181 protein-coding genes, 2 pseudogenes and 1 riboswitch are annotated in these 187,453 nt (G+C 69.2%); of the genes and pseudogenes, 102 read left to right on the forward strand and 81 right to left on the reverse strand.

All coding sequences use genetic code 11. The features are described 5' to 3' along the window. A partial coding sequence (locus IEZ21_RS26435; protein ID WP_189324389.1) for a transketolase family protein occupies positions 1–806 on the reverse strand: 806 nt, incomplete at its 3' end. 366 nt (positions 807–1,172) lie between these two features. Here IEZ21_RS26435 and IEZ21_RS26440 point away from each other — a divergent pair. The 4 genes from IEZ21_RS26440 to IEZ21_RS26455 all read left to right on the forward strand — a co-directional run bounded on the left by IEZ21_RS26440 (position 1,173) and on the right by IEZ21_RS26455 (position 4,594). Next, on the forward strand, positions 1,173–2,126 hold the full coding sequence (locus tag IEZ21_RS26440; protein ID WP_189324390.1) for a heme o synthase: 954 nt from the start codon (positions 1,173–1,175) through the stop codon (positions 2,124–2,126). Between the two features lie 98 nt (positions 2,127–2,224). Next, positions 2,225–2,596 carry a hypothetical protein gene (locus tag IEZ21_RS26445; protein WP_189324391.1) on the forward strand — a complete coding sequence of 124 codons (372 nt, stop codon included), beginning with the start codon at positions 2,225–2,227 and terminating at the stop codon, positions 2,594–2,596. A 109-nt stretch (positions 2,597–2,705) separates the two neighbouring features. Beyond that, a complete protein-coding gene (locus IEZ21_RS26450) occupies positions 2,706–3,812 on the forward strand; it encodes an amidohydrolase family protein (RefSeq protein WP_189324392.1) in 1,107 nt (368 codons plus the stop codon). A gap of 29 nt (positions 3,813–3,841) precedes the next feature. Further along, positions 3,842–4,594 carry a nucleotidyltransferase domain-containing protein gene (locus IEZ21_RS26455; protein WP_189324393.1) on the forward strand — a complete coding sequence of 251 codons (753 nt, stop codon included), beginning with the start codon at positions 3,842–3,844 and terminating at the stop codon, positions 4,592–4,594. Between the two features lie 30 nt (positions 4,595–4,624). Here the strand turns inward: IEZ21_RS26455 and IEZ21_RS26460 are convergent, their stop codons facing one another. From IEZ21_RS26460 to IEZ21_RS26470, 3 genes are read right to left on the reverse strand one after another with little or no spacing between them, the layout of a single operon-like run. After that, positions 4,625–5,635, reverse strand: coding sequence for a COX15/CtaA family protein (locus IEZ21_RS26460; protein ID WP_189324394.1), 1,011 nt, complete (start codon positions 5,633–5,635; stop codon positions 4,625–4,627). A gap of 53 nt (positions 5,636–5,688) precedes the next feature. After that, entirely contained in the window at positions 5,689–6,405 is a 717-nt protein-coding gene (locus tag IEZ21_RS26465) for an ABC transporter permease (protein ID WP_051744335.1), read from the reverse strand. 50 nt (positions 6,406–6,455) lie between these two features. Continuing rightward, on the reverse strand, positions 6,456–7,379 hold the full coding sequence (locus IEZ21_RS26470) for an ABC transporter ATP-binding protein (protein WP_189324396.1): 924 nt from the start codon (positions 7,377–7,379) through the stop codon (positions 6,456–6,458). 183 nt (positions 7,380–7,562) lie between these two features. Here IEZ21_RS26470 and IEZ21_RS26475 point away from each other — a divergent pair, with 183 nt between their 5' ends. The 8 genes from IEZ21_RS26475 (at position 7,563) to IEZ21_RS26510 (ending at position 14,151) form a co-directional block, all read left to right on the forward strand. Continuing rightward, positions 7,563–8,297 carry a helix-turn-helix transcriptional regulator gene (locus IEZ21_RS26475; protein WP_189324397.1) on the forward strand — a complete coding sequence of 245 codons (735 nt, stop codon included), beginning with the start codon at positions 7,563–7,565 and terminating at the stop codon, positions 8,295–8,297. Beyond that, positions 8,294–9,715 (forward strand): Fe-S cluster assembly protein SufB, encoded by a 1,422-nt coding sequence (gene sufB, locus IEZ21_RS26480; RefSeq protein WP_033317902.1) that lies wholly within the window; start codon positions 8,294–8,296, stop codon positions 9,713–9,715. Before IEZ21_RS26475 ends, sufB begins: the two co-directional genes overlap by 4 nt. Positions 9,716–9,808: 93 nt before the next feature. Continuing rightward, positions 9,809–10,990, forward strand: a complete 1,182-nt coding sequence (sufD, locus tag IEZ21_RS26485) for a Fe-S cluster assembly protein SufD (protein WP_189324398.1) — start codon at positions 9,809–9,811, stop codon at positions 10,988–10,990. 5 nt (positions 10,991–10,995) lie between these two features. Next, the gene (locus tag IEZ21_RS26490; protein ID WP_033318119.1) at positions 10,996–11,313 is read left to right on the forward strand and encodes a non-heme iron oxygenase ferredoxin subunit; all 318 of its coding nucleotides are present in this window, start codon (positions 10,996–10,998) and stop codon (positions 11,311–11,313) included. A gap of 7 nt (positions 11,314–11,320) precedes the next feature. Next, complete coding sequence (gene sufC / locus IEZ21_RS26495; RefSeq protein ID WP_189324399.1) at positions 11,321–12,085, forward strand: Fe-S cluster assembly ATPase SufC; 765 nt, start codon at positions 11,321–11,323, stop codon at positions 12,083–12,085. Beyond that, entirely contained in the window at positions 12,082–13,338 is a 1,257-nt protein-coding gene (locus tag IEZ21_RS26500; protein WP_189324400.1) for a cysteine desulfurase, read from the forward strand. The genes sufC and IEZ21_RS26500 overlap by 4 nt, the downstream gene beginning before the upstream one ends. Before the next feature lie 16 nt (positions 13,339–13,354). Continuing rightward, positions 13,355–13,822, forward strand: a complete 468-nt coding sequence (sufU, locus tag IEZ21_RS26505; protein ID WP_033317898.1) for a Fe-S cluster assembly sulfur transfer protein SufU — start codon at positions 13,355–13,357, stop codon at positions 13,820–13,822. After that, positions 13,819–14,151 (forward strand): metal-sulfur cluster assembly factor, encoded by a 333-nt coding sequence (locus tag IEZ21_RS26510; protein WP_033317897.1) that lies wholly within the window; start codon positions 13,819–13,821, stop codon positions 14,149–14,151. The genes sufU and IEZ21_RS26510 overlap by 4 nt, the downstream gene beginning before the upstream one ends. Before the next feature lie 81 nt (positions 14,152–14,232). Here the strand turns inward: IEZ21_RS26510 and IEZ21_RS26515 are convergent, their stop codons facing one another. Both IEZ21_RS26515 and IEZ21_RS26520 read right to left on the reverse strand, forming a co-directional pair. Further along, positions 14,233–15,168, reverse strand: coding sequence for an AbfB domain-containing protein (locus IEZ21_RS26515; protein ID WP_189324401.1), 936 nt, complete (start codon positions 15,166–15,168; stop codon positions 14,233–14,235). 313 nt (positions 15,169–15,481) lie between these two features. Then, the gene (locus IEZ21_RS26520; RefSeq protein ID WP_246568167.1) at positions 15,482–17,245 is read right to left on the reverse strand and encodes a hypothetical protein; all 1,764 of its coding nucleotides are present in this window, start codon (positions 17,243–17,245) and stop codon (positions 15,482–15,484) included. Positions 17,246–17,426: 181 nt separating this feature from the next. Here IEZ21_RS26520 and IEZ21_RS26525 point away from each other — a divergent pair, with 181 nt between their 5' ends. The 7 genes from IEZ21_RS26525 (at position 17,427) to IEZ21_RS26555 (ending at position 22,905) form a co-directional block, all read left to right on the forward strand. Continuing rightward, on the forward strand, positions 17,427–17,747 hold the full coding sequence (locus IEZ21_RS26525) for a DMT family transporter (RefSeq protein ID WP_189324402.1): 321 nt from the start codon (positions 17,427–17,429) through the stop codon (positions 17,745–17,747). Between the two features lie 31 nt (positions 17,748–17,778). Further along, positions 17,779–18,315 (forward strand): TetR/AcrR family transcriptional regulator, encoded by a 537-nt coding sequence (locus IEZ21_RS26530; RefSeq protein WP_189324403.1) that lies wholly within the window; start codon positions 17,779–17,781, stop codon positions 18,313–18,315. Between the two features lie 96 nt (positions 18,316–18,411). After that, positions 18,412–19,029, forward strand: coding sequence for an RNA polymerase sigma factor (locus IEZ21_RS26535; protein ID WP_189324404.1), 618 nt, complete (start codon positions 18,412–18,414; stop codon positions 19,027–19,029). A 2-nt stretch (positions 19,030–19,031) separates the two neighbouring features. After that, positions 19,032–19,922, forward strand: coding sequence for a CU044_5270 family protein (locus tag IEZ21_RS26540; RefSeq protein ID WP_189324405.1), 891 nt, complete (start codon positions 19,032–19,034; stop codon positions 19,920–19,922). 90 nt (positions 19,923–20,012) lie between these two features. Then, positions 20,013–21,002, forward strand: coding sequence for a 2,3,4,5-tetrahydropyridine-2,6-dicarboxylate N-succinyltransferase (gene dapD, locus IEZ21_RS26545; protein WP_189324406.1), 990 nt, complete (start codon positions 20,013–20,015; stop codon positions 21,000–21,002). Positions 21,003–21,163: 161 nt separating this feature from the next. Beyond that, positions 21,164–21,721 carry a SigE family RNA polymerase sigma factor gene (locus IEZ21_RS26550; protein ID WP_189324407.1) on the forward strand — a complete coding sequence of 186 codons (558 nt, stop codon included), beginning with the start codon at positions 21,164–21,166 and terminating at the stop codon, positions 21,719–21,721. Next, on the forward strand, positions 21,718–22,905 hold the full coding sequence (locus IEZ21_RS26555) for a WD40 repeat domain-containing protein (protein WP_189324408.1): 1,188 nt from the start codon (positions 21,718–21,720) through the stop codon (positions 22,903–22,905). Before IEZ21_RS26550 ends, IEZ21_RS26555 begins: the two co-directional genes overlap by 4 nt. A 10-nt stretch (positions 22,906–22,915) precedes the next feature. Here the strand turns inward: IEZ21_RS26555 and dapA are convergent, their stop codons facing one another. After that, on the reverse strand, positions 22,916–23,824 hold the full coding sequence (dapA, locus tag IEZ21_RS26560; RefSeq protein ID WP_189324409.1) for a 4-hydroxy-tetrahydrodipicolinate synthase: 909 nt from the start codon (positions 23,822–23,824) through the stop codon (positions 22,916–22,918). Positions 23,825–23,985: 161 nt separating this feature from the next. Between dapA and IEZ21_RS48475 the strand changes: the two genes are divergently transcribed. The 5 genes from IEZ21_RS48475 (at position 23,986) to IEZ21_RS26580 (ending at position 26,661) form a co-directional block, all read left to right on the forward strand. Continuing rightward, the gene (locus IEZ21_RS48475; RefSeq protein ID WP_281193003.1) at positions 23,986–24,117 is read left to right on the forward strand and encodes a hypothetical protein; all 132 of its coding nucleotides are present in this window, start codon (positions 23,986–23,988) and stop codon (positions 24,115–24,117) included. Continuing rightward, entirely contained in the window at positions 24,114–24,791 is a 678-nt protein-coding gene (locus IEZ21_RS26565; RefSeq protein ID WP_189324410.1) for a hypothetical protein, read from the forward strand. Before IEZ21_RS48475 ends, IEZ21_RS26565 begins: the two co-directional genes overlap by 4 nt. Before the next feature lie 53 nt (positions 24,792–24,844). Continuing rightward, positions 24,845–25,258: a phage holin family protein gene (locus tag IEZ21_RS26570; protein WP_373302304.1), complete on the forward strand. Its 414-nt coding sequence runs from the start codon at positions 24,845–24,847 to the stop codon at positions 25,256–25,258. Further along, complete coding sequence (locus IEZ21_RS26575) at positions 25,255–25,860, forward strand: DUF3618 domain-containing protein (RefSeq protein ID WP_189324411.1); 606 nt, start codon at positions 25,255–25,257, stop codon at positions 25,858–25,860. The genes IEZ21_RS26570 and IEZ21_RS26575 overlap by 4 nt, the downstream gene beginning before the upstream one ends. Positions 25,861–25,953: 93 nt before the next feature. Further along, positions 25,954–26,661, forward strand: a complete 708-nt coding sequence (locus IEZ21_RS26580; RefSeq protein ID WP_189324412.1) for an antibiotic biosynthesis monooxygenase — start codon at positions 25,954–25,956, stop codon at positions 26,659–26,661. A gap of 162 nt (positions 26,662–26,823) precedes the next feature. On the opposite strand, the gene IEZ21_RS26585 is transcribed toward IEZ21_RS26580, so the two are convergent. From IEZ21_RS26585 to IEZ21_RS26605, 5 genes are all read right to left on the reverse strand, one after another. After that, positions 26,824–27,924 (reverse strand): PDR/VanB family oxidoreductase, encoded by a 1,101-nt coding sequence (locus IEZ21_RS26585; protein WP_189324413.1) that lies wholly within the window; start codon positions 27,922–27,924, stop codon positions 26,824–26,826. 23 nt (positions 27,925–27,947) lie between these two features. After that, the gene (locus tag IEZ21_RS26590; RefSeq protein WP_189324414.1) at positions 27,948–28,859 is read right to left on the reverse strand and encodes a metal-dependent hydrolase; all 912 of its coding nucleotides are present in this window, start codon (positions 28,857–28,859) and stop codon (positions 27,948–27,950) included. A 74-nt stretch (positions 28,860–28,933) separates the two neighbouring features. After that, complete coding sequence (locus tag IEZ21_RS26595; protein ID WP_189324415.1) at positions 28,934–29,866, reverse strand: alpha/beta fold hydrolase; 933 nt, start codon at positions 29,864–29,866, stop codon at positions 28,934–28,936. After that, positions 29,863–30,999 carry an MBL fold metallo-hydrolase gene (locus tag IEZ21_RS26600; RefSeq protein ID WP_189324416.1) on the reverse strand — a complete coding sequence of 379 codons (1,137 nt, stop codon included), beginning with the start codon at positions 30,997–30,999 and terminating at the stop codon, positions 29,863–29,865. Before IEZ21_RS26600 ends, IEZ21_RS26595 begins: the two co-directional genes overlap by 4 nt. Positions 31,000–31,003: 4 nt before the next feature. Next, a complete protein-coding gene (locus IEZ21_RS26605; protein WP_213089362.1) occupies positions 31,004–31,927 on the reverse strand; it encodes an SDR family oxidoreductase in 924 nt (307 codons plus the stop codon). A gap of 152 nt (positions 31,928–32,079) precedes the next feature. Between IEZ21_RS26605 and IEZ21_RS26610 the strand changes: the two genes are divergently transcribed. After that, positions 32,080–32,721: a TetR/AcrR family transcriptional regulator gene (locus IEZ21_RS26610; RefSeq protein ID WP_189324417.1), complete on the forward strand. Its 642-nt coding sequence runs from the start codon at positions 32,080–32,082 to the stop codon at positions 32,719–32,721. 100 nt (positions 32,722–32,821) lie between these two features. Here IEZ21_RS26610 and IEZ21_RS26615 read toward each other — a convergent pair whose 3' ends face one another. Continuing rightward, positions 32,822–34,654 carry a DUF8508 domain-containing protein gene (locus tag IEZ21_RS26615; RefSeq protein WP_189324418.1) on the reverse strand — a complete coding sequence of 611 codons (1,833 nt, stop codon included), beginning with the start codon at positions 34,652–34,654 and terminating at the stop codon, positions 32,822–32,824. A gap of 297 nt (positions 34,655–34,951) precedes the next feature. On the opposite strand from IEZ21_RS26615, the gene IEZ21_RS26620 reads away from it, so the two are divergent. Further along, the gene (locus tag IEZ21_RS26620; protein WP_189324419.1) at positions 34,952–36,379 is read left to right on the forward strand and encodes a hypothetical protein; all 1,428 of its coding nucleotides are present in this window, start codon (positions 34,952–34,954) and stop codon (positions 36,377–36,379) included. An 8-nt stretch (positions 36,380–36,387) separates the two neighbouring features. Here the strand turns inward: IEZ21_RS26620 and IEZ21_RS26625 are convergent, their stop codons facing one another. Beyond that, positions 36,388–36,741 (reverse strand): hypothetical protein, encoded by a 354-nt coding sequence (locus IEZ21_RS26625; RefSeq protein ID WP_189324561.1) that lies wholly within the window; start codon positions 36,739–36,741, stop codon positions 36,388–36,390. Between the two features lie 229 nt (positions 36,742–36,970). Between IEZ21_RS26625 and IEZ21_RS26630 the strand changes: the two genes are divergently transcribed. The 8 genes from IEZ21_RS26630 (at position 36,971) to IEZ21_RS26665 (ending at position 48,424) form a co-directional block, all read left to right on the forward strand. Further along, on the forward strand, positions 36,971–38,437 hold the full coding sequence (locus IEZ21_RS26630; RefSeq protein ID WP_189324420.1) for an alkaline phosphatase PhoX: 1,467 nt from the start codon (positions 36,971–36,973) through the stop codon (positions 38,435–38,437). A 486-nt stretch (positions 38,438–38,923) separates the two neighbouring features. Then, on the forward strand, positions 38,924–40,507 hold the full coding sequence (locus tag IEZ21_RS26635) for a TROVE domain-containing protein (RefSeq protein WP_189324421.1): 1,584 nt from the start codon (positions 38,924–38,926) through the stop codon (positions 40,505–40,507). 720 nt (positions 40,508–41,227) lie between these two features. Further along, positions 41,228–45,493 carry an RICIN domain-containing protein gene (locus IEZ21_RS26640; RefSeq protein WP_246568181.1) on the forward strand — a complete coding sequence of 1,422 codons (4,266 nt, stop codon included), beginning with the start codon at positions 41,228–41,230 and terminating at the stop codon, positions 45,491–45,493. Position 45,494: 1 nt separating this feature from the next. Further along, on the forward strand, positions 45,495–45,950 hold the full coding sequence (locus tag IEZ21_RS26645; RefSeq protein ID WP_189324423.1) for a hypothetical protein: 456 nt from the start codon (positions 45,495–45,497) through the stop codon (positions 45,948–45,950). Positions 45,951–46,287: 337 nt separating this feature from the next. After that, entirely contained in the window at positions 46,288–46,680 is a 393-nt protein-coding gene (locus IEZ21_RS26650; protein ID WP_189324424.1) for a hypothetical protein, read from the forward strand. Between the two features lie 226 nt (positions 46,681–46,906). Beyond that, entirely contained in the window at positions 46,907–47,173 is a 267-nt protein-coding gene (locus tag IEZ21_RS26655; RefSeq protein WP_189324425.1) for a hypothetical protein, read from the forward strand. A 46-nt stretch (positions 47,174–47,219) separates the two neighbouring features. Continuing rightward, entirely contained in the window at positions 47,220–47,642 is a 423-nt protein-coding gene (locus tag IEZ21_RS26660) for a hypothetical protein (protein WP_189324426.1), read from the forward strand. 368 nt (positions 47,643–48,010) lie between these two features. Continuing rightward, complete coding sequence (locus IEZ21_RS26665; protein ID WP_189324427.1) at positions 48,011–48,424, forward strand: hypothetical protein; 414 nt, start codon at positions 48,011–48,013, stop codon at positions 48,422–48,424. A gap of 422 nt (positions 48,425–48,846) precedes the next feature. Here the strand turns inward: IEZ21_RS26665 and IEZ21_RS26670 are convergent, their stop codons facing one another. Continuing rightward, the gene (locus IEZ21_RS26670) at positions 48,847–50,022 is read right to left on the reverse strand and encodes an epoxide hydrolase family protein (RefSeq protein ID WP_189324428.1); all 1,176 of its coding nucleotides are present in this window, start codon (positions 50,020–50,022) and stop codon (positions 48,847–48,849) included. 103 nt (positions 50,023–50,125) lie between these two features. Here IEZ21_RS26670 and IEZ21_RS26675 point away from each other — a divergent pair, with 103 nt between their 5' ends. After that, positions 50,126–50,701, forward strand: coding sequence for a CGNR zinc finger domain-containing protein (locus IEZ21_RS26675; protein ID WP_189324429.1), 576 nt, complete (start codon positions 50,126–50,128; stop codon positions 50,699–50,701). 115 nt (positions 50,702–50,816) lie between these two features. Here IEZ21_RS26675 and IEZ21_RS26680 read toward each other — a convergent pair whose 3' ends face one another. Continuing rightward, a complete protein-coding gene (locus IEZ21_RS26680; RefSeq protein WP_189324430.1) occupies positions 50,817–51,257 on the reverse strand; it encodes an ATP-binding protein in 441 nt (146 codons plus the stop codon). A gap of 137 nt (positions 51,258–51,394) precedes the next feature. On the opposite strand from IEZ21_RS26680, the gene IEZ21_RS26685 reads away from it, so the two are divergent. The 4 genes from IEZ21_RS26685 (at position 51,395) to IEZ21_RS26700 (ending at position 54,231) form a co-directional block, all read left to right on the forward strand. Beyond that, positions 51,395–52,213, forward strand: coding sequence for a helix-turn-helix domain-containing protein (locus IEZ21_RS26685; RefSeq protein WP_189324431.1), 819 nt, complete (start codon positions 51,395–51,397; stop codon positions 52,211–52,213). Continuing rightward, positions 52,210–52,458, forward strand: coding sequence for a DUF397 domain-containing protein (locus IEZ21_RS26690; RefSeq protein WP_189324432.1), 249 nt, complete (start codon positions 52,210–52,212; stop codon positions 52,456–52,458). The genes IEZ21_RS26685 and IEZ21_RS26690 overlap by 4 nt, the downstream gene beginning before the upstream one ends. 94 nt (positions 52,459–52,552) lie before the next feature. Next, positions 52,553–53,200: a GntR family transcriptional regulator gene (locus tag IEZ21_RS26695; protein ID WP_189324433.1), complete on the forward strand. Its 648-nt coding sequence runs from the start codon at positions 52,553–52,555 to the stop codon at positions 53,198–53,200. Between the two features lie 14 nt (positions 53,201–53,214). Then, a complete protein-coding gene (locus IEZ21_RS26700; protein ID WP_189324434.1) occupies positions 53,215–54,231 on the forward strand; it encodes a 1-aminocyclopropane-1-carboxylate deaminase in 1,017 nt (338 codons plus the stop codon). A 13-nt stretch (positions 54,232–54,244) separates the two neighbouring features. Here the strand turns inward: IEZ21_RS26700 and IEZ21_RS26705 are convergent, their stop codons facing one another. The 10 genes from IEZ21_RS26705 to IEZ21_RS26750 form a co-directional block, all read right to left on the reverse strand. Further along, the gene (locus tag IEZ21_RS26705) at positions 54,245–54,961 is read right to left on the reverse strand and encodes a methyltransferase domain-containing protein (protein ID WP_189324435.1); all 717 of its coding nucleotides are present in this window, start codon (positions 54,959–54,961) and stop codon (positions 54,245–54,247) included. Between the two features lie 356 nt (positions 54,962–55,317). Continuing rightward, positions 55,318–56,532 (reverse strand): TerD family protein, encoded by a 1,215-nt coding sequence (locus IEZ21_RS26710; protein WP_189324547.1) that lies wholly within the window; start codon positions 56,530–56,532, stop codon positions 55,318–55,320. A gap of 65 nt (positions 56,533–56,597) precedes the next feature. Then, the gene (locus tag IEZ21_RS26715) at positions 56,598–56,819 is read right to left on the reverse strand and encodes a hypothetical protein (RefSeq protein WP_189324436.1); all 222 of its coding nucleotides are present in this window, start codon (positions 56,817–56,819) and stop codon (positions 56,598–56,600) included. Between the two features lie 42 nt (positions 56,820–56,861). Beyond that, positions 56,862–57,851: a zinc-dependent alcohol dehydrogenase family protein gene (locus IEZ21_RS26720; protein WP_189324437.1), complete on the reverse strand. Its 990-nt coding sequence runs from the start codon at positions 57,849–57,851 to the stop codon at positions 56,862–56,864. Further along, positions 57,848–58,699, reverse strand: coding sequence for a carbohydrate ABC transporter permease (locus IEZ21_RS26725; RefSeq protein WP_189324438.1), 852 nt, complete (start codon positions 58,697–58,699; stop codon positions 57,848–57,850). Before IEZ21_RS26725 ends, IEZ21_RS26720 begins: the two co-directional genes overlap by 4 nt. Beyond that, entirely contained in the window at positions 58,696–59,634 is a 939-nt protein-coding gene (locus IEZ21_RS26730) for a carbohydrate ABC transporter permease (protein WP_189324439.1), read from the reverse strand. The genes IEZ21_RS26725 and IEZ21_RS26730 overlap by 4 nt, the downstream gene beginning before the upstream one ends. Next, on the reverse strand, positions 59,631–61,001 hold the full coding sequence (locus IEZ21_RS26735; RefSeq protein WP_189324440.1) for an ABC transporter substrate-binding protein: 1,371 nt from the start codon (positions 60,999–61,001) through the stop codon (positions 59,631–59,633). The genes IEZ21_RS26730 and IEZ21_RS26735 overlap by 4 nt, the downstream gene beginning before the upstream one ends. A gap of 77 nt (positions 61,002–61,078) precedes the next feature. Then, positions 61,079–61,840 carry a DeoR/GlpR family DNA-binding transcription regulator gene (locus tag IEZ21_RS26740; RefSeq protein WP_189324441.1) on the reverse strand — a complete coding sequence of 254 codons (762 nt, stop codon included), beginning with the start codon at positions 61,838–61,840 and terminating at the stop codon, positions 61,079–61,081. A 303-nt stretch (positions 61,841–62,143) separates the two neighbouring features. Then, positions 62,144–63,481 (reverse strand): shikimate transporter, encoded by a 1,338-nt coding sequence (gene shiA, locus IEZ21_RS26745; protein ID WP_246568169.1) that lies wholly within the window; start codon positions 63,479–63,481, stop codon positions 62,144–62,146. Between the two features lie 507 nt (positions 63,482–63,988). Then, entirely contained in the window at positions 63,989–64,798 is an 810-nt protein-coding gene (locus IEZ21_RS26750) for an IclR family transcriptional regulator (RefSeq protein ID WP_189324443.1), read from the reverse strand. Positions 64,799–65,177: 379 nt separating this feature from the next. Here IEZ21_RS26750 and shiA (IEZ21_RS26755) point away from each other — a divergent pair, with 379 nt between their 5' ends. Together shiA (IEZ21_RS26755) and IEZ21_RS26760 are read left to right on the forward strand one after the other, a co-directional pair. Then, positions 65,178–66,533, forward strand: coding sequence for a shikimate transporter (gene shiA, locus IEZ21_RS26755; protein WP_189324548.1), 1,356 nt, complete (start codon positions 65,178–65,180; stop codon positions 66,531–66,533). Between the two features lie 307 nt (positions 66,534–66,840). After that, on the forward strand, positions 66,841–67,842 hold the full coding sequence (locus IEZ21_RS26760) for a zinc-dependent alcohol dehydrogenase (protein WP_189324444.1): 1,002 nt from the start codon (positions 66,841–66,843) through the stop codon (positions 67,840–67,842). Positions 67,843–68,056: 214 nt separating this feature from the next. On the opposite strand, the gene IEZ21_RS26765 is transcribed toward IEZ21_RS26760, so the two are convergent. Continuing rightward, a complete protein-coding gene (locus IEZ21_RS26765) occupies positions 68,057–68,866 on the reverse strand; it encodes an NAD-dependent epimerase/dehydratase family protein (protein ID WP_189324445.1) in 810 nt (269 codons plus the stop codon). A 287-nt stretch (positions 68,867–69,153) separates the two neighbouring features. Here IEZ21_RS26765 and IEZ21_RS26770 point away from each other — a divergent pair, with 287 nt between their 5' ends. Together IEZ21_RS26770 and IEZ21_RS26775 are read left to right on the forward strand one after the other, a co-directional pair. Continuing rightward, positions 69,154–70,095 carry a 5-dehydro-4-deoxyglucarate dehydratase gene (locus tag IEZ21_RS26770; protein WP_189324446.1) on the forward strand — a complete coding sequence of 314 codons (942 nt, stop codon included), beginning with the start codon at positions 69,154–69,156 and terminating at the stop codon, positions 70,093–70,095. 53 nt (positions 70,096–70,148) lie between these two features. Further along, positions 70,149–71,315, forward strand: coding sequence for a hypothetical protein (locus tag IEZ21_RS26775; protein WP_189324447.1), 1,167 nt, complete (start codon positions 70,149–70,151; stop codon positions 71,313–71,315). On the opposite strand, the gene IEZ21_RS26780 is transcribed toward IEZ21_RS26775, so the two are convergent. Continuing rightward, complete coding sequence (locus IEZ21_RS26780; protein ID WP_189324448.1) at positions 71,249–72,505, reverse strand: MFS transporter; 1,257 nt, start codon at positions 72,503–72,505, stop codon at positions 71,249–71,251. The genes IEZ21_RS26775 and IEZ21_RS26780 overlap by 67 nt on opposite strands. 120 nt (positions 72,506–72,625) lie before the next feature. Between IEZ21_RS26780 and IEZ21_RS26785 the strand changes: the two genes are divergently transcribed. Further along, positions 72,626–73,048, forward strand: coding sequence for a hypothetical protein (locus IEZ21_RS26785; RefSeq protein ID WP_189324449.1), 423 nt, complete (start codon positions 72,626–72,628; stop codon positions 73,046–73,048). A 439-nt stretch (positions 73,049–73,487) separates the two neighbouring features. Here IEZ21_RS26785 and IEZ21_RS26790 read toward each other — a convergent pair whose 3' ends face one another. The 3 genes from IEZ21_RS26790 to IEZ21_RS26800 all read right to left on the reverse strand — a co-directional run bounded on the left by IEZ21_RS26790 (position 73,488) and on the right by IEZ21_RS26800 (position 75,375). Then, positions 73,488–74,132, reverse strand: coding sequence for a GNAT family N-acetyltransferase (locus IEZ21_RS26790; RefSeq protein ID WP_189324450.1), 645 nt, complete (start codon positions 74,130–74,132; stop codon positions 73,488–73,490). Positions 74,133–74,144: 12 nt separating this feature from the next. Then, positions 74,145–74,762, reverse strand: a complete 618-nt coding sequence (locus tag IEZ21_RS26795) for a dihydrofolate reductase family protein (RefSeq protein WP_189324451.1) — start codon at positions 74,760–74,762, stop codon at positions 74,145–74,147. A gap of 103 nt (positions 74,763–74,865) precedes the next feature. Next, positions 74,866–75,375, reverse strand: coding sequence for a DinB family protein (locus IEZ21_RS26800; protein WP_189324452.1), 510 nt, complete (start codon positions 75,373–75,375; stop codon positions 74,866–74,868). Between the two features lie 77 nt (positions 75,376–75,452). Between IEZ21_RS26800 and IEZ21_RS26805 the strand changes: the two are divergent. Both IEZ21_RS26805 and IEZ21_RS26810 read left to right on the forward strand, forming a co-directional pair. After that, positions 75,453–75,686, forward strand: a pseudogene (locus IEZ21_RS26805) (DUF6624 domain-containing protein); the annotation flags it as partial. Positions 75,687–75,889: 203 nt separating this feature from the next. Then, positions 75,890–76,186, forward strand: a complete 297-nt coding sequence (locus tag IEZ21_RS26810; protein WP_189324453.1) for an alpha-amylase inhibitor — start codon at positions 75,890–75,892, stop codon at positions 76,184–76,186. Between the two features lie 131 nt (positions 76,187–76,317). On the opposite strand, the gene IEZ21_RS26815 is transcribed toward IEZ21_RS26810, so the two are convergent. Continuing rightward, positions 76,318–77,286, reverse strand: coding sequence for an NAD(P)-dependent alcohol dehydrogenase (locus IEZ21_RS26815; protein ID WP_189324454.1), 969 nt, complete (start codon positions 77,284–77,286; stop codon positions 76,318–76,320). Between the two features lie 207 nt (positions 77,287–77,493). Between IEZ21_RS26815 and IEZ21_RS26820 the strand changes: the two genes are divergently transcribed. The 15 genes and pseudogenes from IEZ21_RS26820 (at position 77,494) to IEZ21_RS26890 (ending at position 94,841) form a co-directional block, all read left to right on the forward strand. After that, positions 77,494–78,093, forward strand: a complete 600-nt coding sequence (locus IEZ21_RS26820; RefSeq protein WP_189324455.1) for a TIGR03086 family metal-binding protein — start codon at positions 77,494–77,496, stop codon at positions 78,091–78,093. Positions 78,094–78,416: 323 nt separating this feature from the next. Beyond that, positions 78,417–79,073 carry a GntR family transcriptional regulator gene (locus IEZ21_RS26825; protein WP_033318109.1) on the forward strand — a complete coding sequence of 219 codons (657 nt, stop codon included), beginning with the start codon at positions 78,417–78,419 and terminating at the stop codon, positions 79,071–79,073. Continuing rightward, on the forward strand, positions 79,070–79,981 hold the full coding sequence (locus IEZ21_RS26830) for a dihydrodipicolinate synthase family protein (RefSeq protein WP_189324456.1): 912 nt from the start codon (positions 79,070–79,072) through the stop codon (positions 79,979–79,981). Before IEZ21_RS26825 ends, IEZ21_RS26830 begins: the two co-directional genes overlap by 4 nt. Next, positions 79,978–81,750, forward strand: coding sequence for an L-arabinonate dehydratase (araD, locus tag IEZ21_RS26835; RefSeq protein WP_246568171.1), 1,773 nt, complete (start codon positions 79,978–79,980; stop codon positions 81,748–81,750). Before IEZ21_RS26830 ends, araD begins: the two co-directional genes overlap by 4 nt. A gap of 140 nt (positions 81,751–81,890) precedes the next feature. Beyond that, positions 81,891–82,826: a carbohydrate ABC transporter permease gene (locus IEZ21_RS26840; RefSeq protein WP_189324457.1), complete on the forward strand. Its 936-nt coding sequence runs from the start codon at positions 81,891–81,893 to the stop codon at positions 82,824–82,826. Next, on the forward strand, positions 82,823–83,719 hold the full coding sequence (locus IEZ21_RS26845; RefSeq protein WP_373302306.1) for a carbohydrate ABC transporter permease: 897 nt from the start codon (positions 82,823–82,825) through the stop codon (positions 83,717–83,719). The genes IEZ21_RS26840 and IEZ21_RS26845 overlap by 4 nt, the downstream gene beginning before the upstream one ends. A gap of 115 nt (positions 83,720–83,834) precedes the next feature. Next, on the forward strand, positions 83,835–85,010 hold the full coding sequence (locus IEZ21_RS26850) for a Gfo/Idh/MocA family protein (RefSeq protein ID WP_189324458.1): 1,176 nt from the start codon (positions 83,835–83,837) through the stop codon (positions 85,008–85,010). Further along, complete coding sequence (locus IEZ21_RS26855; protein WP_189324459.1) at positions 85,007–85,849, forward strand: DUF6807 domain-containing protein; 843 nt, start codon at positions 85,007–85,009, stop codon at positions 85,847–85,849. The genes IEZ21_RS26850 and IEZ21_RS26855 overlap by 4 nt, the downstream gene beginning before the upstream one ends. Continuing rightward, positions 85,846–87,399, forward strand: a complete 1,554-nt coding sequence (locus tag IEZ21_RS26860) for a glycoside hydrolase family 43 protein (RefSeq protein WP_189324460.1) — start codon at positions 85,846–85,848, stop codon at positions 87,397–87,399. The genes IEZ21_RS26855 and IEZ21_RS26860 overlap by 4 nt, the downstream gene beginning before the upstream one ends. 34 nt (positions 87,400–87,433) lie before the next feature. Further along, positions 87,434–88,534 (forward strand): annotated as a pseudogene (locus tag IEZ21_RS26865) (pectate lyase family protein); the annotation flags it as partial. Positions 88,535–88,661: 127 nt separating this feature from the next. After that, entirely contained in the window at positions 88,662–90,023 is a 1,362-nt protein-coding gene (locus IEZ21_RS26870) for an ABC transporter substrate-binding protein (RefSeq protein ID WP_189324462.1), read from the forward strand. 172 nt (positions 90,024–90,195) lie between these two features. Beyond that, on the forward strand, positions 90,196–90,996 hold the full coding sequence (locus IEZ21_RS26875) for a rhamnogalacturonan acetylesterase (protein ID WP_189324463.1): 801 nt from the start codon (positions 90,196–90,198) through the stop codon (positions 90,994–90,996). A gap of 200 nt (positions 90,997–91,196) precedes the next feature. Further along, the gene (locus IEZ21_RS26880; RefSeq protein ID WP_189324464.1) at positions 91,197–92,501 is read left to right on the forward strand and encodes a pectate lyase family protein; all 1,305 of its coding nucleotides are present in this window, start codon (positions 91,197–91,199) and stop codon (positions 92,499–92,501) included. Positions 92,502–92,509: 8 nt separating this feature from the next. After that, positions 92,510–93,619, forward strand: coding sequence for a pectinesterase family protein (locus IEZ21_RS26885; protein ID WP_189324551.1), 1,110 nt, complete (start codon positions 92,510–92,512; stop codon positions 93,617–93,619). Next, positions 93,603–94,841: a dienelactone hydrolase family protein gene (locus IEZ21_RS26890; protein ID WP_189324465.1), complete on the forward strand. Its 1,239-nt coding sequence runs from the start codon at positions 93,603–93,605 to the stop codon at positions 94,839–94,841. Before IEZ21_RS26885 ends, IEZ21_RS26890 begins: the two co-directional genes overlap by 17 nt. A 122-nt stretch (positions 94,842–94,963) precedes the next feature. On the opposite strand, the gene IEZ21_RS26895 is transcribed toward IEZ21_RS26890, so the two are convergent. Continuing rightward, positions 94,964–97,207, reverse strand: a complete 2,244-nt coding sequence (locus IEZ21_RS26895) for a glycoside hydrolase family 43 protein (RefSeq protein ID WP_189324466.1) — start codon at positions 97,205–97,207, stop codon at positions 94,964–94,966. A 228-nt stretch (positions 97,208–97,435) separates the two neighbouring features. On the opposite strand from IEZ21_RS26895, the gene IEZ21_RS26900 reads away from it, so the two are divergent. Continuing rightward, positions 97,436–98,596, forward strand: a complete 1,161-nt coding sequence (locus IEZ21_RS26900) for a right-handed parallel beta-helix repeat-containing protein (protein WP_189324467.1) — start codon at positions 97,436–97,438, stop codon at positions 98,594–98,596. 115 nt (positions 98,597–98,711) lie between these two features. Here the strand turns inward: IEZ21_RS26900 and IEZ21_RS26905 are convergent, their stop codons facing one another. The 4 genes from IEZ21_RS26905 to IEZ21_RS26920 form a co-directional block, all read right to left on the reverse strand. After that, on the reverse strand, positions 98,712–100,394 hold the full coding sequence (locus IEZ21_RS26905; RefSeq protein ID WP_189324468.1) for a rhamnogalacturonan lyase B N-terminal domain-containing protein: 1,683 nt from the start codon (positions 100,392–100,394) through the stop codon (positions 98,712–98,714). Between the two features lie 30 nt (positions 100,395–100,424). Continuing rightward, positions 100,425–101,252 (reverse strand): pectate lyase, encoded by an 828-nt coding sequence (locus tag IEZ21_RS26910; RefSeq protein WP_189324469.1) that lies wholly within the window; start codon positions 101,250–101,252, stop codon positions 100,425–100,427. 149 nt (positions 101,253–101,401) lie between these two features. Next, positions 101,402–102,250 (reverse strand): hypothetical protein, encoded by an 849-nt coding sequence (locus IEZ21_RS26915; RefSeq protein WP_189324470.1) that lies wholly within the window; start codon positions 102,248–102,250, stop codon positions 101,402–101,404. Beyond that, on the reverse strand, positions 102,247–102,813 hold the full coding sequence (locus tag IEZ21_RS26920) for a SigE family RNA polymerase sigma factor (RefSeq protein ID WP_033317830.1): 567 nt from the start codon (positions 102,811–102,813) through the stop codon (positions 102,247–102,249). Before IEZ21_RS26920 ends, IEZ21_RS26915 begins: the two co-directional genes overlap by 4 nt. A gap of 277 nt (positions 102,814–103,090) precedes the next feature. Here IEZ21_RS26920 and IEZ21_RS26925 point away from each other — a divergent pair, with 277 nt between their 5' ends. Beyond that, positions 103,091–104,539, forward strand: a complete 1,449-nt coding sequence (locus IEZ21_RS26925) for an NCS2 family permease (RefSeq protein WP_189324471.1) — start codon at positions 103,091–103,093, stop codon at positions 104,537–104,539. A 150-nt stretch (positions 104,540–104,689) separates the two neighbouring features. Here the strand turns inward: IEZ21_RS26925 and IEZ21_RS26930 are convergent, their stop codons facing one another. The 3 genes from IEZ21_RS26930 to IEZ21_RS26940 all read right to left on the reverse strand — a co-directional run bounded on the left by IEZ21_RS26930 (position 104,690) and on the right by IEZ21_RS26940 (position 107,494). Next, the gene (locus IEZ21_RS26930; protein WP_189324472.1) at positions 104,690–106,144 is read right to left on the reverse strand and encodes a peptidoglycan D,D-transpeptidase FtsI family protein; all 1,455 of its coding nucleotides are present in this window, start codon (positions 106,142–106,144) and stop codon (positions 104,690–104,692) included. A 92-nt stretch (positions 106,145–106,236) separates the two neighbouring features. After that, complete coding sequence (locus IEZ21_RS26935; RefSeq protein ID WP_189324552.1) at positions 106,237–106,710, reverse strand: GNAT family N-acetyltransferase; 474 nt, start codon at positions 106,708–106,710, stop codon at positions 106,237–106,239. A gap of 10 nt (positions 106,711–106,720) precedes the next feature. Next, entirely contained in the window at positions 106,721–107,494 is a 774-nt protein-coding gene (locus tag IEZ21_RS26940) for an IclR family transcriptional regulator (RefSeq protein WP_033317827.1), read from the reverse strand. 152 nt (positions 107,495–107,646) lie between these two features. Between IEZ21_RS26940 and IEZ21_RS26945 the strand changes: the two genes are divergently transcribed. The 7 genes from IEZ21_RS26945 to thpD all read left to right on the forward strand — a co-directional run bounded on the left by IEZ21_RS26945 (position 107,647) and on the right by thpD (position 114,312). Further along, a complete protein-coding gene (locus IEZ21_RS26945; RefSeq protein ID WP_189324473.1) occupies positions 107,647–109,176 on the forward strand; it encodes an aldehyde dehydrogenase (NADP(+)) in 1,530 nt (509 codons plus the stop codon). 242 nt (positions 109,177–109,418) lie between these two features. Beyond that, the gene (locus IEZ21_RS26950; protein ID WP_033317825.1) at positions 109,419–110,027 is read left to right on the forward strand and encodes a DUF1349 domain-containing protein; all 609 of its coding nucleotides are present in this window, start codon (positions 109,419–109,421) and stop codon (positions 110,025–110,027) included. Positions 110,028–110,088: 61 nt separating this feature from the next. Next, positions 110,089–110,643 (forward strand): DinB family protein, encoded by a 555-nt coding sequence (locus IEZ21_RS26955; protein ID WP_246568173.1) that lies wholly within the window; start codon positions 110,089–110,091, stop codon positions 110,641–110,643. Positions 110,644–110,969: 326 nt separating this feature from the next. Continuing rightward, positions 110,970–111,548: a diaminobutyrate acetyltransferase gene (gene ectA / locus IEZ21_RS26960; protein WP_051744277.1), complete on the forward strand. Its 579-nt coding sequence runs from the start codon at positions 110,970–110,972 to the stop codon at positions 111,546–111,548. Positions 111,549–111,709: 161 nt separating this feature from the next. Then, positions 111,710–112,981, forward strand: a complete 1,272-nt coding sequence (gene ectB / locus IEZ21_RS26965) for a diaminobutyrate--2-oxoglutarate transaminase (protein WP_189324475.1) — start codon at positions 111,710–111,712, stop codon at positions 112,979–112,981. Positions 112,982–113,020: 39 nt separating this feature from the next. Then, positions 113,021–113,419 (forward strand): ectoine synthase, encoded by a 399-nt coding sequence (locus tag IEZ21_RS26970; protein WP_033317823.1) that lies wholly within the window; start codon positions 113,021–113,023, stop codon positions 113,417–113,419. Between the two features lie 5 nt (positions 113,420–113,424). Further along, positions 113,425–114,312, forward strand: a complete 888-nt coding sequence (gene thpD / locus IEZ21_RS26975) for an ectoine hydroxylase (RefSeq protein WP_189324476.1) — start codon at positions 113,425–113,427, stop codon at positions 114,310–114,312. Between the two features lie 71 nt (positions 114,313–114,383). Here the strand turns inward: thpD and IEZ21_RS26980 are convergent, their stop codons facing one another. From IEZ21_RS26980 to IEZ21_RS27005, 6 genes are all read right to left on the reverse strand, one after another. After that, entirely contained in the window at positions 114,384–115,403 is a 1,020-nt protein-coding gene (locus tag IEZ21_RS26980; protein WP_189324477.1) for a maleylpyruvate isomerase family mycothiol-dependent enzyme, read from the reverse strand. 40 nt (positions 115,404–115,443) lie between these two features. After that, a complete protein-coding gene (locus IEZ21_RS26985) occupies positions 115,444–116,049 on the reverse strand; it encodes an RNA polymerase sigma factor (RefSeq protein ID WP_106972266.1) in 606 nt (201 codons plus the stop codon). A gap of 54 nt (positions 116,050–116,103) precedes the next feature. Next, complete coding sequence (locus IEZ21_RS26990; RefSeq protein ID WP_189324478.1) at positions 116,104–117,156, reverse strand: aminotransferase class V-fold PLP-dependent enzyme; 1,053 nt, start codon at positions 117,154–117,156, stop codon at positions 116,104–116,106. Between the two features lie 112 nt (positions 117,157–117,268). Further along, positions 117,269–117,985 carry a DsbA family oxidoreductase gene (locus IEZ21_RS26995; RefSeq protein WP_189324479.1) on the reverse strand — a complete coding sequence of 239 codons (717 nt, stop codon included), beginning with the start codon at positions 117,983–117,985 and terminating at the stop codon, positions 117,269–117,271. Positions 117,986–118,060: 75 nt separating this feature from the next. Beyond that, positions 118,061–118,567: a GNAT family N-acetyltransferase gene (locus IEZ21_RS27000; protein ID WP_189324480.1), complete on the reverse strand. Its 507-nt coding sequence runs from the start codon at positions 118,565–118,567 to the stop codon at positions 118,061–118,063. A 57-nt stretch (positions 118,568–118,624) separates the two neighbouring features. Next, positions 118,625–119,731, reverse strand: a complete 1,107-nt coding sequence (locus IEZ21_RS27005) for a pyridoxal-phosphate-dependent aminotransferase family protein (protein ID WP_189324553.1) — start codon at positions 119,729–119,731, stop codon at positions 118,625–118,627. A 171-nt stretch (positions 119,732–119,902) separates the two neighbouring features. On the opposite strand from IEZ21_RS27005, the gene IEZ21_RS27010 reads away from it, so the two are divergent. The 5 genes from IEZ21_RS27010 (at position 119,903) to IEZ21_RS27030 (ending at position 124,351) form a co-directional block, all read left to right on the forward strand. Beyond that, on the forward strand, positions 119,903–120,763 hold the full coding sequence (locus tag IEZ21_RS27010) for a transporter substrate-binding domain-containing protein (RefSeq protein WP_189324481.1): 861 nt from the start codon (positions 119,903–119,905) through the stop codon (positions 120,761–120,763). After that, positions 120,760–121,593, forward strand: a complete 834-nt coding sequence (locus IEZ21_RS27015) for an amino acid ABC transporter permease (protein ID WP_189324482.1) — start codon at positions 120,760–120,762, stop codon at positions 121,591–121,593. Before IEZ21_RS27010 ends, IEZ21_RS27015 begins: the two co-directional genes overlap by 4 nt. Further along, a complete protein-coding gene (locus IEZ21_RS27020) occupies positions 121,590–122,390 on the forward strand; it encodes an amino acid ABC transporter ATP-binding protein (protein WP_189324483.1) in 801 nt (266 codons plus the stop codon). The genes IEZ21_RS27015 and IEZ21_RS27020 overlap by 4 nt, the downstream gene beginning before the upstream one ends. A gap of 25 nt (positions 122,391–122,415) precedes the next feature. Beyond that, the gene (locus IEZ21_RS27025) at positions 122,416–123,507 is read left to right on the forward strand and encodes an amidohydrolase family protein (RefSeq protein WP_189324484.1); all 1,092 of its coding nucleotides are present in this window, start codon (positions 122,416–122,418) and stop codon (positions 123,505–123,507) included. A gap of 148 nt (positions 123,508–123,655) precedes the next feature. After that, positions 123,656–124,351 (forward strand): alpha/beta fold hydrolase, encoded by a 696-nt coding sequence (locus IEZ21_RS27030; RefSeq protein ID WP_033317813.1) that lies wholly within the window; start codon positions 123,656–123,658, stop codon positions 124,349–124,351. A gap of 28 nt (positions 124,352–124,379) precedes the next feature. Here IEZ21_RS27030 and cobC read toward each other — a convergent pair whose 3' ends face one another. The 16 genes from cobC to IEZ21_RS27110 form a co-directional block, all read right to left on the reverse strand. Then, positions 124,380–125,465 (reverse strand): Rv2231c family histidinol phosphate aminotransferase CobC, encoded by a 1,086-nt coding sequence (cobC, locus tag IEZ21_RS27035; protein WP_246568175.1) that lies wholly within the window; start codon positions 125,463–125,465, stop codon positions 124,380–124,382. Next, complete coding sequence (locus tag IEZ21_RS27040) at positions 125,455–126,384, reverse strand: sirohydrochlorin chelatase (protein WP_189324485.1); 930 nt, start codon at positions 126,382–126,384, stop codon at positions 125,455–125,457. Before IEZ21_RS27040 ends, cobC begins: the two co-directional genes overlap by 11 nt. After that, positions 126,381–127,010 carry a precorrin-8X methylmutase gene (locus IEZ21_RS27045; protein WP_189324486.1) on the reverse strand — a complete coding sequence of 210 codons (630 nt, stop codon included), beginning with the start codon at positions 127,008–127,010 and terminating at the stop codon, positions 126,381–126,383. Before IEZ21_RS27045 ends, IEZ21_RS27040 begins: the two co-directional genes overlap by 4 nt. Further along, the gene (cobJ, locus tag IEZ21_RS27050; protein ID WP_189324487.1) at positions 127,007–128,698 is read right to left on the reverse strand and encodes a precorrin-3B C(17)-methyltransferase; all 1,692 of its coding nucleotides are present in this window, start codon (positions 128,696–128,698) and stop codon (positions 127,007–127,009) included. Before cobJ ends, IEZ21_RS27045 begins: the two co-directional genes overlap by 4 nt. Beyond that, on the reverse strand, positions 128,695–129,981 hold the full coding sequence (gene cbiE, locus IEZ21_RS27055; protein ID WP_189324488.1) for a precorrin-6y C5,15-methyltransferase (decarboxylating) subunit CbiE: 1,287 nt from the start codon (positions 129,979–129,981) through the stop codon (positions 128,695–128,697). The genes cobJ and cbiE overlap by 4 nt, the downstream gene beginning before the upstream one ends. After that, positions 129,978–130,805 carry a precorrin-4 C(11)-methyltransferase gene (cobM, locus tag IEZ21_RS27060; protein ID WP_189324489.1) on the reverse strand — a complete coding sequence of 276 codons (828 nt, stop codon included), beginning with the start codon at positions 130,803–130,805 and terminating at the stop codon, positions 129,978–129,980. The genes cbiE and cobM overlap by 4 nt, the downstream gene beginning before the upstream one ends. A 51-nt stretch (positions 130,806–130,856) precedes the next feature. Beyond that, positions 130,857–131,609, reverse strand: a complete 753-nt coding sequence (cobI, locus tag IEZ21_RS27065) for a precorrin-2 C(20)-methyltransferase (protein ID WP_189324490.1) — start codon at positions 131,607–131,609, stop codon at positions 130,857–130,859. After that, on the reverse strand, positions 131,606–133,072 hold the full coding sequence (locus IEZ21_RS27070) for a cobyrinic acid a,c-diamide synthase CobB (RefSeq protein WP_189324491.1): 1,467 nt from the start codon (positions 133,070–133,072) through the stop codon (positions 131,606–131,608). The genes cobI and IEZ21_RS27070 overlap by 4 nt, the downstream gene beginning before the upstream one ends. After that, positions 133,066–133,665 carry a cob(I)yrinic acid a,c-diamide adenosyltransferase gene (gene cobO / locus IEZ21_RS27075; RefSeq protein WP_033317806.1) on the reverse strand — a complete coding sequence of 200 codons (600 nt, stop codon included), beginning with the start codon at positions 133,663–133,665 and terminating at the stop codon, positions 133,066–133,068. The genes IEZ21_RS27070 and cobO overlap by 7 nt, the downstream gene beginning before the upstream one ends. Further along, entirely contained in the window at positions 133,665–135,689 is a 2,025-nt protein-coding gene (locus tag IEZ21_RS27080; RefSeq protein ID WP_189324492.1) for a putative cobaltochelatase, read from the reverse strand. The genes cobO and IEZ21_RS27080 overlap by 1 nt, the downstream gene beginning before the upstream one ends. A gap of 169 nt (positions 135,690–135,858) precedes the next feature. Next, positions 135,859–139,512 carry a cobaltochelatase subunit CobN gene (gene cobN / locus IEZ21_RS27085; protein WP_189324493.1) on the reverse strand — a complete coding sequence of 1,218 codons (3,654 nt, stop codon included), beginning with the start codon at positions 139,510–139,512 and terminating at the stop codon, positions 135,859–135,861. After that, positions 139,509–141,044, reverse strand: a complete 1,536-nt coding sequence (locus tag IEZ21_RS27090) for a cobyric acid synthase (RefSeq protein WP_189324494.1) — start codon at positions 141,042–141,044, stop codon at positions 139,509–139,511. Before IEZ21_RS27090 ends, cobN begins: the two co-directional genes overlap by 4 nt. After that, the gene (locus IEZ21_RS27095; RefSeq protein ID WP_189324495.1) at positions 141,041–142,012 is read right to left on the reverse strand and encodes a cobalamin biosynthesis protein; all 972 of its coding nucleotides are present in this window, start codon (positions 142,010–142,012) and stop codon (positions 141,041–141,043) included. Before IEZ21_RS27095 ends, IEZ21_RS27090 begins: the two co-directional genes overlap by 4 nt. 126 nt (positions 142,013–142,138) lie before the next feature. Beyond that, positions 142,139–142,282: riboswitch (cobalamin riboswitch) on the reverse strand. 70 nt (positions 142,283–142,352) lie between these two features. Beyond that, positions 142,353–142,574, reverse strand: a complete 222-nt coding sequence (locus IEZ21_RS27100) for a hypothetical protein (RefSeq protein ID WP_189324496.1) — start codon at positions 142,572–142,574, stop codon at positions 142,353–142,355. Positions 142,575–142,586: 12 nt separating this feature from the next. Beyond that, complete coding sequence (locus IEZ21_RS27105; RefSeq protein ID WP_189324497.1) at positions 142,587–143,801, reverse strand: inorganic phosphate transporter; 1,215 nt, start codon at positions 143,799–143,801, stop codon at positions 142,587–142,589. A gap of 188 nt (positions 143,802–143,989) precedes the next feature. Continuing rightward, positions 143,990–144,751: a lysozyme gene (locus tag IEZ21_RS27110; RefSeq protein ID WP_189324498.1), complete on the reverse strand. Its 762-nt coding sequence runs from the start codon at positions 144,749–144,751 to the stop codon at positions 143,990–143,992. A 195-nt stretch (positions 144,752–144,946) separates the two neighbouring features. Here IEZ21_RS27110 and IEZ21_RS27115 point away from each other — a divergent pair, with 195 nt between their 5' ends. From IEZ21_RS27115 to IEZ21_RS27125, 3 genes are all read left to right on the forward strand, one after another. Continuing rightward, positions 144,947–145,645: a class II aldolase/adducin family protein gene (locus tag IEZ21_RS27115; protein WP_189324499.1), complete on the forward strand. Its 699-nt coding sequence runs from the start codon at positions 144,947–144,949 to the stop codon at positions 145,643–145,645. Positions 145,646–145,717: 72 nt separating this feature from the next. Beyond that, positions 145,718–146,845: an alpha/beta hydrolase gene (locus tag IEZ21_RS27120; protein WP_189324500.1), complete on the forward strand. Its 1,128-nt coding sequence runs from the start codon at positions 145,718–145,720 to the stop codon at positions 146,843–146,845. 180 nt (positions 146,846–147,025) lie between these two features. Further along, positions 147,026–148,429, forward strand: a complete 1,404-nt coding sequence (locus IEZ21_RS27125; protein ID WP_189324501.1) for a hypothetical protein — start codon at positions 147,026–147,028, stop codon at positions 148,427–148,429. A 29-nt stretch (positions 148,430–148,458) separates the two neighbouring features. Here IEZ21_RS27125 and IEZ21_RS27130 read toward each other — a convergent pair whose 3' ends face one another. Beyond that, complete coding sequence (locus IEZ21_RS27130; RefSeq protein WP_033317795.1) at positions 148,459–148,872, reverse strand: VOC family protein; 414 nt, start codon at positions 148,870–148,872, stop codon at positions 148,459–148,461. A gap of 352 nt (positions 148,873–149,224) precedes the next feature. Between IEZ21_RS27130 and IEZ21_RS27135 the strand changes: the two genes are divergently transcribed. From IEZ21_RS27135 to IEZ21_RS27145, 3 genes are all read left to right on the forward strand, one after another. Further along, positions 149,225–150,823 (forward strand): ABC-F family ATP-binding cassette domain-containing protein, encoded by a 1,599-nt coding sequence (locus IEZ21_RS27135; RefSeq protein WP_189324502.1) that lies wholly within the window; start codon positions 149,225–149,227, stop codon positions 150,821–150,823. 394 nt (positions 150,824–151,217) lie between these two features. Continuing rightward, complete coding sequence (locus IEZ21_RS27140) at positions 151,218–151,439, forward strand: helix-turn-helix domain-containing protein (RefSeq protein ID WP_006123601.1); 222 nt, start codon at positions 151,218–151,220, stop codon at positions 151,437–151,439. 131 nt (positions 151,440–151,570) lie between these two features. Next, positions 151,571–152,362, forward strand: coding sequence for an enoyl-CoA hydratase/isomerase family protein (locus IEZ21_RS27145; protein ID WP_033317793.1), 792 nt, complete (start codon positions 151,571–151,573; stop codon positions 152,360–152,362). 71 nt (positions 152,363–152,433) lie between these two features. Here the strand turns inward: IEZ21_RS27145 and IEZ21_RS27150 are convergent, their stop codons facing one another. Next, positions 152,434–153,198, reverse strand: coding sequence for a nucleopolyhedrovirus P10 family protein (locus tag IEZ21_RS27150; protein WP_189324503.1), 765 nt, complete (start codon positions 153,196–153,198; stop codon positions 152,434–152,436). A gap of 89 nt (positions 153,199–153,287) precedes the next feature. On the opposite strand from IEZ21_RS27150, the gene IEZ21_RS27155 reads away from it, so the two are divergent. Genes IEZ21_RS27155 through amaP form a run of 5 tightly spaced genes read left to right on the forward strand, consistent with a single transcriptional unit; the run spans position 153,288 to position 155,712 of the window. Next, a complete protein-coding gene (locus IEZ21_RS27155) occupies positions 153,288–153,785 on the forward strand; it encodes an Asp23/Gls24 family envelope stress response protein (RefSeq protein ID WP_189324504.1) in 498 nt (165 codons plus the stop codon). A gap of 45 nt (positions 153,786–153,830) precedes the next feature. Next, the gene (locus tag IEZ21_RS27160) at positions 153,831–154,016 is read left to right on the forward strand and encodes a hypothetical protein (protein ID WP_033317790.1); all 186 of its coding nucleotides are present in this window, start codon (positions 153,831–153,833) and stop codon (positions 154,014–154,016) included. A gap of 5 nt (positions 154,017–154,021) precedes the next feature. Beyond that, positions 154,022–154,450 (forward strand): Asp23/Gls24 family envelope stress response protein, encoded by a 429-nt coding sequence (locus IEZ21_RS27165; protein WP_189324505.1) that lies wholly within the window; start codon positions 154,022–154,024, stop codon positions 154,448–154,450. Then, the gene (locus IEZ21_RS27170) at positions 154,447–155,127 is read left to right on the forward strand and encodes a DUF6286 domain-containing protein (RefSeq protein ID WP_189324506.1); all 681 of its coding nucleotides are present in this window, start codon (positions 154,447–154,449) and stop codon (positions 155,125–155,127) included. Before IEZ21_RS27165 ends, IEZ21_RS27170 begins: the two co-directional genes overlap by 4 nt. Positions 155,128–155,133: 6 nt before the next feature. Continuing rightward, on the forward strand, positions 155,134–155,712 hold the full coding sequence (amaP, locus tag IEZ21_RS27175; RefSeq protein WP_189324507.1) for an alkaline shock response membrane anchor protein AmaP: 579 nt from the start codon (positions 155,134–155,136) through the stop codon (positions 155,710–155,712). Between the two features lie 52 nt (positions 155,713–155,764). Here the strand turns inward: amaP and IEZ21_RS27180 are convergent, their stop codons facing one another. From IEZ21_RS27180 to IEZ21_RS27200, 5 genes are all read right to left on the reverse strand, one after another. Next, positions 155,765–156,520 carry an SDR family oxidoreductase gene (locus IEZ21_RS27180; RefSeq protein WP_033317786.1) on the reverse strand — a complete coding sequence of 252 codons (756 nt, stop codon included), beginning with the start codon at positions 156,518–156,520 and terminating at the stop codon, positions 155,765–155,767. 4 nt (positions 156,521–156,524) lie between these two features. Continuing rightward, the gene (locus IEZ21_RS27185) at positions 156,525–158,381 is read right to left on the reverse strand and encodes a glycoside hydrolase family 15 protein (RefSeq protein ID WP_281399527.1); all 1,857 of its coding nucleotides are present in this window, start codon (positions 158,379–158,381) and stop codon (positions 156,525–156,527) included. A 62-nt stretch (positions 158,382–158,443) separates the two neighbouring features. Continuing rightward, entirely contained in the window at positions 158,444–159,235 is a 792-nt protein-coding gene (locus IEZ21_RS27190) for an SURF1 family cytochrome oxidase biogenesis protein (RefSeq protein ID WP_189324508.1), read from the reverse strand. 101 nt (positions 159,236–159,336) lie between these two features. After that, positions 159,337–159,570, reverse strand: coding sequence for a metallothionein (locus IEZ21_RS27195; RefSeq protein ID WP_033317784.1), 234 nt, complete (start codon positions 159,568–159,570; stop codon positions 159,337–159,339). A 99-nt stretch (positions 159,571–159,669) separates the two neighbouring features. Beyond that, a complete protein-coding gene (locus IEZ21_RS27200; protein ID WP_189324509.1) occupies positions 159,670–160,656 on the reverse strand; it encodes a DEDDh family exonuclease in 987 nt (328 codons plus the stop codon). A gap of 203 nt (positions 160,657–160,859) precedes the next feature. Between IEZ21_RS27200 and IEZ21_RS27205 the strand changes: the two genes are divergently transcribed. Continuing rightward, positions 160,860–161,753 carry a sterol desaturase family protein gene (locus IEZ21_RS27205; RefSeq protein WP_189324510.1) on the forward strand — a complete coding sequence of 298 codons (894 nt, stop codon included), beginning with the start codon at positions 160,860–160,862 and terminating at the stop codon, positions 161,751–161,753. Here the strand turns inward: IEZ21_RS27205 and IEZ21_RS27210 are convergent. The 4 genes from IEZ21_RS27210 to IEZ21_RS27225 form a co-directional block, all read right to left on the reverse strand. Then, the gene (locus IEZ21_RS27210; RefSeq protein WP_189324511.1) at positions 161,722–162,738 is read right to left on the reverse strand and encodes a CopD family protein; all 1,017 of its coding nucleotides are present in this window, start codon (positions 162,736–162,738) and stop codon (positions 161,722–161,724) included. The genes IEZ21_RS27205 and IEZ21_RS27210 overlap by 32 nt on opposite strands. A gap of 127 nt (positions 162,739–162,865) precedes the next feature. Then, entirely contained in the window at positions 162,866–164,236 is a 1,371-nt protein-coding gene (locus IEZ21_RS27215; RefSeq protein WP_189324512.1) for a CoA transferase, read from the reverse strand. A 120-nt stretch (positions 164,237–164,356) separates the two neighbouring features. Next, positions 164,357–165,895 (reverse strand): S8 family peptidase, encoded by a 1,539-nt coding sequence (locus IEZ21_RS27220; protein WP_189324513.1) that lies wholly within the window; start codon positions 165,893–165,895, stop codon positions 164,357–164,359. A 107-nt stretch (positions 165,896–166,002) separates the two neighbouring features. Continuing rightward, the gene (locus IEZ21_RS27225) at positions 166,003–167,526 is read right to left on the reverse strand and encodes a S8 family peptidase (protein WP_189324514.1); all 1,524 of its coding nucleotides are present in this window, start codon (positions 167,524–167,526) and stop codon (positions 166,003–166,005) included. 375 nt (positions 167,527–167,901) lie between these two features. Between IEZ21_RS27225 and IEZ21_RS27230 the strand changes: the two genes are divergently transcribed. From IEZ21_RS27230 to moaA, 3 genes are all read left to right on the forward strand, one after another. Beyond that, positions 167,902–168,258: a DUF485 domain-containing protein gene (locus IEZ21_RS27230; protein ID WP_189324515.1), complete on the forward strand. Its 357-nt coding sequence runs from the start codon at positions 167,902–167,904 to the stop codon at positions 168,256–168,258. Next, entirely contained in the window at positions 168,255–169,904 is a 1,650-nt protein-coding gene (locus IEZ21_RS27235; protein WP_189324516.1) for a monocarboxylic acid transporter, read from the forward strand. The genes IEZ21_RS27230 and IEZ21_RS27235 overlap by 4 nt, the downstream gene beginning before the upstream one ends. A 164-nt stretch (positions 169,905–170,068) precedes the next feature. Next, positions 170,069–171,058, forward strand: coding sequence for a GTP 3',8-cyclase MoaA (moaA, locus tag IEZ21_RS27240; RefSeq protein ID WP_189324517.1), 990 nt, complete (start codon positions 170,069–170,071; stop codon positions 171,056–171,058). A gap of 31 nt (positions 171,059–171,089) precedes the next feature. Here the strand turns inward: moaA and IEZ21_RS27245 are convergent, their stop codons facing one another. Genes IEZ21_RS27245 through IEZ21_RS27255 form a run of 3 tightly spaced genes read right to left on the reverse strand, consistent with a single transcriptional unit; the run spans position 171,090 to position 174,223 of the window. Beyond that, positions 171,090–171,389 carry a hypothetical protein gene (locus IEZ21_RS27245; RefSeq protein ID WP_189324518.1) on the reverse strand — a complete coding sequence of 100 codons (300 nt, stop codon included), beginning with the start codon at positions 171,387–171,389 and terminating at the stop codon, positions 171,090–171,092. 8 nt (positions 171,390–171,397) lie between these two features. Then, on the reverse strand, positions 171,398–172,972 hold the full coding sequence (locus IEZ21_RS27250; RefSeq protein WP_246568177.1) for an AbgT family transporter: 1,575 nt from the start codon (positions 172,970–172,972) through the stop codon (positions 171,398–171,400). A gap of 21 nt (positions 172,973–172,993) precedes the next feature. Further along, on the reverse strand, positions 172,994–174,223 hold the full coding sequence (locus IEZ21_RS27255; RefSeq protein ID WP_246568179.1) for a metal-dependent hydrolase family protein: 1,230 nt from the start codon (positions 174,221–174,223) through the stop codon (positions 172,994–172,996). Positions 174,224–174,322: 99 nt separating this feature from the next. On the opposite strand from IEZ21_RS27255, the gene IEZ21_RS27260 reads away from it, so the two are divergent. Further along, positions 174,323–175,327 carry an Lrp/AsnC family transcriptional regulator gene (locus IEZ21_RS27260; RefSeq protein WP_189324519.1) on the forward strand — a complete coding sequence of 335 codons (1,005 nt, stop codon included), beginning with the start codon at positions 174,323–174,325 and terminating at the stop codon, positions 175,325–175,327. Positions 175,328–175,541: 214 nt separating this feature from the next. Here IEZ21_RS27260 and IEZ21_RS27265 read toward each other — a convergent pair whose 3' ends face one another. Then, complete coding sequence (locus IEZ21_RS27265; protein WP_189324520.1) at positions 175,542–175,928, reverse strand: DUF3099 domain-containing protein; 387 nt, start codon at positions 175,926–175,928, stop codon at positions 175,542–175,544. Positions 175,929–176,139: 211 nt separating this feature from the next. On the opposite strand from IEZ21_RS27265, the gene IEZ21_RS27270 reads away from it, so the two are divergent. Then, positions 176,140–176,415: a GlsB/YeaQ/YmgE family stress response membrane protein gene (locus tag IEZ21_RS27270; RefSeq protein ID WP_189324521.1), complete on the forward strand. Its 276-nt coding sequence runs from the start codon at positions 176,140–176,142 to the stop codon at positions 176,413–176,415. Positions 176,416–176,468: 53 nt separating this feature from the next. On the opposite strand, the gene tyrS is transcribed toward IEZ21_RS27270, so the two are convergent. The 3 genes from tyrS to IEZ21_RS27285 all read right to left on the reverse strand — a co-directional run bounded on the left by tyrS (position 176,469) and on the right by IEZ21_RS27285 (position 180,774). Then, a complete protein-coding gene (gene tyrS / locus IEZ21_RS27275) occupies positions 176,469–177,737 on the reverse strand; it encodes a tyrosine--tRNA ligase (protein ID WP_189324522.1) in 1,269 nt (422 codons plus the stop codon). Between the two features lie 125 nt (positions 177,738–177,862). Then, entirely contained in the window at positions 177,863–179,254 is a 1,392-nt protein-coding gene (locus IEZ21_RS27280; protein ID WP_189324523.1) for a TldD/PmbA family protein, read from the reverse strand. Continuing rightward, a complete protein-coding gene (locus IEZ21_RS27285) occupies positions 179,251–180,774 on the reverse strand; it encodes a TldD/PmbA family protein (RefSeq protein ID WP_189324524.1) in 1,524 nt (507 codons plus the stop codon). Before IEZ21_RS27285 ends, IEZ21_RS27280 begins: the two co-directional genes overlap by 4 nt. Before the next feature lie 134 nt (positions 180,775–180,908). Here IEZ21_RS27285 and IEZ21_RS27290 point away from each other — a divergent pair, with 134 nt between their 5' ends. The 6 genes from IEZ21_RS27290 to IEZ21_RS27315 all read left to right on the forward strand — a co-directional run bounded on the left by IEZ21_RS27290 (position 180,909) and on the right by IEZ21_RS27315 (position 184,157). Beyond that, complete coding sequence (locus tag IEZ21_RS27290) at positions 180,909–181,175, forward strand: hypothetical protein (protein ID WP_189324525.1); 267 nt, start codon at positions 180,909–180,911, stop codon at positions 181,173–181,175. A 124-nt stretch (positions 181,176–181,299) separates the two neighbouring features. After that, positions 181,300–181,584 carry a type II toxin-antitoxin system Phd/YefM family antitoxin gene (locus tag IEZ21_RS27295; RefSeq protein WP_033317771.1) on the forward strand — a complete coding sequence of 95 codons (285 nt, stop codon included), beginning with the start codon at positions 181,300–181,302 and terminating at the stop codon, positions 181,582–181,584. Then, positions 181,581–181,976 (forward strand): type II toxin-antitoxin system VapC family toxin, encoded by a 396-nt coding sequence (locus tag IEZ21_RS27300; RefSeq protein ID WP_189324526.1) that lies wholly within the window; start codon positions 181,581–181,583, stop codon positions 181,974–181,976. Before IEZ21_RS27295 ends, IEZ21_RS27300 begins: the two co-directional genes overlap by 4 nt. Before the next feature lie 161 nt (positions 181,977–182,137). Next, entirely contained in the window at positions 182,138–182,842 is a 705-nt protein-coding gene (gene fabG / locus IEZ21_RS27305) for a 3-oxoacyl-[acyl-carrier-protein] reductase (RefSeq protein ID WP_189324558.1), read from the forward strand. Positions 182,843–182,845: 3 nt separating this feature from the next. Next, entirely contained in the window at positions 182,846–183,613 is a 768-nt protein-coding gene (fabI, locus tag IEZ21_RS27310; protein WP_033317770.1) for an enoyl-ACP reductase FabI, read from the forward strand. A 193-nt stretch (positions 183,614–183,806) separates the two neighbouring features. Next, positions 183,807–184,157: a hypothetical protein gene (locus tag IEZ21_RS27315; protein ID WP_189324527.1), complete on the forward strand. Its 351-nt coding sequence runs from the start codon at positions 183,807–183,809 to the stop codon at positions 184,155–184,157. A 4-nt stretch (positions 184,158–184,161) separates the two neighbouring features. Here the strand turns inward: IEZ21_RS27315 and IEZ21_RS27320 are convergent, their stop codons facing one another. Then, a complete protein-coding gene (locus IEZ21_RS27320) occupies positions 184,162–184,851 on the reverse strand; it encodes a FadR/GntR family transcriptional regulator (protein ID WP_189324528.1) in 690 nt (229 codons plus the stop codon). 49 nt (positions 184,852–184,900) lie between these two features. Here IEZ21_RS27320 and IEZ21_RS27325 point away from each other — a divergent pair, with 49 nt between their 5' ends. The 4 genes from IEZ21_RS27325 to IEZ21_RS27335 all read left to right on the forward strand — a co-directional run bounded on the left by IEZ21_RS27325 (position 184,901) and on the right by IEZ21_RS27335 (position 187,431). Continuing rightward, the gene (locus IEZ21_RS27325) at positions 184,901–186,274 is read left to right on the forward strand and encodes a CynX/NimT family MFS transporter (protein ID WP_189324529.1); all 1,374 of its coding nucleotides are present in this window, start codon (positions 184,901–184,903) and stop codon (positions 186,272–186,274) included. Between the two features lie 51 nt (positions 186,275–186,325). After that, positions 186,326–186,442, forward strand: a complete 117-nt coding sequence (locus IEZ21_RS48480; RefSeq protein WP_106972257.1) for an SGM_5486 family transporter-associated protein — start codon at positions 186,326–186,328, stop codon at positions 186,440–186,442. A 177-nt stretch (positions 186,443–186,619) separates the two neighbouring features. Continuing rightward, entirely contained in the window at positions 186,620–186,835 is a 216-nt protein-coding gene (locus IEZ21_RS27330; RefSeq protein ID WP_189324530.1) for a hypothetical protein, read from the forward strand. Positions 186,836–186,912: 77 nt separating this feature from the next. Beyond that, on the forward strand, positions 186,913–187,431 hold the full coding sequence (locus IEZ21_RS27335) for a SixA phosphatase family protein (protein ID WP_033317766.1): 519 nt from the start codon (positions 186,913–186,915) through the stop codon (positions 187,429–187,431). Positions 187,432–187,453 lie beyond the last annotated feature (22 nt).

A 187,453-nucleotide genomic window follows, 5' to 3' on the forward strand; every position in this document is an offset into this window, starting at 1 on the left:
GGCCAGGCGATGATCGAGCGCATCGCGATGAAGGACGGCTTGTCGGTGACGGCCTTGGCCTTCTCGATCGCCTCGTACAGCGCGGCCGGGTCGAGGTCGCCGTTCTCCTTCGGCTGCACGCGCTGCACATGCCAGCCGTACGCCTCGTACCTCTTGGCGGTGTCCTCGGAGACGGCCGCCTCGGTGTCGCCCTCGATCGAGATGTGGTTGTCGTCCCACAGCAGGACCAGGTTGCCCAGCTTCTGGTGGCCCGCCAGCGACGACGCCTCGGCGGAGATGCCCTCCTGGAGGCAGCCGTCACCGGCGATCGCGTAGATGTAGTGGTCGAAGGGGGAGGTGCCGGGAGCGGCCTCCGGGTCGAACAGACCGCGCTCGTAGCGGGCGGCCATCGCCATGCCCACCGCGTTGGCGACGCCCTGGCCGAGCGGGCCCGTCGTCGTCTCCACACCGGCCGTGTGCCCGTACTCGGGGTGGCCCGGGGTCTTCGACCCCCACGTCCTGAACGCCTTCAGGTCGTCCAGCTCCAGGCCGAATCCGGCGAGGTACAGCTGGGTGTAGAGGGTCAGGGAGGAATGGCCGGCGGAGAGGACGAAACGGTCCCGTCCCGTCCAGTCCGGGTCTGCCGGGTCATGCCGCATCACCTTCTGGAAGAGGGTGTACGCGGCAGGCGCCAGGCTCATCGCCGTACCCGGATGGCCGTTGCCGACCTTCTGTACGGCATCGGCGGCCAGGATGCGGGCCGTGTCGACAGCTCGCTGGTCCAGTTCGGTCCACTCGAGGTCTGTGGTGGTCGGCTTGGTGCTCACCCTGAGTCAGGGCTCCTCTCCACATGTTCCACATGTCGAATGCCGGTGCACACGCGCGCCCACCGGCCGTTGTCGAGCCTACCCCCGTAAGAACGCGTATTTTTTCGAGTCATTCCACAGCTCCGGGAGTGTCCCGTCACGTATCTCCCGACCGGCGCGTTCCGCATTCGGGCGGTGAATGAACGTGAATACGCAACCGGTGATCCGACTGCTCAATCGAGCGGTGCTGAGCCCCTCGCGGGGCCCTGTCCAACACGATCCGACCCCCGCGAAGAGCGGGGTCTGGGCAACGTCTACAGTGGCGTGGTACGCGCGAGCCTTTACCCGGAGTTCACACTCGGGGCTCGCTGGAATGTCTCTGTAGGGGTGTACGTGACGGCCGTTGAATCCCGTCCTGCGGGTGTGCTCGGGACGAGTCAGAGCACGAAACACCGGCCGTTCGGGGCCCGGGTCAAGGCGTTCATCGCTCTCACCAAGCCACGGATCATCGAGCTGCTGCTGATCACCACCGTGCCGGTGATGTTCCTCGCCGAGCAGGGCGTGCCCGACCTCGGGCTGGTCCTTCTCACCTGTGTCGGCGGCTACCTCTCCGCGGGCGGCGCCAACGCGCTGAACATGTACATCGACCGTGACATCGACGCGCTCATGGAACGCACCTCGCAGCGTCCACTGGTCACCGGCATGGTCAGCCCCCGCGAGTGCCTGGTCTTCGGCATCACGCTCGCCGTCGTCTCGACCCTGCTGTTCGGCCTGACCGTCAACTGGCTGTCCGCCTGGCTCTCGCTCGGAGCACTCCTCTTCTATGTCGTCGTCTACACGATGATCCTCAAGAGGCGTACGTCGCAGAACATCGTCTGGGGCGGCATCGCAGGCTGCCTGCCCGTTCTCATCGGCTGGTCCTCCGTCACCAACTCCATGTCCTGGGCCCCGGTCATCCTCTTCCTCGTCATGTTCTTCTGGACGCCGCCGCACTACTGGCCGCTGTCGATGAGGGTGCGCGACGACTACGCGCGCGTGGGCGTGCCGATGCTGCCGGTCATCGCCTCCAACAGGGTCGTCGCACGGCAGATCGTCCTCTACAGCTGGGCGATGGTCGCCGTCTCCCTGCTGCTGACGCCGCTCGGCTACACCGGCTGGTTCTACACGGCCGTCGCCCTGGTGACCGGCGGCTTCTGGCTCTGGGAGGCGCACGGGCTGCAGGCCCGCGCCAAGGACGGGGCCGTGGGCGCGAAGCTCAAGGAGATGCGCCTCTTCCACTGGTCGATCACATACGTCTCGCTGCTGTTCGTGGCGGTGGCTGTGGATCCCTTCCTGCGGTAGGCGGTAGCCGCTTTCGTCCGTCGACGGGCGGGGGGCGTGGTCAAGGCCACGCACCCCGCCCGTCGCCGTTTGGTCTACCCGTCGGTAGCATCCTGGCCATGGCAGACACCGCAGACACCCAGCAGGTCGACGAGGCCGAGGCCGCGGACCGCAAGCAGGCCGCCAGGGCGGAGCGTCGTGTGGCGCGCCTCGCCAAGCAGATCGCCTCCTTCGCCAAGGCGCACGACGGCGCCGAGGGCCAGATCGCGTACCTGGGGCAGCGCGGCGCCCGCATCGTCCTCGTCGGCGAGGACGGCGAATGGGGCGACCTCGTGGCCCCGAGCCACGCGATGGCCGAGCAGGCGGTCCAGAAATCAGGCATCACCGTCCACGAGTCCTTCGACGGCGACTTCGCGGCGAAGGTGAAGACGGGCCCGTACGAGTGGACGCGGATGGCGGGGATCCAGCTGGGCGGCCCCAGTAACGCCTGACGGCGACCAACCGGCAGTTTTCGTACTTCCTGCGGCCTTAACCAGCACCCGACACCCGGCTCCTCCGTTAGGACCTGTAAAGGCAGGGCCCACTGGCTGGGGAGTCCGGATGATCGAAACGCTGTCGCTGGTGGACCAGTACTGCCATGGCGTGCTGCGGACAGAGCTGGGCCTGGGCACCTTCGAGGCGCACCTCGCCCGGGGTGAGGGCCAGCCGGCTGCGGGCACGACCTTCTTCGACACCCAGACCGGTTTCGCCGTACGCCGCTGGTGCCCGCCCCTCCTCGGTCTGGAACCGCACTGTCCGCCCGCCCGCTATCTCGCGCGACGCCGTGAGCTGGGCGTACTGGAGTCGGGGCGCAGGCTGCTGCGGGGCAGCGGGATCACGACCTATCTGGTCGACACCGGACTGCCCGGCGACCTGACCGGACCTGGCGAGATGGCCTCGGCCGGTGGCGCCGACGCCCACGAGATCGTCCGCCTGGAATTGCTCGCCGAGCAGGTCGCCGACACCTCCGGAACCGTCGAGTCGTTCCTCGCCAACCTCGCCGAGTCGGTGCACGCGGCGGCAGCGAACGCCGTGGCGTTCACGTCGGTGGCGGGCGCACGGCACGGTCTGGCGCTCGCGCCCGAACCGCCGGGCCCGGGCGAGGTCCGGGGCGCGGCGGGCCGCTGGCTCACCGGACGCCGCGTCGGCGGCACCCTGTCCGACCCGGTACTGCTACGGCACCTCCTGTGGATCGCCGTCGCCTCGGGCCGCCCGCTCCAACTGCACGCGGGACTCGGCGAAGGGGGCCTGCGCATCGACCGCACCGACCCCGCCCTGCTCACCGACTTCGCCCGCGCCACGGCCGGCCTCGGCACCGACCTGGTCCTGCTGCACGGCTACCCGTACCACCGGCACGCGGCGCATCTGACCGGGGCCTTCCCGCATGTGTACGCCGACCTGGGCACCGCCCTCGTCCGTACGGGCGCCCGCGCCTCCGCCGTGCTCTCCGAGATCCTCGAACTCGCCCCCTTCGGCAAGCTCCTCTTCTCCTCCGGCGCCCACGGCCTGCCCGAACTCCATGTGGTCGGGGCCCGCCTCTTCCGCGAGTCGCTGGCCCGGGTGCTCGGCACATGGGTCGCCGAAGACGCCTGGTCGTTGGCCGACGCGCAGCGGGTGGCGGGGCTCATCGCGGCGGGGAACGCGCGGCGGGTGTACGGACTGGAGTGAGCCATCCACAACGTGCGCAGACTGTGGGCATGACACGCAGCGACGCGACCGACCGGCTCCTCGACCGCTTCCTCACCGAACTGCGCGGCCTGGCCCCCGTCGCCGTATGGGCACACGGCTCACTCGGCGGCGGCGACTACCAGGAGGGCCGCAGCGACCTGGACCTGATCGCGGTCCTGGACGACCCGATCACAGCGAGAACGGTATGGCAGGTGGCGCGGCTGCACGCCCGCCTGCGCAACGAGGCGCTCGTGGACAAGTTGCACTGCGCCTACCTGACGCCCGGCACCGCGGCAGGCGCGGAGCGACGGCACCTCATCTGGCGACACGAGCACCTGGGCAAGTTCCCCGTCACGCCGGTGACACGGCGCGAACTGCACACCTTCGGACTGGTCCTGCACGGCGAGCCGCCCACGGGCCTGCTGCCGCCCGTGCCGGACCATGAGCTCGCCGAGTTCGTCGTGCGCGACCAGCGGGACTTCTTGCGGCGGGAGGTCGACCGGGCGAGCAACTGGACGCAGGACATCTGGGTGGACTACGGGCTCGTCACGCACGCCCGCGCCGCAGTCACGCTGAAGGACGGGCGGCTGATCACCAAGCGGGAGGCGCTGGAGCTCCTGCCCGAACTTGGCGCACCCGTCGAGGTGGTCGAGGACGTCAGACGGCGGCGGTACGAGGACGATGGCGCGGCGCCGAGTGAGGAGTGGATCGCGCGCCGGGCCGAGCTGACTCGGGCCTATCTAGGGCCGGCGATCGACAGCCTCGTACGGGCCTACGCGTGACGCACGCACGCGTGGAGCACGTTTTCGTGCCTACGCGCGCGTGGCGACCCGCTGCGTCGACTGCCCCGGACCCGGGACCTCCACGGCCTCGTGCCGCTCCCGCAGCGACAGCAGCACCCTCAGCGTCGCGATCCACACCAGGCAGGAGCCGAGCATGTGGAGGCCGACCAGAACCTCCGGAAGGTCGGTGAAGTACTGGACGTACCCGATGGCACCCTGGCCGAGGAGCACCAGGAAGAGGTCACGGGTGCGGTGGAGGGGTCCCTTGGGGGCGTCGACGGCTCGCAGGACGAACCACAGGGCGAAAGCCAGTGTCACCACGATCCAGGCCAGGACGGCATGCAGCCTGGTGATGTTCTCCCAGTCCAGCGGGATGCGCTCGACCTCGCTCGAGTCGCCGGCGTGCGGGCCCGCACCGGTGACCACCGTGCCCACCGCGATGAGCAGGGCGGTGACGGCGACCAGGGCCCATACGAGTTGCTGCACCGACTTGCCGACCAGCGGACGCGGCTCGGAGTCGCCCTCTCGGGTGCGCTGCCACATGACGGTGGCGACGGCGATCAGTGCGGTGGACAGCAGGAAGTGGGCGGCGACCGTGTACGGGTTGAGGCCCACCAGGACGACGATGCCGCCGAGCACCGCGTTGCCCATGACGACCCAGAACTGAGCCCAGCCGAGCCGCGTGAGGCTGTGCCGCCGCGGCTTCTGCGAGCGTGCGGCGATGATCGCCCATCCGACCGCCGCGCTCAGGACGTACGTCAGCATCCGGTTGCCGAACTCGATGACGCCGTGGATGCCCATCTCGCTCGTGTTCGTGATCGAGTCGTCGGTGCACTTGGGCCAGGTCGGGCAGCCGAGCCCCGAGCCGGTCAGCCGTACGGCACCGCCGGTGACCACGATGACCACCGCCATGACGAGCGCGGCGAGGGCCGCTCGCTGGACCGTCCGGGGCTTCGGGGTCCAGCGTTCGGCGATGAAGGCGAGCGGGTTGCGCACGGCCTCGACGGCGTCGGCGCGGGTCAGATTCGGCACGCGCACCATGGTAGGCGGCCGCTTGTGCACGCCTTCACGAGGGGGGAGGCGTGCACTCCGTCCTACTCCCAGCGGAAGAAACGGGCGGCGGCCGTGAGGCCGACGACCCCCCAGGCGGCCAGGATTCCGAGGTCCCCCCACGGCATCCCGGCGCCGTGCTGGAGCACGTCCCTCAGCCCGTCCGAGAGGGCCGAGATCGGCAGCAGGCCGAGCAGGGACTGGGCCGTGTCCGGGAACTTGTCGAGCGGGACGACGACCCCGCCGCCCACGAGCAGCAGCAGGAAGACCAGGTTCGCGGCGGCCAGCGTCGCCTCCGCCTTCAGCGTGCCCGCCATCAGCAGGCCGAGGCCCGAGAAGGCGGCCGTGCCGAGGACGAGCAGGAGCAGGACGGCGAGAGGGTTGCCGTGCGGCGACCAGCCGAGGGCGAAGGCGATCACCGTCACCAGGAGCACCTGAAGGATCTCCGTGACCAGCACGGAGAGCGTCTTCGCCGCCATCAGCCCCCAACGGGGGAGCGGTGAGGTGGCGAGCCGCTTCAGTACGCCGTACCGCCGCTCGAAGCCCGTCGCGATGGCCTGCCCCGTGAACGCCGTCGACATCACCGCGAGCGCGAGGATGCCGGGGGCCAGGAAGTCGACCGCCTCGCCCTCGCCCGTGTCGACGACGTCGACCGAGCTGAACAGCACGAGCAGCAGCGTCGGGATGACGACCGTCAGCAGCAACTGCTCACCGTTGCGCAGCAGCATCTTCGTCTCGAGCACAGCCTGCGCCGCGATCATGCGGGACAGCGGGGCCGCCCCCGGCTTCGGGGCGTACGTACCGGCGGTGGTCACGAACGCAGCTCCTTGCCGGTCATTTCCAAAAACACGTCCTCCAAGGTGTGCCGCTCCACCGAGATCTTCTCCGGCATCACCCCGTGCTGGGCGCACCAGGATGTGACGGTCGCGAGCAGTTGCGGGTCGATCTTGCCACCCACCCGGTACGCGCCCGGCGTCAGCTCGGCGGCCGTGCAGTCCGCCGGAAGGGCCTTGAGCAGGGAACCTATGTCGAGGCCGGGACGCCCGCTGAAGCGCAGCGTGTTCTCGGCGCCGCCGCGGCACAACTCCTCGGGGGAGCCCTGGGCGATGACCCGGCCCGCGTCGATGATCGCCACGTCGTCGGCGAGCTGCTCGGCCTCGTCCATGTAGTGCGTGGTCAGGATCACCGAGACGCCGTCCGTACGGAGATCGCGTACGAGATCCCAGGTGGCCCGGCGCGCCTGCGGATCGAGGCCGGCGGTCGGCTCGTCAAGGAAGACCAGTTCGGGCCGGCCGACGACGGCCAGCGCGAGCGCGAGCCGCTGCTGCTGGCCGCCGGACAGCCGCCGGTAGGTCGTACGGCCGCAACTGCCCAGGCCCAGGCGCTCGATGAGCGCGTCCACGTCCAGCGGGTGCGCGTGCAGCTTGGCCATGTGGTGGAGCATCTCGTCGGCTCGGGCGCCGGAGTAGACGCCGCCGGACTGGAGCATCACGCCTATCCGGGGACGCAGGGCCGCGGCCTCGCGCACCGGGTCGAGTCCCAGTACGCGTACCGTCCCCGAGTCCGGCTTCCGGTACCCCTCGCAGGTCTCGACCGTGGTCGTCTTGCCCGCCCCGTTGGGACCGAGTACGGCGGTGATCCCCGCCCCGGCCACCAGGTCGAGGCCGTCCACCGCGGTCTTGGCGCGGTACCGCTTCACCAGGGCCTGGACCTGGACGACGGGGTCGCTTCGCATGGCTCCAGAGTCTAGGGACGGCGGGGCGGGCTCCGGAGGGCGGGGCAGCCGGGCTGCTCCGGCAACCGATCGATCAAAGATCGTTCCCGCAGGTCAGCTTAGGTTTACCTAAGTGATGCACGGCACCGTCCATCGCTCGGACGCGGCTTGTCAGTCTCTGAGGAATTACGCAACAATGGTGTTGTGAAAAACGTAGGCCAGGTCCCGCAGGAGGAACTCGCGACCGGGGAGCGCTCCACGCGCAACCGGGTCGTGCGCTCCATCCTGGACCACGGCCCGTCGACCGTGGCCGACCTGGCCGGCCGTCTCGGCCTCACCCAGGCGGCCGTACGCCGGCACCTGGACGCCCTGGTCGCCGACGACGTCGTGGAGGCGCGCGAGAAGCGGGTCTACGGCGCTCGTACACGCGGGCGGCCCGCCAAGGTGTTCGCGCTGACGGACTGCGGCCGGGACGCCTTCGACCAGTCCTACGACAAGCTCGCCGCCGACGCCCTGCGCTGGATCGCGGAGCGCGAGGGCGGAGCCGAGGCGGTCGTCGCCTTCGCCCGCGCCCGTATGGCCGCCCAGGCCGAGGTGTACCGCAAAGCCGTCGAGGCCGTCGCCCCCGACAAGCGCACCGAAGCCCTGGCCAAGGCCCTGAGTGCGGACGGGTACGCTGCTACGGCGCGCAGCGCTCCCCTTCCGCAGAAGGGCGAGCAGCTCTGCCAGCACCACTGCCCGGTCGCCCATGTCGCCGGGCAGTTCCCCCAGCTGTGCGAGGCGGAGACCGAGATCTTTTCCCAGCTGCTCGGGACGCATGTCCAGCGGCTGGCCACCATCGCCCACGGCGACGGCGTCTGCACGACGTTCATCCCCAAGGCGACACACCAGACCACCGATAACGCATCTGTACGCACGGCCGGGAGGAACCCCGCATGACTCTCCCCACGGAGACTGCCCACCCCGAACTCGAGGGTCTGGGTACGTACGAATACGGCTGGGCCGACTCCGACGTAGCCGGTGCCTCTGCCAAGCGCGGCCTCAGCCAGGACGTTGTCCGGGACATCTCCGCGAAGAAGAACGAGCCGGAGTGGATGACCAAGCTCCGTCTCAAGGGCCTGCGCCTGTTCGACAAGAAGCCCATGCCGAGCTGGGGCTCGGACCTGTCGGGCATCGACTTCGACAACATCAAGTACTTCGTACGTTCCACGGAGAAGCAGGCGGAGTCCTGGGAGGACCTGCCCGAGGACATCAAGAACACGTACGACAAGCTCGGCATCCCCGAGGCGGAGAAGCAGCGCCTCGTCGCCGGTGTCGCGGCCCAGTACGAGTCCGAGGTCGTCTACCACCAGATCCGCGAGGACCTGGAGGAGCAGGGCGTCATCTTCCTGGACACCGACACGGCCCTGAAGGAGCACCCCGAGCTCTTCAAGGAGTACTTCGGGACGGTCATCCCGGTCGGTGACAACAAGTTCGCGTCACTGAACACCGCCGTGTGGTCCGGCGGCTCCTTCATCTACGTGCCGAAGGGCGTGCACGTCGAGATTCCGCTCCAGGCCTACTTCCGGATCAACACGGAGAACATGGGCCAGTTCGAGCGGACGCTGATCATCGTCGACGAGGGCGCCTATGTGCACTACGTCGAGGGCTGCACGGCGCCGATCTACAAGTCGGACTCGCTGCACTCCGCCGTGGTCGAGATCATCGTCAAGAAGAACGCCCGTTGCCGCTACACGACCATCCAGAACTGGTCGAACAACGTCTACAACCTGGTCACCAAGCGCGCCGTCGCCTACGAGGGCGCGACCATGGAGTGGATCGACGGCAACATCGGCTCCAAGGTGACGATGAAGTACCCGGCCGTCTACCTGATGGGCGAGCACGCCAAGGGCGAGACCCTGTCCATCGCCTTCGCGGGCGAGGGCCAGCACCAGGACGCCGGCTCCAAGATGGTCCACATGGCGCCGAACACGTCCTCCAACATCGTCTCCAAGTCGGTGGCGCGCGCCGGCGGCCGCACCTCGTACCGCGGCCTGGTCGAGATCGGCGAGGGCGCCCACGGCTCCAAGTCGAACGTGCTGTGTGACGCGCTGCTCGTCGACACCATCTCCCGCTCCGACACGTACCCGTACGTGGACGTCCGTGAGGACGATGTGTCCATGGGCCACGAGGCGACCGTCTCCAAGGTCTCCGAGGACCAGCTCTTCTACCTGATGAGCCGCGGTCTGAGCGAGTTCGAGGCGATGGCGATGATCGTGCGCGGCTTCGTCGAGCCGATCGCCAAGGAACTGCCCATGGAGTACGCGCTTGAGCTCAACCGGCTGATCGAGCTGCAGATGGAGGGCGCGGTCGGCTGACCGGCCTCTAACCGACCTCTCGGGGGGCGGCAGATCCGCCCCCCACCAGCAGCGCGAAGACTCATTACGTAGGAAGAGAGCAGACCGACAGCCATGGCTGAGGCTCAGAACATCCCGGTGGGCTCCACCACCGCCGGCCAGATCGCGGTCGCCGCCGAGTCGACCGTCGCCACGCGCATGAGCGCGCCCCCGTCCTTCGACGTGGCGGACTTCCCGGTCCCGCACGGCCGCGAGGAGGAGTGGCGGTTCACCCCGCTGGAGCGGCTGCGCGGGCTGCACGACGGCACCGCAGTCGCCACCGGCACCGGCGTGAAGGTCGACGTGCAGGCCCCCGAGGGCGTCACCGTCGAGACCGTCGGCCGTGACGACGCGCGGATCGGCAAGGCGGGCACACCGGTGGACCGCATCGCCGCCCAGGCGTTTTCGGCGTTCGAGAAGGCCGGCGTGATCACCGTCCCCAAGGAGACAGTGCTCACCGAGCCGATCCGTGTCGCCGTGCACGGCGAGGGCGGGATCGCCTACGGCCACCAGGTCGTCGAGCTCGGCGCCTTCGCCGAGGCCGTCGTCGTCATCGACCACACCGGTGACGCCGTACTCGCCGCCAACGTCGACTACGTCCTGGGTGACGGCGCCAAGCTCACCGTCATCTCCGTCCAGGACTGGGACGATAAGGCCGTGCACGTCGGCCAGCACAACGCGCTGATCGGCCGCGACGCCACCTTCAAGTCGTTCGTGGTCACCTTCGGCGGCGACCTCGTACGCCTCCACCCGCGCGTCGCCTACGCCGGCCCCGGCGGCGAGGCCGAGCTCTTCGGCCTGTACTTCACCGACGCGGGCCAGCACCAGGAGCACCGTCTCCTCGTCGACCACAACACCCCGCACTGCAAGTCGAACGTCGCCTACAAGGGCGCACTCCAGGGCGAGGACGCGCACGCGGTGTGGATCGGTGACGTGCTGATCGAGGCCAAGGCCGAGGGCACGGACACGTACGAGATGAACCGGAACCTCGTGCTGACCGACGGCGCCCGGGTCGACTCCGTACCGAACCTCGAGATCGAGACCGGCGAAATCGTCGGCGCCGGCCACGCCAGTGCCACCGGCCGCTTCGACGACGAGCAGCTCTTCTACCTGATGGCCCGCGGCATCCCCGCCGACGAGGCCCGTCGCCTCGTCGTGCGCGGCTTCTTCGCCGAGCTGGTCCAGCAGATCGGCGTCGACGACATCGAGGAGCGGCTGCTCGTGAAGATCGACGAGGAGCTGGAGGCGTCGGTCTGATGGCCATCGCGTTCGTACGCGCCTGCGGGCTGAGCGAGCTGGAGGAGGACACCCCGAAGCGGGTGGAACTCGACGGCACGCCGGTCTCCGTCGTACAGACGGAGGGCGAGGTGTTCGCGGTGTACGACATCTGCTCGCACGCGAACGTCTCGCTGTCGGAGGGCGAGGTGGACGACTGCCACATCGAGTGCTGGCTGCACGGCTCGCGTTTCGACCTGCGTTCCGGGAAACCCGACGCCCTTCCCGCGACGCGCCCCATTCCCGTATACCCCGTAAAGATCGAAGGGGACGACGTGCTCGTCTCCCTCACCCAGGAGTCCTGAGGCACCCATGGCAACGCTTGAAATCCGAGACCTGCACGTCACCGTCGAGGCCGACAACGCCACGAAGGAGATCCTCAAGGGCGTCGACCTCACCGTGAAGCAGGGCGAGACGCACGCCATCATGGGCCCGAACGGCTCCGGCAAGTCGACTCTCGCCTACTCGCTCGCGGGTCACCCCAAGTACACGATCACCGAGGGCACCGTCACCCTCGACGGCGAGGACGTCCTGGAGATGTCCGTCGACGAGCGCGCCCGCGCGGGCCTGTTCCTCGCGATGCAGTACCCGGTCGAGGTCCCCGGAGTCTCGGTCTCCAACTTCCTCCGTACCTCCGCCACCGCCATCCGCGGCGAGGCCCCCAAGCTGCGTACGTGGATCAAGGAGGTGAAGGAGGCCATGCAGAACCTCAACATGGACCCCTCCTTCGCCGAGCGCAACGTGAACGAAGGCTTCTCCGGCGGTGAGAAGAAGCGCCACGAGATCCTTCAGCTGGAGCTGCTCAAGCCGAAGATCGCGATCCTCGACGAGACCGACTCCGGCCTCGACGTCGACGCGCTCCGGGTCGTCTCCGAGGGCGTCAACCGCGTCCGGGAGACCGGCGAGGTGGGCACGCTGCTCATCACGCACTACACGCGCATCCTGCGCTACATCAAGCCCGACCAGGTCCACGTCTTCGCGGGCGGCCGCATCGCCGAGTCCGGCGGTCCCGAGCTGGCCGACAAGCTCGAGGCCGAGGGATACGAGGCATACACGAAGGGTGGCGTATCCGCGTGACACAGCTGCCGGGCCTCCTCGACACAGAGGCGATCCGCAAGGACTTCCCCCTCCTGGACCGACAGGTCCACGACGGCAAGAAGCTGGTGTACCTGGACAACGCGGCGACCTCGCAGAAACCGCGCCAGGTGCTGGACGCCCTGAACGAGTACTACGAGCGCCACAACGCCAACGTCCATCGCGGTGTGCATGTGCTCGCCGAGGAGGCCACGGCGCTGTACGAGGGCGCGCGGGACAAGGTCGCCACGTTCATCAACGCGCCCAGCCGCGACGAGGTGATCTTCACCAAGAACGCCTCGGAGTCGCTCAACCTCGTGGCCAACATGCTCGGTTGGGCCGACGAGCCCTACCGCGTGGACCACGAGACCGAGATCGTCATCACGGAGATGGAGCACCACTCCAACATCGTCCCGTGGCAGCTGCTGTCGCAGCGCACGGGCGCGAAGCTGAAGTGGTTCGGCCTGACCGACGACGGCCGCCTCGACCTCTCCAACATCGACGAGATCATCACCGAGAAGACGAAGATCGTCTCCTTCGTGCTGGTCTCCAACATCCTCGGCACCTTCAACCCGGTCGAGGCGATAATCCGCCGGGCGCAGGAAGTCGGCGCCCTCGTCTGCATCGACGCCTCGCAGGCCGCGCCGCACATGCCGCTGGACGTGCAGGCACTCCAGGCCGACTTCGTGGCGTTCACCGGCCACAAGATGTGCGCCCCGACGGGCGTCGGCATCCTGTGGGGACGCCAGGAGCTTCTTGAGGACCTGCCGCCGTTCCTCGGTGGCGGCGAGATGATCGAGACGGTGTCGATGCACTCGTCGACGTACGCACCGGCGCCGCACAAGTTCGAGGCCGGTACGCCGCCGATCGCGCAGGCGGTCGGTCTCGGCGCGGCGATCGACTATCTGAGCGCCATCGGCATGGAGAAGATCGCGGCCCACGAGCACGCGCTGACCGAGTACGCGGTCAAGCGCCTGTCGGAGGTCCCCGACCTGCGCATCATCGGCCCCACCACGGCCGAGGAGCGCGGCGCGGCGATCTCCTTCACGCTCGGCGACATCCACCCCCACGACGTGGGCCAGGTCCTCGACGAGCAGGGCATCGCGGTCCGGGTCGGCCACCACTGCGCCCGGCCCGTCTGCCTGAGGTACGGAATTCCTGCGACCACGCGAGCGTCGTTCTATCTGTACTCCACGCCGAGTGAGATCGACGCACTCGTGGAAGGCCTGGACTACGTACGGAACTTCTTCGGCTGAGGGAGCTGGCTCGGACGTGAAGCTGGATTCGATGTACCAGGAAGTCATCCTGGACCACTACAAGCACCCGCACGGGCGCGGTCTGCGGGATGGCGACGCCGAGGTGCACCACGTCAACCCGACGTGCGGTGACGAGATCACGCTGCGCGTGAAGTACGAGGGCTCGCAGATCGTGGATGTGAGCTACGAAGGCCAGGGCTGCTCGATCAGCCAGGCCTCCGCCTCCGTACTGAACGAACTGCTCGTCGGCAAGCAGCTCGCCGAGGCGCAGAAGATCCAGGAGACCTTCCTGGAGCTGATGCAGTCCAAGGGCCGCATCGAACCGGACGACGCGATGGAGGAGGTTCTGGAGGACGCGGTCGCGTTCGCCGGGGTCTCCAAGTACCCCGCCCGTGTGAAGTGCGCGCTGCTGAGCTGGATGGCCTGGAAGGATGCGACGGCCCAGGCCCTGGGCGAGGCCGACGCCGAAAGGAAGACGGCATGAGCGAGACCATTGAGATGAAACCGGCCTCGGAGGAAGAGGTCCGCGAGGCGCTGTACGACGTGGTCGACCCCGAGTTGGGCATCGACGTCGTCAACCTCGGCCTGATCTACGGCATCCACATCGACGACGCGAACATCGCGACGCTCGACATGACCCTGACGTCGGCGGCCTGTCCGCTGACGGACGTCATCGAGGACCAGGCCAAGTCCGCCACGGACGGCCTCGTCAGCGAGCTGAGGATCAACTGGGTCTGGATGCCGCCGTGGGGACCCGACAAGATCACGGACGATGGGCGTGAGCAGCTTCGGGCGCTCGGGTTCAACGTCTGAGACCTCTGAGTTCGCCTGTACGTGTGTGGGGGCCCGGCAGCTGCCGGGCCCCCACACACGTATGCGGTCACGCCTGTCGGCTCAACTCAGGCCCTCGACCAGCCGGAACGCCGAGTCGGCCCGGTAGAGGTTGCTGTGCTCGTACCGCTCCAGCCGGAGCTGGAAGTTGCGGTGCCGCAGGAAGCTGCCGGGGTAGTTGACCGCCTCCAGCATCACGGCGCCGGAGTACGAGGACGGGCGCGGGCAGAACGTGGCGTCCTTCTTGAAGAGCTCCGAGCCGTCGTGGCGGTCCGTACGGAGGCGGAAGTCGCGGTGGCGTACGTAGCTGCCGTCGCCGGTGGAGAAGGACACACAGCCGGAGTCGGCGAGGCCGGGCACGAGCTTGAAGGTGGAGTCCCGCCGGGCCTCGTCGGAGTTCACCTGGTCGAGGCGGCCGGTGCCGTCGCTGAAGTGCCAGTAGCGGTCCGGGTAGTTGACCGCCCGGACCGACTTCCGTGAGGAGGCCGGCGGCTTGGCGGGCGCCTTGCTGGAGGCGGGAGGCTTCTTTGACGGCTCGGGGATGGGCTCGGAGCCCCGCTGCTGGGCCTCGGAGGAGCCGGAGCCGTCCTTGTCCTTCGAGGCGGCGTCCTCGGAGTCCTGCTGCGGTGAGGAAAGGCCGCTCTTCCCGCTGGGCTCCGTGGTGGGGGCCTCAGGGGTGAAGCCGGGGACGACCGGCTGTGCGGCGGAGGTGGTCTGCGGGTCCTGCGACCCCTTGTCCTCGGTCTGGTCGAGTATGGAGATCGCGGTCACCGTGGAGGCCAGCACCGCCACGGCCAGTACGCCGGCCAGATAGAGGCGGCGCGTCCCGGGTATGCGGCCCCCGTCGAGGTCTTCGCCGGTCTCCCATACCTTCGGGGGCTGTTCGGCGGGGAGTTGCGGGTCCGCTGTGTTGGCAGCGGCACGTGGGGGACGGCCCAGTGCGCCCTTCGGCTCAGGCGTGGGCTGGTCCGGACCGGGTCCGGGCTTACTGTCTGGCATGCGCTGTTCCTCCAGCGTCGTCGCCCCGAGGCGGACGCGGATTGGTCATGTGCCCTCGCCATGAGAGGAAGCACGAGAGGAAGCGGAGGTCGCGACACGGGAGGTACGGCTGTGGCCGGGTGACTCCGGTGCGCGACGCTGAAACAGTAGTGGACCCGGCGCCTTCTGAGCAGACGTTTCAGAGAGCGGTCTCAAGACCGGAGGGAACAATTTCATAACCTGAAGCAAATTGTGCTCACTTTGGCCCGACCTGCACCGTCTCGTGCGCTCCCCGCAAGGAAAACGCGGGGAGCGCACGGGATGTGACGCGGCGTCAGCGAGCAAACTCGGCCAGGTCGGCCGCGATCCGCTCCCGGCTTCCGCCGTTCTGCACCGGCGCCGCCGTGAGCACGTCCAGGTGCTGGTAGCCGGGCAGGACCACGGGGTTCTCGTCCTGCGGAATGTGGTCCGCCAGGATGCCGTCGCCCGCGATGAACGTGATCCTGGGGTTCGCGGTGAGGCCCTCCTTGTGCACCAACTTGCCCGCGAGCTGTGGATCGTCGATCAGCTGGATGTCCGTGACCAGCCTGGTCGGGAAGTGGTCCTCCGTGAAGTCCAGCGGCTGTTCGGCCAGGCTGCGGGCCAACTCGCCGATATCCGTGACCTCCTTGGCGGCGGTGGTGAACGGGGTGCCATTGGCCGAGCGGTACACCGGGTCGTCCGCCGCGCCCACCCGGTCGTAGTTGCGCCAGGTGTAGAGAGGGCCGCCCGGCTCGTCCGGGATCGCCTTCAACTCCGTACCGAACAGGGCTGGTTGGGCATCGGCGTCGTTCGAGGCCGGGAAGTTCTTGTCCACGATCCTGCCGCCACCACCGCTGCCGCTGCCCGCACTGTCGAAGAAGCCCACGCTCGTCTGGATGAAGGCGAGCGGCGCCGAGTGGTCGTCCATGAAGGCGCCCAGTACCGCCTCGTTGGTGAGCCGGAAGTCGCGGATGGTGGGGCTGCCCTTGAGGAAGACCTCCGAGTTCTTGGAGAACAGCATGCGGCCCGTCGTCTCGATGTTGGCGTTCGACGGGACGTCGTCGAGCAGCGCGGACTCGGCGTCGGGCGCGTTACGGGCGGCCAGACCGCTGAGCGCGAGCAGGTTCATCGTCTCCGGATTGAGCACCGCGGGGAGTGCGAGGAAGCGGGGCAGAACTCCGGTGCGCAGCCCGGCCTGTACGGCGGCGTAACCGATGCTCGTGTCCGGAATCAGACCCGGCAGCAGGGACCCGCCGGGACCGTTCCCGCCGGACGACGTGCCGTTCAGGTCGTCCAGCGAGGTGGAGATCGTGGTGTCCAGGGCGAAGTAGCCCGAGCACTGGTTGAAGCCCGCGTCCGCCTTCGTCGCGGGGTTCCCGTCGAAGTCCCAGGTGGCGAAGGCACCGGTGAGGACGCCGCCCAGCGAATGCCCGCCGCACAGCACCTTCTCCTTGCGCAGCTTCTGGTCGGGCAGTTCGGCGGACAGCAGGTCGTACTGGTCGCGTACGGTCTGCTCCAGACCGACGTCGGCGAGCCAGCCCGCCTGACCGCTCGTCAGAAAACCGTCGAAGGTACGCCCGTCGACCGGCTTGCCACCGTAGTAGTAGTCAACGGCTTTGGTGCTGCTGCCCGTTGCGATACCGGCGTTGTCCTCAAGGCAGTTGGAGCGCCGGTCCAGCGCCCAGAACTCGATGTGCTCGCCCTTCTCGGCCGCCGCCTTCACCGTGTTCCGGGCCACGCTGTCGAAGGCGCCCGCGCCCTCCAGAATGCCCGGCTGGGCGATCAGAATCCGGTCCGCGTCGGCGGACTTCGACGGCCCGTCCGAGGACCGGTAGCGCAGATACGACAGCCAGTCGCAGCGCGCCGGGTGACTGCCGACCGAGGCCGGCAGCGGGATCCGTACGGAGACCTCGGTCTCGGTGACGTCGGTGACCGGCGACGTGGACTTCACGGCGGTCTCCGTACGGGCCGGTGTTCCGTCCGCCGCCGGTGCCACGGTCAGCGCCGCCGCGGCGAGCGCTCCGGCGGCCAGCGCACGTGTCCAGGGCCTGTTGCGAGGTGCGGCTCCTTTGCTCATGACCGCACCGTAACCAGCGGTAACTGGCCTGCTCTACAGCGAAATACGAGCAAACGGGAGCGGCCCCTGCGCGGATTCGCACAAGGCCGCTCCTCGGCTGAGCGCGGTCTGTCCGGACCTCGTCATCTTTCTCACCCCCCGCTGTGTACGGGCGTACGTATCGATGTGTACGCTCGTCCATATGGGATACGCACTGCTCGGCGCCGCCATCGCGGCGGAGGTGGCCGCCACGACCGCCATGAAGTACAGCGAGGGTTTCAGCAAGCTGTGGCCCTCCCTGCTGACCCTGCTCGGATACGTCGTCGCCTTCGTGCTGCTCGCGCAGACATTGAAGACCGTGTCGGTCGGCACGGCCTACGCGATCTGGGCCGGAGCCGGCACGGCGGCCGTCGCGGCGATCGGGATGCTGTTCCTGGGGGAGGGGCTGAACGCGGCGAAGCTGACCGGGATCGTGCTGATCATCGTCGGGGTCGTGGTGCTGAACCTGGGCGGGGCGCACTGATGGGCCGCCGTGCGGCCACAGGGGTCCGCTGATGGTGCGGCGTTACGACCCCGACAGGCGTCAGCGGATCATCGACGCGGCCATCCGGGTCGTGGGCGCCAAGGGCATCGGCGGGCTGAGCCATCGCTCCGTCGCGGCCGAGGCCGATGTGCCGCTGGGCTCCACCACGTACCACTTCAAGACCCTCGACGAGCTGATGGTCGCCGCGCTGCGGCAGGCGAACGAGGGCTTCGCCAAACTGGTCGTCGCACGCGGCGCCCTGGATGACCCCGAGAGCGACCTGGCCGCCGAACTCGCCGGCCTGACAGGCGAGTGGCTCGCAGGCGACCGTACGGGAGTGGAGCTCGAGTACGAGCTCTACCTCGCCGCCCTCCGCCGCCCCGCCCTGCGCCCCGTAGCCGCCGAATGGTGCCAGGCTCTCGCCGAGCGCGTCGCCCACCGCACCGACCCGGTCACCGCCCGCGCCCTGGTCGCACTGCTGGACGGCATCTGTCTCCAGGTGCTGCTGACGGGAGCGGAGTACGACGAGGAGTACGCCCGGGATGTGCTGGCCCGTGTGATCCCCTGAGCTTTCGCTGTGCGGGGCGTGTGAGCCGTGAACCTTCCTCGGTCCACCGGGGAACAGGGGGTGACAAGCTCGGCACGACGAAGCAGGGGAGGCCTTGTGACGGGACCACCACCGCCGGAGGCGCAGGACGAACAGGCGCAGAGTGAAGGGGCACGGAGCGACGCGGAGGTCGTCGCCCAGTCGCTGGAGCACCCGGAGCTGTTCGCCCGCCTCTACGACCAGTACGCGCCGGACATCCACCGGTACGTGACCCGGCGCCTCGGGGACGGCGCGGCCGACGACATCACCGCCGACACCTTCCTCACGGCCTTCCGTATCCGCGCCCGCTACGACCTGACGCGCACCAACGCGCGCCCCTGGCTGTACGGCATCGCGGGCAACCTCATCGGCAAGCAGCGCCGCGCCGAAGTGCGGGCCCTCAAGGCGCTGGCCCGCGCCGGACACGACCCCGTCGCCGCCTCATGGGTCGAGGACGCCGACCGCCGGGTGGCGGCACAGGGCCCGCTCGCCGGGGCGCTGGCCTCGCTGACCGCCGGCGACAGACACGTACTGCTGCTCGTGGCCTGGGCGGAGCTGACGTACGTCGAGGTCTCCGAGGCCCTCGGCATCCCCGTCGGCACCGTTCGCTCACGCCTCAACCGCGCCCGCCGCAAGGTCCGTTCGGCACTCGGCGCCGATCCCGCGTTCACCCTCGACACCACGGAGGTGGTCTGACCATGGACGAGATGACAGCGGTCCGTGAACTGCGGGCCGACGCCCCCGCCCCGTCCCGCTCCCGGCTCGCCGAAGGACGCGACCGACTGCTGTGGGAGACACGACGCGGTGCTCGCGGCCGCAGGCTGCGCGCCGACTGGCGGCTCGCCACTATCGGGGCTGCGGCGGCGATCACGGCGGCTGCGGTGATCGGCACGCAGGTGGTCGGCGATGACGGACGTACGCAACCAGGATCCCAGCCGGGCTATACGCTGGAGCTCGGCAGCGCGAAGGACCTGCTGAACGACGCCGCGGACATCATCGCGGCGCGTCCCCCTGCGGGCCCGCGCGACGGCCAGTGGGTCTACCTCAAGTCCGTCGAGACGAACACGACGGACGACGAGCAGCCGGGGCCCCGGACGAGCGAGGACTGGATCAAGTACGCCGATCCCTCCATGGAGAACGGGAAGGCGGGCGACGACCACTCGCCTCGCGAGCAGTACGCGTTCCTCAAGAGCCTGCCCGACGACCCGAAGCGGGTACGCGCCAAGGCCCGGGCCTTCTTCTTCGCCACCGACCCGGAGGAGACCCGCACACAGCACGAATACCGGGCACTCACCGCGATCATCAGCCGGGCGTATGTGATCGACCCCGAAGGGCTCGCCAAGGTGTATCGGGCCATGGCCACGATCCCCGGTGTACAGGCGGCCGAGGTCCAGGACGCGGCGGGACGCAACGCGATCGCGCTTTATCTGAAGGGGGGCAGTATGGGCGGGAGCCGCGACGAGACGCTGCTCGACCCGACGACGTACCTCGCCAGCGGCTACCGCTTCCTCGAGGGCGAGGACCAGGTCGTCATCAGCGGAGCCCGGCTCGCCATGGGACTCGTCGACGAGAAGGGCAAGCGGCCCTGAGTCGTGGGTGAGGGGAGCGGTGCGCCCGGCACGTGAGATGCCCGGCGCACCGGTTGGCCCCTCGCGCCCATGGCCGGTTAGGTTTCCCTCATGACCGACACGACTGCTTCTCCTACCACCGGCGCTGTCGCCGCCGGCCTCGCCACGGTCGCCGCCGACGGCACCGTTCTCGACACCTGGTTCCCCGCGCCCGAGCTCAGTGACGGGCCCGGCCCGTCCGGTACGGAGCGGTTGTCCGCCGAGCGGGCCGTGGAACTGCTCGGGGAGGGCGCCGCGAAGGCCATCGGTCCGGACGCCCGCCGGGGCGTCGAGGTGGTCGCGGTGCGTACGGTCATCGCCTCGCTCGACGAGAAGCCGATCGACGCGCATGACGTGTACCTGCGCCTCCACCTGCTCTCGCACCGCCTGGTGCAGCCGCACGGCCAGAGCCTGGACGGCATGTTCGCGCATCTCGCGAACGTCGCCTGGACCTCGCTCGGCCCGGTCGCCGTCGACGACCTCGAGAAGGTCCGGCTCAACGCCCGCGCCGAGGGCCTCCACCTGGCCGTGACGTCCGTCGACAAGTTCCCGCGCATGACGGACTACGTGGCACCCAAGGGCGTACGCATCGCCGACGCCGACCGGGTCCGTCTCGGCGCGCACCTCGCCGAGGGCACCACGGTCATGCACGAGGGCTTCGTGAACTTCAACGCCGGCACGCTCGGCACGTCGATGGTCGAGGGCCGTATCTCCGCCGGCGTCGTGGTCGGCAACGGTTCGGACATCGGCGGGGGCGCCTCCACCATGGGCACCCTCTCCGGCGGCGGCAACGTCCGCATCACCATCGGCGAGCGCTGCCTCGTCGGCGCCGAGGCGGGCGTCGGGATCGCGCTCGGCGACGAGTGCGTGGTCGAGGCGGGCCTGTACGTCACCGCCGGCACCCGCGTCACGATGCCCGACGGCCAGATCGTCAAGGCCCGCGAACTCTCCGGCGCCTCGAACATCCTCTTCCGCCGCAACTCGGTCAGCGGCACGGTGGAGGCGCGGCCGAACAACGCGGTGTGGGGCGGCCTGAACGAAATCCTGCACAGCCACAACTGACGCACATGAAGCGTGCCGAGCGCCCTCCCGCCGACCGCGGGAGGGCGCTCGGCTGTGCGGAGACGAGAACTTTCCTTGCGGCACAGGCATAGCGGGAGCAGGCCGCGCGCGTCACAAGGAATGCAAAGCGGGGGAGGCCCGCCGGGGAAGAGAAGGTGACGATGGATGCCCAAGGGCAGGAGCGCTTCCGGGAGTTCGTGGAGAACCGGTCGTCGGCGTTGCTGAAGACCGCCGTCCTGCTCAGCGGCGGAGACCGGCACGCCGCCGAGGATCTGCTGCAGAACGCGCTGATCAAGGCCGCGGGCCGGTGGCAGCGGATCGACGAGCCGGAGGCGTACGTACGGCGGATCCTGTACCGGCAGCAGGTGAGCCGGTGGCGGCTGAAGTGGCGAAGACGGGAGCTGACCGTCGCCGAGCCGCCCGAGGGGACGGGCGGCGGTGACGCCGCCTCCGCCGCCGAGCTGCGCATCGTCATGCGCGGGGCGCTGGCACGGCTGACCCCACGACAGCGGACCGTGCTCGTGCTGCGGTACTTCGAGGATCTCCCGGAGGCCGACGTGGCCCGCATCCTCGGCTGCTCCGTCGGAACCGTGCGCTCCACCACGCACCGCTCGCTCGCCCGGCTGCGCTCCCTCGCGCCCGAACTGGCCGCACTCGGCCTCGCCGACGCCGAGCAGCCCCCGTCCCGTGACTACTCCCCCGTGGAGGTACGCCCGTGAACGTCGACGAACTGGTGCGTGACTCCCTGCGGGAGCAGGCCACCGAACAGCGGCCTCTGGGCCCGGGCTTCGCAGACCGCGTCCTGACCGCCCGGCGACGCCGCCGTACCCGTACCCTCGCGTCCCTCGCCGCGGCCACCACCGCCGTCGTCGCCTTCGCGGTGGCGGTGCCGATGCTGGAGTCCGGCAACGACGGCGCGCGGCTCGCGACCGAGGCGAACCAGAGCGATGTCATCGCCCACCCCGACCAGTCGCCCCCGCGCGACTTGATCGCCGCAGGAGACGTCGCGCTGGCCGCGTACTACACCTGGAAGAACGTCGAGCAGACGGACGACCGTGCCGTCGGCGTCCGCGAGTACCGGCTGCTCAACCAGAAGACAGGCAAGTACGAGAAGACGACCAAGTGGTCCTTCATCGACATCGCCCCCGGCATGCGAACCGCCGCCGTCCTGGAGAAGGACCTGCCCACCCAGCGGATCGGTCTGCTCAACCTGCTCACCGGCGAGGTCGAGCGGTGGATCCCGGTGGACCGCGGCGTCGCGGGCGTCAGCTTCTCGCCCGACGGCGGCAAGCTCGTCGCGACGACGTACAAGGCGAACCCCGACCTGCGGTTCAAGGTGGACTACGACAGCGATGGCGACGGCAAGAACAACGACTACGACCAGTCGCACGACCAGCCGCGGACCGGCTTCTACGTCATCGACGTGGCCACTGGCAAGGGATCGTGGAGCGAGGTCCTGGAGGAAAACGTAAGGAACGCTCGTCAGGACTTCGCCTTCAGCCACGACGGCAAGCTGGTCTACTCCGGGCTCGCCATGGAACCCCTGATGCAGTACTACGACTTCAAGGGCAGCAAGGTCGACCGGCCCGCGAACGAGCGGTACACGCAGTGGTACGTCGACGCGGGAGTGTCCCCGAACGGCAGACTCGTCGCGAACGACGGCGGCGCCGTCCTCGACGCCTACGCCGGCGTGCGGATCGCCGACGTGCCGGGATACACGCCGCTCGCCTGGGTCGACGACAAGCGGCTCATCCTCTGGTACAGCGAACCGGGCGAGAACGAGCACCACACCCGGCTCGTCCTCGCCACGATCGGCAGCGACAAACTCGTACGCCTGAGTGGAGCTCTCAAGGGGAACGACGGCGCGCCCGGACAATGGACGCCGATCTTCGCCGAACGCTGATCAGGCCCGGTCAGGTGGCCACGAGCCGCTCGTACGCCGCCAGCAGCCCGTCGACCGTCTCGCGGCCGGCGGGCCGCAGCGGTGCGCGCACCGGACCGGACGGCAGGCCGAGGGCGGTGAGCAGGGCCTTCGCCGTGACCGTGCCGGGCAGGCCGGATGCCATCATCAACTCGATGAGAGGGATGGCGTGGCGCTGACGCCGGGCGGCTTCCGCGGTGTCTCCCGCGTCGAACGCGTCCAGGATGCCCCGGAGTTGGCGGGGTACGGCGTTGGCGACGGTGCTGATGTAGCCGGCGCCGCCGACCGCGTACAGCGGCAGGATGAACTCCTCGCAGCCCGTGTAGTACGCGAGGTCCGTGCGGGCCAGTACCTTCTGGGTGCCGAGCAGGTCGTACGCGCAGTCCTTGACGGCCACGATCCGCGGATGCGCGGCGAGGCGCAGCATGGTCTCCGGTTCGATGCGGGTGGCGGTGCGGCCCGGGATGTCGTACAGCGCGAGCGGCAGCCCGGAGGCGTCCGCGATCTCCCGGAAGTGGGCCTCGAGGGCTTCCTGGGGCGGCTTGCTGTAGTAGGGCGAGACCACCAACAGGCCGTCCGCGCCCGCCTTTTCGGCCTCCTGGGCCAGCTCGATCGTGTGCCGTGTGTCGGAGGTCCCGACGCCCGCCACCACCGCGGCCCGCCCTCCGACCGCCTCGACCACGGCCCGTACGAGCGCGGCCTTCTCGGAGTCCGTCGTGGTCGGCGACTCCCCGGTCGTCCCCGACAGCACAAGACCCTCGCATCCGTCCGCGACCAGCCGCTCGGCCAGCGCCTGCGCCCCGTCCGGATCGAGCAGCCCGTCCTCGGTGAAGGGGGTGATCATCGCGCAGAGGGCGCGGCCGAAGGGCCGGGCTGAGGTCTTGGCAGAGGGTGTGGTCATGCCCGTAGTTTCGGCATCGCGACTCTGAAGCTCCACTTAATTCTTCTACGAGATATCCATAAGGAACGCTGTGCGGTGAGCGAACGGGCGCTCTAGGAAGTCGGCGCCGTTTGAGTCACCATGGCGGGAACGGTAGTTGGTGATCGGTCACGGGAGGCGTTATGAGGCTGGGTAAGGCGCTCGCCACCGGAGTCGCGGAGGAGCAGCCGCGCGTGGACGAGGACGAGCTTCAACTCGCTGAGGAAATCGAGGAGTTGGAGCCCGCCGCCGAAGAGGTTCCGGTCGCGCGATGAGATGGCGGCTCCCCGAGGAACGTCCGGCGGAGCCGCCCACCGGATTCAAGATCGCCCACCCGATGCTGTCGCAGGACGGCAGCCGGGCCGGGTTCACCGGTGTGTCGCTGGGCGGCGCGCTGCCGTACGGGGTGCTCGACGAGGCCCACTGCGTGTACGGGCTGCGGCACCGGGCACCCCATCGTCGCTGCGACTGCGGTTTCCACTGCGTGCACGACCGTACGGCGGCGGAGGCGATGCTGTGCACCGCCGAGCACCGGACCGCCGTGCTCCTCGAGGTGGCGGTCCTCGGCGCGTACATCCGCTTCGAGCTCGGGTTCCGTTACGCCCGGCAGCGGGTCCGTACCGCCACGGTCGGCCCCTGTAGCTGCGGCTCCGTGGCCGTGGCGCTGGCCGACGCCGGATGGGGCAGGCCCGGCTGGCGGGCGCTGGCGGCGAGCTGCGCCGGATGCGTACGCGGTCGTCCGTCCGTATCCCTGGCGACCTTCGCGCGGCTGGGCGGAGAGGGGCTGCGGGTCCGGGCCGGGGGAGGTGCCGCACCGTCCGGTGGTGATCTGCCCGAAGGGCTCGGCGTGTCCGAGCTGACCGCCGAGGCCGCGCTGCTGCAGGCCCGGCTCGACTGGTTCCAGACCCAGCTGGCACGGCTCGGCCAACCCGGGGCCGACCAGGGGTAGCGACGGCTCGGCGGGGTACTCGGGCGTCCCGAGACGAGAGGAGGCGGGGCGTCGTGACCGAGACCATGCAGCGGCGGCCGGAGGAACACCACTCGGTGGGTGACCTCGTCGGACAGGCCACCGAACAGCTCTCCGAACTCGTACGGCAGGAAGTACGGCTCGCGAAAGAGGAACTGGCGCAGAAGGGCAAGCGCGCGGGACGCGGCGGCGGTCTCCTCGGCGCGGCGGGCGCGGTCGGATATGTCGGCGTGATGGCGCTGGCCGGCACGGGCGTCGCCGCGCTGTCCCTGGTGCTGTCCGTGTGGGCGTCGGCGCTCATCGTCACGGCCGTGCTTTTCGTGATCGCAGCCGTCCTGGGCGTCACCGGCCGCGCGCAACTGCGCCGTGCCACGCCGCCCATGCCTGCGGAGACCCTCGAAAGCGTCCGGGCCGACGTCGACACAATCAAGGAAAGGGCGCATCGATGAACCAGCGGAAGGGCAGGGACGCCGAGGGAGCCGCCAAGGCGGCCCGTGGCGCCAAGGGGCCGGAGGAACTGCGAGAGCAGATCACGCAGACCCGCGAGCAACTCGGCGAAACCGTCGAGGAGTTGGCCGCCAAAGCCGATGTGCGGGCTCGCGCCCGGGCGCGGCGCGCCGAGCTCAAGGGTAAGGCGTCCGAGGCCGGACATGCCGTACAGGACAAGGCGGCACAGGCCGGACACGTGGCGCAGGAGAAGGCCGCGCACGCCCGGCATGTGGCTCAGGAGAAGGCGGCCCATGCCCGGCATGTGGCCCAGGAGAAGGCGGCCGACGCCGGACACCGGGCGCAGGAGAAGGTCGGGCACACCGGGCACACCGTGCAGAGCAAGGCGACCCACGCCGGGCACGTCGTGCAGGAGAACGTGCCGCAGCCCGTCCGTAACGCCGCGACCACCGTCGTTCAGACCGGCCGACGGCATCCCAGGCCGGTACTGATCGCCGGAGCCGCTGCCGTGATCGCGGTGGGGATCCTGCGGCGGCGGTCGTCCACCAGCGGGCCCAGTCACCGCGGCTACCGAGGCCGACCCGGTCATCGCGGTCGCCGCTGAACAGGATCACAGCCTCCGCTCTTGACCTGAACTTTGGTTGAGGTCAGAGGGTGGGTGGTGCTCGCACCGAGTACCGAATCACTGGAGGCTGTGATGACGCGCCGTACCGACGCGCACCCCGACCTGACCCGCCCCGAGGTGAAAGCCCCGTTCTTCAGCACCTGGCGGGTGGGGACGCCCGAGCGGCAGAAGGAGACCGTCGAGGCGATCGCCTCGACCTGGGAGAGCAGGCCCTGGCCGATCGAGGGCCTGCTCGGCTATTACGTCTACACCGGGCACGACGGCACGACGCTGCTGCACCACTCACAGTGGGCCGACGAGCAGGCGTACGAGGCGTTCACGAAGGCGCACCGGCAAGAGCGCGTCGACGAGATCGACACCGCAGTGCCCGGGATCGAGCGGGTGGCCCTCGGACGGTACCGGCACTACCGCAGCGGTACCCGCCCCGAGGCCGAGCGGCGCGTGCCGGGCTGCATCGTGATCGTCGACGTCGAGTTCGAGGGGCCGGACCCCGACCGGCAGCGCGCCTGGGTGGACGCCGTGTTCGAGGCCCTGGAGAGCGAGCCGAACCAGCACCCCGGCGGGATCTCCGCCCACTTCCACCTGAGCACGGACGGCACGAGGGTCCTCAACTACGCGGAGTGGGAGAGCGCCCAGCACCACATCGATGCCCTGGCCGCCCCCGGCGAGGGCATCGGCTCGGCCACCGAACTGTGGAAGCGCGTACAGACCTGGCCAGGGCTGACGGAGAGCGGCGGCGTGAGCCGCTACGAGTACGCCCTCGGCCTCGTCCCGGAGTGACTCCTTGCGCACCGCATCGGGCATACCCGCACCGCATCGGGCGTAGCCGGCCCACACCGTCTCACCGAGAGCTTGAACCGTCTGGACAAAAAAGTTTTCGGTCCCGATGCCGCCGAGGTTCCTCGCGGCGACGGCCGCGCTCTACGGGAGCTCGGCCGTCGCTCACACCTCCAGCACCAGCCGCTCTCCTTCCGGTGCACGCGAGACGCAGGGCAGCATGGCGCCGGCCGCACGTTCGGTGGCGGTGAGCCGGCGGTCACGGTGATCGACATGGCCATGGGCCACCCGTACCCGGCAGGTGCCGCAAAACCCCTGACGGCAGGAGAACGGCAGGTCCGGCAGGGCCTCGTGGAGAACATCCAGGGCGGAGCGGTCGTACGGCACTGGCAGAACCCGTCCGGTGTCGCCCAGCTGGAGTTCGAAGGGACGGCCGTCCGTGATCGGGGCCGGGGCGAAACGCTCGAAGTGCAGGGCTGACGCGCGGCTACCATCGAACGCGCGCCGCACGCCGTCGATCATGGGCGCGGGTCCGCAGCAGTACACCGCACCCGCCGCCGGGATCGAGCTCAACAGATCGGCTGCTTCGGGCACGCCGGACTCGTCGTCAGGACGGATGGAGACCCGGCCAGGGGCTGCGGCTGCGAGTTCGGCCAGCTCTGCCGCGAAGGGCATCGAGCTGCGGCTGCGGCCGGTGTGCACGAGCCTCCAGTCCAGCCCGCGTCGGGCGGCTTCCCGAGCCATCGGCAGGATCGGGGTGATTCCGATGCCACCCGCGATGAGCAGGATGGATGCTTCGGCGGCGAAGGGGAAGGCGTTCCGGGGCCCGGTGATGGCGACCCGCATACCGTCTCCGAGGGCGTCGTGCACCTCGGCCGAACCGCCTCCGCCGTCGGCGATGCGGCGCACCGCGATTCGGTACCGGTACCGGTCGGCAGGGTCGCCGCACAGGGAGTACTGCCGCTTGCGGCCGGAGGGCAGGTGCAGTTCGATGTGGGCGCCGGGCTGCCAGGGCGGGAGTATTCCCCCGTCGGGTGCTGCCAGCCGCAGGGAGACGACATCCTCGGCCTCTTGGTGCTTGGTGGTGACCACCAGTTCCCGGATCGCGGGCGTCTCGGTGGCCGGCGGGCGCCCATGAGGAGTGCTGCGCCGCGCGAGGCGAGTGACCGCGTTGTCGCTGAAAGCCGCCAGCCTCTGCATGAAGGAGTCGCTGCGCGGCCTGCCGTACAGGTCCGGCGGCCGAGTGACGGGGGTGCTGATGTCCATGGGATGCCTTGCTGGTTGCCGGGTCACTGGGCAGCCGCTCGGGCAGCGGGGGACGCCGCCAGGTAGGCGACCGCCTGCTGAGTCGAGCCCTCCTGGGTCGGGTGGTAGCCGGGGCGGAAGTAGCGCAGCACCGAGCGGGCGAACGCGCCCGGCCGGGGCAACAGCTCCTTGCGGGCCGCGGCCAGGTAGTCGCGGAAGCGGACCTTGACCCGGTCGTCGAGTTCGGGGTCGGCACTCATCAGGAAGCGGACTCCGCGGATCCACAGCCGGGTCAGCACCGGAGCGGTGACGAGCATGCCGCCCACTCGGCGCCGGTACCGGGGATCGAGGTGCACCAGCAGGTCGAACGCGACCGAACGGTGTTCGACCTCCTCCGCGCCGTGCCAGCGGAACAGATCGAGCATCGCGGGGTCCGCACCGGCCTGGTCCAGGTGCCCGTTGCTGAGGATCCAGTGACCCATGTACGCGGTGAAGTGCTCGAAGGCCGCTATGAGGGCGAGCCGTTGGAGGAGATGCGCGTGTGTGGCGGCCGGCGTCAGCTCCGGCCGGTCTCCGAGCACCCTTCGGAAGATCCATTCGGACTGCAGGGTGTACGGAGCCGGGTCAAGACCCTTGGTGAGCAGGTGCTCCAGGACCTCCTGGTGCGCCTCGGCGTGCGTCGCCTCCTGGCCTATGAAGCCGCGTACGTCCTCGCGCAGCCGGTCATCGGTGATCAGTGGCAGTGCCTGCTCGAAGGTGCGCACGAACCAGCGTTCCAGCTCGGGGAGCATGAGGTGGAGCACATCGAAGGTGTGGGTCGCGAAGGGCTCACCCGGCAGCCAGTGCAGCGGGGTGGCGCTCCAGTCGAAGGTGACGTCCCGGGGTTGCAGCACCAGGTCGTGGTGGTCGATGGGCTCGGACGGACGCTCCGGGTGGGCATGTGCGGCTCGGAACATGACAGGTTCCTCCTCCGTCGGCGATCGGTGTGTGGGAAGGGGCGGTCAGGCAGTCGTCCACTACTGCCGGTCTGTCAGATCGGGTGCGCGGTGTGGTCCGGACTGTGGCGGGAGCCGTCATCGACGCGGTGGGCGAATTCCGCGATCCGGGACGCGATCTCCTCGGGGTGGCTGAGCTGTACCCAGTGCCCGGCGTCGATCGGGCGCCGTTGTATCTGGCTCGTCCAGTGCTCCACTCCGTACGACAGCACCGGGGTGACGCAGAAGTCGCGGGTGGGGATGACGAGTTGAACCGGGACGGTGGTCGGCCGGTCCCGGGGACGCAGCAGGCGGGGCAGCATGTTGGCGCGGTACAGCGCGGTGCCCGTCACGGCGTCGCGGGCCAGCGTCGGCGCGGGGTAGGGGGTGTGCCCGGGCACGCCTTGGGAGCCGGTGAGGAAGGCGCGCCAGCGGTGTCCCAGTGCTCTCCAGGTCAGGGCGGGCAGGAGCGGCAGATGAAAGTAGGCGATGTACCAGGACCGTACGGCCTGCCGCAGCAGCTTCGGCAGATCCGGATGCCGCGGCCGAAGGCGGGCCCGGATCAAGTGGCCTACGTGGTCCAGGCAGGGTCCGGAGATGGAGGTGAACGAGGCGATCCGCCCGGCCAGGCGGGTGCCGGTGACCGACTCCCAGGAGTGGATCGATCCCCAGTCGTGTCCGACCAGGTGCACCGGGCGGTCGGGGCTCACGGCGTCGAGAACCGCCTCCAGGTCGGCTTCCAGGCGGGACATCCGGTAGGCGCGCAGACCCCTGGGGCGGTGGGAGGCACCGGCTCCCCGCACGTCGAAGGCGGTGACGTGGAAGCGGTCGGCCAGGCGCTCGGCGACGGGGTGCCACACGGCGCTGGTGTCCGGATAGCCGTGGACCAGCACCACCGGAGGATCCGTGGACGCTCCCCACTGGTAGGCGGCCAACTCCACGCCGTCCACGCCGTCCGTGGCGATCCGGCGGGCGGCCGGGCCGGTCACCGGCCACCACCGGCAGGGGTCAGTTCGCCGTAGTTCAGACCGCCGTGGACGAAGCTGGGCAGCACCGGCCACTGCCGCTTGAAGGGGGCCAGCTCCGAGGAGGGCAGGATCTGCAGCCAGCGCGGATCGCGCCGGCTGGGGCCGGCGAGGGTCTTCTCCTTGACCATGGAGTCGTACTGGTCGAGAGAGTCCTCCAGGGTGTTGGCGTTGGGCACCACCTCACGGCCGTAGAACGCGGCGTGGCGGCGCACCCCGGGGATGCGGGAGAGCTCGGGCTGCCAGTTGTCGGCCGAGATGCCGTTCTCGGAGGAGACCCACACCCCGTCGGGGGTGTTCAGCACCAGGGAGTGGTTGCCGTCCGTATGGCCGGGGGTCCACAACAGGCTGACACCGACACCGAGTTCGACATCGCCGTCGAAGGCGGTGACGCGCTCGTCCGGTACCCCGTCCATGCCTCCGTCGACGTACCAGGCCCACTGCATCGGGTGCGTCGATTCGAAGGTGCCCAGCTCCCTGCGGTGCACCAACAACTTGGCGCGCGGGAACAGCGCTTCGCGGGGCGCCCGTTCGCCGGGAATGGTGCTGGTACTTCCCATGATCATGCGCACGTCCTGGACGTGCAGGTGGTCGAAGCTGACGAAGTCCACGTCCTCGGGACGCAGACCGCAGGAGGGCAGGACGGTGTTCGGGTCCTGGTAGAAGCGGGCGAAGACGTGCTCGGTGAGAAAGTCCCCCGCCAGGCGCTTGAGCTGGGCGTAGAACGGCGCTTGAGCCGTTCCGGCGGCGACGGTCGGCTCCCAGACCAGTGTTTTCGGCTCACCGTCGAAGCCGTCGAACTGCACGACGAGCATCCGGTTGACGATGCTCACGAACGGGTTGACGGCGAGCGCGGCGCCGTGGAAGCCGAACCGGGTCGGGTACGGGGCGGCGGCGATGTCGAAACTGCGGACGGCGTGGATACGGCCCTGCTGGACGAACCGCTCACGGTAGGTGGCCGCGGCGCTGCGCACGGCGCGCAGCCGGTCACCGCGAGGCCATACGTCGTGGACACCTTCGAATTCGGGGATGGGACGCAAAGCGGCGGCGTCCTGGGCCTTCTTCGCGCTGGGCGCCGGCTTGGGCGTGGTGGTCACGGGCTCATCCTTCGGGCAGACGGGCGGTCCGGGTGCGCTGCTCGTAAGCCGCGCGGACCGACCGGTCGGACAGGGCGGCGAGCTGGTTAGGGACAAGGAGGTGATGCAGGGCGTCGCGGGCACGGCCCGGCAGCACCGCGGCCAACCGGGTCAGGGCGGCTACCTGGCGTGGAACGAAGACCTCGAACCGCGGGCGCAGCACGACGTCGAGCACCGCGTCGGCCACCTGATCTGTCGTCAGGCGCCGGGTGGGGCCGGTCGCGGTGCCCACGGCCAGTTCGGTGTCCACGACGCCGGGCATCACCAAGGACACGTGCACGCCGGTGCCGCGCAGTTCGGCGCGGACGGCTGTGCTGTAGCCGTGGACGGCGTGCTTCGTCGCCGCGTAGGTCGCCTCGCCGGCCGGGGCGACCTTGCTGGCGGCGGAGGCGATGTTCACGACGTGGCCGCGACCGCGTTTCCGCATCCCCGGGATCATGAGTTTCATCCCACGCAGTACGCCGTGGACGTTGACGTCGAACTGGCGCAGGGCGGCTTCCTCCGGTTCCTCCTCGAAGGGGCCCACCCACATGATTCCGGCGTTGTTGATCAGTACGTCGATCGGCCCCAGCTGGGTCTCAACGGTGCGCAGGAAGTCATCGAAGGAATGTGTGTCGGTGACGTCGAGAGACAGCCCGAGCAGTCGGCCACCGGGATGCGCGCCGATGGCACCGGCTGTCTCCCTGGCGAGCTCCGCGTCGAGATCGCCGATCGCCACGACGGCTCCGGCCGCGGCGAGCCGGGCTGCGACGGCACGCCCGATTCCGCGGCCCGCCCCGGTGACCGCGATCACTCGGCCGGTCAGCGGTTGTGTACGGGAGAACCTGTCGCGGTCACGGTCGCGGTCTCTTCGGCTGAACTTGTCCGGGTACCTGGGCGGTGCTGCCACGGTCGAGCCCCTTCCTTGCCCTGAGCATGAGCGGAACGCCGAGCGGCGAGCGGCCCCCATGCATGTCTGACACGACGCCATGTCAGATGAACTGACAAGCTAGAGTGTCAGTTCAGAGCACACCGGTGTCAACACCTCTGCGAAGGGGAGACATGACGGGCACACAGACCGCCGGGCGGCGCTACGGCGGACGCGATGCGGCGCAGCGGCAGCAGGAGCGCCGCACCCGCCTCATCCAGGCGGGTCTCGAGATGTTCGGCACGGCCGGATACGCCTCGGTCTCCGTCAAGCAGGTGTGCTCGCACGCAGGACTGACCGAGCGCTACTTCTACGAGTCGTTCCGCGACCGCGAAGACCTTCTCGCCGGGGTCTACAACGAGCTGATCGCTACGATCGCAGCCGAAACCGCGCAGGCCGCAGCCGCTGCCGCACCCGATGTCGACACCCAACTGCGCGCCGGACTCGAGGTGTTCATCCGCACACTGGCCGGCGACGCCCGCAAGGCCCGCCTGGTGCTCATCGAGGTCGTGGGCGCCAGCCCTCGCCTCGAAGTGCGCCGCCGTGAGGTCCTGCACGAATTCGCCGCACTGATCGCCGCCGTCGTCGCACCGCCCCCTGACCCGGAAGCCTCCTCCAACCGGCTCACCATGACCGCGATGAGCCTGGTCGGCGGAGTCAACGAACTCCTCGTGGACTGGACGCTCGGCCACCAGAACGCCACCGTCGAAGAACTGATCGACCTGTGCCACACCCTGTTCATCGCGGCCTACCGAACCATCAGCGATCAGCCCTGATCACGCAGGCCCGGATTCCTTTACGGGCGTATGCGCGAGGTGGAAAGGGAACGAGCCCGGCCCCCCGGACGACGGGGCCGGGCTCGTCCGCGCACAGAAGCTACGGCCTGAACCGGAGCACCTGCGGGTCGTGGTCGCTGATCTGGTCGGCGAACTCCGCGTTGATGTGCACGCTGTCGTAGCTGAAGTCGCCGTCCTTACGGATCGACCGGCTGATCAGGATCTGGTCGAGGACCTGGCTGTTGCCCTGGAAGTCATAGCTGTAACGCTCGCTCTCCGGCAGGGACTTGATGGCCGGGTAGAGGACGCCGTCGTCCTCCAGGAGCTTGGTCGTCTCCGAGAACTCGAAGTCGTTGATGTCGCCGAGCGTGACGACGGACGCCTTCTTCTCCGCCGCGAGGATGTCCTTGACGAAGGCGTTCACCGACTTCGCCTGGAGGTGGCGCTGGGTCTCCGAGGAGCGGACCGGCGGCTGGTTCTGGGAGTGCAGCGCCTGGTCGCCGCCCTTCGACGCGAAGTGGTTCGCGATCAAGAACACGGTCTTGCCGCGGAAGACGAACTCGCCCACCAGCGGCTTGCGGCTGTTCTTCCACGCCTCGGCCGCCGGGTCGATACGGCCCGGGGACGCCGTGAGAGCCGCCTTGCCGTTCGCCTTCGTGACGCCCACAGCGGTCGTCGCGTCGCCGCCCGCCCGGTCGGTGAAGGAGACGCGCTCCGGGTTGAAGAGGAACACCTGGCGTATGTTGCCGCCCGGCTCACCGCCGTCCGCGAGGTCGACCGGGTCGATGGACCGCCACTCGTAGGCCGGGCCGCCCGCCGCGGTGATCGCGTCGGTCAGCTTGCGCATCGTCTCGTCGGCGGCGACCGTGCCGTCCTTCTTCGCGCCGTTGTTGTCCTGGATCTCTTCCAGGGCCACGATGTCGGGCGACTGCAGGTTCTTCACGATCGCGGCGGCGTGATCGGCGAAGGAGTCGTCCGTCGGGTCGAGGTTCTCGACGTTGTACGTCGCCACCGCCAGCTCGTTCCGCGACTGCTTACGGGTCGTCTCGCGCTCAAGGCCGCCCTCGGCGACCGTGCCCAGGGTGCGGGCGGTCAGCGTGTAGCCGCCGAACTGCGTGTAGTCGAGCGGGCCCTCGGTGGTGCCCTTCAGGGTGTCGCCGACGTTCGCCGTCGGGAACGGCTGCGTGGCGGTCGGGATCAGCGACTGGATCTGCAGTCGGCCGGCGTTCTGCGAGTCGTACGAGCCGTAGACGGTGCCGCCGCGGCGGGTCGGGTTCTCCCACGGCTTCACCGTCACCCACAGCTCGGAGAACGGGTCGGTGGCGGTGACCACGCGCGAGGAGCCGATCTTGACGTTCATGCCCTCCAGGGACTCGTACAGGTCGAGGGCGTACTTTCGCGGCTTCAAGGGGAGCCCGTTGACCGAGCCGTTCGCGCCCTCGTCGCCGGTCGGCGCGTACTTGCGGGGTACCGAATGGCCGCTGATGGTCGTGGCCTTCGGGAGGGCGTTGCCGCTCGACTCCACGGTCACCGTCGGCTTGGTGATCTCCGTGACCGACTGGTTGCCCGAGGACGTACCACCCGGCACGAACTCCGTGACGGTGCCCGAGACCTTCACCGAGTCCCCGACGGCGACCTTCGGCGTGGAGCTGGTGAAGACGAAGATTCCTTCGCTGGTGGCCGGGTTCTTGTCCGCGGCCGGGTCCTGGATCCAGAAGCCACGGGACGAACCGTAGGTCCGTACGCCGGTCACGATGCCGGTCACGTCCGTGACCTGCTGGCCCGCGAGCGGGGATGTCCGGGTGCTGCCCTGGATGTCGTGGACGGCCACGGCTTCCGCCTGGGCGGAGCCGGTGAACACCACGGCGGTGGCGGTGGAACAGACGACGGCGACGGTGAGCGCGGCTATGCGCGCGGAAGACTTGCTGGGCAACGGAATCCCTCCGGGGACGTGCGTGAGCGCCGGGACGAGGGTGGTGCAAGAGGCTGGTGGATCTGATGGAGCCTGAGGAGCAATAGGGCTCTACGCGCGTCAATCTCGTGTGTGGCCAGGTTACTTGTCAAGGTTTCAGCCATGTACGGGTTCTGACAGGTTCATGAACCAGGCCGCATGGGTTGAAATCCGTCTAGGCTGAGGACGCGGTCAGGGGCGGCCGGAGCGCGACGTCCGGAACGGCCGCCCGACCCCTGTATGTGTGCACGTCTGTACGTCCGAGGAGAGAACCAGCCGATGTCAGACAGCTCCACCCTGCCGCCGGTGCGGCTGACGTCCGAAGCGGAACTCGCGCGGGACGCACTCGCCACACCGCTGCTCTCCCGTGCCGTACGCCTCGCCCGCTGGGCCGGTCCGGACACCCGGGTCGGAGCCGGTGGCGAACTCGTCGAGGAGCAACTGCCGGGCGCCGCCGCTGAACTCGGCCTCGAAGGGGAGGACGCCGCCGCCTACGCGAGCGAGGCCTGGCGGGTGGCCGTGGACACCGGGCTCGTCGAGATCGTGGACGAGGAGGAGGGGACGGTCGCCAAGGGCGCCGAACTGGCACTCGTCACCTCGGGTGCGCCGGCCGACGTGCTGGGCCTGTGGCTCGGCGCCCTGGACACGGTGCTCGCCGACGCCAGCGTGCCCGACCTCGACGACCTCATGACCGCCATGGACGCGGACGGCGAGATCGACTTCGCCGCCCTGGACTGGGACCCGGACGCGGAGGCCGACTTCCTCGACGGCGTGCTCGGCAACCTCTACCTGCTGACCGTCAGCGAGGAGGGACCCGGCGACAGCCCGGTACCGCTGCCCGCGCTCGCCGCCTCGATGGTCGTACCGGACGACATGGCGGAACCCACGAACGACGTCCTGGAGCAGGTGTCGGACGCGATGATGCGGCTCGACGACCAGTTCCGGCTCCTGGAGCCGGCCGGACTCGTCGACTTCCAGCCCGTCGACGAGAGGCTGATGACCGACCCCGACGAGGAGCCCGCCACGCCGTCCGACGAGACGGACATCTCGCGGTACGGAATGGTGCGCCTCACCCCGCTCGGCCTCTACGGCATCCGGACCCGACTCCAGGAGGGCGGGCTCTCCGCCCCGGCGGTCGGTGACCTCGCCGACAAGGGCGCGGACGCCCTGCTCGACGGCACCTCCACCTTCCCGCCCGCAGCGGCACAGGCCGAGACCGAGCAGTGGCTCGCCCGGCGCGAACCCCTCGCCGCCGCACGGGAGTTGCTCGCCGCGGCCCGCGGCTCCGACCCGGGCGCACCGCTGCGGCGGCTGCTCTGCCAGCAGGCCCTGTCGCTCGTCGGTACGGAGGCCTCGGGGGCCCTGCGCGAAGTGCTCGACGACCCCGAGCTGGGCGGGCTCGCCCGGGTGTGGCTCACCGAGCGGGGCGCCCCGGACGTGCCCGCACCCTCCGAGGACTTGGTCTTCTGGCTGACCGTCGACACGATCGCCGCGCAGCTGGCGGCGGAGGGCAACTCCGAGGAACTCCAGGCCCTGGTGCAGGGACTCGCGGCCCAGCACAGCAACTTCTTCGACGCCGCCTGGCGCGTCGACCACCCGGCCACGCCGGACGTCCTGGAGGCCATGGGACGGCTCCACCCGGACAAGAAGGTCGCCAAGGAGGCCCGTAAGGCGGCGTTCAAGGCGCGGTCGCAGCAAGGGGGTTGAGGCGGCTGTCAGGGGGTGGGTTCCGGGGACTCATGAGCCCCCTGTGACTGCCTCTGCTCGGTCTCGTCCCGCGCCCCGGCCTGAGTCTCGCTCTGCGCCCCGGCCTGGGTCTCGACCGCTTCGGCCTGTGTCTCGTCCTGCGTCTCACCGCCGCCCATCGGAAGCACGCGTACGGGTACGCCTTCGAGCTCGTCCGGAATCACGTCCTCGGGCCGGAGGCTGTCGTCGGCCACCTCGTGGGTGACGAAGACGACGATCACGTCCTCGCCCGAGCTCTCGTCCTGTCCGATGCCGACCCCGGTCACATGAGCCAGCCTCATCAGCCGGTCCTCGTGAAGGCGGCGCGCCTTACGTGCGTCCACTGCGGCTCGCCTCCCACGGGGCGTGCGGATGGTTGCTGTCTATTTTACGGAGATTCTTCCGATCATTCGTTCGCAAACCAGGATTCCTGGGCCGTATGGGTGGCGCCTTGGCCCGCGATTGTCGGTCCGCGTTCAACCGGCGTTCAGTCACAGGCGGAACGGTGTGGCAGAGGTCGGTAACCGGCCACCCTCCACGGTCCCACTCCACCGTCACAGGAGAACAGACAGCATGTCGCTCACTCGTAGGGACTTCGCCAGACGGTCCGCGATCACCGGCGCCGGTGTCGCCCTGGTCGGCAGCGTCGGCGCCTTCGCCACCGCGCCCGGCGCCCTCGCGGCCCAGGACGCCGAGACCATGGGGGACGACGCGGAAGCGGGAGACGCCGCGGAACGCCCGGGCGGCGGCGTCGGCTACGGCCCGCTCCTCCCCGACCCCGAGGGCATCCTCGCGCTGCCCGCCGGATTCTCGTACCGCGTCCTCACCTACAGCGGCAAGACCAAGCTGGAGTCCGGCGAGACCACCCCCTCCAACCACGACGGCACGGCCGCCTTCCCGGGCCCCCGCGGCACGACCCTCCTCGTCAACAACCACGAGCTCAAGGGCCCGCGCGCCAACTGGGACCACCCGGTGCCCCTCACTAAGGGCCTCGTCTACGACCCGGCCGCGTCCGGTGGCTGCACGGTCGTCGAGGTGCGCCCCGGCGGCCAGGTCGCCGAGTGGGTCGGTATCGCCGGCACCTCCACCAACTGTGCGGGCGGCAGCACCCCTTGGGGCACCTGGCTCACCTGCGAGGAGAACTCCGACCGGGCCGGCCAGAACGGCATGACCAAGGACCACGGCTACGTCTTCGAGGTCGACCCCCGCGACCGCCGCGCCAACCGGAACCCCAAGCCCCTGAAGTTCTTCGGCCGTTACGACCACGAGGCCGTCGTCATCGACCCCAAGCGGGGCCACGCCTACCTCACCGAGGACGACGACGAGCCCAACGGCCTCTTCTTCCGCTGGGTCCCGCCGAAGGGATTCACCTACGGCCGCGGCAAGTTCCGCACCCTCGCCGACGACGCCGGCGTCCTTCAGGCCCCCAAGTGCTATGACTCCGGCGGCCGTTACGTGGACGACCTGTCCCGCGCCACGAAGATCGGCACCGTGTACGGCGTCGACTGGGTCGACGTACCCGACCGCGACGCCAAGACGGTCGCGGTGCGCAAACAGTTCGACGAGGGCGAGGTCACCCGCGCCCGCAAGCTCGAAGGCATGTGGTGGGGCGACGGCGGCGCGTACATCGTGTCCTCGTACGCCCGTGACGAGAGCCCCGTCCAGCACGACGGCCAGGTCTGGTTCTACGACCCCAAGCGCCGCACGCTGACCCTCAAGGTCCTCCTCGGCGTGAACCCGGACCCGTCCGAGGACGGCGCCTTCGACGGCCCGGACAACATCACCGTCTCCCCTTACGGTGGCATCGTCCTCGCCGAGGACGGCGAGGGTATCTCGCACCTCTTCGGCGCGACGGACAGCGGCCGTACGTACCCCATCGCCCGCAATGATCTCAACGTCGGCACCGAAGAGGAGCCGGAATACAGCGAGTTCGCCGGCGTCACCTTCTCGCCCGACGGCAAGACCCTGTACGCCAACATCCAGAAGCCGGGCATTCTGCTCGCGATCACCGGACCCTGGAAGCGCCAGAAGCGCGGCTGATTAATTCATTGGCCCGGCCCGCGGTACGCCTCCTACAGTGATGCATGTCCAGGTGCGAAGGCAGGACCTACTTCCACTGATAATGGGGCGGCCGCGGGTTCGAGTCCCGCCACCGGTACAACGCGCCGGTGTAGCTCAGGGGTTAGAGCACCTACGTCGGTTCCGCCGGCCTTGAACTCTGGACACCACAATTTCATGCATGTCACGCACCTCCCGGTGCGCAGGTTGCGGCTACTTCTCTTCCAAAGAATCCACGCCGCCGCCGACTTGATCTCGGGAGGCGCAGCAAATGGTGTGTGCCCGGTGCGCAGGCAACGGTTACTTCTGGGATCAGAGGGTTGCGGGTTCGAGTCCCGTCATCGACTTAGGGTCGGTGTAGCTCAATTGGCAGAGCTTCTGGCTGTTCCGTCGCCGACTCCTGACCTCGGGCACATTCCATTTGTTGCGCCTCCCCTTGGAAAATCAATGAATTCGGGGGAATTCACCATGGCGCGTTTCAACACCAAGTCCACCAAGGCGCAGCCCACTTCTCGCGTGACGTCGACCGGGCGCGTTCTGCGTACCCACCAGGGCGGCCGGGGCCAGGAGCGTGACGCACGCTCCGAGCTCTTTCTCCTCTCGATCGCCAACTTCGTTGCGCAGCAGACCTTTTATGAGTCCGGCGAGGCCCGCGACGACCGGTTCGCCGCGCTCGTACGCCGGCTCGCCGTCGAGGACCCGGAGTGGACCGCGGGCCTGCTCGGCTGGCTGCGCGGCGAGGGCAACCTCCGTACGGCCTCGATCGTGGGCGCCGCCGAGTACGTGAAGGCGTGTCTCGACGCGGGTGCGACGGAAGGCCCGTCCAACCGGCAGGTCATCGACTCCGTGCTGCGCCGTCCCGACGAGCCCGGCGAGCTGCTCGCGTACTGGACTTCGCGGTACGGCCGGGCCATCCCGAAGCCCGTGAAGCGTGGCGTCGCCGACGCTGTACGCCGCCTCTACAGCGCCAAGTCGCTCCTGAAGTACGACACGGCGTCCAAGGGCTACCGCTTCGGCGACATCCTGAACCTGGTGCACGCCGCGCCGGATCCTCAGAAGCCGTGGCAGGGCGAGCTGTTCCAGTACGCCCTCGACCGCCGGCACAACCCGGACACGGCAGTGGTGCCCAAGTCGCTGCCCGTACTGGCGGCCCACCGTGACCTGATGGCACTGCGGCCCGCCAAGCGGCGCAGGGTCGTGACCGGTGCGGGCGGCGCGCAGCGCCTCGCGGACGCGGGCATCACCTGGGAGGCGCTGGCCGGCTGGCTCCAGGGCCCGATGGACAAGGCGGCCTGGGAGGCCGTGATCCCGTCCATGGGCGCGATGGCGCTGGTCCGCAACCTGCGGAACTTCGACGAGGCGGGTGTCTCGGACGAGGTGGCAGCTCGGGTCGCCGCCAAGATCAGCGATCCGGCGGAGGTGGCGCGCTCGCGGCAGTTCCCGTTCCGCTACCTCGCCGCGTACCAGCACGCGCCGTCGCTGCGCTGGTCGTACCCGCTGGAGCAGGCACTCGGCCACTCGCTGGCCAACGTGCCCGCACTGCCGGGCCGCACGCTGGTACTGGTCGACCGCTCGGGCTCGATGTTCTACTCGCGCCTTTCCGACCGCTCGGAGCTGAACCGGGCGGACGCCGCGGCGATCTTCGGCACGGCGCTCGCGCTGCGGGCGGCGGACGCGGATCTCGTCGAGTTCGGTACGAGCAGCAATCGGGTGCGGTTCCGCAAGGGCGAGTCCGTACTGAAGGTGCTCGACCGCTTCGGCGACCTCGGCGGCACCAACACCACCGAGGCGGTGCGCAAGCACTACAAGAAGCACGACCGCGTACTGATCGTCACGGACGAGCAGGCCATGTACAGCAACTACGGGGACCCGACCGAGCAGGTACCGGCGAACGTGCCGGTCTACACCTGGAACCTTGCCGGATACCAGGCGGGCCATGGCCCGTCCGGGAAGGGGAACCGCCACGTGTTCGGCGGGCTCTCGGACGCGGCGTTCCGGATGGTGCCGCTTCTTGAGTCGGCGCGGGATGCCGACTGGCCCTGGGTGGCCTGAGGGACGGTAAGGAAGCCTGTGGCCCGCACTTCGGTGCGGGCCACAGGCTTGTGCGGGCCGGCATGTGCTGCCGTACAGGCCTTGGCGTGGGCGGGGTGATTTCCGGTCAATTTCTGACGGGGGATGCCCACTTGACCCTCGATACCTTCACAACAAGCACACAGTTACTACCTAGTATCGGCACGGGTTTGCGCCTGCCTGATCGCGTGCCGTCGTGGGCGTTTTCGCGCCACGCCACTCCTGACTCCGAAGTCAACTCCTGTTCCGGACCGCTGACCTTGTGGCTATGGTGATCGCCGCGCGCCGCTGGTGGACCATGACCGCTCCGCCGTGGCGCACTCACACCAACCGGCGGCCGGGGGAACAGCGTCGCCACGGGGAGGGACACCATCCGCTGCTTCGGTCTCCGTACCGGGGCGGCGGGCTGAGCTTCACTCATCGCCTCCGTCTCCTCGGACGGGCACCCCCGCCTGCCTTCCTTCGCGATGAACGGATGCTCTGTTGCGCCCTGGAACGGGGTTCGTCATACCCAGAACACGAAGATCTGGATTCCTCACATCCGTCATCACGGGTGTCCTGGCCCTGGCCGTGCTGTTCGGCCTGGCCGTCCGTCCGGATCTGCTCGACCGACTCGCCGGGGCGGGGGCCGCTGCGGCGGGCGACTCGTACGACTGGCACGAGGACACGGCCGCCGAGCAGTTGCGGCAGGACCAGTGCCTGATGGCCGACGTCCTGCGCCTGGGCGGCTCGTCCATGGCCGCGACCGCGCAGGACGGCCTCAACCAGACCCCGGACAAGCTCCATGTTCTGGCCGACCGGGAGCACTGGCAGAACACCCCGCTCGCCCAGGCGTACCAGAAGGACCGGGACGCGGCAGGCAAGGAACTCAGCGCCCTTCACGCTCTCCGCAACGGATGGCAGAAGCCCCTCGAGGGTCTGACGACCCCGGCCGGCTTCACCGACGCCTCCTTTCAACGGCCTCCGGGCTTGTCGGGCGACGGCAAGGACGACTTCTACGGCCAGACGGGTCTGAGCCAGTGGACCGCCGACCGGTTCTGGAAGAACGACAGTGACTTCTACGAGGACTCCACCCCCAAGGCGGACGCGAGGACCCTGAAGGCCGTTGATGACCTGGGCACTCCCCTCTACGGGACAGACCCGGACACAGGTCTTCCCTCGGGCGAGTGGAACCGTGCGCTCGCCGAGCGGTCAGCGTTCCGGTGGTTGCACGGGGCCCCGGGGGAGAACGCGGGTGCGGACAACGCCCGCATCTTCCTCGCTTCCGGGGGATTCCCCCGCACCGCCCCGCAGCCGGACACGGCGGAGTACCGCATCGCGGTCGAGGAGTTGAAGTCCCGGTTCGCGTCGTGTGCATGGCGTGACCCGATCGACCCGAGCAAGGTGCTGGGCGACATCTCCACCACCGCCGCCACCGAGTGGCAGCGGGAGATCACCTCTCAGGCCGCGCAGCGCAACCAGATCCTCAACGCGAACAAGGACGCCACCAAGGCCCTGGCCACCGGCGCCAAGGCGCTCGGGGACCTGTTGGGTCACTCATGGACCGCCGACCACCTCGCCCGCTGGCAGGACTACTGGTCCTCGGGTGGCGTCGGGTGGGTCGGCGACGCGCCTGCGGTGATCGAGGTGCACGCGGCGCAGGGCAAGTGCCTCGACGTCCAGAGCAGCGGAACGGCCAGCGGCACACCCGTCCAGCTGTTCACCTGCAATGGCTCGGCAGCGCAGAAGTGGCAGGTCTACGGCGACGACAAGGGCCTGCACCTGCAGAACGTCAACTCCCTGAAGTGCCTCGACGTGTCCAACAACGACTCGACGAACGGCACGAAGATCCAGATCTGGACGTGCAACAGCTCTCCGGCGCAGACGTGGGAGTACAACCTGCGCGCGACGACGAGCCTGAAGAACGTCGGCACGGGCAAGTGCCTGGACCTGAACGAGCTCACCAACGGCCAGAACTCGTGGCTGTGGGCGTGCAACGGCACCGGCCCGCAGCAGTTCGACATCAAGCCGTCCGGCAACAAGGGCACTGTTCCGCCGAAGGCGCAGTTCGACAAGGCCAAGGCGGGCATCGCCAGCGCGCAGGCGGCGGCGAAGAAGCAGCTCACCGCCCTCAAGGCGCAGGCCGCCGCGGCGAAGAAGTCCGCCACGGACACGAGCACCGCCGAGCAGGCCGCCTACACCATCGCGGACAACAACGGCGCTCCTCGGGGCCGTGGTCTGCTGGTCGGCCAGCAGAAGGCGCAGGTCACCCAGGGCGCGGCGGCCGCCCTTGAGGCGATGGTGAAGGCCGGCGAAACCGCTGAGGCCGCCACCCGCGCCTCCGGCGGCGACAGCCAGACCATCGCGCAGCGAGCATTGGCTCAGGCCGCGCAGGTCAAGGCGGAGTTCCGTAAGAAAGCAGCGCACACGGCCGAGTTGCAGGCGAAGGCCGCTGCCGACGCCGCGAAGGTGCACCGCGACAACGCGAAGAAGGACAAGGAGACCGCCGAGGCCAAGCTCGCCGAGACCCTGAAGGCCGAGGGCGAAGCGAAGGCTGCTGCCGCCGACGCCCACGCCAAGCGACTCGCGGCGGAAGCCGAGGAGAAGACGGCGAAGGCGGAGAAGGAGACCGCCGCGGCCAAGCAGGCCGAGGCAGCCAAGCACAGACAGAACGCCGAGACCGAAGCGACGAAGGCGAAGGACGCCAAGGCCAAGGCCGAAACCGCCGAGAGCACCGCGGTCGAGAAGAAGAACGATGCGGTCAAGGCCCGCGACAACGCGAAAGCCAAGCGGGACGACGCCTGGGACGCGGAACAGAAGGCCGACGCCGCACGCGCCAAGGCGGATGCGAAGGGTGCCTACGCACAGGCCCACATCTCGGACGCCAATGCCAAGGAGTCCAGGGCGGCCGCCAACGCAGCGGACAGGCACGCGGACGACGCCGAGGCGGCTGCCACGAAGGCCCGTTCCGAGGCCGACGCCGCGACGAAGGCAGCAGCGGACGCGGACGCCGCAGCCACTCGCGCCGAAGCGGCGGCGAAGCGGGCCCGCGCCCACGCCGACGGCGCCCAGGCAGCGAAACTGAAGGCCGACGCAGCGGTGAAGACCGCGACCAGCGCCGCGGCGGACGCCATCGCAGCCGCGAAGCATGCCGCAGCCGAGGCGAAGACAGCCGTCGAACTGGCCGATGAGGCGGAACAGAAGGCCAAGACCGCCAAGGGGCATGCGGACCAGGCGAAGAAGGAGGTCGCCAAGGCTCTGGCGGCATCGGCGAAGGCCGCGGGCTTCGCCCATGTCACCGCCCAGGCCGCCGTGGATGCCGGCAACGCCGCCGCGCAGGTCGCCAAGCCGGCGAACGACGCGATCCAGCTCGGCTCCCCGTACGTCACCACGGACTCGGCCGCAGGTCTGGTGGTGCTGACGGGACAGGCGTCGAAAACGATCGCCGACCAGCAGAAGGCCGTCGCCGACGCTCACGCCAAGAACGCACAGGAAGAAGCCGCCGCAGCAAGGGCCCTCGCCCAAGCGGCACAGGGCGAAGCGAAGGCCGCGTATCAGCACGCCGCCAACGCCGCCGCGCACGCGTCGAACGCACGCACCTACGCGAAGGAGGCCCTCGGCTTCGCGGCCGACGCAGCCACGGCCGCGTCCAAGGCCACCGCGTCACTGGCCCGCACTGTCGAATACGACCGCCAGGCCACGGAAGACGCAGCCGCCGCGGACAAGGCCGCGGGTCGCGCCGAGGGCTACGCCAAGGACGCCCGCGACTCCGCCGATCAGGCAGCGCTCGATGCCTCCGCCGCCCGCACGGCTGCCTCGGAGGCCGAACAGGCAGCCAAGGACGCCCGCGCGGCGGCCGACCGCGCCGACACCGCGGCGACCGAGGCCGAACAGGCCGCGAAGGACGCCCACAAGTACGCCGAGGAAGCGCAGCGAGCTGCGGAGTCCGCCGCACGCAAGGAGGCCAACAAGCAGGTGGCCAGCGGCGCGGGCACAGGGATCGGGGACACGTGGTACGTCGTCGACGAGGACAGTCTCAAGATCACCGACGCCAAGCAGGAGAACCCTTGCGTCATCGAGGTTGGCTTTGAAGGCTGCACCGTCACGTTCACAGTGACATTCGATGTGATGGTCGACTTCTACCTGTGCACCAACCCCGAAGTGCCGGCCACGGCTTCCGGCTGCCCGTCGCGGGACACGGTGTTTCTCGATGCCAAGCCTTTCAAGGGCCTGACGAAGGAAGTCACCGAGTACTTCAGCAAGCTGGATCTCATTCAGCAGACCCTCACCTACAAGATCCTGAAGGCGGTCCTGGTCCAGGACTTCGTCGACTGCTGGCACGGCAACGCCAGCGGCTGTGCCTGGGCAGCGAGCAACTTCATCCCCAGCAAGGCGTTCAGCAAGGTCGCCGAGGCGATCCGCGCCCTGGACGCTGCGCTGCACACGGGGGTGGGGGTACGCGATGCGTTCAACGCACTGAAGGTCCTGGACCTGGACCCGGCGACGCTTGCCAAGATCGAGCGGCAGGTCAATATCTACGAGGACGCGGTCGCTGCCTGCAAAACCAGGCCGGGCACCGCCAGAGCGCTCATGACGGCCGGTCCTCTCAGGGCGACGGCGCAGAACGCCGGCCCGAGCTGTGTCCTGATTGAGCTCGGACCGGGTGTCAAGTCGGCCGACGCACTCAAGGCGTTCAACCCTTCTGCGCCTGAAATCGAGTTCGTCTTTGAACCGGGTACCGGAAGATTCATCACGGGAGACCCGGCACATCTGGGCCTGGAAGGCAGCCCGCACGAGCAGCTGGCACGATCCATTGACGCCGACGAGAAGACGGTGCTGGGCGGCACTGTCTTCCGCGACAACGGCCGCCTAGTATTCACCGAGAACAGCGGACACTACGGGCACAGGTGGACGGACGCCACACGTGAGAAGTTCGAGGATTTCCTGAAGGACTATGGCGTTGACTTCGACTACAGGCCGTGGGGATGAGATGGAAGAATGGATTCCTGTAATCTACCGCGGCGACGGGGCATGGATTGGTGTCATGCCTGGCGGCGAGATCGGCGTAGGCACCGAAGTGGAGGGGCGTGCAACCCTCGAAGGTTCACGCTTCATCCCGATGTGGCCCTTCCTGGAGCGGGATTTCTCCGAATGCCTCAGCGAGTTTTCCCGCCTAGGGGAATTTCTCACGAAAGGTGGCACGTCAACCCCTAAGAAGCTCATTGAGCTGACCGTGGGATCAGCCTGGAAATCTGGTCGCCCCTATTGGATGCGACTCGCTGTTCCATGGGTGATCGAGATGGTTCAGCGCTCGGATTTCGACGCCGAGGCCATGGGGAAGATTCTTGGGGAGATGCTTGATTCGGAGATCGTGGAACCGGAGATGCGGGAACGGCTCCGGCTCGTTTCCTCGACGTTGAGCGACTCGCATGAGGAACGGGACTGACGTATTTAATTGAGGGGCCCCACCGGATTAGTTTCCGGTGGGGCCCCTCAAGCACGGGTGTCCCACCACGATGGAGCTGTTTGCTCTCACATGCAGAAGGTGACCATCGAGATCATCCAGTCGGCAGGGTTCGACGTAACCAATGTCCAAGAGGACGATGGCATACGTCCGATGGCGGTCCACGTAAAAGGAGGTCAGTATTGTAGCAGTAAGTGGCTGCGAGTGATCGACAACAGCGGCAGAGGGGTCAGGCTGATGTTTAGCCGGAGTTGCCGTGAGCTACAGGCTGGGCTTCTAATAAGGATCAACAAGTAAAGATTGGGTGAGTATTCAAGCCGTGTATGACTACATCGAGGCTCCTGGGGATGTCATCAAGGCCCGGAACGAACTGGCCGATCAAGTGTGTCGGGATCTGGAGCTGGCCGGGATACCTGCCTTTCGGCAGGAAGGCAGTCCGTGGGATCGGGCAGGTGCTGTGGTGGAGGCGAACCCCAGCGGCGATGCGGCCGGAGGGGTTTTCGTGGAGTGGAACCCCCATCCAACCGTTTCGCAAGCTGTAGCCGATAGCGTGCAAAGTGGAGAATTTCCGGCGAAAGTAATCCAGCATTCCGGAGTCATTTCTTCCTGTATGCGGGATGCGATAATTGGAATTCTCGAATCGGCAGGGTTTCAGGCCGATGCTGCGGACGACGATATGCGTCCGATGGCCGTTCGTGTCGCGACGGGGTAGCTACCAGTCAACAGGTTTGATCGGTCGAACAGTATTTTCGGGCACCGTTCTCACGGAACTGGTCTCCGCGGTCCGGCGCGGCTTACGTCAGCCCCAGTACTGCCACGACGTCCTCTACGGCTGTCTGGCAGGCACAGACCTCGCCCTCTCGGTACCATGACGACTTCACGCATTCAAGGTCAGTACTGTAGTTACTCAAAAGCCGCGACGAAAGACTGGGCGAGCGATGGGCAATCTGGAGGAAATCGCAGGCGAATTGAGAGCGGCGCACGCTGAAGGGAAGGACGCAAGGGGGCTCGCATTGCTTTCCCGTGAGAAGCTGGGTGCGGCATTTGGTGTAATTTCATTTATTGCTTCCTTCCGTCTGGCTTTCAGCATTCCGTTGCCCGTACTGCAGCGTGCGCAAGCGTGGCAGGGATTCGGGTGGGGAGGTGCGGAAATTTCTGACGAAGAATTTTCTGTCATTCTTTCGCCTTGGCTCGCGAAGCAGTGAGCCTTTTCCGCAACGAATGATCAGAAGGCTGAGGAACGAGAGGCTCATGACGGAACCCGAATTCGACCTGCACCCGAAGGCCTCACCAGAGGTCATCGCTAAGCGCGAGGCGCTGGCCCAGCAGGTGTGCCGGGAACTGGAGCGTATCGGTTTTCCCGTGTACCGGGGTGACCTCACCGGTTATCCGGACAATCAAGTGGGGGCGGAAGTGCACGTGGAACCCTTTATAGACGGCGGGGTGTACGTGGACTGGAAAACGAGCGCGGAGCTGAGGGATGCCGCTCTCGATCTCTTCGAGCAGGGGATCGACTACGAGAATCCGCCTCCGCTCTCCCGCCACTACAACACTGTCCTCAAGCACATGGAGGCTGCTCTTCTGGGGATCCTTGCCCCGGCGGGATTCGAGATTGAGCAGCCGGATCCGCACGGGCACGGCAGCATGATCCAGGTCACGGGATACCGGGGCTGAACCGCCCAAATGTCAGGCCTCGCCGAAGCTGAGCTGTTCATGCTCCTGCTTCGGCGGGGCCTTCCGCCTGCCGAGATTCGGGATCTCCCATCCCCACTGCTGAAGGCCGAATCGGCCAACCAGCGGCAACCCAGTAGCGACAGGCAGATCTCCCGCTTCCACGACGTTCTCGCAGCACATGACCTGGAGTCCTTGACGGCGGGCTCATAGAAAGGGGCGGAGACAATTTCGGATCCTTCGCCCTTGAAGAATGCCGACAAGCCCTGAGCCTGTAGCGGTAATGCAGTTAGGGGGCGCACACCCGGTTTGCGCCCCGCGGTGCTCGCCGCACCGGAACAGCAGACCAACTGCACAGAGACGAGAGTGAGTTGCCTGAGTACGGCTTCGACTACCGCAAAGCGCCCGAGGACGTCATAGCCGAGCGAAATGCGCTGGCTGACCGGGTCTGCCGTGAACTGGAACGTGCCGGAATCCCCGCCTTCCGGGAGCAGCAGGCCGATCGAGCAGGTGCGAGGGTTGAGGTCGACGACACTGCCCTCGATGCGGCGAGAGGGATGATCGTGGACTGGCGTCCCGACCCTAGTCTCACGGAAGCCGTCGTTGACAGCATGCAGAGCGGCGACTACCAGGCCCCCGTCATCCAGCACAATGGAGCCATCTGCTCCCATATGCAGAAGGCGATCATCGGAATTCTCAGATCGGCCGGCTTGCAGGCTGATACTGCGGCTGAATTCGACGGCGACCTGTATCCGCTGTCGGTTTGCGTCACCACATCCAGGTAATCCGACAACACGGCAACGGGATCCGTTCGCCTGTATCAGGCCCCGCCGCGGCTCCGGCGGGGCCTGATCTGTCCGCATCGCCCAGGCCGACCACACATCAGGAGACGTCCGTTGAGGTACATAGATCGGCAGGCTCGCGCCAGGGCCGAAGAAGTCGGCGTTCGGCACGCGTCGGAAGAGGTCATCGAGACCCGCTACAGGCTGGCCGAGCTGGTGTGCCGGGAACTGGGACCTTCGCCGCTCCCACGGAACTGGTCTCCGCGGTCCGGCGCGGCTTACGCCAGCTCCAGTACCGCCACGCCATCTTCGCCGCGCCCTGTCTGACCACGTTCTGCCGTCTCGATGAGCTCGGTCTGGAAGCCGTCGGGCAACGCCTTGAGCCGGATCAGGCGGTGATCGAGTGCTGGGTCGCCGAGCCGCGTTCACCGATTAGCGGCCAGCACTGCCGCGAGGCCCTCTTGCAGATCTTTGACGAAATACTCGGAAACCTCCAGCGACGGGAAATGTCCCCCGATTTCGGGCGACCTCCATCGGACGATCTGTCGGTACCGCTCCTGTGCCCAGGGGCGCGGACACTTCTCGATGTCGCGGGGATACATAGTGATTGCTGACGGGACGTTGACCCGAAGTTCGGGGTCCAGCGAGTTGTGGCTTTCGTAGTAAATTCGGGCCGCCGATGCGCCGGTCCGCGTCAGCCAATACAGGGTGACGTCGTCAAGAATCCTGTCTCTGGAAATCGTCTCGAACGGGCTGTCTTCGGTGTCTGACCACTCGGCGAACTTGTCGAGGATCCAGGCGAGAAGCCCGACCGGTGAGTCGACGAGCGAGTAGCCGATGGTCTGCGGTCGGGTCGCCTGCTGCTTCGCGTACGCCCCGTGGGGGCCCTCGTAGAATTCGCGGGTTTCCTCGGTCCACTTGCGCTCGACCGCCGTCAGCCCGTCCGTTGTCAACCCGGGCGGTCCCTCCGCGAACGTTGTGTGGATGCCGAGAACGTGCGCCGGGAACCTGCCGCCGAGAACCGTGGTGATATTGCCTCCCCAGTCACCGCCGTGGGCTGCGAACTTGCCGTAGCCGAGCCTTCCCATCAGTTCCACCCACGCGGCCGCGATCTTTTCGGTTCCCCACCCGGTGGTGGCCGGCTTGTCGCTGTAACCAAAGCCCGGTAGCGACGGGGCCACGACGTGGAACGCCGGCGCGTCTGCATCTTTCGGATCTGCCAGCTCGTCCACTACATCGATGAACTCAGCAATGCTGCCTGGCCAGCCGTGCGTCAGGATCAGAGGAGTGGCATCCGAGCGCGCGGACCGGCGGTGCAGGAAGTGGATTCCCAGATCATCAATGGTCGTGCGGAACTGGCCGATCTGGTTAAGGCGCTCTTCGAACGACCGCCAGTTGTACCCGGTGCGCCAGTAGTCCACGACCTCGACGAGGTCGGCGAGAGGAACGCCCTGTTCCCATCGGCGCGGGCCGGGCGCGGCGCGATAGACCGTCTCGGCCTCCGGTAGCCGCGCGGCGGCCAGTCGCGCGCGCAGATCGTCGAGGTCAGTGTCGGTTGCGGGGGCTTCAAATGCTTGCACGTCGCTGGTTGGACGGGGCATGAGACCTCCTGGCCATCGTGGAACCGGCTACGACCCATCGCGAACCGGCTAAGGCGGTTCTAGCAGGCTTCCGGGTCACGCTGCAACCGGCTAAGGTGGTTCCATGCGTGCTGGGTTCCCTGACTTCCGCCTCGGCAATGTGCTGGCGACCAGCTTCACGGGGACTCTGTCGGAGCGTCATGGCGACGCTGTGGAGCGCATTCCCACGCCGCACCGACTCGTCGACTGGCTAGCAGTGAACGGCCTCGCCGTGGACTCCTGCACCACTGCCCAGCTCGACCTTGCTCGGGAACTGAGGGAGTCGATTCACGCCGCCGCGACAGCGGCCGCGATCCAGGACGCTCTCCCTGTGTCTGCTGTCCAAGTCATCAATGACTGCAGCGCTCAGGGGCGGGCCGCGGCGATCCTGACGCCCAAGGGCAAGCGGCAATGGCGGCTCAGCTCGGCTTCCTGCGTGGAAGATGCCCTCAGCGTGATCGCCGCCGACGCGATCAGCATCATCGCAGGCGAACGAGACGGAAAATTGGCCTTGTGTGCATCGCCAACCTGCCAAGCCGCCTTCTTCGACACCAGCCAAAGCCGCACCCGCAAATGGTGTGACATGAACACGTGCGGGAATCGTCAGAAGAAGGCGCGCTTCAATGCCAACCAGCGCAAAAACCCCAGATCAGCGGAGTGATCGTTACCTCGGTACATCCAACTGGGCCCCACGCCTGCGACACATCTGTCGCGTTGGGTGCACCCCAACGGCACCACTGAGAGCCATCCGTCGCCTTCGATGTGGCACCAAGAGTTCATGGCTGTACGTCGCTGCGGAGTGTGAACCAGACCGTCTTGCCGATGCCGCCGGTACGAGGTTCCGCACCCCAGTCGTCTGCCAGTGTTGCCACCAGGGGCAGGCCGCGGCCGGACTCGTCGTCCAGGGCCGCCTCCCGGAGCGTCGGGAGAGTGTCGTTCGCGTCCGTTACGGACACGCAGAGGTGGCCGGCGGCCAGGACGCAGCGGGTTCGGATTTCGCGGCCGGGGGAGACCTTTGCGTGGCGGTACGCGTTTGTTATCAGCTCGCTGAGCAGGAGTACGGCTGTTTCCGTCGTCTCGTCCGGGAGCTTCCATGCGGTGGCTTGTTCGCGGAGGAGGGCGCGGGCTCGGCCGACGCTGCGGGCGTGGCGGGGCAGGTGCCATTCGACGTCTTGGATGTCCTCGAGGGCTTTGGCGTCGTCGCGGTCCTGGGGCATGTGTGTGCCGTTCCTTGCGTGTGGTTCTCCGTCATTCGCTGTGATCAGGCTGGCGGTTGGTGCGTAGTCTCGGGGAGTGTCGGTGTGGGTACACAGCGTGGCTGTACACGGTGTGGTGGTGGGAGGCGGGTGGGTGCGTGGCTTCCGGGGAGTCGCAGCAGGCGCAGCAGAACTGGCGGTACTGCGGTGGGCAGATCAAGTTGTGGAGGGAGGAAGCGGGGGTCAGCCGACAGGAGTTGGCCAAGGAGGCCGGGTACGACTACGAGTACGTCAAGTCGATGGAGTGCGGGAGGCGTAGGCCGACGCTGAGGTTGTTGCAGGCTGCGGATCAACTGTGCGCGGCGAGAGGGAAGTTGGTGGCCGGGCATGAGTTTCTGAAGCCCGAGCCGTTTCCTGCGCGGACACAGGAGTACATGGCGATTGAGGCCGAAGCGTTCGTGGTGCACCACTATGCGCTTGGGCTGATTCCCGGTCTGTTGCAGACGGGAGAGTACGCACGAGCGCTGATCAGCGAGAGCTGTCCGCCGCTGGATGATGAGACGGTTGAGGAGCGGGTCAGAGCTCGGTTGGCGAGGCAGGAGGCGCTGACTCGCCGCGCCAGAACGGTGTACGGCTTCGTGATCCATGAGACTGCGCTGCACACGGAGGTGGGCGGACCGGAAGTCATGCGGCGGCAGTTGCTCGAGGTGCCGGCGGTTGGGGCCCTGCGTAACGTGTCCATCCAGGTGCTGCCCTACGGGAGGTGTAGCGGTCTGGCGCTCAACGGCTCGTTCGTTCTGCTGGAGACTGTTGACCACGAGCACTTCGCCTACGTTGAAGGTCCAGAGACGAGCGTGTTGCACGCCGACGCTGACAAGGTGAGCTACCTGGCGCAGGTGCATGGCATGATCCGCATGCAAGCTCTCGGAGTTGACGAGTCGGCGGCGTTCATCAGGAAGGTGGCAGAGGGGCTATGAGCGAAACGCTGGCGTGGTTCAAGTCCAGCTACAGCGACTCCCAGGGCGGTGAATGCCTCGAAGTCGCCTACACCTGGTGCAAGTCCAGCTACAGCGACTCCCAGGGCGGCGCCTGCCTCGAAGTCGCCGCCTGCCCCCACACCATCCACATCCGCGACTCGAAGCTCGGCGTTCGAAGCCCCCGCTTCACCGTCCCCGCCAACGCCTGGACCGCCTTCGTCACGTACGCCTCCCGCGAGGCCTGAGCCCCCTAAACCTCGAGCCCCAAGGCTGTGGCCCGCACCTCAGTGCGGGCCACAGCCTTGTGCGCGGTCGAGATTGACATCTAACATTTCAGTTGTGGACGCCATAGGGCCAGTACCCCGCACCCTGCTCAGGGACCGGGCGTACGAAGCGATCAGGGACGCCATCGTGGCCGGGGACATCGAACCGGGCGCGGCGGTGCGCGACGCCGATCTCGCCGAGCGGCTCGGGCTGTCACGGGCGCCCGTGCGTGAGGCCTTCTCGCGGCTCGTCGACGAGGGGCTGCTGGAGAGCAAGCCGCAGAGCTACACGCGGGTGACCCCGGTCGTGGCCTCCGGCGTACGGGACGCGGCGGCCGTCGTCGGGGCCATGCACGAGCTGGCCGCGCGGGTCGCCGTGCCCCGGCTGTTCGCTGCGGACGTCGAGATGATGCGCTCGGCCAACGAGCGGTTCGCGGCCGCTGTTCACGCGGGTGACGTGGACACCGCCCTGCGCGCCGACGACGAACTGCACGACGTGCTCGTACGCGTCAGTGGCAACCGCGCGGCCGCCGCCACCATCGCCCGCTACACCCCGCTCATCCGCCGACTGGAGCGACGGCGCTTCGGTGAGGGCGGCAACTGCCGTTCGGCCGGGCTGCACGAGCAGCTCATCGAGGCCTGCGCGGCCGGTGACGTGGACGAGGCGGTCCGTGTCACCGCGGAGATCTGGCGAGGGCTCGAAGGCCTCGCCGACGGCGACTGATCCTGGGAGGATCCATGTCCCTTTCCTCGTACGAGCGTTACCCCCTTCTCTTCGGGCCCTCGCCCGTGCACCCGCTGGAACGGCTGACCAAACACCTCGGCGGGGCCTCGCTCTGGGCCAAGCGTGAGGACTGCAACTCCGGTATCGCGTACGGGGGTAACAAGACGCGCAAGCTGGAGTACCTCGTCGCCGATGCGCTCGCCCAGGGGTGCGACACCCTCGTGTCCATCGGTGGCGTGCAGTCCAACCACACCCGGCAGGTCGCGGCCGTGGCCGCCCGCGCCGGGCTCAAGTGCGTGCTCGTGCAGGAGAGTTGGGTGGAGTGGCCCGACTCCGTGTACGACAAGGTCGGCAACATCCTGATCAGTCGGCTCGCGGGCGCGGATGTGCGGCTGGTGCGGGCCGGGTTCGGGATCGGATTCAAGGAGAGCTGGGAGCAGGCGCTCAGGGAGGTCGAGGAGAGGGGCGGGAAGCCGTACGCCATTCCCGCCGGCGCCTCCGACCATCCGCTCGGTGGTCTCGGGTTCGCCGGGTGGGCGTATGAAGTCGCCGAGCAGGAGCGGGAGTTGGGGGTCTTCTTCGACACCGTGGTGGTGTGCTCCGTGACCGGCTCTACGCAGGCGGGCATGGTCGCCGGGTTCGCGGCCCTGGAGGAGGCGGGCGGGCGGCCCCGGCGCGTCCTCGGCATCGACGCGTCGGCCGCGCCCGCCCGCACCCGTGCGCAGATCGCGCGGATCGCTCACGGCACCGGCCAACTCATCGGCGTGAAGCGGGAGTTGGACGAGTCGGACGTCGAGCTGGACGAGCGCTACCACGCGGGCACGTACGGCATCGCCGACGAGGCCACACTGGAGGCGATGCGGCTCGCCGCGCGGACCGAGGGGATGGTGACGGATCCGGTGTACGAGGGGAAGTCGATGGCCGGGCTCGTCGATCTCGTGTCGCGGGGAGAGATCGGGCGGGAGTCGACGGTGCTGTACGCGCACCTCGGTGGACAGCCCGCCCTGAACGCGTACAGCGCGCTGTTCTAAGGCCTTCTGCGGGTCAAGCCGCCTTACCGAAGACAAGCACCTCCGTGGTGGCGACGCCCATGGGCGCCAGGAAGCTGGCCTTCAGGCTGCAGCCGAGAGTCGCGAAGAGGTCCACGCATGTCTGGCGGGGCATGGCGGCGGGGAAGGAGTCGTGTCCCGCGCCGCCCTTCGTGGCCCAGGTGCGTACCGTGGCCGGGTCCAGGCAGGTCTCTGTCATCACGTCGAAGACGATCCGGCCACCGGGTCGCGTGACGCGTGCCATCTCGAAGAAGTAGCGGGAGGCGCCGAGGAAGGGCACGGTGTTGAAGACCTTATGGGCCTGAACGAGGTCGATGCTGCCGTCGGGTGTCGGGGCGAGACTGCTTCCTGCGGTCGGTTGGGCGACCACGCTGAATGTGTCCACCAGGTAGTTGGCCCAGGGTGCTGCCGTCTCGTAGATCTCGTAGCGGTCTGGTGAACACTCCTTGAGCGTCTTCTCCAGGTACCGTCCGGACCCGGGACCGATCTCCAGTACCGTGTTCGGGTTGGCAGCGAAGACACCGAGGGCGCGTAGTTCATCGATGGTGGACTGGGTGGCGCCAGGCGTCCCGTTCATGACCTCGTCGATGTAGTCACCGACCGGCAGACCGGCCGCCCGTGCAGCCCGCATCGTCGCCTCGAACGGGATGAAGTCATCGACGCCACCCAGGTTGTTGGTGCTGCGCACGATGTCGAATCCAGCGCGCCCCAAGAGCCGCTTGACCCCCGACTTCAATACTGACGTTCCGCTGCTTACTGCCCTCACCAGGCATACCCCCCCAGATCGTCTCCAACTCGGTGTCAGCATAGGATCTCGGACGCAGGTGCGCAGTGGGACGGCGAATTCGCTACGCGGCTGTCGAGGGCCGGTACGCGGCGCCGGGGCCTCACGCCCGATATGTGCCTTCCCGGTAAGGCTGCTTACGGAAGCCTTCTATGAGGTCGATTCAGGTTTCGTGTGGAGGGTTTCGCGGGCCTGTTCCGCGGCGCGGGCCGTGCTTTCGCGTCTGACGTACGGCGGGGCGCCCTCTAGGAAGAGGGCGCCCCGGGATGCCTACGGACGGACGTTTACAGCGACTGCGCCGCGGGCTTGACCATGCCGCGCACCGTACGGGACTTGACGAAGTCGCCCATGGCCGTCATGTCCCACTCGCCGGAGAACTGCTTGATCAGCTTGGCCATCATGACGCCGGTCTGGGACTCGGCGTTGGTGAGGTCGAAGCGGACCAGTTCCTCGCCGGTGGCGGCGTCCAGGAGGCGGCAGTAGGCCTTGGCGACCTCGGTGAACTTCTGGCCGGAGAAGGAGTTCACCGTGAAGACCAGGCCGGTGACCTCCTGGGGGAGGCGGCCGAGATCGACCGTGATGACCTCGTCGTCTCCGCCGCCCTCACCCGTGAGGTTGTCGCCGGAGTGCTTGATCGCGCCGTTCACGATGGAGAGTTTGCCGAAGTAGCAGCTGTCGATGTGGTTGCGCTGCGGGCCGTACGCGATGACCGACGCGTCCAGGTCGATGTCCTTGCCGCGGTACGCCGGCTCCCAGCCGAGGCCCATCTTGACCTGGGAGAGGAGCGGGGCGCCGCCCTTGACCAGGGAGACGGTCTGGTTCTTCTGGAGGCTTACGCGGCCCTTGTCGAGGTTGATCTTTCCGGCGCCCGGGGCGGGGGCGGGCGGAGCCGCCGGGGGTGCGGCCGGGGCCGGAGGTGTCGCGAGGGTCGGGGCCGGCGGGGCGACCGAGGGCTGCATGGCAGGAGCGGGCGGGGCTACGGGCGTCTGGACGGGGGCCGGAGCCGGTTCCTCCACCGAGACGCCGAAGTCCGTGGCGATGCCCGCCAGGCCGTTCGCGTACCCCTGGCCGACCGCTCGGGCCTTCCAGGCGCCGTTGCGGAGATAGACCTCCACGATCACCAGTGCCGTCTCCGTGCCCAACTGCGGGGGTGTGAACGTCGCCAGTACGGAGTTGTCGTCCGCGTTGCGGATCGTCGCCGTGGGTTCGATGCCCTGGAAGGTCTGGCCCTCCGCGTCCGGGCTCGCCGTGACGACGATCTTTTCGATGCCCGGGGGTACGGCGGCCGTGTCGACCACGATCGCGTCCGGAGCCGCGCCGCCACCCGAGCGGTACGTCACGCCGGGGCCTGTGGCCTGGTTGTAGAAGATGAAGTCGTCGTCGGAGCGCACCTTGCCGTCGGCGGTGAGCAGCAGGCCCGATACGTCGAGCCGCACCGGTGCGGTGACGTCCACCGTCACGCGGGCGACGGGGAGAGGGATGTTCGAGCCGGGGGTCATAGCTGTCATGTGTGGGGTAACGAGCGGGCCCGCTTTACCGTTCCCTTACCTGCCGCCCAATTGGGTCAGCGGCGGTTGCGGGGGTGATTGCGGGCCGTGCGTTCGTTGCCGTGCTTGTAGTTGCCGGTCCAGCGGGCCATGACGAGCTGTGGGTCGCCGGATTCCACTTCCGTGAGGAACTCGTCGGCGCGGGGGCCGCGGAGGGTGGTCGCGGGGCGGCCGTGGTGCGTGATCGTCACGCTTCCATCGCCCTGATGCTCGTACGAGAATCCCTGTGGTCGTGGCATGACCGGGATGTTAGGCGCCCGGTCATGCCCGACGACAGTGGATTACGGCGTTACGACGATCTTGCGGCCCACCCCCGACGCGAACTGCTGCAGCGCCTCGGGATAGCGGTCCAACGAGATGCGGTCGCTGATGAACACGTCCGGGTCCAGGACACCCGTCGCGAACAGCTCCGCCGCCCGCTCGAAGCTGTGGAGGACCGCCATGGAGCCCGTGATGGTGATCTCCTGGTTGTAGATGCGGTACGGGTCGATCGTCACGCGGGTCGCGTAGTCGGCGACGCCGAACTGGAGGAACGTACCCGCCTTGGCCACCCGGTCGAGGCCGTCCTGGATCGCCGCCGCGTTGCCGGTGGCGTCGATGACCAGGTCCCAGCCCTGGGGGCGGTCCAGCTCGTCGGGGTTCGCGGCCGATGCCGAGACGCCGAGCTGCTCGGCCGTCGCCAGCCGCTGCGGATTGAGGTCCACCATGTCCACACTCGCCGCCCCCGTCCGCTTGGCGAGCTCCAGCATCATCAGGCCCATCGTTCCGGAGCCGTAGATCAGGACATGGGCGCCGAGGCGGGACTGCAGGACGTCGTAGCCGCGTACCGCGCAGGACAGGGGTTCGACGAGGGCCGCGTCCTGGGTGCGTACGTGTTCGGGGAGCTTGACGCAGTTGGCCACCGGGGCGACCGCGTACTGGGCGGCGCCGCCCGCCGTGGTCACGCCTATCGCCGCCCAGCGCTCGCAGAGGTTGTTGTGGCCCGTACGGCAGTACCGGCACTCGTAGCAGTACAGGGACGGGTCCACCGCCACCCGGTCACCCACCGACAGTTCCGTGACCTGGGTGCCCACCCCGACCACCTCGCCCGCGAACTCGTGCCCCGGCACGATCGGCAGCTTGGGCGCGAACTCGCCCTGCAGGATGTGCAGATCGGTGCCGCACAGACCGCACGCGGCGACCTCGACGACGACCTCGCGGGGCCCTGGCGTCGGGTCCGGGACCTCGGCGACGACGGCGCGGCCCACGGACTCGATGACGGCGGCCTTCATTTCACGGCTCCCAAGGACAGGCCCTGGACCAGTTTGTCCTGGGCGGCGAACCCCGCGGCGAGCACCGGCAGGGAGATGACGAGCGAAGCGGCGCACACCTTCGCCAGGAACAGGCCCTGGCTGGTGATGAAGCCGGTGAGGAAGACGGGGGCTGTTTCGGCTACGACGCCCGTCAGCACCCTCGCGAACAGCAGTTCGTTCCAGCTGAAGATGAAGCAGATCAGGGCCGTGGCCGCGATGCCCGGGAGCGCGATGGGGGCCACCACGCGGGTCAGGATCGTGGGCAGCCTCGCGCCGTCGATCTGCGCCGCCTCGATGATCGCCACCGGGACCTCCGCGAGGAACGACTGCATCATCCACACCGCGATCGGCAGGTTCATCGACGTGTAGAGGATGACCAGGAGCCAGATGTTGTCCAGCAGGCCGGTGTTCTTCGCGAAGAGGTAGATCGGCAGGAGGCCCGCCACCACCGGCAGCATCTTGGTGGAGAGGAAGAAGAACAGGACGTCCGTCCACTTCTTCACCGGGCGGATGGAGAGGGCGTACGCCGCCGGGAGGGCCAGCACGAGGACGAGGAGCGTCGAAGCCAGCGACGCCACCGTCGAGTTGATGAGCGAGGGCCAGGGGCTCGCGCCGCCGCCCGCGCCGAAGAACTCGCGGTAGCCGTCGAGCGTGAGGGCGGCGGCGAAGGACGGGGGATTGGTGGCGGCGTCCTCCTCGGAGTGGAAGGACGTCAGCGCCATCCACGCGATGGGCAGGAAGAACAGCAGGCCGAGCAGCCAGGCCAGGACACCCAGGCCGGCTCCCTTGGTACGGCGGGGACGCAGTCGGATCGCGGTGGCACTCATGCGCGGGACACCTCCTCACGGAACAGGGACGAGACCACGCGCAGTGCGAAGGTCGCGATGATGATCGAGCCGATGACGACGAGGACGCCGGCCGCGGAGGCGAGGCCGTTCTCGTGGGCCTGGTAGAAGCTCTGGTAGACGGTGTAGGGGAGGTTGGCGGTGCCCAGGCCGCCGGACGTGATCGTGAAGACCGCGTCGAAGTTCTGGACGATGTAGATCGAGCCCAGGAGGGCGCCGAGTTCGAGGTAGCGGCGCAGGTGGGGGAGCGTCAGGTAGCGGAAGACCTGCCAGTCGCTCGCGCCGTCCACCTTCGCCGCCTCGATCTGTGCGTGGTCGCGGCTCTGCAGGCCCGCCAGCAGGATCAGCATCATGAAGGGCGTCCACTGCCAGATCAGTGAGGCCTCGATGGCGAGCAGCGGGTTGTCGGAGATCCAGTCCGGCTGAGGGCCGCCCACGTAGTGCAGCAGGCCGTTGAACAGGCCGTACTCCGGGTTGTAGAGCACGTGCTTCCACAGGAGGGCCGCGGCCACCGGGACCACCAGGAACGGCGCGATCAGGAGCGTACGGACGATGCCGCGGCCCCGGAACCTGCGGTCCAGGAGCAGGGCCAGGACCAGGCCGATGACGAGGCTGGCCAGGACCACGGCCGCGGTCAGCAGGATCGTGGTGAAGACCGACTGGCGCAGATCCGCGTCCGTCAGGACCTCGGAGTAGTTGGCGAAGCCGGCGAATTCGCGGGCGTCCGGGTAGAGCGAGTTCCAGTCGAAGAAGGAGATCACCAGCGTGGCCACGAACGGGAGTTGGGTCACGGCGATCATGAAGATCAGGGCGGGCAGGAGCGGGGCCCTTGTCGCCCAGGCGCGCAGTCGGCCCGAGGGGGGCTTCGCCGTGCGTACGGGTGTGGCGGCTACCGGAGCTGTCGTCGTGGCGGTCATCGTCCCTCGTACTCCTCGGAGATCTCCTCGGCGAGTGCTTGCGCTTTGTCCAGGGCCGACTCGACCGACTGGCGCCCGGCGATGGCCGCGCTGATCTCCTGCGAGACCTTGGTGCCGAGGTCGGTGAACTCGGGGATGCCGACGAACTGGATGCCGGGGGCCGGTCGCGGCTGCACTCCGGGGTCGTTGGGCCGGGCGCCCTCGATGGCTTCCTTCGTCGTCTCCTGGAAGGCCGCGGCCTCCTTGACGTACGCGGCGTTCGTGTACGTCGACGCCCGCTTGCCCGCCGGGACGTTGGACCAGCCGATCTCGTCGCCGACCAGCTGCTCGTACTCCTTGCTGGACGCCCAGGAGACGAACTTCCAGGCATTGTCCGGGTTCCGGGACGCGTCCTGGATGCCCCAGGCCCAGGTGTAGAGCCAGCCGGAGGACTCGGTCTTCTCGACGGGGGCGGGTACGTAGCCGATCTTGCCCTTGACGGGGGAGTTGGCGGACTCCAGGGAGCCGGCGGCCGATGTGGCGTCGTACCACATGGAGACCTTGCCCTGGGTCATGTTGTTGAGGCACTCGGCGAAGCCGGACTGAGCGGCGCCGGCCTCACCGTGCTTGCGGACGAGGTCCACGTAGAACTTCGTCGCCTTCTCGAACTCGGGGGAGTTCAGCTGCGCCTTCCAGTTCTTGTCGAACCAGGTGCCGCCGAAGGTGTTCACGACCGTGGTGAGCGGCGCCATGATCTCGCCCCAGCCCGGCAGTCCGCGCAGGCAGATGCCCTTCATGCCTGACTCGGCCCCGTCGGCCTCGGCGGCGAGGTCGGCCACCTGCGTCCAGGTCGGGCGTTCGGGCATCGTGAGGCCCTCTTTGGCGAAGACGTCCTTGCGGTACATCAGGAAGGACGACTCGCCGTAGAAGGGCTGTCCGTAGAGCTTGCCGTCGTCGGCTGTGAGGGACTGCCGCATCGGCTTGAGGACGTCCTTCTCGTCGTACGCGCTGTCCTTGGCGACGTACGAGTTCATCTCGCGCAGCCAGCCGTTCTTGGCGTAGATCGGTATCTCGTAGTTGCTGAGGGTGGCGACGTCGTACTGGCCGGCCTGGTTGGCGAAGTCCTGGCTGATCTTGTCGCGGACGTCGTTCTCCGGCAGCACGGTGAAGTTCACCTTGATGCCGGTCTCCTTGGTGAAGTGGGCGGCGGTGAGCTTCTGCAGCTCCACCATCTGCGGGTTGTTGACCATGAGGACGTTGATGGAGTTGCCGCCGGAACCGGCTCCGCCCGCTCCGGTCCAGCAGCCGGAGAGCAGCGGGGCGAGCAGCGTCCCTGCGGCGGTCGCGGCAAGTAGTGCGCGCGGCCTCCGTCGGCTCTGGGTTCGCATGGATCGCTCCTGGATATTTTGGCGCAAAGGGGATGACATTGAGTAATGCGGTGCCTACGTAGGGGTCGGTTGGTTTTTCAGACGCGGATGACCTGCGGGCCCTGCAGCGAGTAGCGGTGGGCCTCGGCGGTGGGGAGGAACGTGCTGGTGACGATTGCCTCCAGGACGCTGATCTCCGCGAACCGGCAGAAGCTGACGGCCCCGAACTTGGTGTGCACGCCCGCGAACACGGTCCGGCGCGCGGCCCGGATCGCCTGCGACTTGACCTCGCTGACGGCGGGGTCGGGCGTGGTCAGGCCGTGTTCACGGGAGATGCCGTTGGCGCCGATGTACGCCAGGTCGATGACGAAGCCGGCGAGCATCTTCGTGGTCCAGTGGTCGACGGTCGCGAGTGTGCCGTGCCGGACCCGGCCGCCGAGCAGCAGGACCGAGATGTTCTCGGACTCGGCGAGCGCGCCCGCGGCCGGCAGGGAGGCGGTGACCACGGTCAGTGGCCGGTCCCGGGGCAGTGACTCGGCGATGAGCTGCGGGGTGAAGCCCTCGTCGACGAAGACCGTCTCGGCGTCCCCGAGCAGCTCGGCCGCCGCGGTCGCGATCCGGCGCTTCTCGGGTACGTGGCTCGTGGCACGGAAGGCGAGCGTCGTCTCGAAGCCGGCGCTCTCCACGGGATAGGCGCCGCCGTGGGTGCGGCGGACCAGGCCGTGGTCCTCCAGGGCGCGCAGATCGCGGCGTACGGTCTCCTTGGCGACGCCCAGTTCGGCGGCGAGGGCGTTGACGCCGACGGCGCCCGTGCGGCGGGCGGCCTTGACGATCTCCCGCTGCCGTTCCTCCGCGCTCATGGCCACCCGCTCTCCGTACTGTGTTCTCTCGCTCGCCTCCGGGGCACTCAAGCCGGTGTGGCTCGTTGTTGCCCGTTCGGGCCCGGTGGACCCATGGGGGAAGTTCTACAGCGGGTGTGCGGCGCTGACCAGGTCTGTTATGGAATCAATGGCGCCCGTGTGCGCCCGTTTCGCGCGGCGACCACCCGCGTCGGACCTGCGGCGGAGCGGAATTCGGGCAGCGCGGATGCCCGAACAGGGACGCGGGCGGGCCCGTTCGGTGCCCGCCCGCTCCGCGGTGAAGAGTGTGTGGCGGAACACGGCTCATGTGGCCGTTCGGGCCGGCGGGGTCGAGGAAACGGGCGTACGGGGGTGGCTTGGATGGCCTGAGTGCAGGTTGAGGGCGACCGTGAAGGAGATGCCGCAGCCGATCAGGAGGTACATGGCTACCAAGGCCCAGCCGCCGCCTGCCCACAGAACGAGAGCGCCGGCGATGAGGGGGGTGAAGCCGCCGCCGATGACGCTGGCGAGTTGGTAGCCGACGCCGGCGCCGCTGTAGCGGAACTCTGGACCGTACATGTCGGTGAACAGGGACTGCTGGACCGCCACGGCCATGTCGTGGGCGCCGTTGACCAGCAGGACCGCCGTCACGGCGATCAGGATCAACGATCCGGACTGCAGGGCCACGAAGTAGGGGAGGGCACCGAGGACGCCGATGCCCGCGCCCCAGAGGTAGACGGAGCGGCGGGTGTAGCGGTCGGCGAGGTAGGCGTAGACCGGGATCGTGACGATGGCCAGCGCGCCGACCATGAGGTTGATGTCGAGCAGGGCGTCGCGGTTCAGGCCGTACTGCTCGGCGGCATGGCTCAGCCCGAAGGTGGTCACGCAGTAGAAGGTGAGGAGTTCGACGAAGCGCAGGCCGATGATGCTGAGGAAGCCGGAGGGGTACGCCTTGATGGCGGCGAGCAGCGGCAGCCGTCGGCGCTGCGGGTGGGGACGGGCGGCGGTGTGTTCGACGAAGGCGGAGGATTCCGCGACCGTGGCCCGCACGATCATGCCGACGATGACGATGGCGGCGCTGGCGAGGAAGGGAACGCGCCATCCCCAGTCGCGGAAATCCTCTTCGGGCAGGCGGACCGAGAGGAACTTGACGGCGGCGGTGGCCAGCAGCAGTCCGACCGAGGCGCCGACCTGGACTCCGCTGCTGTAGAGGGAGCGCCACTTGCGCGGGGCGTTCTCCACGGCCATCAGGGCGGCGCCGCCCCATTCGCCGCCGACGGCGAAGCCCTGGGCGGCGCGCAGGGTGACGAGGAGGACCGGGGCCCAGATGCCGGCTTCGGCATAGGTGGGGAGCACGCCTATCAGGGTGGAGGCAACGCCCATGATCAGCATGGTGACGATCAGCATCTTCTTGCGGCCCAACCGGTCGCCGAAGTGGCCGAAGACGATGCCGCCCAAAGGCCGGAAGAGGAAGCCGACACCGAACGTGGACCAGGCCGCCAAGGTAGCGACGGCGGGACTGACGTCGGGAAAGAACAGCTCGTCGAAGAGCAGGCCGGCGACGATCCCATAGAGGAAGAAGTCGTACCAGTCGGCGACCGCCCCGATGAAACTGGCGACGGCCGCCCCCATGCCTGGTCCGGATCTGGATGCGCGTCTCATGGCAACTTCCATGGCTCAAGGGCGAACTGACGGAAAGGGTGATGGCCGCCCGGGGTGAGGAGGGCATGCACAGAGCGCGGCGAAGGGAGGGGTGGGGCCGCTGCTGTCGGGCTCGGATCCATCGGCTGCGATGAGGCGCAGTACGCGAAGTGGACCCCTTCAGGTCCGCCAGGTGGTCTTGGCGATCCGGAGAGTGAAATTACGCTGTCCTCAAGGTCCCCGCAAGAGGGGCGAGAGTAAATGCACCGGGCGTGACTTCTTCGCCCGTTCACGGGCGTCCTCGCGCGTGGTTGACCGATCAGGCGGTGGGCGAGTCGCGGACGCGCCGCCCGCCCACCGCCCTGACACACCGCACGCCCCGCGTCGCCCTGGCCGACGACCGGGGTGGCTCACCGCTGATCTCGGTACGTGAACGAGGTGAGTGCACGGCGGAGCGGTTGCGCAGCGCTACCGCATACAGCGTTGGGAACGCGCGGAGCCGTACCGAAGGGAAGGAGCAGGGTGGCGCTAGTCCCTCGCGCTGCGGCGGCCGTAGCTCAGCGGATGGCCGAAGCCCTGATCAGAGATGAGTCGGGCCGCTTCCGTGAGGTCGGTGGCGAAACGTTCGATGGCTGCGTAGGGGAACCGGTGGTCGGGGCCGCTGACCGAGAGGGAGGCGACGACGGTGCCCGAGGGGCTGGTGAGGGGGACGGCGACGGCGGTGAGTCCTTCGTCCCATTCGCTGTTGCTCACCGCGTAGCCCCGGCGCGCCGCCTCCTGCGCGGATGTACGCAATTGCGCGGCATGGTCCTCGCCGTGGGGTGAGGCCTGGGCGATGCGGCGCAGCTGTGCTTCGGAGGCGTCGTGCAGCAGGATCTTCGAGGATGCGCCGGCCCACAGCGGTTGTTCGTCGCCGACGTCGACCACGTGGCGCAGGGGGTGCGGGCTCTCCTCGTGCGCGACGCAGACACGGTGGAGATCGCGGGCGACGAAGATGTTGGCCGTCTCCCCGAGCCTGTCGGCGAGGTCCCTCATGACCTTGCGGGTCTCACGGGGGATCTCCCACTGGCTGCGTGCGAGGTAGGCCCAGCGCCACAGACCGGGTCCGGCGATGTAGCCGCCCTCGTCCGACCACAGCAGGCCGCTCTCCTCCAGCGTCTGCACCAGGCGCAGCACGGTCGTCTTCGGCAACCCGGTGGCGTCGGTGATCTCCCGCAGTGTGATCAGCGGCCGTTCCTCGCTGAGCAGGCCGAGGATGTCCAGGGCACGCCGTACGCTCCTGACGCTCGTGCCGTGCGGTTCGCGTTCCGCGCCGGCCTGTGCCGCCCCGCTGTCCACGCTGACACCCTCCTCCGTACTGATCACTCCGCGGAGTTCTGCCTGCCTGCCGCTGGTCTCACCTGACGTGGCCCGTTGCGCGGACCACTGGGACCTCTTCGACACAAATTCTGCCGTAACTCTTGTCGACTCGGAACACCGGCCGTATGTTTCCGCTACTCGGTCCATTTGATCCGTTGAGTGGATCGCAAGTTGAGGGTCACCGCCCGTACCGCCGCGGCGCGACCCACCACCGTCGACGGCCGGCTCCACACCCCGGAGCGCTGTCGCCCAGGTGCTTGGTCCCACCACAGTCATTCGTGTCCCGGCCGTGAACCCCGCCCGTGCGCGGGTCCGGCCGCGAATCGCCGCATCCAATGGAGTGTGTGAGTTGAACAGCATGCAGAGCCCGGCAGCAGCCGGCGGCGCCAGAAGCCCCGGCGCGGCGAGGAGGGCGGCGATCGCGAGCTTCATGGGAGCCGTGGTCGACTGGTACGACTTCTTCCTCTACGGGATCATCGCCGGGCTTCTCTTCAACGAGATCTTCTTCCCCAACGTCAGCCCGGCCGTGGGCACGCTGGCCGCCTGGGCCACCTTCGGTGTCGGCTTCCTGTTCCGGCCGCTCGGCGGAATCGTCTTCGGCCACTTCGGCGACCGGCTGGGCCGCAAGAAGATGCTGGTTCTCACCATGCTGATCATGGGACTGGCCAGCACGCTGATCGGTGTGCTGCCCACTCACGCTCAGGCCGGAATCTGGGCCCCGCTGCTGCTGGTGGTGCTCCGCGCCGCGCAGGGCTTCGCGGTCGGCGGCGAGTGGGGCGGCGCGGCGCTCATGGCGGTGGAGAACGCGCCGCCCAAGTGGCGCTCCCTCTACAGCAGCGGCGTACAGGTCGGCGCGTCGGTCGGTCTGCTGCTCGCCACCCTGATCACCAAGTTCATATCGGGAACGGTCTCCGACGAGGCGTTCCGCACCTGGGGCTGGCGCATTCCGTTCCTGGTCAGCGCGGTCATCGTGATCATCGGCCTGGTCATCCGGGCGAAGGTCGAAGAGTCCGAGGTCTTCACCGAGCAGGTCGCTACGCTCGAGGAGGACGAGAAGCCGCGCATGCCGCTGATCGCCGCGGTCAAGTCCAACCCCAAGGGCTTCTTCGCCATCATCGGCCTGCGTCTGGTGGAGCTGTTCACCTTCTACGGCGTCACCAACTTCGCCCTCAGCTATGGCACCACCGAATTCGGGCTGGACCGCGACAGCCTGCTCAACGTCAACCTCGCCGTCGGCGCACTGGCCATCCTCACCATCCCCGCCTTCGCCTACCTCGCCGACCGCTACAGCCGGCGCTCGGTCTATCTGTGGGGCTCCGTGCTGGGTGTGGCCGGCTCCCTCCCCTTCTTCTGGGCCTTGGAATCCGGTTCCATGGTCCTGATCATCGTCTGCGCGGTCCTTCTGGTGAACGGCGCCCACGACATGGCCGTCGCCGTCCAGCAGTCACTGTTCACCGAGATGTTCGGCCCTGAGTACCGCTACAGCGGCGCCGGCGTGGGCTACCAGCTCGCCAGTGTCGTCGGTGGTGGTTTCACCCCCTTCGTCCTGAGCTCGCTGGTGCTGTGGGCGGACGGCGGCTGGTACCTCGTCGCCGGTTACTTCGCGCTCGGCTGCGCGATCTCCTTTGTTGTGGCACTGCGCATGCGCGGCGACCGGGATGAGGTCCCGTCCACCGTCGGACAGCCATCGCCGCGAGCCGATGCGACCCTCTGATCCAGAGCCTTCTGATCCACAGCCGCCTGATTCAGGTCGCTGCTCCCGCTCGCTGTTCCGGGATCGTGATTCACGAACTCGCCATCCCATCCCGCCGCGCCGATCTTTCATCTTCTGACCGGGCAGCGGACCGCCCCCACGCCCCCAGGCCGTCGTGCGCGCCTTTTGGACGCGCACGACGGCCTTCCTGCTGCCGAACTGCCGCGGTTCAAAAGGCCTTTGTCCTCTTGTTGGGGATACCCTTCGGCCGTATTCTGACCGTATAGCGGATCACTTGTTCCGCTTAGTGGACCACTGGAGGTGTTGGGTGAAAGCAGCTGTGCTGATAACCCCGGGCCGGATCGACACGGTCGAGGACTGGCCGGAGCCTGCCTGCGGCCCTCATGACGTCATCGTGGAGATGGACGGTGTCGGCCTGTGCGGCACCGACATCGCCGTGTTCCACGGCAAGCGCCTCGCACCCGCGACTCCATGGGTCCCGGGTCACGAGGGCTTCGGCCGCATCACCACCGTGGGGAGCTCGGTACAGGGGCGGTCGGTCGGCCAGACCGTGGTGATCGAGCCCAACTACCCCTGCCTCAAGTGCACTGACTGCCTCACCGGACTGACCTCGGCCTGTCCCCACCGGGTCATCGTCGGTCTGAACGCACCCGGCGTCCTCGCCGAACGTGTCGCTGTTCCCGCGCACTTCGCCCACTCCGTGCCCGAGGGCCTGAGCGGCGCCGATCTCGCAAGCGCCGAGCCGTACACCGTCGCCCGGTCCGCAGTACGGCGCAGCGGCGTGACGGCCGCGGACCACTGCCTGATCATCGGGGCCGGAGCGCAGGGACTGCTGGTCTGCCTCACCCTGACCCGCCTCGGCGTCCGGCCTGTCGTCACCGAACCTCACCCGCTCCGGCTCGCGCAAGCCCAACAGCTGGGCGCGGTAGCCGACGACGGCCGCACGGGGTTCACGTATGTCTTCGAGACATCGGGCCATGTACCGGCCCTGCCTCCGGCGGTGGACCGCGCGGCACCGGGCGCCACCGTGGTGCTGATCGGCCTCAGCCCGGCGCAGCTGCCACTCACCCTTGACGACGTGGTCCGGCGGCAGTTGGTGCTGCGCGGATCGATGATCTACGACCATCCCGGTGACTTCACCGAGGCGCTCGCCGAACTGGGCCAGGCACGGCCAGGAGCCGTAGTCCAGTCGCGGTACTCACTGGAAGAGGCCCAGCAGGCCTTCACCGGCGCTGCCGAACGGGCGGGAAAGACCTGGATCAGTATCGGAAGCCGGGACCGGCAGGCGGACACGACCCGACATGCGTAAATCCATCGAGCTCCCTGATCGCTCTCGAGGAGAGCGCTCAGGCGACATCGGCATCAGCCTCGACGACCCGAGCCGCGCCCCTGGCTGAAGGCGACACATCCTGTCGGTTCCCGGCGCCGCCGCCGTCGGAACGCGCCGCCCCCGCGAGGAGAAGACACAGCGTGCCCGGCCACGCCGATAGGCGCATTGGGGGTGCCCGAAGTGTCCGCAGCGGTCAGTACGGCCAGATCGGCGGCTTGGTCACGAAGTGGCCGCCCAGGTGGTCGTGGTCCGGGTTCTCCGGGTCCAGCTCGCCCTGCTCGGCGATGAGCTTCTCGGCGTACTGCTCCGAGTCGTCCTGCGGCTCGTAACCCAGCGCCCGGGCGGTCGACAGGTCCCACCACAGGCGGGTGTTCGCGGACGAGCCGTAGACGACCGTGTGCTCGACGTCCTCGGCGGTCAGGGCCGCGTGGAAGAGGCGGGCGCCGTCGCCGGGGCTCATCCACACCGACAGCATGCGCACGCTGGTGGGCTCGAGGAAGCAGGAGCCGATCCGTACGGAGACGGTCTCCATGCCGTGCTTGTCCCAGTAGAACTGCGCCAGGTCCTCGCCGAACGACTTCGAGAGGCCGTAGAAGGTGTCCGGGCGGTGCGGTGTGTCGATGGGGATGAGGGGATCGTTTCCCTGAGGGCGCGGGGTGAAGCCGACCGCGTGGTTGGAGGAGGCGAAGACGATGCGCCGGATGCCCTCCTCGCGCGCGGCCTCGTAGAGGTTGTACGTGCCCTCGATGTTCGCCTTGAGGATCTTGTCGAAGGTGGATTCCAGGGAGATGCCCGCGAGGTGGATGATCGCGTCGACGCCCCGCACGGCCTCGCGCAGGGCCTCCTTGTCGCCGAGGTCCGCGGTGATCGCGTCCGGCTCGCCCTCGATGGGGCGCAGGTCGAGGAGCCGCAACTCGTACCCGTACGCGGGCAGCAGTCCCCGCATCAGGGTGCCGAGGCCGCCGGCGGCGCCGGTGAGCAGAACGGTGCGGGGAGCGGGCATCCTCGGGTCTCCTTGAATCAACAGCCGTCATCGTGTACGGCATTCACATCCATGGACAAACTATGGATCGCCGTCGGGCCGCGTCAAGTGTCGCGCGAGGGCGGGAAATCCGCACCGTGATCGCCCGTATGTCGCTCCCGTCTTGCGGCTGTCTTGCCACTTCGCCCGCTTGACCGCCCCCGAAGAGGCGCTCTAGCGTGTACGTGTTCAGAAATATGGACATGGATCAGAAACGTGGATCGGAAACGTGCACGGTCGGCGTGTGCGTGCATGCCTAGGGAGAGCCCGTGACGTCAGCGCCCCTTGCCGCTCGCCTCAGTGTCCCGAGCGGGCCGCTGTTCTTCCCCGTCACCGCGTACGGCCCTGATGGTGCCGTCGACCTCGACGTGTACCGCGCGCATGTCCGGCGGGGTGTCGAGGCCGGGGCCGCCGCCGTCTTCGCCTGCTGCGGGACCGGGGAGTTCCACGCGCTCACCCCCGAGGAGTTCCAGGACTGCGTACGCGCGGCCGTCGAGGAGACGGCGGGGCGCGTGCCGGTGATCGCGGGCGCCGGGTACGGGACGGCGCTCGCCGTGCGGTACGCGAAGCTCGCGGAGGAGGCTGGGGCGGACGGGCTGCTCGCCATGCCGCCGTATCTCGTCGTCGCCGGGCAGGAGGGACTGCTGCGGCACTACACGGAACTGGCCCGCGCCACCTCGCTCGAGGTCATCGTCTACCAGCGCGACAACGCCGTGTTCACGCCCGAAACGGTCGTCTCACTGGCCCGCACCGAGGGGATCATCGGCTTCAAGGACGGCGTCGGCGACCTCGACCTGATGCAGCGCATCGTGAGCGCGGTGCGCGCCGAAGTCCCGGACGACTTCCTCTACTTCAACGGACTGCCGACCGCCGAGCTCACCGGCCTCGCCTACCGCGGCATCGGCATCACGCTGTACTCGTCGGCGGTCTTCTGCTTCGCCCCCGAGCTCGCCCTCGCCTTCCACAAGGCGCTGAACACCGGAGACGACGCCACAGCGAATCGCCTGCTCGACGGCTTCTACCGTCCCCTCGTCGAACTGCGCGCCCAGGGCCGCGGATACGCTGTCTCACTCGTCAAGGCGGGCGTACGGCTGCGAGGGCTCGACGTGGGCGAAGTGCGACCGCCGCTGCACGAGCCGAGCGACGACCACGTCAAGCAGCTCGCCCAGCTGATCGAGCGGGGCGAGGCGCTTCTCCAGGAGGACAAGTGAGCCAGGCGGCAGGGTCTGCGGAGGAGTCTCCGAAGGGATCTCTGAAGGGGTCTGTGAAGGCGTCCACCTTCGTCTACCCGTGGGACGTCAACGGAGACCCCGAGGCCGCCGCGCGCATCGCCGGCCTGGGCGTACGCCAGACGACGCTCGCCTCCGCCTACCACTCCACGCGCGCGCTGACCCCCCGCCACCCCCGCCACCGCATCGTCACCGCCCGGCACGCGGCCGTGCTCTATCCGCCCGGCCCGCGCTGGGAGGGGCGCCGACTGCGGCCGTACGCCGCCGGGGACTGGGCGCCCGGAGACGCGTACGGGCAGGCTGCCGGGTCCCTCGCGGAGGCGGGACTCGACGTACACACCTGGGTGGTGCTCGCGCACAACTCCCGTATGGGGGAGGAGTTCCCGAACACCTCCGTGGTCAACGCCTACGGAGACCGCTATCCCTGGGCGCCCTGCATCGCACAGCCCGACACACGCGCGTACCTGATCGACCTCGCCGTCGAGGCGGCGGTACGGCCCGGCGCCTCGGGGACGGAGCTGGAGTCCCTCGGCTGGTACGGCCTCGCGCATCTCCACGCCCACGACAAGACGGCCGGCGTGGCACTCGGGGACGCCGGCCAGTACCTGATGTCGCTGTGCTTCTGCCCCTCCTGCCGCGACGGCTATACACAACGGGGCCTGGCCCCCGACGAGTTGGCGGCCTCGGTCCGGCGCGCCCTGGAACCCGTATGGCGGGGCGAGGCCCCCACCGGAGCCTGGGAAGCGGTGGAGAAGCTCCTCGGCGCCGAACTCGCAACGGCCACGCGCGCCTGGCGGGACTCCGTCGCCCGCTCCCTCCAGACGGAGACCGTCGCCGCCGTACGCGCGGCCGCTCCCGACGGGTTCCAGATCCTGCTGCACGCGGACCCGGCCTCGTACCACGTCGGCGCGAACGTCGGCGTGGATCCCGCGCACATCCTGTCGGTCGCCGACGGCGTGGTCGTGCCGTGTGCCGGAGGGCCCGAGTTGCTGACTCCCTTCGCCGAGCAGGCGGTTGAGAGGAGTGTGCTGGCGGCCAATTTCCCCGTCGTGAGCGGGATGGGCGGCAGCCCGGGCACGCTCGCGGAGGACGTGGCACGGGCGGTCGAGCGGGGAGCCACCGAAGTACGGCTGTATCACGCGGGGTTGGCGTCCGACGAGGACCTGTCACTCGTGGCGGAGGCGCTCGCACGGCTCGGCTGACGCCTGAGCAACGGTACGACCGTCACCAGCCGGATCAGCCCGAACGCCACCAACAGCACCTGGTGATCGACCAGTTCGACCAGGCCCGCACCCAGCGCGAGTCCCACCGCGTTCGGGGCGAACATCAGCGTGTTGGCGGTCGCGGTCGTACGGCCCAGGAGGTCGTCCGGAGTCTCGCGCTGAACCGCGGTGAGGGCCGCGATCAGCACGCACGGGAGGCCAACGCCCACGGCCGCGGACGAGACGAGGGCCACCGCGTCGTACGGGAGCGCGCGAGCCGCCACGGCCAGGGCGGTGAGCGCGATGCCGTACCCCGCGAACCGCTGTGCGCCCAGGCGGCGGAGGAGCGGGCCCGAGGCCAGGCCGACGGCCACCGAACCGGCGCCTTGCACGGCGTACAGAAGACCTACGTACGCGGGGGAGTGGCCCAGGCCTTCGGCCACCGCGTAGATCGTCGCGCCGTTGAGGCCCGCGAAGAGCATGGTCGTGCCACCCGCGACGACGAGGGGGCGCAGTGTCTCGTGGCGCCAGAGGTAGCGGGCGCCGTCGGCTGTCTGGGTGCGCCAGCCGGCCGGGGCCGGGAGCGGCTTCGGATCGCGTACCCGCAAGAGGGTGTACAGTCCCGCGGCCAGCACGAAGGTGAGCGCGTCCAGGAGGGCGACGCCGACGCCCCCGAAGGCCGCGTACAGACCCGCTCCGGCGAGCGGGGCGACCAGCTTCATGCCCTCGTTGGCCGACATCCGCAGGCCGTTGAAGTCACCGAGGAGCCGCTCGTCCACCGCCGTGGCGACCAGGGCCGACTCCGCCGCGTCGTGGACGACGCCAGTCGCGCCGTACACGAGCAGCACCGCGAAGAGGATCCAGAGGGTGCCCGGGGAGTCGACGGCGAGGAGGGACAGGAGGAGCGCGGACAGCCCCAGGTTCGTCCACACCAGCAGCGGTCTGCGGCGGGTGCGGTCGGCGAGCGTGCCCAGGAGGGGGCCGATCAGCGTGGGCGCCCAGAGCGCGAAGACACATAAGGCGGCCAGCCCGTCCGAGCCGGTCAGCTCCTTCACCCAGACCCCGGCCACCAGCCACATCGCCGCCGAGCCGAACCCGGAGACCACGACTCCGCCCAGGTAGAGGCCGGCGTTGCGGTCCCTCAGGACACGGGTCACTGCCCATGGCGAATGCGATGCCGATGTCGTCATGGCTCGTCATCTTGGGTCTAAGGACCTGTGCAAGGGATCGGGCGACTGCCTTAATTGGCCGTGATGACAACTGATCAGATGGGAAGGTCTGCTCCCTGGGCGAAAGCGTTGGGAGCGCTCGTGCTTACGTTTCTGGCAGCGCTTCTGGTCTCGTACGGGGTCGGCAGCTACCGCGAAGCGGCGAGGAAGGACGCTGCCTTCGAAGCGACCAGGAATGACGCGCGGCGCTTCGCTGATGCCGTCGTGGCTCAGGACGACACTCGCCCGGTCGACCGGCAGGACGTGGAAGCTGCCCTGGCTTCGGTTGCGGGCATGGGATACGGCCGTCTGTTCGCGGTCGATTCCGCAGAAGGAAGCACACGCGTCACTATTGAGCTCTCCCGCATGTATCAGCGCTCCGTAGTTCTCTTCGGTCCGGCCGAGACCATGGTCGACCGCTGCTTCACCATCACCTTTGGAGACTCAGCCCAAGGCCGACAGACCCGGATCACCCCTCATGGTTCCGATGAGTCCTGTGTGGAAGTGGCGAAACAAGGTCAATGACGCGTGTTCGTCGGTCAGGTTTCTCCAGGTGCCTGAGGCGATCGTTCCCCACGCTGCCAGCCGATTTTTTCCCGGCCTGGGCTGGAGGCCGAGGTCGGGGCAGTTCGCGTACCTCGACGGACTGAGTGAGGTCCTGCCGGAGGCCGTGTCCGTGGAAGTGTTGTACTGCCCCCGGTGGGGCGATGGTTGGGACAGCCCCACGCGGACGTGCAAACACCCAGGACGCACGCCTCACGGGCCCATTACCCCTCTCCCGCAGAAAACGTGAACAGTGAGGGGGAGGATGCCCTTCGGGCGCTCAAACGAGCGATGCGTGAACAGGGCGGGGAGAAGTGCTCACGTCGTGGGACCAGCACCCCCTGGGCCCACCACCGCGCCCGCCTCCGCAACACCACATTTGGGGACACCACCTCGCCGGAAGGAAGGCCCTCTGCCGGCGTTACGAGCCGCAGTGCCGCGTCGGCGACGTTGCTGCGCTCGGTACCTGATCGAGATCCAGCATCATGTCGAGAGACGGCGAACCGTCCGTTCCGGCGAAGGAACCGACTGGCTGGAAGCCGTTCTTCTCGTAATAGCGAATGGCGCGGGGGTTGTCGGCGAGGACGCCGCCCCACAGGATGATCCTCGTTCTGCCGAGCCGCCGTGCGACGTCCGCGATGAGCGGGAGGGCCAGCGTCCCCACTCCCCTCCCCTGATAGTCATCGGCCAGGGTGGGACCGAAACGGCAGTCGGTCGTCTCGGCGAGGCGGATGCCCGCTTCCTGATAGCGCGTGATGTCCGCAGGAGTGAGAGCGAGACTGAGTTCGAGGAGGCCGACGATCCTGCCGGACGGCACTTCCTCCAGCACCAGCCTGAGCTTGTCGTAACGCGCGATCGCGTCACACAACTCCCGCGCGGCCGCGAGGTCATACCCGGCGAACGTACTCAGCCGCCTCGATTCGGGTGACAGACCCTCAAGGAAACCAGTCAGGCGCTCGGCATCGGTGTGGGTGAGGGGACGGAAGACGACCTCCGTACCGTCACGCAGGTCCAGGCGGCGTTCCAGGACAAGCGGGTCCTCGGCGATCTCCGTCAACGTGAGCACTCCAGCAACTCCTCACCGCTCGACGAAGCGGTACTTCAGGTGGGTGGCGAGGGGCGTGTCGACCACCCTGACCGGCTCGAGGTTCCGCCGTACGGCGCCCAGCCCTTCGAAGAGCCGCAGTCCCGCGCCGAGGAGCGCGGGGACCACGTGCAGTTGCAGCTCATCGATGAGCCCCTCCCCGAGGTACTGCTGTACCGTGCTCGCCCCGCCCGCGATGTCGACGTTCCTGTCCCTGGCGGCGGCCTTCGCCTGGCCGAGGGCGCTGTGGATGCCGTCGGTGACGAAGGTGAAGGTGGTGCCGCCCTCCTTGACCAGGGTCGGCCGGGGGCGGTGGGTGAGCACGAAGACCGGGGCACGGAACGGCGGATTGTCGCCCCAGAACTCCTCGCCCGTGTCGTACATCATCCGCCCCATGACCACCGCTCCGGTGGCATCGAACCACTCGCGCGTCAGCTCGGAGTCGCGGTTCTCCTCCCCGCCGGTCATGCCCTGGCGCTCCCGCCAGCTCGCCAGGTTGTGGATCCACTCGAAGAGCGGCTCGGCGCCGTCGCCTCCTGGGTTGTCGAGGGCGACATTGGGGCCGGCGATGTAGCCGTCGAGGGAGATGGCCAAATCCGCGGTTACGGTCACGATCGGGTGCTCCTCAAGTCCTGGGATGTGCTGCCTTCACTCTCACGTCGATCGGGAACCGGCGTACTCGACATCCCCAGCGAGATCGGCGGCTCCTGCGGACTCAGGCGCCCACCGTCCCGTCGACACCCTCACGCAGAAAGTCCGCGTGCCCGTTGTGGCGGCCGTACTCCAGGAGCACGTGCACCATCACCATCCGCAGCGATACCTCCTCGCCCCATCTCGGCTGATAACCGGCCTGGTCCAGGGACTCGGCCTCCCGCTCGATACGGCGCGAGTTCTCCACCTCGGCCTCCCAGGCCCCGAACGCCTCGCCCCTGGTCGACGCACTCGCGTCGTACGCCGCCTGAAAGTCGATCTTGTCGGACCACACCATGGGCGCGTCGTTGTCCTCGAACACCCGACGGAACCAGGCCCGTTCCACCTCCGCCATGTGCCGCACCAGCCCGAGCAGCGAGAGCGTGGCCGGCGGCATCGACTGCTGCCGCAGCTCCTCGTCGGTCAGTCCTTCGCACTTCATGGCGAGGGTCGCGCGGTGGTAGTCGAGGAAGGCCCGCAACATGTCTCGTTCGCTTCCAAAACTGGGCGGTCCTATGCGATTGTCGCTGGTCACTGACCGTGCTCCTCATCCGTGCCTGCATGCAGGGCCAGTATCTACTCCGTCGGCTGTCCCCATACGAGGGCCATCAATTGCAGCAGGCGGTGTCGGCAGGCTCGGCCGGCCCACGCGAGCTGGCCTTTCTGCGCGACCGCACGCTGGTCAATGAGGGCCGCAAGCAGATCTACGGCACTCAGATCGCCGGCGTGAAGGACGGGACACCGGTTCCCTGGCCCTGTGAAGAGCCTGAGCGCATGGACGAACTCCGTGCAGAAGTCGGTATCGAGCCCTTCGACGAGTACGTTGCCAAGTTCGCGATGGCCTGACGCCCCGTCCCGCGATCGCGTCACCCGCGTCCGTATCCCAGCAGGTCAGGCCCTGGGGCATCCCAGATGGCCCCAAACGGGTGAATCTTCGTGGCGCTCGGTATCCGAACCCCGGCACGGTCGGAGCATTGCACCGGGCGGCGTGATCCACCACATGCCGCTCACCTCAGCACACCGAGTACTCCAGAAGGGAAAACGCCATCATGAAGTTCCACAAGAGCGCCGCACTCGGCATCCTCGCCACCGCCGTTCTGGGCAGCGGCCTTGCCATGGCCCCCACAGCCACGGCGGCCGAGGCCGGGACGGCTCCGGCCTGTGTCAAGCGAGACGTCATCAAGCACGAGAAGTACGTCAAGGTCACGAACAACTGTGGTGAGGCGATGCACCTGAAGGTCGTCATCGACTGGGGCTCCGACTCTCCCTGCCTCACGTACCAGCCCGGTGAGCAGTGGGAGTGGAACTGGGGCCGGGGTTCGTACGGCAAGGTCGTCACCTGCTGATCCGCCGACCGGACTAGGGGCGAACGCAAGCGGTTCTCAGCCGCTACGGGGGCGTCCGGAGCCGGCAGCGGTGGCTCCGGACGCCTCGTTCCTGCGGCGGCCGCGATGGTGGTCGCTTTGAGGGCTTGTCGTCAGACGGTGACGACCAGCTTGCCCCGGGGATGCCCCGTCTCCAGATGCCGGATGGCAGCAGCCGCCTCGGAAAGCGGATACGTGCGGTCGATTGCCGGAGTGATCTTGCCCTTCTCGGCGAGGTCCTTCAGGGTCAGGAGGTCTTCGCGGGTGGCGATGGAGATGAGGTTGCGGAGGTTCTGGGGGATGAAGGGGGAGATCAGGACGGCGCGGAGGCCGCGGCTCATGCCGCCGAAGAAGCCGGTGCCGCCCTCGCCGCCGACGATGACGAGGGTGCCGCGTGGGGTGAGGGCGCGGCGGAGGACGGGCAGGGGGCGGAGGCCCGCGTTGTCGATGATGATGTCGTAGCGGTGGGGGCCGTCGGTGATGTCCTCGCGGGTGTAGTCGATGACGTGGGTGGCGCCCTGGGAGCGGACGAAGTCCGCGGCCGCGGGGCCGCAGACGCCGGTGACCTCGGCGCCGTACATGGTGGCGAGCTGGACGGCGTACGTTCCCACGCCGCCGGAGGCGCCGATGACCAGGACTCGCTGGCCGGGCTGCGGGCGGGACTTGCCGCTCAGGGCCTGGAGGGCGGTCATGCCCGAGACGGGGAGGGCGGCGGCCTGCTCGAAGGTGAGGTTCGCGGGCTTGTGGGCCAGCTTTTCCGCCTTCGCGCACGCGTATTCGGCGAACGAGCCCTCGCAGTTGCCGAAGACCTCGTCGCCCGGCTTGAAGTCGGTCACCTTCGCACCGACCGCTTCGACCCGTCCGGCGCCGTCCCAGCCCCGTACGGGATTCTTGGGCTTACGGAGTCCCAGGGCGACGCGGGCCACATAGGGCCGGCCCGTCATGAGGTGCCACACCTCGGGGCCGACACCGGCGGCGCGCACTTCGACCAGCACTTCGTCGTCGCCGGGTACAGGGCGGTCGATGTCGCGCAGCTCCAGGAGGTCTGCCGATCCGTACGCATCCTGAACGATCGCCTTCATGGCGTGGCTCCCCTTCGCGGTCCCGGACACCGAGCGTCCCGGATATCCCGAGCATCGCGGCAGCTCGAAGGCCTGACCAGCTTCCTGAGCATGATCTCGGGAGCGGGTGCGATGACTTTTCGTACGGCCGACGGTCTACATGGCGGGGCTGCAAGACGGACTACGACCCGACGATCCCGTGACCGGTGACCAGAAGAGGAGCCGAGCATGACTGGTGCGACATCGACAACCCTTGACCTGGGGCCGCAGGCCCTGATCGTGGCGCGTCTCGCGGAGGGCGTGGGTGAGGAGCAGCTGGGCGCTCCGACGCCCTGTCCGGAGTACGCCGTACGCAATCTTCTGGGCCACCTGGTCGGTCTGGCCCGGGCCTTCCGGGACGCCGGCCGAAAGGACCTGGGACCGACGACGGACACGGACCCCGGCTCCTCCCTGCCGGACGTCACACCCGACTGGCGCGCCGAACTTCCCAAGCTCCTCGCCGAACTGGCCGAGGCCTGGCGCGACCCGGCCGCCTGGACCGGCGAGACCCGGGCGGGCGGCGTCGACCTCCCCGGCGAGGTCGCGGGCCTCGTCGCCACCAACGAACTCGTCATCCACGGCTGGGACCTGGCCCGAGCCACCGGCCAGCACTACACCCCCGACACGGCGGCCCTCCAGACGTCCCACAGCTTCCTCGCCCCCGCGGCCGAGGACCCCGACGGCTCCGAAATCTTCGGCCCGCCGGTGCCCGTACCGGACGAGGCCTCTCTCCTTGACCGGACGATCGGCCTGAGCGGCCGCGATCCGAGTTGGACGGCAAGGGCTTGAACGTCCGAGCTGGACGGCAGGAGCCTGCACGACGGGCCTGAGCCTCCGACCTGCACCGCAAGGGCCTGAACGAAAGGTTCCGCACCCTCCGAACGAAAGGTTCCGCGCCCCCGGGCCGACCCCGCCCCCGATATCTCTTGAGCGTCAACACAAACAACTTCTGTCAGAAGCGTTGACGAAACATCACCGCGCTCCTACCTTCAACGCGTCGTACTTCGTACGTCATATATGAGACGCGATACGCGAGATCAGATACGTGAGATATGCGTATCCGGTCCCGTGATCCGACACGTGAAGTGATCGATGAGATCCGAGAGGCGCGCATGACCTCTGTGCCCACGCCGATCCCGTCCCGCACGCAATATGTGCTGGAGGGGATCAAACACCGCATCCTCACTGGGCAGTTGACGCCCGGTCAGGCCCTGGTCGAGACGGAGCTGGCCGCGCAGTTCGGGGTGTCCAAGACCCCGGTGCGGGAGGCGCTGAAGACCCTGGCCGGCACGGGGCTCGTCGTGATGAACCAGTACAAGGGCGTCACGGTGCGCATGGTGGACGCGGACATGGCGCGCGAGGTGTACGACGTGCGGCTGCTCCTCGAGCCGGAGGCCCTGCGCCGCTCCGTGCAGCGCGGCGCCTCCCTCGACACGGCGCGCGACGCGCTGGAACGCGCGGACGCCGCCACCGACACCGCCCAACGCTCCCTGGCCAACCGGGAGTTCCATCGCGCCCTGTACGTCCCCTGCGGCAATCCGCTGCTCGGCCGGATGCTCGACGAGGTGCGCGACCAAGCGGCCCTGGTCTCCGCGGTCGCCTGGGCCGCCAACCCCTCCTGGGAGCGGGAGGCCGGCGAGCACCGGGAGATCCTGCGGCTCGCCCTCGACGGCGACTCGGACGGCGCGGCACGCGCCCTGCACTCGCACATCGCGTCGTTCGTGCACCGGGCCTTCCCCGAGGCCCAGGGAGAGGGGGAGCAGAAGTGAGCAGCGCGACGTTCGAGACGGAGCGGGCGGCGCTGGCCGATGTGGTGGCGATCCCGGTGACTCCGTTCGCCGAGGACGGCACCGTCGACCAGGACAGCCACCGCGCCCTGCTGCGCCGCCTGACCGAGGGCGGCGTACGCATCCTCACGCCGAACGGCAACACCGGCGAGTTCTACGCACTGAGCCCCCAAGAGCGTCGCCTGGTCACGGAGTTGACCATCGACGAGGCGGGCGAGCGGGCCGTCGTCCTGGTCGGGGTCGGGCACGACGTGCCGACCGCCGTCGCCTCCGCGCGGCACGCCCGTGACTGCGGGGCACAGATGGTGATGGTCCATCAGCCGGTGCATCCGTACGTCGCGCAGGGCGGCTGGGTCGACTACCACCGGGCGATCGCCGAAGCCGTCCCCGAGCTGGGCGTCGTCCCGTACATCCGCAACGCGCAGCTCCTCGGCGCCCGGCTCGCCGAACTGGCCGACGACTGCCCGAACGTCATCGGCGTGAAGTACGCCGTGCCGGACGCGGCCCGCTTCGCCGCCTTCGCGCGGGACGCGGGGCTGGAGCGCTTCGTCTGGGTGGCGGGGCTCGCCGAGCCGTACGCGCCCTCGTACTTCTCGGCGGGCGCGACCGGCTTCACCTCGGGGCTTGTGAACGTCGCCCCGTCCGTTTCGCTGAACATGATCGAAGCGCTTCGATCGGGCGACTACGCGGCAGCCATGAAGGTGTGGGAGCAGATCCGCCGGTTCGAGGAACTGCGCGCGGCCAACGGCTCCGCCAACAACGTGACGGTGGTCAAGGAGGCCCTCGCCTCGCTGGGCCTGTGCCGTCGCGAGGTCCGGCCGCCGAGCCGCCTGCTGCCCGAGGCCGAACGCGCCGAAGTCGCCGCCATCGCGGCGGGGTGGTCCATATGACCGACAGAAGCCCAGACAGAAGCCCAGCAGCAGGCCCGGACGAAACCGCCGACGGCGCAAGGGAGTTGCGCAGCCACCAGTGGTACGGGACCGAAGGCCTGCGGTCCTTCAGCCACCGGGCCCGCACCCGCCAGCTCGGCTACCTCCCCGAGGAGCACCTGGGCAAGCCGGTCATCGCGATCCTCAACACGTGGTCCGACATCAACCCCTGCCACGTTCACCTCCGGGACCGCGCACAGGCGGTCAAGCGCGGAGTGTGGCAGGCCGGCGGCTTCCCCCTCGAATTCCCGGTCTCCACCCTCTCCGAGACCTTCCAGAAGCCGACCCCGATGCTCTACCGCAACATGCTCGCGATGGAGACCGAGGAGCTGCTGCGGTCGTATCCGGTGGACGGTGCAGTGCTGATGGGCGGCTGCGACAAGTCCACGCCCGCGCTGCTCATGGGCGCCGCGTCCGTCGATCTGCCGGCCGTCTTCGTGCCCGCCGGGCCGATGCTGCCGGGTCACTGGCGCAACGAGGTCCTGGGCTCCGGTACCGACATGTGGAAGTACTGGGACGACAAGCGCGCCGGACTCATCGGCGACTGCGAGATGACCGAACTGGAGAGCGGCCTCGCCCGCTCGCCCGGCCACTGCATGACCATGGGCACGGCGTCGACGCTGACCGCGGCCGCCGAGGCCCTCGGCGTCACCGTGCCGGGCGCGTCCAGCATCCCCGCCGTCGACTCCGGGCACGACCGGATGGCCGCCGCCAGTGGCCTGAGGATCGTCGAACTCGTCCGCAAGAACCGGAAGTTGTCCGACCTCCTCACCCAGGAGGCCTTCGACGACGCCGTGACGACCGTCCTGGGGCTCGGTGGCTCCACGAACGCCGTCATCCATCTGATCGCCATGGCAGGGCGGGCCGGCGTACGGCTCACGCTGGACGACTTCGACCGGATCGCCCGTACGGTGCCGGTGCTGGCGAACGTACGGCCCGGCGGCCGGACGTACCTGATGGAGGACTTCCACTTCGCGGGCGGGCTGCCCGGCTTCCTGTCGCGGATCACCGATCTGCTGCACCTGGACCGGCCGACGGTGTCCCACGACAGCATGCGCGAGCAGCTCACATCGGCTCAGGTGCACAACGACGACGTGATCCGCCCGCGCCACAACCCGGTCGCGGACGAGGGCGGGGTCGCGGTGCTGCGCGGCAACCTCTGCCCCGACGGCGCCGTCATCAAGCACATCGCCGCCGAGCCGCACCTGCTCAAGCACACCGGTCCGGCAGTCGTCTTCGACGACTACAAGACCATGCAGCGCACCATCAACGACCCGGAGTTGGGCATCACCGCCGACAGCGTGCTGGTGCTGCGCAACTCCGGTCCCAAGGGCGGCCCGGGCATGCCCGAGTACGGCATGCTGCCCATCCCCGACCACCTGCTGAAGCAGGGCGTACGGGACATGGTGCGGATCTCCGACGCCCGGATGAGCGGCACCAGTTACGGCGCGTGTGTGCTGCACGTGGCGCCGGAGTCGTACATCGGCGGACCGCTCGCCCTCGTACGGACCGGGGACACCATCACCCTCGACGTCGAAGCGCGAACCCTTCAACTCAACGTGGCCGACGAGGAGTTGGAGCAACGCAGGGCGGCCTGGACGTCGCCGCCCGAGCGGTACGAGCGCGGCTACGGAGCGCTCTACAACGAACAGATCACCCAGGCCGACACCGGCTGCGACTTCGCCTTCCTGGCCAAGCCGGGCAAGGTGCCGGACCCGTACGCGGGCTGAGCGAACCACACAAGCACAGCGCACCAGGCGCACCAGGCGCACCAGCACAGGGCACCAAGCGCACGAGCACAGCGCACCAAGCGCACAGCACGAGCGAGCGCGCACAGCACCACCCGCACCCCCGAGAACGGAGAACAGTCATGGCCCAAGCCGCAGCCGTGGCGAAAAAGCCCGCGCCACCCCGGCGGCGCCGCGGCTCAGCCACGCCACGCAGGCTCCCGTATCTGCTGATCGCCCCGGCGGGACTGCTGATGCTGGGCTTCATCGCCTACCCGGTGCTGAGCGTCTTCTACTACAGCCTGCAGGACTACAACCCCACCAAGCCCTGGCGGAACGGCTACGCGGGCTTCGAGAACTTCGTGTACGCCTTCACCGAGGACCCGCTGTTCTGGGACACGCTGATCTTCAGCGCCAAATGGGTCGTCGTCGAGGTCGGGCTGCAACTGCTGTTCGGTCTGGCGCTCGCGCTGATCGTCAACCAGACCTTCGTGGGGCGGTCGCTCGGCCGTGCCATGGTGTTCTCGCCGTGGGCCGTCTCCGGGGTGCTCACCTCCGCGATCTGGGTGCTGCTCTACAACTCCCAGACAGGCATCACCCGTTATCTCGCCGACATGGGGATCGGGGAGTACGGCACGAGCTGGCTGTCCGACACATCGACCGTCTTCCCGGCGGCGGTGGTCGCCGATCTCTGGCGCGGCGTCCCCTTCTTCGCGATCCTCATCCTCGCCGACCTCCAGTCCGTCTCGAAGGACCTGTACGAGGCCGCCGAGGTCGACGGGGCCAGCCGCTTCAAGCAGTTCCTTCACATCACGCTGCCGCACCTGAAGGACGCCATCATCCTGTCCACGCTGCTGCGCGCGGTGTGGGAGTTCAACAACGTCGACCTGCTCTACACCCTCACCGGCGGCGGACCCGCCGGCGAGACGACGACACTCCCGCTCTACATCGCCAACACCAGCGTCGACGCACACAACTTCGGCTACGCATCGGCCCTGACCACGGTGGCATTCGTGATCCTGCTCTTCTTCTCGATGGTCTATCTGCGGCTGAGCAAGTTCGGAGGTGACGACAAGTGAGCACCACAGAGGCCACCATGACGGCGCCCGCTCCCAAGGACGAGGCCCCCGCACCGCAGCGCCCGGCCAAGCGTCGCCGCGCCTGGGACGAAGTCCCGCGCTGGCAGATCTACTTCCCCCTCGGCATCTACCTGGTCTTCACGCTCGTCCCCTTCTACTGGATCCTCCTGTTCGCCCTGCGCGAGCCCGGCTCGACCTCGCTCGTGCCCTGGCCCATGACCTTCGAGCACTTCGAGAAGGTGTGGACGGAGCGCAGCTTCGGGACCTACTTCGAGAACAGCGTCTACGTAGGCATCGCCACCCTGGTGATGACCACGCTCGTCGCCCTCGCCGGCGGTTACGCCCTCGCCCGCTTCAACTTCAAGATCAAGCGCGCCTTCATGCTGGCGCTGCTGTGCTCCCAGTTCGTGCCCGGCGCGCTGCTCCTGGTTCCGCTGTTCCAGATCTTCGCCGAGCTCCAGATGATCAACTCGCTCGGCAGCGTCATCATCGCCGAGACCGTCTTCCAGCTGCCGCTGTCGATGATCCTGATCAGCGGCTTCATCCGGAACGTCCCGTACTCCCTCGAAGAGGCCGCCTGGGTCGACGGCTGCACCCGCTTCACCGGCTTCCGGGTCGTCGTCCTGCCGCTGCTGCGGCCCGGGTTGATCGCCGTCGGCTCCTTCGCCTTCGTGCACTCCTGGAACCACTTCCTGTTCGCCCTGATGTTCCTCAGCAACCAGGACAAGCAGACGATCCCCGTCGGACTCAACAGCCTGATGAGCGCCGACAGCGTCGACCTGGGCGCACTCGCCGCGGGCGGCATCATCGCGGCCGTGCCAGTCGTGATCGTCTTCGCCTTCATCCAGAAGTGGCTGATCACGGGCTTCAGCGCCGGGGCGGTGAAGGGATGAGAGCAGTACGCATCTTGCCGCCGCACACGAGAAGAGGGCACCGCCTCCTCCAAGTCGCCCTCACCTGCGGGCTGTTGGCCACCCAGGCGCGCGGCGCGGGAGCGGGGAGGATCCCATGACCACACCTGCGCCGATGACCACACCCGTACCGATCGTCCTCGCGGGCGCGCGCGGCCACGGAAGCTGGCATCTGAAGAACATCCGCCGCCTCCAGGACAAGGGCCTCGTACGCCTCGCCGGGATCTGCGAGCTGACGCCGCTCAGCGAGGAGGAGCTGGACTCCTTCGCCGCCGCGGGTCAACTGCCGGAGCAGTCCGCCGACTTCGGGGCGCTGCTGGACTCCACCGGTGCCGCGATCGCCGTGATCTGCACGCCGATCCACACCCATACCGACCTGGCACTGATCGCCGCCGGCAAGGGCGTACACCTGCTGCTTGAGAAGCCGCCCGCGCCGTCGTACGCCGAGTTCCGCCGGATGGCCGACGGGGTCGCGGCGGCCGGGGTGGTGTGCCAGATCGGGTTCCAGTCGCTCGGCTCGGGCGCCGTGCCCGCGATCCGGGAGCTGGTCGCCGAGGGCGCGATCGGCGAGGTGACCGGGATCGGGGCGGCCGGTGCCTGGGCGCGCGCCGAGGAGTACTACCGCCGCGCGCCCTGGGCGGGACGCCGCACGCTGAACGGCGCCGACGTCGTCGACGGTGCGCTGACCAACCCCCTCGCGCACGCCGTCGCCACCGCCCTCGCGCTCGACGGCGCCACCCGCGCCGAGGACATCACCGCCATCGAGGCCGAACTGCTGCGCGCCAACGCCATCGAGTCCGACGACACCTCGTGCGTACGCGTCACCACCGCGGTAGGCCGACGGGTCACCGTCGCCGCGACCCTGTGCGCCGAACGGCCCGACGAGCCGTATGTCCTCGTGCACGGCACCAGCGGCCGGATCACCTTCTGGTACAAGCAGGACCGGGTCCTCCTCCAGCGGTCCGGGCGTGGCCCCGAGGAGATCGAGTACGGCAGGACCGATCTGCTGGAGAACCTGGTCGAGCACCTCGAAGGCCGGGCCGAGCTGCTGGTCGCGCCCGAGTCGACGGGCGCGTTCATGCGGGTCGTCGAAGCGATTCGGCAGGCACCGGATCCCGTCGCACTCGCCGAGGACGACTGGTATCTGCTGCCCGAGGAGAACCGCCGGGTCGTCCGCGGCATCGACGCGCTTGTCAGGGCCGCCGCCGACACCCTCAGTCTCTACTCCGAGCTGGGCGCCTCCTGGGCGCTCCCGAACGAGGTGAGCACATGAGAGACGACTCCCTGGTCCTGCGTATCGCGGGCCGTCCCGTCGGCCGTTACGTCACCCGGCCCGAACTGCCGCCGAAGCTCTCGCCGCGTCCGTATCTGCACCCGGTCACCACCCTGGCGGGCACGGCCGTCACCGAGCTGAGCCCGGCCGACCACGTACACCACCTCGGCGTCGGTGTCGCCGTTCCCGACGTCGAGGGGCACAACTTCTGGGGCGGACGCACCTTCGTCCGCGACCAGGGCCCCACCGAGCTCGACAACCACGGCGCCCAACGGCACGCGGGATTCCAGCTGAGTGACCCGGACGGCTTCGTGGAGGAACTGCGCTGGATGGCCGCGGGCGGCGAGCTGCTGCGTGAGCGGCGTACCGTCGCGGCCACCGAACTCACCGACACCGCCTGGGCGTTGGACTTCACCTTCTCCCTCACCAACACCACGGACGGGCCCCTGTCGATCGGCAGCCCGGCCACGAACGGACGCCCCGGCGCGGCATACGGCGGCTTCTTCTGGCGCGCCCGCAAGGAGGCCGAGGCGCCCGCCGTGTTCACCCACGACACCGAGGGCGAGGACGCGGTGCACGGCAGGCGCGCCGACTGGCTCGCCCTCGCCGGCGCCACCTGGACCCTGGTGTTCGCCGGCGCCACCGAACAGACCCGCCGCGACCCGTGGTTCGTGCGCACCGCCGAGTACCCGGGCGTCGGCTCGTCCCTCGCCCACGACGAGCGCCTGCACATCCCGGCAGGCGACACCGTCGTACGCCGGATCGTCACCGTCATCGCCGACGGCCGCCTCGACCGGGGCGAGACGGCCGCCCTCGTCCGCAAGGCGGTGAGCCCATGAGCAGCCAGAGCGCACCCGCCTTCACCGCCGACCTCGGCGACGGGACCTACCGCAACCCGGTCCTGAACGCCGACTGGTCCGACCCCGACCTGATCCGTGTCGGCGACGACTACTACATGACCGCCTCCAGCTTCGGCCGCGCCCCCGGCCTGCCGCTGCTGCACTCCCGCGACCTGGTCAACTGGACGCTCGTCGGACACGCCCTCCAACTCCTCGAACCGGCAAAGGAGTTCAGGACTCCCCGGCACGACTGCGGAGTGTGGGCGCCGTCCTTACGGCATCACGACGACCGGTTCTGGATCTTCTGGGGCGACCCCGACCACGGCATCTACCAGATCAACGCCCCCGAGATACGCGGCCCCTGGACCCGCCCCCACCTGCTGAAGGAGGGCAAGGGACTCATCGACGCGTGCCCCCTGTGGGACGACGAGACCGGCGACGCATACCTCGTGCACGCCTGGGCCAAGTCCCGCTCCGGCATCAAGAACCGGCTCACCGGCCATCGCATGCGGCCCGACGCCACCGGGCTGCTCGACGAGGGCAAGGTGATCGTCGAAGGCGACCGCATCCCCGGCTGGTTCACCCTCGAAGGGCCGAAGCTGTACCGGCACGACGGCTGGTTCTGGATCTTCGCCCCCGCCGGGGGAGTGGCGACCGGCTGGCAGGGCGCCTTCCGCTCACGCGGCCTCTTCGGGCCGTACGAGGAGCGGATCGTGCTGGAGCAGGGCGACACCGACGTCAACGGCCCCCACCAGGGCGGCTGGGTGCGCACCCCCTCCGGTGAGGACTGGTTCGTCCACTTCCAGGAGAAGGGCGCGTACGGGAGGGTCGTCCACCTCCAGCCGATGCGCTGGGGTGCAGACGGCTGGCCCGTACTGGGTGCCGAGGGCGCCCCCGTCGACGTACACAAGAAGCCCGACCTGCCGCCTCAGCCACCATCCGCGCCGACCACCGACGACGACTTCCCCGGCGGACGCTTCGGGCGCCAGTGGCAGTGGACCGCCAACCCGCAGGACGGCTGGGCGACTTGGCACGCGGGCGACGGGCTCCGGCTGACCTGCGTACGGACGGCGGACGCGCACGATCTGCGCAAGCTGCCGAACGTACTTACGCAGCGCCTGCCCGGGACCCCTGCCACCGTCGAGGTCGAACTCGCCCTGTCCGGCGAGGCGCCCGGCGCCCGGGCCGGACTCGCCGTCCTCGGCGACGCGTTCAGCTGGATCGGGCTCCAGCGGGGCGCCGACGGGATGGTGCATCTCGTGCACCGGTTCGCCGAGTCCGTCGCCGAGAGGGAGCGCGATGCCGCGCATCCGAGGCTCGCCCCCGAGGGACGGGCGCGGCTGCGGATCGAGATCGGCGAGGGGGCGCGCTGCCGCTTCTTCTGCGACGTGGGGGAGGGGTGGCAGCCCTCCGGGCCGGTCTTCACCGCCACGCCCTGGCGCTGGGTCGGCGCCCTGCTCGGCCTGTTCGCACTCGCGCCGACCGGCGGGGGACACGCCGGCGCGGCCACCTTCACGCAGTTCCGCATCACCGCACGACCGACTTCCTGAACTCACTTCACGTGTACGCCTGTTGGGAGCCGCAATGACGCACCTCCGTAGCAAGCGCTTGCCGGGCCCGGAACCGGGGTCGAGACCGGGCCTGGGCAAGGCCCTGGTCACGGTCGCCGCCCTGGTGGCCTCGCTGGGGCTGGGAGCCTTCGCCCCGGCCGAAGCCGCGACCGATGCGGTGACCGAAGCCGGGACCGATGCGGCGACCAGTGGCACGGCAGCGCCTCGCTGGACCGACAAGGCGCACGGTTTCGCCTCCCTCGACGGCGGTACGACGGGAGGCGCCGGCGGCAAGGTCGTCACCGTGACCACCCAGGCCGACCTGGAGCGGTACGCGGCGGCCGAGGAGCCGTACGTCATCCGGGTCGCCGGGACGATCAAGGCCGAGCCGTTCGGCGCGAACGTCGTCGTCGCCTCGGACAAGACCATCATCGGCGTGGGCACTGCGGGGGAGCTGGTCCAGGGCGAGCTGAACCTCAAGCCCGGCACCCACAACGTGATCATCCGCAACCTGACGATCCGCGACTCGTACGTCGAGGGCAACTGGGACTGCAAGGACACCGACTTCGACGGTATCCAGATGGACACCGTCCACCACGTCTGGATCGACCACAACCGCTTCTCGCGGATCTGCGACGGCCAACTCGACGTCCGCAAGGACAGCGAGTACGTCACCGTCTCCTACAACCGCTTCGAGAACAACAACAAGACCATCGGCATCGGCTGGACGACGAACGTCAAGACGCAGATCACCATCGACCACAACCTGTTCAGCGGTACGAAGCAGCGCAACCCGTCCGCCGACAACTGCGCCTACGCACACCTCTACAACAACTACCTGACCGCGCAGGCCGATCCGGGCGACCCGGTGTGGACGTACGGCAACTGGTCGCGCGGACAAACCAAGATGGTCATCGAGAACAGCTACTACAAGGACGTCCAGCACCCCTACCAGGCCGACACCACCGCCGAGTTGGTGCAGCGCGGATCGATCCTGAAGAACACCAGCGGGCGGCATGAGGCGTGGGGCGCGGCCTTCGAGCCGCGGGCCTTCTACAAGTACGAGCTCCACCCGGCCGCCGCCGTGCCCGCACTCGTGAAGAAGTTCTCCGGACCACAAGCACGGATCGGCACCTGAAGGGCCGGTACGTGAAAGGCCACCAGCTGAACCCGATGCTCACGGTCACCGAGCCGTGTGCCCACAGACCCCCACAACGTCACTGCAACCCTCGCTGGATCCAGAAGAAGAAGAGAGCCGACCAATGAAGATCAGCATTCACCGGAGCAGCACAGGCGGGCGCCGTTCGGCCGCCGTCGTCGCCCTGAGCGCCGTGCTCGCGCTGACCGCCACCGCCTGCGGTGACGACGGCAGCGGGGCAGCGGGCGACAAGGGTGAAGAGGGCAGCGGCAAGGGCGAGATCGTCTTCTGGGACAACAACGGCGGTGTCCGCACCGACATCTGGAAGGAGATCATCGCCGACTTCGAGAAGGCCAACCCGGACATCAAGGTCGAGTACGTCGGGGTCGCCGCCACCGAGTACCAGTCCAAGGTCGACACCTCCCTCCAGGGCGGCGGCCTGCCGGACGTCGGCGGCGCCGGCGCGGCGATGCTCGCCGGTTTCGCCGCCCAGAACGCGCTGGAGCCGCTGGACGACCGCCTCGGCAAGTCCTCCCTCAACGGCAAGCTCAACGAGGACATGGTCAAGTCGCTGAAGTCCGCCGGCGGCGACGACGACAAGCTGTACTCGATCCCGACCTCCGCCAACAACGGTGTCCTCTACTACCGGACCGACCTGTTCGAGAAGGCGGGCCTGGACGAGCCGAGCACCTGGGACAAGTTCTACGAGGCCGCGGAGAAGCTCACCAACAAGGGCAAGAACGAGTTCGGCTACACCATCCGCGGTGGCGCCGGGTCCATCGCCCAGGCGCTGGACGCGATGTACGGGCAGTCCGGCATCACGTCCTTCTGGGACTCCAGCGGCGAGAAGACCACGGTCAACGACCCGAAGAACGTGGAGGCGCTGGAGAAGTACGTCGGCCTCTACAAGAAAGTCACTCCGGCCGCAGACCTCAACAACGACTTCACCAAGATGGTCTCCCAGTTCGACTCCGGAACCATCGGCATGCTGAACCACAACCTGGGTTCCTACCAGGACCACGTGAAGGCCTTCGGCGTCGAGAAGTTCCGGGGCATCCCGCAGCCGATCGGTCCCGGCGGCAAGCGGGTCCAGGTCTCCAACCCGGTCGACGGCCTCGGCCTGTTCAAGAGCTCCAAGAACAAGGAAGCCGCCTGGAAGTTCATCGAGTTCGCCACCTCGCACGCGGAGAACTCCAAGTTCAACCAGTCGGCGGGGCAGGTGCCGGCCAACACCGATGCCGCGAAGGACGCGTGGGTCTCCGAGGCCGAGCCGACCAAGCTCGCGGCCGACGCGCTCAGTGACGGTTCCACGACCATCGTTCAGCTGCCGTACTACCTGCCGGACTGGAACAACCTCAGCAAGGCCGACAACGAGCCCGCGTTCCAGAAGGTGATGAACGGGGACACGAGCGCCAAGGACTTCCTGGACACGTTCGCCAAGCAGCTCAATGAGGCGCAGGCGGAGTGGAACGAGCAGAAGGGCTAGACGCTCCGCTGCGAGGCCGGTTTGAAGCTGCGGGTCCATTGTGGCTTGTCGCGCAGTTCCCCGCGCCCCTAAGAGGCCTGCGGCCTCCTTCGGGGCGCGGGGGTCCTCCCTCGTTTGAAAGGCACCGCTGAACGTTCCTGTCCCGCACGCCTGTTGAGAAAGGCACACCGTCGTGTCGCTCACCCGTAGACAGGTCAGTACGGCTGCTCTTGCCGCCGTTCCGCTCGCCGTCGCCGCGAGCGGGCCCGCCGTCGCCGCTACGCCAAAACGTGGTGCCAGGCGGACCCTCTTCATCGCCGGTGACTCCACCGCCGCTCAGAAGTACGCCGACGCCGCGCCCGAGACCGGGTGGGGTATGGCCCTCCCGTTCTTTCTGCGCCGTGACCTACAGGTCGCCAATCACGCGGTGAACGGCCGGAGTTCGAAGAGTTTCGTCGACGAGGGGCGCCTTGACGTCATCCTCGGGGCGATCCGGCCCGGAGACCTCCTTCTCGTGCAGTTCGGTCACAACGACTCGAAGACCGCCGACCCCGCGCGGTACACCGAGCCCTGGACGACGTACCAGGACTACCTCCGTCAGTACGTCGACGGGGCGCGGGCCCGTGGTGCCCGGCCCGTGCTCGCCACCTCCGTGGAGCGCAGGAAGTTCGACGCCGACGGGAACACCGTGCGCACGCACGGCGACTATCCGGCGTCGATGCGGGCTTTCGGCGCCCAGGAGGGCGTCGCTCTGCTCGACACCGAGGCGTTGTCGCTGGCGCTGTGGCAGAAGCTCGGCGTCGAGGAGACGAAGAAGTACTTCAACTGGACCGCTTCCGAGCAGGACAACACGCACTTCAACCCTCCGGGTGCGATTGCCGTGGCCCGGCTGATCGCGGGGGAGTTGCTGCACCGCCGGGTGCTGGCGCCGCGGGACGCTCGTCGCTTGGACGATGAGATTCCGGAGTCTTGGATTACGTGGCCCAACGTGTAGAGGCTGCGCCCCAGGCCCCCGCCAGGGGGTGGTGGGTGACAGCCGTGTCGCGACTGCGGGCCCGTTGTGGCTGGTCGCTCCCCCACTCTCGGCTGCGCTCGAGCGGGGGGACCCCCATCGCGGCGGAGCCGCAAATCGATACAGCCCCGCGCCCCTGAAGGGGCGCCCCCATACCCGCACTTTGGAAGGAACCCGTACTCATGCGCACCCGCAACTGGCATGCCCATGCCATTACCGCTGTCGTCGGCTGTACCGCCCTCGTTCTCACCCTTACCGGCCCCACCGCCCAGGCCAAGCCCCGCGACCTCGGTCGCGAGACCCTCGCCGCCGGCGACGGGTGGGGCTCGGAGGGTGTCGGCACCACCGGTGGATCCGCCGCCGATGCCGCGCACGTCTACACCGTCACCACCTGGGCCGAGTTCAAGGCTGCGCTGAAAGCCGGTGGTGACGCGCCCAAGATCATCAAGGTCAACGGCATGATCGACGCCGTCTCCGAGGGCTGCGAGGCCTTCGTCACCGGCGGCTACGACCTCCAGCAGTACCTCAAGGACTACGACCCGGCCGTCTGGGGCAACGACGAGGTCGCCAGCGGTCCGCAGGAGGACGCGCGGGTCGCGTCCGCCGCCAAGCAGGACTCGGAGATCAAGGCCAACATCCCCAGCAACACCACCATCGTCGGCGTCGGCAAGAACTCCGGCATCCTCGGCGGCAGCCTCCAGATCAAGGGCGTCTCGAACGTCATCATGCGCAACCTCACCATCGAGGCCCCGCTCGACTGCTTCCCGAAGTGGGACCCGACCGACGACAACAAGACCGGCAACTGGAACTCCGAGTACGACGCCGTGGTCGTCTACGGCACCGACCACGTGTGGCTCGACCACAACACGTTCACCGACGGGCGCTACCCCGACAGCGAGCGGCCGGTCTACTTCGGCAAGGTCTTCCAGCAGCACGACGGGCTGACGGACATCGTGCGCGGCTCCAACTACGTGACCGTGTCCTGGAACCGCTTCCAGGACCACGACAAGAACATGCTGATCGGAAACGGCGACGGCCTCGCCGCCATCGACGCCGGCAAGCTCAAGGTCACCATGCACCACAACCGCTTCGACGGGATCCTCCAGCGCTCTCCGCGTGTGCGGTTCGGACAGGTCGACGTCTACAACAACCACTACGTGGTGAACGAGGACCAGAAGGACGACTACTACGTCTTCGGTGTCGGCATCAACTCGCAGCTGTACGCCAGCCACAACGCGCTCTCGCTGCCGCCCGGCACCAGTGTCGGCAAGGCGCTGAAGAAGTGGAACGAGTCCCCGCTGACCGCCGAGAAGAACTACGTCAACGGGAAGCTGACGGACCTGATCGCCGTGCACAACGCGGAGATCCCCGAGGAGACGTTGCAGCGGGGCACCGGCTGGACGCCGACGCTGCGCAAGAAGGTCGACTCTCCGAAGGCCGTGCCGGGGATCGTCGGCCGCGGCGCTGGTGCCGGAAAGGTCCGCTGACGATGAGCATGCCGACATCACTCAGCAGGCGGTCGTTCGGCGTCGCGAGCGTCGGGGCCGTGCTCGCGCTGGGGCTCGACGGGACCGCCCAGGCGCGTGGGCGGTCCCCGTTCGGGCGCTTCGGGTCGCCGGCAGCACGGCTGACCGAGCGGACCCTGTACGTCCACCCGGGCGGAGCCGGGGACTTCACCACCGTCCAGGCCGCCGTGGACGCCGCCTCCGGTGCCGGATACACGCTGGTCATCGCCCCGGGAACGTACCGGGAGATCGTCAAGATCCCCGCGGTCAGTGCCGGGCTCACGCTTGTCGGAGCCAGCGAGAACCCCCGTGACGTCGTGATCGTCTATGACAACGCGGCGGGCACGATGAAGCCCGACGGCTCCGGTACGTACGGCACTTCGGGCTCCGCCACCACCACCCTGCAAGCGGCTGACCTCACCGCCCGCTGGATCACCTTCGCCAATGACTGGCTGCGCGCGGACCACCCGGAGATCACCGGGACACAGGCGGTCGCCGTCAAGGTGATGGGCGACCGCTCGGCGTTCTTCCACTGCCGGTTCCTGGGCCACCAGGACACGCTGTACGCGGACTCGCTGAACCTCTCGCTCTTCGCCCGCCAGTACTTCGCGCACTGCTACGCCGAGGGTGACGTCGACTTCGTCTTCGGTCGGGCCACCGCCGTGTACGAGCACTGCCGCTTCCACACGCTGGACCGGGACGTCGACTTCACGCCCAAGGGCATGGTGTTCGCGCCGTCCACGGCCGGTGCCAACCCGTACGGCTACCTGGCCGTGAAGTGCCGTATCACCAGCGGCGCGGAGGACGGGGCGTACAAGCTGGCCCGGCCCTGGGTGCCGAGTTCCGACACCACGGCCCGGCCTGCCCTCGTGGTCCGCGACACCTGGATGGGCCCGGGCATCGACGCGGCCGTGCCGTACACCAACATGTCCTCCGGCTTCCCCTGGCAGGACCAGCGGTTCGCCGAGTACCGCAACACGGGACCCGGCGCCAAGATCCTTGTTCCGGAGAACCGGCCTCAACTGACCGTTGTTGAAGCCGGGTTGCACACCCGTGAGACGTATCTCGGGGACTGGAGGCCCTATGCGCGGCGACGCTGACCGGGCTCCGGTCGGGAGGCGGGCCTTCGTCGCGGGAGCGGGCGCCGCGCTGTGGGCCGCACAGTCCGGTACCGGTATGTCCGGGCCTGCGATCGCCGCCGAACCACCGGCCGGTGCAGCGGTGATCGCGGGCTCAGCGGGGACAGGCGTGGCAGGAGGCATCGTCGAAGGCAACCTTCCCGACTTCCACCCTGCCCTCAAGGACGAGCTCCGCTTTCCCCTCGCCTGGGGCAACTCCCCGATCCGTGACTTCCGGGCCTGGCGCCGCACCGCCCGCGCCAAGGTCGAGGAACTGCTTGTCGCCGGTCGCGACGACACCGCGTACGCACCCGAGTTCGGCGACCGTGCCGAGGCCGACGGGTATACGCGGGAACTCGTCACCTTCGGCCTCACCCGTTACGGCCGGGTCCGCGGCGCCCTGCTCACTCCGCACGGCTCCGGCCCCTTCCCCGCTGTGCTGCTCCTCCACGACCACGGCTCGAAGTTCGACATCGGGAAGGAGAAGCTGGTCAGGCCCTGGTACGACGGCGAGGCCCGGTTACCGTCCGCGCTGGAGTGGGCGGACCGCTGCTTCAGCGGGCGGTTCGTCGGCGACGAGCTGGCCCGGCGCGGGTACGTCGTACTCGCCGTGGACGCCCTCGGCTGGGGCGACCGCGGCCCCCTCGTCTACGAGCAACAGCAGGCGCTCGCAAGCAACCTGTACAACCTCGGTTCGTCCCCCGCCGGGCTCATGGCCCGCGAGGACGTACGCGCCGCCCGTTTCCTGGCCGGCCTCGACCGCGTGGACCGGCGGCGCGTCGCGGCCCTCGGCTTCTCCATGGGGGCCTACCGGGCCTGGCAGACCGCCGCGCTCAGCGACGACATCGCGGCCGGGGTGAGCGTGTGCTGGATGACCGGGCTCAAGGAGATGATGGTGCCCGGCAACAACACGCTGCGTGGCCAGTCCGCGTTCCACATGCTCCACCCCGGGCTTGCCCGCCATCTCGACATCCCGGATGTGGCGAGCATCGCGGCCCCGAAGCCGATGCTGTTCTTCAATGGCGGCTTGGACACGCTGTTTCCCCCGGAGGGCGTGCGGGTGGCTTATGGCAAGCTGCGCCTCGTTTGGCGCGCTTGCCGGGCCGAGGAGCGGTTGCGGTTGAAGACGTGGCCCGAGGTGGGCCACGTCTTCAACGACCGTATGCAGGACGAGGTCTACGCATGGCTGGACGAGGTCCTGTGAGGCATGTTCGAACCTGCGGGTCCGTCGTGGCTGGTCGCGCCCACGCGGCGGAGCCGCAAATCGATACAGCCCCGCGCCCCTGAAAGGAAGGCCTGCGGCCTCCTTTCAGGGGCGCGGCGCCGTTACCTGCGTACCGGCCTGATCGACTCCAGCGTCGGTACCACCGGCTTGATCGTGCCGTCCGCCGCGAACTCCATGCGGTCGATCGTCGTCTCGCGGTGTGTGCCGTCGCCGCCCGACTTGCCGGGGCCGTTCAGCGCGAAGCGGTGGTAGACCATGTACCAGTCGTCCGTGCCGGGGGCGTTCACCACCGAGTGGTGGCCGGTGGCCTTGATGCCGTACTCCGGGCGCTTGGACAGGATCGTGCCCTTCTTGGTCCACGGGCCGAGCGGGGACGGGCCGGTGGCGTACGCGACGTGGTAGTTCTCGCTGCGCGTGTCGTCCTCGGACCACATGTAGTAGTACGTGCCCTTCCGCTTCACCACGAAGGCGCCCTCGCGGAAGTTGTCCGGGGTGATGTCCTGCACCTTGGTCGTGTCGAACGACACCATGTCGTCGTTCAGCGGGACGACGTAGCCGCGCCCGTTGCCCCAGTACAGATACGACTGCCCGTCGTCGTCCGTGAAGACCGAGGGGTCGATCATCTGGCCCTGGAACTGGCCCCCCTTGGCGACCAGCGGCTTGCCCAGCGCGTCCTTGAACGGGCCGGCGGGGGAGTCCGCGACCGCAACGCCGATCTGCTGCTCAGCACAGAAGTAGAAGTAGTACTTGCCGTCGCGCTCCGCGATCGCCGGCGCCCAGGCGTTCTTGTCGGCCCAGGACACGTCAGGACCCAGGTCGAGGATCTCGCCGTGGTCCTTCCAGTGCACCAGATCCTTCGATGAGAAGGCCTTGAACTTGGTCCCGCTCCAGCCGGGGAAGCCGTCCGTCGTCGGGTAGATCCAGTAACGGCCGTTCATGTACTTGACGTCGGGGTCCGCGTAAAGGCCGGGCAGGACAGGACTGCGCGTAGGCACCGCCTCCACCGTCCACTTGCGGCTCGTCCCGTCCGCCGCCGTCACGGTGTACGTCTGCGGCTTGCGGAAGTCGCGGCGCGTACCCGAGGCCGGGCTGACCTTGGCGCCCGCGCCGACCGCCAGCTTCGGGGCGAGGCGCCTGAGATCGGCGTCCGGCTCCATCGGCAGGACGACCTTGTTAGAACCCTCCGTGACGATCGCGTACCCCTCCTGGTCCTTCGCCGTCACGTCGACGATCGAGGTGGGACTCGCGGGATACGCGGCCAGCAGCCGGTCGTACTCCTTCTGCGTCACCGGCATGACCGTGCCGTGGCGCGGGCTGGTGGGCAGCTGGTAGTCCTGCGACGGGGTCCACTTGCCCGAGTCGAGGTCTGTGGTCTCGAAGGGGAGGTAGCCCCGGCCGCCGTACTCGTCGATGAACAGGTACCACTTCTCCTCGGTGTTGGACTTGAACACCGTCGGGCCCTCGCCGCGGTCCATCGCCCCGTTGCCGATGCAGTCCGCGACGAAGTCGTACTTCGTGGAGGTCAGCGTCCTCGACTTCTCCCCGGTGATGAACTTCGCGCAGGGGCTGGAGGAGTTCGGGTCGCGCTCGTCCTTGGTGTAGCGGTAGTAAGTGCCCTTGTGCTGTACGACTGTTGAGTCGATGACCGAGTAGCCGGGGTCGTTCCAGACCTTGGGCTCGCTGAAGGTGCGGAAGTCCTTCGTGGTCGCGTACATCATTTTGTTGTACGTCGAGCCGGTGTGGTCCGGGTCGTCGTCGGCGTACAGCTTCGAGGCCCAGAAGACGACGAACTCGCCGAGCTTCTCGTCCCAATAGGCCTCAGGAGCCCAGGTGTTGCCCGCGTTGTCGGGGGAGACCTTCACCAGGCGCTGGTCGGTCCAGTTCACCAGGTCCGTGGACTCCCAGACCATGATGGACTTGCTGCCGTGGCGCTGGACGTCGTCCCAACTGCCGCTGCTGTTCTGGTACATGCGCAGATCGGTCGCGATCATGTAGAACTTGTCGCCCTCGGGGGCGCGGATCACGAACGGGTCCCGCAGGCCCTTCTCGCCGATGGTGGAGGTGAGCACCGGCTTTCCGGCGTTCAGCTCCCGCCAGTGCAGCGGGTCGTTGCCGCGGCTGAGGGCATAGCGGATCTGCTCGCCGTCGGCCGTGCCCTCACCGGTGAAGTATGCGAAGAGATAGCCCGCGTACTTCGGCTTGGCCTTCTGCATGGCTCTCTCCGCTTTGCCGGCTGGCTGTGCTCCGGATTGTGCTGGACTTGGCGGGGCTGCCAGCAGGCTCAGGAACAGGGCGAGCAGCGCTGTCAGGGACGTCAGGAGCGTGCGGGCGGTGCGGGGTCGCATGACACATCCTGTGGGAGTCTGGTGGTTTCTGTTGGGCTGAACTGCCCTGGAGTTTCACCAGTGGGGGACGGTGCGTCAATCGGTGCGACCGGGACCGGGGTGATCGAAAGTTTCGATTGCTTTTCGCGTGGGCCCGGCAACCTTTTCCGGCCATGGCGGCGACCTGGGTGTACAGAGGTGAGCCCTCGGCCCGCCTCTCGTCCCTAACCTCCAGGAAAGGAACGCCCCGTGCTTCAGAGCACTGGACGCCACCGCAGGACCCGCACCCTCTCCGTCGCCGCAGCGGTGGCCGTCGCCGCGGGGGCGGGCGGCGTTCACCTCGGCTTCTCGGAGGACGGAGCCAGCGCCGCCGCCCCCACCAAGACGGTCACCGTGTCCAGCACCGCTCAGCTGGAAGCCGCCGTCAAGGCCGCCACGGCCGGCACCGTCATCCAGGTGCGCGGCGGCACGTACTATCCGACGCGGACCCTCAAGTCCTCGGTGAACGGCACCAGTTCGGCCCGTATCACCCTCAAGGCCGCGGCCGGGGCGAAGGTGCGGATCGACGGCTCGAAGCTGCCCGACGGCTCCTGGCTGGCCGGGATCTACGGCGACTACTGGACCGTCGCGAACATCACCTGGCAGAACTCGCCGGCTCAGGGCTTCGTCGCCACCTCCTCCGTCGGCGGAGTGTTCAAGAACCTCGTCACCGCGCACAACGGCGACTCCGGCTTCACCCTGCGCGGCGACGGCACCACGAACAACCTCGTGCGGAACCTGGACAGTTACGGCAACTACGACCCGTCGGGCCACGGCCAGAACGCCGACGGGATCGCCGTCAAGTTCGGCTCCGGCACCGGCAACAAGATCACCGGCGCCCGCCTCTACAACAACTCGGACGACGGCCTCGACCTGTGGCAGTTCTCCAGCCCGGTCACCATCGAGCACTCCTGGGCGTACGGAAACGGCGGAAACCGCTGGAAGGACCCGGACTTCGAGGGCAACGGCAACGGCTTCAAGCTCGGTGGCGGAGGCGCCTCGGTCGCCCACGTCGTCACTCACAACGCGGCCTGGAACAACACGAAGCACGGCTTCACCGAGAACTCCAACACCGGTGCCATGAGCCTGAACCGCAACACCGCCTACGCCAACGCCGGCTCCGGCTACTACTTCGCCACCGGCAAGGCCCGGCTCGGCAAGAACCTCGCGGTGCGCAACAAGGGCGGTCTGAGCAAGCTCGGCCCGTCCACCGTCTCCGCGGGCAACAACTGGGACAAGGGCATCGCCACCCCGGCCCTCAAGTCCACGAAGGCGTCCACCGCGTACGGCGCCCGCAAGCCGAACGGCTCACTGCCCACGACGACGTTCCTGACGACAGGCTCCACCACCATCGGTTCGACGATGAACTGATCCTCCCGCTCCCCCCACGGGCCCATCCCCCCACGGCCCATGAGAACGCCCCCGCCGAGACCTCCCAAGTCCGGCGGGGGCGTTTCCCCTTGCTACTGGCCCGCGTGGGGGTGGCTCAGGCCAGCAGATCCATGCAGTCGAACGACGTGCCCGGGCTGAGGAACCCGGTTCCGGTGGAGCCGCTGACGATGTTCAGCTTCAGCACGTTGTACTGACTGGTGTCCGACTTCCACGCGCTCGCCGGCACGTTGTACGTGAACGTGTGGTTGTTGCCCCGGTACGAGCCCGTCGTCAGGGACCGCGTCGAGGGCTGCGACGGCGCCGAAGGGATCGCCGACACCCAGTCGTTGACCGTCACGCGCGGACGCCCGTTGATGAGGGCGGTGGTCACGCCGATGCGCAGGGTGTGCGCGGCGGCGGCCTGGGCGGCGGTCAGCTTGAAGTACACGAGGATGCCGTCGTTGACGTCCTTCCACATGTACGCCGGGAACGACGCGGCCGCGTCACCGCTGCCTATGGTGACGTTGCCCGTCCACTTCGACGCGCGCACGTCGGACGGATGCGCGTACGTCATCAGCTTGGCGTTCTTGAACTCGCCGGGCGTACCGTCCCAGTTCCCGAGCCGCCAGATCGTGTCGGCGCTGCTCGGGTCGTCGCTGACGGTGAGGGTGTTCAGGGCCGTGGTACCGCCCGCCGTCACCTTCACCTCCCGGGTGTGCACGGCCAGTTCACCCTTGAAGACGGTGAGCGTGTACGTCCCCGGCAGCATGCCCGCGCAACTGAAAGCACCCGTGCCCGCAGCGGCCTTCGTCCAGTACTGCGCGTCGTCGTTGGCGAAGCCCACGGTGTACGCGTAGTCGGCGTCCATGCCCTTCAGCCCGACGCCCGACACCTTGCCGCGGCCGGACCTGCCGACCCAGCCGGAGATGCCGAGGCCGTCCACCCACGAGGTGTCGAGGTTCTTCGCGAACAGCGACGACGCCGGCGTACCCCCGTCGGTGAAGGACAGGACGTACGGACCCTGCAGACCGAAGCGCATCGCCTCGGTCTGCGACTGGTTGTAGTGCAGGATCTCGTACAGGCCCACGCCGCCGTCGTTCGAGTGGCGCAGCAGCGAGCGGTAGAACGGGCCGCCCGACGCCTTCTCGTGGTTGGAGCGGACCATCCAGAGCCCCACCGAGCCGGTGGTGTAGCCGATGTAGTCGTAGTCCATGACCCGCACGCCCGAGTAGTGCTTGGAGCGGGTCTGGCCGTTCGACTTCTTCCAGACGTCGCCCGCCTCGATGATCGTGTCGGAGGCCTCCACCCAGGAGTCCGGGCCCTCGTTCGGGAAGATCCCCGCCTTGATCCGGGCGATGTAGCGGGTCGCCGTGAACGACGTGTCGGCCTTGTTCGTCCACATGTAGACGTTGTCCTGGCCCTTGCGCGCCGCGTAGTAGTGCTTGAGCGTGCCGTGCACCACGCTGACCAGGATCGTGTTCCCGGACTGCTTGATGGTCACGGTCGACGAGCCGAGCCCCGACTCCACGTGCGAGTGCCTGCCGCCGTAGCCCTCATACTCCTTGCCCCTGTAGACCAGCGAGGTCAGATCGCCGGTCGACTTGGAGATCTTGAAGACGAGGGAGGCGCCCGTGTCGATCACATGGTTCCTGCCGTCGTCGGAGTGGCCGAAGGTCGCGGCCGACGCCGAGGAGAGCAAGCCGGTGCCGGCCGCGACCGCCGCGCCGGAGCCGGCCACGCCCACGGCGGACGCGGCAAGCAGACGGCGACGGGTGAGGTGCTTTCTGTGCGTGCTCAAGAGTGGTGCTCCAGGTGCTGGATCACGTGGCTACTTGTACGTGATGTCCGATGGCTTGTAGTTGCAGTGCGTGCCGTCGGCGTCCGAGCCCGCTTCCTGAGGCTCGTCACCGGAGTTGTTGCCCTTGTACTTCTGGCACGGCACGATCTTCTTGCCGCTGTCGCCGGTGATCGTGACCTTGCGCAGGGCCGCGGAGTCGCCGTAGTTGCTGTTGATGCCGACCAGACGCCCGCCGGGAGCGGTCACCTGAAGGCCGTTGAAGATAACGCTGCGCTTGTACTGCGTCGAGCAGTTGCCGCAGGAGCGGTAGAGGGTCTTGAAGTCCTCCACCACGAAGTTCGAGACGACGAGCTTGCCGCCGCCGTTGTGCTGGAGGACCTTGTCGGCGGCGTGCTTCGCGCCGCCGCCCTTGATGATGAAGGTGGCCGAGTTGCCGCCGCGGAAGGTGGCGGCGTCCTCGCCGACGTCCTCCCACCAGACGTTCTGCAGCGTGCAGGTGCCCTTGCAGTGGACGCCGTCGGCGCCGGGTTTGCCGATGACGACGTTCTTCAGCGTCGCGCCGTCCGCGAGCTCGAAGATCGGGTCTCCGCCCTCTTCCTGACCGTCACCGGCCAGATCGCCGCTGCCGTAGAAGCGCTTCATGCCGCCGTCCCGGACACCGCTCACCGAGATCGTCTTGGAGACCGGCTCGCTGCCGTTGGGGGCCGGCCACTGGGCGGCCGCGTTCGCCGACGACATTAAGGTGCTGGCGAAGACTGCCGCTCCGGTCAGGCCTAACGCGGACACGCCGCCGATCACGGCGTGCGTCCGGTTGAGCCTGCGGCGGTGGCGTGCGCGCTGCTGTGTTTCTGAACTCATGTCCCGTTCCTTGAGTGGGGGGGAGAGACCTTGCGTCTCTCTGGTTGCCACCCGGTAGGAAGGGGTTGCCGGTCCTCGGAACTTTTTTGCAGCGAGCGCTCGTTATGAGCTTTCCGAGCCGCCGGTCATGAGCCGTCGTCAGTCGCCGGTCATGAATCTTCGTCGTCGGAGTCCTGGCTCGCGAAGTCGCCCTGCACGCCCACCTGTTCGCCGTCGGCCGTCGCGGTCGCCGCGTAACGGTCGTCGCCGGCGTCACGGCCGCCGCGGTCATGGTCGTACTGCCCGGCGAACACGAACTCGCCGGCCGGGACCGTACGGCCCTCCTTGAGCGCCCATGTGTAGACGAGGAAGCCGTCCCGCTCGCCGACCGTCAGCTCGAAGTCGCCCTCGGGCAGCGAGCGCCAGGCGCCCGTCGAGTTGACCCCGCCGGTCTGCTTGATGCGCAACTGGACGGTCAGCGAGGTGAGTTGCTCCTCCGAACGCACCGTCACATTGCTCTGCGCCCAGAAGTCGTTGCTGTGCGGATCGACCGAGCCGTCCGACCACAGCGGGCCTTCCTCGGTGCCGACGTCCGGGGGTGGAGTGACGGCCGGGGGCGGCTCGGGCGGCTTGACCGGCGGTGACTCGGCCGCGGTCGGCTGCTCGGGACGCGGGGAACTCGTCGCGTCCGGCGAGATCTCGCCGCGGCTCGACTCCTCCGCCGACGGCTCTGGAGTCGGCGTGACCGCGACGGTCTGCTGGGTCTTGTCCTCCTCCTTCAGCGCGGACGCCGCCGCATAGCCGCCCACCGCGAGCACGCCCGCGACAGCGGCCGTGGCGCCGACGACCCGCGCCCAGCCGAGCACTTGGGGCCGCTGCGCAGGGCGCCGGGAGGTCTCGGTATCCGCCATGCCACGCTCGATGCGGGCCAGGATGCGCGCACGGTCGGGCTCATGAGCGCCGGCCGCCTCACGCAGCCGGGCGCGCACCTTGCCATGTGTGTCACGCCGCCCGGTCACGAGTTCCCCCCTCCGGTGCCACCGGTGCGCAGCACCGCCGCGTGCACGTGGCTCGGGCCGTCCGCACTGCCCAGCAACCGCTGCAACTCGGCCATCCCCTTCGACGTCTGGCTCTTCACCGTACCGACCGAGATGCCGAGGGCGAGCGCGGTGTCCTTCTCCGAGAGGTCGAAAGCGTGCCGTAGTACCACACATGCCCGCTTGCGGAACGGCAGACTGCGCAGCGCCCCCTGGACATCGACCACGGCCGGCACGTCCGGGTTCTCGCTGCTCTCCTCGCGCTGCGACCAGAACAGTGTGATGCGTCTGCGCTCGCGCACCGCGCTGCGGATCCGGCTGCGCGCCAGATTGGCGACCACTCCGCGCGCGTACGCCACCGGATGGTCCGCCGCCCGCACCCGGTCCCAGCGGTGCCACATGGCGAGCAGCGCGTCCGCCGCCAGATCGTCGGCGGCGTCCGACTCGCCGGTCAACAGATGGGCCAGCCGCGCCAGTTCGGCATAGTGCCGCTCGAAGAAGTCGTGAAACTCCACGGAGGCTGCGTCGTCGACGACCGTGCCCACGGGCGACCTCTCCCCTGCTGAATCCGGACAGTACGGTTGACCTGCGCGCGCCGTGCCTGCGTAGTGCGTATACGGACCCCGTGTGTCACCCGTGAAGGAATGGTGCCCCTGTGGGGTGAGATTCGAGAGAGTAGCAGGCGTCCGTACAGGGCTTCGAAGGTCGTGCGGTAGGCCGAACCCCATTCCGTAACACGGAGAAAACCCGAAAGCGGATCAACACCGGGAACAATCCAGCCAGCATCCGCACACCCAGCACGCAGTAACGAGGAGCATCCGCATGTCCGGAGCACAGAAGGTGACCGACCGGCCGAGTGCCGCACCACCCCCGGCGAACAGTGTCGACCGGTTCTTCAAGATCTCTGCCAGGGGATCCACCTTCGCCCGGGAGATCCGCGGCGGTTTCGCCACGTTCTTCACGATGGCGTACATCCTTGTCCTGAACCCCATCATCCTGGGCAGCGCCGAGGACAAGTTCGGGCAGCGGCTCGACAGCGTCCAACTGGTCACCGCCACCGCCCTGGTGGCCGCGGTGATGACCATCATCATGGGCGTCGGCGGCAATCTGCCGCTCGCCCTCGCCGCCGGGCTCGGCCTCAACGCCGTCGTCGCCTTCCAGATCGCCCCGCTGATGAGCTGGGCCGACGCGATGGGCCTGATCGTCCTCGAGGGCCTGCTGATCTGCGTGCTGGTGGTGACGGGCCTGCGCGAGGCCGTCATGCACGCGATACCCCAGCCCATGAAGCAGGCGATCAGCGTCGGCATAGGCCTGTTCATCGCGTTCATCGGCTTCGTCGACGCCGGGTTCGTGACCCGTATCCCGGACGTGGCGAACACCACGGTGCCCGTGCAGTTGGGCGCCACCGGCGCGCTGACCGGCTGGCCGATGCTCGTCTTCTGCCTCGGGGTGCTGCTGACCATCGGGCTGCTCGCCCGCAAGGTCAAGGGCGCGATCCTGATCAGCATCGTGGCCATGACGCTCCTGGCGATCGTCATCAACTCGGCGGCCGACATCAAGAGTTGGGGCCTGACCACGCCCTCCTGGCCGGACAAGGTGGTCGACACCCCCGACTTCGGGCTGATCGGCGACTTCAGCCTCTTCGGCGCCTTCGGTGAGGCCGGCGCGATCACCGTCGTCCTGCTGGTCTTCACGCTGATCCTGTCGGACTTCTTCGACACCATGGGCACGGTCGTCGGCGTCAGCGCCGAGGCCGGGCTGCTGGACGAGGAGGGCAAGGTCCCCAACCTCGGCCGCGTGCTGCTGATCGACGGTGCCGCCGCGGTCGCGGGCGGTGCGGCCTCCGCCTCGTCGTCGACCTCGTACATCGAGTCGGCGGCGGGCGTCGGCGAGGGCGCGCGCACGGGCTTCGCCAACCTGGTCACCGGCGGACTGTTCGCCCTGGCCCTGTTCATGACCCCGCTGCTGACCATCGTCCCGCTCCAGGCGGCGGCCCCGGCTCTCGTCGCGGTCGGCTTCCTGATGATGACTCAGGTCAAGTACATCGACTGGGACAAGTACGAGATAGCCATCCCCGCCTTCCTGACGATCGCCGTGATGCCGTTCACGTACTCGATCACCAACGGCATCGGGGCGGGTTTCGTCGCGTACGTCCTCATCAAGACCGTGCTCGGCAAGGCCCGCGAGGTCCACTGGCTGCTGTGGGGCGCGTCGGCACTGTTCCTGGTGTACTTCGCGATCGACCCGATCGAGCAGCTGCTGGGCGTGTAAGCCCAAGTCCGGTGCGTTACCGCGCCCCTAGAAGGAGGCCGCAGGCCTTCCTTCTAGGGGCGCGGGGCTGTATCGATATGCGGCTCCGCCGCGTGGGCGCGACCAGCCACGACGAACCCGCAGCTTCGAACTGCACCTCCAGCGGAGCGCCTAGCTCTGAAGCGCCGCTTCCATCATCGCCTTCGCCACCGGCGCGGCCAGCCCGTTACCGCTGACCTCCGAGCGAGCCGCATCCGACTGCTCGATGATCACAGCGACAGCGACCTCCTTGCCCGTGGAGTCGTCCTTCGCGTACGACGTGAACCAGGCATACGGCGTCTGGCTGTTGTTCTCGCCGTGCTGGGCCGTACCCGTCTTGCCGCCCACCGTCGCGCCGTCGATCTGCGCGTTCGTACCCGTGCCCTCGTCGACGACCGTCTGCATCGCCGACTGCAACTGCTCGGCCGTGGACGAGCTGACGATCTCCTTGGTGTCCGTGTTGTCGTCGTAGTTCTCCAGCGCATTGCCGCTCGCGTCGCTGATCTGCGACACCATGTGCGGCGAGACCAGCTCACCGCCATTGGCGATGGCCGCCGACACCATGGCCATCTGCAACGGCGTCGCCTGGACGTCGAACTGCCCGATGCCTGACAGCGCCGTCTGCGCCTTGTCCATGCCGGACGGATAGACGCTCTCGTACGCACGCACCGGAACGTCTTGCTCCCCGTCGTTGAAGCCGAACTTCTCCGCCATCTCCTTGACCTTGTCCTGGCCCAGGTCGACGGCCATCTTCCCGAAGACGTTGTTGCACGAGTACTGCAACGCGACCCGGATCGTGGCGTCCTCACAGGGCGCCGACGGGTTCTCGTTGCCCAGCACGCGGGTCGTGCCCGGCAGCGGGTACGGGTCCGGGCTGTCCGTCTTCTCGTCCACCGACGAGTACAGCCCGTCCTCCAGCGCGGCAGCCGCCACGACCAGCTTGAACGTCGAGCCCGGCGGCAGAGGCTGGCGCAGCGCCCGGTTCGTCATCGGCTTGTCCGGGTCCTTCGTCAGCTTTTCCCAGGCGGCGGAGTCGTCGGAGCCGCTGATCTCGGACGGGTCGTACGAAGGGGTCGACACGACACCGAGGATCTTGCCGTTCGTCGGGTCGATGGCGACGGCCGCACCCTTTGTGTCGCCCAGCGCGTCATATGCGGCCTTCTGCACATCCGAGTCGATCGTCGTGATCACGTCACCCGGATCGGCACGCTTGCCGGTGACCGCGTCCATCGGGTTCTTCAGCCGGTTGTCCGTGCCGTCGAGCAGGTCCTGGTAGACGCCCTCCAGCTGCGTCGCCCCGTACACCTGCGAGCTGTAGCCCGTGACCGCCGAATACAGCGCGCCGTCCTTGTACGTCCGCTGGTACTTGAGGTCGCCGCTGTCCGTCTCCGCGGACCCGGTGATCGCGTCGCCGGCCACGATGATGTTCCCGAGCGGGTACGCGTACTGCTCGATCACGTTCCGCCGGTTGTCCTTGTTCTCCGCGAGTGCCGTGCCGTCGTAGAACTGCACCCAGGTCGCCCTGACCAGCAGGGCGAGCACGAGCAGCAGCGTGAAGACGGAGGCCCGTCTGATCGTCGTGTTCATCGCGTTCTGAAAGACGAGCGGGATGCGGGGATTCGTTCCCGTAGGCCCGGGTTTCTCATCCGGGCTTCATGAACCGCGTGGGGGTGCGCGGCTCAGCCGTCCAGGATGAGGACCACCTCGTCGATCTCCGCCCCGCGCGCGTTCGCGTACCCCCTGGCATGCTCGGTCACGCGGAAGCCGCACTTCTCCAGGACACGGCGCGAACCCGCGTTGTCCGCGGCGGCGCGGGCGTACAGCGGGCGCTCGGGGACCTCGGCGAGCAGGGCCCGCAGGGCGCGCGTGGCGATACCGCGGCCCCAGTACGCGCGGTCGATCCAGTACGTCACCTCGCGCTCGCCCGGCTCGCCGTACACCGCCGCGCTGCCCACCACGTCGCCGTCGGCGAGGACCGTGCGATTGACCACGTCGGAGGAAGCGCGGATCCGCTTCCAGTGGGCGTCGAAGGCGTCCCAATCGGCCGGATCCCTGACCGTGAACGCGGCCATCAGGGCGGCCTCGGGATCGTTGATCTGCCGGAAGAACACCGGCAGATCACTGTCGTGGACCTCGCGCAGGGCCACATCCAGGCCAGACATGTCAAAGCCTCCGGGTGGCGAGCGTCAGCCGGTCGCGGGCGTCGAACAGGGCGTCCTTCACCATCTGCTCGTGCGCGGGTGTCAGCCGCGCCACGGGTACGGAGCAGCTGATGGCGTCACGCGCGGGCGTACGGTACGGAATCGCGACGCCGAAGCAGCGCAGTCCCAGCGTGTTCTCCTCGCGGTCCACCGCGAAACCCTGCTCCCGCACCTGGTGCAGCTCCTCGATGAGCTTCTCCCGGTCGGTGATCGTGTGCTCGGTCAGCGCGGGGAGGGTCTCCGGCAGCAGCTTGCGTACCTGCTCGTCCGTGTGCGTGGCCAGCAGCGCCTTGCCGAGCGAGGTGGAGTGGGCGGGCAGCCGGCGGCCCACGCGCGTGAAGGGGCGGAGGTAGTGCTGGGACTGGCGGGTCGCGAGATACACCACATTCGTGCCGTCCAGCCGCGCCAGGTGGATCGTCTCCGTAGTGTCGTCCGAGAGCCGGTCCAGGGTCGGTCTGGCCACGGCCACCACCTCGTCGCCGTCGATGTACGACGTACCGACGAGGAGGGCGCGCACCCCGATGCCGTACCGCGTGCCCGTCGCGTCCGTCTCGACCCAGCCGAGCTCGACGAGCGTACGAAGCAACATGTACAAACTGGACTTGGGGTAACCTACGGCCTCCTGAACGGCGGCCAGGGAATGCATTCCTGGTCGGCCGGCGAAGAACTCCAGTAGTTCCACAGTCCGCACCGCGGACTTGACCTGCGCCCCGCCGCCTGTCTCGCCTGCCGACATCGCCCTTGACCCCTTCGTTCGACGGGAAATAGTCTCCGAGACATATTCACCATCAGAGACAGTGTTCAACATATCGAACGCCCTGGTGAGTGACACAAGAACTGCGGCATCACATAAGAACTGCGGCATCACATCTTCTGGAGGAACCCCCGGTGGCAGCAGCACCAGTCTGGAGTGTCGACCCCCGAACCGGGAAGCAGCGTGAACAGGTTGCGGTGGAAGCCACAGCCCAGGAGGTGGACACGGCGGTCCGCGCGGCTCATGCCGCCCGGGGAGCCCTTGCCGACCGCACGGTCCGCTCGGCCTTCCTTCGCAGCGCCGCGGAACTGCTCGAAGGCGCCAAGGACCACCTCGTGGAGGCCGCGGACGCGGAGACCGCGCTCGGCCCGGTCCGGCTCACCGGTGAACTCGCCCGTACCTGCTACCAGTTGCGGGCCTTCGCGGACATCGTCGACGAGGGCGCGTTCCTCGACGTCGTGATCAACCACCCCGACGACACCGCGACGCCGCCGATCCCGGACCTGCGCCGCTACAAGGTGCCGCTGGGTGTCGTCGCCGTCTACTCGGCCTCGAACTTCCCCTTCGCCTTCTCGGTCGCGGGCGGCGACACCGCGAGCGCGCTCGCCGCGGGCTGCCCGGTCGTCGTCAAGGCGCACCCCGACCACCCGGGGCTGTCCGAGCTGGTCGCGGCGACGCTGCGGCGGGCCGCCGAGCAGCACGACATCCCCAAGGGGGTCGTCGGGCTCGTGCACGGCTTCGAGGCAGGCGTCGAGCTGGTCAAGCATCCGCTGGTGTCGGCGGCCGGTTTCACCGGTTCCGTACGGGGCGGTCGTGCCCTCTTCGACGCGGCTGCCGCCCGGCCCGTGCCGATCCCGTTCCACGGCGAGCTGGGTTCGCTGAACCCCGTCGTCATCACCGAGGCCGCCGCCGCCGAGCGCGCCGAGGCGATCGGTACGGGGCTCGCGGGCTCCATGACGCTGGGTGTCGGCCAGTTCTGCGTGAAGCCGGGGCTCGTTCTCGCGCCGACGGGCGCGGCGGGTGACCGACTGCTGAAGTCCCTCACCGACGCGGTCAGCAACACCGACGCGGGTGTGCTGCTGGACCACCGGATGCGCGACAACTTCGTCGCCGGGGTGGCCGAGCGGGCCGAACTCCCGGACGTGGACGCTCCGGTGACGCCGGGCGCGGGCAGCGAGCACACCGTGAGCCCCGGGTTCCTGACCGTGCCGGCGGGCAGGCTCGCCGCCGAGGGGGAGCACGATCTGCTCCTGGAGGAGTGCTTCGGGCCGATCACCGTTGTCGCTCGGTACGAGGACGACTCCGAGGCAGGCGCCGTCCTCTCCCGGCTGCCCGGCAACCTCACCGCGACCGTGCATCTCTCTGCCGAGGAAGCGGCGGGGGAGGGGCGTGGAGCGGAGCTCCTTGCCGAGCTGACGCCGCTTGCGGGGCGCGTGCTCGTCAACGGCTGGCCCACCGGTGTCGCTGTGGCTCCGGCCCAGCATCACGGGGGCCCGTACCCCGCGACGACGTCGACGTCCACGTCTGTGGGGGGTACGGCTATTGAGCGGTGGCTGCGGCCGGTTGCGTATCAGAACGCGCCTGAGGCGCTGCTGCCCGCCGAGTTGCGCGATGAGAATCCGCTGGGGCTGCCGCGGCGCTTCAACGGGCGGCTTGAGCGGTAGCGCTCCGCTGGGGGGCGGGGGATGCGGGTAGCGCCGTAGGGGTGCGGTTCGCTGCGGGCTGCGGGCCGGTTGTGGCTGGTCGCTCCCCCACTCTCGAATTCGCTCGAGCGGGGGGACCCCCATCGCGGCGGAGCCGCATATCGACACAGTCCCGCGCCCCTGAAGGGCGCTCTCGTGGCCGCATGCTCTGACAGTGCCGCGCCCCTTTCGGGGCGCGGTGGGGGACCTGGGAGACTCACCGCATGGATCTCGAAATACCCGAACTTCCCTTCTCACTCCGTAGTTACGGCCCCGACGGGCACTGGTCGTACGAGGACGGGGTGCTCACCGGATGGGCGGGGGCGCGGCAGGACCGGTTTGTGCCGCCCACTGATGAGGCGCTGGACCCCGCGGCCGACGCGCCTCGGCTGCTCGGGGCGCCGGAGGGGGACTTCCAGCTGATCGCCCGCGTCACCGTCGGCTTCGCCGGGGCCTTCGACGCGGGCGTGCTGTACGTACACGTCGCCGAGCGGGAGTGGGCCAAGCTCTGCCTGGAGAACTCGCCGGATGTGCCGACCGTGTGCACGGTAGTCACCCGTGGCCACTCCGACGACGCCAACTCCTTCACCGTGGAGGGAAGCTCGGTCTGGCTGCGGATCAGCCGCACGGGCCGTGCCTTCGCCTTCCACGCCTCCAAGGACGGCAAGCGCTGGACCTTCGTGCGCCTGTTCACCCTGGCCGACGAGAAGGCCTCCGGAGCGGCCCTCGTCGGGTTTATGACGCAGTCGCCGATGGGGGAGGGGTGCGTGGTCACGTACGACGGCATCGAGTTCCTCCCGGACTGGCCGGCGGACCTGCGCGACGGCAGCTGATTCCTGACGGCGGAATTTCGCCTCTCCCGCATCGCCGGGCCCCCGTGCCATGCTGCCCGGCATGGCCACCGACACACACCGGACCCAGACCCAGACCCTGCCCGACGGCCGCCCCGTCCCGATCATGACCGGGCCGGAGCGGCCCATGCTGGAGAGCTGGCTCGCCTTTCACCGCGCCACGCTTGAGCTGAAGTGCGCGGGACTGGACGACGAGCAGCTGCGGATGGCCTCCGCCGAGCCGTCGGAGCTGACCCTGCTCGGGCTGGTCCAGCATCTCGCCGAGGTCGAACGGAACTGGTTCCAGCGGGTGTTCGCCGGGCTCGACGTGCCGACCGTGTACGGGGGCGAGGTCGGGGACATGGACGGCGGCACCGCCCTCGACCCGGAGCGCGGGCTCGACGAGGCGCTGGCGAACTGGCGGCGGGAGATCGCCCGGGGGCAGGAGCTGTGTGCGGGGCGGTCGCTGGACGACACCGGACGGATCGCCGGCGGCCCGATGGCCGGGCTTGAGGTCAGCCTGCGCTGGATCCTCATCCACATGATCGAGGAGTACGCCCGTCACAACGGCCACGCGGACATTGTGAGGGAGCGTATCGACGGGGTCACCGGCGCGTAATTGAAGAATTCATTCCGCCTTTATGTCGCCGTCCACCCGGTGCTTGTTCGAGTGCAGCTTCCCGTCTTCTTCTGCCCGCTTTTTCCGAGGCTAAACGCTAAGATTCCGTGAACGCCAACCTCGTAATTCGGGCAGGTCTCGTGACGGTTACGTATCTGTGACGCAATGCACAAGGTGCCCGCTTCCTCCCGTATTTTCCGGACAAACAGGTTGCTTCTGCCGCCTCGACGCGCGGCATCCGCGCACGCGCGATAACATAGGAACGGCGCTCATGTAACCCCATCCGGCGATGCGATTTCAGCTTTCTCTCGGTAAATTTAATCCGCATGACCGCCGCACAAGCAGACCTGCAAGCGGAATTCCTGGAAATGCCGGAGGGGCTGCGGATCGACCGTCCGGAGGTGGTGGACGGGGCCGCGCTCTGGCGCATCGCCAAGGACTCCAGAACCCTCGACCTGAACTCCTCGTACAGCTACCTGCTGTGGTGCCGTGACTTCGCCGGCACCTCGGTGGTGGCGCGCGACAAGGAGGGGATGCCGGTCGGTTTCATCACCGGGTACGTCCGGCCCGACCAGCCGGGCACCCTGCTCGTCTGGCAGGTGGCCGTCGACGCCGCGTACCGCGGGCGCGGCCTCGCCGCCGCCCTGCTGGACGGACTCACAGCACGAGTAGCCCACGACCACGGCCTCGAAACCGTCGAGACCACGATCACCCCGGGCAACGCGGCCTCCGAGCGCCTGTTCACCTCGTACGCCGCACGCCACGGAGCGAACGTCGAGCGTGAAGTGCTGTTCGCCGCAGGGCAGTTCCCGGACGGCTCGCACGATCCCGAGGTGCTGTACCGCATAGGACCGCTGAACCTCCGACCGGCTGACCGGGCGCTCAGAGCCGACCAGGCCGACTGAGCGACCGGCCGACCAGCCGGCCTACGGACCGAACCGACCGACCACGGCCGATCCGACCAGCAGATTCAGCACATCCAGCAGATCCATCAGACAGATCCGAACGACCGGGCCTGACCACCCGGTTCACCCCCAGGACTTCATCTCCCAGGAGGAGATTCGCTGTGACCATCACCCAGCCCGATCTGAGCGTCTTCCAGACCCTGGAGTCGGAGGTGCGCAGCTACTGCCGCGGCTGGCCCACCATCTTCGACCGCGCGCAGGGCAGCCGCATGTACGACGAGGACGGCCACGAGTACCTGGACTTCTTCGCCGGTGCCGGGTCACTCAACTACGGCCACAACAACCCCGTACTCAAACGCGCCCTCATCGACTACCTGGAGCGCGACGGCGTCACCCACGGTCTCGACATGTCGACGACCGCCAAACGCGCCTTCCTCGAGTCGTTCCAGAACATCGTGCTGCGCCCGCGCGACCTGCCGTACAAGGTCATGTTCCCGGGCCCGACGGGCACCAACGCCGTCGAGTCGGCGCTGAAACTGGCGCGAAAAGTGAAGGGCCGGGAAGCGATCGTGTCGTTCACGAACGCCTTCCACGGGATGTCGCTCGGCTCGCTCGCCGTGACCGGCAACGCCTTCAAGCGCGCCGGAGCGGGCATCCCGCTCGTGCACGGCACGCCCATGCCGTTCGACAACTACTTCGACGGCCAGGTCCCGGACTTCCTCTGGTTCGAGCGACTTCTCGAGGACCAGGGCTCCGGCCTCAACCAGCCCGCCGCGGTGATCGTCGAGACCGTGCAGGGCGAGGGCGGCATCAACGTCGCGCGTCCCGAGTGGCTGCAGGCCCTGGCCGAGCTGTGCGAGCGTCAGGACATGCTGCTCATCGTCGACGACATCCAGATGGGCTGCGGCCGCACCGGCGCGTTCTTCTCCTTCGAGGAGGCGGGCATCACGCCGGACATCGTGACCGTCTCCAAGTCCATCAGCGGCTACGGACTGCCCATGGCGCTGACCCTGTTCAAGCCCGAGCTGGACATCTGGGAGCCGGGCGAGCACAACGGCACGTTCCGCGGCAACAACCCCGCTTTCGTGACGGCCGCGGCAGCCCTTGAGACGTACTGGTCCGACGGGCCGGCCATGGAGAAGCAGACCAGGGCCCGCGGCGAGCAGATTGAGCAGTCGCTGATCGCCCTCTGCGAGGAGAACCTCGCCGACATCAAGGAGTACCGCGGCCGCGGCCTGGTCTGGGGCATCGAGTTCCACGACAAGGAGCGCGCGGGACGCATCGCCAAGCGGGCCTTCGAACTCGGCCTGCTCATCGAGACGTCGGGCCCGGAGAGCGAGGTCGTCAAGCTCCTCCCGGCGCTCACCATCACGCCCGACGAGCTGGACGAGGGTCTGCGCACCCTCGCCCGCGCCGTACGAGAGACGGCGTAACCGCAACCGCCCGCAGCCTGAAGGAGGCACTGCACCACCGTGATTGTCCGTTCGTTCAAGGACCTCGAAGGCACCGACCGGCACGTCAAGTCCGCGTCGGGCACCTGGGAGAGCAAACGCATCGTCCTCGCCAAGGAGAAGGTCGGCTTCTCCCTGCACGAGACGATCCTGTACGCCGGTACGGAGACGTCGATGTGGTACGCCAACCACATCGAGGCCGTCGTCTGCGTGGAGGGCGAGGCCGAGCTCACCAACGACGAGACCGGGGAGAAGTTCACCATCACCCCCGGCACCATGTACCTCCTCGACGGCCACGAGAAGCACACGATGAAGATCAAGGAGGACTTCCGCTGCCTCTGCGTCTTCAATCCGCCGGTGACCGGACGGGAGGACCATGACGAGAACGGCGTTTATCCCCTGCTGACCGAGGAGGTCTGAGAACCATGACCACGCTCACCGACCTGTATCCGAGCCGCGGCGTCACCGAGACGGCCGTACCCCGCCAGGACCCCGTGGTGTGGAGCGAGCCGGGCACGCCAGGACCGATCGCGGCGGCCGAGCTCCAGTCGTACGAGCGCGATGGCTTCCTCGCCATCGAGCAGCTCATCGGCGACGAGGAAGTGGCCGTCTACCGGGGCGAGTTGGAACGCCTGGTGAGCGACCCGGCGATCCGCGCCGACGAGCGCTCGATCGTCGAGCCGAAGTCGCAGGAGATCCGTTCGGTCTTCGAGGTCCACAAGATCAGTGAGATCTTCGCGCGACTCGTGCGCGACGAGCGGGTCGTGGGCCGTGCCCGGCAGATCCTCGGCTCGGACGTGTACGTCCACCAGTCGCGGATCAACGTCAAGCCCGGCTTCGGAGCGAGCGGCTTCTACTGGCACTCGGACTTCGAGACCTGGCACGCCGAGGACGGCCTGCCGAACATGCGCACCGTGTCCGTCTCGATCGCACTGACCGAGAACTACGACACCAACGGCGGCCTCATGATCATGCCGGGGTCGCACAAGACGTTCCTCGCCTGTGCGGGTGCCACGCCGAAGGACAACTACAAGAAGTCGCTGCAGATGCAGGACGCGGGCACGCCCTCCGACGAGGCGCTCACCAAGTTCGCCCAGGCGCACGGCATCAAGCTCTTCACGGGGCGGGCCGGCTCGGCGACCTGGTTCGACTGCAACTGCATGCACGGTTCGGGGGACAACATCACCCCGTTCCCGCGGTCGAACGTCTTCATCGTGTTCAACAGCGTGGAGAACGAGGCGGTGGAGCCGTTCGCGGCACCGGTCCGCCGGCCCGAGTTCATCGGGGCTCGGGACTTCACGCCGGTCAAGTGACCGTCGGGATGGTGAAGTGACGTACGGCTGATGGGGCGGCACCCTTGCTGAGGGTGCCGCCCCTCGTGCGTCTACAGCCAGGACAGAGAGGCGGCCCGCTCCAGTACGTTCCGTACGGCCCCCTCGTCGCCCGTTGCGCCCCTCGGGACCTCCTCGGGTGCGTACCGTCCGCCGACGAGCAGGCAGAAGTCGACGGGTTCCAGGACGAGTTCGGCTCGCACGGGTTCGTCCTCGGAGCCGAGCACCCACTGGGCGTCGCTCTCGCCGCCGGCCACCGCGAACAGCACCGGGGGCGCCGCGGTCCCCAGCGCCATGCCGAGGATGCGGACGGCGAGCCGGACCAGCCGCCAGAGGTGCTCCTCGGGCGGCGGCGGTACGGCGAGGCCCAGCGCACGGCCGATGTCGTCCGTGTGGATCCACGCCTCGAAGGCCCGCACGAGGAAGTGATCGGCGACGGGCAGCCGGATCCCCATCAACGTCGTGGCGAGCGCGGCGCGTTCAAGATCCCGGGCCTCGGGCGTGGCCAGCAGCGCGGCTGCCTGAGCGGCCCACGCGGTCACCGTCTCCTCGGGGCCGCGCTGCCGCTCGTACGCGATCACATCGGCGGTACGCGCGCTCCAGGCCTCCTCCCAGCTCGTCCCCTCCGGGACCGGCGAGGCGGGCACGCGCGCGTCGAGACCAAGGCGCAGCGCCAACGGCTCGTCGGCGGCGAGGAGATGCGCGAGTGTCGCGTGCGCGTCCCAGTCGTGCACGACCGGTGTGCTCCAGCGGCCGTCCAACTCCCGCACCAGCGCCTGGAGTCCGGCGACGGTGGCGGCGTACGGGGCGGCGTGCGCGGCGACCTGCGGCACGGCGGGCCGGGCGCGCAGCGCGAGGGCGAGTACGCCCTCCGACTCTCCCGAACCGTTGCTCATGGCCGTTCCCCGCGGCCCGTCCAGCAGCCGTACCGTCTCCCGCAGCCGCTCCGCCTCGGCCGCGCAGCTCTCGCATTCGGCGAGATGCCGCGGCACCGCCTTCTCCTCCTCCGGCCGCAACGCGCCGAAGGCCCAGGCCCCCAGCAGCTCACGTACCCCGTCGTGATCAGTGGTCACCGCGCACCTCCCTTCCCGGCTTCCCGGCCGCTTCCATCCATCATGCGCCTCTTTCCAAGGCCGGATCCGGTGGGTCCGCCATGGACTCGGCCAGCTTGCGCAATGCGGAGCGCAGCCGGGTCTTGGCGGTGCCTTCCGGTATGCCGAGTTCGACGGCGGCCTGGCGGTAGGTGCGGCCCGCGAAATACGCGAGGTGCACCACCTCCCGCTGGTGCTGCGGGAGTTCGGCGAGCGCGGAGTGCAGCAGAAGCGAGCGCTCGCGGTCGACGACCGTCTCGTCCGGGCCGGGTCCCGTGTCGGGGATCGCCTGCAGAGCCGAGTCGTCGGCGCCGGCGGCCTTGCGGTGCCGGGCCTCGCTGCGCACCCAGTCCACGGCTCGCCGGTGCGCCAGCACGGACAGCCAGGTACGCAGCGAGCCTCGGCGCGCGTCGAACCCGTACGGCCTGCTCCACAGCTGGGCGAAGACCTCCTGTGCCACATCCTCGGCGGCGGCCGGGCTGCGCGTCACCCGGACCGCCACCCCCCGGACGAGCCCGCTGTACGCGGCGTACGCCTCGGTCAGCGCGGACTCGTCGCCGTACACCAGCCGCCGCTGCAACTCCGCGTCGGCGGCCGGTTCGACGGACGACGTCCCCGTGGTCTCCAACGGCTCCACCCCCTGGTGCCTTCCTAGCGTCCCCGGCGGGCCCACGCCAGTGGTTCAGGCGGACAGGACATCCAGCAGGCGGTCGACGTCGGCGGGCGTGTTGTAGAGGTGGAAGGAGGCACGCAGGTTGCCCGCGCGGTTGGAGACCTGGATCCCGGCCTTGCCCAGCTCGGGCTGGAGGTGGCCGAGGCCGGGCACGGACACGATCGCCGAGCCCGGCGCGGGCAGGGCTTCGTGGCCGAGACCGGTGAGGCCCGCCCGGAAGCGGTCGGCGAGGGCGAGGTCGTGGGCGTGTACGGCGTCGACGCCGAGTTCCTCGATGAGTTCGAGGGAGCGGCGCAGTCCGGCGTAGCTGAAGAGAGCGGGGGGCAGATCGAACCGCCGGGCGGAGTGGGCGAGTTCGGCCACGGGGCCGTAGCAGCTGTCCCACGGGTGCTCCCCGGCGACCCAGCCGGCCAGGATCGGCGTGAGCCCGCCGAAGTCCTCCGGCACGACGAGGAAACCAGCTCCGTGCGGGCCGAGCAGCCACTTGTAGCAGACGGAGGAGGTGTAGTCGTCCGCCCCAGCCTCCATCGGCAGCCAGCCGGCCGCCTGCGAGAAGTCGACGTACGTACGGGCCCCGTGCTCCCTGGCCGCCTCGCGCAGCGCGGCCAGGTCGGCGATCCGGCCGTCGGCGGACTGCGCGGCGCTGACCGCGACGAGTGCGGTGCCGGGCCGGACGGACTCGGCGATCCGCTCCAGGGGCACGGCCCGCACCTTGAGGTCCGTGCGGACGTGGAAGGGGTTCACGACGGAGGCGAAGTCGTCCTCGGCGGTGAGGACTTCGGCGCCCGCGGGCAGCGAGGCGGCGACAAGCCCGGTGTAGGCGCTGACCGAGGACCCGGCCGCCACCCGGCCTACCGGGACTCCGGCCAGCCGGGCGAAGGAGGCCCGGGCGGCCTCCACATCGGCGAACAGCGAGTCCAGCGGACTGCCGTCGGCCCGGAGCGCCGCGGCCTCCTGCAGGGCGGCGACGGTACGGGCGGGCAGCAGCCCGCTGCTCGCGGTGTTCAGAAAGGTGTTCTTCGGGGCGAACTCGGTACGGACGAGGCTCTCGAAGGTCTCCATGGGACCACTGTGAGCCCTCGCCGTCCCCTGGTCCATTGCGATTATTTACGTGATCCCGCTAAGGAACGCTTATACGTCGCCCCTGACCTGCGCGTTTTCTGTGGGCGCTCTCTCAGTGCCGCGGCACCGCGCATCCGTCGGGACCGCAGGCGTCCGCGTCGCCGTCCTGGATCAGCTTCAGCGGCGAGCGGTTGCCCCACGCCTGCTGCAGCGCCTGCCCGAAGGCCTCGACGGGCTGGGCGCCCGAGACGCCGTACTTGCGGTCGAGGACGAAGAAGGGGACGCCGTTCGCACCGAGCTCGGCGGCCTCGCGTTCGTCGGCCCGGACCTCATCGGCGTACGCGTCCGGGTCGGCGAGCACCTTGCGGGCGGCGTCCGCGTCGAGACCGGCCTCGACGGCCAGCTCGATCAGATACGCGTCGGCGTCGATGTAGAGGGACCGTTCCTCGACGAAGTTCGCCCGGTACAGGATCTGGAGCAGCTCGCTCTGCCGTCCCTGCTCCTTGGCGAAGTGCAGCAGCCGGTGCATGTCGAAGGTGCTGCCGTGGTCGCGGCCCTCGGTGCGGTACTCCAGCCCCTCGGCGGCGGCCAGCGAGCCCAGGTTCTCCTCGCCCGCCCGGGCCTGCGCCTCGCTCATCCCGTACTTCTTGGTGAGCATCTTCAGAACGGACTCGTTGTCACCCTTGGCCCGCTTCGGGTCGAGCTCGAAGGAACGATGCACCACCTCGATCTCGTCCCGGTGCGGGAAGGCGTCAAGTGCCTTCTCGAAGCGGGCCTTGCCCACATAGCACCAGGGGCAGGCGATATCGCTCCAGATCTCGACGCGCATGTCTTCGGCTCTCCAGGTCGCACGGGTACGCGAAGGCTCCCTCCGCTGGGTGCGTGAACATTCAACCGGCTCAGGTCATTCCCCGTTCACCGCGTAGGTCAGCGACAGGTGGTGGTCGCCTTCGCGGGGCGGCTGCTCCGGATCGGGGACCCAGCCCTGGCGGGCGTAGAAGGCCTGAGCGCGCTGGTTGTCGACGTACACCTCGAGAGTCGCCGTCCGTTTGCCGTCGGCCCGCCACTGCTCGACGCAGGCCGCGTGCAGCTCGGCGCCGATACCGGAGCGCCAGTGGCCGGGGTCGACATGGAACTGGAACAGCTTGACCGAGTCGGCCGGGGCGCCTTCGGCGGTGCGGAAGGAGGCGATGCCCACCAGACGGGTGGCGCGTAACGCACACAGCACGTGGCCGTCGGGACGCTCGATGGCGTCGCGCCAGACGGCGGGCCAGTCGGTGCCGTCGTCCGGCAGGCCGTCGGGGTAGTAGGTGGCGCGGGCTCGCCTGTGCAGTTCGGCCACGTCCGCGGCCTCGGCGGGCAGAGCGGTCCTGATCAGCAGGGTTTCGACGGTTCGGTGCGTTCTGGTCATGCCGCGGAGGACGTGGCGGACGTGGGCACGGTTCCGAGCACGCTGGCGGCGAAACTCTCAGGCCTCGGCCCATACCTCCGTCACCGCTCGGCGTCCCGCCTCCAGATCCACCGAGCGTCCCGACTCGGTCAGTGCCGCGCCCAAGGCGGCCACACAGGCATGCACAGCCCCACGCGTCGCATCGGGCCCATAGTGGTTGACCCGGATCATCTCCTTGGCCAGCACACCCCCACCCGCGACCACCGGAAGAGCTGGATCGGCGGCCAACGCCCGGGCCACCAGCTCCGAGGCGTCAACCCCCGTAGGCGTACGCAACGTTGTGGCAACCGGCGCCGCGTCCCCGGCCTCGTACACGTACGGCTCAAGTCCGCCGCCCAGGGCGAGAGCCGCCGCCCGGGTCGCCGCCGCGGCCGTGGCGTGGCGGGCCATCACCGCTTCCAGCCCCTCCACCTCGATCCGTTCCACGCACGCTTCGAGCGCGAGCATCTCGAGCTGTGCCGGCGCATGCAGCAGCGCCTTGCGGCCGCCGCCGATCCAGCGCTCCTTCCAGTCCAGAAGGGAGAGATACGAGCGACGCGGCGCCCGCGGATTGGCAGCCATCCGTGCCCACGCACGCGAACTCACCGACACCGCCGAGACCCCCGCGGGCCCGCCCATCGCCTTCTGCGCCCCGATCACGCACAGATCGACACCCCACGCGTCCGGCAGCAACGGCTCGGCCCCCACCGAGGCCACGGCATCGAGCATGAACAGCGCACCGTGCTCCCGTACGACCTCGCCTATCTCCGCCACGGGATTCGTGTTGCCGGTCGCCGCCTCCGCGTGGACCAGCGAGACGAAGTCGATCTCCGGGTGCGCCGCGAACGCCTCCCGTATCCGCACGGCCGTGACCGCCGTGTGGAACGGCACGGCGAGATCGATCACGGTCGCCCCGCAGTCCCGCAGCCAGTCTCCGAAGGTCTGCCCGTACGGGCCGGTGATCACGTTCAGCGCGGTCGTCCCCGGTCCTGCGGCGCCCCGGATGCAGCCCTCCAGCGGAAGCAGCGCCTCGCCCTGAGTGATCACGACGTCCTGCTCGGTGGAGAGCAGCCGCGCCACGCGATCCTCTATCGCCGCGAAGCGCGCGGCGGTCAGCGGCGCCAGGTTCAGGAACGGGTGGGTCATGGCGGTGCTCTCTTCGCTCACGGGGGTAGGTCGTTGAGAGCGTAACGGGCGGCCCCTGCGCCCCCGACCGGAGAGTTCTGAGGCTGGACCACCCAGTGACCATGGGAATGGTTTGGGTGACTCAAAGCTTTCCTTATAATCGAATCCTCAGTCCCCTCACAGGAGGTCCCCGTGAACACCGTCCCCGGACGCCGGACCCGCATTCTGGCCGCCACCACCGCGACGGCCGGGCTGCTGCTCGTGGCCGGCTGCTCGTCGGGCGACGGGGGAGGCGAGACCGTCAAGGGGGTCAGCCTCGTCGAGGCGGGGCAGCTCACGACCTGCACGCATCTGCCGTACCCGCCCTTCCAGTCGGAGATCGACGGCAAGGTGCAGGGCTTCGACGTGGCGCTCATAGACCTGGTCGCCAAGGACCTGGGCGTGAAGCAGGACATCCTGGACACGCCCTTCGAGAACTTCAAGACCGGCGCGTTCCTCAACTCCGGGGAGTGCGACCTCGCCGCGGCCGGCATGACGATCACCGACGAGCGCAAGAAGAACGTCGACTTCTCCGCCCCGTACTTCGACGCCACCCAGGCCGTCCTCGTCGACAAGAAGAGCGGCATCGGCTCCTTCGACGCCCTGAAGGGCAAGAAGCTCGGCGCACAGGCGCAGACGACGGGCGAGGAGTACGCGAAGAGCAAGGGCTTCGACCCGGTCTCCTTCGAGAGCTCCGACGCGGTCCTCAACGGCCTGCGCACCGGCCAGGTCCAGGCCGTCGTCATCGACTACCCGGTCGTTCAGGGCTGGCTCAAGGACAAGGCGAACGCCGACGCCTTCGAGGTCGTCGACAACCTCAACACCGGTGAGCAGTACGGCTTCTCGGTGAAGAAGGGCAACACCGAACTCGTCGAGGCCATCAACAAGGCGCTGAAGGACGCGAAGGCCGACGGCACGTACAAGAAGCTGTACGAGCAGTGGATCGGCCCATACGACGAGGGCGCCTCGAACGCCGCGGGCGCCGCCTCCGCTTCCCCGTCCGCCGCCTCATGAGCAAGGCCGACACCCAGGTCCAGCCACGCAAGCAGGGACTGACCAGGCGTCAGAAGCGGGCCGTCTCGCGAGGCATCCAGTACGCGGTCTTCGCCGCCGCCCTGGTCGCCCTCGGCGTCACGGCCGACTGGGACCGGCTGCAGAACCAGTTCGCCCAGGCCGACCTGGCGAAGGAACTGTTCCCGGACATCATCACGCTGGCGCTGCGCAACACCGTGCTCTACACGCTGTCCGGCTTCGCCTTCGGCCTCGCCCTCGGCATGGTCATCGCACTCATGCGGCTCTCGCCGGTGGGACCGTACCGCTGGCTCGCCGGCATCTACATCGAGATCTTCCGCGGGCTGCCCGCCCTGCTGATCTTCATCTTCGTGGGCGTCGCCGTACCGCTGGCCTTCCCGGGCACGGAGATCCCCGGCGGTACGTACGGGAAGGTCGCCCTCGCGCTCGGTCTGGTGGCCGCCGCGTACATGGCGGAGACCATCCGCGCGGGCATCCAGGCCGTGCCCAAGGGGCAGATGGAGGCGGCCCGTTCGCTGGGCTTCTCCCATGCGCGCGCCATGGCCTCGATCATCATCCCGCAGGCCTTCCGCATCGTGATCCCGCCGCTCACCAACGAACTCGTCCTCCTCTTCAAGGACTCCTCGCTGGTGCTGTTCCTCGGCGTCACCCTCGAGGAGCGCGAACTCGCCAAGTTCGGCCGGGACTTGGCGAGCGAGAGCGCCAACTCCACGCCGATCCTGGTCGCGGGCCTGTGCTATCTGCTGGTCACGGTCCCGCTCGGTTTTGTCGTACGCCGTCTTGAGGCGAAGGCCGGGGAGGCCACCAAATGAGCAGCACGAGCGGTACGCCAGAGATCCAAGTCCGCGGCCTGCACAAGTCCTTCGGCGACAACGAGGTGCTGCGCGGCATCGACCTGGAGATCGGCCGCGGCGAGGTCGTGTGCGTCATCGGCCCGTCCGGCTCAGGCAAGTCCACGCTGCTGCGCTGCGTGAACCTCCTGGAGGAGCCCACCAAGGGCCAGGTCTTCGTCGGCGGCACCGAAGTCACCCACCCCGACGTGGACATCGACGCCGTACGCCGCCGGATCGGCATGGTGTTCCAGCAGTTCAACCTCTTCCCGCATCTGTCGGTGACCGAGAACCTCGCCCTGCCGCAGCGCCGCGTACTGGGCCGCGACAAGGCGCAGGCGGCGAAGGTGGCCGCCGACAACCTGCGGCGCGTCGGCCTCTCCGAGAAGGCGGACGCGTACCCGTCCTCGCTCTCCGGCGGCCAGCAGCAGCGCGTGGCGATCGCCCGCGCGCTCGCCATGGGCCCCGAGGTGATGCTCTTCGACGAGCCCACCTCCGCACTCGACCCCGAACTCGTCGGCGACGTCCTCGCGGTGATGCGCATGCTCGCGAACGAGGGCATGACGATGATGGTCGTCACCCACGAGATGACCTTCGCGCGCGAGGTCGCCGACCGGGTCGTCTTCATGGACGACGGCGTGATCGTCGAGGACGGCACACCCGAGCAGGTCATCGGCAACCCGGCCCACGAGCGCACCCGCCACTTCCTGTCCCGGCTCCTCGACCCGGCCATGGCGGACGTGGAGGAGATCTCGGACCAAGTGGGCAAGGGGGAGTAGCCCACGCCTGACTAAAGTGCAGACCATGAGCGATCGCGCGGTGCTGCACGTGAAGGGGCGGGTGCTCGTCGGCCCCGACGACGCCCGGGACGAACTCTGGGTGATCGACGGCAGAGTCTCGTACGAGCGACCCGTCGGCGCCCGTGATGTCCGTACCGTCCAGGGCTGGGCGCTGCCCGGACTCGTCGACGCGCACTGCCATGTCGGGCTCGACACCCACGGCCCGGTGCCGGACGACGTCTCCGAGAAGCAGGCCCTGACCGACCGCGACGCCGGCACCCTCCTCATCCGCGACGCGGGCTCGCCCTCCGACACCCGCTGGATCGACGACCGCGACGACCTCCCGAAGATCATCCGGGCCGGCCGCCACATCGCCCGCACCCGCCGCTACATCCGTAACTTCGCGTGGGAGATCGAGCCGGACGACCTGGTTGCCTACGTCGCCCAGGAGGCCCGGCGCGGTGACGGCTGGGTCAAGCTGGTGGGCGACTGGATCGACCGAGGAACGGGAGACCTGAGTGCCTGCTGGCCGCGAGACGCGGTCGAGGCGGCCATCGCGGAGGCCCATCGCCTCGGCGCGCGCGTCACCGCCCACTGCTTCGCCGAGGACTCCCTGCGGGACCTGGTCGAGGCGGGCATCGACTGCATCGAGCACGCCACGGGCCTGACCGAGGACCTCATCCCCCTCTTCGCCTCACGCGGCGTCGCCATCGTCCCCACCCTCGTCAACATCGCCACGTTCCCGCGCCTCGCGGCCGGCGCCGAGTCCAAGTTCCCGCGCTGGTCCGCCCACATGCGACGGCTCCACGAACGGCGCTACGACACCGTGCGCTCCGCGTACGACGCGGGTATCCCCGTGTACGTCGGCACCGACGCCGGCGGTTCACTCGCGCACGGGCTGGTGGCGGGCGAGGTGGCCGAGCTGGTGACCGCCGGGATTCCGCCGGTCGAGGCGCTGTCGGCCACGGCGTGGGGTGCGCGCGCCTGGCTGGGACGCCCCGGACTGGAGGAGGGGGCGCCCGCGGACCTCGTCGTCTATGACGGGGATCCGCGGGCGGACGTACGGGTGCTGGCGGATCCCCGGCGGGTGGTGCTGAACGGACGGGTGGTCGGCTAGGGAGCGCTGGGGAGCGGCTCATCAGGCAGCGTTCGCCCTGTGGACCACGGCACGAGTCCGCCGCCGTCGCTTGTTGGCTGCGGCGGGAACCCTATGCGACTGAGCTGAATTCAGTTAAGGTCTCGCGGCATCGACGAGGAGGTCGCAAATGTCATTCGTTCTGATCCACGGAGCCGGCTTCGGTGCGAACTGTTGGGACGAGCTGATCCCCCATCTGAACGCGGAAGCGCTGGCAGTCGACCTTCCGGGTCGCGGGACGAGAGCCGAAGTCGGACTGGGCACGGTCACTCTCGCGGACTGCGCCGATGCGGTCCGGGAGGATGTCGAGGCGAAGGACCTGCGAGACGTGGTGCTGGTCGGCCACTCCTTCGCGGGAGTCACGGTGCCGCGCGTCCTGGACCTCATACCCGAACGGATCCGCCAGGTCATCCTCGTGTCGGCCGTCGTACCTCCCGACGGATCCCGGGTGCTCGACCAGATCGATCCCGGAGTGCGGGACCTGGTCGAACAGTCCATCGTCGGCGGTGTCTACCACCAGACACGCGAGGGCGCCGCCGCGATGCTGTGCAACGACATGGACGACGCGACCGCCGCATCCGCTCTGGACCGGCTGGCCGACGACTCGGGTGCCCTGCTGAGGGAGCCCGTGGACCTGAGCGGCTACCGGCGGGAGATACCCCGGACGTACGTGCACCTCACCCGGGACCAGTGCTACGTCGAGGAACTCCAGCAGCGATCCATCGCACTGCTTCGGCCGAACGTCGTCGATCTCGACACCGGCCACATGGCAATGATCAGCGCACCCGGAAAGCTCGCCGCCATCCTCAACGCCGTTCACGGCTGATCGCCGGGGCAGGGCAGTCCCCCCGCCGCTACCGCCCCACCCCTGTCACCGCCCTGTCCAGCGCCTGCAGGAACCGGTTCACCGTCGACCGGTCCCGTACCGCCAGCCGCAGCCACTCCTCGCCCAACCCCGGAAACGTATCCCCGCGGCGCACCGCGTACCCGAGGGTGCGCAGATGCCGTCGTACGACCGCCGCCCGAGGAAGCCGTACGAGGACGAAGGGACCCTCCGCGGGCTCCGCCACAGCCAACCCGTCGGAGGCGAACTCCTTGAGCCCCGCGACGAGATGGGTCCGGTCCGCAGCGACCCGGCGGGCCGCGTCGGCCTGTTCCGCGAGGGCCCGCGGGGACATGCAGGCCTCCGCCGCCGCGAGGGCCGGCGTGGAGACCGGCCACAGAGGCTGCGCCCGCTCCAGGTCCGCGATCGTCTCCGGAGGAGCGAGCACGTAGCCGATCCGCAGCCCGGCCAGACCCCACGTCTTCGTGAGGCTGCGCAGTACCACCAGGCCGGGGACGTCGACACGCCCGGCAAGGGCCTCGCGCTCATCCGGTACCGCGTCCATGAACGCCTCGTCGATCACCAACGTCCGTCCGGGGCGGGCGAGTTCGGCGATCACCGCAGCCGGGTGGAGGACGGACGTCGGGTTCGTCGGGTTGCCGATCACCACCAGGTCCGCGTCCTCGGGGACCGCCGACGGGTCGAGGCGGAAGCCGTCCTCCTCCCGCAGCAGCACCCGGTCCACGGCGTGACCCGCGTCCCGCAACGCCGCCTCCGGCTCCGTGAACTGCGGGTGCACCACCACCGGCTGACGTACCTTCAGGGCGCGGGCGAGCAGCACGAAGGCTTCCGCCGCGCCCGCCGTGAGGAGTACACACTCCACGGGGAGCCCGTGCCGGGCGGCCACCGCCGCGCGCGCGGCCCGGCCGTCCGGGTAGGCGGCCAGCCCGGTCAGCGACTCGGCTATTCGCTCGCGCAGCCACGTCGGGGGCGTGTCGGCGCGGACGTTCACCGCGAGGTCGACGAGGGCCGAGCCGTCGTCGCGTACCTCGGCGTCGCCGTGGTGACGGAGGTCGTGCGCCCGGTCCTCGGTTCCCTCGGGTCTCTCAGCGCGCATGGGAGTGTGCATGGCCGTGGTGGTGGCCACCGTGGTGGTGATCGTCGTCGTCCGGGTGGAAGTGCGGCTGCTGGGGCATGCCCACCTTGTCCTCGAAGCCCGGCAGTGCGATGCGGTAGACGCAGGAGTCGCAGTTCATCCGGAGGTCGCCGGCCACGGCTTCCCGATAGCGCTCCATCACCAGGTCGAGCAACTCCGGCTCCGGGCCGATGACTTCGGCCGACCGTACGTCGACCTCCGGGTGCGCCGCCGCCCAGCCCTCGGTCTGCAGCCGCACCCGGTCCGGCAGGATGCCGGTGAACAGGAAGTAGGGGAGTACAACGATCCGGCGGGCGCCCAGCCGCACGCAGCGGTCGAGCCCTGACGGCACATCCGGCGCCGCCAGCGACACGAACGCCGTCTCCACGCCCGCGTACCCCCGCCCCTCCCACAGCAGCCGCGCCGCCTTGTGGACCTCCGCGTTGGCGTCCGGGTCGGTCGAGCCGCGGCCGACGAGGAGAACGGTCACATCGGCCCGGTCGAGGGGCGTGCGCGCCGTAGAGCCGAGCGCTTCGTCGAGCCGTCGCTCAAGGACGGCGAGCAGCGCGGGGTGCGGGCCGAGCGGGCGCCCGTAGGTGTACGAGATCCCCGGGTGCCGTTCCTTCTCACGGGCCAGCGCCGCCGGAATGTCGCCCTTGGCGTGCCCGGCGGACACGAGCATCAGCGGGACGGCGGCGAAACGGCGTACCCCTCGCTCGACCAGCTCCGTCACGGCGTCGCCGAGCGGCGGCGGGGACAGCTCGATGAAGCCGCCCGCAACGGGGAGTTCGGGGGTGCGGCGGCCCAACTCCCGCACGAAGTCACGGAAGGCCTCGGCGCCCGCCTCGTCCCGGGTGCCGTGTCCGGCGATGAGCAGGGCGGGCGGCTGGGACGTGGTCACGGGTTCTCCTTCAGGGGCGCGGAGGCCTCGGATACGGGGTGTACGGGGTGTGAAGGGGGTACGGGGTGATACAGCAGGGCGTTCAGCGCCGCCGCGGCGACCGCCGAACCGCCCTTCTCGGAGACGTTGCTGACGGCGGGCAGCCCGCTCTGACGCAACGCGGCCTTGGACTCCGCCGCGCCCACGAAACCGACGGGCAGACCGATGACGAGCGCCGGAGCGGCGTCCAGCGTCAGCAGCTCCTCCAGCGCGGTCGGAGCGCAGCCGATCACCCACAGCGCACCAGGCCCGACCTGCTCGTACGCGAGCCGGATCGCATGCGCCGAACGGGTCAGCCCAGGACCGGACTCGGCGTCCTTCAGCCGGCACACGGTCTCGCGCCGGGTGATGCCCGCCGCGACCATCTCCACGTCCACCACGACGGGCGCCCCGCCGTGCAGCGCGGCATGGGCCTTCTCCAGCGCGCCCTCGTCCATGACGAGATCCTCCGCGTACGCGAGGTCGGCCGCCGAGTGGATCACCCGCTCCACGACCGCGCGCGTCAGCGGCGGGAAGTGCGAGGTGTCGAGCCGGGAGCGCAGCCGCCGGAAGGACTCCACCTCGATGGGGTGTACGACGCGGTTCACCTGGCCTCCTCCTGCCAGCGGTAGCCGCGCGGCGTGACCATGCGGCCCGCGATCTCACGGGTCGCCGTGTTGCCCACCGTCACGACCGTCATCATGTCGACGGTGGCCGCGTCGAGTTCGGCGAGCGTGGTGAGGCGGCTGGACTCGTCCGGGCGCGAGGCGTTGCGTACGACACCGACGGGCGTCGCCGGCTCCCGGTGCTCGCCGAGGATCGCGAGCGCCTTGGGCAGCTGCCAATCGCGGCCCCGGCTACGGGGGTTGTAGAACGTCACCACGATGTCCGCCTCCGCGGCGGCCCGTACCCGCCGCTCGATGATCTCCCACGGCGTGTGCAGGTCGGACAGGCTGATCGACACGTGGTCATGGCCGAGCGGCGCCCCCAGGATCGCCCCGGCCGCGAGCGCGGCGGTCACTCCCGGCACTCCGACCACGTCGATGTCGTCGGACGCCTCCGCGAGCGCGGGCGAGGCCATCGCGTACACGCCCGCGTCCCCGCTGCCGATCAGCGCCACCGCATGCCCGAGTCGCGCCTCCGCCACTGCGGTTCGGGCCCGCTCCTCCTCCGCGCCGAGCCCGGACTGAAGGATCCGGGTGCCGGGGCGGAGCAGGTCGCGGATCTGGTCGACGTACTGGTCGAGCCCGACGAGCACGGAGGCGCGGCGCAGTTCGTCCTTGGCGCGTGGGGTGAGGAGGTCGCGCGCGCCGGGACCGAGCCCGACGACGGCGAGTCGGCCGCGGGAGGGACGCCGTACGACGGCACAGGTCGCCATCGCGGGCTGTCCGGCCCGTCCGGCCGACTTCCGCTTGGGTACGAGGAGTTCGCCGCCCCGTACGAGCGCGGCGGCCTCCGCGACGGAGGGCGTACCGACGGCGGCAAGCGGGGCGTCCGACGGGTTCGGCACGGCCACGGCCGCCAACTCCTCGGCGGAGTACGTGACCAGAGGGACCCCGAGGCGGGCGGCTGCCTCCACGATGCCGGGCTCGTCGGCCTTGGCGTCGACGGTGGCGAGTTCCGCGAGGGACTTCGCGGAGAGCCCGGCGTCACGCAGGGCGTCCTCGATGTTCGCCAACACCTCGTCCACGGGGGCGCCCTTGGAAGCGCCGACGCCGACGACGAGGGACGGCGGACGGAGGACGACTTCGTGCGCGGTGGGCTCGGCCAGGCGGTCGCTGACGCGGATCGTGTACTGACCTGCCGGGGCGACGGGAAGCGGTGGCAGGGGCCACGGCACCTCTGCCTCCAGGGCGACGGGCTCCCCGTCCAGCAGGGCCCGCGACACGGCGGCGACATCCCCCTCGACCGGAAAACCGAGCGTGTCGAGGCCGGGCACCCCGACCGCGTCCGTCGCCGTCGTCACCACGGGCTGCGCGCCGAGCAACTCACCCACCGCGCCCGCGAGTTCATTGGCGCCGCCCCCGTGCCCGCCGACGAGCGAGACGGCGAACCGTCCGCCCTCGTCGACACACACGATCCCGGGGTCGGACGCCTTGTCCGCCAACAGTGGCGCGACGAGCCGCACAACAGCCCCAGTCGCCAGGAAGCACACCAGCTGCTCACACTCCGCGAAGGCCCGCCGCACGGCATCGCCCACCGGGCCGTCGTACACCCGCGTGCGATCCGGCCAGGCCGCGGCCACCCGTTCACGGGCCCTGGCACCCGCTGCCGTCGCCGAAATCAGGCCGATCACTGAGTAACTCCCTCGGTACGCGCCTGAGGCCTGACGCCCCACAGCAGAAAGACGGGATTGGTCGCCGCGAGCCGGGTCACGTCCCCGGGCAGCGGCGCGAGCCGGGACGACTGCAGCAGTACGCCGTCACAGCCGAACCCGGCGGCCAGTAGCGCCTCCCGCACCGCCGGAACCCGGTCCAGCGCGGCCATCGCCACCACGACCGACCGCCGCGCCCGCCGTGCGCAGGCCGTCACGATCGCGGGCAGCTCACGCCCGCCGCCGCCGATGAACACGGCGTCGGGGTCGGGGAGTTCGGACAGTACGGCGGGTGCGACGCCCTGCACGGCGGTCACGTGGACGCCGTGCGCGGCGGCGTTGGCGCGTACGCGCTCCACGCCGTCCCCACTCTTCTCGACGGCGGTCACGGCGGCCCCGAGCCGCGCGCACTCCACGGCGACCGAGCCGGAGCCCGCGCCGATGTCCCAGACGTGGTCGCCGAGCCGCGGCCCGAGCCGGGCCAGCGCCAGGGCACGTACCTCGAACTTGCTGATCATCGAGTCGCGGTACGTGAACTCGCCCTCGTCCAGGGCCCATTGGGGGGGCCCGGGTGGTGGCCCGGCGATCGTACGCACGGGGGAGAGGATGCGTGACTCGTCGAGGCACAGCACGACGCTGACCGCCGTTCCCCACTCGCGGGCGGCGGCCTCGGCGGGCGTGACCCGCTCGACGCGCTCGTCCGAGCCCGAACCCAGGGCCGAGGCCACGACGAGGACGCGCTCGCTCGACTGCGACTGCGACTGCGACTGCGATTGCAGCGCGGCGCCCAGTTCCGCGGGCCCGGCGCCCGGACCGGTCAGCACCGCCACCTTCGGGTGGGCCAGGCAGACGTTCACTGCGGTCCGTGGATCCCGGCCGTGAGCGCTCACCACGACCGCGTCGTCCCAGGTCAGGCCCAGTCGTGCGAAGGCGGTGGCGACGGAGGAGACACCGGGGCGTACGTCCAGGGTGTGGGCGCCGAAGCGCTCGGCGAGCGCTCGTACGATGCCGAAGAAGCCGGGGTCCCCGGAGGCCAGTACGACGACCCGCTGTTGATCGGCGTGATGCGCGGGCTTCTTCAGGTGCTGCTCGATCGCGTCGAGGGCGGGGGGCAGCGGACCGAGGACGATCCGTTCCACCGTGTCCGGCAGGCGGGCCGCCGCCAGATGCCGACGGGCGCCCACGACGAGTGTCGCCGCGGCCAACTCGGCCTCGGCGTCCGGAGGAAGGGGCGCCCCCGTTCCCGTACCGACGACGGTGATCATGGTGTGGCACCCCGCATGCCTTGCGTACGCAGCGCCTTACGAGCTTCCGGGTCCGCCTTGCGGAAGCCGTGGAAGTGGCCCGGGTGGTAGAGGTGTGAGCGGGTGCCGTGCGCGTCGAGGGCCGGGCCGACCAGGAACAGGGTGTGCTTCCACAGCTTGTGCTCCTTGACGGTCTCCTCCAGCGTGCTGATCGTGCACTTCACGATCAGCTCCTCGGGCCAGGTCGCCTGGTACGCGACCACGACCGGCGTCGTCGTCGGGTAGCCGCCCTCCAGCAGCTCCCGTACGAGCTGGCCGCTGCGGGCGGCGGACAGGAACAGCGCCATGGTGGTGCCGTGGCGGGCGAACTCGCGGACCTCCTCGCCCGGCGGCATGGGCGTCTTGCCGCCGCCGAGGCGGGTGAGGATCACGGACTGGGCGATCTCGGGGATGGTCAGCTCGCGCCCAGCCAGCGCCGCGACGGCGGAGAAGGAGGAGACGCCGGGGACGATCTCGGTCTCGATGCCGATGTTCTCGCACCGGTCGACCTGCTCCTGCGTGCCGCCCCACAGCGCCGGGTCGCCGGAGTGGATGCGGGCCACCTTCAGGCCTTCCGCCGCGGCCCGCTCGTACACGGCGACGACGTCCTCGAGCGACATGGTCGCCGAGTCGAGAATCTCCGCTCCTTCGCGCGCGTGCTCCAGGACCTCCTCCTGCACCAGGCTGGCCGCCCAGATGACGATGTCGGCCTCGGCGATCGCCTTCGCGGCACGGAAGGTGAGCAGGTCGGCTGCGCCGGGCCCGGCGCCGACGAAGGTCACCTTGGGGGTGGGGGCGTCGGGCATGGGGTGGGTCCTCTCCTACGAGTGGTACGAGTGATCAGCGATTTCGGGCGGTCACAGCTTGCCGCCGCGTTTGCCGTGGCGTTGAGCTGGGGCGATGAGGGTGGAGAGGTAGGGCAGGGGAGTGCCGTCCAGGTCGGCCGCGGGGCTGATCGACTCGTCGGGCAGGCCGAGTGCGGAACCCCATACCGCGTCATCGAGCCGCCCGGTCTCCCGCAGCGCCGCGACCACTTCCTCCGCGAGGCGGCCGAACTTGTACGCGACCACCGTGGCCGGACCGGCGAGCGCGTCCTTCAGCGCTGCGGCGCCGGCCGTGACGGGGACGAGGGTGAGTGGCTCGGTGCCCTCGGTCAGTACGGCACCTGAGCGGGCAGCGAGGTCCTGCATGGCGGTGATGCCGGGCACCGTTTCGACGACCGTCCCCGGAACCAACTCCTCGATGGTCTGCGCGAGATAGGTGAACGTGGAGTACACGTTCGGGTCGCCGATGGTCGCGAAGGCGACCGTTCCGTGGGTGCGCAGCAGCTCGGCCACCCGTGCACCGGCCGCGTCCCAGGCGGCCTCGCGCCGCGCGCGGTCCGACCGCTCGTTGAGCGCGAACACGACCCGTACGACCTTGTCCTCGGGCACGTAGTGCAGCACGGTGGCCTCGGCGCGGCCGCGCTCGCCGCCATCTTTTCCATCAGATGCAGCCATCACGGGAACGACGACCACGTCCGCCGCACGGAGAGCGTTGACCCCCTTGACGGTCACGAGCTCCGGGTCCCCGGGGCCGACCCCGACTCCGATCAGTCTGCTGCTGCTCATGACGTCCGGCACCTCTCCACGAACCGACGGGCGACGCCGGGTGCGGACGCCCAGTGCGTGTGCACGTAACTCGCGTGCACACCTTGTTGTACGAAACCTTCGACCCGCCGCTGCGGAGCGTGGAGCCCCCAGGCGGGAGCGGTCCCCGCGCCGGGCTCGACGACGGTGCGATGAAACTCGTGCCCGCGCATCCGCGTCCCGGCTACGGCGAGCACGCTGTCGCTCACGGCCACGGCGTCCCGATACCCCAGGGTCAGCCGCTCGTCCATACGGGCGGCCGCGTCCAGGACGCCGCACATGGGCTGACCGTCGAGCTCATGGGAGAGGTAGAGGAGGCCGGCACATTCGGCGGCGACGGGAGCGCCGCTGAACGCCAGCTCGGCGATGGCTTTGCGCAGGGGTTCGTTGGCGGACAGCTCGGCGGCGTACACCTCCGGGAACCCGCCTCCGATGACCAACCCGGCCGTTCCGTCCGGCAGTTGCTCGTCATGGAGCGGGTCGAAGGTGATGACTTCGGCTCCGGCGGCGGCGAGCAGTTCGGCATGCTCGGCGTAGGAGAAGGTGAAGGCGGGGCCGCCGGCGACGGCAACCCTTGGAAGCGCCGGGCCGGAACCAATCAGCCCGTCCGGCGGTTGAGGACGAGGCCGTTCAGGCCGATACGGGGGCCTGGGGGCGGAGCCCCCAGTTTCGGGAAGGGGCGGGACTGGGGAAAAAGCGCCGCAGGCCACCCCTTCAGCCGAATCCCACGTCGCACCCGACAACGCAGGCGCACTGCGCGCCAGCGCAAACAGCGCATCCAGATCGCATCCTTCACGCACCAGCGAAGCCATGGCACCGACCGCCTCAACAGCCTCCGCCCGCCGCTCGGCAACCGGCACAAGACCAAGGTGCCGAGAAGGAGTACCCACCTGCCGAGCCCGCCGCAGGACGCCAAGCACCGGCACCCCCGACTCGTCCAACGCCTCCCGCAACATCACCTCATGCCGCTCGGACCCGACCTTGTTGAGGATCACCCCGGCAACCCGCACCTCGGGATCCCAGGAAGCGAACCCATGCACCAACGCAGCCACCGACCGAGACTGCGAAGACGCATCCACGACCAACACCACCGGCGCCCGCAGCAACTTCGCCACATGAGCGGTGGAGGCCAACTCCCCCTCCCCGGCGGCCCCGTCGTACAGCCCCATCACACCCTCGACAACGGCGACATCACACCCACGCGCACCATGCGCGAACAACGGAGCCACCAACTCCGCCCCACACAGATACGCATCGAGATTCCGCCCCACCCGCCCAGCGGCAAGCGAGTGATACCCGGGATCGATGTAGTCGGGCCCCACCTTGTGCGGAGACACGGCAAGCCCCCGCGAGGCGAACGCCGCCATCAGCCCCGTAGCAACAGTGGTCTTGCCGCTGCCGGAAGACGGCGCGGCAATGACCAGCCGAGGGACGGAAATCACCACTCGATGCCCCTCTGGCCCTTCTGGCCGGCGTCCATCGGATGCTTGACCTTGGACATGTCGGTGACGAGATCGGCGAATTCGACGAGCTTCTCGGGCGCGTTCCGCCCGGTGATCACCACATGCTGCGTCCCCGGCCGATCCCGAAGCACCGAGATCACCTCGTCGACATCCACCCACCCCCAGTGCATGGGATAGGCGAACTCATCGAGGACATACAGCTTGTACGTCTCGGCAGCGAGGTCCCGCTTGACCTGCTCCCACCCCTCGCGGGCCTTCTCCTCGTTGTCCATCTGGGAGTCGCGCTGCACCCAGGACCAGCCCTCACCCATCTTGTGCCAGTCGACGGACCCGCCCTCACCGGAGGCACCGAGAACCCTGAGCGCGTTCTCCTCGCCGACCTTCCACTTCGCCGACTTCACGAACTGGAACACCCCGATCGGCCACCCCTGATTCCAGGCCCGCAACGCGAGCCCGAAGGCGGCGGTGGACTTGCCCTTGCCGATCCCCGTATGCACGACGACGAGAGGACGATTACGCCGCTGACGAGTCGTCAACCCGTCATCCGGTACGACACTCGGCTGTCCCTGCGGCATTACGCGGCCCTCCTGCCGTTGCCCCTGCTGCCCTGAACGTCCCTGACGAGCCCGGCGATCGAGTCGGCCCGCAGCTCGTCCAACGTCACTGCCGTACCACCAAGTTCACCCGCGAGCTGCCCGGCAAGACCGAGCCTTACCGGCCCCGACTCGCAGTCGACGACCACGGACGCGACCCCATCGGCCGCGAACAGCCGCGCCGCGCGCCCAGCGAGCGCGACCGGCTCGGGGCCACCCGTAGCCCGCCCGTCCGTCACCACGACGACGAGCGAACGCCGCGCGGGATCCCTGAGCCGCTCCACCCGCAGCACGTCATGGGCCCTCAACAGCCCCGCGGCCAGCGGCGTCCGCCCACCCGTCGGCAACGACTCCAGCCGGGCCGCCGCCGCGTCCACCGACGAGGTCGGCGGCAACGCGACCTCGGCGTCCTTCCCCCGGAAGGTCACCAGCCCCACCTTGTCCCGCCGCTGATACGCGTCGAGCAGCAGCGACAGCACAGCCCCCTTCACCGCACTCATCCGCTGCCGCGCGGCCATGGATCCGGAGGCGTCCACGACGAACAGGACGAGATTGGACTCGCGGCCCTCTCTGCTCGCCTGTCGCAGGTCGTCGCGTCGTACGACAAGTCCGGGCCCCGACCGCCCACGAGCCCGCTGATGCGGGGCCGCGGCCTGCACGGTCGCCGCCAAGTGCAGCTTGGTGAGCGCCCCTTGGGGCCGCCGGGCCCCGGTGGTCCGCCCGTGCTCGGTCCGCGCCCGGGACCGCCGCCCGGCGGCACCCTCGCCGAGTCCGGGCACGCTCAGCGCCTTGGTACGAAACGGCTCGGCAGCCCGTACGGGGGACTGCTCACCGCCACCGGGTGCGGCCGGCGCCTGCTCGTCGCCCTCCGAGGGTTCGCCCTGCGCCGGAACATCACCGGCGGGGGAGTCATCCCCGTCCGGCCCGTCCTGCGGCGGCTGCCCGCCACCGCCGGGCCCGTCCGGATCCGGGTCCTCGTCGCCGGAGTCGCCCTCGCCGCCGAACTCCTCGAGCGTCTCGTCGAGCTTGTCCTCATCAAGTCCCGGCGCATCAAAGGGATTACGCCTCCGACGGTGAGGCAAGGCGAGCAGCGCGGCCTGTCGGACGTCCTCCGCGAGTACGTCGGTACGTCCGGCCCACGCGGCCAGCGCGGTCGCCGTCCGCGCCATAACGATGTCGGCGCGCATGCCGTCCACTTCGAACGCGGCACACGTCGCCGCGATTTGCCGCAGCGCCCCGTCGCCGAGCTGTACGGACGGCAGCAGCTCACGCGCGGCCACGATCCGTGCCCGTACGGCGGCCTCCTCGTCGGCCCAGCGCGCCGCGAAGCCGGCGGGGTCATCGTCGTACGCGAGCCGTCGCCGTACGACCTCTACACGCTGGTCGGGTTCCCGCGAGGCGGCGACCTCGACGGTCAGCCCAAAACGGTCAAGGAGCTGGGGCCGCAGCTCGCCCTCTTCGGGGTTCATGGTTCCGACGAGAAGAAATCGGGCGGCGTGACGGACGGAGACGCCTTCTCGCTCGACGTACGAGGCACCCATCGCGGCGGCGTCCAGCAAGAGGTCGACCAAGTGGTCGTGCAAGAGATTGACTTCGTCGACGTACAGGATTCCTCGGTGCGCCGAGGCAAGCAGCCCTGGCTCGAACGCCTTCACGCCCTCCGACAGTGCTCGCTCGATGTCGAGTGCGCCGACGAGCCGGTCCTCGGACGCGCCGACCGGCAGCTCGACCATTCGCGCGGGACGCGTCGTACCGGTCCCCACCTCGTGCGGACCGTCGGGGCATGCCGGATCTGGCGACCCGGGCGCACATGAGAACCGGCACCCGGCGACGACGTCCACCTCCGGCAGGAGGGCCGAAAGGGCGCGCACGGATGTGGACTTGGCAGTCCCCTTTTCCCCGCGCACGAGGATTCCGCCGACCTGCGGTGACACTGCGTTCAGCAGCAGTGCCAGCCGGAGGTCGTCCTGTCCGACGATGGCGGAGAACGGGTAGGGGGTGGTCACGCTGTGATCACTCCTTCGGGTGACATTTCACTGAGCGGGGCGAAGGCTGGCTGCAGGCGTGCCACGGTCAAGGCCTGGTCCCCGCCGACGCGGGGGTGTTCCGACCAGGACGCTCGGCGATGAGACACACCGGGTGTTGTCCCCGCCGACGCGGGGGTTCCCAGGGAGATCACTCGTCTCCCTCCAGATCTCCCTCAAGTTCGAGGTAGGTCGCCCGGAGCCGGTCCAGGGTCTCCTGGTCCGGCTCCGCCCACAGCCCGCGCTCTGCCGCCTCCAGCAGACGTTCGGTGATGCCGCGCAGTGCCCACGGATTGGACTTCCGCATGAAGTCCTGGTTTTCCTGCGAGAACACGTACTCGGACGCGAGTTTTTCGTACATCCAGTCGTCCACGACCCCGGCCGTGGCGTCGTACCCGAAGAGGTAGTCGACGGTCGCCGCCATTTCGAAGGCACCCTTGTAACCATGCCGCCTCATGGCGCTCATCCAGCGAGGGTTGACCACTCGCGCCCGGAAAACCCTGTGGGTCTCTTCGCCCAGCGTCCGCGTTCGCACCTGGTCGGGCGTGGCGCTGTCGCCGACGTACGCCTCCGGACTCGCCCCCGTCAGGTGCCGCACCATGGCGACCATGCCGCCGTGGTACTGGAAATAGTCGTCCGCGTCGACAAGATCATGTTCTCTGGTGTCGACATTTTTCGCCGCCACCGCGATCCGCTTGAACGCCGTCTCCATGTCCCCGCGCGCCGCCCGCCCCTCAAGCCCGCGCCCATACGCATAACCGCCCCAAACCGCGTACACCTCGGCGAGGTCCGCATCGCTCCGCCAGTTCCGCGCATCGATCAACGGCAGCAACCCCGCCCCATAAGCCCCCGGCTTCGACCCGAAAATACGAGCCGTAGCCCGCCGCCGATCCCCATGCGCAGCAGCGTCCTCCTCCACATGCGCCCGCACGAAGTTGCTCTCCGCAGGCTCATCCAGCTCCGCCACCGCCCGAACCGCATCGTCAATCAGCCCCACCACATGCGGAAACGCATCCCGGAAGAACCCGGAGATACGGACCGTGACGTCAATCCGCGGCCGCCCCAGTTCCTCCACCGGAACCACCTCGAAGCCCGTCACCCGCCGCGACGCGTCGTCCCACACCGGCCGACACCCCAGCAGCGCCAGGATCTCCGCGATGTCATCGCCCTGGGTGCGCATCGCGGACGTACCCCAGACCGTCAGGCCGACCGACTTCGGGTACTCACCGGTGTCGGCCAGATACCGCTGGACCAGTGAGTCCGCCAGCGACTGCCCGACCTCCCAACTCAGCCGGGACGGAATGGCCTTGGGGTCGACCGAGTAGAAGTTGCGGCCGGTCGGCAGGACGTTCACGAGCCCGCGCGTTGGCGAACCCGACGGCCCAGCCGGGACGTAACCGCCGTCTAGGGCCCGGAGGATGTGGTCGATCTCGTCAGTCGTACGGGCGAGACGCGGCACAACCTCACGGCACGCGAACTCCAACACCGCCACGGCGTCGGGGAGTTCGGAGCCGACGACCTCGCGTACGAGATCGGGGACAGCCGCGACGTCCCATCCGCGCTCCTCCATGCCCTCCGCGACCCGGCGGCACAGGATCTCCAGGAGGTCGATCGCGTCCGAAGCCGAGCGTGACGGTCCCTCGACGAGGTCGGTCAGCTCGGTCGGCACCTTCAGCGGCGCGCCCGGCTCGGCGAGCAACTCCTTCTCGATCAGCCCGAAATGGGAGGCGAACGAGGCGCGCAGGCCCGGCAGCGCGTTCGCCGCGCCGCCCCACACCTGCGAGGCCCGCAGCACGGCCAGTACGAGATTGACGCGCGCCTCGCCCTCCGGACCGCCGCCCAGGATGTGCAGCCCGTCCCGGATCTGCACGTCCTTGATCTCGCACAGATAGCCGTCGATGTGCATGACGAACTCGTCGAACGCGTCGTCGTCCGGCTGATCGTCCACATGCAGGTCGTGATGCAGTTCGGCCGCTTTGACCAGCGTCCAGATCTGCGCGCGCACCGCGGGCGCCTTCGTCGGGTCCAGGTCGGACACGAGGGCGTACTCGTCGAGGAGTTGCTCCAGCTTCGCCAGATCCCCGTAGGTGTCCGCGCGAGCCATCGGCGGTACCAGGTGGTCGACGACCGTGGCGTGACCGCGGCGCTTGGCCTGGGTGCCCTCGCCGGGGTCGTTGACGATGAAGGGGTAGATCAGCGGCAGGTCGCCGAGCACCGCGTCCGGTGCACAACCCCCGCTCAGTCCAAGCCCCTTGCCCGGCAGCCACTCCATCGTGCCGTGCTTGCCCATGTGCACGATCGCGTCGGCGCCGAACGAGAGTTCCAGCCACCTGTACGCCGCCATGTAGTGGTGCGACGGCGGCATGTCCGGGTCGTGGTAGATCGCGATCGGGTTCTCGCCGAAGCCACGGGGCGGCTGGATCATGACCACGACGTTCCCGAACTGGAGGGAGGCCAGCACGATGTCGTCCCCGTCGACGTACAACGACCCCGGCGGCTCACCCCACGCCTCCAGCATCCCCTCCCGCAGCGCGGGGTCGAGCTTGTCGAACCACGCCTGGTAGTCGGCGAGCGGTACGCGCGCCGGCGCGGCGGCCAGCTGATCCTCCGTCAGCCACTCGACGTCGTGACCGCCGGCCGCGATGAGCCGGTGGATCAACTCGTCGCCGCCGGACGGATATTCGGTGACCCCGTATCCCGCGTCCCGCAGTGCGTCAAGGACCCGTACCGCTGAAGCCGGGGTATCGAGCCCCACCGCGTTCCCGACGCGCGAGTGCTTCGTCGGGTAGGCGGTGAAGACGAGCGCGAGCTTCTTCTCGTCGTTCGGCTTGTGCTTCAACTGGGCGTGGCGTACGGCGATTCCGGCGACGCGCCCGGCCCGTTCCGGATCGGCGACATACACCGGTACGTCGTCAGGGCCTTGCTCCTTGAAGGAGAACGGGACCGTGACGATCCGCCCGTCGAACTCCGGGATCGCGACCTGCATCGCCGCGTCCATGGGGGAGAGGGCGGCATCGGACTCATCCCACGCCTGCTTCGAAGACGTCAGGCAAAGCCCTTGCAGCACAGGGATGTTGAGGTCCGCCAGCGCCCCGATGTCCCAGGCCTCCTCGTCACCGCCCGCCGAGGCCTGCGAGGCGTGTGTGCCTCCCGCCGCGAGCACGGTGGCGACCAGCGCGTCGGCCCGCCCGAGGATCTCGTACAGGCCTTCGTCGGCGCCGCGCAACGAACCGCAGTACACGGGAAGGGCGTTGGCGCCGCGCGCCTCGATCGCGTCGCACAGGGTGTCCACGAAGGCGGTGTTGCCGGACAGTTCATGGGCCCGGTAGAAGAGCACGCCGATGGTCGGGCGGCCGTCGGCGTACGGACGCTCACCGTGGATGCCGTACTCGGCCATCTTCCGCGGTTCCTCGAAGCCCTCGCCCGTGAGCAGCACGGTGTCGGAGAGAAAGCGGGCCAGCTCGGCGAGGTTCCCGGGGCCGCCCTCGACGAGGTACCGCAGTGCCTCCGCCACGACACCGGCCGGTACCGATGACTCGGCCATCAACTCCGCGTCGGGGACAGTCTCCCCGCCGAGCAGAACCGTCGGGATCCCGGACGCCTTCAACGCCGCGAGCCCGTCCTCCCAGGCGCGTTTGCCACCCAGCAGGCGTACGACGGCGATGTCCGCGCCCTCGACGAGCGCGGGCAGCTCCTCCGCCACATCCACCCGGGTCGGATTGCCGATCCGGTACGAGGCGCCGGAAGCGGCCCGGGCCGCCAGCAGATCCGTATCGGCGGTCGACAACAACAGCACTGTGCTCATACGGGCGCTCCCGGTGGAATGAAGGGCAGTCCTGAGGGCGCGCCCGACTCGATGAGTCGCCACAGCGCGTCCGTGTCCGCGTGGTTCTCGATCAGATCGCCGAGCCGGTCGAGCTGTTCCTCGCGCAGCGCGGCGAACGAGGTGTCGGCGGCCGGTACGAAACGGCGGCCCGCGGCGGCCGCCACCTCGCGCAGGAAGGCCCGCCGGAAACCGTCCGACTCCAGCGAGCCGTGCCAGTGCGTGCCCCAGACCTCGCCGACCCGGCAGCCGTCCAAGCTGTGTCCATTGTCATCAGAGATGAACGCGGCTCCACCGGTGACTTCGGCGACGCCGTGATGGATCTCGTACCCCTCGACGTACTCACCGAGCGCCTCGCCGACGGGCCGCGTGAGGGTCTTCTCGCGCGCGAACCGCACGCGTACGGGGAGCAGTCCGAGTCCGTCGACATGGCCCGCACGTGACTCGACCTCGTCCTCGATGTGCTTGCCGAGCACCTGGAAGCCGCCGCAGATGCCGAGGACGGGCCGCCCCTCAGCGGCTCTGCGCATCAGTGCGTCCGCGAGGCCGCGCTCCCGCAGCCATTCCAGGGCCCGCACCGTCCCGCGGGTCCCCGGGATCACCACGAGGTCGGCGTCGGCTAGCTCCTCGGGGCGGTCCACGAATCGCACCACGACGCCCGGTTCGGCGGCCAGCGCGTCCACGTCGGTGAAGTTGGACATGAGGGGGATCGCACAGACGGCGACCCGTAGGACGTCCTCGCCGACGGGCGGAGCGACCACGGACTCGCGCACCGTGCCCCGCAGCGACACCCGCAGTCCGTCCTCCTCGTCGATACCGAGGCCGTGCTGGAAGGGGAGCACGCCGTACGTCGAGCGCCCGGTGAGGCCGTGGAGCATGTCCAGCCCCGGCTCCAGCAGCGACACATCGCCGCGGAACTTGTTGACCAGGAACCCGGCGACGAGTTCCTGGTCCTCCTGCGACAGCAGAGCGACCGTCCCGAAGAACGACGCGAAGACCCCGCCACGGTCGATGTCACCGACCACCAGCACAGGGAGCCGGGCATTCCTGGCGATCCCCATGTTCACGATGTCGGTCCGCCGCAGATTGATCTCGGCGGGACTGCCCGCCCCCTCACAGATCACCGCGTCATACGTGCCCCGCAACTCGGCCAGGCAGTCCAGCACGGTCCCGAGGAGCTTTTCCTGCCTCCCGCCGTGGTAGCCGCGGGCACTCAGCTCTCCCACGGGCTTGCCCATGAGGACGACCTGGCTGCTCCTGTCACTTCCCGGCTTCAGCAGTACGGGGTTCATGAGCGCCGTCGGCTCGACGCGTGCGGCCTGTGCCTGCATGGCCTGTGCGCGCCCGATCTCGGCGCCCTCGCGCGTGACGAACGAATTGAGGGACATGTTCTGCGCCTTGAAGGGGGCGACTTTCACCCCCTGGCGCACCAGCCACCGGCAGATCCCGGCGGTGACCACGCTCTTGCCCGCGTCGGAGGTGGTCCCGGCGACGAGTAGCCCGCCGCCACTCATGACGTACGCCCCTTTGCGATGAGCCGACCGGTGAGGAGCCGTCTCGTGACGAGTCGCCCGGCGACGGTCGCACCGAGCGCGAGCCGGCTCACGCTCCGCGAGAGCCGTACGGCCCGCTCGATGTCGTCGACCCGCACGGCCCGCCCCTCGCCGTTGAGTACCGGCCGGTGCTCGACTCGCCCCCCGTACGAGAGCGTTCCGCCCAGCCGTACTCCCAACGCTCCCGCGAACGAGGCCTCGACGGGCCCGGCGTTGGGGCTCGGGTGCCGGGTGGCGTCGGCGCGCCAGGCGCGTACGGCCCCGCGTGGATTGCTGCCCGCGACGGTCGCGAGCAGGGCGGTCAGCCGGGCGCCCGGCCAGCCCGCCACGTCGTCGAGCCGCGCGGAAGCCCAGCCGTAACGCCGGTACTTGGGCGACCTGTGCCCGACCATGGCGTCCAGCGTGTTGACGGCCCGGAAGCCGACGAGTCCCGGCACACCTGCCACGGCGCCCCACACCAGCGCGCCGACCACCGCGTCGGAGGTGTTCTCGGCGACGGACTCGACGACGGCCCGGGCGATCCCGTCGGCGTCCAGCGCCTGGGGGTCCCGTCCGCACAGGTGCGGCAGCCGTTCCCGGGCCATCTCGATGTCCCCTGCGGCGAGTGCCTCGCCGATGACCCGGGCCTCGCGGCCGAGCGAAGTCCCGCCGACCACGGCCCAGGTGGCGGCGGCGGTCAGCGCTACGGAGGCGGTGCGGGAGGTACGTACGGAAGTGGCGGCGAGGGCGGCGAGGGATACGGCACCGCCTACGCACACGGCGGTGTGCAGCGCGCCCCACCCACGGTGGTCCCGCCACAACACCCGTTCCACGGCGCCCGCGGCCCGCCCGAACGCGGCGACCGGATGTCCACGGCGCGGATCGCCGAGGAGTTGGTCACCGAGGAGGCCGGCGGCGGCGCCGTACGCGAAAACGCGATCGGCACGCATGGAGGTCAGCCTGTCGCTACGTCAGGCAGAACCCTTGGGGCCCTCGCATCCCTCGTACTCGGCAAACTGATCCGCAACAGGCAGCCGCGCATGGCGTTATGTCCTCACTCAGGGTGTCCGCGCCCTGGTTCGACGAGACCGACGGCGAGAGTTCCTGGCTCCCGGGGAGTTACTTCCCCGGTGACAGTGGCGGGACCGCGCCGGACTCACACCGGCTTCCTCTTCTGCCGCCGTACTTGGCTCGGGCAGTCCACCACGCCCGTCAGCAGCCGTCAACTTGCCGCTGACCTGCGAAGGGAGAGTGTGCGAAGGCCCACACAGGCGGGTGGCGTGCGGGACGTCAGGCCACGATCAGGTAGATCCCGTACGCCACCGCCGCCGTGCATGCCGTGAAGCAGGCGTACGCGCCGGTCGTCGCGAGGGTCGCGGAGTTGCCCTGGGCGGACGCCGACTCGCGCTTGGAGAGGCCGGCGATGCCGAGGGTGAAGAGGCCCACGAGGGCGACGGTGACGATGAGGCTGACACCGAAGACGGAGCCGAGGGCTGCCCAATCGATCTTCATGCTGTTCGTTCCTTAGACCGTGGCGGTACGGGCGGGCTCGGTGCCCGGCTCTTCGACGGTGCCCGTCGGGGGCGGGGTGACGGCGGTGATGGCCGTGGTCACCACGTCGACGGGTTCCTCTGTGACGTTGGTGTCGTTGACGTTCGTGTGGTCGATCACCTGGCGGCGGGAGACCACCCAGATCGCGGCGCTGGACGCGACCAGGAAGACGGCGACGAACGCGGTGCCCCAAGTGCCGAAGGAGGTCACGTACTCCGCGATCGCGGCGACCAGAGCCGCGGCCGGCAGCGTCAGGCCCCAGGCGACGAACATCCGGGTGGCGGTGGACCAGCGGACCACACCGCCCTTGCGGCCGAGGCCCGCGCCCATCACCGAGCCGGAGACCGAGTGCGTGGTGGACAGGGAGAAGCCGAGGTGCGAGGAGGCCAGGATGACCGTGGCCGCGCTGGTCTGGGCGGCGAAGCCCTGCTGCGGCTGGAGGTCGGTGAGGCCCTTGCCCATCGTGCGGATGATGCGCCAGCCGCCCAGGTAGGTGCCGAGCGCGATCGCGAGACCGGCGGAGAGGATCACCCAGGTCGGGGGGTCCGAGTCGGGGGCGACGGCGCCGCCGGCGACCAGGGCGAGGGTGATGATGCCCATGGTCTTCTGCGCGTCGTTCGTGCCGTGGGCCAGCGAGACGAGTCCGGCGGAGGCGATCTGACCTGTGCGGTAGCCCTTCTTGGCGGCTTCGCCGTTCGAGTTCCTGCCGAGCTTGTACGTCAGCCGGGAGGCGAGCATCGCGGCGAGGCCCGCGACCAGCGGGGCGGCGATCGCGGGGATCAGCACCTTGGTGACGAGGACGTCGCCGTGCACCGCGCCGGCGCCCGCCGAGGCGATGGTGGCGCCGATCAGGCCGCCCATGAGGGCGTGTGAGGAACTGGACGGCAGGCCGACGAGCCAGGTCAGCAGGTTCCAGAGGATGGCGCCGACGAGCGCGGCGAAGATCACCTCGGGTTGTATGCCGTCTTCGTTGACCAGGCCCTTGGAGATCGTGTTGGCGACCTCCACGGAGAGGAACGCGCCGACGAGGTTGAGTACGGCGGACATGGCCACAGCGGCCTTGGGCTTCATGGCGCCGGTCGAGATGGTGGTGGCCATCGCGTTGGCAGTGTCGTGGAAACCGTTCGTGAAATCGAACGCGAGGGCAGTGACCACCACTATCGCGAGGATCAGCGAGAAGTTCTCCATTTACCCGTTACCCGGTCTTCTGTCGGACGTCATCGGTCTGTGGACCGTAGGCAACCTGGGTGAACGGAAGATGAACTTGACAGGACCGTGAGGTGTACCAAAACGAGGCGTCACCCCTCCGGATATACCGGAGGGGTGACGCGGGAGTCGAACTGAGGCGGAGTGCTGGGCTCCGCTAGCCCTTGCTTCTAGCCCTTCGCGAACTTCTTGAGCCGGCTCATGGACCCGTTGAAGAGATTCTGGTCACTCGGCAGGCTCCCGCCGTTGTCGTACTGCCAGAACGTCCATGTCCTCCAGCCCGCAGGCAGCGACCCCGCCGACGAGCTGTAGCGGGCCAGCCAGAGCGCGTGGTTCGAGGCGAACGCCGAGCTGTTGCCGGTGCACATCTTCCACCAGTTGTAGTTGGTGTAGATCACCGGGCGGCGGCCGGTCTGCCGCTTCACCTCGTTGCTGAACGACTTGATCCAGCCGACCATCCTGGCCTTGCTCAGGCCGTAGCACTTCTTCTTGCCGTACGGGTTGTATTCGATGTCGAGCGCGGGCGGCAGCGTCCAGCCGTCCGCCCGCCAGCCGCCTCCGTTGTGTACGAAGTACGCCGCCTGGGTCCTGCCCGACGACTTGTGCGGCAGCGCGAAGTGGTACGCCCCGCGGACCAGGCCCGCGTTGCGTGCGCCGTGGTACTGCTGGCCGTAATAGGGATTGCGGTACGTGTGGGACTCGGTCGCCTTCACATAGACGAACCTGGCGCCTTTGCTCTTCGCCTTCGGCCAGTTGACGCTCTTCTGGTGCGAGGAGACGTCGTGCCCTTTGGGCTTGGCGGCTGCCGAGACCGGCATCTCGACGAGGGCGGTTGTGCCGATGGTCAGTGTCGCCACGGAGAGCACGGTGAAGCGGGCGTGGCGACTTCGGGACAGTCGGCGACTTCGGGACGGTTTGCGATCACGGGCCATCTTTCCCCCGGAATGGCGGCGTGCACGACAAATCTCCCCGAGGTTATTGGAAGATCCGTGAAACTCCGTCGGTCGTCGGCCAATTGATCCGGGCGGGCGTTCTATTCTTATATGTGCCCTTTCGGAGGTGCGCGTTCCGCCCTAAAGTGCCCTCGCCCGCGCCGGGCCGGCGTGCGCGGCTGGCAGGATCGCGGCATGGCAGAACAGCGGTGGGACGTGAGCGACGGGCGGGACGTGGCGGAGCAGGGTGCGCGGGACACGACGGAACGGGCCTGGCGCGAGCTCGTGGCGACGGCTCGCCGGACGGTGTCCGAGGGGCTGGTCGTCGGTACGTCGGGCAATGCGTCGGTCCGGGTCGGGGACACCGTCCTGGTCACGCCGACCGGAGTCCCTTACGACGAACTCGGACCCGAGGACGTCTGCGGGGTCGGTCTCGACGGCCGGCAGGTGCTCGGTTCACTCGTTCCGACCAGCGAACTGCCCATGCATCTGGCGGTCTACCGCGCCACCGACGCCCGCGCCGTCGTCCACACCCATGCCGTGCACTCCACGGCCGTCTCCACGCTCGTTTCCGAACTGCCGCTCATCCACTACATGGCCGCCGCGCTCGGCGGCCCCGTTCGCGTCGCCCCCTACGCGACCTACGGCACGGAAAAGTTGGCCGAGAACATGCTCCGGGCGCTGCGGAACCGCACGGCCTGCCTCCTCCAGAACCACGGCACCCTCACCTACGGCACCACCCTCCTCCAGGCCTACGACCGTACGGCCCAGTTGGAGTGGATGTGCCGCCTGTGGCTGACGGCGTCGTCGCTTCCGGGCCACTCGCCGTCCTTGCTGAGCCCGGAGCAGGTGGCGGAAGTGGGGGAGCGGTTGAAGGGGTACGGCCAGCCGTAACCGTCCCCGGCTCGTACTTTTCGCAGGTCCCTTCGGGTGGCCGACGGCGCGCTCCGTCGGGAGACTGGATCCGTGCGCACCGTGAAAGTGACGGCCGCGGCCGTCACCGCCGCCCTGGCCGCCGTAGCCGCCACCGTCGCGGCCGGCCGCTTCGCGAGCGACGCCGCTCTGAGGGCGTCGCCGGACAGACCGCTGCCCACCGAACCGTGGCTCACCGTGCACGCCACAGCCGCCGGACAGATCACGCTCACCCGTGCTCTCGCCTCCCTGCGGCCGGGCAGGTACGGCCTGAGCGGCAACGGGAGCCATGCCGTCATCGGTACGGTCCTTCAGTCCGCCCCGCACCCCGCCGACACGGTTGTACGCCGACTGGAACGCGTCACCCACGGCACGCTGGAACCCGGCGACAAGGTGTGGTTCACCCCGAACGTGCACATCGGCGACCCGAGCACCGCGCTCGGCCTCGACCACACCGACGTCGACATCCCCGGCGAACTCGGCGCCCTGCCCGCCTGGTTCGTCCCCGGCGCCCGCGAGCCCTGGGTGATCACCGTGCACGGTCTGGGCGCCACCCGTGAACACCCCATGAACGTCATGGAGTTGCTGCACCGCCTCCGCTTCCCCGTCCTCGACCTCGCCTACCGCGGCGACCTCGGCGCACCCCGCCCACCGGACGGCCTGAGCCACCTCGGCGAGACGGAGTGGTCCGACCTCGACGCGGCGATCCGCTACGCCGTGCGCTCCGGCGCCGAACAGGTCATCCTGTACGGCTGGTCCACCGGCGCCACCATGGCGGTGCGCGCCGCCGCGCACTCCGCGCTGCGCGACCGGATCTCCGGGCTCGTGCTGGACTCGCCCGTCCTCAGCTGGGAGGACACGCTGCGCGCCCTCGCCGCGGCCCGCCGCACGCCCGGCGCCCTGCTGCCGCTGGCCGTCCGCGCCGCCCAGGGCCGTACGGGCCTGCACGGAGACCGGGTCCAGGGTGCGGCCGACCCCGACCTGCTCAAGGTGCCGGTCCTCGTCCTGCACGGCCCGGACGACGCGGTCGCCCCCTGGGCGCACTCCCGCCGCCTCGCCGACCGCCGCCCCGCCCTGGTCACCCTGCACACCGTCCGGAACGCCCCGCACGGCGCCATGTGGAACGCCGACCCGGCCGGTTACGAAGAGGCCCTGCGACGTTTCCTCACTCCGCTGATGTAGTCCTCGCCTTCCCCTCCTCCCTTGGTCCTTCTCTGATCCTTCCCGGCTTCCGGTTGACCCCGAAGCACCTGGCGGTTCTGGTCCTGTGGGCGCTCGTGGGGCCCGGTGCGCCGGGCTCCCCTGTCGCCCCCTGAGGCGTTCCGTTTGGGTTTTCGGACCGTCAACCGGAAGACTGCCCCCGTGACGTCCCGTATCCCGCGCGACTCCAGGCTCCGACTCGTCCGCTCACGACCCCTGGCCGCCGCACCCCGAGCGATGAACCAGCGGCCTGCGCGCCGACCCGCACCGCGCCCGCCCGAGGGCACCCCGGCGCCCGCGGAACTGGCCCGTATGGCGCGCGCCCAGCTCGCCGGCGCGGCCCGTGTCGCCCGCTGGGCCGACGCCGCGCTGAGCCCTGGCCGGGACCGCGACGGCACGCCCCCCGACGGCACGGGCACGCTCTCCGAGGCGTCCGCCCAACGGGCCGCCGACGACCTGTCCCTGACTCCGGCTCAGGTCCGCGCGGACTGGGACACCGCACGTCTCGCGGGCCTCATCGAGGTACACGGCGACAGCGCGCGCCCCGGCTGGCGGCTGCGCGCCTGGAACCGCGACGACAGCGCCGTACTGCGCGGCTGGGTCGCCCTCTTCGACGCCTGGTCGCTCGCCTGCCCGGAGCCCGAGGACCAGGAACACGCGGTCGTCGCCGAGGTCGTCTCCGCGATGCCCCAAGTGCTCTCCTTCCTCCAGCTCTCGGCCGGCCCCGTCCCCGTCACCCAACTCCTCGACCTGCTCGAACAGCGCGTCACGGAACTGCGCACCGAGCGCTGCGAGATCCCGTACGGGCCGCAGCCCGAGCCGGTGGAGGAACCGGCGCAGGACACCCCTCTCGCCCCCCTCCTCGACTGGGCCCTGAGCGCCATCGCCTCCGTGGGCGCCCTCACCTGCGCCGACGGCCAGGCCACGCTCACCCCGCTGGGCAGTTGGGCGGTGTGGGTCAAGCTGGAGCAGATCTGCGTCGCCGCGCAGAGCCCCGCCGGGAACATCGAGCAGCCGGCCGAGGACATGCTCCGCGGCTGCGCCCAGCTGCGTCCCAACGCGGCCCGTGCCGAGTACCGCGCCTGGCTCGCCGCCCGCCCCGTCGGCAGCGCCGTCACCGAACTCCTCGACGCCGCCCGTGGCGAGGACGCCCTGCTGCGCGGGCTCGCCTTCGAAGCGCTGCGCGTCGTCGGCGCCCCCGCCGAGCAGGACGTACGCGCCGTCGCCGACGAGGTCCACCTGCGCCCGTACGCCCTGCTGTGGCTCGCCGTGCACGACGGTCACGACCCCGAGGACGCCCACGAGATCCTCACCCGCGAAGAGGCCACCTGGCTGTGGGTGGACACCGCCGCGGCCGTCGCCGACCACGGCGAAGCCCCGCTTCTCGTACGGCACTTGGAGTCCGCGGTGCAGCCCACCGTGCCCGCGCTCCTCGACGAGGTCCGCGCCGTCGGCCACCCCCGTACCGTGCAGGTCCTGGTCGCACTCGCCGCCGCCCACCCCGACCCGGCTCTGGCCAGGGCCGTACGCCGCGCCGCCTTCCAGGTGCACACCGGAGGCAACTGAGAGCGGCGGCCGAGGGGGCAGGCGGGGTGTCAGGCCTGTATCTCGGGGGCGTACGTGCCGAAGCTCCAGATATTGCCCTCCAGGTCACGGGCCATGTAGTCCCGCGATCCGTAGTCCTGGTCCGTCGGGGGCATGAGGATCTCCGCCCCGTGGTCGACGGCCCGCTGGTGGTGTGCGTCGATGTCGTCCACGACGACATACACCCCGGTGTGCGTCGAGCCCTTCATCGCCTCGTCGAAACGGCCGCCGCGGCCCCTGGAGCCGAGCATCACCGCGCCGTTGCCCTGCACCAGCTCCGCGTGCAGCACCGTGCCGTCCTCGCCCTCGTACACCGACGCCTCGATGAAGCCGAAGGCCTCCGTGAGCTGCCTGATCGCGGCCTTCGCGTCCCCGTACAGCAGCGTCGGAAAGATGCTCGGGCGTCCGCCCACCGTGCCCGCCATGGCGACCACTCCCTCTCGCCTCGTCGCCGGATGAACCTGCTGAATGTGACCTGCTCCTCAGTCTTGCACCCGGCACTGACAACGCCCTTCGAGCCGGAATCCCTGGGAGACCTTCGGGTAACCGGGAGACCTTCGGGCGACGAACTGCCGGGCCGCAAAGGTGACGTAGAACATGCGCGCACAGAAAATCTGGTTGCGGGCCCCCGTTAGACTTGGCCCATGGCCATTCTCCTCGCGCATTAGACGGCGTGATCGCCCCGCCCGTCGCCCGCCACACCTTTCCAAGGGCGCGCTACGTGCGGCACCACCTCATTCGCCCACCCCGTCATCGACCCTGCCCTGGAGTCTGTCCGTGATTTCCGCCTCCGGTATCGAGCTGCGTGCCGGTGCCCGCATCCTCATCGAGTCCGCCACCTTCCGTATCGCCAAGGGCGACCGCATCGGCCTGGTCGGCCGCAACGGTGCGGGCAAGACCACGCTCACCAAGGTCCTCGCAGGTGAGGGCACGCCCGCCGCGGGCACCGTCACCCGCTCCGGCGAGGTCGGCTACCTCCCGCAGGACCCGCGTACCGGCGACCTCGACATGCTCGCCCGCGACCGCATCCTGTCCGCGCGCGGCCTGGACACCCTGATCCGCAAGATGCGCGACAACGAACAGCGCATCGCCAACGGCACGGGTGCCACGCGCGAGAAGGCGCTCAGGCAGTACGAGCGCCAGGAGACGGAGTTCCTCACCAAGGGCGGGTACTCCGCCGAGGCCGAGGCCGCCACCATCGCCGCCGCGCTCAACCTGCCGGACCGGGTGCTCGGCCAGCCCCTGCATACGCTCTCCGGCGGTCAGCGCCGTCGTATCGAGCTGGCCCGCATCCTCTTCTCGGACGCGGACACCCTGCTCCTCGACGAGCCGACGAACCACCTCGACGCCGACTCGATCGTCTGGCTGCGCGACTACCTGAAGACCTACCGCGGCGGCTTCATCGTGATCTCCCACGACGTCGAACTCGTCGACACGGTCGTCAACAAGGTGTTCTACCTGGACGCCAACCGCTCCCAGATCGACGTCTACAACATGGGCTGGAAGCTCTACCAGCAGCAGCGCGAGGCCGACGAGAAGCGCCGCAAGCGCGAGCGGCAGAACGCCGAGAAGAAGGCCTCCGCCCTCCACTCGCAGGCCGACAAGATGCGCGCCAAGGCCACCAAGACCGTCGCCGCGCAGAACATGGCCCGCCGTGCCGACAAGCTGCTGGCCGGCCTGGAGGCCGAGCGCAAGTCCGACAAGGTCGCCAAGCTCCGCTTCCCCGAGCCCGCGCCCTGCGGCAAGACGCCGCTCACCGCCGAGGGCCTGTCGAAGTCGTACGGCTCCCTGGAGATCTTCACCGACGTCGACCTGGCCATCGACAAGGGGTCACGCGTCGTCATCCTCGGTCTCAACGGCGCTGGAAAGACCACCCTGTTGAGGCTTCTCGGCGGCGTGGAGAAGCCCGACACCGGCCAGGTCCTCGAGGGCCACGGTCTCAAGCTCGGCTACTACGCGCAGGAACACGAGACCCTCGACCCGGACCGCACGGTGCTGGAGAACATGCGCTCCGCGAACCCCGACCTCGACCTCGTCGAGGTACGCAAGACGCTCGGCTCCTTCCTGTTCTCCGGCGACGACGTCGACAAGCCGGCCCGGGTCCTCTCCGGCGGCGAGAAGACCCGCCTCGCGCTCGCCACCCTCGTGGTGTCGTCCGCGAACGTCCTCCTCCTCGACGAACCGACCAACAACCTCGACCCGGCCAGCCGCGAGGAGATCCTCGGCGCCCTGCGCACCTACAAGGGCGCCGTCGTCCTCGTCACGCACGACGAGGGCGCGGTCGACGCGCTCCAGCCGGAGCGCATCATCCTGCTGCCCGACGGCGTCGAGGACCTGTGGGGCGCGGACTACGCGGACCTCGTCGCCCTCGCCTGAGCCCCGCGCGGCCCGCATGGACCCTGCCCCGGAAGTCCGGGCAGGGTCAGCGGCGCTTGATCGAATGACTGATCAACTGCGTATGGATCATTCGGCTCATCCGTGATCCATCATCTGTGTGAGATCTCCTCGTACCGAGGTGTGTCGTACATCGATTTCGCGGCCGGGCCCTCGGCCCGCAGATGACCGGCCGCCACGCTCCGCTGACCTGGACCTTCGCGCGTGAAGTCGTTCGGGCGTACGAACATCGCCGCCCGGAACCCAAGGTTCCGCTCGTGAGGAAGGCCTCCCGCGACTCAAAGCTTGTCCACGGACCTTGCCGAATGGGTGGCCAGGAAGCTCTTGAGGGGTGATCATGAGAAGTCCAGAGCGCACTTCCCATGAGGAGGCACGGGTGGCCGAGACTCTGAAGAAGGGCAGCCGGGTGACCGGCGCCGCGCGCGACAAGCTCGCGGCAGACCTGAAGAAGAAGTACGACTCCGGTGCAAGCATCCGGGCACTGGCCGAGGAGACCGGCCGCTCGTATGGCTTCGTCCACCGGATGCTCAGCGAGTCGGGAGTCACGCTTCGAGGGCGTGGCGGAGCGACGCGCGGTAAGAAGGCCGCGTCGGCCTGAAGCCGGGCGCTTCTCGTTCTCCGATGGTGGCCACCCGGTCGGTCCGGTGACGGACCGGGTGGTTACTGTGCAGTCACTTAAGGGTGTCCTCGCAGGACACCCACTCTGACCGCACCCATCGGAGGCGCCCCATGGCTTCGCTCGACCCGGTACTCGACAAGGACGGCGTACGGCTCACCGTCGACGAGGCGATCGCCACGGTGACGCTGACCAACCCGGCCAAGCGCAATGCGCAGAGCCCCGCTCTGTGGCGGGCGCTGGCCGAGGCCGGGCGGCTGCTGCCGGGCACCGTTCGCGTTGTCGTGCTGCGCGCGGAGGGCAAGTCCTTCTCCGCGGGGCTCGACCGGCAGGCGTTCACGCCCGAGGGGTTCGAGGGCGAGCCCTCGTTCATCGAACTCGCGCGCGGTTCCGACGCCGAGCTCGACGCGACGATCGCCGGGTACCAGGAGGGTTTCACCTGGTGGCGGCGCAGCGACATCGTGTCCATCGCCGCTGTGCAGGGGCATGCCATCGGGGCGGGCTTCCAGCTTGCGCTCGCCTGTGATCTGCGCGTCGTCGCGGACGATGTGCAGTTCGCCATGCGGGAGACCAGTCTTGGGCTCGTGCCCGACCTCACGGGTACGCATCCGCTGGTGGGGCTGGTCGGGTACGCCCGTGCGCTGGAGATCTGCGCGACGGGGCGGTTTGTGCCGGCCGAGGAGGCCGTGAGTACCGGGCTTGCGAATCTTGCTGTGCCTGTGGGGCAGCTTGATGATGCGGTACGGGATCTTGGGGCGGCGTTGTTGGCCGCGCCGCGGGATGCCCTCGTCGAGACCAAGGCGCTGCTCCAGGGTGCCGTTGACCGCACGTATGAGGACCAGCGGGTCGCGGAGCGCTCCGCGCAGGGGCGGCGGCTGCGGGATCTTGCCGGGGTCGGCGACTGAGCGCTCCGCGCGGGGCCGCATATGTCACAGCCCCGCGCCCCCTTACGGGGCGCGCCTGACTGGGCCCGTGCTCAGTCCGTCACGCCTGTGACCAGTACCGCCACCGACGGATGGTCCGGCAGTACCTCGCTTGCGGCCGCGCGGACCTCGCGGGCCACATCCAGTGCTCGCCGGTCCGCGTGGACCTCGAGCTCCACGCGGACGTGACGGCGCGTCAGAGCGGCCTCACCGGCGTGCTCCTCGATGTGCACCGCGCGGCCCAGACCGCCGAATGTGCCGGTCAGGCGGGCCACGCCCGGGACGGCCAGTGCGGCGGCAGCCACTCGGGACTCGTCGTCGTCCGGTTCCGGCTCGGGCTCTGCGGTACGTGGCGGCTCATCGGGCTCGTCACGGCGTACGTCGGTCTCGTCGTCCTTCGTGACGCCCGCGTCCCCCTCCTCCAGCAACCCCGTCACCCGTAGATCCACCTCCGTGACCGTCAGCCCGAGCCGCTCCGTCGCCGCCGAGGCGAGGGTCGCGCGCAGGCGGGACGCGAGTGCCGGGAGGGGGTCGCCGGTCACGAGGGTGGCTGTGAATTCGCCGCTGATCCGCAGTGGCCCCGGCGGCAGGGCGCTGGGCGGAGGCGGCACGGCGGCCACGTACGTCTGGTCCGGGTCGGCGAGCGCGAGCCGGAGCGTGCCGAGGTGTACGCCCGGCACATGGCGCGCGGCTCGGCGCAGGACCGGCTCCGCCGCCGACTCTGTCAGCCATGCACCGTCCTGTGGCCCGCCCAGCGGCAGGAGCCTGCCGAAGCCGAGCTGACGTCGTACTGCCCGGGTCCACTGGTCCGCCGTCATCGCTCCAGCCTGCCGCATCAACTGCTGCGCTGCCGTGCAACCACACTTAGTGTGAGGGAAGGAGTACAAGCCGGAAGGGACGCAGGGCGATGACCGACATGACGCAGCGGAACCGGACGGAGAACCCCGAGGGCGAGAAGGGGGCGCCGGATGTACAGCCCCGCAGGCCCAGTGTGACCAAGCGCGGGGGAGGCGACCCGGCCTCCCGGGGACGTACCACCATCGCGGACGGTGTGGTGGAGAAGATCGCCGGGCTCGCAGCCCGCGATGTGCTCGGGGTGCATGCGATGGGCAGCGGGCTCTCGCGCACCTTCGGAGCGGTGAGGGACCGAGTCCCGGGCGGTGCGAAGTCCGTGACCCGGGGTGTGAAGGCCGAGGTCGGAGAGGTGCAGACGGCGCTCGACCTGGAGATCGTCGTCGACTACGGCGTCTCGATCACCGATGTCGCCGGCGCCGTGCGCGAGAACGTCATCTCGGCCGTCGAACGGATGACGGGCCTTGAAGTCGTCGAGGTCAATATCGCGGTCAGCGATGTCAAACTGCCGGAAGAGGAAGAAGAAGGGGAATCGGAGACCCGGCTTCAGTAGGAGCGCCAGCAGTACCCGCCCCCTTGATGCGCAGAGGAGCGCAGCATGAGCATGGCCGCGATCGGCATGATCGCCGGAATGGCGCTGGGCTTCGCCGGATACTTCGGCGGGTTCGGTGCCTTCCTCCTCGTGGCGGCCCTCGGCGCCGTCGGCTTCGTGGCCGGCCGCTTCCTGGAGGGCGACTGGGAAGTCGGTGACTTCTTCCGTACCCGCGGCGACCGGCGGCGGTGACGCACGTGACCGGTGAGCTCGCCGCGGCCGGAGCGCCCGTCCGGCCCGGCAGCCCCGGCCGGACCGTCGCACCTGCCGAGCGCGGTGCGCTCCGCATCGCCGACCGGGTCGTCTCGAAGATCGCCGCGCAGGCGGCGCGCGAGGCCCTGGACGTGCTGCCCCCGGACGCCGGGCCGCCGCACGCCACCGTCGTCGTCCGCCCCCACTCTCGGCTTCGCTCGAGCGGGGGGACCCCCATCGACACCGCCCGTGTCCGGATCGGCCTGGAACTCGACTACCCCTCCGACATCGGTGCCCAGTGCGCCGCCGTGCGTCGCCAAGTCACCCAGCGGGTAAGGATGCTGGCGGGTATGGAGGTGTCCGAGGTCGCCGTCCAGGTGGAGCGCCTGCACTCCGCGCAGGCACGCGGCGCGGCACAGGGGAGGACCCAATGAGCGAGTCCCAGGGCTCCGAGAGCACCCGTCAGCTGCCCGTCATCGAGAAGGCGGCCGAGAGCGAACTCGGCCAGTCCGCGTCCGCGGCGGCGTACGACCCGCTGCCCACCTCCGACGCCGCGGACGACGGGGACGGCCGCTTCTGGTCCAAGCGCCGGGTCCCCGCGGGCATCCTCGCACTGCTGGTCCTGGCCGGCGCGGGCCTCCTGCTGTACGACGTCGTCGCCGTGCGCCTCGACCGGCCCGCCATGGCATGGCGCAGATCCCTCGCCCGGGAGCTCGCCGAGCGGCCCCTCGACGACACCTGGGTGCTCGTCGGCGCCGGGGTCGCGGCCGCTCTCGGCCTCTGGCTGCTCGTGCTCGCCGTGACGCCCGGCCTGCGGGACGTACTGCCGATGCGTCGCCCGCAGGCCGACGTACGGGCCGGTCTGCACCGGGGCGCCGCCGCCATGGTGTTGCGCGACCGGGCCATGGAGGTCTCCGGGGTGCGCTCGGTACGGGTCCGGGTGGGGCGCAGGAAGGTCGATGTGCGGGCGGTGTCGCACTTCCGCGAACTCGACGACGTACGCGCCGACTTGGACACCACGCTCGCCGACGGCATCAAGGGACTCGGGCTGGCCCGGCGGCCCGCTCTGTCGGTGCATGTCGCGCGGGCGAACAAGAACCGGAAGGGATGACGGCCGGTGCTGAGGATCGTGAACCGAGTTCTGGTGGGACTCGCGGGCCTGCTCCTGGTCGTGGGCGGCGGCTCCGTGCTCGCCGTGGGCCTCGGCCTCGACCCGCCCTCGTGGTGGGTCCACGACGGGCAGCGGGACGTGCTGCTGAGCGATGCGGACCGTACGCGCTGGCGGGACGACGGCTGGTGGTGGCCCACCGTCATCGCCGTACTCTCCGTCGCCGTGCTGCTCGCCGTGTGGTGGCTGACGGCGGTGCTGCGGCGGCGCCGGCTCGCCGAGGTGCTCGTCGACACCGGCGACGGCGAGGGGGCGCTGCTGCGCGGGCGGGCCCTGGAAGGCGTACTGACCGGTGAGGCGGGCGCACTGGACGGCGTGCAGCGCGCACAGGCGGCGCTGACCGGCCGGCGCAGCACCCCTCAGGCGCGGGTCCAGCTGCTCCTCGAACCGCACGCCGACCCCGGCGACGCACTGCACCGCCTGACGACTCAGGCCCTCGCCCACGCCAGGGACTCCGCCGGCCTGGCCGCGCTGCCCGCACAGGTGCGCCTGCGCGGGGTCAAGCACCGAGCGGAACGGGTGACTTGAGTACGGAGTCCAGGCAGAAGCCCTGGACTCCGTACCTCTGGAATCCGTACGCCTAGAAGCCGCGTCGCGCCCCGCCGTCCACCGGCAGCATGATTCCCGTGAGGTACGACGCCGCCGGTGACAGGAGGAAGGCGGCCGTGCGGCCGAACTCCTCCGGGGTGCCGTAGCGGCGCAGCGGAATCCGCGCTTCGTTGGCCGCCCGCGTGACCTTCGGGTCAGGGGACAGGCCGTCCAGCTCGCGCACGCGATCCGTGTCGATCCGGGCCGGGAGCAGGCCCACGACGCGGATGCCGCGCGGGCCGAGCTCGTCCGAGAGCGACTTGGCGAAGCCCGCGAGACCCGGGCGCAGGCCGTTGGAGATGGTCAGGCCCGGGATCGGCTCGTGCACCGAACCGGAGAGCACGAAGCCGATGACACCGCCCTCGACCAGCTCCGCGGCAGCCGCGCGGGCCAGCCGGACCGCGCCCAGGAAGACGGACTCGAACGCCGACTGCCACTGCTCGTCCGTGTTGTCGGCGGCGGAGCCGGGCGCCGGGCCGCCGACGCTGATCAGAATGCCGTCGAAGCCGCCGAAGCGCTCGCGCGCCGCCGCCATCAGACTCGCCGAGGCCGTGGGGTCGGCGTTGTCGACGGCGACTCCGTGGGCGTTCGGGCCGAGAGCCGCGGCGGCCTCGGCCACCTTCTTCTCGTCCCGGCCCGTGATGATCACTTTCGCGCCGTCGGCGAGGAGTTCCCGCGCGGAGGCGTTGCCCAGGCCGCGGGTGGCCCCGGTGACGACGTAGACACGGTCCTTCAGTCCAAGATCCATGCTCCTATCCTGCCCCCTCCTCGCCGAACAGGGTGAGGGCGGTGCCCACCAGACCGATATGGCTGAACGCCTGCGGGAAGTTGCCGAGCTGACGGCCCGCGACCGGGTCGTACTCCTCGGACAGCAGCCCCACGTCGTTGCAGAGCGCGAGCAGGCGCTCGAACAGCTCGCGAGCCTCCTTCGTGCGCCCCGTCAGATGCAGCGCGTCCGCCAGCCAGAACGAGCAGACCAGGAACGCGCCCTCATGGCCCGGCAGCCCGTCGATCACCGTCGGCTCCGAGGAGTACCGGCGCAGAAAGCCGTCATGCGCGAGCTCGTCGCGGATCGCGTCGATCGTGCCGGTCACCCGCGGATCGTCCGGCGGCAGAAAGCCGATACGGGGGATGAGCAGCAGCGAGGCGTCCAGTTCGCGGGAGCCGTAGAACTGAGTGAAGGTGTTCCGCTCCGGGTCGTAGCCGCGCTCGCACACCTCGCGGTGCACCTCGTCGCGCATCGCGCGCCAGTGGTCCGGGTCGCCGGGCAGGCCGGGGTTGTCCTCCATGGCGCGGATGGTGCGGTCCGCGGCCACCCACGCCATGATCTTCGAGTGCACGAAGTGGCGGCGCGGACCGCGTACCTCCCACAACCCCTCGTCGGGCCTGCGCCAGTTCGACCGCAAAAACTCCATCAGGGCCTGCCGCAGACGCCACATGTGCGGCTTGGCCGGCAGGCCCGCCCGCTGCGCCAGCGACAGGGAGTCGATGACCTCGCCGTACACGTCGAGCTGCAACTGGCGTACGGCGTCGTTGCCGACCCGGACCGGACGCGAGCCCCGGAATCCGGGCAGCCACGGTACCTCGTACTCAGGGATCCGCCGCTCGCCCGCGAGCCCGTACATGATCTGCAGATCCGCCGGGTCGCCCGCCGCCGCACGCAGCAGCCAGTCGCGCCAGGCCTCGGCCTCCTCGTGGTAGCCGCAGGCCAGCAGCGCGCCCAGGGCGAGTGTGGAGTCGCGCAGCCAGCAGTGGCGGTAGTCCCAGTTGCGGACGCCGCCGATCTCCTCCGGGAGCGAGGTGGTGGGCGCCGCGACGATGCCGCCGGTCGGCGCGTACGTGAGGGCCTTGAGGGTGATCAGGGAGCGGACGACCGCGTCCCGGTGCGGACCCCGGTAACGGCAGCGGTCCGCCCACGCCCGCCAGTCGTCGACGCTGGAGGCCAGCGCCTCGTACGGGTCGACGAGCGGCGGGCGCGGCTCGTGCGAGGGATGCCAGGTCATCACGAAGGCGACCTGCTCGCCCTCGGCGACCGTGAACTCCGAGTGCGTGCCGTAGTCCTTGCCCCAGGTACGCACCTTGGGCTCGCTGCGCAGCCACACCGAGTCCGGGCCCGCCACGGCCACCCGATGGCTGTCCGACTTGCGCATCCACGGCACGATCGAGCCGTAGTCGAAACGCAGTCGCAGAGTGCTGCGCATGGTCACGCGGCCCTCGAGCCCCTCGACGACGCGTACGACGTCGGGAGCGCGGTCGCGCTGCGGCATCAGGTCGGTGACACGTACCGCCCCCTCGGCGGTCTCCCACTCGGTGTCGAGCACGAGCGACTCAGGCCGGTACGCCCGCCGCGTGCAGGCCTCCGCCCCCTTCGGCGCGAGCCTCCAGTGACCGTTCTCCTCGTCCCCCAGCAGCTTCGCGAAGCAGGCCGCCGAGTCGAACCGGGGCAGGCACAGCCAGTCGATCGACCCGTCCCGCCCGATCAGGGCGGCGGTCTGGTGGTCGCCGATCAGCGCGTAGTCCTCGATGGCGGGGACGGCCTCGTCCGCCTCCTCGGCTTCGCGGGGCGCGTCGGACCCGTCGGGTGCGCCGGGCTCGTTCGATGAGTGCACGGGTGGTGGGTTCCCGTGACGTCGGGTGACAATCCCGACGGGTGCCGTGTCGGCGGTTACGGCTATACGGCGGCCGGTGTCGCCTCCGGCGCTTGTGCCTTCGCCGCGGCCTCCGCCCGGTCCCGGCGCTCACGGCGGACCAGGATCACCCAGCCCACCGGGACGCCCGCCGCGAAGAGCCACCACTGGATGGCGTACGCGTAGTTCAGCGCGGCGTCCTCGTTGCCGGGCCTGCCGATCAGCTCCGGGGTGTCCCCCTTCGGCGCGGGTGCTGTCTGCACGATGAAGCCGCCGAGCACCTGCTCGTCGAGGCGGCGGGCCTCCTGCTCGCTGTTGATCAGCATGATCTGCCGGTCCGGCAGGCCCTCGAGGTTCTTGATACCGCTCGCCTCGGTCGTCTCGTCGGGCATGAGCCGCCCGGTGACGGTGATCTCACCGCGGGGCGGTGCGGGGATCTCGGGGAACGCCGTCTGGGTCGGGGCCCCGGGGATCCAGCCCCGGTTGACGAGCAGGACCTTGCCGTCGTCGAGGACGAAGGGAGTCAGGACGTGGTAGCCCACCTCGTCGTCGGAGTTGGTGCGGCGGCGGACGACGACCTCGTCGTCGGTGTCGAAGCGGCCCTTCGCGGTCACGCTGCGGTACCGCTCGTCGGTGGTGACGGTGTGTCCGGGGGAGGTGAGCTTCTCCACGGGCACCGGCTCCGCGCCCAGCGCCTCGGAGACCAGCTGGTTCCGGGCGGTGCGCTCCTCGTAGCGGTGCATCTGCCAGATGCCCAGCCTGATCATCGTGGGGATGAGGAGGAGGGCGGCCAGCGTGAGGATCACCCACTGCCGGGACAACAGGAAGCGGTACACCCCATTGACGTTACCCCGCATGAATCGGCCCTCGACGGGAGGGTCCCGCCGAGGGCTGTGTCGATCGTGCGCCGGAGGAGCGCGATGGTGTCGAGGGCGCCTCACACTTTGTCGATGATCCCCACCTTCCCTTCCGAGCGGGCGCAGTGCGCCCCGCAGAACCACTGGCCTCCGACCTCGACCCCCTGGCCGATGATCTGGACGCGACAGTGCTCGCAGATGGGTGCCATACGGTGGATGGCGCAGGCGAAACAGTCGAAGACGTGAATCGCGCCCTGCGCATGAATCTCGAAGGACATCCCGTAGTCGTTTCCGCAGACCTCACAACGTGCCATGCGCCACAGGGTGGGCCGCCGCGACGGCACGGGCGAGCGGTCGCGGGGCGAGTCGCCCGCCAATCACCCGTACGCCCCGTCACGCCTGCTAGGACAGACCTAGGCTGGCTCCACATCCAGAAGCAGCTGGCCGAAGGCCGCCTCGTCGACGACCGGTGTGCCGAACTGGCGGGCCTTGGCCACCTTGGACGTACCGGAGTCCGGGTCGTTCGTGACGAGGAGGCTGGTGAGCCGGGACAGGCTCGTCGCGACATGCAGCCCGGCGTCGACGGCCCGGTCCTCCAGGAGTTCGCGGTCGACGGAGGTGTCTCCGGAGAACGCGATCCGCATGCCCTGCTTGAGTGGCCTGCCCGGTTCGTACCGGCCCGGGTTGGGGTAGGGGCACGCGGGCCGCTTGCGGGAGGGGCGCCAACTCCCGGGACCGTAACCGCCGTAGCCCCCACCGCCGGACTGTTGGCCCATGCGCGGCGCGGACCCGTCCGCCCACTCCGTGAGCGGACGGCACTCCAGCAGCGGCAGCCGCAGACCGTCGCGCGCGGCGGCGTGCAGGCTCGGCCGGAACACCTCGGCGAGCACGCGCGCGTCGTCCAGCGCGTGATGCGCGTGCCGCTGTACGACGCCGAAGTGCGCGGCGAGCGACTCCAGCTTGTGGTTGGCCAGGGGCAGGCCCAGCTCCTTGGAGAGCGCGATGGTGCACAGCCGCTGCCGGACCGGCGCCTCGCGCTCCGCGCGCGCGTACTCCCGCGCGATCATCGACCAGTCGAAGACGGCGTTGTGCGCGACGAGCACCCGGCCGTCGAGCCGGGCCGCGAACTCCTCGGCGATGTCCGGGAAAAGGGGTGCCCCTTCGAGTACTTCGCTCGTCAGACCGTGGATCCATACGGGGCCCGGATCCCGCTCCGGGTTGACCGTCGTGTACCAGTGGTCCTCGACCTCGCCGCGCGCGTCCAGCCGGTAGACCGCGGCCGACACTATGCGGTCGTCGCGGGCCAGGCCGGTGGTCTCCACGTCGACCACCGCGTATCCCTGCGGATACGCGGCCGGCCACGAGGCTGCGGACGCTGCGGTCGTACGGTCTTCGAGCATGGTCACCGAGGATAAAGGGCGCGACTGACAGCCCGTTCGCCGGAGTCCGCTCTTCCGGCCCCCGAGCCTCCGTCGGCAACCCGGCCACCTGCGGCCATCTGCGCCTCTTGGAGGAGCTGGCCAAGAAGCAAGCGCGTACCCCAGGTAATACTTGTGGGTAACAACGTCTACCCGCAGCTCAACGGCCGCTCTACGGTTCAGCCATGCCGAACCTGCCCGATGCCGTGCTGTGGTCGATCCCCGCCTTTGTGCTGCTCACCGTGGTCGAAATGGTGAGCGTCCGGATCCATCCGGACGAGGAGGCCGCCGGGTACGAGGCGAAGGACGCAGTGACGAGCGTCTCCATGGGGCTGGGCAGCCTGGGCTTCGACCTGCTGTGGAAGATCCCGATCGTCGCCGTCTACACGGCCGTCCACGAGCTGACGCCCCTGCGCGTGCCCGTCCTGTGGTGGACCGTTCCGCTGATGCTGCTCGCGCAGGACTTCTTCTACTACTGGTCGCACCGTGGGCATCACGTCATCCGCATCCTGTGGGCCTGCCACGTGGTGCACCACTCCAGCCAGAAGTTCAACCTCACCACCGCGCTCAGGCAGCCGTGGACGACCTGGACCGTCTGGCCGTTCTACGTTCCTCTCGTCGCCCTCGGTGTGCATCCGGCGGCGCTCGCGTTCTGCTCGTCCGCGAACCTCGTGTACCAGTTCTGGATCCACACCGAGCGCATCGGGAAGCTGCACCGCGCCTTCGAGTTCGTCTTCAACACGCCCTCGCACCATCGGGTCCACCACGCCTCCCAAGGGGGCTATCTGGACCGGAACTTCGGCGGGATCCTCATCGTCTGGGACCGGCTCTTCGGCTCGTTCGTCCCGGAGACCGAGCGGCCGGTGTACGGGCTGACGAAGAACATCGACACCTACAACCCCCTGCGCGTCGCCACGCACGAGTACGCCGCCATCGCCAGGGACCTGCGCGCGGCGGGCAGTTGGCGTGAGCGGGCGGGGCGGGTGTTCCGGGGGCCGGGCTGGCAGCCGCCGACGCCGGTCGGTGCCGAGGAAGCGGCCGATCCGGTCACCAACGGATCGGCACCGGCAGTGCCGTAAGCACGGCGGACACCGCGACCACCGCCCCCAGGGCGACGACTTCCGTCCGCGCGGGGGAGTAGGCGGTGAGCGGGTCGGTGGCCCTGCGCAGCCGTCGCCGCGCGCACAGGGCGAGGACGGCGACGGCGGCCACGAGGAGCAGCTTGGCGAGCAGGGTGCGCCCGTACGCCGTCGTCGTCAGCTGTTCCAGGACCGTGCCGGCCGGCATCCGGCGCAGGGTGCTGCCCACGCCCGTCATGGTGATCACGGCGAACAGAACGGCCGCCACGCGCGAGTAGAGCCCGAGAAGCGCGGCGCCCGCCTCCGGGTCGCGCCAGCGCCGCAGCAGGCGCAGGACGTGCAGCAGGCCGCCCGCCCACAGGGCCGCGCACGTCACATGTACGAGCGTCAGGCCCGAGCCGAGCAGTGGGCTGTACTCCGTGGTGGGATGGGCCCGCAGCGCCTCCGCGACGGCCACCGCGGCGAGCAGCCACACCTGGGTCGCCGGGCGCCGCGACAGGGCACACAGGCCCGCCACGACGAACGCGTTGACCTCCAGGAGCGCGAGCACGCCGTCCCGGGTCTCGTACAGGCCGCCGATGTCCATGTCGGAGAGCCGGCGCGGCACCAGGTTGCCGTTGGCCACGACCGAGGCGAGGCAGAGCGCGGCGACGAAACCGGCGCCCGCCGCGACGGGCGCCCAGCTGCGGGGCGTGTCGTCCAGGGGTGCCCCCGGCACACGGCGAGCCAGCCGGGCGGCGAACAGTTCGCCCGCCGAGACGCACACCGCCGCGAACAGGACCGTACGCAGCAGGGCGATCCCCCCGTCGGCGGGAACGGCGGCCTCCCCCGTGCCCCGCAGGGCGATGGGCGGCCCGAGGAGCGGGATCAGCGCGGCGAGGCCCACCAGGACGAGAGCGGCGACGGCCCGCCGCCCCCCGGCCGCGCTCACCCGGGCGGCGCCCACCTCACCGCCCGCGTCGGTACTCGGTCTTATCGAACTCACCTCAGGATCTTCACCAGTCGTTCAGATCCGGGCAAGCCCTGGAGAACAACTGGTGCGGAACAACATTCCACCCCTGCATACGCCCCGACCGCCCGTACGACTCAGACCGGGCGCGGAACCTAGCCGCTCAGGTCCACCGCGCGGCATCCGCGCCCCATGGCCCCGGTGGCCGCGACCAGTTCTTCGGCCCACCCGCGAAGAACACCGGCGGAAGGGCGTACCGAAGCCGCCCCAGCCCGCTGTCCGTCTCGCTGAGCCAGGGGGCGGGGCTGTCGTACGTAGCGTCTGCGGGCCCCTCGCCCCGCGTGACCCCGTTCACCAGCCACCCCGCCGTCTGCGCCAGCGCCAGACGCACGAACCGCGTCCCGCCCTCCTCCAACTGCTCCGCGACCGCGCGCAGCACCCCGGCGGCCAGCAGATATCCCGTGCCGTGGTCGATGGCCTGGGCGGGCAGGGCGCCGGGCTTCTCCTCGGAACCCTCCAGCGCCGCGATGCCGGTCGCCACCTGCACCAGGCTGTCGAACCCGCGCCGCCCGCCCCACGGCCCGTACGCACCCCACGCGGACAGCTGCGCCACCACGATCCCGGGCCTGCGCTCGGCCAGCGCCTCCGGTGTGAGCCCGAAGCGGTCCAGGGCACCGGGGCGGTAGCCGGTCACGACGACGTCCGCCGAGGCGAGCAGCTCCTCGAAGGTGTGCCGGTCGGCCGTGAGATCGAGCGTGGCGGACTGCTTGCCGAAGCCCGTGTCCGCGTGCTGGTCGGCGAGTTCGGGCAGCCGTGGCGGGTCGACCCGCAGGACGTCCGCGCCGAGGAGCGCGAGGGTACGGGTCGCGACGGGGCCGGCGATGACGCGCGTGAGATCGAGCACGCGCAGTCCCGCCGCGGGCAACAGCGGATCACCGTCGAGGGGCGCGAGGACGCGTACCCCCGAGGAAGCCATCCGCCCCCGCTCCAGCAGCTCGCGCGCGGCCACTGCCGCGCCCTGCTCGTGCGAGGCCCACTCCTTGGCCGTACGCAGCGCCACGGCGAGCCCTCCGGCCGCGTACACGGCGCTCTCCACCTCCACGGCCGACCGCTCCGCGAGAGCGGCGCCCACGGCCTCCACGGACGCGTCCGCCGACAGCCCCAGAGCCCCGAGCAACCGCGCCCGATGATGCGGATAGTTCGCATGCGTACGCACCCAACCGTCCGCCGTACGCCAGAACCGCGACAGCGGCGCGAAAGTGACCGGCGCCCGTCCGTCCACGAGCAGATGCCGCTCACTCACGAACGCGGTGGCGACGGCTCCGTCATCGACCCGCACCGAAGGGACCTCCCGCCCGCTACGGCGCGCGCCGAGCTCAGCGGCCGCGAGCGCACACGCCCCCACACAGCCCCGCGCCAACTCCCGCACCGGCAACCGCGCCTCCAGCGCCCCGTCCCGTACGACCGCGGAGACCCGCGAGACCAGGGCGGGATCGCCGCCCAGCGCGGACCACAGGTACTCGATGTCAGCCATGAGAGCACTATGCGGCGTTGACCGGTCACCACGGGAGGTGACTTGGATCACTCCATGCGAGAGCCGGGCGCCCCAAGGGCCGCCCGGCTCAACTCCCCGCAGGGAGGCACTGCTTGTCCGCTACTTCGTCACCGCGTCCAGCGCGTCGGCGGTGCCCCAGCCATAGAACCCGTTGCGGTTCTTGCCGCCCTCGCAGACCGCGTCGATCTTGCCGTCGCCGTCGATGTCGTACGGGTCGGTGCACGGTGTGGCGTCGGCCTCCGCGTACAGGAGGGCCTTCACCAACGCCGGCGGGGCGTACGGGTGCGTCGACTTGATGAGCGCGGCCACGCCCGCGACGTGCGGGGAGGCCATCGACGTACCGGCCATGTAGCCCCACTTGCCGCCGGGCACCGGGCCCAGGATGAGGCCGCTGGTGGCGGGCGGAGCCGGGGTCTGGAACGCCGTCGAGTCGCCGCCGGGGGCCGCGATGTCGATGACGCCCAGGCCGTGGTTGGAGAAGGACGACTTGAGGCCCTTCGCGCCGGTCGCCGCGACCGTGACGACACCCGGCAACTGGGTCGGGATGTCAAGGCACTCGGACGGGTCGATCACACGGTCCGACGGGGTGGAGTCGTTCGGCGAGATCGTGTCGGTGATCTCGTCCGCCGCGAGGTCGAAGTTGTCGTTGCCCGCCGCAGCGACGTTGACCACACCCTTCCTCTCGGCGTACCGCGTGGCCCGGGAGTGGGCCTCGACGAGGGCCTTCTGGTCCGGGTCGTTCGTGCAGTTGAAGAGCCACGGGTCGGTGAAATAGCTGTTGTTGGTGACGTCCACACCGTGCTCTGCCGCCCACATGAAGCCGCAGACGACGGCCTCCGTGTAGAAGAACCCGTCCGGGTTGGACACCTTGATGCCGGAGACCTTCACGCCCGGCGCGACGCCCGTGACGCCGACGCCGTTCTTGGCGGCCGCGATCTCACCCGCCACATGCGTGCCGTGCGGACTCTCGGCGGCGCTCGGCCGCCACGCCCCGTCGGCCGTGTCCGGCTTGCCCGACACGCAGTTGACCGACGCCTTGCGGTCGAAGTTGGGCGCGATGTCGGGGTGCGTGTCGTCCACGCCGGTGTCGATCACGGCGACTGTGACGTTCCGGCTGCCGAGCGACTTCTCGTGTGCCTTGTCCGCCTTGATGGCGGGCAGATCCCACTGCAGGGGCTCCAACGGGTCCTGTCCGGCCGCCGCTTCGACGTCCGCGACCTGCTCCGAGGTGAGCACCTTGGGCGTACCGACATCGGTCGTGGACTGCGCGGACAGCGGCGCCGTACGCGTCGCGCCCGCCGACTGAACACCGCGCACCTTGCGGATGGTCTTGGCGAAGTCGGCGTTCGACGAGTGGACGACGATCACGCCGATCTTGTCGTACGACGTCACGACGGTGCCGCCGGCCTTGCTGATGGCCTTCTTCACGTAAGAGGAAGTGCCGTGACCGGGACGGACGTTGACGACATAGCTGAGCGAGGTCGCCTCCGCCGAGAGGGCCGACAGCTGCGGCGCGGCGTCCTCGGCCGCCGGGGCCGCCGAAGCGCCGGTGTTCGGCAGGAAGACGAGTGCCGTCGCCATGGCCATCCCGAGCGGGATCGCCATGGCACGGCGGGAGCGCGTATGAGGCGCTGTCATGGGGGGTCTCCAGTTCGTTCGCTGTACGAGCGTTACGGGCCGTGCGGGGCCGGGTCCGAGGTGGGCTTCCGAAAGTGTCGTACGTCCGAAGTGGCCCACAAGCCCGCCTACTTGACCGCTCGCAGCGCGTTGACGATGCCGTAACCGTAGAAGCCGTTCACGCGCTTGCCGCCCTCACAGGTGGCGTCCACGACACCGTCGCCGTTACCGTCGTAGTCCGTCGGGCAGGCCTGGCTGTCCGCCTGCGCCTTCAGCAGCGCCTGGAGCTGGCCCGGAGTCGCCCACGGGTACTTGGACTTGAGCAGCGCGGCGACACCGGAGGCGTGCGGCGCCGCCATCGACGTGCCCTGCAGGTAGCCGTACGCGTTGTTCGGCATGGTGGACAGGATCCGGCCGTTCTTCGACGGGGTGTCCGGGATCTGGTAACGGTCTCCGCCCGGCGCCGCGATGTCGATGACGCCCTTGCCGTACGTGGAGTAGTACGACTTGGTGTTGTTGACGCCGGTCGCGCTGACCGTGACGATGCCCGGTAGCTGGGTCGGCACGTCGAAGCACTCGTGCGGGTCGATGGTGCGGGTGACCGGGGTCGAGTCGTCGGGGCTGGAGTCGTCGACGATCGCGTCCGAGTCGAGGTCGTGGTTGGAGTTGCCCGCCGAGGCGAGGTGCAGGGTGCCCTTCTTCGTGGCGTACTGCTGGGCCCGGTTCACCGCGTCGACGATGGCCCGCTGGTCGGGGTCGTCCATGCAGTTGTAGAGCCACGGGTCCACGTAGTAGCTGTTGTTGGTGATCTCGACGCCGTGGTCCGCGGCGAACACGAAGGCGCAGACGACGCTCTCCGGGTAGAACAGGCCGTTCGCCCGGTCGGTCACGTTGATGCTGGACACCTTCACGCCGGGCGCGACACCGGCCACGCCGACGTCGTTGCGTGCCGCGGCGATCTCACCGGCCACGTGCGTGCCGTGGTAATCCTCCGGGGTGTACGGACGCCAGGCACCCTCGCTGGTGTCCGCCACGCCGCCGTTGCAGTTGGCCGACTGGGAGGCGGAGAAGTTCGGTGCGATGTCCGGGTGGGTGTCGTCGACGCCGGTGTCGATCACGGCGACGGTGACCTTCTTGCTGCCCGGGTTGATCTTCGCGGCCTTGTCGGCGCCGATCGCGCGCAGGTCCCACTGGTCGGCCTCGAGGGGCTCCTCGGCGGCCGCACCCCTGGCCTCGACCTTGGCGGCCTCGGCAGCCGACAGAAGCTGCGCCGCACCCTCGTCCGTCGTCCCCGCCGGCGTCAGCGGCGTGGTGCGCGTCGCACCCGCGGACTGCACCCCGCGTACGGCACGAATCTGCTTGCCGAACTCCGCGTTGGTCGAGTGGACGACAATGACGCCGATCTTCTTGTACGTCGCGACAACCGTGCCGTCGGCCTTGGCTATCGCCTTCTTCACCGACTCGATCGTGCCGTGGTCCGTCTTCTTCGTGTTGACCACGTACGCGAGGTTCGGGCCCTCCTCTGCGGCCACGGCGGGCGCGTCGACCGGGGCGGCCGAGGCGACGCCCGGCAGGAAGCCGAGCGAGGCGGTGAGGGACAGCACGAGCGGCACGGCAAGCGCAAGACGGCGTCTGGAGCGCAGATGAGCCATGGGGTCTCCACATCATCCGGAAAAGGAACCGGCCCGAACACAGGTGGTGCTCGGGCAGGTACATGACTTGAGTGGTGCAGTGGCGAAGCTATCTCCCGTGATCCCTGGCCAGCAACGACTTACAGGAAATGACTTCCGAAAGAACGGCCGTGCGTTGAACCGGTCTTGGCGTCGCCCCGTGACCTTGGGCAGGGGCGAGAGCACCAGCGAGCCCCTGTTGGATCACGCCCGTAAGGCCCTAACATCGCCACTCGGCCCACGTGATCCACACCTCCGTGAGGTCACAACACAGCCATGTCCAGAGCCAGTTCAACCCTTTACCCCCATCCGCCCGCTTCCGATTCGGACGCCGCAACCGCAACGCGAGGAGACTCCGTGGCTACCGACGCACCGCCCCCCTCGAAATCCCAGCCTCACCTCCCCACCACCGAGGAGTTCGTCGAGGTGCAGGAGAGCGCTGAGTTCGGTGAACTACGCCGCGCCCACCGCTCCTTCGCCTTCCCGCTCACCGTCGGCTTCATCAGCTGGTACCTGCTGTACGTCCTGCTGTCGAACTACGCGGGCGGCTTCATGGGCACCAAGCTGTTCGGCAACATCAACGTCGCCCTCGTCTTCGGTCTCGCCCAGTTCCTCACCACGTTCCTCATCGCCTGGTGGTACGAGCGGCACTCCTCCAGCAAGCTCGACCCCAAGGCCCACGCGATCAAGACCCGGATGGAGGGCGGCGAATGAGCCCCGCGATCACTCAGGTCCAGCTCGCCGCGAGTGAAGTGCAGCTCGCGGCGAACGAGGCCAGCGAGCACCGGCCGCTGATCATCTCCCTGTTCGCGGCCTTCGTCATCGCCACCCTCTTCATCACCGTATGGGCGGGCCGGCAGACCAAGGACGCCGCCGACTTCTACGCGGGCGGACGGCAGTTCAGCGCCTTCCAGAACGGACTCGCCGTATCCGGCGACTACATGTCCGCCGCGTCCTTCCTGGGCATCGCGGGCGCGATCGCCCTCTTCGGATACGACGGCTTCCTGTACTCCATCGGCTTCCTGGTCGCCTGGCTGGTGGCCCTGCTCCTGGTCGCCGAGCCGCTGCGCAACTCCGGCCGCTACACCATGGGTGACGTGCTGGCGTACCGCATGCGCCAGCGCCCGGTCCGTACGGCCGCCGGTACCTCCACGATCGTCGTCTCGATCTTCTACCTGCTGGCGCAGATGGCCGGCGCGGGCGTCCTCGTCTCGCTGCTGCTCGGCATCACCTCCGACGCCGGCAAGATCCTCATCGTCGCCCTCGTCGGCGTCCTGATGATCGTGTACGTCTCCATCGGCGGCATGAAGGGCACCACCTGGGTCCAGATGGTCAAGGCCGTGCTGCTCATCGGCGGCACCATCCTGATCACCTTCCTGGTGCTGCTGAAGTTCAACTTCAACATCTCCGACCTGCTCGGCACGGCCGCCGAGAACAGCGGCAAGGGCGCCGCCTTCCTGGAGCCCGGCCTCCAGTACGGCGCGACCGGCACCACCAAGCTGGACTTCATCTCGCTCGGCATCGCCCTGGTGCTCGGCACCGCCGGCCTGCCGCACATCCTGATCCGCTTCTACACGGTGCCCAACGCCAAGGCCGCCCGGAAGTCCGTGAACTGGGCGATCGGCATCATCGGCGGCTTCTACCTGATGACCATCGCGCTCGGCTTCGGCGCGGCCGCGCTCATCTCGCAAAAAGAGATCACCGATTCCAACCCGTCCGGCAACACGGCGGCGCCCCTGCTCGCCCTGCACCTGGGCGGCGTCGACTCGGCCTGGGGCGCGATCCTGCTCGCCGTGATCTCCGCAGTGGCCTTCGCGACGATCCTCGCCGTGGTCGCCGGCCTCACCCTCGCCTCGTCCTCCTCGTTCGCCCACGACATCTATGCGAACGTCATCAAGAAGGGCAAGGCCACCGAGAAGGAGGAGGTCAGGGCGGCCCGTCTGGCGACCATCGGCATCGGCGCCGTCTCCATCCTCCTGGGTTCCCTCGCCCGCGACCTGAACGTCGCCGGCCTCGTCGCCCTCGCCTTCGCGGTCGCCGCCTCCGCCAACCTGCCGACGATCCTCTACAGCCTGTTCTGGAAGCGGTTCACCACCCAGGGCGCCCTGTGGTCGATCTACGGCGGTCTGATCGTGGCCGTCGGCCTGGTGCTGTTCTCGCCCGTCGTCTCCGGAGACCCCAAGGCGATGTTCCCCGACGTCGACTTCGCCTGGTTCCCGCTGAAGAACCCGGGCATCATCTCCATCCCGTTCGGCTTCCTGATGGGCTGGCTCGGCACCGTCCTGTCCAAGGAGGAGCCGGACACCGGCAAGTACGCCGAGCTGGAGGTGCGCTCGCTCACCGGTACCGGGGCCCACTGAGGTTCCCGTCCACCTCGCGGCCGCGTCGTAGATCTCTGGAGGTCTCCACGACGCGGCCGCGTCGCGTCCGGTGTGATCCGGCTGCCGTCGTTGTCAGTCCTGTCACGTAGGCTCGCTGGTGACTGGAATTCATATGAGTGTTCGCGCGAGTGGAGGGGGCCCACGTGCTCATCGACACCTATGGCCGTGTGGCCACCGATCTGCGTGTGTCGCTGACGGACCGTTGCAATCTGCGGTGCACGTACTGCATGCCCGAAGAGGGCCTGCAGTGGCTCGCCAAACCCGACCTGCTCACGGACGACGAGATCGTCCGCCTCATCGACATAGCCGTACGGCAGTTGGGCATCACCGAGGTCCGCTTCACCGGCGGCGAGCCCCTGCTGCGCCCCGGACTCGTCGGCATCGTGGAGCGCGTGGCCGCGCTTGAGCCACGCCCCCAGATGTCCCTGACCACCAACGGCATCGGCCTCAGGCGCACGGCGCCCGCCCTGAAGGCGGCGGGCCTGGACCGGGTGAACGTCTCCCTGGACACGCTGCGCCCCGACGTCTTCAAGACCCTCACCCGCCGCGACCGCCACAAGGACGTCATCGAGGGCCTCGAAGCCGCCCGCGAGGCGGGCCTGAACCCCGTCAAGGTCAACACCGTCCTGATGCCGGGGCTGAACGACGACGAGGCCCCGGACCTGCTGGCCTGGGCCGTGGAACACGACTACGAACTGCGCTTCATAGAGCAGATGCCGCTCGACGCCCAGCACGGCTGGAAGCGTGAAGGCATGGTCACCGCCGGCGACATCCTCACCTCGCTGCGCACCCGCTTCGAGCTCACCGAGGAGGGCTCCGAGAAGCGGGGCGCGGCCCCGGCCGAGCGCTGGCTCGTCGACGGTGGCCCGCACCGCGTCGGGGTCATCGCCTCGGTCACCCGCCCGTTCTGCTCGGCCTGCGACCGTACGAGGCTCACGGCCGACGGCCAGGTCCGTACCTGCCTCTTCGCCCAGGAGGAGACCGACCTGCGCGCCGCCCTGCGCTCGGACGCGCCGGACGAGGAGATCGCCCGCATATGGAAGCTGGCGATGTGGGGCAAGAAGGCGGGCGCGGGCCTGGACGACCCGTCGTTCGTGCAGCCGCAGCGTCCGATGTCGGCGATCGGCGGCTAGGAGTTCCTCTGAGCTTCCGGGGACTCCGGGGCTAAGCCTCCGGGGACTGCGGTGGCTCCTGACGTTCCAGGGGTTCCTGGGACTCCCAGTCCTCCAGGAGCACGACGTCCTTCAAGAAGCCGCGTACGCCAAGGAACTTGGACAGGTACTCGCGGTGCTCCTCGCACGCCAGCCAGGTCTTGCGGCGGTCTGGGGTGTGCAGCTTCGGGTTGTTCCAGGCGAGCACCCATACCGCGTCGGCCCGGCAGCCCTTGGCGGAGCAGATGGGCGAGGCCGGTTCGGAGCCGGGAACGTTCAGGATCACGCCCCCGACCCTAACCCTTTGTGGCATCGCCACCCTTACGGCATCTCGATGCCGGCGCCCGGTCCCAGCGGCAGGTCGAACACATAGAAGATCCCGAGCACGGCCAGCCACGCCACCAGGAACGGCACCACATAGATCGCGAGCCGCGACATCAGCGTGCCCAGCTGCGCCCCCGGCTCGTACCTCCGCATCAGCGCAAGGGACAGGAACAGATAGGGATTCAGCGGCGTGATCATCTGCGTCGCCGAGTCGGCGATCCGGAACGCCGCCAGGGTCAGCGCCGGGGACATGCCGATCAGCATGAACGTCGGCACGAAGACGGGCGCCATCAGCGACCACAGAGCGGAACCGGACGAGATCAGCATGTTCAGCACGGTCACCACCAGCACGAACAGCACCAGTGCGAGGAAGCCGGTGAGCCCCGCCGACTCCAGCAGCGCCGCACATTTCACCGCCAGCAGAGTGCCGACGTTCGACCAGTTGAAGACCGCGATGAACTGCGCGATGACGAGGATCAGCACGATGTAGCCGGACATCGAGGTGATCGACTCGCCCATCATCTTCGGCACGTCGTTCTTGTGCGTCACCGTGCGCGCAGCGACCCCGTACACCACGCCCGCGATCACAAACGCGCCGAACAACAGCGGCACGATGCCGCTGAGCACCGGCGACGGGATGAGCGCTCCGCCCTCGCCGCGCAGCGGGCTGCCCGGCAGCAGCCAGGCAACGAGGACCACGGCCGTGTACACACCGACCGCCGCGGCGGACAGCAGCAGACCGCGCCGCTGCTCCTTGCTGATCTCGGTCGTCAGGGACTCTTCGTCACCCGAGGAGCCGTCGCCCGAGGAGCCGTCACCGGTGGGCGCCGGCAGCCGCGGCTCCAGCACGCGCGCGGTCAGGAAACCGCCGATGAGCGCCAGCACCACACTGGCCGAGGCGGTGAAGAAATAGTTGACCAGCAGATGCGTGGGCGCTTCCTGCCCCATCGGCAGCGCGGCGGCGACCTTCTCCGTGATGCCCGCGTACAGAGCGTCCAGGGCACCCACCGTGAAGCCCGCCGAATAGCCCGCGCACACACAGGCGAAGGCCCCGACGAGCCCGGCCACCGGATTGCGCCCGGCCGCCCTGAACGCGAGCGCCGCCAGCGGCGGAATCACCAGGATCGCGATATCGCTCATCACATGGCCCTGGCAGGCCACGAACGCCACCACATACGGCAGCAGCCGCGCGGGAGCCCGGGCGATGGTCGCCTTGACCGCCGTCTCCAGCAGGCCCGTTCGCTCGGCGACACCGACGGCCATCATCATCAGCAGGACGGTCCCCAGCGGCGGGAATCCCGTGAAGTTGGTGAGCGCGTTCTCCAGGAGCCAGCTGATCCCCTCCCCGGTCAACAGTCCCTTGATCGCGAGGCGTTCGTCCGAACCCGGGACCGTCACCCCGGCGTCCGTCCACGCCAGCACGGTGGACGTCACCGCGAGGACCACGAAGAGGACGCCGAACAGGTAGAAGGGGTGGGGGAGTCGGTTGCCGAGGCGCTCCAAGGCGCCCATGAGCCGGTCGAGTCTGCTGTTGCCGGGCGTGGGGGCCGGCGGAGTGAGGGTGTCCTGCACGACGGTCGCCTTTCAGAGGGTTCATTCGGTGAGCGTGTTCTTGCGTACGACGCCCTGCTGGATCACGCACCGAATGTGCGTCGGGTCGGCCAGCAGGGAGATGTCGGCCACCGGGTCGCCGTCGCACACGACGATGTCGGCGGCCTTGCCGGGCTCCAGCGTCCCCAACCGCTCGTCCAGACCGAGCAGTTCGGCGGCTACGCGGGTACCGGCCGCGATCGCGTCCATCGGGGACATCCCGAGCGAGACGAGGTGCGTCAGCTCGCGAAGGTTCTGGCCGTGCGGACAGATGGCGGCATCCGTCCCCATCGCGATGCGCAGCCCGTCCGCGATCGCGGCGGAGATGTTCTCCTTGGTGATCCCGGACCAGCGCATCTTCTTCGCGTAGTGGTAGGGCGCCATGGTCGACTTGTCGATGCCGTCGAAGACCGTGGACAGCGTCGGTACGACGAACACGTCCCGTTCTCCGGCCAGTTCACGCGCTTCGGCGTCGAGGCCGTACCCGTGCTCGATGCTGGTGACGCCCCCGCGGATCGCGTTGAGAATGCCGGCCGTGCCCTGCGCATGCGCGGCCACCGGGCGCCCGCCGTGCCGGCGGACCTCGTCGACGACCGTGCGGATCTCGTCCACGGTCAGCCCCTCGTCCTCCGGCTGGTCGTGCGGGCTGCCCATGCCGCCGGTCGCGCACAGCTTGATGACGTCGGCGCCGTCCCGCAGCAGCCGCCGTACGGCCTTGCGCACCTCGTCCACGGTGTCCGCGATCTCGCCCACACCACCGCTCACGTCGATGCCCGAGGGAGTGGTGAAGTCGGCGTGTCCGCCGGTGTGCCCGATGATGCGGACGGCGGTGTGCAGCCGGGGGCCCTCGATCAGGCCATCGGTCACCGAAGTACGGAACCCTGCGGGCAGCCCGCCCAGGTCGCGCGCCGTGGTCACCCCGGCATGCAGCGTCCGGCGCAGCCGCTCGGCGGTACGGAAGGTCTCCACGGTCGGATCGGCGGCGAACCGGGTGCCCAGTTCCCGGCCACTCTCCATGCCGAAGTGCACATGGCAGTCGATAAAGCCGGGCAGCACCGTCCGGCCCGCCACATCCATGACACGGATGCCCTCGTCGGTGCAGGGAGCGCCCTGTGCGGGGCCCGCGTAGACGAGATCGCCCTGCTCGTCCGCCAGGACCACTCCGCCGCTCACGGGCGCGCGTCCGGTCCCGTCCACGATGCGGGCGTTGACGATCTTCAAGGGGGAGGCCACGAGTACTGCTCCTCATGTTCGGCTCTTGGAGTGGGTAGCCTCCAGCAACCGCTCAACGCCGCCGTAATTTCGCAGGAATCAGTCAGTGAGGCATTTGAAATGCACGAATTGGGCGAGCTGGACCTCGCCATCGTGAACGCCCTGCAGATCCAGCCCCGCGCCCCCTGGGCCCTGGTCGGCCAGGCGCTCGGCGTGGACGCGGTCACCGTCGCCCGCCGCTGGAAGCGGCTCACGGACAGCGGCGCCGCCTGGGTGGACGGCTATCTGGTCCCGACGGCCGACGGCCGGGTCCTGGCCCAGGTCGAGATCGTCACCGAGGCGGCACAGGCCTCCCGGGTCGCCCAACTCCTCGCGCACGACGTCCAGGCGATGAGCGTGAAACAGACTTCCGGGGCCCGCGACATCCTCGCCATCGTCTGGGCGTACGACCTCGACGGCCTCGTCGACTACATCGGTGAGCGCATCGCACTCTGCCCCGGCGTGCGCTCGACGCGCTCCCACGTCGTCACCGCCGCTCCCTTCGAGGGCAGCCGCTGGCGGCTGCGCAGCCTCTCCGCCGATCAGCGCGCCCTGCTCCGCCCGCCCGAGCGGCAACCGTTCCCTGCCGAGCCATTGCGCCCTCTTGACCGGCGCATCGTCGTGGCCCTCGGCGAGGACGGCCGGATGCCCCTCAAGCAGCTCGCCGAGCGCACTGGCACGAGCGTCGCCACCGCACGCCGCCGTCTGAACCAGCTGCTCTCCGCCGGCCAGCTCGTTCTGCGCTGCAGCCTGGCGCGCCCGCTGACCGGCTGGCCCGTATCCGCCGTCTACTTCGCGTCCGTACCGGCCGAACACCTGGAAGCGGCCTCGACCTCACTGCGTACGCTGCCGGAGCTGCGACTCTGCGCGATCACCGCGGGCCCGCACAACCTGATCCTCGACGTATGGCTGCGCGGTGTCCACGACGTGCACCGTCTCGAAGCACACCTGGAGCAGGAGATGGCACATCTGCGATTCCAGGTCGACGACCGGGCAGTGGTGCTGCGTACGGAGAAGAACGTGGGCCGCGTACTCGACCGGCGCGGCTACAGCGTGACGGCGGTGCCGATGGAGGAGAACCAGTAAAAAAGCCGGGAGAAACCCCGCGACAAAAGGCGACGCCGAGCAGCCACGGGGGGAGCTGCCCGGCGTCGGTCTGTCGCTCCGACGGGGGATGCGGAGCGCGTACGAAGTATGTCACGGGTGACCCGCTGCCCGGCACTGGAACAGCATGATTGATCTGAGCTTTTCTTGAGCTTGGTGCCGCCGTGAAGGTCCGGCCGCCATGGATCGGCGGTGGTCAGGTCCGCTCGTGCGGCTCGCCCTGGGCGTCGGCCGGGGAATCGGCCGCGACGTCTTCCGGGACGGATTCCGCGGCATCGTCCGGTCGGGACTCCGTGAGCATCGGCCGGGTGGGCACGGTGACGAACGTCGACGGCAGCGACGGCGCGTTCTCCCGGCCCGCGTTGGCGATCACCACGGCGATGTACGGGAGAACGACGCCGAGCACCAAGGCGACGACGGCGACGTGCCGTTCGACGTTCCAGAGGGTGGCCGCGAGGATCACGGCGACCGTACGGACGGACATCGAGATGACATAGCGGCGCTGCCTGCCGCGCACGTCGTCGGCGAGCCCCTGCCTGGCCCCGGTGATCCGGAAGACTTCGGCTTCGCTGTGCTTCCGCATCACGTTCCACCACCCGCCTGCATCGGACGCGCACCGGTCCGTACCACCTCTACGGTACGCCGCACATGCGCCGCGTTCGAGACCGGGTCCCGTCCTCTTCGGGTCGGGGGCCGCTGCGTCGTACCGCGTATGGCGGTGCCCGGCATGCGTCGTACGACGGCCAGGCCGAAGCTGGGCGAAACGCTCGCGCAGAGCCGTACAGGAGGCAGCCATGGGCTGGTTGTGGGCGATCATCGTCGGCTTCGTGCTTGGTCTGCTGGCCAAGGCGATCATTCCGGGCAAGCAGCACAGCCCACTCTGGCTGACCACGATCTTCGGGATGATCGGCGCCATCGTGGGCAACTCGATCGCCCGCGGTATCGGCATCGACGAGACCCGCGGCATCGACTGGGGCCGCCACGGCCTCCAGCTCGCTGCCGCGGTCATCCTCGTCTTCCTCGGCGACATGCTGTACACGGCCGTACGGGGCGGCAGACAGAGAGCCTGACGGCAGATGAAGGGGGCGGCCGGCCGGCCACCCCCTCCACCCATGCATGGTGCTCAGCCGCCCGTGACCTCCACCGCCGCAAGGTTCTTCTTGCCGCGCCGCAGCACCAGCCACCGCCCGTGCAGCAGGTCCTCCTTGGCGGGGACGGCGTCCTCGCCCGCGACCTTGACGTTGTTCACGTACGCCCCGCCCTCCTTGACCGTGCGGCGCGCGGCCGACTTGCTGGCCACCAGACCGACCTCGGCGAAGAGGTCCACCACCAGGGTCGGCTCCGCGACCTGGATGTGCGGCACCTCGGACAGCGCCGCACTCAGCGTCGCCTCGTCCAGCTCACCCAGCTCACCCTGACCGAAGAGGGCGCGCGACGCGGCGATCACGGCGGCCGTCTGCTCGGCGCCGTGCACCAGCGTCGTCAGCTCCTCGGCCAGCGCCCGCTGGGCGGTACGGGCCTGCGGACGCTCCTCGGTGACCTTCTCCAGCTCCTCCAGCTCCTCGCGGGACTTGAAGGACAGGATCCGCATGTACGCCGAGATGTCCCGGTCGTCCGCGTTCAGCCAGAACTGGTAGAACGCGTACGGCGTCGTCATCTCCGGGTCGAGCCAGATGGCACCGCCCTCGGTCTTGCCGAATTTCGTGCCGTCCGCCTTGGTCATCAGCGGCGTCGCCAGCGCGTGGACCTCGGCATGCGGCTCCAGGCGGTGGATCAGGTCCAGGCCCGCCGTGAGGTTGCCCCACTGGTCGCTGCCGCCCTGCTGGAGCGTGCAGCCGTGCCGGCGGTACAGCTCAAGGAAGTCCATGCCCTGCAGCAGCTGGTAGCTGAACTCCGTGTAGCTGATGCCCTCCTCGGACTCCAGGCGCCGTGCGACCGAGTCCTTCGTGAGCATCTTGTTGACGCGGAAGTGCTTGCCGATGTCCCGCAGGAACTCGATGGCCGACATCCCGGCCGTCCAGTCCAGGTTGTTCACCATCACCGCGGCGTTCTCACCCTCGAAGGACAGGAACGGCTCGATCTGCCCGCGCAGCCGGTCGACCCAGTTCGCGACCGTCTCCGGGTCGTTCAGCGTGCGCTCCGCCGTCGGGCGCGGGTCGCCGATCTGGCCGGTCGCCCCACCCACCAGGGCCAGCGGGCGCAGGCCCGCCAGCTGAAGACGGCGCATGGTGAGGACCTGCACCAGGTGGCCGACGTGCAGACTGGCCGCCGTCGGGTCGAAGCCGCAATAGAACGTGACGGGACCGTCCGCGAGCGCCTTGCGCAAAGCGTCCTCGTCAGTGGACAGGGCGATCAGCCCGCGCCACTTCAGCTCGTCGACGATGTCCGTCACGGTTCTCGTATCTCCTTGGATGATCTTCGGGCGGTCGAGTGACAGCCGACTACGAGGTTATACGTCCCGACTGACAGAGCCCACGGCATCAAGCGCCCCGGCCCCCAGGCCCTGACCGACGGACGTCATACGCCCTGACTGACGGAGCTCATATTGAAGTCGGGGATGCGCAGGGCGGGCATCGCGGCCCGGGTGAACCAGTCGCCCCACTCCCTCGGCAGCGTCTTCTCCGTGCGTCCCGCCTCGGTCGCCCGGCCCAGCAGATCGACCGGCGACTCGTTGAACCGGAAGTTGTTCACCTCGCCCGTGACCTCGCCGTTCTCGACCAGGTAGACGCCGTCCCGGGTCAGCCCGGTCAGCAGCAGCGTGGCCGGGTCGACCTCGCGGATGTACCAGAGGCAGGTCAGCAGCAACCCGCGCTCGGTAGCGGCGACCATCTCCTCGAGGGACTTGTCCTGGCCGCCGTCGAGGATCAGGTTGCCGATGGCGGGAGCCACCGGCAGTCCGGTCAGGCCCGCGCTGTGCCGGGAGCTGACCAGATGCGCCAGCTCGCCCGCACGGATCCACTCGGTGGCCTGGAGGGGCAGCCCGTTGTCGAACACCGAGGAGTCGCCCCCGGAGGAGTGCGCGAGCTCGAAGGGCGCGCACTCCAGGCCCGGCTCGTTCGGGTCGCTGCGCAGCGTCAGGGGGAGCTCTGCGAGCTTCTCGCCGATGCGCGTACCGCCGGGCTTGCTGAACACCGTCCGGCCCTCGGCCGCGTCCCGGGCCGACGACGACCACAACTGGTAGATCAGCAGATCCGCGACAGCGGTCGGCGGCAGCAGCGTCTCGTACCGCCCGGCAGGCAACTCGACGCGCCGCTCCGCCCACCTCAGGCGCGTGGCCAGCTCCGCGTCGAGCGCCGCCGGGTCCACGTCCTTGAAGTCCCGCGTCGACCGCCCCGCCCACGCGGAGCGCGTACGGTCAGGCGACTTGGCGTTCAACTCCAGCGTGCCGTTGGGCTGGTCGTGCCGCAGACGCAGCCCCGTCGACGTACCGAGGTAGCTGGAGACGAACTCGTGGTTGGCGAAGCCGTACAGCTCGCGTCCGCCCTCACGCGCGCGGGCGAACGATTCGCCGAGCGCCGGGGCGAAGTCCGCGAAGACGCCCGAGGAGGTCTCGGTGGGCGCGTCCGTGAACTCGGGGGACTGAGCGACCCCCGTCACCAGCGGCTGCGCGTCCTCGGCCGGACCCGCGCCCCGCGCCGCGGCCTCGGCGGACCGTACGAGCGGCTCCAGATCGTCCGCGGTCACGGCCGAGCGTGAGACGACCCCGGAGGAGGTGCCCTTCTTGCCGTCGACGGTCGCGATGACGGTCAGCGTGCGCCCGCGTGTGACCCCGTTCGTGGTCAGCGCGTTGCCCGCCCAGCGCAGATTGGCCGTCGAGTACTCGTCCGCGATCACGACGCAGCCGTCGGCCCGGGACAGCTCGAGGGCGCGCTCGACGACCTCGTGCGGCTTGTTCGTACGCGCGCTCATCGACCGGCCTCCTGCGTGGTGTTAAGGATGTTGACGCCCTTGAAGAGGGCGGACGGGCAGCCGTGCGAGACCGCCGCGACCTGGCCCGGCTGGGCCTTGCCGCAGTTGAAGGCACCGCCCAGGACGTACGTCTGCGGGCCGCCGACCGCGGCCATCGAGCCCCAGAAGTCGGTGGTCGTCGCCTGGTACGCGACATCCCGCAACTGGCCCGTGATCCGCCCGTTCTCGATCTTGAAGAAGCGCTGTCCGGTGAACTGGAAGTTGTAGCGCTGCATGTCGATGGACCACGAGCGGTCGCCGACGACATAGATCCCGCGGTCGACACCGCTGATCAGGTCCTCGGTGGAGAACCCGCCGGGATCCGGCTGGAGCGACACGTTGGCCATGCGCTGCACCGGCACATGGCCGGGGGAGTCGGCGTACGCGCAGCCGTTGGACCGTTCGAAGCCGGTCAACTTCGCGATTCTGCGGTCGAGTTGGTAGCCGACCAACGTCCCGTCCCTGACCAGGTCCCAGGACTGCCCTGCGACGCCCTCGTCGTCGTACCCGATCGTCGCGAGCCCGTGCTCGGCGGTCCGGTCGCCGGTGACGTTCATCAGCTCGGAGCCGTACCGCAGCTTGCCCAGCTGGTCGAAGGTGGCGAAGGATGTCCCGGCGTACGCCGCCTCGTAGCCGAGCGCGCGGTCCAGTTCGGTGGCGTGTCCGATGGACTCGTGGATCGTCAGCCACAGGTTGGACGGGTCGACGACCAGGTCGTACGCCCCCGCCTCGACGCTCGGCGCCCGCATCTTCTCGGCGAGCAGCTCCGGGATCCGCTCCAGCTCGGACTCCCAGTCCCAGCCGGTGCCCGTGAGGTACTCCCAGCCGCGCCCCACCGGCGGCGCGATCGTCCGCATGGAGTCGAACTCGCCGCTCGACTCGTCGACCGCGACGGCGGTGAGCTGCGGATGCAGCCGCACGCGCTGCTGCGTGGTGACGGTCCCCGCCGTATCGGCATAGAACTTGTTCTCGTGCACCGTCAGCAGCGAGGCGTCCACATGGCTGACCCCGTTGGCCGCCAGCAGCCGCGCACTCCAGTCCGTGAGCAGCCCCACCTTCTCGTCGTCCGGTACGGAGAAGGGGTCGATCTCGTACGAGGAGACCCAGGTCTTCTCGGCATGCACCGGCTCGTCGGCCAGCTCCACACGCTCGTCGGAGCCCGCCGCCTTGATCACCTGCGCCGACAGCTTCGCCATCGCCACGGCCTGCGAGGCGACCTTCGCGGCGGCGTCCATCGTCATGTCGACACCGGAAGCAAACCCCCAGGTCCCGCCGTGCACCACCCGCACCGCGAACCCCAGATCCGTCGTGTCCGACGACCCGGACGGCTTGCCGTCCCGCAGCCGCCAGGCCGCACTGCGCACTCGCTCGAACCGGAAGTCGGCGTGCTCGGCGCCGAGTGCGCGGGCGCGCGCGAGGGCGGCGTCGGCCAGGGCCCTCAGGGGCAGTGCCAGGAATGACTGATCGACCTCATGGGCCACGAGCGGCCTCCCCTTGTCACCGTTAGCGAGAAGTGTTTGTCCGCAGTGAATCATGCAGCGCCGACACTCTTGCTTCCAACGAATTCACTGGCCGAGGTGCGTGTCTCCTTTGCCTGCCGCTGAGTTGAGGAAGCATGCCCAGCAACGGCCGCTCCAGGAAGGCGAAGCCGAAAGCACAGGCTCGCCGCAAGCACTCGTCCCGGCCCACCTCCCGCTTCCACGCCTCCGGCGCGGAAGCCGCCACGGCGATGGAGGAGCCGGCCGACCAGTACCCGGAGCACCGGGAGGAAACCCTTCTGGAAGCCGCGAGCGAATGGACCCCGGCCAAGGAGTTCCAGCGGGCGCTCGCCATCTACGACCGGCTGCTGGAAGAAGGCTGCGGGAACCCTGCGCCGGCGTGAACGGGTGAGGCGGCAGCGAGGGTGTTCCACCCGGAAGAGAAGCTGAACGCAATCGACGATGTAGGTACCATCGTAGAGATGTAGGCACAATGTGCTGTGTCCTGCCGTAGCGAAGGAACCCGGCATGAGCACCATTTCCGTTCGAGAGTTCTCGTACAACCCCAGCGCCGTCTTCGCCCGCGTGGAGAAGGGCGAGGCGGTCCAGGTGACCCGGCACGGCAACGTCATCGCCATACTGTTGCCCGGCTCCGGACCGGTGGCCCGATATGCCGACCTTGTGGCCCAGGGCAAGATCCGACTCAAGGCGGCGACCAGCGCGGACAGGGCGCGGCTGCCGCACTACGAGGTCCCCGCTGACGTCTCGCCGCTCGACCTGCTGCTCGCCGAGCGCGAGGAGGACGACCGTTGATCTACCTCGACTCCTCGGCGCTGATCACCTGGCTGACCAGGCGGGACTACTCCACGCAACTGGACGCCTTCCTCGACGAGCGCCCAGCGGCCCCTTTCGCCACCAGCACGATCGGTTTCGTGGAGACCGTGCGGACCCTGGACCTCATGGGTGACTTCCCCACGGCCATGAGCGATCTTCAACGAGACATCACGGAGATCCTCGTGACGGAGGAGGTCCGGGACCAGGCGGCAGGCCTCCCCGGTCGCCTGCGCACTCTGGATGCCCTGCACGTGGCCAGTGCACTGACGCTCGGTGACTCCTTGCAATGCCTTGTCACGTACGACAAGCGGATGCTGGAGGCGGCGCGAGCGGCGGCTCTGCCCGCATACGCACCCGGCATGGCGGACTGATACAGCCGCCTCCGAGCCGCGCCGACTGTAGAGACCCGACAGGAGGCGGGCGGAGCCACTGTCGATGGCGGATTGTCCGCAAGCCGGGCGCGACCGATAGGTTTTCGAGGTAACCGCCTGCCATGCAGGGGCACCAGTCCGGCTATCGAAAGGGTGATCCGTTGAGCCGCTCGGTTCTCGTCACCGGAGGAAACCGGGGCATCGGCCTCGCCATCGCCCGCGCTTTCGCCGACGCGGGCGACAAGGTCGCGATCACGTACCGCTCGGGCGAGCCGCCAGCCGGCTTCCTCGCGGTCAAGTGCGACATCACCGACACCGAGCAGGTGGAGCAGGCCTACAAGGAGATCGAGGCCGAGCACGGCCCGGTCGAGGTGCTGATCGCCAACGCCGGCGTCACCAAGGACCAGCTGCTGATGCGTATGTCCGAGGAGGACTTCACGTCCGTCCTGGACACCAATCTGACGGGCACCTTCCGGGTCGTGAAGCGCGCCAACCGCGGCATGCTGCGCGCCAGAAAGGGCCGCGTCGTCCTGATCTCCTCGGTCGTCGGGCTGTACGGCGGCCCGGGCCAGGCCAACTACGCCGCCTCCAAGGCCGGTCTGGTCGGCTTCGCGCGCTCCCTCGCCCGCGAGCTGGGCTCGCGCAACATCACCTTCAACGTCGTCGCGCCGGGCTTCGTCGACACCGACATGACCAAGGTGCTCACCGACGAGCAGCGCGGGGACATCGTGAAGCAGGTGCCGCTCGGCCGGTACGCGCAGCCCGAGGAGGTCGCCGCGACGGTGCGGTTCCTCGCTTCGGACGACGCCTCGTACATCACTGGAGCCGTCATCCCCGTAGACGGCGGACTGGGAATGGGTCACTGAGCCATGAGCGGAATCCTCGAGGGCAAGCGCGTCCTGATCACCGGTGTGCTGATGGAGTCCTCCATCGCCTTCCACACCGCCAAGCTGGCCCAGGAGCAGGGCGCCGAGATCATCCTGACCGCGTTCCCGCGGCCCACGTTGACCGAGCGCATCGCCAGGAAGCTCCCCAAGCCCACCAAGGTCATCGAGCTCGACGTCACCAATGACGAGCACCTCGGGCGACTGGCCGACATCGTCGGCGAGGAGCTCGGCGGCCTCGACGGCGTCGTGCACTCCATCGGCTTCGCCCCGCAGGACGCCCTCGGCGGCAACTTCCTCAACACGCCGTTCGAGTCCGTGGCCACCGCGATGCACGTCTCGGCGTACTCCCTGAAGTCGCTGACCATGTCCTGCCTGCCACTGATGCAGAACGGCGGCTCGGTCGTCGGCCTCACCTTCGACGCCCAGTACGCCTGGCCGCAGTACGACTGGATGGGCCCGGCCAAGGCCGCCCTGGAGGCCACCAGCCGCTACATGGCGCGTGACCTGGGCAAGCAGAACATCCGTTGCAACCTCATCTCCGCCGGCCCTCTCGCCTCGATGGCCGCCAAGTCCATCCCGGGCTTCAGCGAGCTGGCCTCCGTGTGGGACAACCGCTCGCCCCTGGAGTGGGACCTCAAGGACCCCGGGCCGGCCGGCCGCGGCGTCGTCGCGCTGCTCAGTGACTGGTTCCCGAAGACCACTGGCGAGATCATCCACGTGGACGGCGGCCTGCACGCGATTGGCGCGTGACGCTGCCGCTGTGGTTTGACCGGCTCGACTGATGGGTGAGGGCCCGCGATCTGCCGACCGTCCGGCAGATCGCGGGCCCTCACCCATCACTCGTTCGGCCTACCCGGCCGGGCGGTCAGGGGTGGCAACTGCGCACTCTGGATCAGGCGTTCATCACGCGTCCCTCCCCGGCACGGCAGAGGGGGTCCCCCTTGTGCGCCTTTCCCCGCGCTTCGCTCCGCTGCTGGTCGTTCTCGCTCTCCCGCTCATACCGGCCTACGACGATGCCCCGGACACCACGAAAACGGCCCTCCACGCGCGCGTACCCGTCGTCAGGCCCTTCGGGTCGGAGTGCCGGATCAGGGTCGAGGGCTCGTATGTGACCGCGTACTGCCACAACCCGTATCCGGAGATCGACCGGGTCGCCCTGCACATCGAGTGCGACCGGTGGTGGGACATCGACAGCGACGGGACCCGGGTCGCGGTGGGGCCCACGCAGACCGTGCGTCTGGCCGGCCGGTGCTGGAAGGAGGTCCGCTCGGCGTGGGTCACGCACCGGAGGTGACGCATCAGTCTCCGGAGGGAGCAGGACCCCTCGGGCGGCACAGGAACGGATAGCTCGCGGCCTCCGTGGCGGCGGACTCCGCGTCGCCCGCGCGGATCGCGTCCACCAGGCGCGTGTGGTCCATGTGCGTCTCGGGCGTCAGCTCCTCGCCCACGTCCTCGCGCAGCCAGTCGCGCACGACCTCGCCGAGGTCCGCGTACATCGCCGTCATGACGTCGTTGTGGGACGCGGCCACCACCGCCATGTGGAACGACGTGTCGGCGATGACGAAGGCCTCCGCGTCGCCCGACTCCCAGGCCTCCTCGCGGCGCACCAGGAGCGCGTCCAGCTGCTTCAGGTCGCGTTCGGTACGGCGCTCGGCGGCCAGCTTCGCGGCGCTCGACTCCAGCGTGGAGCGCAGCTCGGCGATGTGCCGGGGATCGGCGTCCGCGAAGCGGCGGTGCATCACGCCCGCCAGCTCACTGGTCGCCACGACGTACGTGCCCGAGCCCTGGCGGATGTCGAGCAGGCCGTTGTGCGCGAGCGCGCGCACGGCCTCGCGAACCGTGTTCCGGGCCACGCCCAGCTGCTCGACCAGCTCCGGCTCGGTGGGGATGCGGGAGCCGACCGGCCATTCGCCCGAGGTGATCTGGCCGCGCAGTTCGGCGATGACCTGCTCGGACAGTGCCGATCGTCGGGGATGGCTCAGGGGCATGGCATTTCTCCGTGGACAGACGGTGGACAACCAATCATCCCATGATTCTATGATGGGCGGCATGGCAAGCGAGGAAACCCGTACGGAAACCCGGACGCCGACGTCCGCATCCGAGCCCATGCCCTTACGCAGTTCCTCCGGAGCCGACGATTCCCCGAAGCCCGCGGCCCCGCGCGCGTGGGGGACGCGCCTGGTGATCGTCGGCCTCGTCCTCACGGCCCTCAACCTGCGGCCCGCGATCACCAGCCTCGGCGCCCTCCTCGAAGAGGTGCGCACCGGCCTCGGCATGAGCGGCAGCGTCGCCGGACTGCTCACATCCGTACCGGCTCTCTGCTTCGCCGTCTTCGGCGTGATGGCACCGCGCCTCGCCCGCCGCTTCGGGCCCGGCACCGTGGTGTGCGCCGGCATGGTGTCCATCACCGCGGGCCTGGCGATCCGGCCCTTCGCCGGGAACACGGTCGGCTTTCTCGCTGCCAGCGCCCTCGCACTCATGGGCATCGCGGTCAGCAACATCCTGATGCCGGTGATCGTCAAGCGCTGGTTCCCGGACCGGGTCGGCTCCATGACCGGCCTGTACTCCATGGCCATGGCCCTCGGCACCGCCGCCCCGGCCGCCGTGACGGTGCCCATGACCGGGGCTCTGGGCGGCAGTTGGCAGTCGGGGCTCGCCGTGTGGGCGGGCCTCGCGGCCGTTGCCGTGGTGCCGTGGATTCTGCTCGTACGCGAACGGGGGGCGCCCTCGGTGCCCGGCGCGGCCTCGGCTTCCGGTACGGCTTCGGCTTCTGGCGTGGCCTCGGCTCCCGTGGCACGCCAGGGTCCGGACGCGCTGCGGATCACCCGAAGCCGTACCGCCTGGGCGCTCGCCGTCTTCTTCGGGCTCCAGGCCACCGCCGCGTACATCACGATGGGGTGGATGCCGCAGATCTTCCGTGACGCGGGTGTCCCGGCGGGCACGGCCGGACTGCTCCTCGCCGTCACGATGGTCATGGGTGTGCCACTGGCGTTCGTCATCCCGCGCGTGGCGACGCGCCTGCCCCACCAGGGACCGATCGCGATCGCCCTCGGCCTGTGCGGCCTCACCGGATACGCGGGTCTCTACTTCGCCCCGGCGGGCGGCGCCTGGGCCTGGGCGCTGCTGCTCGGTGTTGCCAACTGTGCCTTCCCGCTGGCCCTCACTCTGATCGGCATGCGGACCCGGTCCAGCGCCGGGGTCGCGAAGCTCTCGGCCTTCGCGCAGAGCACCGGTTACCTGATCTCGATCCCCGGACCGCTGCTGGTGGGCGTGCTCTACCAGCACAGCGGCGGCTGGGGGCTGCCGCTCGCACTCATGACGGCCCTGATGATCCCGCAGCTCGTGGTGGGCTTCCTGGCCGGGCGCGACCGCACTGTCGAGGAGGAGACCGAGCGCCGGTCCCGCCCTTGAGCGGCCGACCCCACCGGTGAGGGGGCGTACGAAGGGTGCGAGACTGGCCGTATGCCCGTGCTCGACCCGAACCCCAAGAACGGCCAGAAGAAGATGCTGCTCGTCTTCGGCGCCTTCTTCGCCATCTTCGTGATCATCGGCGTCATCGCGTCGATCGCTTCGCCGTGATGCCGTTGCCCCACCCCCTAGGGGATGGTGGGGCTAGCCCCACCATCCCCTAGGGGGTGAGTGTCAGGGTCAAGTGGGTGGATCACCGGATGGGTTGAGGGCTCTTCATTCCGTAGCTTCGAACTGTGGCCGCGAAGACGCGGATCCACGGACCTCTCGAAGACCCACGGAGGCGGCATGTCGGCCCGTACGCACACCCGGCACAGCTCGGCGACCAGGGGCGGCGTCGAGGCCCGGCTGCCCTGGTGGGCCGTCGCCCTGCCCGCGCTCGCCTTCGTCGCACTGCTGTTGCTGATACTCAACCCCGCGGACGCCCACGCGGCGAGCGGCGACCCCGCGGTCGGCGAGCTCATCGAGCGCATCCAGCAGACGGTGCTGCCCCAGGGCTCCTGAGCTGGAGGATCTGCCATGTCGGGGCAGCGTGCCAACTCTCTGCGCTCCATGGCGTGTTTCATGCGAAGCTGGGTTCCATGAGCGTCGCAGAACCCCGCAGGATTGTCCTCTTCCGGCATGCGAAAGCCGACTGGCCACAGGTGTCCGACCATGAGCGGCCGCTCGCTGAGCGGGGCCGCAAGGACGCCGCCGTCGCCGGGCGCAAGCTGGCCGACACCGGCATCCCCTTCGATCTGGCCCTCTGCTCCACCGCGGCCCGCACCCGCGAGACATGGAAACTCGCCGTCCACGAGTTCCCGCATCGGCCGAAAACGGTCTATGAGGAGCGGCTCTACGAGGCCTCGCCCGGCGAGCTGATCGCCGTGCTCAACGAAACCCCGGACGACATGCAGAACGTGCTCCTGATCGGCCACAACCCCGGAGTGCAGGCCCTCGCCGACATCCTGGCCGGCCAGTCCGAGGGCGACGCCCGTGAGCGGATGAGCAGCCGCGACTTCCCCACCGCAGCGTTCGCCGTGCTCAGCTTCTCCGGCTCCTGGAAGACCCTGGAGCCCGGCCTGGGCACGCTGCTCGACTACTGGGCGCCGACCGAATAACCCGCCCCTACACAGACGGGCC

The organism is Streptomyces flaveus, from assembly GCF_014647675.1.
GTDB lineage: Bacteria > Actinomycetota > Actinomycetes > Streptomycetales > Streptomycetaceae > Streptomyces > Streptomyces flaveus.

Excerpts from the sequence above, each read along its gene's own strand:
- IEZ21_RS26445 (WP_189324391.1), top strand. The coding sequence starts at position 2,225 with ATGGCAGACACCGCAGACACCCAGCAGGTCGACGAGGCCGAGGCCGCG.
- IEZ21_RS26450 (WP_189324392.1), top strand. The coding sequence starts at position 2,706 with ATGATCGAAACGCTGTCGCTGGTGGACCAGTACTGCCATGGCGTGCTG.
- IEZ21_RS26455 (WP_189324393.1), top strand. The coding sequence starts at position 3,842 with ATGACACGCAGCGACGCGACCGACCGGCTCCTCGACCGCTTCCTCACC.
- IEZ21_RS26460 (WP_189324394.1), bottom strand. The coding sequence starts at position 5,635 with ATGGTGCGCGTGCCGAATCTGACCCGCGCCGACGCCGTCGAGGCCGTG.
- IEZ21_RS26465 (WP_051744335.1), bottom strand. The coding sequence starts at position 6,405 with ATGATCGCGGCGCAGGCTGTGCTCGAGACGAAGATGCTGCTGCGCAAC.
- IEZ21_RS26470 (WP_189324396.1), bottom strand. The coding sequence starts at position 7,379 with ATGCGAAGCGACCCCGTCGTCCAGGTCCAGGCCCTGGTGAAGCGGTAC.
- sufB (WP_033317902.1), top strand. The coding sequence starts at position 8,294 with ATGACTCTCCCCACGGAGACTGCCCACCCCGAACTCGAGGGTCTGGGT.
- sufD (WP_189324398.1), top strand. The coding sequence starts at position 9,809 with ATGGCTGAGGCTCAGAACATCCCGGTGGGCTCCACCACCGCCGGCCAG.
- sufC (WP_189324399.1), top strand. The coding sequence starts at position 11,321 with ATGGCAACGCTTGAAATCCGAGACCTGCACGTCACCGTCGAGGCCGAC.
- IEZ21_RS26510 (WP_033317897.1), top strand. The coding sequence starts at position 13,819 with ATGAGCGAGACCATTGAGATGAAACCGGCCTCGGAGGAAGAGGTCCGC.
- IEZ21_RS26515 (WP_189324401.1), bottom strand. The coding sequence starts at position 15,168 with ATGCCAGACAGTAAGCCCGGACCCGGTCCGGACCAGCCCACGCCTGAG.
- IEZ21_RS26520 (WP_246568167.1), bottom strand. The coding sequence starts at position 17,245 with ATGAGCAAAGGAGCCGCACCTCGCAACAGGCCCTGGACACGTGCGCTG.
- IEZ21_RS26525 (WP_189324402.1), top strand. The coding sequence starts at position 17,427 with ATGGGATACGCACTGCTCGGCGCCGCCATCGCGGCGGAGGTGGCCGCC.
- IEZ21_RS26530 (WP_189324403.1), top strand. The coding sequence starts at position 17,779 with ATGGTGCGGCGTTACGACCCCGACAGGCGTCAGCGGATCATCGACGCG.
- IEZ21_RS26540 (WP_189324405.1), top strand. The coding sequence starts at position 19,032 with ATGGACGAGATGACAGCGGTCCGTGAACTGCGGGCCGACGCCCCCGCC.
- dapD (WP_189324406.1), top strand. The coding sequence starts at position 20,013 with ATGACCGACACGACTGCTTCTCCTACCACCGGCGCTGTCGCCGCCGGC.
- IEZ21_RS26550 (WP_189324407.1), top strand. The coding sequence starts at position 21,164 with ATGGATGCCCAAGGGCAGGAGCGCTTCCGGGAGTTCGTGGAGAACCGG.
- dapA (WP_189324409.1), bottom strand. The coding sequence starts at position 23,824 with ATGACCACACCCTCTGCCAAGACCTCAGCCCGGCCCTTCGGCCGCGCC.
- IEZ21_RS48475 (WP_281193003.1), top strand. The coding sequence starts at position 23,986 with ATGAGGCTGGGTAAGGCGCTCGCCACCGGAGTCGCGGAGGAGCAGCCG.
- IEZ21_RS26565 (WP_189324410.1), top strand. The coding sequence starts at position 24,114 with ATGAGATGGCGGCTCCCCGAGGAACGTCCGGCGGAGCCGCCCACCGGA.
- IEZ21_RS26575 (WP_189324411.1), top strand. The coding sequence starts at position 25,255 with ATGAACCAGCGGAAGGGCAGGGACGCCGAGGGAGCCGCCAAGGCGGCC.
- IEZ21_RS26580 (WP_189324412.1), top strand. The coding sequence starts at position 25,954 with ATGACGCGCCGTACCGACGCGCACCCCGACCTGACCCGCCCCGAGGTG.
- IEZ21_RS26585 (WP_189324413.1), bottom strand. The coding sequence starts at position 27,924 with ATGGACATCAGCACCCCCGTCACTCGGCCGCCGGACCTGTACGGCAGG.
- IEZ21_RS26590 (WP_189324414.1), bottom strand. The coding sequence starts at position 28,859 with ATGTTCCGAGCCGCACATGCCCACCCGGAGCGTCCGTCCGAGCCCATC.
- IEZ21_RS26610 (WP_189324417.1), top strand. The coding sequence starts at position 32,080 with ATGACGGGCACACAGACCGCCGGGCGGCGCTACGGCGGACGCGATGCG.
- IEZ21_RS26620 (WP_189324419.1), top strand. The coding sequence starts at position 34,952 with ATGTCAGACAGCTCCACCCTGCCGCCGGTGCGGCTGACGTCCGAAGCG.
- IEZ21_RS26630 (WP_189324420.1), top strand. The coding sequence starts at position 36,971 with ATGTCGCTCACTCGTAGGGACTTCGCCAGACGGTCCGCGATCACCGGC.
- IEZ21_RS26635 (WP_189324421.1), top strand. The coding sequence starts at position 38,924 with ATGGCGCGTTTCAACACCAAGTCCACCAAGGCGCAGCCCACTTCTCGC.
- IEZ21_RS26640 (WP_246568181.1), top strand. The coding sequence starts at position 41,228 with ATGGCCGACGTCCTGCGCCTGGGCGGCTCGTCCATGGCCGCGACCGCG.
- IEZ21_RS26645 (WP_189324423.1), top strand. The coding sequence starts at position 45,495 with ATGGAAGAATGGATTCCTGTAATCTACCGCGGCGACGGGGCATGGATT.
- IEZ21_RS26655 (WP_189324425.1), top strand. The coding sequence starts at position 46,907 with ATGGGCAATCTGGAGGAAATCGCAGGCGAATTGAGAGCGGCGCACGCT.
- IEZ21_RS26660 (WP_189324426.1), top strand. The coding sequence starts at position 47,220 with ATGACGGAACCCGAATTCGACCTGCACCCGAAGGCCTCACCAGAGGTC.
- IEZ21_RS26670 (WP_189324428.1), bottom strand. The coding sequence starts at position 50,022 with ATGCCCCGTCCAACCAGCGACGTGCAAGCATTTGAAGCCCCCGCAACC.
- IEZ21_RS26675 (WP_189324429.1), top strand. The coding sequence starts at position 50,126 with ATGCGTGCTGGGTTCCCTGACTTCCGCCTCGGCAATGTGCTGGCGACC.
- IEZ21_RS26680 (WP_189324430.1), bottom strand. The coding sequence starts at position 51,257 with ATGCCCCAGGACCGCGACGACGCCAAAGCCCTCGAGGACATCCAAGAC.
- IEZ21_RS26690 (WP_189324432.1), top strand. The coding sequence starts at position 52,210 with ATGAGCGAAACGCTGGCGTGGTTCAAGTCCAGCTACAGCGACTCCCAG.
- IEZ21_RS26700 (WP_189324434.1), top strand. The coding sequence starts at position 53,215 with ATGTCCCTTTCCTCGTACGAGCGTTACCCCCTTCTCTTCGGGCCCTCG.
- IEZ21_RS26710 (WP_189324547.1), bottom strand. The coding sequence starts at position 56,532 with ATGACCCCCGGCTCGAACATCCCTCTCCCCGTCGCCCGCGTGACGGTG.
- IEZ21_RS26715 (WP_189324436.1), bottom strand. The coding sequence starts at position 56,819 with ATGCCACGACCACAGGGATTCTCGTACGAGCATCAGGGCGATGGAAGC.
- IEZ21_RS26720 (WP_189324437.1), bottom strand. The coding sequence starts at position 57,851 with ATGAAGGCCGCCGTCATCGAGTCCGTGGGCCGCGCCGTCGTCGCCGAG.
- IEZ21_RS26725 (WP_189324438.1), bottom strand. The coding sequence starts at position 58,699 with ATGAGTGCCACCGCGATCCGACTGCGTCCCCGCCGTACCAAGGGAGCC.
- IEZ21_RS26730 (WP_189324439.1), bottom strand. The coding sequence starts at position 59,634 with ATGACCGCCACGACGACAGCTCCGGTAGCCGCCACACCCGTACGCACG.
- IEZ21_RS26735 (WP_189324440.1), bottom strand. The coding sequence starts at position 61,001 with ATGCGAACCCAGAGCCGACGGAGGCCGCGCGCACTACTTGCCGCGACC.
- IEZ21_RS26740 (WP_189324441.1), bottom strand. The coding sequence starts at position 61,840 with ATGAGCGCGGAGGAACGGCAGCGGGAGATCGTCAAGGCCGCCCGCCGC.
- shiA (WP_246568169.1), bottom strand. The coding sequence starts at position 63,481 with ATGAGACGCGCATCCAGATCCGGACCAGGCATGGGGGCGGCCGTCGCC.
- shiA (WP_189324548.1), top strand. The coding sequence starts at position 65,178 with ATGCAGAGCCCGGCAGCAGCCGGCGGCGCCAGAAGCCCCGGCGCGGCG.
- IEZ21_RS26765 (WP_189324445.1), bottom strand. The coding sequence starts at position 68,866 with ATGCCCGCTCCCCGCACCGTTCTGCTCACCGGCGCCGCCGGCGGCCTC.
- IEZ21_RS26780 (WP_189324448.1), bottom strand. The coding sequence starts at position 72,505 with ATGACGACATCGGCATCGCATTCGCCATGGGCAGTGACCCGTGTCCTG.
- IEZ21_RS26810 (WP_189324453.1), top strand. The coding sequence starts at position 75,890 with ATGAAGTTCCACAAGAGCGCCGCACTCGGCATCCTCGCCACCGCCGTT.
- IEZ21_RS26815 (WP_189324454.1), bottom strand. The coding sequence starts at position 77,286 with ATGAAGGCGATCGTTCAGGATGCGTACGGATCGGCAGACCTCCTGGAG.
- IEZ21_RS26820 (WP_189324455.1), top strand. The coding sequence starts at position 77,494 with ATGACTGGTGCGACATCGACAACCCTTGACCTGGGGCCGCAGGCCCTG.
- IEZ21_RS26825 (WP_033318109.1), top strand. The coding sequence starts at position 78,417 with ATGACCTCTGTGCCCACGCCGATCCCGTCCCGCACGCAATATGTGCTG.
- araD (WP_246568171.1), top strand. The coding sequence starts at position 79,978 with ATGACCGACAGAAGCCCAGACAGAAGCCCAGCAGCAGGCCCGGACGAA.
- IEZ21_RS26840 (WP_189324457.1), top strand. The coding sequence starts at position 81,891 with ATGGCCCAAGCCGCAGCCGTGGCGAAAAAGCCCGCGCCACCCCGGCGG.
- IEZ21_RS26850 (WP_189324458.1), top strand. The coding sequence starts at position 83,835 with ATGACCACACCTGCGCCGATGACCACACCCGTACCGATCGTCCTCGCG.
- IEZ21_RS26855 (WP_189324459.1), top strand. The coding sequence starts at position 85,007 with ATGAGAGACGACTCCCTGGTCCTGCGTATCGCGGGCCGTCCCGTCGGC.
- IEZ21_RS26860 (WP_189324460.1), top strand. The coding sequence starts at position 85,846 with ATGAGCAGCCAGAGCGCACCCGCCTTCACCGCCGACCTCGGCGACGGG.
- IEZ21_RS26870 (WP_189324462.1), top strand. The coding sequence starts at position 88,662 with ATGAAGATCAGCATTCACCGGAGCAGCACAGGCGGGCGCCGTTCGGCC.
- IEZ21_RS26880 (WP_189324464.1), top strand. The coding sequence starts at position 91,197 with ATGCGCACCCGCAACTGGCATGCCCATGCCATTACCGCTGTCGTCGGC.
- IEZ21_RS26885 (WP_189324551.1), top strand. The coding sequence starts at position 92,510 with ATGCCGACATCACTCAGCAGGCGGTCGTTCGGCGTCGCGAGCGTCGGG.
- IEZ21_RS26890 (WP_189324465.1), top strand. The coding sequence starts at position 93,603 with ATGCGCGGCGACGCTGACCGGGCTCCGGTCGGGAGGCGGGCCTTCGTC.
- IEZ21_RS26895 (WP_189324466.1), bottom strand. The coding sequence starts at position 97,207 with ATGCGACCCCGCACCGCCCGCACGCTCCTGACGTCCCTGACAGCGCTG.
- IEZ21_RS26910 (WP_189324469.1), bottom strand. The coding sequence starts at position 101,252 with ATGAGTTCAGAAACACAGCAGCGCGCACGCCACCGCCGCAGGCTCAAC.
- IEZ21_RS26925 (WP_189324471.1), top strand. The coding sequence starts at position 103,091 with ATGTCCGGAGCACAGAAGGTGACCGACCGGCCGAGTGCCGCACCACCC.
- IEZ21_RS26930 (WP_189324472.1), bottom strand. The coding sequence starts at position 106,144 with ATGAACACGACGATCAGACGGGCCTCCGTCTTCACGCTGCTGCTCGTG.
- IEZ21_RS26940 (WP_033317827.1), bottom strand. The coding sequence starts at position 107,494 with ATGTCGGCAGGCGAGACAGGCGGCGGGGCGCAGGTCAAGTCCGCGGTG.
- IEZ21_RS26950 (WP_033317825.1), top strand. The coding sequence starts at position 109,419 with ATGGATCTCGAAATACCCGAACTTCCCTTCTCACTCCGTAGTTACGGC.
- IEZ21_RS26955 (WP_246568173.1), top strand. The coding sequence starts at position 110,089 with ATGGCCACCGACACACACCGGACCCAGACCCAGACCCTGCCCGACGGC.
- ectA (WP_051744277.1), top strand. The coding sequence starts at position 110,970 with ATGACCGCCGCACAAGCAGACCTGCAAGCGGAATTCCTGGAAATGCCG.
- thpD (WP_189324476.1), top strand. The coding sequence starts at position 113,425 with ATGACCACGCTCACCGACCTGTATCCGAGCCGCGGCGTCACCGAGACG.
- IEZ21_RS26990 (WP_189324478.1), bottom strand. The coding sequence starts at position 117,156 with ATGGAGACCTTCGAGAGCCTCGTCCGTACCGAGTTCGCCCCGAAGAAC.
- IEZ21_RS26995 (WP_189324479.1), bottom strand. The coding sequence starts at position 117,985 with ATGCGCGTCGAGATCTGGAGCGATATCGCCTGCCCCTGGTGCTATGTG.
- IEZ21_RS27000 (WP_189324480.1), bottom strand. The coding sequence starts at position 118,567 with ATGACCAGAACGCACCGAACCGTCGAAACCCTGCTGATCAGGACCGCT.
- IEZ21_RS27005 (WP_189324553.1), bottom strand. The coding sequence starts at position 119,731 with ATGACCCACCCGTTCCTGAACCTGGCGCCGCTGACCGCCGCGCGCTTC.
- IEZ21_RS27015 (WP_189324482.1), top strand. The coding sequence starts at position 120,760 with ATGAGCAAGGCCGACACCCAGGTCCAGCCACGCAAGCAGGGACTGACC.
- IEZ21_RS27020 (WP_189324483.1), top strand. The coding sequence starts at position 121,590 with ATGAGCAGCACGAGCGGTACGCCAGAGATCCAAGTCCGCGGCCTGCAC.
- IEZ21_RS27025 (WP_189324484.1), top strand. The coding sequence starts at position 122,416 with ATGAGCGATCGCGCGGTGCTGCACGTGAAGGGGCGGGTGCTCGTCGGC.
- IEZ21_RS27030 (WP_033317813.1), top strand. The coding sequence starts at position 123,656 with ATGTCATTCGTTCTGATCCACGGAGCCGGCTTCGGTGCGAACTGTTGG.
- cobC (WP_246568175.1), bottom strand. The coding sequence starts at position 125,465 with ATGCGCGCTGAGAGACCCGAGGGAACCGAGGACCGGGCGCACGACCTC.
- cbiE (WP_189324488.1), bottom strand. The coding sequence starts at position 129,981 with ATGATCACCGTCGTCGGTACGGGAACGGGGGCGCCCCTTCCTCCGGAC.
- cobM (WP_189324489.1), bottom strand. The coding sequence starts at position 130,805 with ATGCCCGACGCCCCCACCCCCAAGGTGACCTTCGTCGGCGCCGGGCCC.
- cobI (WP_189324490.1), bottom strand. The coding sequence starts at position 131,609 with ATGAGCAGCAGCAGACTGATCGGAGTCGGGGTCGGCCCCGGGGACCCG.
- cobO (WP_033317806.1), bottom strand. The coding sequence starts at position 133,665 with ATGCCGCAGGGACAGCCGAGTGTCGTACCGGATGACGGGTTGACGACT.
- cobN (WP_189324493.1), bottom strand. The coding sequence starts at position 139,512 with ATGAGCACAGTGCTGTTGTTGTCGACCGCCGATACGGATCTGCTGGCG.
- IEZ21_RS27090 (WP_189324494.1), bottom strand. The coding sequence starts at position 141,044 with ATGAGTGGCGGCGGGCTACTCGTCGCCGGGACCACCTCCGACGCGGGC.
- IEZ21_RS27095 (WP_189324495.1), bottom strand. The coding sequence starts at position 142,012 with ATGCGTGCCGATCGCGTTTTCGCGTACGGCGCCGCCGCCGGCCTCCTC.
- IEZ21_RS27100 (WP_189324496.1), bottom strand. The coding sequence starts at position 142,574 with ATGAAGATCGATTGGGCAGCCCTCGGCTCCGTCTTCGGTGTCAGCCTC.
- IEZ21_RS27105 (WP_189324497.1), bottom strand. The coding sequence starts at position 143,801 with ATGGAGAACTTCTCGCTGATCCTCGCGATAGTGGTGGTCACTGCCCTC.
- IEZ21_RS27110 (WP_189324498.1), bottom strand. The coding sequence starts at position 144,751 with ATGGCCCGTGATCGCAAACCGTCCCGAAGTCGCCGACTGTCCCGAAGT.
- IEZ21_RS27115 (WP_189324499.1), top strand. The coding sequence starts at position 144,947 with ATGGCAGAACAGCGGTGGGACGTGAGCGACGGGCGGGACGTGGCGGAG.
- IEZ21_RS27130 (WP_033317795.1), bottom strand. The coding sequence starts at position 148,872 with ATGGCGGGCACGGTGGGCGGACGCCCGAGCATCTTTCCGACGCTGCTG.
- IEZ21_RS27145 (WP_033317793.1), top strand. The coding sequence starts at position 151,571 with ATGGCTTCGCTCGACCCGGTACTCGACAAGGACGGCGTACGGCTCACC.
- IEZ21_RS27150 (WP_189324503.1), bottom strand. The coding sequence starts at position 153,198 with ATGACGGCGGACCAGTGGACCCGGGCAGTACGACGTCAGCTCGGCTTC.
- IEZ21_RS27155 (WP_189324504.1), top strand. The coding sequence starts at position 153,288 with ATGACCGACATGACGCAGCGGAACCGGACGGAGAACCCCGAGGGCGAG.
- IEZ21_RS27160 (WP_033317790.1), top strand. The coding sequence starts at position 153,831 with ATGAGCATGGCCGCGATCGGCATGATCGCCGGAATGGCGCTGGGCTTC.
- IEZ21_RS27170 (WP_189324506.1), top strand. The coding sequence starts at position 154,447 with ATGAGCGAGTCCCAGGGCTCCGAGAGCACCCGTCAGCTGCCCGTCATC.
- IEZ21_RS27180 (WP_033317786.1), bottom strand. The coding sequence starts at position 156,520 with ATGGATCTTGGACTGAAGGACCGTGTCTACGTCGTCACCGGGGCCACC.
- IEZ21_RS27195 (WP_033317784.1), bottom strand. The coding sequence starts at position 159,570 with ATGGCACGTTGTGAGGTCTGCGGAAACGACTACGGGATGTCCTTCGAG.
- IEZ21_RS27200 (WP_189324509.1), bottom strand. The coding sequence starts at position 160,656 with ATGCTCGAAGACCGTACGACCGCAGCGTCCGCAGCCTCGTGGCCGGCC.
- IEZ21_RS27205 (WP_189324510.1), top strand. The coding sequence starts at position 160,860 with ATGCCGAACCTGCCCGATGCCGTGCTGTGGTCGATCCCCGCCTTTGTG.
- IEZ21_RS27215 (WP_189324512.1), bottom strand. The coding sequence starts at position 164,236 with ATGGCTGACATCGAGTACCTGTGGTCCGCGCTGGGCGGCGATCCCGCC.
- IEZ21_RS27220 (WP_189324513.1), bottom strand. The coding sequence starts at position 165,895 with ATGACAGCGCCTCATACGCGCTCCCGCCGTGCCATGGCGATCCCGCTC.
- IEZ21_RS27225 (WP_189324514.1), bottom strand. The coding sequence starts at position 167,526 with ATGGCTCATCTGCGCTCCAGACGCCGTCTTGCGCTTGCCGTGCCGCTC.
- IEZ21_RS27235 (WP_189324516.1), top strand. The coding sequence starts at position 168,255 with ATGAGCCCCGCGATCACTCAGGTCCAGCTCGCCGCGAGTGAAGTGCAG.
- IEZ21_RS27245 (WP_189324518.1), bottom strand. The coding sequence starts at position 171,389 with ATGCCACAAAGGGTTAGGGTCGGGGGCGTGATCCTGAACGTTCCCGGC.
- IEZ21_RS27260 (WP_189324519.1), top strand. The coding sequence starts at position 174,323 with ATGCACGAATTGGGCGAGCTGGACCTCGCCATCGTGAACGCCCTGCAG.
- IEZ21_RS27265 (WP_189324520.1), bottom strand. The coding sequence starts at position 175,928 with ATGCGGAAGCACAGCGAAGCCGAAGTCTTCCGGATCACCGGGGCCAGG.
- IEZ21_RS27270 (WP_189324521.1), top strand. The coding sequence starts at position 176,140 with ATGGGCTGGTTGTGGGCGATCATCGTCGGCTTCGTGCTTGGTCTGCTG.
- IEZ21_RS27280 (WP_189324523.1), bottom strand. The coding sequence starts at position 179,254 with ATGAGCGCGCGTACGAACAAGCCGCACGAGGTCGTCGAGCGCGCCCTC.
- IEZ21_RS27290 (WP_189324525.1), top strand. The coding sequence starts at position 180,909 with ATGCCCAGCAACGGCCGCTCCAGGAAGGCGAAGCCGAAAGCACAGGCT.
- IEZ21_RS27295 (WP_033317771.1), top strand. The coding sequence starts at position 181,300 with ATGAGCACCATTTCCGTTCGAGAGTTCTCGTACAACCCCAGCGCCGTC.
- fabI (WP_033317770.1), top strand. The coding sequence starts at position 182,846 with ATGAGCGGAATCCTCGAGGGCAAGCGCGTCCTGATCACCGGTGTGCTG.
- IEZ21_RS27320 (WP_189324528.1), bottom strand. The coding sequence starts at position 184,851 with ATGCCCCTGAGCCATCCCCGACGATCGGCACTGTCCGAGCAGGTCATC.
- IEZ21_RS27325 (WP_189324529.1), top strand. The coding sequence starts at position 184,901 with ATGATGGGCGGCATGGCAAGCGAGGAAACCCGTACGGAAACCCGGACG.
- IEZ21_RS48480 (WP_106972257.1), top strand. The coding sequence starts at position 186,326 with ATGCCCGTGCTCGACCCGAACCCCAAGAACGGCCAGAAGAAGATGCTG.
- IEZ21_RS27330 (WP_189324530.1), top strand. The coding sequence starts at position 186,620 with ATGTCGGCCCGTACGCACACCCGGCACAGCTCGGCGACCAGGGGCGGC.
- IEZ21_RS27335 (WP_033317766.1), top strand. The coding sequence starts at position 186,913 with ATGAGCGTCGCAGAACCCCGCAGGATTGTCCTCTTCCGGCATGCGAAA.